Genomic DNA, 229523 nt, shown 5'->3' with positions numbered 1-229523 from the left:
GGCGGCCCAGAACAGGATCGGCCCCTGGGCGGCCATGCTGCCGAGCACGCCAAGCATCATGGTGACGACCGGTCTCCCCTTGAACGAGCGGTGCGAGAAATATCGGTGCATGCCGGTTTCGACGCCGATCGCGGTCGAGAAATACATCACCGCGAGCAGCACGAAGTCGGTCGCGCGCACGCCGTATGTCCACGTGTAGGCAATCGCCAATGCGAAACCGAGCGCGGGAATGCCCACGGTCAGATAAGCGAGCCGGCGTGCGCGCACGTCGGTGTCGGCTTCCGCCGCAAGGGCGGCTGCTGGTGTTCGCGAAGACAATGAATCCGCTTCAGCCATGACTGGCTCCGAAGAAAGACAGCGACAATGGAAATCGGGAATGACGTGTGCAAGAACGGCTTACGCGCGCACCTCGAGCGTGCTCAAGCTGCCTTGCTGGAACGCTTGCTTGCACGCTTGCCGGCGCACCTTGCCGCTGGTCGTAAGCGGAATCGCGCCCATCGGCCCCAGGTGCACCACCGCCGGCGCAACTCCGTGGTCGCGCGTGACCGCCAACGTGATCGCCGCTCGCACCTCGCGCATTTGCTCCGGATTCAGACGGCGCGAGCGCTTGAGTTCCGCGACGATGACGAGTGACTCGCCGGAGCCGCCGTCGATTGAAAACGCCACCGCGCCGTTCGTGCGAATCGCGTCGTGCGCCGATTGCACCGATCCCTCGATGTCGGTCGGATAGAGATTGCGCCCGGCGACGATCACGACGTCCTTGATCCGGCCCGTCACGAACAGCTCGCCGCGGTTCAGAAAGCCGAGGTCGCCCGTGCGGAGGTAACGGGCGGAATCGTCCTTGCGGTCTGCATCGCCGATCGTCGCCGCGAAGATGTCGTCGCTGTCCGCGCGGTTCAGATAGCCCGCTGCGACGTTCGGGCCGCTGAACCAGATTTCGCCGATGGTCCGCTCCGGCAACACGCGCTTCGTCGCAGGATCGACAATCAGCAGCCGATGGCCGGCTGCCACGGGCCCGCAGCCGACCAGCGTGGTGCGCCCGCGCACGTCGGATTCCGGGTCGTGCGGCTGGCACAGGCCGAGAGCGAGCGCGTCCTTGTCGACATCGATCAGCGTAACCGGCGAACGGCCCACCTTGCCGGAGACATAGAGCGTCGCCTCGGCCATTCCGTAGCAGGGCACCACGGCGCGGCGCTCGAAGCCATGCCGGCCGAAACGCGCGAAGAAACGTTCCAGCGTCACGTGACTTACCGGCTCCGCACCACAAAATACGTGCTGCAACGAGCTGAGATCGAGCGTGGCCGCTTCTTCTTCGCTGATGTTGTCGACGCACAGGTCGAACGCGAAATTCGGTGCGACGCTCGTGGTCACGCGGTAGTCGGTGATCGCCTTGAGCCAGCGATACGGACGCTGGACGAAATGCTGCGGCGACAGGATCACGAGCGGAAAACCGCTGAACACGGCGAGCAGCAGCGCGCCCATCAGCCCCATGTCGTGATACGGCGGCAGCCACGTGCAGCCGACGCGGTCCGGATCGGCGCCGAGCCGTTCGGCGATCACCGCGCAATTGCTGACAAGATTGTCATGCGTGACGACCACGCCTTTCGGCTCGCCGGTCGATCCTGACGTGTACTGCAGTAGCGCCGGCCGATCCAGGCCGCCCCCCTGCTTCGGCAGGTACCCGACGTCGTGTGCCGATGCTTCGATCGCGTCGAAGGCACTCTCGTCGATCGTCAGCAAGGCAGGCGCGGCGCGCCGGCCGTCGTGGAGCGCGTCGAGCTGCGCCTGCAGCGAGCGGTGCAGCTTGCCGGCAATGACCACGTCGGGACGAGCGTCGCGACAAATCGATGCGAAGCGTGCTACTGCACGAGAACCGGCGGGCGGAAACGACGGCACTGCGGTAGCGCCCGCCATCAGGATGCCGAACAGCGCCGCGACGTAGCTCAGACCGGGTTCGAGCAGCAGCAATACGCGCCGTTCATGCAGCGCGTGCTGCAGCACCTGGTCGCGCACCTGGATGGCAGCGGCGGCGAGCTGGCCATACGACCAGCTCACGACATCGTCCTCGCCGTCGCGAAGAAAATGAAATGCGATCCGTTCCGGCGTCTGCTCGGCACGCTCTTGAAGAATATCGAGCAGGGACAAGATCCTGCGCTCCGTCGGCGGGACGGAGGGGGGGAAGCTACTGGCCATCATGAGACCCTCGGATAATCAGTTTTTGTTCTGGTGAAAACTTCAAGCTCGGGCACGTGCCGAACGACGCGCGGCCGTCAATGTGCCGCCGCTGGGGCAAGCGCCCGGGGGCGCGTATCCACCGGCGCGCACAAGATCGCGGTGGCCAGGCCGAGCGCAATCTGCAGGTAACAGAGGGTGTGGAATTCGGCAAGGCGCGCTATCGCATTGCCCGTGATGGCGACCGTCAGCGCCACGCCGAACACCGATCCCATCTGGCGTATCGCCTGGTTCACGGCCGAGCCCACACCAAATCGCGCCGGCGGCAGATGCGCAACGGCCGCGGCGGAAAGCGAAGGCATGACCATGCCCACCCCCAGTCCGGTGAGCAGCGCCCCCGGAAGCCATGCGTGCACATAGTCGGGATTGACGCCGGGCACCAGCGCGAACCATAGGCTCGCCGCCGTGGATACCAGGCTCCCGGTCACCAGCAGAAGCCGGTGCCCCGCGCGCGCCGCGAACCGTCCGCACACGATCGCCGTGGGAACGACGAGCAGCGGCCCGGGGCTGCCGGCCAGTCCCGCGCGCGTCAGCGAATACGACCAGACCCCCGTGGTAAACAGGAACGTCTGGAAAAACATCATGGCGAAGCCGATCGCGAAGCACAGCGAAGCCAGGTTGATGTAGCGATAAGTCCGATCCTGGAACAGCGAGAGATCGATTGCCGGGGCACGTACCGTGCGCGCCCATGCCACGAACGCTGCCAGCATCACCAGCCCGCCCGCGATCGCGAGCACCACCTCGGGCGAAGTCCAGCCGACCGCCTCCGACTGCACCAGGCCGAACGCAATGGCGCCGACGCCGACGGCCAGCAGGACGACGCCCATCAGGTCAAGCGGCGCGCCCCGCTCGGGATCACGCGACTCGTCGAAAATGCGCCATCCCTGCCATAACGCGATCGCCCCCAGCGGTAGGTTGAGAAAGAAGGCCCAGGGCCACCCGAAGCGATCGACCATGAACGAGCCGACGCTCGGCCCCAACGCACCTGCCACCCCGCTGACCGCGCCCCACAAGCTCACGGCGACCGCCCGTTGGTTGGCGGGGAACGCCGCCAGCAGGATCGACAGCGAGGCAGGCAGCAACAGCGCCGCGCCCGCGCCCTGCACGGCGCGCATCGCCCAGAGAATCTCGATATGCGTGGCGACGCCGCAGCCGAACGATCCGCCCAGGAACATGGCGAGTCCGAGCAGGAACCCGCGCTTGCGCCCGCGCAGGTCGGCGAGGCGGCCGGCCGGCACGAGCAACGCGGCGAAGACCAGCGTGTACGCGTTCAAAACCCACGACAGGCCGGCCGAGCCCGCATCGGGAAACGCCAGTCGCAACGCGGGAAATGCCGCGTAGAGCACGGTAACGTCGATCGAAACGAGGAACGCCGCCACACTGGCAATACAGAAAACCGGCCACGGCGAAATCGGGCTCGACTGCGCCTGCGGAGCGGGCACGCTGGGTCCGTTCATGTCCTTATGCCTCGCGAGGCTGGAGCGGCGTCACGCCGTCGCCCGACTCGGTTTCGAAATACGACGGGTCGAGAAACGAGAGCGTTCGCGCCCGCATCCGCGCTTGAAACAGCGCAACGACCGGCCACGGACGCATCGCCATCGCCATGACCTTGACGGTCCGGGAATCTTCCCACTGGATGACGTTCGCGACTTCCAGCGGCAGCCCGCCGACCTCGCCGGTCCAGAGGCTCAATGTCGTGGCACCGGCCGACAGACGCGGCCCGCTCGCGCGCCCTCCGTAGACCGCGATCGAGTGGCCGCAGACGCGTTCGACTTCAGCACGGCCGCGAATCGGTTTACAGGCCACCGGACTGGTCAGAACCATCTCGTCGGTGATGCCGAACGGCAACTTGGCGTCCAGCACTTCGTCGGCGGGGATCGGCGGCAACGCGGCATCGATCCCCGGGGGCAGCGTCCACGCGTCGACGTCGACGAGATCCCGGCTCGCGTCATACAGCGCGCGGCGCACCGGCGCGGGAAACGAGCCGAGGAAGATGTCGACCTGGATGCGCGTGCCGAACCGTCGTGCCACCGTCACGCCGCGAATCTTGCGGTCCTGGAAGCGGCCGTGCCATTCGCGCCCGCTGATGTCCGCACCACCCCACGCGTGTTTCGGCTCGACCTCGGCGAAGATGCCCTCGGCCGCCGCCGCGAGGCGCTCAACGCGATCGCGGCCGACGATTTCTCCAAACGTCATCGGGTGACGCAAACCGATCTCGTCCTGCTCCGATGCCCCGAGCTCGCGCAGCAACTCGCCGACATAAAGACCGGCGCATCCTGGATGACCCATAGTCGTGTCCTTTCCCGTCATCGTCGTTTGTTCCGCTGCGCGCGGCAGGCGCGCCGTCTCCACGTTCGTCATACGGCCGCCCGAATGGACGCGTTCGCCCCCATTCGCTCCAGGATCCGCCGCGCGGCAAACGCCGGTCGATCGAGCTGGATGTCGATCATCGGCGCCGTGGGACTCCAGTTCGCCTGAAGGCTCTCCGCGACGTCCTTGTCCTCCATCACGGTGGCGAACACTTCCTTCGCGGTGAACGCGGTAAACCGCTCGTTGTCGACGTCGAAATCGCGGTGCATGCCCACGAAGACATGGGTCGTGGTATCCGTGGCGGGCGTGAAGATCGTCGTCGTATAGACGTGGAAGACCTGGCCGCTGGAATCGTCGCAGGCGTGGGCCCTCGTTTCGACCCGCGTGTTGCCGATGGGCCAGTAGACCACCTCCTGGAAGCGGTCGATGTAGTCGAGCTTCAGGATATGGGTGTAGAGCGGCGGCGTCTTCTCGCGGCGCAGGTAGCGGCGCACGCGGACTTCGTCGTCGTGGATCACGATTTCGGGCGGTGTCTCGACGATGTCGAGCGAGCCGAGCGTCTTCGCGTGCACGAAGGCGGCGTGCGAGATGTCGAGGATGTTGTCGATGCCGAACAGGTAGCTGCACGCGATCGTGCAATAGCTCATCGTCCCGGCCAGCTCGGGCGCCGAGCAGACCCAATGGTTCGGGATCGACGCCTCGTCGGCCTTGTCGGGCTCGCCGGTCCACAGCCAGATAAAGCCGTATTTCTCGACGGCGGGGAACGTCCGCACGCGCGCGCCCTTCGGGATCGTGTTCTGGCTCGGAATGCCGACGCACGCGCCGGAGCAGTCGTACCTGAGCCCGTGGTACCAGCACTGGAGTTCGTCGCCGACAACGCGCCCCCGGGACAACGGAACCTGTCGGTGCGGGCAGCGATCCTCCATCGCGACGACCTGGCTCGCCTGCGTACGGTACATGACGATCTTGTGGTTCAGGATCGTCCGGGCAAAGGGCTCCCTCTGGACTTCCGCGGAAAGTGCTGCTGCGTACCACGCATTCTGGATAAACATGATTCCTCACTTTGCTACAGGTTCGGAGTTGCGGCACACCCGACGAGCGCTCGAGTCGGCGTGTGCCTTCCGGATCGTTTCTACTTGCGCATGACGGCGACCAGCGCGTCGCCGTCCCGAGTGTCCACCGCGGCTGCTTCACGATCGAGACGCCCCTCCGCCATCCGCTCGAGGAATTCGTCGGTCGCGGACTGCAGATTGACGCAGGGATACTGGAAGCGCCCCGTCGTATAACGCAGCGCGCCGAGGAAGGACGGCTCGACCGGCGCGCCTGCCGCCTCGAGCAGCCCCTGCGACGCGAGGTACGCGTGGAGCGCGGGCAACCGGTAACACGGGACAGCCGGGTACTGATGGTGTTCGAGGTGGAAGTTGCTGCCGAAGAACAGCGCGGTATAGATCGGCGACGTATAGCTGCGGCTGTCGCGATATCGCCCCGGCACGGTATCCGTGTGCTCGATGTACGCACGGATGGTGCTGAACACGTACACCCCGATATACGGAATCAGCATGACCGTGAAACCGAGCCACAACGATCGGTGCCAGATGAACCCGTAGGCCGTCACCGCGCCCAGGTTCAGCGCAATGTTGATCCGGGAGATCCAGCGCATTTCGCGCTGGCTGAACGGCAACCGCGTGTTCTCCGGCCAGGGAAGGCCCGCCGCCATGCACATGGCGTTCTTCAGGTAGATCCGCACACCCTTGGAGCGCGCGAGAAAGAAGCGCGACCAGAAGGTGCGGAACTGCGAATAGATCTGGACGTCCGGATCGATGTCCTGACCGGTGAAGCGGTGGTGCTTCCAGTGCGTCATGCTGAAGCCGACGATCAGGAAGCCCGGCACCAGCGACGAGCAGATGAGCGCCAGCGCGGCGCTCACGTACTTGTTGCGATGCAGGTTCGTGTGCATCCCCTCGTGTCCGACGAAGGTCAGCAGGTGCATGCCATGCCCGGCGATCACGCCCAGGACGATGGCCATTGCAATACGGGCCGGCGCCGATGCCGGGATATCGACGACGGCGAACGCCACCGCGGCCGGGATCAGGAAGAACGCGAGCGCGTGCGCCAGATAGAGGATCGTGGCGACGGAGCTGATCCGGTGGAAGTGTCGTGGCAGCTTAAGCCGCGAGAATGCGACGTCGCTGTCCAGCGTGGCTTCGATGGTCATGGGCTTTCTCCTCGGTTTACTCGACACTGGGCCGGCGACACGCGCCAGTGCCCCGCCACGGCTTGAAATCGCGCGGCCGCGACGACCACGCGCCGATGTTCCGCGCGCTCATATCGACTCCCTGACGCGAATGTCGTGATCGGCGCCGGCGATGAACGGCTCGATATCGTCAGGCCCGGACGCCTGGGCCCGCCTGGCGTGGGCCTCCTCGACCAGACGCTGGCGCAACGCCATCTCGGCGCGGATCGCCTCGCCTCGCCGGGACATGTCGATCAGCGGCTGGATCACGCCCGTCTCGCCGCGCGCAATGGCTTCGTCCGCCCATTTCTTGATATCGCTCGGATCGAACACGGCAAACGGCGAGCACTGGCGATTCATCGAAGCGAGCAAGCGCGCCTGCAGCACCGGGTCCGTCGCCAGCTTGCCGTACAGGATGCGACTGAGCGGATTATTGTGGCCAAGCGCGCCGCGGCCGCGCGAGTATTCGAACAGGTCGATCGAGGTCGCGTCGCGCTGGCGCCAGTAGCACACCAGTGCCTGGTCGTCGTCTTCGACGATGGCCCGGCCGAGCGCGCGCGCATCGCGCAGTGCGTCGGTAATCCCGAATCCGGGGGACGGATCCATGAAGAGGCCCGCATCGCCGACCAGGGCCCAGCCGGGCCCGGCCGCCTGACGGAAGAAAAAGCGCAGCTTCAATGCGCCGAGCACCTTGCTCGCGGGCTCGCCGGCAATCAGCGGGGCCGTGTGATCGTTGTCCTTCAGCGTCTCCATGAGCTTCTCGAGGGCGCAGCCTTTCCACTCCGGCAACTGCATTTTCGGGAATGCCACCCCGATCAGCAGCAGGTCGCGGTTGGTCGGAAAGACGAAGACGACGTCGTCGCCGAAGGTGCAGTTCATCGCCCCGCCTTGATAGCGCGGATCCGAGTCGAACCAGTCCGGCCGCGGCCAGTACGCCCAGTACATCGCACGGGGGCAGTCGTAGCCGTGGTACTCCTCGGCGCCGACGAGCTCCGCCGTCGTCGAGTGCGGGCCGTCCGCACCCACCACGACCCGCGCCCGGATCTCCTCGCGCACGCCGTCATGTTCGACCACGGCGCCCGTCACCCGCTCGCCGTCGCGCAACAGGCCGACCAGCCTGGTCAGCGTTCGGACCTCGGCCCCCGAGGCGCGCGCCTCCTCCAGCAAAAGTGCATCGAGATCCATGCGACGCGGGCAGGAGCAGCGTCCACCGACCGGGTACTCGATGCGGCCCCTCATGTCGTCGTTTCCATAGATCATGCTTGGCACCGGTGGCGCGAAGCTGCGCACCTTGTCGCCAAGACCGAGCTCGTCCAGCAGCGCCATCCCGTAGGGCGAAATCCAGTGGGTGGACAACGGCTGATCGCTCGGCAGATTGCTCGCATCGATCGCCAGCACGCGCTTGCCGGCGCGCGCCAGATGAATCGCAAGCGTGGCGCCCGCGCAGCGGGCACCTACGATGAGGGTGTCTAACACGGAGAATTCCCTTTGGATAACGACTGGAACCAGGATTGCATATGACGCCACCTCGCCACTGCCGCCGCCATCGTATGGATGGAGAACGGGCGCACCATGGCGCGGCGCCGAATGCCGACGATTTGTCTTGCTTAATAAATCAGGATGAGTTCGCCAACCATGCGGGCGTCATTCAATGCGCCCCTGTCGACCCACCCGGCTGGTATCGCTTGAACAGCACCGATGCATTCACACCGCCAAACCCGAACCCGTTGGACAGGACAATCTCGACGGGATCGTGCCGTGCGGCAGGCCCGATCAGATCCAGCCCCTCGGCGGCAGCGTCGGGGTTCTCGAGGTTCAGCGTTCCGGGCAGCACGCCATCCCGCAGGGCGAGAATGGAAAACGCAGCTTCGATGGCGCCCGCCGCCCCAAGCAGATGCCCGGTTGCCGACTTGGTCGACGAAATCGCCGGACCGGCCCCCACGCCGAAGACAGTCTTCAACGCCTCGATTTCTCCAGCGTCGCCGACCGGCGTCGATGTCGCATGCGCGTTGACGTAGCCGACCTGCTCCGGGGCAACGTCGCCCATCTTCAGGGCCAGCTTCATCGCCCGCATCGCGCCGGATCCGTCGTCGGGTCCGGCGGTCATGTGATAGGCGTCAGCCGTGGTTCCGTACCCGATGATTTCCGCTATCGGGCGGGCGCCACGCGCGAGGGCGTGGTCCAGGGACTCGACCACCAGCATTGCGGCGCCCTCACCCATGACAAATCCGTCACGATCGCGGTCGAACGGGCGCGACGCACGAACCGGCTGATCGCCGAAGCCGGTGGACAACGCGCGCGCCGCCGCGAACCCGCCCAGGCTGACCTTGTCGAATGCCGCTTCGGCGCCACCCGCCAGGACGACATCGGCCTCGCCGGCCCGGATCATGCGCATCGCATCGCCGATCGCCTGCACGCTGGCGGCACAGGCGGTCACGGGACAACCGAGCGGCCCGCGAAACTGATGCTTGATCGAAATCTGGCCGGCCGCCAGATTCGACAGAAAGAACGGAATGGTGAACGGCGACAACCGCCGCACGCCACGCGTCTCGCCGATCCGCACCGCCTCCGCGAGGCCGGGAAATCCGCCGATGCCCGACGCCACGACGGTCGCCGTCCGCTCGCGCTGGTACTCGGCTTGCGGAGCCCATCCGGCTTCGGCGAGCGCCTCGTCCGCGGCAACCATCGCCATCTGGATGAAGCGGTCCATCTTCCTCAATTCCTTGTTCGGCACCGAGCGCTCCGGATCGAAACCGCCGTCAGGATCGTCGGCCGTCCCTTGTACCGTCCCGCCGACCTTGGCGGACAGTTCACCGACGATATCGTCGCCGAGCCGGCGAAGCCCGGAGCCTCCGCCGATCAGGCGCTGCCACGCCAATTCCTTACCGCAGCCCAGTGGAGACACAATGCCAATACCGGTTACTACCACTCGAAGCGTCATTTCACATTCCTCTCGCGGACCAGGACTCGCTGAGCCACATCGTTGAAGCCGTTCATCTTCAGACACACCTATTGAGGTACTGCATTGCACGCGCCATTTCGCGCGCGCGCCGGACCCGCCCGATACATGGCGGACCGCAGACGTTCACGATGCGCGCCGCGCATTCATACCGCTTGCTCGAACGCGTGCGGCGCATGCAGATTGCGCGGCATGTCGAGCGGCATGCTGTACTCCAACCCATCGAGGTTCAGCGCTGCGCGCGTTTGTTCATCGATCTCGATCCAGAACGGCAAGGTCGGCTTGCCGTCGATCATTTGAGGCGGGGCAGCGCGATGCACGTTGACACCCATGCGCTTCAGAAGCCGTTCGTTGCCGAGCACGGAGAATGCAATGAGACGGTCAGCCCCATGTGCATGCGCGACACGGGCGATTTCGGACATCAGGGCGCGCGTGTTTTGCCACGACTCTTCCGCAGTCAACGGCTCGCCCTGCGGCATGCTCATCGCGAAACGGGACAGCTCCCAGACATTGCGCGCACAGGGAAGGGCCGCGTCGCCCATCAGATCCGGAAAGACCTCACCAAGCAGATAAGGCTCGTCGGTCGGCAGCAACCGGCCGCAACCGACGATTTCGCCGTCGCGATCGCAAGCGACAACATAAAGGGTGTCCGCGTGATCGAAATTGTCGAATTCGATGCCATTGTCGGTGGGCAATGACCATCCGAGTTCCTGTATGAAGACCTTATGCCGAAACTTCGCAAGTCGATACATCGTCTCGCGACTCAAATCAGCGCTTCTCCCCGACAATAAAGTCAGCATCTGAATGCCCTCTCTCTCATTTCAGAATTGTTAGCGCGATTGAACCAGAACTTGATAATCCGAAATAGCTGCCCGAACGGGCAGGATCCGGCGTTCTGGACGAGACGCGTCGCGCCGAGTGCGCGAGAACACGGCGGCGGAAAATCGGATTCGGGATTTGACTGGCGATGGCTCGCGAGGCGGTCGAATGCACCGTCCGGGGCACGTGTGGTCAGCGGCGAATCGAAGCGAGCATCTCGAGGTGCCACGTCACGGCATGGATGATCGTGGCGGTCATCGCGTCGTCGCCGGGCCGATCAGGAAGATCGGCGGGAACTGGCGAGAATGGGCGGTTGCGCGGCACGCAAGGTTGCGTCGCGCAGCCTATGTTCTTTCGAACAAGTAATCATGTGCATTGAACACGAAATCAGTGATCGGCGACGACGGCCGATTCAAGTTCGCGTTGACGCGCGCCCGAACACAGCCAGTTCCGGATTAACGCCCGACTGGATCGTGCGCCGTAATCGTCACCGTCTCGATCGAGGAGCATGACGTTGCTGCTAACGTCGTCCCTCCCGACTTTCACGTCGGACTGGCCCACTGCCACGTACCATGCGCAGCCGATGCTCGCGGCCGGCTGCGTCTCGGTGCAGACCAGCTCGTAATAGCCGGCATTGACCGCACTTACCCCCTCCCCCCATAAATCATGTAACAGATCCGGGGCTTGCTGGCACATATGCTGACGGAAGCGCAGCGCGTAGAACGCCGGCAAGGTCAATCGCACGTATCCATCATTCAGCTTTTTTTGCATGTCCGTTTTCTCGACGTGGCACCTGTTAAAATTGGCACGGCATGGTTTGGCAAGATTAGCGGCAGTCACCAGGCGCGGATCCTTCGAACGATCGTGGCGCCCGTGTTGTGCCTTGCGATAACCGCTGCAGCCACGCACATGTTTTTTACGATTATTACAGACCATCCGGGAAACGCCATCGCATCATCAAGATGACGCACGATCACCATGAGCGGAAATTACCTGGTGGCGCATCGATCATGACGCAATTCCAGGATTTGCGAACTAGCGATTTCGGGCATTGAAACTTTGGATAATCTACAGATACGCATGCCCACATGCACATTCCACCATTCAATCGATCGACGGCAAGTACGAACGCCCCCCGAAGCACACCATCCAATAAAAAATTCGCTCTCGACATCATGTTTGCCGTTCGATATGTGAAAGCTTGAGCCCCACCCCGAACAACTTTTGAAAAATCGGTCAACGCACCCACCATGCAGCCTGGCCTCCTTCAGGGCAGGATTGACCGCAAAGGTAACGATATGCATGTATGGCGAGAGAAGTATCTGAACGGATACGCCGCGGCAAAATCCGAGGCCGACGTGTTCGTGGAGTTGGCGGCAGACGTGCGAGCACTTGGATTCGAGTACTGTTCGTTCGGTCTGCGCATTCCGTTCCCGGTTACCAATCCGCAGTTCATGCTGCAGTCCAATTATCCGGAGACGTGGGTCGAGCGCTATGTGAATCAAAACTATTTTGCCGTCGACCCGACGGTCCGGCATGGGCTCAGTCAGTTGAGGCCATTGATCTGGCGTGCCGATAGCCAGACGCAAAGCGTCGAATTCTGGGAGGAAGCGGAGCACTTCGGCTTGCGCCACGGCTGGTGCATGTCGTCCGTCAGCCGCACCGGGGTGATCGGACTCGTGACCATGGCGCGATCGGACGAGCCAATCGACGAGCGTGAGCTCGAGGAAAAGGGATACCAGATGTCATGGCTCGCGAACATGGCCAACTGTGCGATGAGCATACATCTGCTCGCGCAGCGTGCGCCCGAATATGCCGTCGAGTTGACGGCACGCGAGCGCGAGTCGCTGCAGTGGTCCGCCGCGGGGAAAACCTACGCCGAGATCGGCAAGATCATACACGTCGACGAACGCACCGTGAAATTTCACCTCGTCAATGCGATGCGCAAGTTGAATGCGACCAACAAGACCGAAGCCGCGGTCAAGGCGTCGATGCTGGGGCTTTTATTCGGTTCATCGTAGGAAACCGTGGAGCCTTGGAGAACGATTGCGTAACCTGACGCCAAACTTTAAGAACGTCAGGAGGAGCAATTGCTCGATCGAAAAGCACTTCAGGCACCGGGCTGCTGGACAGGCCATCGGTTGGAGCGTGTGGAATGGCCGGAAGGAGAAGGCCGCACGCTGTCGCTGTATTTGAAGCCAGCCAGCAAGGTCATGTACTGCGAGCAATACGGTGCACGCTGCCAACAGATCCACGCTGTAGACAAGGTAGAGCCGCCGATTGCTGCGGCCACGAAACCGGCAAGCGCGCATGATGTTTGCGCGCTGCTCCCGCCTCGCGCGCAGCGCCGTCTCGGCCAGCATGATCGGATTCTTCGCGGGCAACGGCCTGAAGATCATCGCGGGCGCATACTGCGCGATCGTCTATCAGCAAGCCGACATCGTCGAGGTGATGATGCTGCAGGGCCTGTCGATCGCGGCGGTCGTGATGCTGTGCCTCAATCTCTGGACCATCCAGGGGCCGACGATGTACAACGTGGCGGCCGCCGGATGCCATCTGCTGCGCACCGAACGGCGCCGCACGCTCGTACTCGTAGGCGCGGCGATCGGCATCGTGCTCGCGGTCGGCGGGATGTACGAGTTGCTGATTCCGTTCCTGGTGCTGCTCGGCTCGATCATTCCGCCGGTCGGCGGCGTGATCATGGCGGACTACTGGTACCGCCATCGCGGGCAATACCCGTCGCTTGCCGCCGCCCGCCTTCCGCGCTTCAACCTGGTCGGCCTGGCCGCGTATGCGATCGGCGCCGCACTCGCCTATACCTCGCCGTGGATCGCGCCGATCGTCGGCATCGGGGCGTCCGCCGGCGCCTACATCGTGCTGCTGCAGATTGCCCGTGCGTTCACGCGCGAGCCGTCCGTCCAGGGTGAATGATTCCGCTGCACACCCGCCCGCCTCCCGAACCACAGGAATCCTCATGAAAATCATCAACGCCAGATTGCGCGGCCGTAGCGGCCTCTTCACGATCGACATCGATGCGGGCACGTTTCGCGGCATCGGCCTCCAGCCGTCGCCGCTGACGTCGCAAGGGGACGACGTCATCGATGCGGGCAGCAACCTCGTGATCCCGCCGCTGGTCGAGCCGCATATCCACCTGGATGCGACGCTGACCGCGGGCGAACCCGAGTGGAACATGAGCGGCACGCTGTTCGAGGGTATCGAGCGGTGGGGCCAGCGCAAGGCCACCATTACCCATGAGGACACGAAAGCCCGCGCCCACGCCGCGATCGGAATGTTGCGCGACAACGGCATCCAGCACGTGCGCACGCACGTGGACGTCACCGATCACACGCTTGCCGCGTTGAAGGCGATGCTCGAGGTCAGGGACGAAGCGCGCGATCTCATCGATCTGCAGATCGTCGCCTTCCCTCAGGAAGGCATCGAGTCGTTCGAGAACGGACGCGCACTGATGGAGCGCGCGATCGCAATGGGGGCCGACGTCGTGGGCGGCATTCCGCATTTCGAGAACACGCGCGACCAGGGGGTGAGCTCCATCAAGTTCCTGATGGAACTCGCGGAGCGCAAGGACTGCCTGGTCGACGTTCATTGCGACGAAACCGACGATCCGCAATCGCGCTTCCTGGAAGTGCTTGCCGAGGAAGCGCGGGTTCGCGGGATGGGCAAGCGCGTCACCGCCAGCCACACGACCGCGATGGGTTCCTACGACAACGCGTACTGCTCGAAGCTTTTCCGGTTGCTGAAGCGCTCGGAAATCCATTTCGTTTCGTGTCCGACCGAGAGCATCCACCTGCAGGGGCGTTTCGACACGTTCCCGAAACGACGCGGCATCACGCGTGTCGCGGAACTCGATCGCGCCGGCATCAACGTGTGCTTCGGACAGGATTCGATCAAGGACCCGTGGTATCCCATCGGCAACGGCAACATCCTGCGCATCCTCGACGTCGGCCTGCACGTGTGCCACATGCTCGGCTACGAAGACCTGCAGCGATGCCTCGACTTCGTGACGGAGCACAGCGCCCATGCGATGTCCCTGGGCGATCGCTATGGCATTGCTGTCGGGCGGCCGGCCAATCTGCTGATCCTCGACGCGGATTCCGACTATGAAGTGGTTCGCACACAGGCCAGGGTGCGATTGTCGCTCCGCGCCGGGAAGGTCATCATGCAGCGCGCGCCCGAACGCATCACCTATCCTGAAGCAGGCACGCATTGAGCGGGCGACGCCGCTGGCCCGACATGCTGGAGGAAGCATCGTGAAGAACCCGTCCGAGCGGACTGCGGGAACGCCCGGCCGGCCTCACGGCCGGCGCGAAGCGCTGCGCGACACGCTCGAGGCGACCATCCTCGCCGCTGCCGAAGAATCGTTTGCCGTTGACGGATTCGAGGGCAGTTCCGTTGCGGCCATCGCAGCGGCCGCCGGCCTGTCGAAGCAGAACCTGATGTACTACTTCCCCACGAAGCTGGCGCTCTACCAGCGCGTGCTGGACGATGTATTGCGCGACTGGCTCGGCAGGATGCGGGAGTTTGCGGCGCCCGATCGCGAGCCCGCGGAAGCCATGTCGGCCTATATCCGGGCCAAACTCGAATTCTCCAGGAATCGCCCGCATGGATCGCGGGTTTTTGCGCTGGAGATCATCGGCGGGGCCAGGACCTACGGAAAGGAAATCCGCAAACAGCTGATTCCGGTGTTGCGCGACGACATCCGCGTGCTCGAACGCTGGATCGCGGAAGGCAAGGTCAGGCAGGTCGATGCCGAGCACCTGTTCTTCCTGATCTGGGCCGCCACGCAGGCATATGCCGATTTCGCCCCGCAGATGCTGCTGGTGCTCGGCAAGCGTGCGCTGGGAAACGACGATTTCGACGCGGCTTACCGCACGATCTCGGATCTGGTGCTCAACGCGCTGATCACCGGCGACGGAAAGACGGATTGACCGCTTGACCGCCTCCGTCGCCCTTCATGCACGGCACCCCGGCGCCGTCGACACTCGCCGGGGAACCACCGGTCAGTCGTGCTTGTGGCGCTTCTTGTTGCCGTGGTGATGATCGTTGGAACGCGAGTTGTTGCGCGACACGTGGCCGCCCAGCGCCGCGCCCGCGCCGCCGCCCAAGCCGGCGCCGACGAGCCCGCCGGCCGTGCCGCCCATCGCGTTGCCCGCAGCGGCGCCTGCGCCGCCACCCAGTGCGCCGCCGACGATCGCGCCCGTGCGTTCGCGTTTGTTCGACGTCACCGCACCGCCTGCGCCACCGCCCACTGCCCCGCCGATCACGGTGCCCGTGCTGCCGCCAACCGCGTTGCCGACCGCCGCGCCGGCGACGCCACCCAGCGCGCCGCCCAGTGCGTTGTTCGTGTCACCTGCCACCGCCGGCAGCGACGCCACCGCCGCCGCACCGACCACCACGGCCATCCCTGCCCATTTCTTCAGCATCTGTCTGTCCTCTCCGCCTTTCGAGATATCGATGCGCAAATCTAGCACCTTTCCGGAAAGCCGATCGTAATGAAGCGTCAAATCGGGCGGGGGCCGCGCCGGAGCGCGCGTTTCAGCGGGCGGTGGCTTTTTCCGCGAACGGTCGCGGCCGATCATGGACACGTCACGCCTCCCGGCATGACGACGCATGACGCTCCCGTAACGGTGCCGCACATCATGGGTTCCCACCGCGTGGAGCCCGCGCACCTGACGGCCGGCGCGGTGATCCGGCCTGACGGCACGATCGTCTACCCGGACGCCGTGGACGACGCCACGGCGCCGGGGGCAACCGCGCCCCCGAACGCATAGCACGGCGCCCCGTTCGATCGCACGGCCGGCAGCGCGTCGCGAACATCGTCAGTGCCGCGCCGATGCGAGCGCGCCATTCGCCTGCATCAGGCTCGTGCGCACCGCCGGCATCCCCGACGTCACCGCGCCGCCGGCCGGAATCGTCCCGGACGGGGAAGCGCCGACCGGCGGCGCCAGCGCCACGCCGCCCAGTGAATTGCCATACGCGACGATATCGGCGGCCGGGCAGTTGTTCGTCAGCAGCGATACCGGCATGCCGGCGATCGATGCGAGCGTCGTGTCCGCCACCGAGAAATGGCAGACGTTCCCCAACGCGCGGAAGCCGGCATAGCCCGAGCCCGATACGCGGTTGCCCTTGACGACGACGTACGTCACCGTCCCCGACCAGGTATCGAGCTCGATTGCGGCCTGCTGGGTAGGCTGCAAGCCGTTGTTCGCATTCGTGCCGTCCTGGATCGCGCCGACGACGTTGTTCTCGATCACCACGTCCGACACGCCGTAGGTCTTCCAGCCATCCTCCTGCGCGACCAGGATGCCGGCCGCCTTCTGCACGCCGCTGACGGTGTTGTTCGAAATCGTCACGGACCGCCCGCCGACCACGGCGATGCCGCGCCCCCAGTAGTTGCCCGACACCGTATTCCCGTCGATCAGCACGTTGGCGTTGAGGCGGCCGTCACCCTGGTAACTGACGACGGCGATCAGGTCGTCGCCGGTGTCCTTCACCGTGTTGCCGTGCACCAGCACGTTGGTCGAGCCGTACGTGGTGTGGATGCCGTCGGCCAGCGTCGCCTGCACGGTGTTGCCCACGATCGCCACGCTGCTGCCGCCAAACACGAAGATCCCGGCGCTGGCGCCACCCTGGATCGTCACGCCGAGCACCTGGATGCCGGTGCCCGTCACCTCGACCTTCGTCGATGCAGGCGTCGTCAGCCGCGTCGTGCCCGTGCCGACCAGCGTGACGCCGACGAGCGTCGAACCGCTGCCGCTCATCACGATGGTCTGATCGGCCGGATTGGTCGCAACCAGCGTCGCGCCATAGCCCGAGATCACGACGTCCGCTTTGGACACCGTCAGCGACCGGCTGACGGCGTAGCGTCCCGGCGCGAGCACGAGGCGCTGGCCCGGCTGCAATGCATCGAACGCGGCCTGCAGCGCGTCGGCCTGGTCGCCGCCGTTCGCCGTCGGCTGGACGGTCACGGCCGGAAGCGCCGGCGCGCTGCGCAACGGATGCGCATGCCGCGTGCCGCCCGGCGTATAGGCGGCCGCCGGCGATGCGGCGAAACATGCGGTACAGATCAGGCAGACGGCCGTACTCGGGCCGACCCCGCGAAACGACTTTCTCATGGTTGTTCTCTCACGCCCGTTCGCCCGTGACGACCGGCCAACGGCCGACGGTCGCGACGCGTTCGAGCAACGGCGATCGTACGGCGCGTGGCACACGCGCCGTACCATCCCGACTGCGACATTCATTTGCTCCGCCGATGCGGCGGAGCAACGGCAACGAAGCGCCGTCGCGTGGCCGCGATCGACACCCGGTCGCCTGTTCGCCCGCCGGCGCGCATGCGTGTCCCCCGAGAAAAGGCGGCCCGATTCCGGCGCGCCGGCACCGCGTGGCCGGAATCGAACCCGTCAACAGGAACTGCGTTCCCGAGCGCACCGGGTGCCGGCTGACCCCCAACCCCGCCGGTTCTTTCCCGCCGCTCATCAACCAGTCTATTTCGCGCGCACCGTTCGACAATCCGACATTGGCCGCGCGACGTCGTAAGACCGCCCGTGCGCCCGCCCGGGCCATCCTCGACCTTGGTCGCGGGCGCTGCGGCAGCGTCGCTTGCGCCGGCCGGGAAGGCTCGCGACGACACTGCGATCGCACCAGTTCACGCCGTCAGCGGTCCTGCATTACCATCGTGCGTTCGCCGCGCCTGCCCGCCTCCGGCAGGCGAGCCCCGTCACTTTCCGCTCCCGCTCCGATGCTCGCTCTCATCATCCTCGCCGGCCTCTGGGCCGGACTGCAGAACACCCTGGCCGGCGGCGGCTCGTTCGTCACGCTGCCCGCGCTGATCGTGTCGGGCATGTCGCCGCTCGCGGCGAACATCACGTCGACGGTCGCGCTGTTTCCCGCGCAGGTCACGACCGGCTGGGCGAGCCGCAAGATGGTGCGCGGCGTGGGCAGGCTGTCGTTTCGCGCGATGTTCTTCATCAGCGTGGTCGGCGGTGCGCTCGGCGGGCTGCTGTTGCTGAAGACCCCTTCGTCGATCTTCTCTCGCCTCGTGCCGTGGCTCGTGCTGTTCGCGACGATCGTGTTCGCGTGGGGCAGCTTTTTCCGCAAGCCGGGCGAAGGCACGGCGCACCTCGGCACCGTCCCCGCCGCGCTCTCGCAGTTCATGATCGCGATCTACGGCGGCTACTTCGGCGGCGGGCTCGGCTTCCTGATGATGGCCGTGCTGACGATGGCCGGCCTGTCGCCGCGCCACGCGATGTCGACGAAAAACGCGCTCGCGGGCGTGATGAACGCGTCGGCGGTCGTGCTGTTCCTGACGTCGCCGCACCTGCACTGGGGCAACGCGCTCGCGCTTGGCGGCGGCGCGATCGTCGGCGGGCTGCTCGGCACGTGGGCGCTGCATCGCGTGAACGAACGCGTGCTGCGGATCGGGATCGTCTGCATCGGCGCGATGCTGACCGTCGGGTTGTTCGTCAAGCCGATCTGACGCGCACGCACACCTGCCGCCGTCGCGGCAATTGATGAGCAAACCGCAAGACGTCTTTCGCATATCTCGTTTGCCGTGACGGCGGCGTCCGCCCACAATCCGGGGTCGTCGTCATCGCCCGCTCGCGGGCACCGACCGGCACTTCGCGGCCGCCATTCCGATTCACCGCCGGCGGCCCGGCACATCGCGTCACACACGCTCCCTCGACATCGGCGCCCCGTGCGGCGGCAGAACGCTTGCCGCCGCGCGGCCCGATGCATTCCCGGCCAGCGGGCCAACAATAACTAGAGGTAGGAGATGCAGGACAACTCATTGAGGCAAAGCCTCAAGCAACGGCACATCACGATGATCGCGCTTGGCGGCGTGATCGGCGCGGGCCTGTTCGTCGGCTCCGGCGCCATCATCGCGACCGCCGGCCCCGCGGCGATCCTGTCGTACCTGATCGGCGGCGTGATCGTCACGCTGGTCATGTTCATGCTCGGCGAAATGGCCTCCCGCAACCCCGACAGCGGATCGTTCTCCACCTACGCAAGCAGCTATCTCGGCGAATGGGCCGGCTTCGCGGTCGGCTGGCTGTACTGGTTCAAGTCGATGATGACGATCACCGTCGAGGCGATCCTGCTCGGTGCGATCCTCCACGATTTCCTGCCGTGGCTGCCCGTGTGGGGCGGCGCGCTGTTCATGCTCGTCACGCTGATCGCGAGCAACGCGTACTCGGTGCGCTCGTTCGGCGAAGCCGAATACTGGCTGTCGTTCGCAAAGGTCACGACGATCATCGTCTTCATGGCGCTCGGCGCCTCGATCCTGCTCGGCTTCCAGCCGCGCATTCCCGCGCCGGGGCTCGTGAACCTAACGGATCACGGCGGCTTCATGCCGAACGGCATCTCGCCCGTGCTCGCGGGCGTGATGGTCGTGATCTTCTCGCTCGGCGGCAGCGAAATCGCGGCCGTTGCGGCGGGCGAATCCGAGAACCCGGGCAGGAACGTGATCCGTGCAATCAAGAGCGTGATCGTGCGCGTGATGGTGTTCTACGTCGGCTCGGTGTCGATCCTGATCCTGTGCATGCCGTGGACCGACAAGGCCAACCTGAAATCGCCGTACGTGTCGCTCTTCAGCATGGCTGGCTTCACGAGCGCGGCCGTCGCGATGAAGATCGTGCTGTTCGTGTCGTTCATGTCGGTGATGAACTCGTTCCTGTTCTCGAACTCGCGCATGCTGTTCTCGCTCAGCCAGCGCGGCCACGCGCCCGCGATGTTCGGCCGGACCAACGCGAAAGGCGTGCCGATGAACGCGCTCGTGCTGTGCCTCGCGATCTGCGTGTCGATCCTCGGCGTTCACTTCGTGAGCGGCGGCGACCTGTTCCTGATGCTCGCGAAGAGCAGCGGCGCGTTCGTGATGATCGTGTGGATCTTCATCATCGTCGCGCACTTCGCGATGCGCCGGCAGGAGAAGCACGCGCCTCGCGATCCGCAGGCGTTCCGCGCGTGGTTTTATCCGGTGTCGAACTGGATCGCGTTGCTGGCGCTGGTGGCCGTGCTCGGGTCGCAGGCGTTCAACCCGGATTCGCGCTTCCAGTTCTGGTTCACGGTATTGACGGCGCTTGCGATCGTCGCGGCGTATTTCCTGCGTCGCAATCCGGTGCCACTCGGCGATACGGCCGGCGCGAAGGCGCGCTGACCGTTGCCCCGGGCAGGCGAGCGGCGCGCCGGTCGGCCGCCGCTCAGCTATTCGACTTCTCAGTCTCTCGACGTGCCGGCCGCTCAGCCGAACGGACGCACGCCGATCAGCCAGCCGTGCAGGAACAGCGCGAAGACGGCCCACACGACGAGCCCGGCCACGATCGCCACGACGTCGCCCGACAGCCTGCCCGCCGGATAGCGAACGCCATCGCGGCGGTCGCGCGCACGCCACACCACGAAATCGACCAGCGCCCACACGAAGAAGGCGCCGAACAGCACGACTGCGTGCAGCGTGCCGTTCGCGAGCAGGTGCGCGATCGCCCACACCGCCACACCGGCCACCATCGGATGGCCGACGAGCGTCTTGATGCGGTTGCCGGGCACGTAGGAGGCGGCGATCAGCACGAAGGCGATCGCGGTCAGCATGCCGGTGAGGTGGCGCACGCCGACGGGCGACACCCACAGCAGCGTCGCGCCCTGGCGTGCGATACCGTACCCCCAGATGATCAGCACGAAGCCGATGATCGACGCGATCGCATAGGGGCCCTTCCAGCGCTTCTCGCCGATCCGCTCGATCGTCGCTGAGCGCCAGCCGTCCGCGACGATCCGGATCGAGTGCACACCGAGGAAGATCGCTAAACCGAGAATCAGGACGAGCATCGGCTGTCTCCGTCTGGAATGATGAGTGGGGAAGCGTTCCGCATGGCGTACGATGCGCCGTTCGCGGGGCCGGCGCGGGTCGCGCCGGGCACGGGTGCAACCCGCGCCGATCATAAACGCCGAGGCCGCCGTTGTGAAGCATGGGGGATGTGCGGTGCGGCACAAGCTTGATGCATTCGTGACTGTGCGCCCCTGCCGCCCTTGTGTCAGCCGGCGCATGTCGCGTGAATCACCGGGCGACGGCCGGGTCGACAATAGAGGAAAAGTCGCGCGGCTTTCGCTTCGCGCGACCAGCACTATGTTTGCTTGCGCTTCGCCGGGGACTTCGCTGCTGGTTTCGACGCCGGTTTGGTGGTTCGCTTCGATGCCGGCTTGGCTTCCCGTGCAGAAGCAGGCTTCGGCGACGCTTTCGATGCCGGTTTGGCGACCCGCTTCGACACCGGCGTCGCTTCCGGCGCCGCCGCTTTCGGCACCGCCCTCGCCTTGCGCTTCGGCGGCCCCGCCAGCAGCGCCGCGCGATACGCGCTGCGGCACCAGTCGAACAGCGCACCCGCATCCTCGAGCACGTCGGCCGGCGTTTCGTAATAGCCGTCGAGCGAAACCGTACGCGTGGGCCGCTCGTACGAGAATGGCCCCATCCCCGCCGCGACGAACGCCGGACGGTTCACGTCATCCACACGCAGGAACAGCGACCCGCGCGACATGAAGCCGAACATCACGCCGTCGAGCCGCATCGCCGCACCGCTGAAGAAGCGCACGACCGTGACGTTGCCGAGCGGCGCGAGCTGATACGCGATCTCCTCGCCGTGCGCCTTTTCCGATTGCCAGCTCATGCGGATGCCCTGCAGCGCTGCGTCCACGCGTCGAGTTCGGCTTCATCGAAGCCGACCACCGCCGCGCTCTCGCGAATCTGCCGCCACGTCGCGCGATCGACCGGTATGCCGCCGGCACCGCGCGCCGCGCGGCTGGCCTCTTCCGGCTCGCCCGGCACCTGCACCGGCGCATCGCCGGCCTGCGGCGATGCCTTCGCCCACGCGACGAATGCATCGGCTTCGCGCTGCGCGTCGGCCGCATCGAATGCGTTCGGATCGATCAGCACCGACAGCATCCCGTTGACGATCGCGCTCGTCTTCTGCAGCGTGTCGCCGTAGGTCGTATGCCCGCCGACGAGCGCGCCGCCGAAAATCTCGCACATCGCCGCGAGCGCGTAGCCCTTGTGCAGCCCGAACGGCAGCAGCGCACCGAACGGCTGCTCGTGCATCACGGCCGGATCGTCGGTCGGCTGGCCGCGGGCGTCGATCAGCGACCCCGCCGGCACACGCTTGCCCTGGTTGTACGCGACGCGCGTCTTGCCGTACGCGATCGCGCTCGTCGCGAAATCGAGCAGCAGCGGCGGCTGGCCCGCTCGCGGATACGCGGCGCAGAACGGGTTCGTGCCGAAGCGCGGATCGGCGCCGTGCAGCGGCGCGACCAGCAGGTCGCCCGGCACGTTGACGAAATGGAACGACACGAGCCCCGAACGCGCGCACTGCTCGGCCCAGTGCCCGATGCGGCCGAGATGATGCACGTCGCGCAGCCCGATCGCGCAGATGCCCATGCGTCGCGCACGCTCGATTCCTTCGACCATCGCCTCGAACGCGATCACCTGGCCGAAGCCGCGACCGCCGTCGATCGACAGCACCGCGCCGCCATCGCGCGCGATCGACGCGTGCCCGTTCAACTGCAACTGCCCTTCCCGCCACGACGCGACGTAGTTCGGGATCATCCCGATCCCGTGCGAATCGTGGCCCGCGAGGTTCGCGCCGACCAGGTGATCGGCGACGAGCCTTGCCTCGCGTTCGCTGCTGCCGGCCCGCTCCCAGAGTGCCGCGACGAATGCATGCAGCGGTTCGGCGCGCATGCGCAGCGGTTCGGTGTCGGGCGTCGGCAGGGCGGTCATCGGCAAGGTTCCGTGAGAGTGGGTCGGACAGTTGTCACTGCCGGGCGCCAAGCGCTCAGCGCGCGGTCGCGATCACGTCCGCAACCGCGGCCGTCAGCTTCTTCGCATACGGCACGTGCAGGAATTCGTTCGGGCCGTGCGCGTTCGACTTCGGCCCGAGCACGCCGCACACCATGAACTGCGCGGACGGGAACCCTTCCTGCAGCACGTTCATCAGCGGGATCGTGCCGCCGAGGCCCATGTACGCGCAATCGGCGCCGAAGTGGCGGCGCGACGCGGCGTCGAGCGACGACGCGAGCCACGGCGCGAGATCCGGCGCGCTCCAGCCCGTCGCGGCACCGGCATCCGGCTTGAACGTGACCTTCGCGTTGTACGGCGGATCGAGTTCGAGCAGTTCCTTCAGTTGCTGCACGGCCTGCGCGGCATCGACGAGCGGCGGCAGGCGCAGCGACAGCTTGAACGCGGTGCGCGGACGCAGCACGTTGCCCGCATCGGCGAGCGCCGGCAGGCCGGCCGCGCCGGTGACCGACAGCGACGGACGCCACGTCGAATTCAGCAGCGCCTCGCGCGGATCGGTCGTGGTCGGCAGCACCGGCTTGCCGTCCGCGCCGCAGGCCCACGGCAGCCCCTTCCATACGGCGTCGCCGAGAATCGACGCAGCGGCCTCGGCTTCGCGCACGCGGCTGTCGGGAATCTCGCAATGGAACACGCCCGGCAGCAGATTGCCGTTCTTCGCGTCTTCGAGGCGCTCGAACAGCTGGCGCATCACGCGGAAGCTCGACGGCGCGATGCCGCCGAACACGCCCGAGTGCACGCCTTCCTCGAGCACCTCGACCTGCAGGTCGCCGGACACGAGCCCGCGCAGCGACGTGGTGAGCCACATCTGGTCGTAGTTGCCGGCGCCCGAATCGAGACACACGACGAGCGACACCTGGCCGAGCCGGTCGCGCAATGCGTCGACGTACGGCAGCAGGTCGTAGCTGCCCGATTCCTCGCAGGTCTCGATCAGGCCGACGCAGCGCGGCCGCTCGATGCCCTGCTCGTCGAGCGCGCCGAGCGCCGCGAGGCTCGCGTAGATCGCATAGCCGTCGTCGGCGCCGCCGCGGCCGTAGAGCTTGCCGTTCTCGTACTTCGGCGTCCACGGGCCGAGATCCGCGCGCCAGCCGTCGAATTCGGGTTGCTTGTCGAGGTGGCCGTACAGCAGGATCGTGTCGGTGCTGCCCGAACGCGTGGCGGGCGATTCGAAGAAGATCACCGGCGTGCGGCCCGGCAAGCGCACGATCTCGAGCTTCAGGCCCTTCACGGGCTGCCGCTCGGCCCACTGCGCGGCGTCGGTGACGACCCGCTCGAGATAGCCGCGCTTCGCCCAGTCGGGGTCGAATGCGGGGCTCTTCGCGGGGATCGCGATGTAGTCGGTCAGGGCATGGAGGATTTCATCGTTCCACTTGCGCTCGATGAAGGTAACGAGCTTGTCATGGTCGAGGACGGGGGTAGTGTCGACGGAGGTCATGGTGGGGGTGCCTGGATCGGGCTGACGAAAACCCAGATGATACGCCGATGCTCCCGCGCCGGCGCCCCCTTCCCGGTCGCTCAGGCCGCCTGCGGGAACGCGTCGCGCAGCCCCGCCGCGCACGCCAGCGCGTCGCGCCACAGGCGTTGCGTCAGTTCGCCCGCATCCGCTTCACACGCGAGCGCCGCGGCCTCGCCCGACCAGAGCAGCGAGAAGTCGTCGCGGCCCTGCCGCTCGAACGCGCTACGCAGCGGATCGACCGCGACCGTCGCGAGCGGGAATGCCGGCGCGAGCGCGCTCATCGGCCCCTGCTCGCGCATGAAGCGCGTCAGCAGCCCGCGCGCGGGGCGGCCCGTGTACAGGTTGGTCATGCGCGTGCCGTCGTCGCGCGCGGCGCGCACCGCCGCGCGATGCTGCGCCGAGCGGCCGGCTTGCGGCGTCAGCAGGTAGCCCGTGCCGATCTGCACCGCGCGCGCGCCGAGCGCGAACGCCGCCGCGATGCCGCGCCCGTCGGCGATCGCGCCGGCTGCGATCACCGGCACGCGCACCGCGTCGACGATCTGCGGCAGCAGCGCGAACAGGCCCGGTTGCGCATGGACGTCGTCAGTCAGGAACATCCCGCGATGGCCGCCGGCCTCCGCGCCTTGCGCGACGATCGCGTCGACGCCGCGCGCATCGAGCCAGCGCGCTTCCTCGACGGTCGTCGCGGACGACACCACCCACGCCCCCGTACGCCGCACGCGCTCGAGCAGCGCATCGTCCGGCAACCCGAAATGGAAACTCACGACGGCCGGACGCAACGCTTCGACGACCGCGCACATCGCATCGTCGAACGGCGCGCGGCCGGGGCCGCCCTTCACGTCGGCCGGATCGAGCCCGGCTTCCGCGTAATAACCGGCGAGCGCCGCGCGCCAGCGTGCATCGACCTCGGCGTCGGGCGCAGGCGGCGTGTGGCAGAAGAAGTTCACGTTGAACGGTGCGGGCGTGTGCGCGCGAATCGCCGCGATCTCGTCGCGCAGTTGCTGCGGGCCGAGCGCCGCGCATGCGAGCGAGCCGAGCCCGCCGGCTTCGCACACCGCGATCGCGAGCGGGCTCGACGAACCGACCATCGGGGCCTGGATCAGCGGCAAACGGGAAGGCAGCGTCGTCATCGGAATCGTCCTCGGGGAAGAAGCGGTGGTCGCGCGCGCCGGCAGTGCGCGTTTAATGCGCTCGATATTAACCGACGAACCTGAATCCCGATTGCGGCGCCATTTGCGTCGCGAATCGATTTAACCGATTCGGAAAAAACGATTATTCGCCGAAGTTTCGACTGCGTGACTTCGCCGCCCAGGATCGGAATCAAAAGGCGCCCCTCGGCCTTGCCGTACGGCCCATCCACACCCGCACTCAAACACCGATTCACCCGTTTCAATGACATCCGTCAATATTCAAGTTATTAAATACCGGCGTTTACCCTTATTAAAAACCACCAAGGCGATAACATGAAAACGTTAAATAAAGCGGCGATTCATGCCGGAATCGTCGACCGGCGCCACACCGCGCCACCTCAATCGCAACACGTCTCGTCAAGGAGCGTCGCATGTCCGATGCCAGCTCGTCCTCCTCCCGCGCCGCCCCATCGGCCGCGGCGTCCGCGCCGAAAATCGGCGTCATTCCCGCCACGCTGATGGTCGCGGGCAACATGATGGGCTCCGGCGTCTTCATGCTGCCCGCGAACCTCGCCGCCACCGGCGGCATCGCGATCTTCGGCTGGCTGATCACCGTCGTCGGCGCCGTGTCGCTCGCGCTCGTGTTCGCGAAGCTCGCGGCGATCGACCCGGCCGCCGGCGGCCCGTATGCGTATGCGCGCAAGTCGTTCGGCCCGTACATGGGCTACCAGACCAACCTGATCTACTGGCTCGCGAACGTGCTCGGCAACGTCGGCCTCGCGGTCGCCGGCCTCGGCTACCTCACGCATTTCTTCCCGGTCCTGAAGGACCCGCTCGTGTTCGCGCTCGCACAGATCTTCGTGATCTGGCTGTTCACGTACGCGAACATCCTCGGGCCGAACGTCGTCGGCCGCGTGCAGTCGGTCACGACGATCTTCGCGCTCGTGCCGATCCTCGGGATGGCCGTGTTCGGCTGGTTCTGGTTCAGCAAGGACGTGTACTTCGCCGGCTGGAACGTGTCGGGCACCAACAGCTTCAGCGCGATCGGCGCGACGCTGAACTTCACGCTGTGGGCGTTCATCGGCGTCGAGAGCGCGTCGGTATCGGCCGGTGTCGTCGAGAACCCGTCGCGCAACGTGCCGATCGCGACCGTCGGCGGCGTCGTGCTCGCGGCCGTCTGCTACGTGCTCAGCTCGACCGTGATCATGGGGATGATCCCGAACAAGGCGCTGCTCGCCTCGAGCGCGCCGTTCGCGGATGCCGCGCGCCTCGCGCTCGGCGATACGGCGGCGAACGCGGTCGCGCTCTGCGCGGCGCTCGGCTGCCTCGGCTCGCTCGCCGGCTGGACGCTGCTGGTCGGCCAGACCGCGAAGGCGGCCGCCGACGACGGCCTGTTCGCCGGCGTGTTCGCCCGCGTGAACTCGAAGAACGTGCCGTCGGCCGGCCTCGCGATCGTCGCGCTGATCATGACCGTGCAGGTGCTCGCGACGATGTCGCCGAGCGCCAGCGAACAGTTCGGCAAGATCGCGTCGATCGCCGTGATCATGACGCTGCTGCCGTACATCTACTCGTGCATCGCGATCAAGGTGCTCGGCTACGGCAAGATGCCGTCGCACCAGTTCACGTTCTACACGATCGTCGGCCTGATCGGCGCCGTCTACGCGCTGTGGGCGATGGTCGGCTCCGATGGCCAGCAAACGCGCTGGTCGCTGATCTTCGTCGTCGCGACGATCGTCTTCTACGAGCTGTCGATCAACCGCCAGCGCGAGATCGAGGAAACCCATATCCATCCGGGCGGCCGCTCGCCGCGCTGGGTGCGCTATCTCGCGCTCGGCGTGACCATCGCCGCGCTCGCCGCCACGTTCTGGATTTCCGTCGGCCGTCACCAGGCCGACACCCTTCACGCGCGCTCGCCGGCCGTTGCCGCGAGCGTCCAGGCAACCCAGCAAACGGGGGATTGATACATGACCGCTTCCTTGACCCAACCGGCCTTCCGCCGCCTCGGCATGAAGGCGCTGCTCGTGCAGCACGACATCGATGAACGCACGGCCACCGGGCGCGCCGCGACGGCGCTTGCCGAGGAGTTGCGCACGCGACTCGTCGACGTCGTGATCGCGACGTCCGCCGACGATGCCTGCGCGGTGGTCGCCGCCGATCCGGCGATCCAGTGCCTGCTGCTCAACTGGGAACTCGGCAACGACGCCGGCCATGCGCCCGCGCAAGCCGTGCTCGACGCAATGCGCGCACGCAACGCGACCGTGCCCGTGTTCCTGCTCGCGAGCCGCGCGAGTGCGTCCGCGATTCCGGTCGACGCGATGCGCAAGGCCGACGACTTCATCTGGCTGCTGGAGGACACCACCGCGTTCATCGGCGGGCGCATCGTCGCCGCGATCGAACGCTACCGCGAAACCGTGCTGCCGCCGATGTTCCGCGCACTCGCGAAATTCTCGCGCGTGTACGAATACTCGTGGCATACGCCCGGCCACACGGGCGGCACCGCGTTCCTGAAATCGCCGGTCGGCCGCGCGTATTTCGAATTCTTCGGCGAATCGCTGTTCCGCTCCGACCTGTCGATCTCGGTCGGCGAACTCGGCTCGCTGCTCGATCACTCGGGCCCGATCGGCGAAAGCGAACGCTATGCGGCGCGCGTGTTCGGCGCGCATCGCACGTACCACGTGACGAACGGCTCGTCGATGTCGAACCGCGTGATCCTGATGGCGAGCGTCACGCGCAACCAGGTCGCGCTGTGCGACCGCAATTGCCACAAGTCGGCCGAGCACGCGATGACGATGTCCGGCGCGATTCCGACCTACCTGATTCCGTCGCGCAACCACTACGGGATCATAGGGCCGATCATGCCCGAGCGGCTGACGGCCGCCGCCGTGCGGCTCGCAATCGACGCGAACCCGCTCGTGCGCGGCCGCGACGGCATCGACCCGACGCCCGTGCATGCGCTGATCACGAACTCGACGTACGACGGCCTCTGCTACAACGTCGCGCGCGTCGAGGCACTGCTCGGCCAGAGCGTCGATCGATTGCACTTCGACGAGGCATGGTACGGCTACGCGCGCTTCAACCCGATCTACCGCGACCGTTACGCGATGCACGGCGATCCGTCGCAGCACGACGCCAGCAAGCCGACCGTGTTCGCCACGCAATCGACGCACAAGCTGCTCGCCGCGCTGTCGCAGGCATCGTTCATTCACGTTCGCGACGGCCGCAACCCGATCGAGCACGCACGCTTCAACGAGGCGTACATGATGCATGCGTCGACGTCGCCGAACTACGCGATCATCGCGTCGAACGACGTGAGCGCCGCGATGATGGATGGCCCCGGCGGCGAGGCGCTGACGACCGACGCGATCCGCGAGGCCGTCGCGTTCCGCCAGATGCTGGCGCGCCTGCATACGGAATGCGCGGAGAACAACGACTGGTTCTTCAACGGCTGGCAGCCCGACAGCGTCGTCGATCGCAAGACGGGCCGGCGCGTGCGCTTCCACGAAGCGGACGAGACGCTGCTCGCCACCGATCCGTCGTGCTGGGTGCTGCATCCGGGCGACACGTGGCACGGCTTCGGCGATATCGAGGACGACTACTGCATGCTCGACCCGATCAAGGTGTCGATCGTCACGCCGGGCGTCGCGTCGCACGGCGGGCTGATGCCGGTCGGCATTCCGGCGTCGGTCGTCACCGCGTATCTCGACCGGCACGGGATCGTCGTCGAGAAGACGACCGACTTCACGATCCTGTTCCTGTTCTCGCTCGGCGTGACGAAGGGCAAGTGGGGCACGCTCGTCAACACGCTGCTCGACTTCAAGCGCGACTACGATGCGAATGCACCGCTCGAACAGGCGCTGCCCGAGCTCGTCGCGCGCTATCCGGAACGCTACGGGAAGCTCGGCCTGCGCGACCTGTGCGACCTGATGTTCAGCGCGATGAGCGACCTGAAGACGACCGAGATGATGTCGCGCGGCTTCTCGACGCTGCCGAAGCCCGATTACAGCCCGGCCGAGGCGTTCGAGCACCTGGTACACAACGACATCGAAATGCTGGAGCTATCGGAGATGGAAGGCCGCACCGTCGCGACGGGCGTCGTGCCCTATCCGCCCGGCATTCCGCTGCTGATGCCCGGCGAGAACGCGGGGCCCGCCGACGGCCCGCTGCTCGGCTACCTGAAGGCGCTCGAGCAGTACGACCTGCGCTTCCCGGGCTTCACGCACGACACGCACGGCGTCGAAGTCGAGGATGGCGTGTATCGCATCGCGTGCATCAGGCAGAAGGCGCGCGATACCGACACGCGCTGAGTGCGCGACGCGACGCGACGCCTGCCGCCGCCTGGCGGCGGGCGTCGCCGTTTGCAGCCACTTGCAGCCAGCGTCGGCCGCTCACGCGGCCGGCCTCTCTCAGGGATGCGCGATCTTGGGCCGCCGCTGTGCCGTGAGAGGAAGACGTCGACAGGAATCGGTACCGTACTCAGGCGTCCCGTGCGCTTTCGCCCCGACTCATCCCGCGCCGGTACGCGGCCGGGCTCGTCGCCGCGACGCGCCGGAAATGCCGGCGCAGCGATTCCTCGGAACCGAACCCCGCACGCGCCGCGACCTGCGCGAGCGATAGCGCGGGATGCGCTTCGAGCATGTCCTTCGCGACGTTCACGCGCTCGCGGATCAGCCACGCGAGCGGCGACATCCCCGTTGCATCCGCGAACTGACGCTGCAGCGTGCGCGTGCTCATCGCAGCCTGCGCGGCGAGCGACGCGAGCGTATGCGGCTCGGCCGCGTGCGCGCGCATCCAGTCGATCAGCTTCGCGAGCCGGTCGGTGCCGCCCGGCGCGACCGGACGCGGCACGAATTGCGCCTGCCCGCCGTCACGATGCGGCGGCAGCACGAGGCGCTGCGCGACCCGGTTCGCGATCGCGCCGCCGTGATCGCGACGCACGAGATGCAGCAGCATGTCGAGCCCCGCCGCCGATCCGGCCGATGTGATCACCTGCCCTTCGTCGACGTACAGCGCGTCGGGATTCACGCGCAGCGCCGGATAGCGCGCCTGCAGTTTCTCCGCATAGCGCCAGTGGGTCGTCACCGTGAGGCCGTCGAGCACGCCGGCCGCTGCCAGCACGAACACGCCCGAACAGATCGAGCAGAGCCGCGCGCCGCGACGATGCGCGGCCCGCAGTTTCTTCAGCAACGGCTCCGGCGGCCGTTCGTCCGGATCGCGCCAGCCGGGAATCACGATGGTATCGGCGCGATCGAGCGTCGCGAGCCGATAGGGCGCGGCGACCGTGATGCCGCCTGCCGCGCGCACGGGCCCCGGCTCGCTCGCGCAGACCGCGAAGCGATACCAGTCGACCCCGAGCTCGGGGCGTTCGAGGGCGAACAGTTCGACCACGCAGCCGAATTCGAACGTGCAGAGGCGATCGTAGGCGAGCGCGACGACGAGATGATTGTGCATGGCGCGATATTACCGGAACTTGTCGATCGCGCCACTGCCGCGAAACGCGCCGAACCGCGATACTGCCCTTCATTCCACCGCGTTCCGCGCAATCTTCAGGAGAACCTGCCATGTCCTACGTCACCGACGTGCCCGCCGCCGACAGCCCCGCCGCCCTCGCGCATTTCGAGGCCTCGCTGCGCTTCGAGACCGACTGCTGGGACGTGCACGACGCGCTCGCGTCGGGCACGCCCGATTTCGTGCTGCTCGACGTGCGCGGCCCCGATCAGTTCGCCGCCGGCCACGTGCCCGGCGCGCGCAACCTGCCGCGCCGCAAGATCATCGAGAGCAAGCTCGCCGGCTATCCGGCCGGCACGCTGTTCGTCGTCTACTGCGCGGGCCCCCACTGCAACGGCGCCGCGCGTGCGGCGATCCAGCTCGCGCGCCTCGGCCGGCCGGTCAAGCTGATGATCGGCGGCGTGACGGGCTGGCTCGACGAAGGTTTCGCGTTGAGCAACGAAGTGCAGCCGGCAGGCACCGAAGCCGGCTGATCGTCATTAAAAACGCAACAATCAATTGCTTGGCCACGGCCTGCACGCAAACGGAAAAAGCGCGATACTCGGTTCCATTGCAGTTCGGACGGAGCAGCAACATGCAGAACGCAGTCCTGATTCAAGTGGCCGGTTCGGTAGCCGCGATCGCGATCTATTTCCTGCCGGCGGTCATTGCCGACCGGCGCGGCCGGCACGACAAGCTGACGGTCGCGATGTTCAACGCGCTGTTCGGGTGGACCGGCATCGGCTGGCTGATGACGCTGTACTGGGCCTGCCAGCCGAACCCGCGCACCGATGTCGCGCAGACGATCCTCGCGAAGCGCCGCGGCATCAGCATGCGGACCTTCTCGACCGGTCTCGTCGAACGCGTGCAGCGCCGCGTGGCCGCCCAGGAGCAATGGGCGGAGAAACAAGGCTGCCGTTAAGTCCCTCTTTCCCCTTCACCGTGCCGCGTCGAACTTCGGCATCCTGACGTTGGTCGACGCGCGATAGTCCCACGCCAGCCCGTCGTGCGGCGGTACGCCGCCCGCACGCAGCCACGCCCCGAACGCCCCCGCCGTCACCGCCCGCGCGATCCGCTCGCCCGGGCAACCATGCGGCCCCGTGCCGAAGCCGAAATTCGGCCCGGCCGCACGGCCAGGCGTGAACCTCTGCGGATCGCGATGCACGGCCGGGTCGCGGTTCGCGGCGGCGAGCACGACGAGAATCGCATCGCCGGCTTCGACGGTCACGCCTTCGATCGTCGTGCGCGATGCGACGAAGCGGCGCGTGTTCTGCACCGGTGAATCGAAGCGCCCGACTTCGCCGACGAATGCGTCGAGCGCGGCATCCTCCGGCGTGACACGCCCGGCGTTCGCCCCCGCTTCCCCGTGCCACGCCACCAGCGTATTGCCGAGCCATGCGGCGGTCGCCTCGCAGGTCTGCGACAACAGCCCGACGAGATTCGCGACCAGCGCGCCGCTCGCCAGCCAGCCCGACGCGCGGGCCGCCTGCTGGACGGCGGCAACGAGCGTGCCGTCGTGCGCATGCGTCCGCGCGACGCGCTCCGTCATCCGGTCAAGCAGCGCTCGCGCCGCGTCGCTCGCGCGGGCCAGTGCCGCGGCATCCGACAACGGCGACAGCGCGGCGACGAAATCGACGACCTGCGCCGCGATACCGTCGAGCTGCGTCTCGTCGAAGCCGAGCAGATCGGCAACCGCGCAAACGGGCACCGTCATGCACCACGCGTTCAGCGCGCCGGCATCGCCCGGCGCCGGCAAGCGCCGCGCGGCAACCTGCGCGGCACGGTCGCGCAGCGCCGCCGGGTCGATCGGCGCGAACGCCGTGCGCAGCGCCTGCTTCGGCACGTCGTGCCGCAACACACCATCGTTCATGCGCACCAGCTCGCCGAACAGCGCGCCGGCCGTCGTACCGCGCAATGCGGGCGGCACGGGGGCGTCCAGCGGGCGAACCCGGCAGGCCGGATGACCGAGCACGGCCGTCACGGCGGCCGCGCGGCTCGCGACCCACAGGCCGAGGGTGGCGTCGAACGCGAGCGGCGGCCCGTCGACGAGCGCCGCATAGTAGGGATAGGGATCGCGGTGCGTGACCGCTGCGATGGGATCGGTCGGGTTCATGCAGACAGTATCGGGGCAGCGCACTGCCGCATGTTTCGGGCTGACGTGAAATGTCGCGGCGCGGGTACCGGGCATGGCGGCATCGCGACGAAAGCCGATCGTCAGGCAGCCGACCGGTAGCGATGCGACTGCATCCGCATGCGGACGCGACCGGCCGAAATCGCGCGCGGCTCGGGCACCACCGTGTCGTGGGGGAACATTTCCTGCCGGAATTCGCCGTTTTCGTCGAACCACTGGCAGATCAGCCAGTCGCCGTCGTCGAATACGACCGGCCCGGCATAGGTGACGGTCATGCGCGGGCCGCCCGTCTTCAGCGTCACGACATCGCCGACGCGAAACCTGACGCGTTGATTTTCTCGGTTCGTCATCGCTCTCTCAGCATATTTATATATCGATATTCCCGGGGGCTTGCCAACCGTTCATTCGAACGTGCCGCAGATTATCAATCAAAAAATCAGCCGGCAACTCCCGCGTTCAAAAACATACTGAACGGGAAAATGCAACAATGCGCGGCATCGACGCGCGCGGCGCTCACCCGATCGCCCGATCCGGCGCGGCTTGTGCGCCGGCGCCGGTCGAACGGGCGGGAATGCGGAGAATAGACGATGTATTTTGCGTCGTCACCGACGTTTAATTCGAACGCGAAATCGGTTGATTATTGTCAATCAACATTTGATTGGAAACGATCCCACGCTTTATCAACGCTCATTCCCCGAACAAAACCGGCGAATTATCGGGTGACGCAAACCAGCGGTTGATATCGCGCCCGGGCACGGCAGCTTGCGTAAACGTAAACGTGCCGTCCTGCGCCATCTCCTTCGCCGCGCGCAGAAAGGCGCCGAGCGCGGCCCGCGCCAGCGCGCCGCCGACGCTCACGCGCTTCACGCCGAGCGCCGCCAACGCATCGAGGCTCAGCAATCCGCCCTGCAGCCCCATCACGACGTTCACGGGCGCGCCGACCGCCTGCGTCACCGCCGCGATGTCGTCCGCATCGGTGATGCCCGGCGCGTACAGCACGTCGGCGCCCGCGTCGCGATAGGCGACGAGCCGGGCGATCGTGTCGGCGAGGTCGGGGCGGCCATGCAGGTAGTTTTCGCAGCGCGCGGTCAGCGTGAACGGAAACGGCAGCGCGCGTGCCGCGTCGACGGCCGCCGCGATGCGCTCGATCGCCGCTTCGCGCGCGTAGATCGGTGCGTCGGCGCGGCCCGTCGCGTCCTCGATCGAACCGCCCACCGCGCCGGCCTCGGCCGCGAGCCGGATCGTTTCGGCCACCGTGGCGGGCGCGTCGCCGAAGCCGTTCTCCAGATCGGCGCTGACGGGCAAACCGCCCGCGGAAACGATCTCGGCGATGTGATCGAGCATCGCGTCGCGGTCGATCGCGTTGTCGGGCTGCCCTTTCGAGAACGCATAGCCGGCACTCGTGGTCGCGAGCGCCTCGAAGCCGGCCATCGCGAGCAGGCGCGCGGTGCCGGCGTCCCACGGGTTCGGGATGATGAACGCGCCGGGGCGCGCATGCAGGGCGCGGAAGGCTTCGGCTTGGCGGGCTTGCAGGTCGGAACGGGTCATCGCGGACTCCGGAAGGAAGTTGACGACCGAGCTTACGCCGGTCGTGCACGCGACGTTTCAGTGTTCGCCGAAATGTCGGCGCGCGACTGGAAAAACCTGGCGCGTCGACTGTACGCCGGCAGCCGGCGACGAGCGGGCCGGCGCCGCCACCGGCGCGTTAGCGGCTCATTAGCGGCCCACGATCGTTCAGATCGATGCGGTCGGCCCGCCGTCGATGCCGAGCAACACGTCGGTGACGGCTTCGGAGAAGCGCATCTTGCGGCCGTCGATCAGCACGTCGTCCGGGTTCGACGGGTCACGCGTGGCGTGCGGCACGCCGTGCGCGAGCAGCACCCGCGCGCAAGCCTCCCAGTCGGCGGCGCCGACATGCTCCGGTTCGTTGACGGATGCCCAGGACAACGTACCGAGCGCGTCGCTCCCGAACCCGTGCATGTCGCGCCAGTTCGCGCCGTGCGCGAGCAGGAACGCCAGCAAGCCCGCGTCGCCGCGGAACACCGCGTGATTCAGCGCGCTCGCGTCCCAGTCGCCGCCCCGCGCGGCGATCGGCCAGCCCAGTTCGACCATGACCTTCACCGCGTCGCCCGAGCCCCATGCGGCGGCGTCCGGCAACAACCGCAGCTGTTCATCCGGCAGCGCGCCGGGCAGTTCGGGATGGCGCGCCTGGATACGCCGCGCATCGTCGGCGTCGGCGCGCGCGCAGGCCGCCACGAACGCGTCCGCCGCGTCGAGCGTCTCCTCCGCGCCGGCCGCACGCAACAACGCCGCGATGTCGGACAGCCCGGCCTGCATCGCCAGCCTGTACGCACTGACGCCGGTCGGGGTTCGCGCGCCGGGATCGGCGCCGGCCGCCAGCAGCGCGGCGACATGGCGCGCGGAGCAGCGCACGCCGATCGCCCGCAACAACGGCGCGCCCCAGGTCTGCGCCAGCCCCGGTCCGGGCGGCTCGTTCGGGTCGCCGCCATGCGCGAGCAGCAGTTCGAGCGCATCCGCGTCGTGCATGTCGAGCGCGCGCCGCAACGCATTCGTCCCGCTCACCCGCGCGCCGTGTTCGAGCAGCACGCGCGTGCAGGCCGGATTCTCCACCGAGTGATACAGCGATTCGCCGTCGTTCGGATCGGCGCCGGCTTCCAGCAGCATCGCGGTGAGCACCGGATCGCGATTGACGCCCGCTGCGCCGTACAGCGCCGACAGCGGCCCCGCTTCGTCGGGTTCGGCGAGCGAAGCCGGCGGAAAGCGGTTGCCGATTCGCTGGTTCGGATCGGCCCCGGCATCGAGCAGAAGACGCGCGCAGGCGCGCAGCCTGGCGGCAAATTCGGGAAGCTGCCCGAGCCGCGAATGCGTGACGGCGACCAATGGCGGCAGCTTCAGCGCGCCGCCGGCACGCGCGACCCAGCCCGGATCGGCGGCCAGCGCCACCTTCACGGCGTCGAGATCGCCGGCCGCGCAAGCAACGGTTGGATCGCCGACAACGAGATCCGGATGGTCGAGCAGCAATTGCGCGGCGACGCGCGGCCGGGGCGCGTCGAAGCCGCCGGTCACGTCGCCGCCGTACGCCAGGTCAAGCCAGCGCCGGATCAACTGCGCGCGCTGTTGCCCCGCCAGCGCATGCGTTTCGACGAACGCGCCGAGATCGGCCCATGACGCGAAACCGTACTCGCGTGCAATGCAGGACTGCGCGTCATGCAGCCGAAGCCGGAGCGCGAGCGCTTCGTCGTGCGTGCGGTTCGCGGCGGAAGGGAGAAACCGGACAAAGCGCGCGACGGCATCGGCGTCACCTTGCCGGTACAGGCGCAACAATGCCTTGGCCTGCTTTTTCAGATGATCGGGATGGGCCCCGGGAGGCAGCTTTTTCACGCGAATCCTCGTGCAGTGAATGGCCGAAGGTCCGCAATACCGCCAGCACAAAGGACAGGGGAAAGCTGAATTTGCTGCGACAGGTGGGTTCAACCCTTTCCGCGGACCCGGAAGCGACCTGCATCGCTGCCCGGTATCCTAGGCGACGGCCGGCGACGCCGTCAACCGCGCCGCGCGTTGCGGCGGCGATGGCACTCAGCCTGCAGCGAGCTTCTTCGTCAGGAAAATACGCGAGTGTCCGACCGGATAATCCGGCAGCTCGCCGAAGCGGACATAGCCGCGTTTCTCGTAGAACGGCCGCGCCTGGAAGTCGAACGTATCGAGCCACGCGCCGTGGCAGCCGCGCGCGACGGCTTCCGCCTCCGCCAGATCCATGATGCGCGTGCCCGCGCCCTGGCCGCGCGCGGCCTCGGGCACCACGAGCAGGTCGACATGCAGCCAGCCGTAAGCCGTGCTGCCCCACAAGCCCCCCACCACCGCGCCTTCACTGTCGGTCACGACCACGGCCAGCGCACGGGCGTCGTTCGGACCGGCCTGGCTTTCGTTGAACCGGATGAGCGGCGCGACGATCTGCTTGCGAACGTTCGCATCGCCCGCGTCCGTCACCTCGTATGTGAACGTCATCGGTTGAATCCGCTTGAATCGAAAAGAAGGCAGGGTTGAAGCCGCACGAACCGCGTCAAACGACGTAAGCGCCCTTCGCGTGCAGTTCCGCTTCCGTGCGCTCGAGCGCGGCGATCGCATCGCTGCCTTCGAGCGCCAGCAACTGCGCGACCAGCGCTTCGGCCATCGCATGCGCGGCCACCAGCGACGGGAAGAACGACGGGCTGTCGTGCGTGAAGATCAGTTGCGCATCCGCGTGCAGTGCGATCGGCGACACCGCGCTGTCGGTGATCGCGACGATCCGGCTGCCCTGCGCCTTCGCGGCCTGCGCGACGCGGGTCGCTTCCTGCGAATACGGCGCGAAGCTGACGACGACGGTCACGCTCTGCTTCGCGATCGTGCGCAGCTCCATTTCGAGCGAACCGGCGACGCCATTGAGCAGCGACACGCTCGGACGGAACAGCCGGTAGCCGTACACGAAGCCGAACGCGACCGGATAACACGACCGAAACCCCGCGACATGCACGTGCGACGCCTTGCGGATCAGTTTCGCGGCATCCACGAGCGTGTGCTCGTTCTGCGCGGCGGTGGCCGACAGGTTGTGTTGTTGCGCGGCGAGCAGGTCGTGCGCGAGCGACGCCTTCGCGTCGGGCCGCACGAGCGAACGCGCCCGTTGCGTGAGCGGCTCGGGGCGCGTGCGCACGCGCGCGACGCACAGGTCGCGCAGCTCGTTCCAGCCGGGGAAGCCGAATTGCTGCGCAAGCCGCACGAGCGACGCAGGCTGCACCTGCGCGCGCTGGGCGACCTTGCGCATCGACGAGGTGGCAACCTCGTCGGGATGATCGAGCAGGAAGGCGGCGCCCGCCTGGAATTGCGGGCTCAGCTCGGAAAATTGCGCCCGGATCCGGGACGCGAGTTCGTCGAAATTGGCGGCCATCTTGGTGGGTACGGGAACCGGTCGTCCATGGTATCACCGGCCCCGCGCGCACCGGTCAGCGCAGCACTTCGACGTGATCGGCGTCGACCTTCACGCTGCCCGACCATTTGCGCTCGAATTCGCCGGTCACCTTCACTTCGTTCTTGTCGCTGACGGGCTGGCCGGCCGCCCACAGCTTGTGGTCGATCTCGACGCGGATCGTGCCGGTCGCATCGGCGAATTCGTAATCCTCGCCGCCGACATGCTTGACGATGCGGCCCTGCAACTGCACGTGCTGGTCGTCCTTGCCGTTTGCGAGCAGCTCCTTCACGGTGGTCGTGGTCAGTGCGGACGGCCCCGTGTATTGCGCGTAGACGGCGGCAGGCAGCGTGGCGAGCGCAACCGTCAGGATTCTGGCCAGGTGTTTCATGATGTCGGTCCTCTTCTTCGATGTGACGCCGCGCCCCGTTGAGCACGACGGCGCCAGATTACGGACCGTAAGATTAAGCAAACCTGAAGGGTGTGCCGAAGCGACACGGTGCCGCATTGGACGAGTACGAAGGCGCGCCGCGTGCCGCCCGCATTTAAGGTCCGCCTAAGTCACGGGCGCTTATCATGGGAACCCCGGGCGCCACGACGCCCCGTTGAAGAGACACCCATTCATGCGCGTATTGCTCGTCGAGGATGATCCGCTGATCGGCAGCGGGCTCGAACAAGGCCTCAAACAGGAAGGCTTCGCGGTCGACTGGGTCAAGGACGGCGACGCCGCGTCGCTCGCGCTGCGCGCGACCGGCTACGGCCTGCTGCTGCTCGATCTCGGGCTGCCGAACCGCGACGGCCTGTCGGTGCTCGCCGCGCTGCGCCGCCGCGACGAAACCCTCCCCGCGATCATCATCACCGCGCGCGACGGCGTGCCCGACCGCATCGCGGGCCTCGACAGCGGCGCGGACGATTATCTCGTCAAGCCGTTCGAGCTCGATGAATTGCTCGCCCGTATCCGCGCGGTGACCCGCCGCCATGCGGGCCGCGCGCAGACGACGCTCGTGATCGGCCCGCTGCGGCTCGACCCCGTCAAGCACCTCGTCTGGCTCAACGACGACGAAGTGCCGCTGTCGCCGAAGGAGTTCGTGTTGCTGCACGAGCTGATGCGCGACCCGGGCGCGGTGATTTCGCGCGAGCAGTTCGAGGAACGGCTGTACAGCTGGGGCGAGGAAATCGAGAGCAACGCCGTGCAGGTGCATATCCACAACCTGCGCAAGAAGCTCGGCCACGACACGATCCGCACGGTGCGCGGCGTCGGCTACCGGATCGGTGACGGCGCATGACGCGCATCCAACGCGCGATCGCGCGATGGCGCAACGCGTCGCTGCGGCGGCGCCTGCTGACGTGGCTGATGCCGGCCGCCTGCGTGATCGGCCTCGTCGCGAGCGCGGGCACCTACTGGGGCGCGCTGCGCGAACTCGACGACCTGCTCGACGACCAGATGCGCAGCATGTCGAAGCAGATCGTCGTCGGCCCGAACGGCGAGCTGTCGTTCAGCAACCACGCGAACGGCAAGCACGGCTTCGAAGCGAGCGACCCCGACGCGGTGCTGCTGCAGGTCTGGCGCAACGGCACGCTCGTGTATTCGACCGACCGCGATTCGAAACTGCCGCCGCCCGAGCAGAAAGGCATCGCGAGCGTCGATGTCGACGGCCAGCCGTGGCGCACCTATGTGACCGAGCGAGGCGGCACGACGATCCGGCTCGCGCAGGCACGGCACGCCCGATGGGAAGCGATCGCCGGCATCGCCGTGCACCTGCTGTGGCCCGTGTTCTCGATGCTGCCGCTGCTCGCGATCGGCCTGTGGTTCGGCATCGGTGCGGGGTTGCGGCCGCTGCGCACGATTGCATCCGGCCTCAAACGCAGGAATGCGAACAATCTCGAGCCGGTCGACGTCGGCTCGATGCCGAACGAAGTCCGGCCGCTCGCCGAAGCGATCAACGACCTGCTCGCGCGCCTCGACCGCTCGTTCACGATGCAGCGCCACTTCATCGCCGATGCTGCGCACGAACTGCGCACGCCGATCATGGGGCTGTCGATCCAGTCGCAATTGCTGCGGCGCGCGGCGACCGCCGAGGAACGCGAGCACATCCTCGCGCAGATCCAGGCGGGCACGACGCGCCTCGGCCACCTTGCCGAGCAGTTGCTGACGCTCGCGCGCCTGGAGCCCGACGCGCAGGCGGCCGCCTCCGCGTCGGCCCCCGTCGATCTCGCCGCGCTGTGCCGATCGGTGGTATCGGATCGCACGCGCGTCGCCGACGCGCACCGGATCGATCTCGGCGCGATCGTGTCGACGCCGGTGATGACGTCGGGCAATGCGGACACGTTGCGCGTGCTGCTGAACAACCTCGTCGACAACGCGATCCGCTATGCGGGCGACGGTGCGCGCGTCGATGTGTCCGCGCGGATCGACGGCACGACGCCCGTGCTCGAAGTCGCCGACGACGGCCCCGGGATCCCGGAAGCCGAACGCACCGACGTATGGGAGCGCTTCTATCGCGGCGAAGGCGCGCAGGCCGTCACGTCGTCGGGCAGCGGGCTCGGGCTGTCGATCGTCAAGCGGATCGCCGAACAGCACCGCGCGACGGTCGCGCTCAGCACGACGCACGGCGGACGCGGGCTGACCGTCACGGTGCGCTTTTCCGCACCGGCGTAGCGCACGCATCGCACGGCTTGTCCACAGATTGTGTTGGCAAGCCTGTGGACAACCTGCGGCCAGCAACACCAAGTCGTTGATGGAAAAAGACTTGTCCGTCGTGCACCGGCAATGCGCGTTGCCGCGCCGGACGGATGCATCTCCCGGCCCGGCGCGCGCCGGATGCGCACACGTTCGAGGCAGTCCGGCGGACACACGGCTGCCCTGCGCGACCCGCCCGACGGGTGGCCCGCCATCGTCGACGCGGCGCGCTACAACGGTCACGCCGTGCCATGCCTAACGACCCGGCGGCACGCGCGGCTCCGACATCGCCTGTTCGACCGCCGCGCGGGCCGCCAACGCGGAGCGCGTGCGCCGCCCGCAGATCGCCGGTGCGCGGCGGATCAGCGTATCGTCGGTCAGCGCCGCGACCATGAACAGCGCAAAGTCGATCCGGCGCGTGCGGTTGCTCGCGAGGATCGCATCGCCGACGTGCTCGCTCCACACCGGCAACCCGTCGCTCTCCCCTTCCTCCAGGTTGCTGCCTCGAACCACGGTCCAGCGCGCGTCGCTCGCGAACACGCGCCGGCAGGCCTCCACCTGGTCGTCGATCTCGCCGACCCGCAACAGCCGCAGCAGCCAGCCGCCGATCGCCACCGCCGCGCGGATCGACATCGGATAGACATCCTTGCCATCCCGCGTGATGTGCCAGCCGCACGAGAACACGAGCCGCGCGTGCACCGGCGCGAAATCCAGCACGGCTTGCGCGGTTCCGGATGCGTAGCGCTGCATGCCCCACGGCACGAGCACGGTCAGCACGCCGTCGCAGCCGGCCACGGCCTGCTCGATCACCCGGCGATCGTCGGTCGCGCCGGGCACGATCGTGATGCGATCCCCGAAACCGGCGAGCTTCGCCACGCTTGCCGCACGACACACGGCGACAACTTCGTAGCCGCGCTCCAGCGCATGCCGAACCATGTAGCGCCCGAGCTTGCCCGACGCGCCGACGATGCAGATTTTCTTCATGTTCTTCCGTCACCTCAAAAAATCCGGGCAGGATGGTGCCCGGTCGTCCCCGGACCGGCATTGTGCACGCGCCGCCGGCGGGGCGGCAATGCCGGCGGCGGCCACGCCCGGCACGCATACGGCGACAATTGACAACTAGTTGTCAATTTGGCAGAATGATCATCGATCGATACTCGACGACCCGCTTCGACCATGACGAAATCCGCGAAATTGACCGCCGTCGCACTGTCTGTATTCCGGCTGAACGGCCTGCTGATCGAATGGGGCAATACCTTTTCCGAGCCGCACGGCCTGACCAGCGCGCGCTGGCAGGTGCTGGGCGCCATTGCGATGGCGACGGAGGCCCCGAGCATCCCGCAGATCGCCGACGCGATGGGCATCACGCGGCAGGCGGTGCTGAAACAGATCAACGTGCTGACCGGCGACGGGCTGGTCGATGCGCTGCCCAATCCGGCGCACAAGCGCTCCCCGTTGTATGCGCTGACGCCTCGCGGCGAGGCGGCCTATCAGGCCGTGGTCGGGCAGTGGCAACAGCATGTCCGCGAGATCGCGGGCAACTTCAGTTCGGCCGACCTGGACGCGGCCATTCGTGTGTTATCGGCGATGTCCAGCGCTCACGGTGCCGATGCGCCGGCGTGATCGCCCATTCCCCTTACCCACGGGAGTTTCCATGCTGCAATTCAAGCCGATGGATCCGGCGTTTCCGATCCAGCAACAGATTGGCGTCGACGCGGAGCCGGTCGTCCTCGTCAACGTGTTCACCCTGGCCCCCGAGGACGAAACGGCGTTTCTCGCGGTATGGCAGGACGATGCGGAATTCATGAAGCGACAGCCGGGATTCATCTCGACCCAGCTCCATCGCGCGCTCGGCGATAGCCCGACCTACCTGAACTACGCGATCTGGGAATCGACGGCGGCGTTTCGCGCGGCGTTCAAGCATCCCGAGTTCGCGTCGAAACTCTCCACCTATCCGTCGTCCGCCGTGGCCAGCCCGCACCTGTTCCGGAAAGTCGGCGTGGCCGGTATCTGCACGGCGTGAGCGCACGCGCGCGTCGGGGCAACGTGTGGCATCCGCCCGTGTCCGGCGCCCCGATGGCGCGCCCCGACTTCTCCACAGAAAATGTTGGCAAGCTTGTGGATATCCTGCGCACCGCGACGCTAAACCCTTGATCCGATGGACTTTGGCACGCGTGATGCAGACGAGGCCCCGGCGATGGCCAGTGCATACACCGCTTCGCCGCACTTCGCATCACGACGCCACGACGATGCACGCCGCAGCCGGTTCACACGCGCTCGACACGCGCGGCGCTACTTACCCACAGAATTTGTTGGCAAGCTTGTGGATATCCTGAGCAAGCCCGCGCTAACCCGTTGATCGGGCTACGGTTCATGCTCGGCGTCACGGTTGCGGCACCCTGCGGCCCGGGCCTGCGCGCAAGCGCACGGTCACGCGCAACAGCAGCGCATCACCGTCGCCTTGACGCTCGCGCCCGCCACGCGTCAAGATCACGCGAGCCGCACGCGGCCGCGCATCATCGGCTTTGCACGACGGCTCAACGGGCCGGCCATTCCGCCGGCGCCGCACCACGACACCTCACTCCGAGGAAGACCATGGAACACTTCACCGCGTGGCAGCTGGTCGTCTCACTCGTGCTGGTCGCCGTCGTCATCTATCCGTACGTCCGCATCGTTCGGCGCACCGGGCATTCGGGCTGGTGGATCCTGACGATGTTCGTCCCGGTCCTGAACTTCATCATGTTGTGGGTGTTCGCGTTCGCGCGCTGGCCCACCGTCGACGATCGGCAGCCCTGATCGTCGCCCTCGCGGCCGCCGGGCTTGTCCACAGATTTTGTTGGCAAGCATGTGGATAGCCTGCGCATACCGCGACCAAGCGCTTGATCCGTAAGACTTTGTCCGCGCCGCTTCAAATGCGGCACGCGGCCGGGAAAGTGCCGCTCGCACGCCCATTCGCCACGTGGCGGGCGCCTGCCGCGCGAGCGAACCGGCTTGTCCACAGATTGTGTTGGCAAGCGTGTGGACAGCCTGCGCATACCAGGGCCAAGCGCTTGATCCGTAAGACTTTGTCCACGCTGCTTCAAACGCGGCACGGCGGCCCGCGCCACGCCCGATGCGGCCGCGCGCGGGCTTGTCCACAATTTTTGTTGGCAAGCATGTGGATATCCTGAGCATGCGTGACCTAAGTCGTTGATCGCACAACGTTTGATCACGCGGGTCACGGTTGCGGCACGGCATGCACGCGGATCGCGTCACGCACGTCGTGCCGCCCGCCTCAACCGAATGCCCGGACCACGATGCGTGCGACCGACGCAATCACGTCGTCCTTCGCGCGCGCATCGGCACGCGTCTGCGTGTAGTACACGGCCAGCGCGATCGGCGCACCCGACGGCGACCACATGACACCCGCGTCGTTGGTCGTCCCGTAGTCGCCGGTGCCCGTCTTGTCGCCGACCGTCCACCCGGCCGGCACGCCCGCACGGAGCCGCTTGTCGCCGACCTTGTTGCCGCGCATCCAGGTAACGAGCTGCGCACGCTGCGCGGCCGGCAACGCATCGCCGAGCATCAGCACGCGCATGCTCGCGGCCATCGCGGCCGGCGTCGTCGTGTCGCGCGGGTCGTCCGGCAGCGCGGTATTCAGTTCGGTCTCCCATCGATCGAGCCGGAACGTGTCGTCGCCGATCGAGCGCGCGTAGGCCGTCACCGCCGACGGGCCGCCGAGCAGCTTCATCAGCAGGTTCGCGGCCGAGTTGTCGCTGTACTGGATCGCGGCCTCGCACAGCGCGGCGACCGTCATGCCGTCGTCGACATGCTTCCCCGACACCGGCGAATAGTTGACGAGGTCAGCCTTGGTGTACGTCACACGCTGTTGCAGCAACGCCGGTCGATCGACGCTCTGCGCGAGCACCGCCGCGCTCAGCATCGCCTTGAACGTGCTGCAGAACGGGAAGCGCTCGTCCGTGCGATGTTCCGCGCGCCGCCCGGTCGCGATGTCGATCGCGCATACGCCGAGGCGGCCGCCCGCGCTGCGTTCGAGCTCGGCCAGCACCTGCCCGGCGGCAGCGGGCGTCACGGCCGCCGCCGCGGCTGCGGTAGTTGCGTCGTCCGGCGCCGTGCCCTGCCGCGACGCGCACGCGGCAACGGTCAACGCAAGCGGCGCCGTCGCAGCGGCCAGCAACAGGGTTCGACGTTTCGATGAGTAGGTCATGTCGGTTGTCTCGTGGTGGAATGTGAGCGAAAAGGTGTTGAACACGCCCGGCCGGCGAGACAGCACTATCGGGACTTTACGGTTGCCTGACAAGCAACGATAATTGAGCGCTGACAAAAGAAATTCTTATGACAAAGCTCCGCCCTCATCTTCCGCTCAATGCGCTGCGCGCGTTCGAATCGTCGGCGCGCCACCTGAACTTCACCCGCGCCGGCCTCGAGCTGAGCGTGACCCAGGCCGCGGTCAGCCAGCAGGTGCGCTCGCTCGAGGAGCGGCTCGGCTGCACGCTGTTCACGCGGCTGCCGCGCGGCCTCGGGCTCACCGACGAGGGGCGCGCGCTGCTGCCGGTGCTCAGCGACGCGTTCAGCCGCATCGAGACCGTGCTCAAGCAGTTCGACGGCGGGCGCTTCCACGAGGTGCTGACGCTCGGCGTCGTCGGCACCTTTGCCCTAGGCTGGCTAATGCCGCGCTTGAAGCAGTTCGGCGATACCCATCCGTTCGTCGAGCTGCGGATGCGGACCAACAACAACGTCGTCGACCTGGCCGCCGAGGGCCTCGACTTCGCGATCCGCTTCGGGGAGGGCAACTGGCCGACCACGCGCAACGAGCGTCTGCTCGACGCGCCGCTCACCGCGCTGTGCGCGCCGGACATCGCGCGGCGCCTCGCGCAACCGGCCGATCTCGCGAACGAAACGCTGCTGCGCTCGTACCGCACCGACGAATGGCACGGCTGGTTCGACGCCGCGCGGCTCGCGCCGTGGGCGGTCAACGGGCCCGTGTTCGATTCGTCGCGGCTGATGGTCGAGGCTGCGATGCAGGGTGCGGGCGTCGCGCTCGCGCCGGCGTGCATGTTCGCGCGCGAACTGCAGCTCGGCCTCCTCGCGCGGCCGCTCGACATCGACGTGCGCGCTGGCGGCTACTGGCTCACCTCGTTGAAGTCGAAACCGCTCACGCCGGCGATGACGCTCTTTCGCGACTGGATCGTGGCCGAGGCGGCCGCCACGGCGCAGGCCGGGTGACACGGCCCGGCTTGTCCACAGAAAGTGTTGGCAAGGATGTGGATATCCTGGGTACCCGGGGCCTAAGCCCTTGATCGTGCACGAATTAGCGCGCCGACGCAGACATCGGGCAGCCTCTGTTCACGGGCTTCGCAAGGCGGCCCCGGGCGGGCCGATCCGCAACTGTCGCGACGCAATCGATTGCAAGTTGTCCACAGAATATGTTGGCAAGCCTGTGGATATCCTTCCAGCGCGGCGCGTAACACCCTGATACAAAAGGGGATTCGATTCACGGACCTTGCGAGGTCAACCCTGTGGCAGCGCCGGCGCTTTCGCACGGCCCAGGCCGCACCCGGTTCTCGGGGCCGGACAGTTCTCCACAGATTGTGTTGGCAAGCTTGTGGATATCCTGCGCACCGGCCACCTAACTCATTGAGCGCACGGTGTTTTGTGCTTCGTCTACAGAATCGGGCAGCCCCGGCCCAGCCCGTGCGGCAAGGGCCGAGGCCGAGGCCGGGGCCATCCGGGCATCAATGCCGGTCGAGCCCGCCGCGCAATTCGCTCGCCTTGTCGCGCAGCGCCTCGTAGCCCGAGCGCGCATGCTCGGGCAGGTCGGGATCGCCGATCAGCGCGCCGAGCGTTTCGATCAGGCTGAACAGGATGCCCTTCGCCGCGCCGACCGCGATGCTCTGCGATTCGATCGACTTGTGCAGGTGGTCGACCGCCGCTTCCAGATTCTCGAGCTTGTGCTCGCTGTCGTCGGGCCGGTTGTCGGTCGTCATCGTCTACCTCCGCCATCGTTCAAGGGTCATGTCACGATTCTATGCCGCTGCACGCGAACGTGGCGCGACATCGCGCAACGTTCGCGCGGCGCCGCGCTACAGCACCGCGACCACCTTCACGCGGCCCGGCTGCTCCGCCGCCGCGACGACCTGCCCGTCGACACGGCGGAACGTGAGCGACACGGTTTCGTCACCGACGCGCAGCGCGTCGATCCGCAGCCAGTCGACGCCTTCCGGCAGCGTCGGGCGCTCGACGCGCACCTCGTGGCGCGATGCGTCGATGCTCACGCCGAGGCACGCCTGCAGCATCATGAACGGCGCACCGGCCGCCCACGCCTGCGGCAGGCAGGCCACCGGATACGCGGTCGGCGGTTCGCCGCGCCGGCGCGGGAACCCGCAGAACAGCTCGGGCAGGCGCATCTCGAAGCTCACCGCCGCCTCGAACAGCGCGCGCAGCAGGTTCACCGCGGCTGTCTTGTCGCCGTAGCGCGCCAGTCCGCGCGCGATCAGCGCATTGTCGTGCGGCCACACCGAGCCGTTGTGATACGCCATCGGGTTGAAGCGCGGCTGGCCGGCCGCAAGCGTGCGGATGCCCCAACCCGTCTGGAACAGCGTCGAGCCGAGCACGCCGGCGACCGCCGCGCCGCGCTCGGCGTCGGGCAGCCCGAACGCGAGCAGGTGCCCCGCATTCGACGCGAACACGCGGCACAGGTCGCCATGACCATCGAGCGCGATGCCGTAGAAATCGCCTTCCGGCATCCAGAACAGCGCGTCGACCTGCTCGCGCAGCGTCTTCGCGCGCAGTGCGTAGCGCGTGGCGTCAATCGCGTGGCCGCGCCGGTGCGAGCACATCGACATCGCATCGAGCGCCGCGCACGCATACGCCTGCACTTCGACGAGCGCGATCGGGCCGTCCGGGAAGCGACCGTCCGCGTGGAACACCGAATCGTGGCTGTCCTTCCAGCCCTGGTTCGCGAGGCCGCGCTCCGACGTGCGCTGATAATCGAGCAGTCCGTAAGGATTGCGGTCGCACTTGTCGATCACCCATTGCGCGGCGCGCTCGAGCGCGGGCCACAGCTCGTCGATCAGCGCATCGTCGCCGGTGCGTTCGACATACGCGCCCGCGAGCACGATGAACAGCGGCGTCGTATCGACCCCGCCGTAGTAAAGCGCGAACGGCACCTCGCCCGTCGCGGCCATCTCGCTGCGGCGAAACTCGTGCATGATCTTGCCGGGCTCCGCGTCGCGGAACGCGGAAGTCTCGCGCGCCTGGTGCTCGGCCAGGAACCGCAGCACGCCGCGCGCGAGCGACGGCTGCAGCCACAGCATCTGCAGCGACGTGATCACCGCGTCGCGGCCGAACGGCGTCGAGAACCACGGAATGCCCGCATACGGGTACGGCCCCGTGTCGAGCTGCGTCGTGAGCAGCCCGAGATCCGCAAGCGAGCGGTCGAGCCACGCGTCGAACAGCGGATTGCCGGTGTTCACGCGCGCCATCGATTCGCGCCGCGCGCGCATCTCGCGATGCACGCCGACGAGTGCGGTGCGCAGCGCGACGCGGCCGCATCCCGGCCCTTCCGCATGCGCGGGGCCGAGCGTCGCGTCGACGGTCAGGTAGATCGACACGCAGGCCTGCGCGGCGATCGTCAGCGTGTAGTCGGCACGATCGACCGACAGCGCATCGGGCGCCGGCGAGAAATGCACGGTCACGTTGCGCTCGACGCCGTCGAGGCCGTCATAGCGCAGCCGCACCGCGCCCGCGTCGACGCGCGGCGCCACCACGGTGCCGCGCTTCGGGCGCTGCGTGCCGCGCACCTCGAACATGTCCTTGAAATCGGCCGCGAACGACAGCGACAGCGGCACCTCGGCTTCGCTCGCGCCGTAGTTCGTCAGCGTCAGCGCTTCGTAAAGCACGTCGCCCGCGAGCACGCGCGTCCGCTCGATGTGGATCACGCCCTCGGGCGTTTCGTGGCCGCCGAGCGGCGGTAGCGGACGGTTCGTCAGGTGGGCGGTGAACGACGCGTTGTCGGCGCTCGTCGCGCCCGACAGCAGCGACGGCGCGCGGCCGCCGAAGGTCAGGCGCCACTTCGACAGCACGCGCATGTCGTCGACGAACAGGCCGTCGTCATGGCCGCCGATGTCGCCGAGCGCGTCGCTGACCACGAACGCATCGCCGGATTTCAGCACGTACTGGTTGTTGCGCGCGAGGGCCTGCGGATCGGCTTCGGGCGCGATGAAGGCAGGGCCGGACGCGGGGGTCGGGGCAACAGGCGCGACTTGCGGCGCCTGGGTCGTCGTGGCTTCAGCGTGATTCGGCATCGATGCTCCTGTGTCGGGTCGCAACGCGCGGCGCGTCGCGTGTCTCGCACAGGATAGGACAGAACGGGGAACGTGCGCAGCGAGGAAAAAGACGCGATGCCATGCGACGTGGCCGTCGCCGCATGGCATCGCGCAGGCACGTCAGGCGCTGGTCAGAACTTCCACAGGATGTTGCCGAGGATGGCGTTGTCGCGCACGCCGCTGCCGTACTGGCCGCTGTACGTGAGGCCGAGCGTCAGGCGCTTCGTGATGTTCGCGTCGATGCCGGCCTCGAGCACGGCGCTGTCGCGAGCAATCGGCACGCCCGATACCTGGAACGACGTGCCGCCGTTCGCGAACGTGAACGCCGACGACGGCGTCACGTTGCCGAACGCATGCCGCCAGCCGACCGTCCCGCGCGCGGTGAACGTGCCGCTCGCGATCGAGCCGAGCTGCGACGCCGCGCGCACGCCGAGGGTCGAGAAGCCGACGTGCGTCGTCTCGCCGCCGGCGCGCAGCGCGGCCGCGCCACCGGTTTCGGTATAGCCGTCGGTGTGAAGGTTCACATACGCGAGGCCCGCGAACGGTTCGATCGCCACGGGCCCGACCGGCAGCGCGTAGCCGACTTCGCCGAACACCTGCGCCGAATTCGCGTCGTAACCGGCCGAATCGTGATCGGAGAAGCCCGCGAAGCCCGGCGAACGGTCGCTGTTGATGCGGTACCACGTGTACGACGCGCCGCCGCGCACACCGAGTGCGCCGTACTGCGCGCCGCCGTACAGCGACAGGTAGTAGCTGTTCACCGACGCCGACGAACTCTGGTCGTTGTCGAGCGAGCTGTGCGTGACGCCTGCGGCGAGGCCCGCACGCCACTTGTCGTTGAGCGCCATGTCGGCACCGGCGATGAAGCCCGTCATGCTGCGGTTGACCGTCGACGCGTTGCCGTCGCCGGTGAGCCGGCTGCGGCCGCCGAACGCCTGCCCCCAGACGACCGGCTGGTAAGGCGTGCCTCCGTAGCAGCCGTCGCGCGAGCCGATCCGGCGCTCCGGCGGCAGCGTCGGGTCGACCGCGCCGGCCGTGTTGTCGCCGCACAGGGCCGCGCCACCCGACGACAGCGCGGCGAGCGGACCCGATCCGGGCGCGAGGCCCTGGCGGACGCGATCGGTCACCGCGTCGCGCACGTAGCGGCTGTCGAGCAGCAGCGTGCTCTTCAGGCTCGCCTGCAGTTCGCCGTCGAGCAGCCCGTAAGCGCGGCGTGCGGTCGTCGCGTCGGTCGTCAGCATGGCGTCGTACAGCGGGTTGCCGGCGCCAAGCCCGCCGAGCGCGGCCGCGACCGAGCGCTGGTTCGGCGTCGTCGCGACATCGGAGAACGCGGTACCGTTCGAGACCAGTTGCAGGTATACGTGATCCGGATCGTAGCTGAGCGTCGGCGCGAGGAAAGCGTAGTTCGAACTCACCTGGCTGAACGTGCCCTGCACGCCCGACCCTGCGGTGAGGATCGTATAGGTCGTGCTCGGCTGGTAGCCGCTCTGGTTCGCGAGCACCTGCACGGTGCCGCCGTTCAGCGTCGCCGTGCCGGTTGCCGCGAGACTGCCGCTTTGCTGCGGCGAGGCCGCGACCTGGAACGTCGAGCCCGGCTGGAACGTGACGTTGCCGCCCACGTTCAGCGCCGCGCCCGGCTGCGACGCGGCCGCCGTCGCGCCACCCTGCACCACGAGGCCGCCGATCGTGCCGGTGCCCGTGACCGTCGCACCGTTCTGCACGGTCACGGTCGACTGGCCGAGCGACCCGTTGACGGCGAGCGTGCCCGCGCTGACCGTGGTCGGACCACTCAGTGTGCTGGTGCCCGTCAGCGTCAGTTGTCCGCTGCCGGCCTGCGTGAGCGAGCCGGTGCCGGACAGCACGCTGGCGATCGTCACGTTGCCGGATTGATTGACGATCAGCGCGCCGTTGTCGACGACATTGCCGGCGATGCTGCCCGACGTGCCGCCGTTGCCGAGTTGCAGCGCGCCGCCGGCCGCGATCGTGGTGCCGCCCGTGTACGTGTTCGCGCCCGTCAGCGTCTGGACGCCGGTGCCCGCGATCGTCACGCCGCCCGCCCCGCCGATCGTCCCGCCGAACGTGCCGTTGCCGCTGCCGTTCAACGTCAGTGCATTGGCGCCGAGATTGACGGTCGCGCCGGCCGCGCCGTTCAACGTGCCGATCGTCTGTGTGCCCGTCGCACCGCTCACGTCGAACGTCGCACCCGTGCCCGCGAGATTCACCGCGCCCGTCGACGCGAGGCTGCCGCCCGCACCGAGTGCCAGCGTGCTGCCGCCGTTGATGGTCGTGCCGCCCGTGTAGGTGTTTGCGCCCGTGAGCGTCTGCGTGCCGGCGCCCGCGAATGTCACGCCGCCCGCGCCGCCGATCGCGCCGCCGAACGTGCCGTTGCCGCTGCCGCTCAGCGTGAGCGCATTCGTGCCGAGGTTGACGTTCGTGCCGGCGCCGCCGGACAGCGCACCGATCGTCTGCGCGCCCGTCGCACCGCTCACGTTGAAGGTCGCGCCCGTGCCGGCCAGATTCACCGTGCTGCCCGACGCGAGGCTGCCGCCCGCACCCAGCGCCAGCGTGCTGCCGCCGTTGATGGTCGTGCCGCCCGTGTAGGTGTTCGCGCCCGTCAGCGTCTGCGTGCCGGCGCCCGCGAACGTCACGCCGCCGGTGCCGCCGATCGCGCCGCCGAACGTGTTGTTGCCGGCGCCGTTCAGCGTGAGCGCATTGGCGCCGAGGTTCACGTTCGTGCCGGTGCCGCCGGACAGCGTGCCGAGCGTCTGCGGTCCCGATGCACCGCTCAGGTTGAACGTCGCGCCCGTGCCGGCGAGGTTCACCGCGCTGCCCGACGCAAGACTGCCGCCCGCACCCAACGCCAGCGTGCTGCCGCCGTTGATGGTCGTGCCGCCCGTGTAGGTGTTCGCGCCCGTGAGCGTTTGTGTGCCGCTGCCGGCAACCGTCACGCCGCCCGCACCGCCGATCGTCCCGCCGAATGCGGCGTTGCCGCTGACGTTCAAGGTCAACGCATTCGTGCCGAGGTTCACGTTCGTGCCGGCGCCGCCGCTCAGCGCACCGATCGTCTGCGCGCCCGTCGCACCGCTCACGTTGAAGGTCGCGCCCGTGCCGGCCAGATTCACCGCGCTGCCCGACGCGAGGCTGCCGCCTGCGCCCAACGCCAGCGTGCTGCCGCCGTTGATGGTCGTAACACCGGTGTAGGTGTTCGCGCCCGTCAGCGTCTGCGTGCCGGCGCCCGCGAACGTCACGCCGCCGGTGCCGCCGATCGCGCCGCCGAACGTGTTGTTGCCGCTGCCGTTCAGCGTGAGCGTATTCGCGCCGAGGTTGACGTTCGTGCCTGCGCCGCCGCTCAGCACGCCGAGCGTCTGCGCGCCCGATGCGCCGCTCAGGTTGAACGTCGCGCCCGTGCCGGCGAGCGTCACCGCGCTGCCCGACGCGAGGCTGCCGCCCGCGCCCAGCGCCAACGTGCTGCCGCCGTTGATCGTCGTGCCGCCCGTGTACGTGTTCGAACCGGACAGCGTTTGCGTGCCCGTACCGGCCACGGTCAGGCCGCCGGTACCGCCGATCGCGCCGCCGAAATTGCCGCTGGCGGTCCCGCTCAACGTCAGCCCGTTGCCGCCGAGGTTCACGGCCGAGCCGGCGACACCGCTCAGTGCGCCGATCGTCTGTGCGCCCGTCGCACCGCTCAGGTCGAGTGTCGCGCCCACGCCGGCCACGTTTACCGCACCCGTCGCCGCCAGGCTGCCGCCGGCGCCGAGCGCCAGCGTGCCCGCGTTGATCGTCGTGCCGCCCGTGTAGGTGGCCGCGCTCGTCAGCGTCGTCGTCGCCGCGCCGTCCTTCACGAGGGCACCCGCGCCGGTGATGCCGCCGTTCAACGTGAGCGCGTTGCTGCCGCCGAGCGTCAGCGTCGCGCCCGTGCCGAGATTGACCGCGTTGTTGACCGACAGGCTCGCGCTCGTGTCGAGCGTCGCCGCGCCGCCGACGTTCAGCGCGCCGCCGCCGAGCGCCCCGGTGTTGCCGAGCACCAGGCCACCGCTGTTCAGGTTCGTGCCGCCCGTATAGACGTTCGCGCCCGTCAGGGTCTGCGTACCGGTGCCGGCCAGCGTCAGGCTGCCCGTCCCGCCGATCACGCCGCTGAAGGTGCCGCTGGCGGTCCCGCCCAGCGTCAGCCCGTTGCCGCCCATGTTGACGAGCGTCCCCGCGACACCCGACAGCGCACCGATCGTCTGGGCACTGGTCGCCGTGCTGAGGTCGAGCGCCGCGCCCGCGCCTGCCAGGTTCACCGCGCCCGTCGCCGCCAGGCTGCCGCCCGCGCCCACCGCCAGCGTGCCCGCGTCGATCGTCGTGCCGCCCGTGTAGGTGTTCGCGCCCGTCAGCGTCGTGGTCGCCGGGCCATTCTTCACGAGACCGCCCGCGCCGGAAATGCCGCCGCTCAACGCGAGCGCATTGCTGCCGCCCAGCGTCAGCGTCGAACCGTTCGCAAGATTGACCGCGTTGGTGACCGACAGGCTCGCGTTCGTATCGAGCGTTGCCGCGCCTGCAACGTTCACCGTGCCGGTACCGAGCGCGCTGTTGTCGCCGAGCACCACGCTGCTGCCGCCGTTCAGGTTCGTGCCGCCCGAATAGGTGCTCGCGCCGTTCAGCGTCTGCGTGCCGGTGCCCGCCAGCGTCAGGCTGCCGGTGCCGCCGATCGCGCCGCTGAAGGTGCCGCTGGCGGTCCCGCCCAGCGTCAGCCCGTTACCGCCGAGCGCGACGTTCGTCCCCGCGACACCCGATAGCGCACCGATCGACTGCGCACCGGTCGCGGCGCTCACGTCGAGCGTCGCACCCGCGCCGGCCAGGTTCACCGCGCCGGTCGCCGCCAGGCTGCCGCCCCCGTTGATCGCCAGCGTGCCGGCGTTGATCGTCGTGCCGCCCGTGTAGGTGTTCGCGGCCGTCAACGTCGTGGTCGCCGCGCCGTCCTTCACGAGAGCGCCCGCGCCGGTGATGCCGCCGTTCAGCGTGAGGGCATTGCTGCCGCCCAGGGTCAGCGTCGAACCGGTGTTGAGGTTGACTGCGTTGTTGACCGACAGGTTCGTGTTCGTATCGAGCGTCGCCGCGCCGCCGACGGTCAGCGCGCCCGTGCCGAGCGCGGCATTGTTGCCGAGCACCAGGCCGCCTGCGTTCAGGGTCGTGCCGCCGGCGTAGTTGTTCGCGCCGGACAGCGTCACGGTCGCCGCGCCGTTCTTCACGAGACCGCCGCCGCCCGAGACCGTGCCGCTCAGGCCGAGATTCGTGCTGCCGCCGAGTGTCAGTGTCGTGCCGGTGGCGATGTTGACACCGTTCGCGAGCGACACGCTGGTGGTCGCGTCGAGCGTCGACGAGCCGTTCACGTTCACCGCGCCGAGGCCGAGCGCCGTATTGCTGCCGACGGAAAGGTTGCCGCCGTTCAGGGTCGTGCCGCCCGAATAGGTGTTCGCGCCGGACAGCGTCTGCGTGCCGGTGCCCGTGAGCGTGACGCCGCCCGTGCCGCCGATCGAGCCGGCGTAAGTCGCATTGCCGCTGCCGTTCAGCGTCAGCGAATTGCCGCCGAGGTTCACGTTGGTGCCGGCCGCGCCCGCCAGCGCACCGATCGCCTGCGTACCGGATGCGCCGCTCAGGTCGAACGTCGCGCCCGCGCCGGTCAGGTTCACCGTGCCGCTCGCGGACAGGCTGCCGCCCGCGCCCAGCGCCAGCGTGCCGGCGTTGATCGTCGTGTCGCCGGTGTAGGCGTTCGTGCCATTCAGCGTCAGCGTGGCCGCACCGTTCTTCACGAGGCCGCCGCTGCCGTTGATGTTGCCGGCCAGCCCGAGATTGTTGCTGCCGCCGACCGTCAGCGTCGTGCCCGTGGCGAGGTTGACGGTGTTGTTGAGCGTCGCGTTCGTACTCGAGTCGAGCGTGGCCGAGCCGTTGACGTTCAGCGCACCGGTGCCGAGCGCCCCGTTGTTGCCGACCACGATGCCGCCAGCGTTCAGGTTCGTGCCGCCCGTGTAGGTGTTCGCGCCGGACAGCGTCAGCGTGCCGCCGTCGTTCTTCGTCAGCGCGCCGCCGCCCGACACCGTGCCCGACAGCGTGAGCCCGGTCGAGCCCTGCACCGTCAGCCCGCCCGCGTTGAGCGCCACGTCGTTGCTGACGTTGAGCCCGGCTGTGCCTGCCTGCAGCGCGCCGCCGGTGGCCGTGATGGTGCCCGTGCCGAGCGACGCGTTGTTGTTGATGATCGCGACGCCGCCCGCCAGCGTTGCGTCCTGCGCGGTCGATGCGCCATTGATCGTCCAGTTGCCGCTCTGGACGTTCAGGTGATTGAAGTTGATGTAGTTGTTGACCGCGATCGTGCCGTTCGCGCCGGCCCCCTGCTGCAGCTTGAGCGTGTTGTCGCCGCCCGCACCGCCATCGACCGTGCCCGTCGCGGCAACGCCGAGCGTGACCGGGCCGACCGTGATGTTGAACGCGCCCCCGATGCCGCCGGCCGTGTTGACCGACGAGCCCGTCACCGCGGTAAACGAGTTCGTGCTGTTCGCACCCATCGACACGCTGCCGTTGATCGTGCCCGAGTTGACGAACGTATTACCCGCCCCGGGTGTGCCGTTCGAACCGAGCGACACGCGGCCGGTGATCGTCCCGCTGTTCGTCATGTTGACCGTGGCGCCGCCGTACGCGGCGACCACGGGCGCATCCGCGCCGGTGAGGGTCGCGCCGACCAGCGGGTTCGAGCCGATCGTGCCGGTGTTGTTGATCGTCGACGTGCCGCCGGTGCCGTTCTGGACCGACAGCGCCATGCCCGTCACGCCGCTGATCGCCACGCCGGTCGAGCCGTTCATCGTGCCGTTGTTGGTGACGGTGGTGCCGGCGCTCGCCGCCGCGTTGCCGATCACCGCGCCGCTCGACAGCACGCCGAGCCCGGTGCCGAGCGCCGACGGGTCGATCGTGCCGTTGTTGGTCAGCTGCGTATTGCTGCCCGTCAGCGACATCGCGGTGCCACCGACGCCGAGCAGCACGCCAACGCTCGCGCCGGGGTTGACGGTCGCGTTTATATTGTTTGCGCTGTTCGAATAGCTCGGCGCAAGCGGGTTGGCGACCCCGGAGCAGGTCACCGTCGTGCCCGCGGTGGTACAGGTCGCATAGGCGGGCACGATACCGGCGCCGGACAGCGCCAGAAAAACACCCGTCGGCAATAACAATTTCGGAAACGGTTCGCCGGATTTTTTCGAACGTGCAAGATTCATGCTTTCCCTCAATTATGTTATTGGAATTGGCATTACCGTGAAATCGAACAGCCGGCCGCAGATAATCGCGGACAAAAGCGTGCCCCCGGCTGCCGCGATGCGACGCCGATTAATTCAAGGACGAATCTTTAATTGCCCCGGGCAGGCAGGCGTGAAACTAGTCGAATGACATGTCGGTGGCCCCTGTTTCTTCTGCAGCGATTTTCTGGTTGATTTGATTACCGCCCTGCTTTTGTCAGACAAGGCTAGCTCAAAAAAACAGGCTTTTCCAGTCGATCTTTACCCTTGCATATCGGGGGATGCAATGAGCGCGCATTTTTTACTTATCGGAGCACTTCAGACAGGTAATTTCGTATGCCGCTTGTCAACCGGTTTGATATTCCTCAAAAAATACGGGAATCACCGTATCAGTGAAAATACCGATATCGGCGCGATTAACACGATTATTTATTGCAACGCAATATTCGCACGCCCGAAAAATATCGACACGAGATAAATCTCCACGCCGCCATTCATCAGACGAAATAAAGCAAATCCGGCAATTACCCGATCCTTTAGATTTCCGTCGCGCATCGGCCGAACGCCATCCCCCGTTACTTAAACAGGCTCATCAGATAAAGCATCGGCCGGAACGAGACGGGCCGCGCATCGGGGTTCACCCACAGCCGCACCGCATACACCGCGTACGCCGGCACTTCGCGCCAGCTCGAATAGACGTCGCGCAACTGGAAACGGCGCGGATACGCGGCGGAGATGTCCGCCCGCGCGATGCCGACGCGCTCGAACGCGAGGCGCGCCCGCGCGAGGTGGTAATACTGACTGACGATCAGCACGCGCGACACGTGATGCGCCTGCAGATAGGCGAGCGTGTGCTGCGCGGTCGCGAGCGTGTTGTCGCCCTGGTCGTCGACCGCGATCCGGTCGGCCGGCACGCCGCGCGCCACGAGATAGTCGCGCATCGCGGTCGCCTCGTTCAGCCCCGGGCCGTCGATCGCGCCGCTGACGAGGAACGCCGGGCACTGCCCCGTGCGGTAGCAGCGCACGCCCACGTCGAGCCTGGCGGCGAGCACGGGCTTCGGCGCGCCGGCCTCGTCGAGCGCGTTGCCGAAGATCACGGCGACGTCGGCCGGCTCGCTCGGCATCCGCATCCCGTACGCGACGAGTGCAACGGCCGCGACGATCCAGAGGCTGGCGACGACGGCCAGCAGGCGGCCCAGGCGGGCAGACAGGCCCCGTTTGGTGTGGTTTTTCAAGGTTTTTGGTCTCTCAGGTCGTCGGGCGTAGCGGCTAGCCCGGCCCCGGACGGGCGCGTAACGCTAGCATGGTGCGCGTTCGGGTGTCCACGCAACGGACCGATGCCGGACAGCGAACGGCGTTCCTGAAAGTCGACTGGAGACACGCACCCGGCGACGCGGGTACGCAATACGGAGATCGAAAGCGTGTCAATGCGCGCGCCGCTCGGCGGCGCCTGGCCGGCACGACCCGGATCAGTCGGCCTGACACATCGTGAGCCGCCCCATCGCCTCGCCTGCGCCGCGCACCGCGCAGGTGGCCGGCTCGTCGGCGATCCGGGCGACGAGCCCCGTCTCGTCGTACAGCAGGCGCTCGAAATCCGCGAGCAGCGCGCCGCCGCCCGTCAGCACCACGCCGCGATTCGCGATGTCGGTCACGAGTTCGGCCGGCGCGTTCTCCAGCACCGACTTCACCGCGCCGATCACCTGTTTGAGCGGCGCGGCCAGCGCGTCCGCCACGTCGTGGTTGGACAGTTCGATCGAGCGCGGCAGCCCGTCGCCGACACCCCGCCCGACCGCGCGCGTCGACCGGCGCGGCACCGCGCTGGTGGCCGAGCCGATCGTCTGCTTCACGTGTTCGGCCGTCTGTTCGCCGAGCAGCACGCCATACAGGTTGCGCACATGGTTGACGATCGCCGCGTCGAACTGGTTGCCGCCCACGCGAATCGCCTCGCGGTAGACGATGCCGCCGAGCGAGATCACCGCGACTTCGGTGGTCCCGCCGCCGATGTCGACGACCATCGAGCCGACCGGCTCGGTCACCGGCAAGCCCGCGCCGAGCCCGGCCGCGAGCGATTCCTCGATCAGTTCGACCTCCGATACACCCGCGGCGAAGGCGGCCTCGCGGAGCGCGCGGCGCTCGACGGCCGTCGCGTCGGAGGGCACGCACAACGTGACTTCGACGCGGCGGCCGAAGCGCGAACGCGTGCGCGACATGTCGATGAAGCTGCGGATCATCTGCTCGGCCGCGTGCGCGTCGGCAATTACGCCGTGCCGCATCGGCCGCACGGCTTCGAGATGCCCCGGTTCGCGGCCGAGCAGCGCCTTCGCGAGCTCGCCGACGGCCTCGAGCGTCGGCCGCGCGTCGGTCGCACCGGCACCGGCCTTGCGGAAGCAGACGACCGACGGCTGGTTCAGCACCACGCCGCGTTCGTGCGTATAAATCCGCGTACTCGCCGTTCCAGGGTCGATCGCAACGGGTTGCGCAAACAACTTTCCGAACAGCGGTGTCGACATATCAAACCTTTGTAATCGAACGGACCAGGGCAGCCGCGCTGCATTTTGCCACGCGTCCATGCCGCCCGATCACGAACTTAGCGGCAAATCGTTCCGATACTTTAGGCAATTCCGATGATTTTTTCGCGAAACAATTGTCAAAAGTGCCGGCCAGGATGCATCCGGCTACGCGACAGCCTCTCGCATTGCGCCTGTAAAACACGGTAATCTCTCGGTCTTGCCTGCTCCCGGCAGGCCTCAGACGCCCGATCACGCCAGGTATTTCCTCCATGACAGCGACCGTTTCCTTCCGCTGGGCGCGGGTGCGCCCGCTTTGCACGACGCTCGTCGCCTTCTGGTGCTGCACGGTCGCCGCGCAACCGCTGCCGGCCGCCGACTCCGCCGCCGCGGCCGCGGTCACCTCCGCCGCCCCGATCGCCGCGCCGGTCGCTGCCGCCAGCGCGCCGGCTGCCGCGCCCGCCGCATCCGGGCACACCTGCGACGCCGACGGCGGCCCGGCCGGCCGCCCGTCGGTCGGCCTCGTGCTGTCCGGCGGCGGCGCGCGCGGCTACGCGCATCTCGGGGTCCTGAAGGTACTGGAAGACAACCGCATCCCGATCGACTGCATCGCCGGCACCAGCATGGGCGCCGTGGTCGGCGGCCTGTACGCGAGCGGCATGGCCGCCGGCGAGATGCAGAAGCGGCTGTCGGAGGTCAACCTCGCCGACATCGCGTTCGACGTGACGGAGCGCGCGGACCTGCCGCAAACCAGCCGGGAGGACGAGCGCCTGTACATCAACGGGCTCACGCTCGGCTTCGGCAAGAAAGGCGTGAAGGTGCCGGTCGGCCTCGTGCAGGGCAACCGGCTGCAGGCGCTGCTCGCGAGCTGGACGGCCGCCGTGCCGACCAACCAGCCGTTCGACCGCCTGCCGATCCCGTACCGCGCGGTCGCGACCGACCTGCAGACGGGCCAGATGGTGGTGCTCGACCACGGCTCGCTGCCGCTCGCGATCCGCGCGAGCATGGCGATGCCGGGCCTGTTCGCGCCGGCCGAAATCAACGGGCGCGCGCTCGTGGACGGCGGGCTCGTCAGCAACCTGCCCGTCGACACCGCGCGGCAGATGGGCGCGAACGTCGTGATCGCGGTCGACATCGGCTCGCAACTGCGCCCGCTCGACGCGCTCGCGTCGCCCGCCGACGTGATGCAGCAGATGGTCGGCATCCTGATCCGCCAGAACGTGACCGCGCAGCGCAAGCAGCTCGACGCGCAGGACGTGCTGCTCACGCCGGACCTCGGCTCGCTCGCGTTCACCGATTTCCAGAATGCGAAGCAGGCGATCGCCGCAGGCGCTGCCGCCGCGACCGCGGCGCTGCCGAAGCTGAAGCGCTTCGCGCTCACGCCGGAACAGTACGCGGCCTACCGGTCTGCGCACGCGCAGCCGCTGCCGCCGCCGATCCGCATCACGCGCATCGACATCAAGACCACCGGCGGCGTACCGAAGCGGGTCGTCAGCAACGCGCTGCACGTGAAACCCGGCGACACCTACGATCCGGACACAGTCAGCAAGGATCTGCTCGGGCTCACGACGGGCGGCAACTTCGAGAGCGTCACGCAGCAGATCGTGAGCCGCGGCGACGAAAACGTGCTCGAGATCGATGCGCGCGAGAAATACTGGGGGCCGAATTTCCTGCTGTTCGGGCTCGGCATGTCGAGCAGTTCGACCGACGAGGGCGGCTTTCGCCTGCACGTCGGCTACCGGCGGCCATGGCTCACCGAATCCGGGCTCGAATTCCGCGCGGACACGACGATCGGCAGCGACCTGCAATCGGCGCGCATCGAGTTCCGCCAGCCGCTGTCGATGGCCTACGGCGTCTATCTGTCGCCGTACGCGGAATACCAGCGCCGCTACGCGAACCTGTACGACGACAGCGGCGACGTGAAGATCACGCAGTACCTGATGCAGACCGCGCGCGCCGGGCTCGATCTTGGCCTGCCGATCGGACGCCTCGGCGATTTCCGGATCGGCCTCGGTTACGTGACCGGGCACGGCTCGCCAACCTACAACCTGCCGTTCGACGACGGCAGCGGCCAGTCGCTGCTGTGGCCGAGCTTCACGTCGCAGGCGCTGACCGCGCGCGCGCGGCTCGTCATCGACCAGCTCGACGATCCGCTGTTCCCGCGCAAGGGCTATTTCACCGAGCTGCGTATCGAACGCTCGCTGGTCTCGCGCAACGGGGGCTCGGCGTCGAACTTCGACGACAGCATCAACAACGCGCCCTACACCGAGATCTACGGCAAGGCGATGGTTGCGCAGCAGTTCGGCCGGCACAGCGTCAGCGCGACGATCGAAGGCGGCAAGAGCATCGGCGGCACCAACCTGATCAACGCGTTCAATTTCACGCTCGGCGGCTTCCAGCATCTGTCCGCGTATGCGGCCGACCAGTTGAACGGCAACGAACTCGCGTATGCGCAGGTGACCTACATGAACCAGCTGATGACGTTCAACGCATCGCCGATCAAGGCGCTGTCGGTGGGCGCCAGCGCGGAAGTCGGCAACGTCTGGTCGAGCGGCCAGCAGATCGGCGGCGGTGCGCTCAAGCAGAGCTATACGTTCTTCACGAGCCTGTCGACCGCGTTCGGGCCCGTGTACATCGGCGTCGCGCTCGCGCCCAGCGGCCGCCGCAACTTCTACCTGCAGCTCGGCCGTACCTATTGAGCGTGCGCGGATGCCGCTCCGGCGGCCTCCGCGTCTGCCTCGCGCCGCCCGGCCGGGTCAGAACTCCGCCGCCATCGTGACCGCGCGGGCTTGTGCCCGTTCGATGCTGTCGCTGGCCCGCGCGCCCCACGTGTGTTCGACGGTCAGGCTCCTGACTTCGCTCACGCCGATGAACCTCAACCAGAATTCGATGTAGTCGGCCTGATGCCGGAATCCGGGATTGTCGGCGCCCGCACCGGGCTCCCGGCTTTGCCCGCGAACATGGATCACCAGCGCGCGCGGAATCTCCAGCAACGGCGCGTACGCGCTGCCGTCGAACGTAAACAGCATGTTCCGCTGGCTGACGAGATCGATCAGCTGCTTGAGCTTGTACGGATAGCCGAAATTCCACATCGGCACGCCCACGACGATCCGGTCCGCCTCCTGAAAGCGCTTCACGAGCGACTGGATGCGCCGCCAGATCGACTGCTCCGCCTCATCCATCGGCGCGTTTGCGACGCCCTTGTACTTGGCGCCGATCGCATCGCTGTCGAAGTCCGGCAAGTCCTCCTCCCAGACATTCAGCGTATCGACGTCGATCGTGGCGCCCGTCTGCCGGTACGCGTCGACAAAGGCATTGGCGACCGCGATCGAAGCCGACCTGGCGCCGCGGGGAGAAGACACGATATTCAAAAGCCGCATGATGTGTGACCCGGACAGGAATGCATGAACAAGGGGGTAGCCATCATGGCGGCCCCGGCTTCACTGCTGCGTGGCGGGCCACTCGCCTGCACCGTCGTGGATCGGCCCGCCGATATAGTTGCAATTGCAATCGTAATGCAAAGCGCGTGCGCGTGCCAAACGAATCGTCACGCGACGATTGCGGTGCTGGAACGCATTGATACCTGGAAGGTACGGCGGGAAAGGCCGGCGGCGCGTTCGAATCCGCCGCGCGGCTGGGTGCGGTCGTGCCGTTGTTACTGACGGGGCTCGGCGCCCGGGCGGCGTATCGTTAGACCGGCCAGCTGATCTCGAAGCGCGCGCCGCCGAGTTCGACGGGATCGACGACCGCGATCCGGCCGTTGTGCGCATGGAGCACCTGGCGCGTGATCGACAGGCCGAGGCCATAGCCGCCGGTGCGGCGGTCGAGGCGCACGAATGCGTCGAAGATTCGTTCGCGTTCGCTCTCCGGCACGCCGGGGCCGTCATCCTCGACGAAGATTCCGATGTTGCCGTGCACGAGCGCGATCCCGACGACGATCCGCGATTTCGCGTACTTGCTCGCGTTGCGCAACAGGTTGCGCATCGCATACGACATCAGCCGCCGGTCCATCTTCACGCGCAGGTCCGACGCGATCGCGATGCGCGACTCGATCGCGCGCTCCGGATACAGCAGTTGCGCATCGCTGACCTGATGCTCGAACCACGCGACGGGGGCCGTCAACTCGAGATTCGACTGCAGCGAGCTGTATTCGAGCCGTGCATACGTGAGGCTCATGTCGATCAGCTCTTCGAGCTCGGTCACGTCCTGCGCGATGCTCTCGAGCGCGCCCTGGTATTCGGCCGCGGAACCCGGTTCGCGCAGCATTTCGAGCGCGAACCGCACACGCGCGAGCGGCGTACGCAGCTCGTGCGAGATGCCGTTCGTCAGATCGCGCTGCGCGGCGATCAGCCGTTCCATGCGCATCGCGAGCGCGTTCAGCGTCCGCGCGAGCGGGCCGATGATCACGCTGTGCGATTCGCGCGCACGCGTGTTGAAGCGTCCGCCCGTGAAGTCGATCGCGCGCTCGCGCACCATCACGAGATCCGACCACACGGGCCGCATCCACCGGTATGCCGCGAGTGCCGGTGCGGCGAACACGAAGACGAGCACGATCCAGATGTCGCCGGGCAGCGAGTCGAACGCATGCCACACGACCTGCGGCGACAGTTCGACGCACAGCGCGAGCGCCGGCACGAGCGCGGTCAGCAGCACGAGGCCAAGCAGATGGAGGTAGGTCCGCACGTAAAGGCGCGACCAGCTCGGGATGCGATCGGCGCGCGTGTCGGTCCACGCGCGGCGGAAATGCAGCCAGCGCCACTTGACGTAGCGCAGCGTCGGCAACGGCGGTGCATCGGGGTGCGAACGGGTTCGTCGGATCATCTCGGCTCCCGGCCGGCGGGTGGAAGACCCACGTGGAACGTGACGGCGTCGTGCGAACGCCGCGTCATTCCCACGCGTGCTTGCTGAATTGATAGCCCTTGCTGCGGATCGTCTTGATCCGCTGCGGGTTGCTCGCGTCGTCGCGCAGCTTGCGGCGCAGCTTCGAGATGCGCCCGTCGATCGTGCGGTCGAGGCCGTCGAACTCGACGCCGCGTAACTGCAGCATCAGGTCGTCGCGGCTGACGACTTCGCCCGCATGGCAGACGAGCGCCCACAACAAGTCGAATTCCGCCGACGTCAGGTCGGGCGTGCTGCCGTCGGGCAGCACGACGGAGCGGTCGGTGCGGTCGATCGAGAACTTGCCGAACGCGTAACGCTCGGGCTGCGGCGCGGTGCTCTCGGTCACGCGCGCGGGCGCGCGGCGCAGCTGGGCCTTGATCCGCGCGAGCAGGATGCGCGGCTCGACCGGCTTGTGCACGTAGTCGTCCGCGCCGAACTCGAGGCCGAGCAGTTCGTCGAACGGCTCGTCACGCGCCGTCACCATGATGATCACGCCGTCGTACTGCTTGCGTGCCTCGCGGCAGATTTCGAAGCCGTCCTTGCCCGGCAGGTTCACGTCGAGAATGACGAGATCGGGACGAATGGACAGGATCGCCGGCACCGCGGCGTCACCATGCAGCACAGTGTCGACTTCATAGTCGTTCTTGCGCAGGTAGCCGGCGATCAGCGTGGACAGGCGGGTGTCGTCTTCGACGAGCAGGATGCGAAAAGACATGGGCAGCGGTCGGGTCATCGAGGAAGCCACGGCGGCGCCGGCCGGTGCCGGACGCCGGCCATCGGCCGAAACGTACCGCATGATACTGCGCCCGCCGATTGCCTGTTTAGACGTCTTGAAAATAAGGGCGCGATATCGCGCCGCGCTTGACGAATCGGCGCCGGGACGGTTCCATACGGGCTCGCCAGAATCCGGGCCATGCCCTGCCCCCCTGACTTGATGAATTACCAGACGATCCTCGAACGCATCCACACCGACCTCGCCCCCTGGATTGGCCAGGGCCGGGTTGCCGATTACATTCCCGAGCTCGCGAAAGTGCCCGCCGACAAGTTCGGGATGGCCGTCGTCACGCTGGACGGAAACGTTTGCACGGTTGGCGATGCGTACGAGCGCTTCTCGATCCAGAGCATCTCGAAGCTGTTCGCGTGCACGCTGGCGTTCCAGCTGCTCGGCGACGAACTGTGGGAACGGGTCGGCCGCGAGCCTTCCGGCAACGCGTTCAACTCGCTGGTGCAGCTCGAGAGCGAGCGCGGCAAGCCGCGCAATCCGTTCATCAACGCCGGTGCGCTGGTCGTCACCGACGTGCTGTGCCGCCGCTTCGTGAAGGCCGAGACGGCACTCGTCGAATTCGTGCGGCGGCTGATCGGCGCGAACGACATCGACTACGATTCGCGCGTCGCGCAATCGGAGCTGCAGCACGCGGAGCGCAACCGCGCGATGGCGCACTTCATGGCGAGCTTCGGCAACATGCAGATGCCGCCCGACATCGTGATCGATGCGTATTGCCGCCAGTGCGCGATCACGATGAACTGCGTCGAGCTCGCGCGCGCCGCGCTGTTCCTCGCGAACGGCGGTGTCGCGCCGGTCACCGGCGAGCGGATCGTCGATTCGAGTTCCGCGAAGCGGCTGTCGGCGCTGATGCTGACCTGCGGCACCTACGATGCGGCGGGGGATTTCGTGTATCGCGTCGGGCTGCCCGCGAAAAGCGGTGTCGGCGGCGGGATCGTCGCGGTGCTGCCGGGCGAGATGGCCGTGTGCGTGTGGGCGCCGGGGCTCGATGCGAACGGGAACTCGTTGACGGGGACGCTCGCGCTGGAGTGGTTGACGACTTATTCGGGAAGGTCGATTTTTTGAGGTGACGGGGTTTGGGCGCACCTCACCTGGCGCCAGGCTGCCAGGTGAATATCGGCGCACCCAATGGAGAACTCGCCATTCGGCCGCAATCGCTCCCACAGAGACAGGCAGCAGTTCACACAATAAAACCACGAAAAATGAAAATACTCCTCGTCGCTTCACTGGGAATAGTATTGCTGGCTCAAACATCACCCGCCTTCGCGGATAGCGATAACGGGAAAAAGATCTTCCTGGCGAGATGTTCGATGTGCCACGGAGCAGATGCCCGAGGCACCGGGCCACTGGCCAATAAAAGCAACCCGCCCACGCCCGACCTCACGACGCCCGCCTTCAAAAAACGACTCAACGATTATCCGGGCGTGATTGTCTCGTCGGTCATCCTTCGCCCCAACGGGGACCTGATTCCGAAAACGTTGCGAGAGAACGGCGTAAAACTCCCGCCCCACTCCTGGACAGTCCAGGATTTCCGCGATTTGAATCAATACATGAGTGGCTTGATTTTAAAGAATTGAATATTTTGACGTGGGTTTATATAGCCGGCGCACTGGCACGCTCGCGCTGGAGTGGCTGACGACTTATTCGGGAAGGTCGATTTTTTGAGGGGGCGCAGCCGAGCGTGCCTCTTCAAAGGCCGATTCGGCCGGCGCTCACGTCACGGTTCGCACGACACCCCCGGCAAACCCGTCAGCGACCGCGCTTCACGCGGGCCTCGGCCTTCCCGTCCTTCGAGACGGGATGACGATTGCCCAGGAGTTCGACCAGCCGTGTCTCGCATTCGGAAAAGGCGTATCCGCGCCGCTGGGAGATCATGAACGTGAGCGAGCGCATGTGCCACGCGCGACGTCGGAGTTCGACCAGCGCCCCCTTCGCGAGGTCTTCCTCGACCAGATGGCGCGGCATGTGCCCCCAGCACAAGCCTCCCCTGAGCAGATCGTGCTTCGCGCCGAGATCGTTCACCCACCACTGGCGTTCGCTGGCGACCCCTTGCTGGCTCTTTCCCGCATCGGGCTGATTGTCCGTTACGACGAGCTGGATGTGCCGGCCGAATTCCTCCCGCGGGATCGGCCCCGCAAGTGCGGCCAGCGGATGCGATGGGGCACAGACGGTCACCATTTGCGCTTCGCATAAATGCTGCCGTTCGATGGTGCCCTGGCTCAACTCGGGCACGTCCATGATCGTGACTGCCAATGCGCACGTGCCGTCGAAAACCAGACGCTCGCCACCCTGCATGGTCGTCATCCGCAGATTGATTGCAGCGGTTGGAAAGTCCGCCTGCAGGATGCGCAGGCATTCAATCAGGTGCGCACGCGGAAAATAGGTATCCACGGCAATCGAGACCTGGGGCACCCCGGCTTCGGCAATGGCAACCGCGCGCATCTTCATTTCCTCGGTGCGCGAGATCACCCCCCGCGCATCCGGCAGAAGGCTGCGGCCTGCCGCCGTGAGCGTCGCCTTGCGCGTGTTGCGCTCGAACAGCACCACGTCGAAGGCACTTTCGAGCGCACCGATCGCGTGACTGATTGCCGACTGTGCACGCCTCAGCTGCCGTGCAGCCCCGGAGAAGCTTCCCTGATCGCATACCGCGACAAAAGCCCGAAGTTGGTTGATGGTGACGTTGTCCAGCATATCTATCTAGAAAGTAGATGGTATCTATAGATATTCAGTCAATTGGATTCATGAATCAAGCGGTCCAGAATCATGTTCGTCACTTTCGTTTCCGAGGATGCAGGGCATGAACAGACTGAATGGAAAGACCGCGGTGATCACCGGCGGCGCTACCGGAATCGGCCGCGCCGCCGCAAGACGCTTCATCGACGAAGGCGCCTTCGTCTTCATCTTCGGCCGGCGGCAGGCAGCGCTCGACGCCGCCGTAGCCGACCTCGGGCCCCATGCCCGCGCGGTGCAGGGTTCGGTTTCCGATCTGGCCGATCTCGAGCGGCTCTACGCTGCGGTGAAGGCGGAGCGCGGAACGCTCGACATCGTGTTCGCCAACGCCGGGGCAGGAAGCCCGCTTCCGCTCGGCAAGATCACCGCCGAACACATCGACGAAATCTTCGACACCAACGTGAAGGGTTCGATTTTCACGGTCCAGGCGGCGCTGCCGCTGATGGGCCAGGGCGGTTCAATCATCCTGACGGGATCGAGCGCCGGCACCACTGGAGCCGCGGGATTCACGGCATACAGCGCGAGCAAGGCAGCGGTGCGCAACCTCGCCCGGACCTGGGCGGAGGACCTGAAGGGCACCGGCATCCGCGTCAACGTGCTGTCGCCCGGGGCGACGGCGACCGAACTGGCCAAGGAGGCGCTGGGCGAGGAAGGCCAGAAGGCCTATGGGGCGATGACGCCGCTCCAGCGTATGGCCGATCCGGCGGAGATCGGGGCGGTGGCCGCCTTCCTTGCGTCGTCGGACAGCAGCTTCATGACCGCCAGCGACGTTGCCGTTGACGGTGGCCTGGCACAACTCTGAGGAGAAAGATCACATGACGCAATCGTTGAAGGGCAAAACTGCGCTCGTGACCGGCGCCTCACGGGGCATCGGCCGCGCCATCGCCGAACGTCTCGCCAAGGACGGTGCGACAGTCGCACTCACCTACAACGCGAGTCAATCCGGCGCGGACGCGGCGATCGCAGCCATCGAGAAAGCGGGAGGCACTGCGTTCGCGATCCACGCGGATCTCGTTGATCCGGCGGCCGTCCCGGCCTTGTTCGAGAGACTCGACGACGAACTCACCCGGCGGAACGGAACCAAAGCCCTCGACATTCTGGTCAACAACGCCGGCAATTCCGGCTGGGTCGGCTTCAAGGACGCGACGCCGGAGAGTTGGGACACCCTGATGGCGGTCTACGCCCGCGCGCCCTTCTTCATTATCCAGGCCGCTCTGGATCGTCTCGCCGATGGTGCCCGCATCATCAACATTTCTTCCGCCGCCGCCACGAAGCCCGTGACGGCAGCGCCCGTCTACTCAATGGCGAAAGCAGCCATCAATACCCTGACCCATACGCTCGCCATCGAGCTCGGGCCGCGCGGCATCACCGCAAACGCCGTCGCGCCGGGCTTCACGCGAACGGATGCCAACGCCGCCGTTCGGGAGAATCCCGAACTCGTCAAGGCGGCCGAGGCCCAGATCGCGTTGGGCCGCTTCGGCGAGCCGTCGGAAATCGCCGCCGTCGTGGCGTTCCTGGCCTCCGATGATGGCTATTGGGTGACCGGCCAAACGATTGAAGCGAGCGGTGGTTACAAGCTCTGAGCGCGCACGGAAACGAAGGAGAAACATATGCGTTACGCAATCATCGGCTTCGGCAAGATCGGCCACGCACTTGCCAAGGCGTTCGCCCGCAACGGCATCGAAGTGGCCGTTGCAACCACGCGCGACCCGGAAAGCTTTGCGGCCGATGCGGCCGCGATCGGCCCCACGATCATTCCCCAAACCCTGGCGGAAGCCGTCAAGGCGGACACCCTCTTTCTGGCTGTCCGTTTCGAGTCGCACCCGGAGGTCGCGAAAGCACTGCCCGACTGGAAGGGAAAGACGGTTATCGACGTGATGAACACGCAGGCCCCGCTCGAGAAACTGGGCGGTCTGCCCTCCTCTGTTTTCGTCGCGAACGCGTTCACCGGAGCCAGGCTGGTGAAAGGCTTCAATCATCTGGTTGCCGCCGTCCTCGGCCAGGACCCGGCGATACATGGTGGCAGGAGAGTCGTGTTCCTGGCGAGCGACGATGACGCCGCAGCAGCGGAGATCGGCGCGCTTGCCGAGAAACTCGGTTTTGCGCCAATCAAACTGGGCGGGCTTTCGGATGGCGGGCTCCTTGTGCATGCGCGCGGAAATCACTGGGGACAATTGATCTTCAAGGACTTGATCACATTCGACTGACGACCAACCGTTTCCGGATATTTCCCTGAGTCGAATGGCCGAATGCCGAGCACGACCGGCGGCCGAACGTCGGAGTGGCCGTGCGGAGACGTGGCGCCGGTTTGGCGGTGGCGGCCGCACAGCGCGGCAAAACACCCCTACGAAAATCGCTTCGGCGGCCGACCCGATTTTCCGGTACAAATCGGGGACGCTGACGTTCCCCGCGGGCTATTGGAGACTCTCGTTCATGACTCGGCAACACGCACCGGATATCGCAACGACAACCCGCACGAACCCCGGCGACAGCCCGTCCGCGCCGATTCCCGCCATCGTGCCGTCGAGCACCGCGCTGCTCGTCATGCATTACCAGACCGACATCCTCGGCCTCTTTCCGTCCGTCGCGCCCGAATTGCTCGCCAATACGCGCCGGCTCTGCGATGCGGCGCGGGCCGGCGGCATCGGCGTCTGGTTCGCGAACCTCCGGTTCAGCCCAGGCTATCCGGAAGTCAGCCCGCGCAACAAGAACGGCCAGGGCATCAAGCAGCTCGGCCTCTTCATCAACGACGGCCCGTGCCCGGAGCTCGGCCGGCAGCCCGACGAGCCGCTGACCATCGCGCACCGCGCCAGTGTGTTCTTCGGCACCGATCTGCAGGTGCGGCTCGTCGAGCAAGGTGTCGATTCGCTGATCATGGTCGGCATCGCGTCGACAGGCGTGATGCTGTCGTCGATCGCCCACGCGAGCGATGCGGACTTTCGTCTGTATACGGTCAAGGACTGCTGCTACGACCCGGACCCGGTGGTCCATGAGCACCTGTTCTCCACCGCCTTCGAATCGCGCACGACGGTGCTGTCGCTCGCGGACGCGTTGCGGCTGCTCGAGTAAACAAGCGGTCGCGACGGTGCGGCGTTCTTCGCCGAACGCGTGCGGGGGGTGTCCATTGCGCAAGATCTCGGCGGCAGCCATCCGCTCGTGGGGCGCAGCGTTCCGGACTTCGAACTGATCGACGGAACGCGGCTCGGCGAACATGTCAGGCACGGCAGGGGTGTGCCGCTGGACTTCTGTGAAGGAAAGCCGTTTCAGGCACTCGCCACCCGCTGGCGCGACCGGATCGCGTAGCTCGCGAGCAATGCGAAAGACCGGCCGGGAGTGCGCGCCGTGCTCGTGCGGCCCGACGGTTTCGTCGCGTGGGCCGGTGACGATGCGTCGAATGCCGACGAAGCGGCAAATGCAGCGATGCGATGGTTTGGCCAAGGCTGTGGCCCGTCGCCTGCCTCGTCGTGACCGGCGACGGCGTGCGTGATACCGCGCGCCGTCGCCGCCCCTTCCCCGTTACTTCGCGATAAACACGCCCGACGTCGGGCACGTGCCCTGCGTATTGCCGTCCGTCACGAGCGATGCGGCGCTCGGGAACTGCGTGGTCGCGTTGGTCTTCACCGCGATCCACGCTTCGGTGAAGTAGCTGACGCCATTCGTCTTCGTGCACTTCAGCGACACCGCGCTGCGCGTATTGCTGCCGAATGCGCCTTCGAACGCCGACAGCAACTGGTTGCGCGTGACCGTCTTGCCCGCGTTCGCCTGCAGGAACGCGTTGAACGACGTGTTGCCGAGCCGGCTGATCATGCCGGACGCCTGGTTCCAGTACGCATCGGGCGATGCCGAATTCGAGCAGGTGCCGTGCTTGAACCACTCGTGCTTGTCGAGGCACGACGCGACGCCAGGCATGTACGTGGACAGCGTGTTGCGGGTCGCGCTGCTGATCGGGTACGCGTCCATGCTGCACCACTGGTGCGCGTTGTCGAGGTCGATGTCGTTTTGCGGCACACCGCAGTAGAACGGCTGGTTGCCGTCGTAGTTGTTCGGCCACAGGCCATGCAGCGACAGGCTCGTCGCTGCGTAAGTGCCGGCGAGGTTCGTGCATTCGGGCGTGTCGTGCGACGCGCAGAAGCCGGGCTCCCACGACGCGGCGAGCAACAGGTAGTCGTAGCTGGTCTGCGCGGTGGCGTGCAGTGAAGCGGAAGCGACGGCGAGTGCGGCAGCGGCGCGGGCGAGCGTCTTGAGCATGGCGTTTCCTCGGTAAAGGCTTGCGGTCGCAGGATGCGCCGCAAGGTTGTCGAATGTCTGTCCGCGATTGTTGCCGACGCAACGTGGCACGAATGTGAAGGTGGACGAAAGATATCCGGAAACACGAGCACAAGTGCAGGCACGCGCCGCTTCACATGTCTGAAGCGCGCCGCCGACGCGGCCGCACGCCGTCGCTCACGACCCGGCACCCAGTTGCGTGCACGCGCGCGTGATCGATTCGGGGCCTTCGAGCGCGAGGATCTGCCACACGCCGATGCTGACGCGCTGGCGCGCCGCCGTCGACGCATCGGCCAGCAACGCCTCGACGCGCGGTGCGGCGTCCGGCGCCTGCTGCTTAAGCGCCGCGTGATGCCGCGCGCGCGACGCCGGTTCGGATTCGTACACGTCGCACAGGCGCACCATTCCGGCAAGGCCGGCGAGGTCGTCGTCCTTGTCGATCGCGCCAGGCTCGACCGGCGCGAGCCCCTTGCGCTCCGCCGCCGGCAGCTTGTTGCGCGCGCCTTCGTCGATCGACGTGGCGGATGCCGGCGGCAAGCCGCCGATCGCCGCGACGATCCGGCTGCCCGCGGCGATCATGTCGCCCTGGCACTCGATCTTCTCGGCGGCCGCGACGTTCGAGCAGAACGACACCGACGTGCGGTACACGTCGTTGCTCATGCGCGGCACCTCGTCCGCGCTCGCCTGCGCGAAGCCGGCGCTCGTCAGCGCCAGGGCGGCGGGAATCAGGATGCGGAAAGCTCTCGTCTTGTTCATTGTTGTTGGCGTAGGGAGTTCTCGGGGCGAGCAACATCGCGCAGCCGCGCGGCGGCGGCCGCAGTGACGCCGGGCCCGCGTCCGGCGGCACGCGATCACTTCATCGACGCTGCCTCCGCTCCGCCGGGCGACAGCGCCGCGTTGTCCTGCTCGCGCCACGTGCGACGCGACGTCATGATCGCCTTCACGGCCGAGCGCGCGACCTTCCACCACGCGAACGGCCGCGGATCGGCGAGCATGCTGAGCGCGCGTGCATAGTCGAGCGTGAGCCCGGGCGTCCATGCCATCGTCACCGCGCGCTTGCGGATCTGCGCGGCAACCCACAGCTCGGGCGTGAGCAGCAGCCGCACGAACGCGCCCCACCCGGCCCGCGCGCCCTTCAGCCGCCACACCGCGCCGTCGAGCGCGGCTTCGAGCGCGTTCGACACCGTGCTCGAGCAATTGCGGTGCGTGAGGTTGTACGTCACGTTCTGCCGGTACGACGTCCAGAACGCATCCAGCTTCGACGGATCGTAGTTGCGGATCCGCACGCGCACGGTCGACGGGCACCACGCCTTCGACTCGGTCGCGTAGTCGGGCTGGAACAGGCCCGGCACGTCGTTTTCGCGGGTCGCGCGCAGGATGCGCGTGAATTCGTCCGGAGAACGATCGATTTCGACGCCCGGATAGAGGCTGATATAGATGCCCTCGGGCGACTCCAGCGCCGCGTGCCCGGTCGAAATCACGCCATTGACGTCCACGGCGGCGATATAGCGGTCGATCACCGGATAGCGCTGCGCTTCGGCTTTCGACGTGCCGGTGGGCGTCCACACGTGCACGGTGAGCGCATGCTCGCCGTCGGCCGGCGGGCCGTCCCATTCGGATTGCGCGAAATGCGGCTGGTCGCGCGCATCGTCGAGATCCGGCGCGAGCGCCGGCGCCGGCGACGTCGCGAACGCCGGATTGCGCGTCAGCCGCCGCACGCGCGCGGCGAGGCTCAGCATGTGCATCCCGCCGAACATCAGCAGCAGTCCGAGACAGTACGGCACGGTGCCCACATAGTGCGTCGGGTACGGCTGATAGAAGAAGACGGCCAGCAGGATCTCGACGACGCCCCACGCGAAGGCGACGTTCCAGCGGCGATAGCGCACCATCCACGCGGCGGTGCACTGCAGCAACCCGTCGACGAGGAACAGCGTGCCGAAGATCATCGACAGCAGGAAATGGCCGTGGTGATGCCCCGCGAACACGAGCCCGGCGGCGACCACGACCACGATCCCCTTCACGTAGCGCAGGATGCGCTGCCCGCCGACGCCGCTGCCGGCCACCGCGAGCGTCGCGAGCCCTTCGATCAGGAACAGCCACGCAAAGATCTGGATCGGGAAGTGCAGCGCGCCGTCGAGCGCGTCGACGAAGATCACGACGCCCGCGACGACCCACACCCAGCCGAGCACGGTCAGCCCGCGCCAGCGGGTACGCAAGTATTCGATGCCCAGCAGCAGCAAGACCAGTCGTACCATCGCGCCCTCTCGTCATTTTTTCGGGATACGCGCTGGTCACGCGTTTCCTGTCGTTTCGACCGCGCATCGTGCGACGCGTCAGCCGAAAGGCGGTAATTCATACCGGCGCGTCATGCCTCGACATGACCGTTGGCGGCCGGGATACCTCCGCACTGGCCGAATAATAAGATATGGCGGAGACGGTTGAAAGCGGCGACGGAAACGTTGTCGGCATGGCGCTGGCAGGGGCCGCCGACCGCTGCCAGGGCAGATATCCCGTTCGACAATCTGCGCCGGATACGCGAGAATCCGGCTTCCGAGGGCGAAAGCCACTGAACCGAACCGCACAGACGGAACAACAACAATGAACGTATCGATCACGCGCCGGCGCCTGCTGGCCGCCGGCGTGGCCGCCAGCAGCCTCGCGCTGTCGGGCTGCTTCACGCCGAAGCTGTACAAGGACGACGGATACAGCGAACAAGTGTCCGGATTCATGATGACCGAGGACGGCAAGAAACTCGTCGTCCTGGGCACGGACTACCATTACATCTTCGATCTGCCGGCGCAGTTGCGGCCGGTACTGATGTCCGGTTACCGGAAGTCGCTGCGCACGACGTTCGCCGCCTTTCATGCGAGCGGCGGCAGCATCACGGGCCAATACCGGATCGTGCTGCCGAAGGACGCGTCGGACGACGATCGACAGGCGGCCGCCGCCGACGGCTTCACCGCCGCGCAGGCCGGCCTCGTGCTCGAAGGCGACATCAGCGGCAAGCGCTATTCGACGGAAGGATTCGCCGAAAAGTACAAGACGAGCACGCAGCCGTTCAACCGGCCGTACTCGGTCTACATCAGGCAATCGCCTTCCGCGCTCGGCATGGGGCTGCGGATTCTCGCCACGCCGGTCACGGTTGCCGCCGACGGCGTGCTCGTACTGGGCGGCATCGTGCTCTTGCCGTTCGCCGCAATTGCGATCCAGGCGAACGGCGGCCTCCGGATCATGTAAAGGCGTGCGGTACGAGCGCAACTGGAGCACCACCATGACCGCCTCACCGCTTCACGTCCCGCCGCTCGGCCCGCAACTCAAGCGCTGGCGCGCGCTGCATCGCGTCAAGCAAAGCCACGCGGCCGAGCTGTTCGGCGTCGCGCAATCGACGATCTCGCGCTGGGAAGCCGGCCGCCAGCAGATGTCGCCCGACGAGCGCGCGGCCGCCGAGCGGTTGCTCGCCGCGCGCCTCGATTCGGCCGGCGACCACGCGCTCGCGCGGCTCGTCGCGGGCAGCGCGGGCCGCATGCACCTCGTGTGCGACCTCACGCACCGCCTGCTCGCTTCTTCGCCGGCGCGCGCGGCCGAATTCTCGCAACCGCTGTCGATGCTGCTCGGCACGTCGCTGTGGCGCTACGCGACGCCGGAGATCGTTCGCATGGAAACCGCGCTCGACACGCTCGGCTGGCACGATCACGCCGGGCCACCGAGCGTCGAATTCGACACCGGTGCGAATGCGTCGCGCGTCGTGCCGATCCGAGGCAGCATGTGCCGGTGGACGCGAATGACGCTGTCGGACGGCTCGGCCGTGCGGCTCGTGGAGACGCTCCAGGATGCATAAGCGCTGGATCGCGACGAAGAACCGCACGCAGGCAACGGCGCGGCGACCTTCGACGCATCCGGCATGCCACGCAAACAAAAGCAACGTGAATGGCAGCACGCCCAGGGGACATGCCACATGTCGACGCTTGTCATGCGAGAACTCGTGATCGTCGCGTTCATACTCTATACGGGCGCGGCCGTGCTGGTCGCGCTTCGCTCGGGTGTGGCCAACGCCGGCGGACGGCGCGTGGCGCGCCGCAGCAGCCCCTGGCTGTTCACCCTGATCGTCGGTGTTCAAACGGGCTTCTTCGCGCTGTTCTGCTGGGCCGGACTTTTCGTGAAGTAGCGGCGCGGTCAAGCGCCACCGCCACGCATATTTCATGCGTGGACGACCCGCGCCCATCCGCATTACGCTAGGCAGTTCATCGCAAGGACGCCGACCATGACCCCCGATACGATCCACGCGCGGCTCGCTTTCCTGCGCGAAGCCGAACGCCTGAAGGATGTGCTGCGCAGCGGCCATACGTCGTCCGGGCGCGCGGAAAGCACGGCCGAGCACAGCTGGCGGCTGTGCCTGATGGCGCTCGTGTTCGCCGATGCACTGCCCGGCATCGACACGCTGAAGCTGCTGAAGCTGTGCGTCGTCCACGATCTCGGCGAGGCGCTGCATGGCGACATTCCCGCGATCGACCAGGCCACGCACCCCGACAAAAGCGCGCAAGAACGCGACGACCTGCTGACGCTGACCGCACCGCTCGACCCCGCGCAACGCGACGAAATCGTCGCGCTGTGGGATGAATACGAGGCGGCGGCTACGCCGGAAGCGCGCGCGGCGAAGGCGCTCGACAAGCTCGAGACGATCCTGCAGCACAACCAGGGCAGCAACCCGCCCGATTTCGACTACGCGTTCAATCTCGGCTACGGCCGCCGCTACACCGACGCCGCGCCGTTGTTCAGCGCGATCCGCGACATCGTCGATGCCGACACGCAGCGCCGGATCGACGCGCGCGGGCAGCGCGCGTAAGCTCGCAGGATCGGGCACGCGGCACCGCGCGCCCCGCCCGCACGAGGCCCAACGCATGACGCAGAACATCTACGACAACCCGGCCTTCTTCGAAGGCTACAGCCGCCTGAACCGCTCGATTCACGGCCTCGACGGCGCACCCGAATGGCCCGCGCTGTGCGCGCTGCTGCCCGAGCTGCGCGGCCGCAACGTGCTCGACCTCGGCTGCGGCTACGGCTGGTTCAGCCGCTGGGCGGCCGATCAGGGCGCGGCAAGCGTGCTCGGCATCGATGTCTCCGCGCGCATGCTCGAACGCGCGGCATCGACCGCCGCGCACCCGGCGATCGCGTACCGCCGCGCCGATCTCGAAACGCTGACGCTGCCGGATGCCGCGTTCGATCTCGCGTACAGTTCGCTCGCCTTCCACTACGTCGCGCACCTCGACACGCTGCTTCGCGCGATCCATCGCGCGCTCGTGCCGGGCGGGCGGCTCGTGTTCTCGATCGAGCATCCCGTTTATACGGCGCCGCGCCGGCCCGGCTTCGTCGTCGATGCGCAAGGCAACCGCTCCTGGCCGCTCGACGGCTACCAGCGCGAAGGCGAGCGCGTGACCGACTGGCTCGCGCCGGGCGTCGTCAAGCAGCATCGTACGCTCGGCACGCTCGTGAACCTGCTGATCGGCAGCGGCTTCACGCTCACGCACCTGAACGAATGGGGGCCGACGCAGGCGCAGGTCGATGCGCTGCCCGCGCTCGACGAAGAACGCGACCGGCCGATGATGGCGCTCGTCGCCGCGCAGCGCTAACGCACGTCAGCGCACGCCGCGACACCCGCACGAACCTTCGCGTGCCGTTGTCACGGTCCGCAACAATGACGCCGCACGGCCTCCGTTGCCGTGCGGCGTTCGCACAATTCAGCACAATTTCCACACGGTTTGGCGTGAAGTCCTCGCTTACCATGAGCGGCTGATTCGACTCGGCACGCCCGCGCGATGCGTACGCGGATGCCGTCGCGGGCACCCTGCCCGACATGCGACGCCGACCGGATCGTCCCGCCCGGCCGCACGCATCGCCGGCACCGCCTGATCCTCGCCGCACGCTCATGACTCAGAAGACCCATCGCCGCCGGCGCATCGTGCTGGCTACCCTTGCCATCGTGGCGATCGCCGCCGGCGTCACGCTGAAGGCGTGCGCGCCCGACAAGCATCCGCAATACCTGTCCGCGCCCGTCTCGCGCGGCGATCTCGAAAACGCGGTGCTGGCAACCGGCGCGCTTCAGGCATTCAAGCAGGTCGACGTCGGCGCGCAGGTGTCCGGGCAGCTGAAATCGCTGAAGGTCAGGCTCGGCGACAAGGTCACGAAGGGCCAGTGGCTCGCCGAGATCGATCCCGTGATTTCGGAAAACGCACTGCGCCAGGCGCGCGCCAGCGAAGAAAGCCTGCGCGCGCAGCAGCAATCGACCGCCGCGCAACTCACGCAGGCCGAGCTCGCATTCAAGCGCCAGCAGGCGATGCTGCCCGACGACGCGACCTCGCGCGAATCGTTCGAGGCCGCGCGTGCGACGCTCGACGTGCAGCGCGCGACCCTCGCGTCGCTCGCCGCGCAGATCCGCTCGGCCCGCATCCAGATCGAAACCGCGCAGGCCAACCTCGGCTACACGCGCATCGTCGCGCCGATCGACGGCGAGGTCGTCGCGGTCGTCACGCAGGAAGGCCAGACCGTGATCGCGCAACAGCAGGCGCCGGTGATCCTGAAGCTCGCCGATCTCGACACGATGACCGTGAAGGCGCAGGTGTCGGAAGCCGACGTGATCCGCGTGCGCGCCGGCCAGACCGCGTATTTCACGATCCTCGGCGAACCGGACAAGCGTCACTACGGCAAGCTGCGCGCGATCGAGCCGGCGCCGCAGAACTATGCCGAAGCGCAGAGCCCGCTCGGCGGCGGCTCGAAGCCGAACTCGGCCGTGTTCTACAACGCGCTGTTCGAAGTCCCGAATCCCGAGCATCGGCTGCGCATTTCGATGACCGCGCAAGTCAGCATCGTGCTCAGCAACGCACGCAACGCGCTCAGCATTCCGGCCGCCGCGCTCGGCGAAAAACGCAAGGACGGCACCTACGCGGTGCGCGTGCTGCGCGCCGACGGCAGCACGGAAACGCGCAACGTCCGCATCGGCATCAACAACAACGTGCGCGTCGAAGTGCTGGCCGGCCTGAAGGACGGCGAACGCGTCGTGATCGGCGACGCAGCCGGTGACGACCACGCGCCGCTCGCGGACGTGGTGTGACGATGAGCCAGCCCCTGCTGAAACTCGCTGCCGTTACGCGACGCTTCCCGGCCGGCGACAAGGATGTCGTTGTCCTGAGCAACGTCAACCTGTCGATCCACGCGGGCGAGATCGTCGCGATCGTCGGCGCGTCGGGCTCCGGCAAGTCGACGCTGATGAACATCCTCGGCTGCCTCGACCACCCGAGCGAAGGCACCTACACGGTGGGCGGCCGCGACACGCACATGCTCGACAGCGACGAGCTCGCGCAACTGCGCCGCGAGCACTTCGGCTTCGTGTTCCAGCGCTATCACCTGCTGCCGCACGTCGACGCGGTCGCGAACCTCGAAATGCCCGCGATCTACGCCGGCACGCCGCGCGCCGAGCGGCACGCACACGCACGCGAACTGCTCGCGCGCCTCGGGCTCGCGGATCGGGCGCACCATCGCCCCGGGCAGCTTTCCGGCGGCCAGCAGCAGCGTGTGAGCATCGCGCGTGCGCTGATGAACGGCGGCCAGGTGATCCTCGCCGACGAACCGACCGGCGCGCTCGACACGAAAAGCGGCCAGGACGTGATCCGCATCCTGCACGAGCTGAACGCGCTCGGCCATACGATCGTCATCGTCACGCACGACCAGGCCGTCGCGCGCCATGCGAAGCGCATCATCGAGATCAGCGACGGCGAGATCGTCGCCGACCGGCCGAATCGGCACTATGCGGAAGCCCTCGCGGAAGTGAGCGTGGGCGCAGCAGAAGCGGCGGAGTCGATCGACGCGGAAGCCGGCGCGCTACCCGCCGACGGTCACCACGACACGCCATCGCCGCCCGCACCGGTCAACACCGATGCGCATCCCGATACCGGCACCCGCACGCGACGCTTCGCGGCCGGCTCCGGCCGCTTCGCCGAGGCGTGCCGGATGGCGTGGATCGCGCTCGTGTCGCACCGGCTGCGCACGCTGCTGACGATGCTCGGCATCATCATCGGCATCACGTCGGTCGTGTCGATCGTCGCGATCGGCGAAGGCGCGAAGCGCTACATGCTCGACGAGATCGGCAGCATCGGCACGAACACGATCAACCTCTATCCGGGCACCGACTGGGGCGACAGCCGCGCCGACGCGATCCAGACGCTCGTGCCCGCCGACGTCGCCGCGCTCGCCGAACAGCCGTACGTCGACAGCGCGACGCCCGAAACGTCGCGCACGCTGCTGCTGCGCTACCGCAACGTCGACGTGAACGCGCTCGTGAGCGGCGTCGGCGACCGCTTCTTCCAGGCCCGCGGGATGCGCTTCGCGCAGGGTGTCGCATTCGACGAGGACGCGGTGCGCCGCCAGGTGCAGGTGGCCGTGATCGACCAGAACACGCGCCGCAAGCTGTTCGGCGCGACGCGCAACCCGATCGGCGAAGTGATCCTGGTGGACAACGTGCCGTGCGTCGTGATCGGCGTGACCGCCGACAAGAAGAGCGCGTTCGGCAGCGTGAAGAGCCTGAACGTATGGGTGCCGTACACCACCGCGAGCGGGCGCCTGTTCGGGCAGCGCCATCTCGACAGCATCACCGTGCGCGTGCGCGACGGGCAGCCGAGCGCCGCCGCCGAGAAAAGCCTCGAAAAGCTGATGACGCAGCGCCACGGCCGCAAGGACTTCTTCACGTACAACATGGACAGCGTGGTGAAGACCGTCGAGAAGACCGGCCAGTCGCTCACCTTGCTGCTGTCGCTGATCGCGGTGATCTCGCTCGTCGTCGGCGGGATCGGCGTGATGAACATCATGCTGGTGTCGGTCACCGAGCGCACCCGCGAAATCGGCATCCGGATGGCGGTCGGCGCGCGCCAGTCCGACATCCTGCAGCAGTTTCTCGTCGAGGCCGTGCTCGTCTGCCTGCTCGGCGGCACGATCGGCATCGCGCTGTCGTTCGGGCTCGGTGCGCTGTTCTCGATGTTCGTCGCGCAATGGAAGATGGTGTTCTCGGCCGGCGCGATCGTGACCGCGTTCGTCTGCTCGACGCTCACCGGTGTGATTTTCGGCTTCATGCCCGCGCGCAATGCATCGCGGCTCGATCCGATCGATGCGCTCGCGCGCGACTGACGCAAGGCCCGCCATGACGCATTCCTCACCGCTTCACCGCCTCGGCGCATTCGCGTGCGCGGCCGCGCTGCTCGCCGGCTGCGCCGGCGCGCGCCACGAACCGCTGCCCGCCGTCGCGATGCCCGCGAACTGGGAAGCACCGGTTTCCGCCGACGCACCGGCAACGACGCGCGACTGGTGGCGCAGCTTCGGCGATCCGCAACTCGATGCGCTGATCGACGACGCACTGCGTGCCAACAACGACCTCGCGATCGCGGCGATCCGCGTGTACCGCGCGCAGCTGCAGGCCGGGCTCGCGGATACGAACCTGACGCCCACCGTGTCACTGGGCGCGAACGGCACTGTGTCGCGCACGCTCGATACGCACCAGATGAGCCGGACGAGCGGCGTGACCGGTTCGCTCAGCTATGAAATCGACCTGTGGGGCCGCCTGGCCGCGCTGCGCGACGCCGCGCGCTGGGAAGCCGACGCGACGGCGGCCGATCTCGAAGCCGCAAGGCTGTCGCTGATCGGCACGACGGCGTCGCTGTACTGGCAGATCGGTTATCTGAACCGGCAGATCGCGCTCGGTGACGCGAACATCGCATATGCGGTCCGCACGCTCGCGGTCGTCCGGTCGCGGCATACGGCCGGCGCCGTGTCGGGGCTCGACCTTGCGCAGGCCGAACAGAGCCTCGCCGCGCAACGCGCCGCACAGACGCAACTGATCCAGCAGCGCACCGAGAATCGCCACGCGCTCGCGATCCTGTTCGACCGGCCGCCGCAGCAACTCGCAGCGGAACCGTCGGCGCTACCCGTCGCGGCGCCGCCGGAAGTCGCGGCCGGCCTGCCCGCGAGCCTGCTCGGCCGGCGCCCCGACCTGCGCGCGGCGGAATTCCGGCTGCGCGAGTCGCTCGCGCAAGTCGATGCGACGCGCACGAGCTTCTATCCGACCTTCACGCTGACCGGCCAGGCCGGCACGTCGAGCACGAGCCTCGAGCGCGTGCTGATGAATCCGGTCGGCACGCTCGGGCTCGGCCTCGCGCTGCCGTTCATCCAGTGGAACACGATGCAGTTGCAGATCAAGGTGTCGAAATCGCAGTACGAGGAAGCCGTGGTCGGGTTCCGCCAGAAGCTCTACACGGCGCTCGCGGAAGTCGAGAATGCGCTGTCGGCGCGCGTGCAGCTCGAACGCGAAGCCGAGCAGCGCGCGCTGTCGCTGGCCCAAGCGCAGCGCGCCGAACAGCTGGCCGCCGCGCGCTTCGCGGCCGGCGCGACCGCCGTGCAGCCGTGGCTCGACCAGCAGCAGCGGCTGCGCGATGCGCAAAGCGCGGACGAGCTGACGCGCCTGAACCGGCTCAACAACCAGATGACGCTGTACCGCGCGCTCGGCGGCGGGATGTCCTGACCGGCGCGTGCACCGCGCCGGCCGCGCCGATCACGCGCGGCGTCATTCACACACGGGCGCCCCACGCCGCGCCGGTGCGAACGCCACCGCGCTCGCCGTCGCGAGCAGTGCCACGCCCGCCGCGCCATACACCATCACCCAGCCGAACCCGTGCACGAGCGCCGCGTGCAGCGCCGCGCCGGTCGGGTCGGCCTGCGCGAGCGCCGGTGCGATCTCGTGCAGCCCGTCGGTCCGGCCGGACGCAATCTCCTGCGCGAGCCGGCGCAGCGCTGCGTCGCCGATCGTGCCCGCGACACCGGCCTTCAGGTTCGCGACGATCCCCGCGACCAGCACGAAGCCCATCGCCGCGATGTTCAGCGCGAGCGAGATCATCCGCGCGCTCATGTCGATGCCCGACGCCATCCCGGCCCGCGAACTCGGCACCGCGCCCGTCGTCGTGTTGGTCACGGGCGTGTTCGTGAGCCCGAGCCCGATGCCGGCGATCACGCAGCCGGGCAGCATCGTGATCCAGCTTGCATGGTCGGCCGCGCTGCCGATCCGCATCAACGCGAACCCCGCGGCGATCGTGAACAGGCCGCCCGGGATCACGACACCCGGCCCGTAGCGCAGCGCGAGCCGTTCGCCGAACGGCGGCGCGACCAGCGTCGGCAAGGTGTACGCGAGCAACGCGAGGCCGGCCGTCACGCTGTCGTAGCCGAGCGCGACCTGGAACCAGATCGGCAGGTAGATCATGAACGGCCAGAAGCTGAAGTTCATCCCCATCGAACCGAAGATCGCGCCGGTGAACGCGCGAATCCGGAACACCGAGAAATCGAACATCGGCCGCGCACTGGCGCGTTCCGCGATGAAGAAGCCGGCCAGCGCCAGCACGGTCGCGCCGAGCACGCCGAGGCCGGCTGCGCTGGTCAGCCCGAGCGCCGCGCTTTGCGTGATATAGAACGCCAGGCCGAGCACCGCGAGCGACAGCGTGACGATGCCTGCGACGTCGAGCCTGCCCGCGTGCGGATCGCGCGACTCCTGCACCGCGCCGCCGATCAGCACGAGCGCAATGGCCGCGAGCGGCGCATGGACGAGGAACACCCACGGCCAGCTCGCCAGCGCGACGATCGCGCCGCCGGCGATCGGCCCGAACCCGAGCCCGATGCCGAACACGATCCCCCAGATCCCGAACGCGCGGCCACGCTCGCGGCCCTCGCGGAACTGATGCGACAGCACCGCAATCTGGCAGATCAGCATCGCGCCGCCGCTGGCGCCCTGCAGCAGCCGGCCCGCGACGAGCACCGGCACGTTCGGCGCGAGCCCGCACAGCAGCGACGTCAAACCGAACAGCACGGTGCCGATCACGTACACGCGCTTGCGGCCGAACCGGTCGGCGAGCGTGCCGGCTGCCATCAGCACGGTCGTGCACGCGATCGTGTACGCATTCATGATCCACTGCATGCCGTTGAAATCGCCATGCAGCACGTGTTCGAGCGTCGGCAGGATCACCGGCACGCTCGAGATTTCGAGGCCGAACATCAGCGACGTGAGACAGACGGCCGCGAGTGCGACCGCATTCCTGCGGGAGTCGGATTGCGTCATGCGTATTGCGCCGCAGCCCGGCAACGGGCCGCGCGCCTCCAGGTGAGAAAGATTCGCCGCGTGCGGCCAGTCACGCACGCAGGACGGGAATCGGTACTATAGTGAGAATTTCCATCCCCATTGACGCACGCATTTCTCCAGACTGGGGAACTGCAGGACTCAATTTCCCCCATGACCGACAGACTTGACGGCGTGACGACCTTCGTCCAGGTAGTGGAATCGGGCAGCTTCGCGCTCGCCGCGGAACGGCTGGACATGACGCGCTCGGCGGTCGGCAAGGCCGTTGCACGGCTCGAGAAGCGGCTCGGCGCGCGGCTGCTGCAGCGCACGACACGCAGCCAGAGCCTGACCGACGACGGCCAGGCGTACTACGATCGCTGCGTGCGCGCGCTCGCTGAACTGGAAGCGGCGGAAGCCGACCTCGACTGCGGCCGCAACGAGCCGCGCGGCAAGCTGCGTCTGAGCGTGCCGCTTGCGTTCGGGCACCACTGCGTGACGCCCATCGTGCTCGATCTCGCGCGCACCTATCCGCATTTGCGAATCGACGTGTCGATCACCGACCGTTTCGTCGATCTCGTCGAGGAAGGCATCGACCTCGCAGTGCGGATCGGCACGCTCGCGGACAGCACGAGCCTCGCGGTGCGGCGGCTCGGCACGCAATACGGCAGCCTCGGCGCGGCGCCGTCGTATCTCGCCCGCTACGGGATGCCGAAGACGCTCGACGACCTGAAAGACCACCGGACGATCGCGTATTCACGCTCGGGCGTGATTCAACCGTGGGACTTGCGCGCGCTGGACGGCTCGACGGTACGGGTCGACATGCCGCACCAGCTCAGTTTCGACGACGTGCAGGCGATCGCGGCGGCCGGCGCGTCGGGGTTCGGAATCGCGTGGGTGCCGAGCTGGCTGCTCGACCAGTACGTGAAGCGCGGCGAGATGGTGGTCGTGCTGGATCGCTGCTTCGTCTGCGAAGGCGACATCCACGCGATCTGGCCGAAGACGCGCTACCTGCCGCGCAAGACGCGCTGCGTGATCGACGCGCTCGCGCAGGCGGTGCCGCCGATGATCGAGCGATAGGCAGGACTGCGCACGGTGCCGCGGATCGTGCCGTACACAAACGTGCGACACGTGCGCGCTACCCGCGCTACTTCGCGTCACCGCCGTCGATCGCCAGCATGCGCCGGCGGCGGGCGCGGGCGAGTGCCGCCGGCGCGAAGTGCAGCACGACCAGCCGCGTCAGATGATGTGACAGGACGAACACGACATTCAATCCGCCGCCATAGGCCACGATCGTGATCGTCTCGATGGCCCCGGGCGCATACGAAAGCCACAGCGGCAGCACCCCATAGCCGGACAGCCGCGCCATCGCCCACGCGAACGCACCGGCCACCATCAGCATCAGCGCGATGCACGCAAGGCCGGTCCGGCCGTATCGCAGCCCGTCCGCCAGTGTGATCTGCTTGAACTGTGCGCCAATCAGCGCGCCCAGGATGACCGACGCCGCATCGACACACCATGCCGGCACTTCGACGTCATGCAGCCATCCCGCTCGCACGAACACGCCGGTCAGCACGATGGCCGTGATCATGAACGGCGCCGGCACACCGAGCCCGAGCAACGCCCGCCCGGCCAGCACGCACAGCGCGACCAGCCCCGTCAGCGCCAGCCATGTCTCGGCCGGCAACGCGGTGACCGCCGCTTGCTGCGGCGCACCCGCCTGCGCCGGAATGAAGCAACTGACGAGAATCGTGATCGACAGGAGCCGCACGAGATGCACGACGATCACCTTGGCCGACGCGCGCTCGGATTCCAGCAGGTCGAATACCGCGGCGAGTGCGCCGGGATAGACGGCCAACAGTGCATCGGCCCGGTTCCAGCGCGAGACGCGGGACAGCCAAAGACTGCCGACTGCGATCTGCGTGGCCAGGCATACGAGCAGGACGCCCAGGCTCGGCACGATCGAAACGACCGTCTGCGTGTCCCACGACCTGAACAACAAGCCGGTCGCCATGCCGAGCACGATCTGCACGAACTCGAGACCGAAGCGCAGCCTGGGCGCGAAACCGAACCGGCTGGTCGCGATCGACGCGGCGAGAATCGCGCCGAGCAGCAGGCCATGCGGGACGCCTGCAACCCGCAGCACGAGCCCGACCGCGGTCAGGCAGGCAAGATACGCGAGCGTTTTCATCGGGAAGCGGCCTGGCACGGGAAAATCCGCATGGACATGCAATCAGAAGCGGTTGGAATGGAATGTCGGATTCGAAACAGAAAAACGGCGCATGCCGAAGCATGCGCCGCCTTGCAGATTGCCGGCGCAATGCCGGCGGTTCAATCCGCGCCCAGCGCCGCCAGCGGATGCGCGAACAGCTTCCACGGCGACGTGAGGAAATGCCGCACGCGTTCGGCGCGCAGCTCGACGAGCGACGCGGGCGCCCAGCGCGGCTTGCGATCCTTGTCGACGAGATGCGCACGCACGCCCTCGCAGAAGTCGCCTTCCTCGATCGCCCGCGCGACGATGCCGAGCTCCATCCGGAACGATTCGGCCAGCGTCATCTGGCGACCACGCAGCAGCGCTTCGCGCGTCACGCACAGCATCGTCGGCGAATGGCCGGTGAGCGCATCGAGCGTCGCCTGCAGCCATTGACGGTGCTCGCGCGACAGCTCCTCGCGCGCAAGATCCTGCGTCAGCGTCGCGACGATCCGCTCGACGGTCGAGCGCTTGTCGAAGTGACGCACGATCCACGGCATCTGGCTGTCGAGCGCCGCATGCGGCACGACGTTGCACGGCGGCTCGAACACCTTGCGCAGCAACGGCAGCGCATCGCCTTCCCACTTGACGCTTTCGATGCGCGTCTCGAACGTGTCGAGCCAGGCGGACGGCACGCAGAGATCCGCGAGCTTCGCCGTGAGCGCGTCGGCGCCCGACAGCATCGCGCCGGTCAGCCCGACGTACAGCTCGAGTTCGGCCGGCATGCGCGACAGGAAATGCGTCGCGCCGACGTCGGGCACGAGGCCGATGCGCGTCTCCGGCATCGCGATCTTGCTGCGTTCGGTCGCGACACGCAGCGCCGCGCCCTGCGCGAGGCCCATGCCGCCGCCCATCGTCACGCCGTCCATCAGCGCGACCACCGGCTTCGGGAACGTATGGATCGCGTAGTCGAGCCGGTATTCGTCGACGAAGAACGGCAGCCAGGTCTCGCGCTGCGCGACCATCCTGTACAGCGCGCGCACGTCGCCGCCCGCGCAGAAACCCTTCTCGCCGGCGCCGCGCAGCACGACCGCGACGATCTGGTCGTCGTCACGGCAGCGCTCGAGGAGCGCGGCCAGCTCGCCGATCATCGGATACGACAGCGCATTGAGCGCCGCCGGCCGGTTCAGCGTGATCAGCGCCACGCGGTTCACCACGCGGAACAGCACCTCCGGTGCATGCTCCGCGAACGCGTCGTGATTCGTCACCGGCGTACTCATCGTTGCGGCTCTCCATCGTTGTGCCACTGCGGTGCGCGCTTGCCGAGGAACGCGGCCACGCCTTCGCGCGGATCGTTCGTCTCGAACAGGTCGACGAAGCGTTCGCGCTCGACCGCGAGCGCCGCGCTGCGCGGCACGCCGCGGCGCGCGAGGCCGATCAGCTCCTTGCTGTACGCGACCGCATGCGGGCTCTGCCGCGCGACGTTGCGCGCGAGCGCGAGCGCCGCATCGCGCGACGCGCCCGATTCCACGACGTCCTCGACGAGGCCGATCCTGAGCGCCGTGGCCGCATCGACACGCGCGCCGGTCAGGATGATCTTTTTCGCCCAGCCTTCACCGACGAGCCAGGGCAGCGTCTGCGTGCCGAGCCCGCACGGCAGCAGGCCGACCGACGGCTCGGGCAGCGCCATCTGCGCATGCGTCTCCGCGATCCGCAGGTCGCACGCGAGCGCGCATTCGAGCCCGCCGCCCATCGCATAGCCGTTGATCGCCGCGATCGTCACGACGCGCGCGTCGTGCAGCGCCTCGAACGCCGCGCCGAAGCGCGACGCCATCGCACGCGCGATAGCGCGATCGCCTTCGGCGAACGTGTTGAGGTCGGCACCCGCGCTGAAGAACTTCGGGCCGTCGCCGGTGATCACCAGCGCGCGCACGCGCGGGTTCGCATTCAGTTCGGCGACGGTTTCCTGCAGTTGCCGCAGCCCGTCGGCGGTAAAAGCGTTCGCAGGCGGACGCTTGAGCGTCGCGCACGCGATCGCGCCGTCGTCGACGTAGTCGAGTTCGATCATGAGGCGTCCTTCTTCGTGGCCGGTTGGTACAGGCGGATCACCGCCGAGAAATCGAGCTGGCCGTCGCCGCGGCTGCTCATCGTCTGGTACAGCTGCTGCGCGAGCGCGCCGAGATAGACAGGCTGGCGTGCCTGCTTCGCGGCATCGTTCGCGAGGCCGAGATCCTTCAGCATCAGGTCGGTGCCGAAGCCGCCCGAGTAGCCGCGCGACGACGGCGCGGTCTCGATCACGCCCGGATACGGGTTGTAAGTATCCGAGCTCCAGCAACGGCCCGTCGACGTGTTGACGATGCCGGCCAGCACCTTCGGGTCGATGCCGAGCGCGACGCCGAGCGACATCGCCTCCGACACCGCCGCCATCGAGATGCCGAGCACGAGGTTGTTGCAGACCTTTGCGACCTGCCCCATCCCCGTCGCGCCGCAGTGGACGATGTTCTTGCCCATGCCCGCGAGCACCGGCTTCACGCGCCCGAAATCCGCATCGCTGCCGCCGACCATGAAGGTCAGCGTACCGGCGGCCGCACCGCCGGTGCCGCCCGACACCGGCGCATCGACGAACGCGCCGCCGTGCTCGCGCACGAGCGCGCCGAACGCCTGGGCGCTCGCCGGGTCGATCGTGCTCGAATCGATCACGGTCGCGCCCGCGCCGAGGCCGGCGAGCACGCCGTTCTCGCCGGTGAGCACCGAGCGCACGTGCGGTGCGGCCGGCAGCATCGTGATGACGAACGTCGCGCCCGAGGCCGCATCGCGCGGCGACGCGGCCACCCGCGCGCCGGCATCCTGCAGCGCGCGCAATGCATCGGCGCTCAGGTCGAACGCGTGCACTTCATGGCCGGCTTTCAGCAGGTTCAGCGCCATCGGCGCGCCCATGTGGCCGAGGCCGATAAATCCGATTTTCATGTTGGGTTCCTCCGCCGCTCAGTGCAACCGGATCGTGGTGTTCACCGGGCCGGCCGTCGTATCGTCGTCGAACCAGCGCGCGGTGACCGTCTTGGTCTGCGTGTAGAACTGCACGACCTGCTTGCCGTACGGGCCGAGATCGCCGAGCTTCGAACCGCGCGAGCCGGTGAAGCTGAAGAACGGCACGGGCACCGGGATCGGGATGTTGATGCCGACCTGGCCGACGTCGATCTCGCTCTGGAACTTGCGCGCGGCCGCGCCGCTCTGCGTGAACAGGCCGACGCCATTGCCAAACGGGTTCGCGTTGACGAGCGCGATCGCGTCGTCGAGCGTGTCGGCTTCCATCACGACCAGCACGGGGCCGAAGATTTCATGCGTGTAGACCGACATGTTCGTCTTCACGCCCGAGAAGATCGTCGGGCCGACGAAATTGCCCTGCTCGTAGCCGGCCACCTTCACGTCGCGGCCGTCGAGTTCGAGCTTCGCGCCTTCCTTCACGCCCGCGTCGATCAGCGACAGGATGCGTTCCTTCGCGGCCTTCGACACGACCGGCCCGACGTCCGTGCCGGCTTCCGCGCCCGCATTGACCTTCAGCGCCTTCGCCTTCGCGACGATGTCCGGCAGCCAGTCGCGCGCGTTGCCGACGAGCACCGCGACGGACGTCGCCATGCAGCGCTGGCCGGCCGCGCCGAAGCCCGCGCCGACGAGCGCGTTGATCGCCTGCTCGCGGTTCGCATCGGGCAGCACGACCGCGTGGTTCTTCGCGCCCATCATCGACTGCACGCGCTTGCCGTGCGCGCTGCCGAGGTTGTACACGTGCGTGCCGACCGCCGTCGAACCGACGAACGAGATGGCCTTCACGAGCGGATGGGTGCAGATCGCGTCGACCACTTCCTTGCCGCCATGCACGACGTTCAGTACCCCTTTCGGTACGCCGGCCTCGATCGCGAGCTCGACGAGCTGCATCGTCGACAGCGGATCCTGTTCCGACGGCTTCAGCACGAACGTATTGCCGCAGACGATCGCCATCGGGAACATCCACAGCGGAATCATCGCGGGGAAGTTGAACGGCGTGATGCCCGCGCACACGCCGAGCGGCTGGCGCAGCGTGTAGGTATCCACCCCGCCCGCGACGTTCTCCGCGAATTCGCCGAGCTGCAGCGAACCGATCGAGCACGCATGCTCGACCACTTCGAGGCCGCGGAAAATGTCACCTTCGGCATCGGGAATCGTCTTGCCCTGCTCGGCCGTCAGCGTCTTCGCGATGCGCTGCTGGTTCGTGCGCACGAGATCCTGGAACTTCAGCATGATGCGCATGCGCGCGGCGATCGGCGTGTTCTTCCACGTCGCGAAGGCGGTGTGCGCGGCCTGCACGGCTGCGTCGACTTCCGCGACGGTCGCGAACGGCACGCGCGCGAGCACCTGCTGCGTCGCCGGGTTGACGATGTCGCGCCACTCGTTCGTGGCGGACTCGACGAAGGCGCCGTCGATCAGCAGCTTGACCGTCGGCACGTCTTTCGAATTCGCGTTCATCGATCTTTTCTCCTGGCAGAGGGCCGCGAAGCGCGATATCGCCGCGCGGCCGGTTCAATTCGGCTGCGGGCGGCGGCCGCGGAATGCGACGCGCGCGGCCCGCGGTCACGTCACTTCAGTTCGGCGACGAAATCTTCTTCCCAGTATTCGCCGGGCATCCGTTCACTTGCGTCGTCACCACGCTCGATCTCGCGGCGGCGCAATTCGACGCGGCGGATCTTCCCCGAGATCGTCTTCGGCAGCTCCGCGAACTGCAGGCGGCGAATGCGCTTGTACGGCGCGAGCTTCTCGCGCGAGAAGCGGAAGATTTCCAGCGCGAGTTCGGGGCTTTCCTCGTAACCCTGGCGCAGCGTGATGAAGGTCTTCGGCACCGACAGCCGCACGGGGTCGGGGCTCGGCACGACGGCTGCCTCGGCGATCGCCGGATGCTCGATCAGCACGCTTTCGAGTTCGAACGGGCTCAGCCGGTAGTCGGACGACTTGAACACGTCGTCCGCGCGGCCGATGTACACGTAGTAACCGTCGTCGCGGCGCATCGCGATGTCCGACGTGCGGTAGTGGCCGTCGCGCATCGCGTAGGCCGTCGCGTCGGGGTTGTTCGCATAGCCGTTCATCAGCCCGACCGGGCGCGGGACGCCGGCGCCGATCGGCAGCGCGACCTCGCCTTCGGTCACGGGCGCGCCGTCGGGGTCGAGCAGCGCAATGCGGTAGCCGGGCAGCGGCCGCCCCATCGAACCCGCGACGACCGGCTGGCCCGGCGAGTTGCCGATCAGGCAGGTCGTTTCGGTCTGGCCGTAGCCGTCGCGGATCGCGATGCCCCACGCTCTCTTCACGCGCTCGATGATCTCCGGATTCAGCGGCTCGCCCGCGCCGACGATCTCGCGCAGCTTCACGTCGAACGACGCGAGCGGCTGCTGCACGAGCATGCGCCACACGGTCGGCGGCGCGCACAGCGTCGTCACCTGGTATTTGACGAGCGCATCGAGCACCACCTTCGGCTCGAAGCGCGCGTAGTTGAACGCGAACACGCATGCCTGCGCATTCCACGGCGCGAAGAAGCAGCTCCACGCGTGCTTCGCCCAGCCCGGCGAGCTGATGTTCCAGTGGATGTCGCCCGGTTGCAGGCCGACCCAGTACATCGTCGACAGATGGCCGACCGGATAGGTGCGGTGCGTGTGCTCGACGAGCTTCGGCTTCGACGTCGTGCCCGACGTGAAGTACAGCAGCATCGGATCGTTCGCGTGCGTGATGGCGTCCGGCTCGAATACGGCGCTCGCCGCATAGCCGTCGTCCATCGCGAGCCAGCCCGCGCGCGGCGCGCCGGCGACGATCTTCCGCGCGAGGCCGAGATCCGGCTGTTCGAACTTGGCGGTTTCGTTCTCGTCGACGATCGCGTATTTCGCGCCGCCGATCTGCACGCGGTCACGTACGTCGTCGGGCGACAGTTGCGTGGTGGCAGGCAGCACGATCGCGCCGAGCTTCATCGCGGCGAGCATCGCGTCCCACAGCTCGACACGGTTCGGCAGCATCAGCAGGATCCGGTCGCCGCGCACGACGCCGATCGAGCGCAGCCAGTTCGCGATCCGCGACGAACGCTCGGACATCTGCGCGAACGAATACGGATCGCCCGTTCCGGTCGCCGCGTCGACGATCCATAGCGCGGGCTGGTCGTTGCCGCGCGCCATCGGGTCGAAGTAGTCGAGCGCCCAGTTGAATGCGTCGAGCACCGGCCACTCGAACTCGCGGTACGCGGTGTCGTAGTCGGTGCGGTGGCGCAGCAGAAAGTCGCGTGCGTTCAGGAATGCCTGTACCGTCATCGTGTCCTCCAGTCTCCATGCGTCGAACCGGGCATGTGCCGCAGCGCATGCCCGGTTGCCTCTGTTGCGGCGCACGGTCACGTCGTTGCGTGCCGCGTTCGCCGCGCTGCCCTCGTGCCCTGCGTGATGTCGTCGCCGGGGCAATCGTCGCGGCTCAAAGCTGCCGCGCGATCACCATCCGCTGCACTTCGCTGGTGCCTTCGTAAATCTGCGTGATGCGCGCGTCGCGATAGTGACGCTCGACCTCGTAATCGACCAGGTAGCCGTAGCCACCGTGGATCTGGATCGCGTCCGAGCACACGCGCTCGGCCATCTCCGATGCGAACAGCTTTGCCTGCGACGCTTCCGACAGGCACGGCAGCCCGGCCGTGCGCAGCTTCGCCGCGTGATGCACGAGCAGGCGCGCGGCGTTGATCTGCACGGCCATGTCGGCGAGCTTCTGCTGGATCGCCTGGTGCTCGGCGATCGGCTTGCCGAACTGCACGCGCTCGCCCGCATAGCGGCGCGCCTTGTCGAATGCGGCGCGCGCGATGCCGAGCGCCTGCGCGGCGATGCCGATGCGGCCGCCTTCGAGGTTCGACAGCGCGATCTTCAGCCCTTCACCGCGATTGCCGAGCAGGTTTTCTTCCGGAATCGCGCAGTTCTCGAACGTGATCGGGCACGTATCCGACGCACGGATGCCCATCTTCTTCTCGGGTTTGCCGACGATGAAGCCCGGCGTGTCGGTCGGCACCAGGAACGCGGAAATGCCGCGCTTGCCGGCTTCCGGGTCGGTCATGGCAAAAACGATCGCAACGCCGGCGCGCTGGCCGTTGGTCACGAACTGCTTCGCGCCGTTCAGCACCCATTTGCCGTCGCGCAGTTCCGCACGCGTGCGCAGGTTGTTCGCCTCGGAGCCGGCGTGCGGCTCGGTCAGGCAGAACGCGCCGATCACGCGGCCCGCGGCCATGTCGGCCAGCCAGCGATCCTTTTGCGCCGGCGTGCCGAAACCGAGGATCGGCCCGCAGCCGACCGAGTTGTGCACGCTCATCATCGTCGCGCACGCTGCGTCGCCGGCGGCAACCTCTTCCATCGCCAGCGCGTAGGCCACGTAGTCCGTATACGAGCCGCCCAGTTCCTGCGGCACGATCATCCCGAGCAGGCCGAGTTCGCCCAGCTGCGCGACGATCGCGTCGGGCAGGTGCGCATCGTGGTCCCACTGCGCCGCGTTCGGCGCCAGCATCTCGGTGGCGAACGCGCGCGCGGCGTCGCGGATCATCCGCTGGTCTTCGGTGTAAAGCTCGTCCATGGTGCTGCTGTCTCCCGCGGCCGCCGGGCGCGACCGTCCTTGCGTTTCGATGCAACAAGTGTAGGCAAGCAGGCGCGACTGTTCGATGCTCGCGTCGCTCATTTACACTGAGCGTTTTTGCCACACCGGCGGCACGGATGAAGCAGGAAGACAAGGGAACCGTCGCGATCAGCCTCGTCGCTTACAGCGTCGCGCTGGCCACGCGGCGCGGCGTCGCGGCCGAACCGTTGCTCGCGCAGGCCGGCATCGCGCCCGCGCTGCTCGGGCAGCCGCGCGCACGGGTGTCCGCGCAACAATACGGCGCGCTGTGGAATGCGATCGCGCGCACGCTCGACGACGAGTTTTTCGGGCAGGATCGCCACCCGATGCGCAGCGGCAGCTTCATCGCGATGAGCCAGGCGGCGCTGTCCGCGCGCGACGGGCTGCACGCGATGGCGCGCGCGGTGAACTTCATGCACTGCGTGCTCGACGACCTGCATGCGGAGCTCGACGCGAATCCGCAGCGCGTGCGGCTGCGCTTCGTGCACCGCAACAACGGTGCGACGCCCGCGATGTTCACGTACGCGACCTATTTCATCATCGTCTACGGGCTCACCTGCTGGCTGATCGGGCGGCGCATCCCGCTGCTGCATGCGAGCTTCCGCTGCGACACACCGCCCGCCGACCACGAATATCCGTCGATGTTCTGTGACGACATGCGCTTCAACGAGCCTGATTCGTATGTCGATTTCGATCCCGAATTCGCGACGCTGCCGGTCGTGCAGAACGCGAAGACGCTGAAGACGTTCCTGCGCAACGCACCGGCGAGCTTCATCGTCAAGTACCGCAACCCGAACGCGCTCGCGCAGCGCGTGCGGGCGGTGCTGCGCGGAATGCCGCCCGCCGCGTGGCCGGGCGCGGGCGGGATGGCCGCGCGGCTGCACGTGGCCGAGGCCACGCTGCGCCGCAAGCTGCACCAGGAAGGCCACGCGTACCAGTCGATCAAGGACACGCTGCGGCGCGATCTTGCGTTCGAGGCGCTGGCCGACCCCGCGCGCACGATCGCCGATGTTGCTGCGGCGACCGGTTTCGCGGAGCCCAGCGCGTTCTACCGCGCGTTCCGCAAATGGAGCGGGCGCAGCCCGGCCGACTATCGCGATGAAGTGCTCGCGCGCGGCAGCGGCGCGGTCTGAATCCGGCCGGCACGGCCGCGGTTTCGCGCTTTCTGCAGAAACCGCCTAATATTTAAGCATCGGGCCCACGCCCTTTCCGCGAGCCGGACGGCGCGCGGCCGCGCGCCGCCTGGACGCCCCGATGCTCTTTCACCGTCATGAGCCGCCGCCGGCGCCTGCCGCGCCCGACGGCCGCCCCCGTCATCCGCTCTCCGCGCGGGTCGCGCGCGCCGCGCTGTTCGCGGCGCTGCTCGTCGTGTGCGCCGCGGTCGCCGCGCCGCCGCCCGCCGACGCACCCGCCGCGCGGCCGGTCATCGTGATCCCCGTCAACGGCGCGATCGGCCCGGCCAGCGCCGACTTCATCGTGCGCTCGCTCGATCGCGCCGCCCGCGAGCACGCGCCGCTCGCGATCCTGCAACTCGATACGCCCGGCGGCCTCGACACGTCGATGCGGCAAATCATCAAGGCGATCCTCGGCTCGCCGGTGCCGGTCGCCGCGTTCGTCGCGCCGGGCGGCGCGCGGGCCGCGAGCGCGGGCACCTACATCGTCTATGCGAGCCACTTCGCGGCGATGGCGCCCGGCACCAATCTCGGCGCGGCGTCGCCCGTGCAGTTCGGCATCGGCGGCGCGGCGCCGCCGGGCGGGAACCCCGCGGCACCGCGCGCGCCGGCCGGCACCTCGGGCGCGTCAGGGGCGTCCGATGCGGCTGCTACGGCGGCCGCCCTGCCGACCGATACCCAATCGACCGAGATCCGCAAGGCGATGCAGGACGCCTCCGCGTATATCCGCGGCCTCGCGCAGCTGCGCGGGCGCAATGCCGAATGGGCCGAGCGCGCGGTGCGCGAGGCCGTGAGCCTGTCGGCGAACGAGGCGCGCGCACAGCACGTGGTCGACCTGATCGCGCAGGATCCCGCCGACCTCGCTCGCCAGCTCGACGGCCACACGGTGACGACCACCGCCGGCACGGTGCGGCTCGCGACCGCGCATGCGCCGCTCGTCGTGGTCGAGCCCGACTGGCGCAGCCGCTTCCTGGCGATCATTGCCGACCCGAACGTCGCGCTGATCCTGCTGACGATCGGCATCTACGGCCTCTTTTTCGAATTCGCGAACCCCGGTTTCGTGCTGCCGGGCGTCGCCGGCACGATCTGCCTGCTCGTCGGGCTGTTCGCGATGCAGTTGCTGCCGATCAGCTATGCGGGCCTCGGCCTCGTGCTGCTCGGTCTCGGCTGCCTGGTCGCCGAGGCGTTCCTGCCGACCTTCGGCGTGCTCGGCTTCGGCGGGATCGTGTCGTTCACGATCGGCGCGCTGATGCTGATCGACACCGAAGTGCCCGGCTACGGAATCCCGTGGCCCGTGATCGCGAGCCTCGCGCTCGGCGGCGGGCTGCTGGTCGCGGGTGTATCGGGCGTCGCGCTGCGCGCGCGCCGCCGCCCGGTCGTGACGGGCGCCGAGGCGATGGTCGGCAGCATCGGCGAAGTGCTCGACGACGGGCTGCAGGCCGACCAGCCGCATGGCGCGGCCGGCACTGCGCCGTCCGCCGCCGGCTGGGCACGCGTGCGCGGCGAGCGCTGGCGCGTGGCAAGCAGCGCGCCGCTTGCCGCCGGTTGCCGCGTGCGCGTCACCGGCCGCCACGGGCTGCTGCTCACGGTCGCCCCGCTCTACGACGTGCCGGGGCAGGAACCACATCGAGAACAACACCAGGGAGAACCTTCATGATCGGTTTCACGTTCGGCTTCAGCAGCATCCTGATCGTCTTCGTCGTGGTGCTCGTCGCGTCGTCGATCCGCATCTTCCGCGAGTACGAGCGCGGTGTCGTGTTCATGCTCGGCCGGTTCTGGAAAGTGAAGGGGCCGGGGCTCGTGCTGATCATCCCGATCGTCCAGCAGGTCGTGCGAATCGACCTGCGCACCGTCGTGTTCGACGTACCCGCGCAGGACGTGATCACGCGCGACAACGTGTCGGTGAAGGTCAATGCGGTCGTGTATTTCCGCGTGGTCGACCCGGAGAAGGCCGTCATCCAGGTGGCGCGCTTCTTCGAGGCGACGAGCCAGCTCGCGCAGACGACGCTGCGCGCGGTGCTCGGCAAGCACGAACTCGACGCGCTGCTCGCCGAGCGCGAGCAGCTGAACGCCGACATCCAGAAGACGCTCGACGCGCAGACCGATGCGTGGGGGATCAAGGTGTCGACGGTCGAGATCAAGCACGTCGACCTGAACGAGACGATGATCCGCGCGATCGCGCGGCAGGCCGAGGCCGAGCGCGAGCGGCGCGCGAAGGTGATTCATGCGGAAGGCGAATTGCAGGCGTCGGAGAAACTGCTGCAGGCCGCGCAACGGCTCGCGCTGCAGCCGCAGGCGATGCAGCTGCGCTACCTGCAGACGCTGACGACGATCGCCGCGGACAAGAACTCGACGATCGTGTTTCCGCTGCCGGTCGATCTGCTGGGGGCGTTGCTGGAGCGGTTGGGCTCGCCGCGCGAGCGCTGAGACGCCCGTTTCCGGCCCGCGCGGCGCGGCCGTCGATTCCGACGGACGCCGGGCCGCAACGGCGCAGCGCCCGGCGCGCGTCAAGCCAGCAGCTTGCGCTCGGTCTTGCCGTACTTGATCGACTTCTCGTCCGGGATCATCAGGCCCGTGTGCTCGTCGCGGCCCTGCAGCAGGAAGCGCGCGTCCGACTTCCCGATCTGTTCGGCCGCGAGTTTGCTGTCCGCGCCGATCTCGCCCTTCTTCATCCGGTTGACGATCACACCGGCCGCGGTGTCCTTGAAGTCGCGCAGCATCCACGCGTCGCCGTCGCTGTCGCCGAACACCAGCAGCGGGCCATAACCCTTCTTCGACTCGAGGACGTTGCGGATGCCCACCGTCTTGCCGGGCCCCCAGTTGAAATGCCAGCCGGCCGGATACGTGCTCGTGTACTTGCCGTCCCGCATGTCGAGACGCAAGCCGATCACGTTCGCGGGCGGCACGCCGTAGCCATAGTTCGGATTGCCGGCGAACACACGCACGACATCGTCGAGCGATGCCGTGCTGACGTACACGTCGATGCCGTTCGCCCGCAGCGTGTGCATCACCGCGCGGATTTCCTCATGAATGCGAATGCCGTGGAAATGCGTGTCGGCCACCACGCCTGCCCTGCCCGGCAGCGTCTTCGGGCTTTCGTAGCGGACCTTGCGCAGCGCGTCGCCGATGCCGTAGTTGTTCGACGCTTCCGCCATCGCCTGCAGCTCGGCGGTCGTCATGTTCTTGTAGAAATAGATGATCCACTTGTAGCCGATCTCGAGCGGATGCGTATCGCAGATCGCGTCGTACATGAAGTACAGCTTCGCGCGGAAATCCTTGAACTGATCGGTCTCGCGAATCTCGTCGAGGCTCTTGTCGCCGCCGAATCCCTGGTAGTTCGCGTAGAGCCAGCGATAGTCGGATTCGATGTCCGCCGCGAGGTCTTCCATCGTCACCGGCTTGCCGTCCACCGTCGCATAGTCCTTCATGAAGGCGCCCTTCGGCACGTCCTTCCACATCACGTCGACGAATTCGGCCGGCGTCAGCTTGTACTGCAGATGGTTGATCTGGTACATCAGCAGCGCCTCTTCGCAGTCGTTCATGATGCACGTGTTGTCCCAGTCGAACACCGCGTACGGGCGGCGCTTTTCGTCGTAGCGCGCGCTCGCGACGCCATGCTGGTCGAGCACCGCCTGCAGGCGCGCGGCGTTGAACGGCGACCAGCGGCCCGGGTCCAGCGCATCCGGCACGGCTGTGCTCTTCGCGCCGGCCGTGCCGGCCTTGAGCATCAGCGACGTCGCGGCGGTCGCCGCGGCAAGGGTATTCATGAACTTGCGGCGTTGCATGGTCTCTCTCCCTGGAAATGTCGAATCGGTTTCAGTCGCTATCCCGCACGGCTCACCGCGCACCGGCCGCTGATCGGCGCGGCGAAATCGGAATGGCTCCGAACCGGGGGCGAATGATGTGACGAAATTATTTCGGCAATTTGACAGCGTCACGTCGCGACACGACGGGGAGTTGATCCGGCGCGACATGGCAGGCAGTCGCACGGCGGCCTCACGCGCGGCCCTCTGGGCCGGCGCCGGCAGACCGCTCGCGGCGATCCTCGGCCAGCGTCCGCGATCCAGACGAGTGCGCTGGGGCCCTCCGGCCCAACGTCCGGAAATCTAGAGTTTCCGCTCCATTTCGGCCCTTCATTAGGACAAATCCTCACCTCCGGGGGCTGGCGCACTTTCCGGAACCGTCTATGATCGTTACATCAATCAATGACACATTAAATGCTGACTGAATAACCCGCGACGGTGACGCCGGCGGGCGCATTCCGGATCAGCACCCCAAACGGAGACGCATCATGGCCGATCACCACCCGCTGCCGGAAGTCCACCTCGACGAGCTCCCGCAATTCCGTGCGGTCCAGCAGCTGGCATACCGCTGCGTCGAAACCGTCGGCGCGATGCTGTACCCCGGCATCACCGAAAAGGAAGCGGCGCGCCTGCTGACCGAATGGCTGCAGGACAACGGCGTGCACGACTGGCTGCACAAGCCGTTCGCGTGGTTCGGCGACCGCACCGCATTCGAGGGCTTCTCGGGCCTCAAGCACATGGGCGGCTTCAATCTCGCGTTCTTCCCGAGCAACCGCCAGCTCGAGACCGACATGCCGGTGATCCTCGACGTCGCGCCGGTGCTCGACGGCATCGTCGCCGATGTCGGCTACGCGCACTGCCTCGGCCACAACCCGATCCTCGAACAGCTGCAGGACGACCTGATGGACCACCGCGACATGATCGTGCGGCTCGTGAAGGCGCGCCGGCCGATGGCCGAGGTCGCGCAGGAAGTCGACGCGCTGTGCCGCCGCCAGGGTGTCGAGCCGCGCCACAAGGCGTATCCGTTCAAGGTGCTCGCGCATCGCGTCGCGAAGATCCACAAGCTTTCCAAGCCGCGCTTCGTCGCGCGCTTCGGGCTGAACGCAACGCGCAACCTGCTGCTCGACCAGGGCCGCGCGGCGAAACAGCAAGGCTGGTCGCCGCTGTGGTCGATCGACCGCCGCTCCGAGCATGCACCGGTGCCGGGCCTGTGGGCCGTCGAGCCGCATCTCGGCTTCGCCGGCGTCGGCGCGAAATTCGAAGAGCTGCTCGTCATCACCGAAGACGACGCGTACTGGCTCGACGAAGACCTGCCGCACGTGCGCCGCTGGCAGCGCCGCCAGGCCGAGCGGTCGCGGGCCATCGCGACCGTGCCGGCCGCCGCCTGACCCGAACGCGCCCTTCCTCCCGACTCCCTGAACGACGGACTCACGATGCAGCCTCTTTCCGACGAAGCGCCGCTGGCCCTGTTCGAATCGGTTCATAGCGAAACGGCGGTCGCCTCCGGCGACCTGACGCTCGCGGTCAAGACCTGGGGCGACCCGGCCCGCTCGCCGGTCGTGCTCGTGCACGGCTACCCCGACGACAGCAGCGTCTGGCAGCACGTCGCGCCGCTGCTCGCGCGCAAGCACTACGTGATCGCGTACGACGTGCGCGGCGCGGGCCTGTCCGGCGTGCCGAAGCGCACGGCCGACTACCACCTCGCGAAGCTGACCGACGACTTCGTCGCGGTGATCGACGCGCTCTGCCCCGGCCGCGCCGTGCACCTGATCGCGCACGACTGGGGCTCGATCCAGGGCTGGGAATTCGTCACCGATTCGCGCCTCGCCGGCCGGATCGCGTCGTACACGTCGTGCTCGGGGCCGTGCCTCGACCATGTCGGCTTCTGGCTGCGCGAACGCGTGCTGCGCCCGACACCCGCGTCGCTCGGCAAGCTCGGCGGCCAGCTCGTGCGGTCGTGGTACGTGTACCTGTTCCACCTGCCGTTCATCCCCGAGCTCGGCTGGCGGCTGTGGCTCGGCCGCGCGTGGCCCCGCCTGCTGCGCCGGCTCGAGAAAACGCCCGCCACGCCGCGCCCGACGCAGGCCGACGACGGCGCGCGCGGCGTGCGCCTCTATCGCGCGAACTTCATCCGCTGCCTATTCGCGCCGCGCGAACGCTACGCGCATGCGCCGGTGCAGACCATCGTGCCGCTCGGCGACAAATACGTGAGCCCGGCGCTGTCCGAGAACCTGTCGCGCTGGGTGCCGCAGTACTACCGCCGTGAAATCGCGGCCGGCCACTGGCTGCCGCTCGCCGATCCGACGCGCTTCGCGGCGCTCGCCGGGCAACTGATCGACGCGGTCGAATCGGGCAACGAACCGCCCGCGCTCGCGAATGCGCGCCGCCGCGCCACGAGCGGCCGCTTCAGCGGCAAGGTCGCGGTGGTGACGGGCGCGGGCAGCGGCATCGGCCGCTGCGCGGCGCTCGCGTTCGCCCGCGAAGGCGCGACGATCGTCGCGTGCGACATCGATCTCGCGAGCGCCGAACGCACCACGCTGCTGATCGGGCTCACCGGTGCGCAAGCGCACGCGAAGCAGGTCGACGTCGGGTCCGCCGACGAAATGGAAGCGCTCGCGACGTGGGTCGGCAGCGAACTCGGCGGCGCGGACGTCGTGATCAACAACGCGGGCATCGGCATGGCCGGCGGCATCCTCGACACGAGCACGCGGCACTGGGAGCGCATCCTGCACGTGAACCTGTGGGGCGTGATCCACGGCTCGCGGCTGTTCGCGCAGCAGATGGCCGCGCGCGGCACCGGCGGGCACATCGTCAACACCGCATCGGCCGCCGCGTTCGGGCCGTCGCGCGACCTGCCCGCGTATGCGACGACGAAGGCCGCCGTGCTGATGCTCAGCGAATGCATGCGCGCGGAACTCGCGGAAAAAGGCATCGGCGTGACGGCCGTATGCCCCGGCTTCGCGGAAACGGGAATCATGGCGTCGACGCAATACGCGGGCGCCAACGCACAGGACGAAGCGCGGCTGCGCAAGCGCGCGACGAAGCTGTACCAGATGCGCGGCCTGAAACCCGAAACCGTCGCGCAGGCGATGGTCGACGGCGTGCTGCGCAACCGCCCCGTCGTCGCGGTCGGCGGCGAGGCGCACGCGATGCGCTTCGTCGGCCGCTTCATGCCGTGGCTCGGCCGGATGATCGCCCGCGTCAGCATGGCATCGCATTGACGGCGCACGACGCCGCACAGGGAGACACAGATGACCGATACCGCCGACTATCACAAGATCAAGGCCCGGCACGTGAAGTTCGACTTCAGCGACACGCCGATTACCTGGGTGCCGAACGACCCGGGCAGCACGCACATCATCAACACGCTGAACCTGCTGTTCCCGGAAGGCGAGCTGTGGTTCTGCCGCGTGTACAACAAGGCGTTGCCGCTGATCACCGATGCGCGCCTGCGCGACGAGGCCGAAGGCTTCCTGCGCCAGGAAGCCGTGCATTCGCGTTCGCACGGCGGCGTGCTCAAGCACTACTACGACCGGCACGGGATCGACACGAAGCCGTTCACGCAGAAGCTCAATCGCCTCTTCACGCGCGTGCTCGGCGAACAGCCGCTCGGGCTGAAAATCGGCCACACGCGTTTCTGGCTGCGCCAGCAGCTCGCGGTAATCGCGTCGCTCGAGCATTTCTTCGGCTATCTCGGCAACTGGGTGCTCAACGCGCACGGGCTCGACGAAGGAAAAGCCGACCCGACGATGGTCGACCTGCTGCGCTGGCACGGCGCCGAGGAAGTCGAGCACCGCACGGTCGCGTTCGACATCTACCGGCACCTGGGCGGCACCTATCCAGAACGCTGCGTGCACATGGCGTTCGTGATCCTGCTGCTGCTCCACTACATCACGACGGGCGCGAAGTTCATGTACCGGCGCGACCCGGCCGCCGGCCGCTACCCGGGTTTCGTACTCGCGTGGTGGCAAGGCTCGCGGCGCGGGCACCTGCCGTCGTTCTGGAAGGTGATCGGCGCGGCGCTGCGCTATTTCAAGCCGGGCTATACGCCGCACCACGAAGGCTCGACCGAACAGGCGCTCGCCTATCTCGCCCGCTCGCCGGCCGCGCAGGCGGCCGCGCACGGCGGCAACTGGGGCACGACGAAGGGTGCCTGAACGGGTTTCCGGCCGGCTCGGCGGGCGGCGCCCGCCGAAATGCGTACAATCGCGGCTTCATTTCCCGGAGGTGCCGCGATGGCCATGAAGAAAACCGATCTCGAAAAGAACAAGGCGCTCAAGCTGACGCACGCGATGAAGCAGTCCAGCTCCGCGCGTTTCGGCAAGGGTGCCGACGACGCAGCCAAGCTCGACCGCCGCGCGCAGCGCAAGCTCGACCAGGAACAGGGCCTCGTACCGTTCGCCTGCAAGCTCAACGCCGAACTCGTCGAACAGCTCAAGGCCCGCGCGGCCACGCACCCGGAAGGGATGACGGGCCTGCTGTCGGAGCTGCTCGTGAACGGGCTCGCGCAACGCGACGCGTGATCGCCACGTATCTCGAAATTTCCGTTGACATTGCTGCGCCGCCACGACACACTCGTTCGCATGCCTATGCTCAAGCCCGCCGCCATCGCGCATAAAAACCGAGTGAACGCCCATGCGTGGCGATCACCGGAGGCGCTTGTGCGTTAGCATCGAGATTCAGTTGCGCATGTCACAAGGCCTCGCCGGAAACGGATGAGGCCTTTTTGTTTTGGTGCGCGTCATCCCGCCCGGCTCAACGGATGGAGATGACGATGGACCAAGCAAGCCGGCTGGTTGTCTGCCCCGATCGGTGCCGCACCGATGCGATCGCATTGCCGCGGGTCGTGATGCAATTCACGGTCGCGCCGCGCAAGACGCTGACATGGTGCGCGAAAAACGACGCCGAGATCCGCGTGCACGACGCGATGCTGTGGATCACGCGGCTCGGCAGCGTCGACGATTACTGGATACGAACCGGTGACGTGCTGCGCGTGCGGCGCGGCGATCGCATCTGGATGAGCACCGACGGCGACCGCCCGGCCGAAGCATCGATCACGACCGCCTACGCGATGAGTCGCGGCGCGTGGCTGGAGCGTGCGCTCGCGCGCATGCGCAGCTTGTTGCGAGAGCGATGTCGAAGTCGAAGTCGGCCATGACGAAAGTGCCGCTGCGCACTCGATACGGGTATGCGGCGGCGTCACGTCATGGCAGGCGAGCACGTCGACGCATCACCCTCGCCTATCCCGAAAATTATCGTTGACAACGTCGTTCCACGCAGACAAACTCGTTCGCATGCCTACGTACCCGCTCATCGCCGCCGCGATTCATCACTCGATGAACATTCGAAAGAATGGTTCACGGGAGGCGCGTGTGCGTTAGCAGTCGAGCAGTACCGCATGTCACACAAGGCCTCACCGGAAACGGATGAGGCTTTTTTGTTCTGGTGCGCGTCATTCGTCCGGCTCACTGAAAGGAGAAGACGATGGACCAGGCAAGCCCGCTGTTTGACCGTCCCGATCGGTGCCGCGCCGGCACGATCGCGTTACCGACTGTCGTGATCCGCTTCCCGGTCGCGCCGCGTACGACGCTGACATGGCGCGCGCCGCAGGACGCGGAACTCCGCGCGCATGGCGCGGCGCTGTGGGTCACGCGCCCGCCGTGCGTCGACGACTACTGGGTGCAGCCCGGCGACGTGCTGCGCATCGCACGTGGCGAGCGCATCTGGCTCGGCACCGATGCCGACCGGTCGGCCGAAGCAACGCTCACGACTGCATACGTGCGTCGCGGCGAGCGCTTCAGGCGCACGCTCGCGCACGTGCAACGTTTGCTCTTCGGGGCAGGGAGAACGAGTGGATGAGTGACGCGCCGTCAGGCACGCGAGACGCGGAACGGCCGCGACCGAAAACGGACGCACCCGCGGCGTAACGTGCCGCGGGTGCGCATCGAATGACGCGGCACGCCGGTGCGTGCCGCGAGCGATCGCGCGCCGTGCGCAGCGACCGGATGCAGCAGGTGCATCAGGTGCTGGCGGCGAGACGCGGGCCCGTGCTTCGGGGAGTGGACTCGAGGTCGGGACGTTGCGCTGCCTGCGAGGTCACCCACGGATCGATGCCCTGCTTCTGCACCTCTTCCAGGAATGACACACGTATGCGCCAGTAATCCGCTTGTAATTTCGCGTCGATGACGCGCTGTTCGGCAGCGAACAGTTCCATGCGCGCCGTCACGAGCATCGACGCAGCGGTTTTTTCCGGCGTGGGGGCGTGTCGCATCGCCCAACGGCTGATCCAGTTCAACATGCTGACCTCCGTGATTACGGACGAACCCGCATCGGGCAATCGCAACCGGCCGTGCCTGCCCGAACGTGCAACGGCCTTGACCGCACTTCACCGCCTGGCCTGCACGGACTGCGACTCCCCCGCGTCGGCAATTTCCAGCCGGCGTGTGCATGCGCGGTGTATCTATCCTAGAAAGACTTGCCGGTTTACGCGATGGGGTCTTGCAATCTTTTACACAGAAACCACAGTCGCCCCCGCGTCACGAAATGACAGTTGCGGGCGGGACGGCTTCGGCGCACGATAGCCCGATATCTGCACCCGCCTGGACTGACGAATGGCCGCTGCACGCCGCTGCCGGGCATCCGCACCGGCCGCGCACGTGCGTTCGCGCGCATGCGCTGCCTGCCCCGCGTTCGTGCAGCATGCGGGCGCTCCGTTTCAGTCGGATGTCATCATCCCGCACCCGCGCCGCGTGATACGCCGCGTGTGCCGTCCTGCACGCCGTTGCGCATGCATCGTTCGGTATCGTTCGCGCATCTCCTCCCGTTTCAGCCAATTGTTCCGGCTCGTTCCGCCCGAACCGGTAAAATGCGCGCCTTCGTCGCGCGGCCGGGCTGCCAGACCGTTCGCGCGCAGGCAGCCGATCGATCTTTCGATCGTGCCCTCCAACTATATCGTCCGAGCTATCCGCGCTATTACAATCCGCCGATAGCCGGGCAATAGTGGCTGGTTACAGTAAGCCGGCCGCGCTGCCTTTACAACAATTCGGCACAACAAGCAACACGACAACCGACCGGAGAAACGCCTTCATGGAATCCATCAAGCGGTATTTCGGCTTCGCTGAAGCCGGCACCGACTTCCGCACCGAAATACTCGCGGGCGTCACCACGTTCCTGACGATGGCCTACATCATCTTCGTCAACCCCGCGATCCTCGGCGACGCCGGCATGCCGAAGGAATCCGTGTTCGTCGCGACCTGCCTCGTCGCGGCGCTGGCGTCGCTCATCATGGGGCTGTACGCGAACTACCCGATCGCGTGCGCGCCCGGCATGGGCCTGAACGCGTATTTCGCGTACACGGTCGTCAAGGGCATGGGCTTCACGTGGCAGGCTGCGCTCGGCGCGGTGTTCATCTCCGGCTGCCTGTTCCTGCTCGTCACGCTGTTCCGCGTACGCGAGGCGATCGTCAACGGCATTCCGAAATCGCTGCGGATCTCGATCACCGCGGGCATCGGCCTGTTCCTCGGCATCATCTCGCTGAAGACGTCGGGTGTGATCGTCGGCAACCCGGCCACGCTCGTCACGCTGGGCGACCTGCACAAGCACGACACGATCCTCGCGATCGTCGGCTTCTTCACGATCGTCACGCTCGACCACCTGCGCGTGCGCGGCGCGATCCTGATCGGCATCATCGGCGTCACGGTCCTGTCGTTCTTCTTCGGTGACAACCAGTTCCACGGCGTGTTCTCCGCGCCGCCGTCGATCGACGCGACGCTGTTCAAGCTCGACATCCGCGCCGCGCTGTCGACCGGCATCATCAACGTGATCCTCGTGTTCTTCCTCGTCGAGCTGTTCGACGCGACGGGCACGCTGATGGGCGTCGCGAACCGCGCGGGCCTGCTCGTCGAAGGCAAGATGAACCGCCTGAACAAGGCACTGCTCGCCGACAGCACGGCGATCGTCGCGGGCTCGGTGCTCGGCACGTCGTCGACCACCGCGTATATCGAAAGCGCGTCGGGCGTGCAGGCCGGCGGCCGCACGGGCGTGACGGCCATCACCGTCGCGGTGCTGTTCCTCGCGTGCCTGTTCATCGCGCCGCTCGCCGGCGTCGTGCCGGCCTACGCGACGGCGCCGGCACTGCTGTACGTGTCGTGCCTGATGCTGCGCGAGATGGTCGAGGTGCCGTGGGACGACGCAACGGAAGCCGTGCCGGCCGCGCTGACCGCACTGCTGATGCCGTTCACGTACTCGATCGCGAACGGCGTGGCATTCGGCTTCATCGCTTACGGCGGCCTCAAGCTGCTGACGGGCCAGGGCCGCTCGGTCAAGCCGATCGTGTGGCTCATCGCAGCCGTGTTCCTGTTCCGCTTCTTCTACCTCGGCAGCGAGTGACGGCGGCGCTTCGGCGCGATGCAGGAAGCACGATGAAAGAACGCCACCTTCGGGTGGCGTTTCCGTTTTTGCATGATTCTTCTGCGATCCTGACGAACCGGCACGCACGAACACACCGACGCTCGGGCCACCCGGTACGGCCCGCATACGAAAATGCCGCCCGGCCCCGCCGAACGGCATCGCATGAAGGCAACGTCTTCGCGTGCGCAGCGCTCAGCGACGCGCGCCGCAAGACGAACGTCGTGTCATCCGCGCCAGTTGGCCTCGTAGAAGCGGACATAGCCGCTGCGCAGCGTCACGCACTGCGCGCGTGTCTCCGACAGCAGGCGCCGTGCAGCCGCCTCGATACGGTCGCGATGCTGGTCGAATGCGCCGACCATGTCCTCGAAGCGCGGCGACGCCGCGCCGAAGTGGTCTTCCAGCGCCTCGGCGGTGATCTGACATTGGACGCGCTCGCCATTGACCAACGCCGTGAACGCAAGCATCAGGTCGCGCCCCGAATACTCGGGCTTCTCGTTCGTGAAATGGATCTGCATGGGAGCCGCCTCGACCGGTAGAAAACGAATGACCGCGTCCGTCGTCCGCTACCGGCCGGACGAAGTGTACGCGGGCTCGCCGGCGGAGGCACCGCCCGCGGGGATAGGCGCGGACAACGCATGCCGGTTGATTTCCACTTTAGACGGTTTCGCGCAGGAGACAAATTTTCCGGCGTGCGTCGTTCCAACGCGCATTCGTCTGATCAGCGCGGCATCCGGCACCGTTTCCAAAACCGGCGTCAGTGAGGGTCGTTCGGCCAGACGTTGAGCGCGATGGCGGCCGTCGTGGCACCCACCGCAATCGCGGCCGCCCCGTATCGCACCGCATCGGTCAGATCGAACAGCAGCCCGTGGATCGCCACGGCGATGCCGCCCAGCATGATGAATGTGGCGATGGCCGCCAGCACGACTCTCAGTTCCGTCCGAACCATGATGCGTCTCCCGAACGGATGCATGTCGCGTCGCATGCATGTTGCATTGCGGAACACGGCGCGTGCGTGCTCCATTTCCATCATTGCAGGCGGGCATTTAAAAGCAAGGGGATTTTGTTCGCGGTCGCGCTTCGTACGCGGCGCTTGTATGATGATGCGTACCCGGATGGTTGCCGGTCGCACACCGATGGTGCGCCGCACGCGAAGGCGGGAATCCGTAGAGGATTTCAGTGCGTTTGTGTGTACCGGACCGGCCGATTTCGAGGAGCATGGGACATCAGTAACCGCTAAAGCGCTAACTGGGACCGACCGCGAAGCATGGGGTCCCAGTAAGCGCTAAAGCGCTAACTGGGACCGACCGCGAAGCATGGGGTCCCAGTAAGCGCTAAAGCGCTAACTGGGACCGACAGGAGACAAGTCATGCCGCAACCCTTCGTGCTGCCCGCCACCGCGGGTCGCACCGACCTGCTCGCGCAGGCGCATGCGCGTTCGACCGCGGTCGGCCTGCGTGCGCACGAACGCCCGGATTTCTCGCCGCTGTCGCGCGTCGCACTGCGCGAACTGCTCGACACGAATCACGCCCTGTTCTCGCACGCGCGCCCGGTGATGGAGAACCTCCACGCGCAGATCGCCGACACGCAAAGCCTCGTGCTGCTGACCGACGCCGACGGCGTGATCCTGCACAGCATCGGCGACCCGGACTTCATCGAGAAAGCCAACCGCGTCGCGCTGTGTACCGGCGTGTCGTGGGCGGAAGGCGCACGCGGCACCAACGCAATCGGCACCGCGCTCGCATCCGGCCAGGCCGTCGCCGTGCATGGGTCCGAACACTTCCTGCGCGCCAATCACATCCTCACCTGCTCGTGCGCACCGATCTTCGACCCGTTCGGCCGCACGCTCGGCACGCTCGACGTCAGCGGCGATCCGCGCGGCTCGAGCCCGCATACGCTCGCGCTCGTGCGGATGTCCGCGCAACTGATCGAGAACCACCTGTTCGCCAACCAGTGCGCGGAAGCGTTGCGGCTGCGCTTTCATGCACACGAGGAATGCGTCGATTCGCTGTTCGCCGGGCTCGTCGCCTTCGGCCCCGACGGCGGGCTGATCGCCGCGAACCGCAGCGCACAATTCCAGCTCGGCGCCTCGTTCGACGCACTGCAGCATCAGGCCAGCGACGCGCTGTTCGGCATGCGCTTCGGCCAGCTCGCGCAGCAGGCGGCACGCGCGCCCGGTGCGCTGTTCCGCCTCACGCTGTCGACCGGCGTACGCGTGCTGGCGCGCTGCGAATTCGCGGAAGCACACAAGACCACCGTCGCCGTCACGCCGCCCGCGCCCGCCGCACGGGTGCGCACGCCGGACCCCGACACGATCACGTTCGCGACGCTCGACACGGGCGACGCACGCATGGCCGCCGTGCTCGAACGCGTCGCGAAGATCCGCGGGCGCGACCTGCCGCTGCTGATCCTCGGCCAGACCGGCACCGGCAAGGAATGGCTCGCCCGCGCCCTGCACCAGGCATCGCCGCGCGCGGACGGCCCGTTCGTCGCGGTCAACTGCGCGGCGCTGCCCGATTCGCTGATCGAGGCCGAACTGTTCGGCTACGAAGACGGCGCATTCACCGGCGCACGCAAGCGCGGCAGCCCCGGCAAGATCGTGCAGGCCGACGGCGGCACGCTGTTTCTCGACGAAATCGGCGACATGCCGCTCGCGCAGCAAGTCAGGCTGATGCGCGTGCTGCAGGAGCGCGCGGTGATGCCGCTCGGCGGCGCACGCGCGGTGCCGGTCGACGTGCGTGTAGTCTGCGCGACCCATCGCGACCTGCGCGCGATGATCGCGGAAGGCACGTTCCGCGAAGACCTCTTCTACCGGATCAACGGGCTCGCGGTCACGCTGCCGGCGCTCGCCGCACGCACCGACCTGCCCGCACTCGTCGAGCGGATTCTCGCGCGGCTCGCGCGCAGCGAACCGATGCCGCGCCGCATCGCGGCCGACGTGCTCAACGCGTTCACGCGCCACCGCTGGCCCGGCAACCTGCGCCAGATGACCAACGTGCTGCGCACGGCCGGCATGCTCGCCGAAGACGAAGCGGAAATCACGCTCGCCCATTTGCCCGACGATTTCTGGCTCGATTGCGACGACGCACCGGCGGCGGCCACCGCAATGCCGGCCGCACCGGCCGGCACGCGCGAAGGAACGACGTTGCAAAGCCATCAGGCCGCGGTGATCGATGCCGCGCTCGCACGGCACGGCGGCAACGTGTCGGCGGCCGCACGCGAGCTCGGTCTCGCCCGCAATACCGTGTATCGGCACCTGCGCCGGCATTGACGCCAGCGGCCGGCCGGCGCCGGCCGCCAGCACGTTCGGGTATGCTTGGCGCGTTGCCGCCGAACCGCCGCCAGCCTCTGCCTCCGCCATGACCGATCCGGAACACCCTCCCCTCGTGCGCATCGAGCCGCTCGGCGCGACCTTCGATGCGCCCGATTCGCTGACGCTGCTCGAAGCCGCCGCATTCGCGCACGTGTCGCTGCCGCGCTCGTGCCGCAACGGCACGTGCCGAAGCTGCCTTTGCCGGATCGTCAGCGGCAGCGTACGCTACACGATCGAATGGCCGGGGCTGAGCCGCGAGGAAAAGGCCGACGGCTATACGCTGCCGTGCGTGGCCGTCGCGACGTCGGACCTCGTGCTCGACGTGCCCGACGCGGTCATGCTCGACTAGACGCGGCGCGCTCACGCGCATGCCGTCCAGCAACGGTTGATCCTGAGTGGAGAACGTCATGACCCAGCAAACCGATCGCATCGAAAAACAGGCCCAACTCAACGCATCGCCCGACCGCGTGTGGGAAGCCGTCAGCAATTCCGGCGAATTCGGCCAGTGGTTCGGCGTCACGTTCGACGGGCCGTTCGCGGCCGGCCAGCCGCTGTTCGGCCGCATCACGCCGACACGCGTCGACGACGACGTCGCCAAGGCACAGGAGCCCTACGCGGGCACTGTGTTCGAAATCGTCGTCGACCGCGTCGAGCCGAAGCAACTGTTCTCGTTTCGCTGGCATCCGTTCGCGATCGATCCGAATGTCGATTACTCGACCGAGCCGATGACGCTCGTTACGTTCACGCTCGCCGCACAGGCCGGCGGTACGCTGCTCACGGTCACCGAAATCGGCTTCGACCAGTTGATCGAAGCGCGCCGCGCGAAGGCGCGCGAGATGAACGACCACGGCTGGGCCGCGCAGATGACGTTGATCACCAAATACCTGGCAAAGCACGCGTAGCGCGCCGACACGCCGCACGTCCGTGCCGACATGCACACCGACGTGCGTGGCATAATCCGCTCCATCGTCGCCTGTACGTCGCCGCACATCGCATGCTGAGTCGTCGCCTCCGGAAAATCGGCAGTCTGATCGGGATGCTCGCCATCCTGATGACGGCGCTCGCGCCGACGATCTCACAGGCACTGACGACGCAGCAGCGCGTCGATACGCTGCTGGCCGGCTACTGTACGGCCGCGCCGACCACCGGTGAGCGCTCCACCGATCCGTCGCAGAAGAGCCTGACGGCCCACCTTCAGGCATGCGGCTACTGCAGCCTGCTTGCTCACACACCGGCACTGCCCGCGCCCGAACTGACGTTCGCGGCCAACGTGCACGTCATTCAGCACCGCGAAGCGACCCGCTTCGAAAGCCTGCGCCGCGCGCTGCCGCTCTCGGCCGCGCAGCCGCGCGCCCCGCCGATCGCGTCCTGATGCGTCGTCAATGCCCGTGATGCCATAAAGCATCGCGCGGTCCGCGCACGCCGCCGGCGTGCGCGGCATGTCACGATTCGAAGGACGATCATGTGTCACCGTCATGCGCGCGGCGTCGTGCCGTGCATGCGGTTGGCTGCTTCCGGTTCGTACGGTCGCGCCGACATTCGCTCGCGGGCGAACGTCCGGCCGCGCACGTTCGCGCCGACGCCAGCCGCTAGCGGTGCTGCTGCGAGGATACGCGTGCATCCGTCCGTCGAATCCGTGTTGTTCCATCCGATTCGCCACCCGCACACTCGACCATGAATACGCACTCTTTCATTCGCGGCGCGCTCGCCGCGCTCGGCTTCGTCTTCCTCCAGGCCGCCCATGCCCACGCGCTCCCGAAAACGCAGGAACCCGCCGCCAACGCCACGCTTTCGGTCGCGCCGCACGCGGTCACGATCGGCTTCAGCGAAGCGCTCGAGCCCGCTTTCAGTTCGATCGCCGTCACCGACAGCCACGGGCAATCGGTCGTCGACGGGAAATCGACCGTCGATGCAGGCAACCGGAAGCGCATGCAGGTCGCACTGACCAATCTGACGGCCGGCACGTACTCGGTCGCGTGGATCGCGGTGGCCAGCGACGGTCATCGCACACAAGGCCGCTACGCGTTCACGCTGAAATGATGTTCGCGACGCGCATCGGCGTTCCGCGCCGGCCGTGTCGCCCCCTTACCCGCCGCATCTACCCATAAGGAAAACCAACCATGAAGCGCTCGATTCCGACCGGCCTGCTGTTCGCACTGCTGGCGCTGCAAGCCCCCGCCACGTTCGCCGCACCGGCCGTGCACGCTGAAAACTGCTGGATCCGCGCGATGCCGGCAACCGTGCCGTCGTCCGGCTACTTCACGCTGAAGAACGACGGCGACGCGCCCGTCACGCTGACGGGCCTCGACTCGCCCGCATACGGGATGGCGATGCTGCATGAAACGCAAACGAGCGGCAGCACTGCGAAGATGGTTCACGTCGATGCCGTCGAAGTGCCCGCGCACGGTACCGTGACCTTCAAGCCGAAGAGCTATCACGTGATGCTGGAGCAGCCGCGCCAGGCCGTCGCGCCCGGCGCGAAGGTGCCGTTCCGGCTGCATTTCGCGGACGGTTCGACAGTGTCCGTGACCTGCGACGCCAAGGCGCCGACCTACGCCGGCCAGTAACGTCCACCGTCCCCGATCGAAGGAGATGCACATGAAACATCGCCTGCCGCTGGCCGACCTGATCGTCCGCTACCGGACGCCGCTGAACGTCGCCGTGATGATCGCCTGCGGGTTATGGGCCGGGTGGATCGCGTGGATGACGCGGCCCGCCGCGATCGATACGCCGCCGTCGATCCCTGCGTACTGCATGCGCGACGCAAGCTGACGCGCCGCGATGGCGCGGTTCCGGCGCGAGCCTGCGCCCATTATTGGCGTGGCACCATCGCTTCATCCCGACCGCCGGAACCGCCTCTCGGAGCGCCGCATGTCCATTCAGACCTGGATGCTGTTTGCCGCAGCCTATCTCGCCACGACGTTGTCGCCGGGGCCCAACGTGCTGCTCGTCATCCGCAACACGGTGCGCTACGGCACGCGCGGCACCGCTGCGACAATTGCGGGCAACCTCGTCGCGCAGGGTGTGGTCGTGGTACTCGTCGCGCTCGGCGTCGGCGCGGTGCTGGCCGCGATGCCGCCGCTGTTCGTCGCGATGAAGGTGGTCGGCGCCGCGTACCTGATGTTCGTCGGTGTCCGGCAACTGCGTGGCGACCGCAAGGCCACCGCTTCGACCGGGGAAGCGGAAATCGCCGCACCCGACCGCGGGAAACTGTTCCGCGAAGCGCTGTTCGTATCGGGCAGCAATCCGAAGACGATGATCTTCCTGTCGGCGTTCATGCCGCAGTTCATCGTGCACGACCGCCCGCTCGCGCTGCAGTTCGTCGTGATGTACGCGACGATCGCGTGCACGGTGGTGATCGTTCACAGCGTCTATTCGGCCGGCGTGCGCCGGTTCCATCGCGGCTTCGGCATGAGCCGCGCGGTGCGTGCGCTCAAGCGCGCCAGCGGGCTGCTGTTCGTCGGGCTGGGGATCAGGCTGCTGACTGCGCGTCAGGCGTAAGCCGACGCGCGCCCGTCAGCGCGTGTGTGCGGCCAGCCCGGCCGCGATCTCGCCGAACGACGGCCGCGCATCGATTGCTTCGTCCAGGCACGCCACCGCGAGCGCATCGAGCGCGTTTCGGCCGGCCCACGTGCGCGGCTCGCATCGCTCGAGCAGCTCGCCGAGCAGATGGCCGAACGCCCGCACCTCGAGTCGTTCGAACGCGGCGGCACGCGCGCGATCGTTCGCATCGTAGAGCGACGCCGCGCCGAAATCCCCGAGCAGCGCACCGCCTTCGCCATCGTGCAGGATGTTGTGCGCGTACAGGTCGCCATGCATGATGCCGCGAGCGTGCAGATGGCCCGCGACCGACGCAATGCCATGCGCGATCCGCATCGCCTCCACCGGCGCGAATTTCGCGTCGGCCGCATACACGTCACGCGTGCAGGTCGCGAAGCTCGGCGGCCCGGCGAGGTTCGTGAGCGCGGGATCGACCAGTTCCATCACGAGGCCGTGCGTGCCGTCCGGATGCCCGCTCACCCTGCCGATCACCGGGATCATGTTCGGGTGTCGGCCGGCGTGCAGGCACGCGGCCATTTCGCAATCGGGCAGGCCGTCGCTCGTCACCGCGCCCTTGAACAGCTTGACCGCGACCGCGCGCGGCGGATGACCGTCCGCGCACCACTGCGCGCGGTAAATGACGCCCGATGCGCCCTCGCCCAGCTTCTGCTCGCAGGCCAGCGATGCCCAGTCGACGTCGGCGACCTCAGGCCCGGCCGATGCTGCGGCCTCCGGCGCGGCGCCGAACGGGTTGCCTGCGGCGGCGAGCCACGCGAGACGCGGCAGGCGCAGCAGCCAGTCGGGTAGTTCGTCCAGTTGGTTCGCGGACAGGCGCACCAGTTCGAGCGCGCGGCACGCGGCCATTTCCGCAGGCAGCGCGCGCAGCCGGTTGCCCGCGAGCATCAGCTTCTGCAGCCGCGAGCAATCGCCGATGTCGGCCGGCAGTTCGTCGATTGCGTTGTCGGTGAGGATCAGCCAGCGCAGCGCGCGCGGCAGCGATCCGCTCGGCACCGATTGAATCCGGTTCGCCTTGAAGCCGATCATGTCGAGCTGCCCGCACGCGCCGAGCACGTCGGGGAACGCGGTGAAGCGATTGCCGGACGCGAACAGGATGCGCAGGCGGTGCAGCCGCGGCAGGTCGTCCGGCAGCGCGGACAACGCATTGCCGGTCAGGTCGAGCACTTCGAGCGTGTCGGCAAGATCGAAGATCTCGCGCGGGAATTCCGTCAACCCGCATGCGAGCTTGAGTTGCCGGGCGCCGGCGAGCTGCCCGGCCTGCAGTTGTTCGAGGGTGTGTGTCACGCGGAGAAAGCGGGTGGCGGTTGCGACGATCGTCGGGTCGATCGCCCGAATTCTACCGGGATCGCCTGCGTGTATCCCTTCAATGTGTCACACCCCCTTCACAAACGCGCAACGTCGCGCTAGAATTGCGCCCCTTGCAGTGCCGACGTGGTGAAATTGGTAGACACGCTATCTTGAGGGGGTAGTGGCGAAAGCTGTGCGAGTTCGAGTCTCGCCGTCGGCACCAGGATTTCTTCTCTCATCGTTGCGCGACATGCGACATCCGCATTCCGGCAACGATCGACGATCATCCCGCGCAATCGCGCACCGCTGTTTCCGATTCCCACATCAAGCTGCAACCGGGCACCACCATGCTGCGAATTCGCGCGCGCTCCCGACTGCCGACTGGACAGCCGGAATCGTACGTACGCCACGTCGATCACGAAGCCAGCACATCCTCCCCCTTCACCGCATACGCGGCCTCCCTCCGCCGCAACCGCATCGCGATCAACGCGGCCAGCACCGCCAGCGACGCACCGGCGAGAAACCCGCCCGTATAACCCACCTTCGCGGTAAGCGACAAGATCGTCGTCGACGCAATCAACTCGCCAAGGTCCCGCGTGCTCTGCACGGCCGTCACGTCGGTGCCGGCGCGGGCTGCGGCATCATCGCCGATTCCGAGCCGGCCAACGAATATCAGGAGACCGAACTCAAGTTGTCGGGCATGCAGGCGGCGATCCGCGTGCGCGATGCGGCAGCGGATGCCAACGCACGTGGCACGGCAAAGGTGTCGACTTCGTCGACGGTCGAGTAATGCGTCGGCACAGCGGCCGTGCGCATCACAACAGCGGCAGCGTGAGCCGGATATGCTCGGCGAACGCCGCCGTCAGATGCAACGGCCGCTTGCGATCGAACTTCAGCGCAATGCCCACCGCCGGCAACGGCGGCAGGCGCGGATCGCCGGTGACGATCGCCAGGTCGGCCGGCACCGCCGTCTGCGTCATCACCGCGAACGCCTGCCCCGAACGCACCAGCGCGATCAGCCCCGCGAGGCTGCTGCTCGCATACGCGACCCGATAGTCGCGGCCGGCCCGATCCAGCGCCTCGCAGGCCGCGATGTGATCGAGCGTGTCGCGATCGGACAGCGCCAGCGGCAACGGATCGAAATGCGCGGGTTCGAGCCCCGGATAGCCGATCCAGACCAGTTGCTCGCGGCGAATGATGTCGTCGCCCGCGCCGTCGTCCGGCAATGAAATCATCGCCAGATCGACCGCGCGTTTCTCCAGATGCTCGACGAGCCGCGGCGTCGGCCCGCACACGACTTCGACGATCGCCTGCGGATGCTGGCTCGAAAACTGCCGCAGCAGCGCAGGCAGCCAGACTTCCGCGTAGTCGTCCGGGCAACCGAAGCGGATCGTCCCCGACAAACCCGTGCCGCACAGGTCGGCCATCGCCTCGTCGTGCAGCCGCAGGATGCGCTGCGCATGCACCAGCAGCCGCTCGCCCGGATGGGTCAGCACCACGCCGCGCCCGGTGCGCTGGAACAGCGGCTGGTCGACGGCCTCCTCGAGCCGCTTCATCTGCTGGCTGAGCGCCGACTGGGTCCGGCCGACGCGCGCGGCCGCGCGGCTGAGCGCGCGCACCTCGGCGATCACGACGAACGAGCGCAGCAGGTCGATTTCGAGCGAAAGCCCCAAGGTATTAGCTCCTTTTCTACCTTGCATAAGAACTATTCGTTTCCATCAAACCAGACGCGCGCCTAGACTGCAAGCGCCCCCTGCCCCTTCCTGGAGACGCCCGATGTCACTGAACGACGACCCGACCTTCTGGCGCAACGCCAGGCAGCACCTGGTCCGCTATGGCGGCACGTTCGAGCCGATGATCATCGAGCGCGCGAAAGGCAGCTTCGTGTACGACGCGGACGGCCGCGCGATCCTCGATTTCACGTCGGGCCAGATGAGCGCGGTGCTCGGCCACAGCCATCCGGAGATCGTGTCCGTGATCGGCGAATACGCGGGCAAGCTCGACCACCTGTTCAGCGGGATGCTGTCGCGGCCGGTCGTCGACCTCGCGACGCGCCTCGCCGACGTCACGCCTGCCGGCCTCGATCGCGCGCTCTTGCTCAGCACCGGCGCGGAATCGAACGAAGCGGCAATCCGGATGGCGAAGCTCGTCACCGGCAAGTACGAGATCGTCGGCTTCGCGCAGTCGTGGCACGGAATGACGGGCGCGGCCGCGTCGGCCACGTACAGCGCCGGCCGCAAGGGCGTCGGCCCGGCCGCCATCGGCTCGTTCGCGATTCCGGCGCCGTTCACGTACCGGCCGCGCTTCGAGCACAACGGCGGCTACGACTATCTGGCCGAACTCGACTATGCGTTCGACCTGATCGATCGCCAGTCGAGCGGCAACCTCGCGGCCTTCATCGCCGAACCGATCCTCAGCTCGGGCGGGATCATCGAGCTGCCCGAAGGCTATATGGCGGCGCTCAAGCGCAAGTGCGAGGAACGCGGGATGCTGCTGATCCTCGACGAGGCGCAAACGGGCGTCGGCCGCACCGGCACGATGTTCGCGTGCCAGCGCGACGGCGTGACGCCCGACATCCTGACGCTGTCGAAGACGCTCGGCGCCGGGCTGCCGCTCGCGGCGATGGTGACGTCCGCGGCTATCGAGGAACGCGCGCACGAACTCGGCTACCTGTTCTACACGACACACGTGTCGGATCCGTTGCCCGCGGCCGTCGGCCTGCGCGTGCTGGACGTCGTGCAGCGCGACGGGCTCGTCGCGCGCGCGAACGTGATGGGCGACCGGCTCCGGCGCGGCCTGCTCGACCTGATGGAACGCTTCGACTGCATCGGCGACGTACGCGGACGCGGGCTGCTGCTCGGCGTCGAGATCGTCAAGGATCGCCGCACGAAGGAACCGGCGGACGGGCTCGGCGCGAAGATCACGCGCGAATGCATGAACCTCGGGCTCAGCATGAACATCGTGCAGTTGCCGGGCATGGGCGGCGTATTCCGGATTGCGCCGCCGCTGACCGTCAGCGATGCGGAAATCGACCTCGGGGTGTCGTTGCTCGAGCAGGCGATCCGGCGCGCACTGTAACGGAACACGCGATGCAACGCCGGGCGCCTCGAAGGCTAGTCGAGCCGCCCGGCCCGAAACACGCTGCGCAATTCGTCATGATTGTGGACGTTGAGCCGGCGATAGATCTTGCGAACATGATCGACGACCGTGCTGTCGCGCAGCGCGAAGTCGCGCGCAATCTCGCTGTGCGAGCGGCCCAGCACGAGCTGCACGCAGAGTTCGCGCTGTCGCTCGGTCAGGCCGAACGCGAAGCCGAGCCGTTCGACCATCAGCCTGAGCGGCGGAAAGTGTTCGATATGGATCACGATCGCGGCATCGCGTTGCAACGCGGCCGCGTCGGTGCATCGATAGGCCTTGAAGCGGAAACGTCCCGCAGGGTTGCGACGCTCGAACGTCGCGGGTGGTGCCGGGTAGCCGCGCCAGATCCGGTCGAGGTTCGACCGGAGCGGCGCGAGCCAGTCCGGCAAGCGTTCGTGACGGTAGAACGCGAGCGGCTCGCCGGTCGCGAGCGCCAGCATCCGGATGCTGTTCGCGTTGTGCAGCAGGAGCCGGCCATCGTCGTCGACCACCATGGTCGCGGATTCGCTGCATTCCGATTCGCGCAGCGTGGGCTGCACGGGCTGCGACAGCGCATGCGCAAGATGCCGCGCCACGGGTTCGATGTCGCGATGGTTCTGCTCCGAGAACGGACGCGCGCCCGGTGCGCGCGACAGCAGCAGGCTGCCCCAGCCGCGCGTGCCGTCCGTCGCGGTCAGCTCGAGACAGTGGCGCATCGACACCGGCCGCCACAGATCCGCATACATGTCGCTCGCCAGCAATGCATCGTCGTAGTGCACGCTGTTGTCGAAACCGCGTCCGCGGCGCATCGCACCCGAAAACGTGATGCCCAGCACCTCCTGCCGGGACGTGTTGTGGATGTTCGCGAAATACGTCGGCAAGAGCGTATAGACCACCTCGTTTTCGCTGCACACGTCCGACACGGCGTAGTGTTCGTCGGCATAGAAGAACATGCCCCAATCGGCACCGACGATGTGCCGGGTCGCCTCAATCACATGAGGAATGACGAGATGCGGCTCGACGGCAAGCGAACAGAGCCGACGAATATGACTCGCAAGCGCGACGTGTTTGTCAGACATGAATGCGCTCCTCGAACATGCACCGGATTCGCGCGCGGGCCGCGACGACATGCTCGACTTCGCACGTTCCGCGATGTCTGTCCAGTTTAGGCATGCCACATGACAACGAGGGCAATTACCCCCTTTCAGGAGGGCGTTAAACCGGCAGGCGGGTTCTATCATTTCGCCATTCCGGCTGCATTCGCGTGACGAACCCACTTCTGCGTTCGGCATGGAGAATTTGTCACGCGCGATGGTATGACGGCGGAATGACCCGATTCACGATGCGCGAGTCGAACGCGCACATGACGACTCGACATGCGCGACAGAAACCCGTTGCGAAGTGCATGCCGATGCGTCAATCGCCGGAACACCTTGGGAAATTGCCGGGGGAGAAGATCGACGTGACGCATGCGGAACGTCGACATACGCGGACGACGCAGAATTCGCGTCGTGGTTGTTGCATTGCTTTTTCATGTGAGGTGCCACGATGAAGAGCATGGTCAAGGCAGCACTGGCCGTCGTTTGTGTGTTGGGCGCATCCGGCCTCGCCCGCGCGCAGGACGATGGCGCAGCGGCAGCGTCGAGCAAGCCGTCCGACTCGGCGATCAGCGCAACGTCGATGGGCAGCATGCCCGGCGCCGGTTCGCAGGCGGGCGGACCGACCGGGCTCACGCGCGCGCAGGTCAAGGACGAATACCTGCGGATGCAGAGGTCAGGGGAACTCCAGCGTCTGAACCAGCTGTACGAAGGCGGCCAGTAGCAGTAGAAGTCCGGCTCGGCATGGTCGCTCGTGTATCGGGTGGGGGTAGCGATGGCGCGACCATGCATGGTCAACGAACAGTCGGCGAGCAGAAGCGCACGCGGCGTGCTTTCATGCCGGGCGCGACATGCTGAAAGACACGGACCGCATCGGTCCGTGTTGCATGCACGTACGTGTATGCCATCGCGCTGCCGGCCCGTTTCAGACCGGCAGCATCCTGCATCACTCACGCAAACGAGCCCGCTTGATCCGGTCGCTGGCAAGCAGGCTCTCGCCCAGGTCGGCGAGCCTCAGCCCGCTTCCGCCGCCCACGCGACGGCATCGGCGCCGGCCGGAATGCGCATCGGGCTCGACGGATCGGTCGCCGCGCGCCACACGGCTTCGGCGACGTCCTGCGCGTGGGTGATCGGCGCGGCTTCGTCGACGATGCGCGCAAAGACCGCCGCGGCAAATTCCGCATAAGCCTCGTGCTCGAAGCCGTGCATGTGCGCGCGTGCGTTCTCGGCGAAACGCGTGTCGGGCGCACGGCCCGGCAGCACGAGATGCGCACGCACGCCGAACGGCGCGAGTTCGAGCGCCACCGATTCGGTGTACGCATTGACCGCCGCCTTGCTGGCGCGATAGGCGGCGAGCAGCGGCAGCACCTTCAGCGTGACGCTCGACGTGACGTTCACGACCACGCCGGCTCCGCGCTGACGCAATTGCGGCAACACGGCCTGCGTGACCGCGATCGTGCCGAACGTGTTGGTCTCGAACAGGGCGCGCACCGTGTCGAGCGGCATGAGTTCGGCCGGTGCCGCCGCGCCGAAACCGGCATTGTTGACGAGTACGTCGATCGGGCCGGCGGCGTCGTTCGCCGCGCGGATGCTGTCGGGATTCGTGACATCGAGCGCCAGCACGCGCAGGTTCGCCGACGGCGGCAGCACGTCCTCGCGCGGCGTGCGCATCGTCGCGACGACCCGCCAGTCGCGGGCCAGGAAATAGCGGGCAATCTCGAGGCCGAAGCCGGAGGAACAGCCGGTGATCAATACGGTCTTCATGCGAACTCACTCCTGTGACGTGTTGAGCATGTGTTCGTACGATAGATGGCCGGATCCGTATTCGCTACAATCGACAATCCGATTTTCATTTGCGAGAGTCCGGCGATGATCGATCCGTTAGCCGAGGTCGTGACGCTGCTGCAGCCGAGCACGCGGTATTCCAAGCTCGTTCACGGCGCGAGCCCCTGGCGCATCAGCCGCACGGTCGCCGGCGAGCCGTTCTATTGCGTGGTCCTGGATGGCGGGTGCCGGGTCGCGATCGACGGGCATCCGCCGATCGACCTGCTGCCCGGCGATTTCGTGTTGATTCCGGCTGCCTACGGCGTCGCGATATCCAGCTTCGAACTACCGCCGCCCGGCGTCGAATCCGCCGCGCCGGTCGTGCTCGACAACGGCGAATACCGGATCGGCGACGCGAACCGCCCGGTCGACACACGCATGATGGCCGGCCATTGCAGCTTCAGTTCGCCCGACGCTGCGCTGCTGATATCGCTGCTGCCGCAATACGTGCACGTGCGCGGCGAACCGCGCCTGACCACGCTCGTGCAACTCGTGCGTGACGAATCGCGCGCGCAGCGGCCGGCGCGCGAACTCGTGCTGTCGCGCCTCGTGGAAGTGCTGCTGATCGAGGCACTGCGATTCTCGGCCGGCACGGACGCCTCGCGCGGCCTCGTGCGCGGGCTGGCCGACAGCCGGCTGGCCGCCGCGCTGCGCCGGATGCACGAACGCCCCGCCCATCCGTGGACGATCGTCGAGCTCGCGAAGGAAGCCGCGCTGTCGCGCTCGACCTTCTTCGAACGCTTCAGCCGCGCAGTCGGCCTTGCGCCGATGGAATACCTGCTCACGTGGCGCATGGCGCTCGCGAAGGATCTGCTCCGCCGCAACGAGGGCCGCATCGCCGAGATCGCGGGGCGCGTGGGCTACAGTTCCGCGAGCACATTCAGCGTCGCGTTCACGCGCCACGTCGGCCGGCCGCCCGCGCAATATGCACGCGACGAACAAACGGTGGCGAACGAAGCATGATGCGCACCCGCAACCTCTGCCCCGCGACCTGCGTACACTATCCGTCACGCCACGACGACCCGCGACGCCTCCGATGACGACACCCGCGAAGCCCATCGACACGACCGGCCATTGGCTCGTCGCACGGCGCGATGCGGAAACCGGCATCGAAAGCCTGCATGCGCATTTCAACGGCCATGCATACGATGCGCACGATCACGACGACATGCTGGTCGGCTTCACCGAACAGGGCGTACAGCAATTCCAGTGCCACCGGTCGGTGCATACGAGCGTGCCGGGCCGCGCGATCCTGATCGAGCCCGGCGCGCTGCACGATGGCCACGCGCCCGAAGCCGGCGGCTTCACCTACGGGATGCTGTACCTGCCGCAAGCGTGGGTCGAGCGCGCGGCGCGCCGGCTGGACCTGCCGGGCCTCGGTAGCGTCGAGGCGTCGTTCGGCCATACGCTCGTCGACGATCGTGGCCTCGTCGACGCGATCCGCCACGCATTTCTCGCGATCCACGGCAACGAAGGCAAGCTCGCGCGCGACCAGACGCTCGACCGCTTGTTGATCCGGCTCGGCGGCGAACTGCGCGGGCCGCTCGTGCTGGAAAGCGCCGTCGTGCCACCCGCGATCGCGCGCGTGCGCGATCTGCTGCATGAACACATGGACGGCAACATCGGGCTCGACGAACTCGCGCATGTCGCGGGGATCGACCGGTTCCGGCTGACGCGGCTGTTCCAGCGTGCGTTCGGCACGTCGCCGCACGCATACCTGGTGCGCTTGCGGCTGCGTGCCGCGCGCCGGCTGCTGGCGGCCGGCCGCACGCCCGCGCAGGCTGCTGCGGACGTCGGGTTCGCCGACCAGAGCCACCTCGGCCGCTGGTTCCGCCGCGCGTACCGGATCACGCCGGCCGTCTACCGGCAACTGTGCACAAACGTTCCAGACTGATCGTGCGCGGCAGCCGATCATGAGCGTCTCTACAAGGAGCACTCATGTTCGATACCAAGGTAGCGCTGATCGTGCGCGACGATCTCGCCGCGTGGCAAAAACTCAACGTCGTCGCGTTTCTCGCGACGGGCGTCGCGGCCGAAGCGCCCGAAGCGCTCGGCGAGCCTTACGAGGATGCGTCGGGACGCCGCTACGGCCGCATGCTGGGCCAGCCGATACTGGTGTTCGCGGCCGACCTGAACGGCCTGCAGGCCGCGCACCGGCAGGCGCTGTCGCGGGAACTCACGATCGTGCCCTACGTGCACGCGATGTTTTCGACCGGGCACGACGCGGCCAACCGTGAAGTGTTTCGCGCCGGCGACGCGGAGAATCTCGACTTCGTCGGGCTGGCGCTGCGCGGGCCGAAGAAGGCGGTCGACAAGGCCGTGAAGGGGTTGGCGTTGCATGCGTGAACCGGCACGTCAAATCGACGATTCAACACGATAACGGCTATTGCGCGTGCAGCAACTCCGGCTTGTTCCCGTCCATCCACGCCTTTACATCAATCAGGAGCGCCGACGCACTATCGAAACACTCGCGAACCGCCGACGCCTGAACCACATCCCCGGAGTAATCGGACAGATTGCGCTGCTTGCGCAGCGCGTCGAGTACGATCATGCGCTCAACCGGCAAGCCGATTGTCTGTGGAAGCGTCTGGATCGCCGTCTGGTGGTGCCCCGGCCGACTCGTCAATGTACGAAATCCGTTCGCGTGCAACGCCAGCATGGCGAGTTGCATGATCGCCTTATAAGCCGCATCAAAGCGGTTTTCGTTGCTCAATGCTGCGAGTTGCGCATCCGCCAAATTTCGTTCCGCTGCGGCCAGCAGGCGCATCGCTTGTTCTCGGTCCGGCCGGACCGCATCGAGACTAACGCCGAGCAAGTTCTGCAAGGTCATGGTCGCTACCAATCAAGAAAATCTTGGGTTTTCCAAGCACGTCCCGCAAAAAGGCATCCTGCCCGGCAACGCCGTCGCGAAACTCGTCCGGGGACAGCACCTTGGGATTGATATCCCGCCCCAATGTCGCCTGTGCGTCGTAAAGCAGCCGGACCACCGTTGCAAAACCAACCGAGCCGATCACCATCACATCGACGTCACTGTCCGCCGTCTCCTGACCACGCGCGACGGAGCCGAACACGAACGCCACACTGATTTCCTCGGCGCAGGGCAACAACGCGTCGGACAGCACATCCCCCATACCCGAGGTCTTTCGCATGATCGAAGCGAGTTCCTCGAAAATGGGACAACTTCGATTCGCTCGATAACGCACCTGATTGCCTTGCCGGTCCCGGCTCAGGATGCCGGCTTCGGCCAGCTTGCTCAGTTCCTTGTGCAGCGTACCGGGCGTCGTGCCCGTCAAACGGGCGATCTCGCGGACATGCAACGCCTGGTCGGGCCTCAACAGGAGCAGGCCCAACGCGCGGCGCCGATAGTCACTAAACAGGGTCGAGGCAATGGATCGTAGCATGATTGACTACGATTGTAGCTCAAATGGCTACAAGGCATAGTCCGAGTCGCCGATTCTGCATCGACTTGAGTGGATTACCTGAATGTAGCCAATTTAACTACGATCGAAGCAAATCTAGCTACATACTTACTCCGCTCAGCAAGCAGCCCGCCATGTCACAGCGCGACCGGGCACGACGCGGCCAATCGTGACGTGTTTCGCGCCGGCGACGCGGAAAATCTCGACTTCGTCGGACTGGCGTTGCGCGGACCGAAGAAGGCGGTCGACAAGGCGGTGAAGGGGTTGGCGTTGCATGCGTAAACATTCGTCAAGCCGCCCCGGCGGGCAGCGTCAGCGATGCGCGAGCACGTTGACCAGCTTGCCGAACGGATCACGCACATAGAACCGCCGCACGCCCCACGGCTCGTCAACCGGGCCGTATTCGACCGGAATCCCGGCCGCCTGCACGCGTGCGAGCGCTTCATCGACGTCGTCGACCTCGATCGACAGGTCGGGCGTCGGCGTGCCCGATCCGCCCTGCGACGCGAAGCTGATCTGCACGTCCATCCGCTCGGCATTGCCGTAGGTCGCGATCCAGCCGTGGTCCATCAGCAGCTCGAGGCCGAAGATCCGTTGGTAGAAGCGCTTCGCTTCGTCGACTGATCGGGTGTCGACATTGGCGACGATCCGTTTGACTTTCATCGGGTTCCTTCGCGGGGCATGACAGTACCGCGACGCTACACCGGAACCGCACGCGCAACCAGGGCATCAGCGGCCAGCCGCCTCCATGTTCGCCCGCCGCGCCCGCGCGGGCCGCTCCACGTACTTGCCGGCCAGCCATACGCCAACTGCGACGACGACGATGCCGAGATACGTCGTTACCTCGATGCGGTCGCCGAACATCCATGCGGCCCACATCAATGTCACGGGCGGCTCGAGATAGACGAGGGTCGCCACGCGCGTCGCGGGCATGCGCTTGAGCAGCGCCCACAGCGACAGATAGGCGATGAAGGTCGAGAACACCGTCAGCCACACGACGGAAACCCACACGTTCGGCTGGGTCGGCACGTGCAGGTCGCCCGTGACGATCCCGCACACCGCGAACAGCACGAGGCTCACGCAGCCCTGCACGAACAGCGGCAGGAACAGCCCGTCCTCGTTGCTGCGCGCGGCCGTCAGCGCGCGGCGGCGCTGATAGATCGTCGCGATCGACAGCCCCAGCGCGGACACCAGCGGCAGCAGGTACATCACGAGCCCGACCGACCCGGCCGGCAGCGCATATTGCCCGCCGATCACGATGCCCACGCCGACGAACCCGACGACGAGCCCGGCCCACTGGCGCGCCCCGCTGCGCTCGCTGCCTTCCACCGCCGTCATCGCGGCCGTGATGAGTGGCTGCATCGCGGCGACGATCGCGGCGATGCCGGGCGGCAGGCCATGCTGAATCGCCACGTACACGCACGCCAGATAGAGAAACTGCGACAGGAAGCCGATCACCGCGTGATAGCGAAGCTTCTCCCACGTCAGGCGCCCGAGCTGCCGGTTGAGGACGATGGCGAGGCACAGCGTGACGAGCAGGAACCGCCAGAACAGCAGGTTGAACGCACCGGCCGTCTCCGCGCCGAGCTTGGCGCCGATGAAGCCGGAACTCCACGACAACACGAAAACGAGCTGGAGCAGGAATAGCTGCATGGGGCGACGGCTCTCAGAAAGTTGCCGGGGACAGGCGCTGGTCCGCCAGATCCTCGGGGCGAATCGGTTCGAGCCCGAGGCGGTGATACTGCAGTTCGGCGTCGTCCCGGAGCGCGCGCTGCAGCGCGAGCCGCTCGCTCAACTTGCCGATCGCTTCGCGCAACGAACCGTTGCCGTCGCGGTCCGCGCACAGCGCGGGGCTCCGCACGCCCAGCTCGTTCAGGTTGCGCATCAGCGAAAACACCTCGCGCCCTGCTTCCTTTCTCCTCGCGTCATCGTCGCTGCGCTTGAGCGTCGAATACTTTTCGTGATTCTCGACCGTCCATACCGACTCGGCCTTCAACTTCCTGTCCCGCACCAATGCATCTACAACGAAATCATTGATCGACATGAATCGTTCCCCGGATACGTGCAACGCGCGACCGGCTGCCTGCCGTTGTCTGCCTGTTGACCGAGAATATGGGATGCTCAATAATTCCGTCAATCGACATTACCTGAATCACTGATTCGGAAAAACCAAATCATGCCGCGCACCCTGGACGTCGACCTGCTGCGAACCTTCCATGCCGTCGCGAAACTCGGCCGCTTCAAGGATGCGGCCGCGCATGTGAATCGCAGCCCGTCGTCGGTCACGGCGCAGATTCAGAAGCTCGAGGAAATGGTCGCGCAGCGCTTGTTTACGCGGAACAACCAGGCCGTCGAACTCACGCAGTACGGCCACAAGCTGCTGAGCGACACCACCGAGTTCCTGCTGAGCCACGACCGGCTCGTCGAATCGCTGTCACCGCAGATGCTGACCGGAAAGCTGCGGCTCGGCATCCCCGATTCGTACGCCGCGCACTTCATGGCGGAATTCCTGCCGCGCTTCGCCGCCGACCGGCCGCTGCTGGAGCTGACGGTCGAAGCACGCTCCAGCGAAGAGCTGCAGTCGCTGTTCTCGCGCGGCCAGCTGGACATCACGATCGCCGTGGTGCCGAAAGCGATGCCGCACGGCGAGCTGCTCGGCAAGACCCATCCGGTGTGGGTCGCCGCGCGAACCTTCAAGTTCAATCCCGACGCGCCGCTGCCGATCGCCGTGCAATTGCAGGGCTGCCCGTACCGCGATACCGCGCTGAACGCGCTCAAGAAAGCGAAGATCCCGCACCGGATGCTGCTCGAGAGCGCCAGTTCGCCGGCGGTCGAGGCGTGTATCGCGAACGGCCTCGCGGTCGGCCTCATCGAGCACGATCGCGTGTCCGGCAACCTGACGAGCCACGTCGCCGGGATCGTGCTGCCCGATCTCCCGCCGCACCTGATCACCATCCTGACGGACGACAGCAATCGCGCCGCGCTGCATCTGCGCGACGTACTGAAAAGCACGTTCAGGATCGGATGAAGACAAGGCCGGGAACCGGCCTCGCACGAGAAAGCAAAAGCGGAAGCGCCGCCGGCCCGTTGCGGGCCGGCGGCTTTCGGCATCAACCGCCGAGGTAGGCCTGCTTGATGCGATCGTTCGCGAGCAGGTTCGCGCCCGTATCGGCGAGCACCACGCGCCCCGTTTCGAGCACGTAGCCGCGATCGGCCACACCGAGCGCCTTGTTCGCGTTCTGCTCGACGAGGAACACCGTGACGCCTTCGTCGCGGATCGTCCGGATGATGTCGAAGATCTGCGCGATCACGAGCGGCGCGAGGCCAAGCGTCGGTTCGTCGAGCAGCAGCAGGCGCGGCTTGCTCATCAGCGCGCGGCCGATCGCCAGCATCTGCTGTTCGCCGCCCGACATCGTGCCGGCCCGCTGCGTCGCGCGTTCCTTCAAACGCGGAAACAGCTTGAACACGTGCTCGATGCCGTCGTCGATCTCGTGACGGCTCGCGAAGAAGCCGCCCATCTTCAGGTTCTCGAGCACCGTCAGGCTCGGGAACACGCGCCGCCCTTCCGGCGAGATCGCCATCCCCTGCCGCATGATCTGGTGCGTCGACATCGCGGTGATGTCCTTGCCCTCGAACAGCACGCGGCCCGACGACGCGCGCGGCGTGCCGCACACGGTCATCATCAGCGTCGTCTTGCCGGCGCCGTTGCTGCCGATCAGCGTGACGATCTCGCCCTTGTTCACCTCGATCGACACGCCCGCGAGCGCCTCGACCGCGCCATAGTGCGTATGGACCTGTTCCAGCTTCAGCATCACTCTTCCCCCAGATACGCCTTGATCACGCGCGGGTCGTTGCGGACCGCTTCCGGCGTGCCGATCACGATCGGCCGGCCGTGCTCCATCACGAGGATGCGGTCGGACACGCCCATCACGAGGCTCATGTCGTGTTCGATCAGCAGCACCGATACGCCGAACTCGCGGCGCAGCCTGTCGATCAGGTGCTGCAGCTCGATCTTCTCCTGCGGGTTGAGGCCGGCTGCCGGCTCGTCGAGCATCAGCAAGCGCGGCTCGGTGATCATGCAGCGCGCGATCTCCAGACGCCGCTGATGCCCGTACGACAGCGTGCCCGCCGGCCGGTTGGCAACCGACGTCAGCCCCATCCGGTCGAGCCACACGGCCGCGCGTTCGAGCGCTTCCTTCTCGGCACGGCGATACGCGGGGGTCGAGAACAGGCCGGGCAGCAGCCCCGCCTTCACCTTGCGGTGCTGCGCGACGAGCAGGTTCTCGACGACGGTCAGCGACTTGAACAGGCGGATGTTCTGGAACGTCCGCACGAGGCCCTTCAACGCGATCTTGTGGCTCGGCAGCCCGCCAATCGCGTGGCCGTCGAGCACGACGTCGCCGCCGGTCGGCTTGTAGAAGCCGCCGACGCAGTTGAACACCGTGGTCTTGCCCGCGCCGTTCGGCCCGATGATCGCGAACACTTCATCGCGACGCACATCGAAATCGATCCCGTCCACCGCGAGCAACCCGCCGAAGCGCATCTGCAGCCCGGCGACCTTCAACAGTTCTGCATTCGCGCTCATTGGGGCAGCTCCACGTGGGGACGGCTCGCGGGCAGCAGGCCCTGCGGACGCCACATCATCATCAACACCATCACCAGACCGAAGATCAGCATCCGGTACTCGGCGAAGCCGCGCGCGACTTCCGGCAGCACGGTCAGCAGGATCGCCGCGAGAATCACGCCGAGCTGCGAACCCATCCCGCCGAGCACGACGATCGCGAGGATCAGCGCCGATTCGATGAAGGTGAACGATTCAGGATTCACGAGGCCCTGGCGCGCCGCGAAGAACGCGCCGCCGATACCCGCGAACGCCGCGCCGAGCGTGAACGCCGACAGCTTGATGCGCGTCGGGTTCAGGCCGAGCGAACGGCACGCGATCTCGTCGTCGCGCAGCGCTTCCCACGCACGGCCCATCGGCATGCGGATCAGGCGACTCGTCACGAACAGCGTGAAGCCGACCAGCACGAGCGCGAGCAGGTACAGGAAGATCACCACGTGGTCGCCGCTGTATTCCAGCCCGATCAGTTCGTGGAAGGTTTTCGCGCCTTCGACGCTCGCGCTGCGCGCCATCTCGTAGCCGAACACGGTCGGCTTCGGGATGCCCGAGATGCCGTCCGGCCCGCCCGTGAGGCTCGTCAGGTTGTTCGCGAGCAGGCGGATGATTTCGCCGAAGCCGAGCGTGACGATCGCGAGATAGTCGCCGCGCAGGCGCAGCACCGGGAAGCCGAGCAGGAAGCCGAACGTCGCGGCCGCGATCGCGGCGAGCGGCAGGCATTCCCAGAACGACAGCCCGAAGTACTGGTTCAGCATCGCGTACGTATAACCGCCGACCGCGTAGAACCCGACATAGCCGAGATCCAGCAGCCCCGCGAAACCCACCACGATGTTCAGCCCGAGGCCGAGGATCACGTAGATCAGCGCGAGCGTCGCGACGTCCACTGCGCCGCGCGAGCCGAAGAACGGCCACACGAGCCCGACCGCGAGCAGCACCCAGACGATCACGCGCTGCTGCTGCGCGCCCATCGCGGGCAGGGCCGGCAGCTTCACCGACGATTTCGCGCGCACGAGCCACGGCTTGAACAGCTGGAACAGGAACACGCCCGCGACCGCGATCCATACCGGCCGCCAGTGCGGCGTGAGCACCACCTGGTAGCCTTCGAGCCTCAGCTGCAGCCCGAGCACCGGAATCGTGAGGATCGCCGTCAGGAACGCGGCGGCCACGGCATTTTTCAGCGCCTGGCCGATCGAAGCGTCGGCGGCCGGGCGGCGAACGGAAATGACTTGACTCATCTGCGTCTCCCTCAAACCTTTTCGATGTCCGACTTGCCGAGCAGGCCGGTCGGGCGGAAGAGCAGGATCAGCACGAGCAGGCCGAACGCCACGACGTCCTTGTACTCGGCCGGCATGTAGCCTGCGGCGAAGGTTTCAGCGAGGCCCAGCAGTACGCCGCCGAGCATCGCGCCCGGGATGCTGCCGATCCCGCCCAGCACCGCGGCGGTAAACGCCTTGATGCCCGCGACGAAGCCGATATACGGGTTCAGCTTGCCGATCGTCAGCCCGATCAGCACGCCGCCGACGGCGGCCAGCATCGCGCCGAGCACGAACGTGAACGAGATCACGCGGTTCGTGTCGATGCCGAGCAGGTTCGCCATCTTCATGTCCTCGGCGCATGCGCGGCACGCACGGCCCATCCGCGAATGCGAGATGAACAGCGTGAGCGCGATCATCAGCACGAGCGTCACGCAGACGATCATCAGCCGCGAATACGGGACGGTCACGTCGAAGTCGCCACCGAGATGGATGTCGAACGCGCCGGAGATCAGCACGGGCACGGACACGTCGCGCGCGCCCTGGCCGATCTGCACGTAGTTCTGCAGGAAGATCGACATGCCGATCGCGGAGATCAGCGGCACGAGGCGCGGGCCGCCGCGCAGCGGCCGATACGCGACGCGCTCGACCGCGAAACCGTACAGGCCGGTGACGATCACCGACACGATCAGGGCGGCGCCGAGCACGAGCGGCAGCGGATAGCCGGCCGAGATGCCGATGGCGGTGAGGGTCACGAGGCCCACGTAGGCGCCGATCATGTAGATCTCGCCGTGGGCGAAGTTGATCATGCCGATGATGCCGTAGACCATCGAATAGCCGATGGCGATCAACGCATAGATCGCACCCAGCGTCAGGCCGTTGACCAGCTGCTGGGCGAATTGAGGAAAGAAGTCAGTCATGTGCGGGAAGCTCCCGTTGGCGTTGTGTCGCATGCCGTCGCCGGATCACGGCGTGGCCGCGCGCAACGCACGGTGTCGTCTCGGGCCGCTCCTTGGCTGCGCACTGGGCCGATGCGCTGCCAATACGCACCCGCCCCGTCCGGGTCTCGGACAGGGCGGGTGCGCGGGCGGGTACTCCGTCTTACTTGGCGGCGGTCTTCGTCGCGTCCTTGTGCCACGTGTACACGACGAACTTGAACGCTTTCAGGTCGCCCTGCGCGTCATACGCGACCTTGCCGATCGGCGTGTCGAACGTCGTCTTGTGCATGTACGCGGCTACCTTCGTCGGGTCGGTCGTCTTCGCGCCCGCGATCGAGTCGGCGATGATCTTCACCGCTGCGTACGACGGCATCTGGAACGGGCCGTTCGGGTCGCGCTTCTTGTCCGCGAACGCCTTCACGAGGCCCGCGTTGGCCGGATCGGCCGAGAAGTCGGCCGGCAGCGTGACGAGCATGCCTTCCGACGCCGGGCCGGCGATCGCCGTCACGTCCTTGTTGCCCACGCCTTCAGGGCCCATGAACGTGGCCTTCACGCCCTGCTCGCGCGCCTGGCGCATCAGCAGGCCCATTTCCGGGTGGTAGCCGCCGAAGTAGACGAAGTCGACGCCTTGCGACTTCAGCTTTGTGATGATCGCCGAGTAGTCCGAATCGCCGGCGTTGATGCCTTCGAACAGGACGACCGGGATCTTCGCGGCTTCGAGGTCCTTCTTCACCGACGAGGCGATGCCCTGGCCGTACGACTGCTTGTCGTGCAGGACCGCGACCTTCTTCGGCTTCACGTTGTTGATGATGTAGTGCGCGGCGGCCGGCCCTTGCTGGTCGTCACGGCCGATCGTGCGGAAGATAAAGTGGCGCTTCTTGCCTTCCGTCAGCTGCGGCGCGGTGGCCGACGGCGTGACCATCACGATGCCTTCGTTCTCGTAGATGTCCGACGCGGGAATCGTCGAACCCGAGCACACGTGGCCGATCACGTACTTGATCTTCTGGCTGACGATCTTGTTGGCGACGGCGACGGCCTGCTTCGGTTCGCATGCGTCGTCCATCATCACGACTTCAAACTTGTTGCCGCCCGCACCGCCTGCAGCGTTGACCTGCTCGATCGCGGTCAGCGCGCCGGCCTTCACCATGTCGCCGTATTGGGCGACCGAACCGCTCATCGGACCAGCGATGGCGATCTTCACGGTTTCCGCTTGCGCGGCGGCGGCGCCGGCGGCGAACAGCACGGCGGCGGCGGAAATGGACGTAAGACGGGACAGCGTCATCTGGGAGCTCCTCGATGTTGTTTAGTCATACGGGCAAAGGCGGCATGACTTGCGCAATCGAACAGCACCCGGGGCGAGGACATGGGACACGCCCGAGACACATAGAAGACGGAACTCCAGCGGAATGTTGCGTAGCGGGGCCCGGCTCTTGCAGTCCCCGAAGGGGACGTCTGGTTCGGAAAGACATCGTGATGCGTCTTGCATTGCGCAAGCGTTTCGCCTGCCCCGCTTGCCAGATCGCTTGTTCGGAGGGATGGTCCGACAGCCATTGGCAAGGCAGTCGAAATTATATGGGCGTTTTTAAATCGTCTGTCAAAAATGCCGGTCGACCGAGGGAAAACACGGAGGGTTTTGGGGGTGGCGGTGGCGATGGGGGCGCAACCTTGGGCGGGGCGAGAACGTTTGTCTGGGGTGCAATTGGGTTGCTATGGGGTGGGTCGGATCGGGCGGTTGCCTTGCTGCGCTTGGCTTTCGGCGATATCGGATTTCGTGCGATGCGTTTTCGGGTTACTAAGGGACCTATCGCCGAAAATCAATCGACTGATGATTGTTTGGATTGGCACCAACTCGGGGCGGGCGGTCGGGGCGGTCAATCCTACTGTTTACAAACACCGACTAAACATTTGGAAGCTAGTTGTTATTTTTATGAAATAATGCGAATCCGCTTCTGCAATCCAGCCAGCCTTCCTGTGAGTCGCGCACGCAGCGCCTCGCAGCCGCTTCAGGGCCGCTTCGACGCCCGTCCGTCGCCCAGCCGCCAGCCAGTGATCTGCCGTTTTTTTCTCATTGCATATCACCTGCTTCGGAACGCTGATGAATCACCCTTTCTGCCTCTCTTCCGCCGCCGCGATCGCGTGTGCGCTTTCCGTTTCTGCCGCCAATGCTTCCGGGCGCGATTCGCCGACCGATCGGTCGGTGGGTGCCAATGTGTTTCGGTCGGAGCGCAGGGCTGCTGCTCGGGATGACGGGCATGCGGCGCGGATGAGTCGTCGCCAGGCGAAGTACGCTGCGCCGGTGGAACGCACGCCGTTTGACACGCCGGATACGCGTCCGCTGCGGGTGACGGGCGATGCGCTTGTGGTGCCGCCGCCTTCGGCCAAGCATGTGCCCGATTTCGGGTTGCCCGCGAATCGCGTTGCGCTTGGCGCGGGTGGGAACGATAGTTTTGGTCGCGCGGTGCCTGGCTATGAACAGCGCGCGGAGAACTGGAATGAATACCTGCGGGCCAATGGCTCGCGACTAGCTGGTGGCGGTGGTTCGTATGTACCGCAGCGCCCGTACGATGCCCCGCGCGGTCCACATGGCGCGCCGAATCCGTTCGATCCCTCGGTGCCGCAACCGGAAACGCGGACGTTCTATGACAACGGCGCGGGGACGAAGTGCAAGGCCGCAGGTGGTACGGGAACGTGGCGGTCGTCTTGCAATATCGGCTGGTGAGGCGTTGGGGGTGGTCGCGCGCACGTTGAAACGGGCAGGGCACGCGCGGCCACGTGCCGCGCGCCGGCCGACGCTATCCGCACCCGGTCAACGAGATTTCTTCCGTGAAGCCGACGAGTTCGCGCAGCCTTCCGATCAGTAAATGATCTTCAGCATCTGATCTTGCCGTTTACATCGCTACTCCGTGGTTTGCCGGCGGCTACACTAGCAATCACTGATTAGATCTTCGAACTCGTCGCCAGAAATCAAGCCATCAATAAATTCCTGCAGGGATGGCGCCACAAACTCTATGACCTCACGTCCTTCATCGTCAACAACGTCTCGATTAAGAAGGTAGATCGCGTGGCCATCAAGCTTCATGAGATGTGGATATCCACTCACATCGAATGCAAATGGAATGTACTCGTGCTTATCGAACAGTGCTTGAGTATCCGTGTAATCGATATAATTTTCTTCCAGCGTCGATCCATCAACGGTTGACGGGTACTTAATTGGATAGAACCCGTTGAACGTTACACCATTTGCATCGCAAGGGTCGACTCCCTTCGGGATGTAGCACATCTTGAAACAGTCCGGAAATCCACCGTTCGCTTTCAAATAATGCTCCCGGAGATCGTCTGGCATTCGGATACCAAATTGGTTCTCGAAGTTCGAGATATCGTCTTCAGTCAATGATTTGGCCAACTTGACCAGCTTCAACTTGCTCATAGAACTCTCCTAATGGCAGCCACCGCTCTTCGGTTTCTTTACTCGCCACCCCTTCTCCGTCGCAAAGTCTCGAGCAGCTGCCGTGTCGTATTTCGTTCCACTGTGCTGCTGGAACTGTGACACGCCACCGTCATGAGAGATTGACCGATGGATATCTCTCTTGACCAACTGCATCGTGACTTCCCCGGTCTTGGGATCAAAATCGCTCATATGGTGCCACGTGTACTCTCCCGACGCTTCCCGGGGGATCTTCGACGCATTGAACGCCTGCGTGTCGTCCAGGGAACGATATCCTTGCATCTTGATTTTAACGATGGCACTTTGCCCTTCGCCAGCCTGATATAGCCCGTTGTTGGAGAAGTCGACGCTCGGTACTCGCGGCGCCCAGCCCCACGGATCAATCCACACTAAGGGATTCGGCGTGTATTGATAGAGGTTCGCGCCACCGTTCAGTCCGATCGGATCCGGGTTGATGAACCGCCCGATATCGGGATCGTAGAATCGGAAGGTGTTGTAGTACAGCCCGGTCTCACGGTCCAGATACTGTCCCTGAAAGCGCAGGTTCTGCGGCCGCGGTACGTAAGCCGGTGAAGATGCCGCCTTTACTTCGCCCGACGCCGGCCGCTTCGGCGCCCGTGCAATCCATTCTTCCTGTACCGCGTTGCCCCATACCTTGTAGCGCGCTTGCCAGACCAGCTCGCCGTCGACGTCGGTCAGTTCCTCTGGCAATCCCGACACGTCGTTATGGAAATAGTAGACAGTGTCGCGCACCTCCGCATCGTTGGCCGCCGGCGCCGCCTGATCGATCCGCGCAAGCGGCACGTAGCTGTCCGGTTCGTACAGATAGGTCAGCGCCTGTTCGCCGAGACGATCGTGATAGATCTCCTGGACGAGTCTCATGCCGTCCCATACGAAATCCGTTCTCGTATAGCTACCATTGAGCTTGCGGACGCGTCGACCGAACGCGTCGTATTCGAAATGTGTGGTCGACACGCCGAGCCGGTCCTTCGTCACGACGGTCTTTAGCTGATTCCAGTCATCGTATTCGAACGTCTGTTCTTTGGCGGACCCGTGGCCGCTGAGCTTTCGTACGAGCCGCCCGTACGCGTCGTACTCGAAGCGCTTGTCCTCGAACATCCTGAGCCGGTTGTGCTCGACGTAGCCACCGGGGTGATCGCTCGACACCAGGTTAGCGGCCGCATCCCAGCGAAACACCTCGGACGGCAGTCCGGACCCGGTCGCCTGCTCGATGCGGCCGGTCGGGTCGTAGCTATAGCTGGTCGTGCCGTAGCGTTGATCGCGCTTCTGGACGACGTCGCCTGCTGCATCGTATTGCCACTGCTTGGCAAGCAGCGCTTCCGCTGACACACCGCGCTGCGCAGCGGCTCTCGCGCGGCGGCCGACGGCGTCGTAGCCGAACTGGCTGGTCAGCTTGCCCTGCGTGCGGAGCACCTCCCGATGCAGATCATCGCGCTCGATGTCGGCGATCGCGGTATCGTTGACGCGTATCTGGTGCACGTGACCGGAGCCGTAGTGCAGCCAGTCGATCGTCTGCTCGCCCGAAACGGTGGTGCTGACGCGATTGCCGAGTTCGTCGTACGTGTGCGCGAGCCATCCAGTCGGCGTGTACTCCTCGAGCACCTCGCCGCGCTCGTCGAATTTCAGGGTGACGCAGCTTTTCAGCGACGGATTAGGGCCGGTCAGACTGTACAGCGCGCCCGACGCGATTCGCCCCGCCTTGTCATAGCGGTATTCGCAGCGCTCGCGTGCAGCTTGCTTGGCGATAAGTTGACCGATCGCGTCGCGCTCGAACGTGATCTGGCGTTTGCCCTCGTGCAGTACAACTCCTAGCCCGCGAACATCGTATTCGTACGCGCGTACGCTTCCGTCCAGGCCGACCTCCTCGACCAGCAGGTCGCGGTGGTCGTAGCGGAAGCGATAGGTCTCGCGGTTCTCGTTAGTGAGGCTCGCGAGCCTGAATGCATCGTCGTAGCCGAAGCGTACGACGCGGTTAGCCGCATCAGTGCGTGACAACAACAGACCGCGCGGATTCAATTCGTAGCGCGTGCTGCGTTGGTTCGGGTCCACGACCTCGACGAGCCTACCGGCGTCGTCGTAGCGGAACCTCTGGCAAGCGCCATCGGCCGTCGCGATCGCCGTGACGCGTCCCATCGCGTCGGCTTCGTATTCGGTGGCGTGGCCCGCGGCATCGGTCACGCGCGCGAGCGTGCAGCGCGCGTCGTACGCGAAATGCGTGGTCTTGCCCGAACAGTCAGTGTACGAGGTCAACTGCGCGCGCGCGTTCCATGAGAGGAATTTGTAGCCGCCGCGCGCGTCGCGAATCGTGTGCACGAGACCGCGCTCGTCGCGGTGATATTCGGTCGCGAATCCCGCCGGATCGCGCGTCATGGTCAAATTGCCGCGCTGGTCGTAGCGGTAGATCCAGCGTGCGTTGGCCGGATCGATCTCCGCGACCGGCAGGTCATAAAAACCGTTCCACTCGGTGCGTGCGATCTGGCCGAGCGCGTCGATGCGCGCGGTTTCACGGCCGCGCTCGTCGTATTCGAAGCGCGTCACGTGGCCGGCCGGATCGGTCGCGCTGATCAGTTGACGCATCTCGCTCCACTCAAGCAGCCACACATGGCCCTCGGCGTCCGTATGGCTCGTCGGCTGCTGATCCTCATTCCACGTCCAGCGCGTCACGCGACCGATCTGGTCGGTGATCGTCACCGCACGCTGCGCGAGATCCGCGTCGAACGTGTACGCTTCGCCGTCGTTGGTCCAGTGGCGCACGACACGCGCATCACGACCAACACCCTGCCACGCATAAAAACACTGCAGGCCGCCACGCAGCGTGTGCTGGACCATCAGCCCATGCTCGTATGCGAAGCGTCGCCCGATATGACCGCTACGATCGGTAACGGCCACCAGTTCGCCGGCGTTGCCATACGCGTACCGCACCAGCGTGTCGGGTTGCTCACCCTCAACTCCACGGGTCAGTTCGATCGCGCCAATACGTTGCGGATGCAACTTGTCGTACGACAGGGTCAGCAAGCGACCGGCGCTATCGTGCAACCGTACGGGCCGCACGACCTCGTCGTGCGCTTCTCGCTCAACCTCGATCCAGTTGCCGTTGCGATCCTCGAGTCGCTGCAGCTTGAGCGTCTCGATGTCCGCAGTGGTCCGCGCACGCCCGAAATCGCGATAGAGGCCGTCGACGGTTTCGACCACGTAGTGACCGCCGGCGGTGCAGATCAGATACATCCCCTCCGGCACGCTGTAGTGGCTTTCACCGGGCGACACGGACGGGCACACGATGTCTCGGCCCTGTTCGTCCCAGTAGGTGATCGACACGATTTCGCCGTGTTCGCGCACAAGCCGCAGTTCGACGCTGATCGGTACGCTCCAGCCGAGCCCGAGCAGGCTGTCGGCGCGGTCATCGTGGCTGCTGTAGAGGCGCCGCCAGACGATCGGCAGCGGGCCGGGCAGTTCAAAATCGGTGTCGTCAGTGCCGTCCAGGATCTTGCCGCCGGTGATTACGTTGACCGGGTGGCCGGCCGACGGCCGCATCAGACTGCCGAGCGCCGTGCCGAGCAATCCTGCCGCAAAATTCAACCCGAGACACGGTAACGCACTCTTGAACGCTTTCCAGTTCATCTTGCCGCGGCCGCACAGCGCGAGCGCTATGCCAATCGCGGCCCCGAGCCCGGCCACCCACGGCCGCGCTGCGCTGATATCTCGCACCGTCTTCGTGCCCCCTCCAATGAACACATTGGGCGAACCTTTGGAGATGGTGCCGTCGCAGGTGGTCTTGTCGTCGACGCGCGCCGCAGGCAGATTGTTGATGTACACGCTGTCCGACCCCTGCGCGATCATCTGCGGGCCGGAATGGTCCTGGCATTGAACGGGGTCCATGTCCGCGCCGTCGGCTGCGCGCGCGGCTTGCCGGTCGTTAATAAAGACGTCTGGCGAGCCGTTCGCGATCTTGCCCTTTTCTTCAGGCGGTGAAATCGCATTGGCGAGACCCTTTGCGGCCTCGTCGATTTCGTCATTCAGTCCCGAGCCTTGCATGTAGGCGGCCACGCCAACGCCGATCGCCAGTACGAGCGGCGTGGCGAGCCCACCGGAGCCGATTTCGAGAGCGAGCAACGCGCCACCGACGGCCACTTCGGCCAGCGTTGTCAGCGCCCAGCCGATGGCCATGCCCCCCAATAGTGAGCCCCCCATCCCTAGCAGGTCGCCCATCAGCGTGGTATGGGTGAAGGGATCCTCCTTGCGCGCGGCGGGCTGACTCATGAGCGGCCGATATCGGAAACGAGTGAGGGCGTAGCGGGACCGTGCGTGCGCGGCTGGAAGCTCTCGAGCATTCGGTGTCCGATTGCACGTTGCTCATCGGTCAGCGGTGCCCCGCTGGTCAGCGTCATCACGATCACCTGGCCGCCGGCATCGAGCTGAAACGCGGTCTGATGCTGGTGAAACGTGCGACCGTCCTGCTCATGCGTGGATTCCGTTTGTACGCCCGGGCATTCCGCTTGACCCACCTTCACCGATCGCCGTGTCTGCACAGCGAGGTCCTTCGCCGTGCGCGACGCCAGTTGCCATTCACGATCGACGAAGGAATCGATGGACTCGGCGTCGCGCAGCCTGCCGCGCGATACGACGAGGCTCAAGCCGCCCGGCTCGATAGGAAGAATCAGCATATTGACGGTCCGATCGAGCGCCGCGTCCGGCAGTTCGAAGGTGCCTTCGTGGATTGCGTAGTGCATGGCTGGTTTCGTTCGAGTTATTTGTTAAGGTCGATACGCGTGCCGTTGATCATCACGCCGTCGTCGGTCATCAGGATCACGGAGCCCTTGTGCTCGAGGCGGATGCCTTCCGGCGCGAGCGAGATCGAGCTGTCCATCACCTTCAGGAGGATGCCGCGCTCGGCCATGTGAACCTGCGTGCCGCCGCCGCCATCCTTGGCCGGCGTCGTCACCTCGACGGTGGTCGCGGTCGTACTGCGCTTCTGGGCGATCGTCTCGGTCAGGTTGCCCTGCGGAATCTGCTTCTCTTCGCTCCCCGTCGCCACCAGCACAGTGCGCAGCGGCCCCAGCACCTTGTGCGTCTCGTTGTTCTCGACGACGGTGTTCATGTCCTTCTGCGCGTGCATGAAGAATTCCTGCATGCCGTTCGTGTCGGTCATGCGGATCTCGTTCGACCCCTGCCCCTTGTGCGTCTGACTCTTGATCCCCATCGTCTGGCCGGCCGCACCGTGGTACGGGTTGCCCTGCTCGCCATTGAACACGCGGCCGACGATCACCGGGTTGTCCGGGTCACCCTGGTTGAACGCAACCAGCACTTCCTGCTTGATCCGCGGAATCGCGGCCGCGCCCCAGCCGTCGCCCGCCCATGGTTGCGATACACGCACCCACATCGAATCGGAGCCATCCTTCTTGCCGCGCCGGTCCCAAGGGAAATGCACCTTCACGGCGCTGCCGTTCGTGTAGATTTCCTCGCCCTTCGGCCCGACGACGATCGCCGACTGCGTGCCGTGAATCACCGGCTTCGGCGTGCCGCGCGGCGCACGGTACGGAATCTTCTTCGGCAGCAGCGCGAAGCTGTTGCGGTACGGCAGCTTCGCGCTGTGCTGCGTGTAGTCGTTCACTGCCTCGTGACGCACGTGCAGGATCACGTATTCCTGGTTGTTCTCGAGCACCGGATGATTCGCCACCGTCACGGCGCCGGCCGTCGTCATGCGCCAGGCATAGCCGCCGCCGGTATAGCGATGGGCCTGCGCCTCCTCGGCTTCCATCGCATAACGCGCGTAGCGGTTGCCGTCGTCGCCGTGGTCGTACAGCGACTGGTGCTCGAACCGCTCGGTCGCGTCGAGCCGCGCATGCTTGAGGTTCTGCGGCCCGGCCTCCACCAGCATCAGCGGCGACGACGGGTTCTGGTGGTTGAAGTCGCGGAACGTGACCTTGCCGACGCCAAAGCGCCGGCCTTCGTGCAACTGGTCGATGCCGCTGTCCTCGCTCGCCTCGGTAGCCGCGAACGGCACCGTCGCCAGCCCGTCGATCGGACGAAACAGCAGGTTCGAATCGCCAATCACCAGGAAGTGCTTGTCCTTCTCGTAGCGGTGCGTCCAGACCAGCCCCTCCTGCTCCATCAACCGCGCGCAGAAGTTGTAGTAGCTCTCCTGGTACATCACGACGTACTCGAGCGGCTTCTGGGCCGTGCGGATATCGAACACGAAGTCGGAGAAGCCGTGCTCCTGGAAGATCTCGGTGAGGATGTCCTGCGCGGTCTTGTTCTGGAAGATCCGGCAGTCGGTCGAGCGCGTCAGGAACCAGAACCATGGCACCGCCGTCAGGTGATATTGCGTGACGTTGCCGGGGTTGCCGGCGCGGTCGAACGACGCGACATAGCCGTCGAAGTAACGGTCGTTGTCGGCGGCGCCCGATGCGACGACGCGTTCGAGCGTCGACAGGCGCGCTTGCTGGTCGAACCGGATCTTGACCTGCTGGCCGATCAGGTCCTCGGGGCGCAGGTCGTGACGATGCGACAGCAGGTCGAGATGAATCTCCGGCAACCGGTTGACGTGCTCGTCGACGACGGCGGCGCTGACCAGCAGCACGTCCGGGCCGAGCGGCGTCTCGAGCGTCACGTAGCGGTTGAGCTGGGTCAGGCGGGCGGGGTTGGCGGCGCCGTTGATCGCCTCGGCGATCGCGCCCGGCGTCTTGTCCATCAGCGAGAAGCCTGTCTGCGCGAGCTGCATCGCGCGCTGGACGGTGTCGACGTGCCCGGCCAGGCCCGCGAGCGGCCCGAGGCTGCCGGCGACACTCGATGCAACCGGGCCGGCGAGACCGCCGAGCGCGCTCAACGAGCCGAGCGCACTACCGCCCATTCCAGTGGGAATACCCCCGTTCGGAGCGAAACTCATGCTTGTTCCTTCTTGTGTTCTCAGGTTCCTGGTGCCGGTTGACCGGCCCGAAGCCCCGATAATGTAGGACAAAATCCGGACGCGTGAAAGACACCCGCAAACGTTTCCATTCCGGCCCCCGATAGCCCGAAAACAGGCCGGCGGCAGGGCCGCCCGGACGCGGCTCCCCACGCCGAAGCACCGCGCCAGCACGCGCGGAACACGACACAATCTGCATGAAACGTGTGACAGATCCGTACGGGGCGAGGCATCGCCCCCAGTCACGATGAAATAGTGCGAACGCTCGGGAAGGGAACGCGCGCCGGCTGGCGCTGCTGTGCCGCGATGCTCGATCGAGCATCGCGTTTGATCGCATGACGCACGATACTTTCAAATGCCTTTCATGCCAATCACCGCGGCGACACCACGATCGCCGCCCGCCGATTCTGCGCCCTTCCTCCCGGCGTCTTGTTGTCCCCGACCGGGTCGCGCTTCCCTTTCCCGACGATCGCGATGCGCTTTGCATCGAGCCCCACGTCGACCAGTTCAAGCGCGACGACCTCCGCCCGCCGCCTGGACAACTCGAGGTCATACTCGTCCACGCCTTCCTCGTCCGAATATCCATAGACCCGCACCCCGTTGATCCCCGCCGAGTGGAGCGTGCGACCGATCCTTTCGACGATCCGCCGCACATCGGGCTTGAGGTTGTAGCGATCGAAATCGAACAGGATCGGCCCGGTCGAGCCGAACTCGAAACCCTGCTGGGTTTCCTGGAAACCGGCCGACTTGAGCGCCGTGACCTGCGTCTGCGTCAATCCACGATGAAGCGGCGGTGGCGTCTTGCAGCCTCCCAGCAGCATGCATAAAAGCAGCGTGCTGCCGACGCACAAGCGCCCAAGCCCAACCGGAAACGTGTTGTCCATCATTGACCCCTTCGATTGCACCCGCATCGCGAGCGCTTTTTCAAGCGACTGCCGCGGCCTCGCCCGCAGCGTGAAACGATGAACCTTCAAGCCGCCCCCGCGACTCCTTCGGCCAGTTGCCACGAGCCTGGCCGGGCGCGCTTGGCGCGGTACATCGCGGCATCCGCCGCCCGCAGCAAGCCGCTCGCATCCGACGCGTGATCGGGATACAGCGCAATGCCGGCACTCATCATGGTGGCCACCACGCGGCCGTCGGACAGCTCGATCGACGGCGCCATGCCGGACAGGATCTCGTCAGCAATACGACATACGCTATCCGCGTCGCGCACGGCCGGCAGCATGACCGCGAATTCGTCGCCGCCCAGGCGCGCGACCAGGTCGGCCTCGCGCACCTGCGTGCGCAGCCGTGACGCGATGCCGATCAGCACCGCGTCGCCGGCTTCGTGGCCGAGGCAGTCGTTGATTTCCTTGAAGCGGTCGCAGTCGAGATACAGGATCGCGACCCGCTGCCCCGTCACGCGGGCCTCGCCGAGGGCGAGCGCGAGGCGCGACTCGAGCTGCACGCGGTTGGGCAGCCCCGTGAGCGCGTCGTGCGTCGCCTTGTGTTCGAGCGACGCGTTCTCGTCGCGCAGCGTGTTCTGCCAGTCCTCGAATTCGTCGAGCAGCGCGTTGAAGTCGTCGCCGAGCTGGTTGAGTTCGGCAATCGCCGCGGGCTCGACGCGCTGCGCGAACGCACGCTCGCGCCGCACCGCGTGGGCGACGCCGGCAAGCGCGCGCAACGGCGAAACGATGCTGCGCAGCAAGCGCTTCGAGCTGATGTACGCCCCGATCACGCTGACGGCCAGGCAACCGAGAATACCGCCCACGCCACCCAGCAGGAATCCGAAGAACTGATGGCCGCGGCCGCGCACGACCACGTGGCCGACGATGATGCCGTCGTGCATCACCGGCGCGGTCACGGGCCCCGGCAGCGCGAGGTCGGCAACGACGCGCTCGAGCCGCGCGATCCCGCTGCCGGCAGGCAACTGCCACGTCGCGAACGGTTCGTCCTTGCTATCAGTAACCACCACCTGTGCGACATCCTCGTCGCCGGCGATCAGCCCGATCGCCTCGGCCGCCGCGACGCGGTCGCCGAACACGAGCGCGGCCTCCACCGTATAACCGAGCGAGCGGGCCAGCAGGTTCAGGTTGTTGCCGGCATACGCACGCAATGCGATCACGGCCACCACGATCAACGACACGGCGGCCATCGTGACGGCGACGAATGCGAGGCGCAGGTGCGCGCGACGCAGCACGCTTTGCAGCGTCGGGCGCGGCACGCGCGACAGCGAAACCGGAGGCGTGGATCGTGTCATGGTGCCCCCGGCCGCCGCGCGAGATTGAGCACGTTCGGATGCACGCGCACGCCGCTGCGTGCCACCGCGTCGAGATTGATGTCGAACGACACGCGATCGCCGTCGACGTTGAGGCAGAACATGCCGCCTGCGGTGCAGGACGGATCGTGTTCCGAAATCGTCAGCACCGGATGGCCGGCCACCGCGCTTCTCACGCGGGCTCTCTCGTCTTCACTCAGGGTGCCGAGATAGACGATGTCGCAGGCGATGCCGAGCGCGGCATCGTCGAAGCGCACACGCTGCACGTCGAGCAGCGTCGAGCCGGCCTGCAGCGTGTCGGTCAGGCCGCGCGCGTAGTCGGGCCGGCCCGTGACGCACAGATGCAGGCGAACGGGTGTGGTCGGCCAGCGGGTGAAGCTGATGATGCCCAGCACGACCTGACGCACGGCCGTGTCGTGTGACGCAGCTTCGGAATCGGCGGGGGCAGGATTCGCGCCGGCAACCGTGCGCACCATGTCGACCGGATCGACAACCTCGGCGGAAGCCCCGGCGAGCACGGCCTGTGCAGTGCCCAGAACGCAAACGATTGCGGCCAGCGCGTGGCGCAGCGGAGCGGTTCGACCCGGGCAGCCGGGCACCGTTCGTGCGGCGATTGCCGCCGCGTCCGCTGGCGTCGCTGCAGTCGCGAGACCGGCAGCCGGCGCGCACACTTTCGCATCCATGATGGCAACATCCGCTGGCGTCGCTCCGGCGCTGCCTCCCGCCTCCCTCCATGCGCGTGCAGGCACCGAATTACGCGCATGATGGCTTCATCTTAGGTAAAAATTCGCACCGCCAACCAGTGGGAAACACCCGCGAGAAGCAGTGGAAAGTATGCGGAATCGGCGCGTGTGCGCGGATGTGTCTTCCGGTGTCGAGCCGGTGCCGACGTCGGCGCCGGGAAATTGATCAGTGGAATGGACGCACGGTCCGCGCAAACTTCATACGATCCTCAACGGATTCCGAAGCGTCGATCTCCGCGCGTCGTGCCGCATTCGAGTCACGAATCTACGTTGCCCGGCAACGACGAAATCGAACCGCACACGTTGCCCGCGGTCGCGAAGTTGCACAAACAAATTGCGTGATCGCGTATCCGAAGGTACGAGGCTTGTAAGTTCGAAAGTTATCCTGCTGGCCATCGATCGAGTTGACCTCGTCGGGCTGAACGCCGTAACCGGTCGATCGACCGATCGCAGCGGTACGGCGTGCGCAATCGATCGACCATTGCGATATGACTTTCTCGGTCGGAAAGCCCACGCGTAGCGTTGACGCGGGCCTGTCGTAAACCAGCTTCACCAGGACGTCGGCGCGGACACCCTTGCGATCGAGCGATGACGACGAAAGGCTCACGGCGACGCCATCGTCCCGGGAAATCTCGACCCAGTCGTTGTCGTACTTGCTTGCAACAGCATTCGATGCGACCAGAGCGACAACACACGCGACAGTCGCTTTCATCGTGATCATGGGCAATGCGGAGCGGGCAAGTGGCCGGCACGCGCATGCTGATGCCCGCGTCGTCGCGACGATCGCGAATCGTCGCGCGCGGGCCACCCGCCATGCGCAGGCCGCGCGCGTCCTCTTGGTGCCCCACGCCGCCGCGAGTATGCTTGCAGTTCGAACGCTCTCCAACCCGGGCGCTGACGCCTCATCGCGGGCGCGCGCCGCTCACCGTCACTCACCACTGATGGATTTCGACGTCATCGTTCTCGGCGCAGGCATCGTCGGCGTCTCCGCAGCACTCCACCTGCAGGATCGCGGGCGCAAGGTCGCCCTCGTCGATCGCGGCGCGCCCGGCGAAGGCACGAGCTTCGGCAACGCGGGGCTGATCGAACGCTCGTCGGTCGAACCGTATCCGTTCCCGCGCAGCCCGTTCACGCTGATGCGCTATGCGCTGAACCGCTCGACCGATCTCTACTGGCACAGCGCGTCGCTGCCCGCATTCGCACCATGGCTTGCACGTTTCTGGTGGGAATCGGCGCCGCTGCGCCACGCGGCCGCGTCGCGCGACATGCTGCCGCTGATCGAGCGCTGCATCGTCGAGCACGACGCGCTGATCGCGCGGGCCGGCGCCGGCGAGCTCATCCGCGCGAACGGCTGGCTGGAAGCGTTCCGCACGCCGGCCGCGTTCGAACGCGGCGTGACCGAAGCCGGGCTCACCGCGCGCCGCCACGGGCTCGGCATCACGCCGCTCGATGCCGCCGCGCTGCGCGCGCACGAACCGAGCCTCGCGCCCGGCTTCTGCGGCGCGCTGCACTGGCTCGATCCCAAAAGCGTCGTCGACCCGTCCGCGCTCGTCAAAGCGTACGCGCAACTCTTCGTGCAAGGCGGCGGCACGCTGCTGACGGGCGATGCCGCGAGCCTCGACGCGCTGTCGCCGGGCTGGCAGGTCAGGACGCAGGACGGCATGGCCGCCGCGCCGGCCGTGGTCGTCGCGCTCGGCCCGTGGTCCGACACGGTGTTCGGCAAGTTCGGCTACACGATCCCGCTGCGCGAGAAGCGCGGCTATCACATGCACTACGCACCTTCCACGCGCGGCGTGCCGTCGGCGCCGATCGTCGATCGCGAATACGGTTACGTGATCGCACCGATGAAGCGCGGGCTGCGGCTGACGACCGGCGTCGAAATCGCACGGCGCGGCGTGCCGCCCACCGGTGTCCAGCTCGAACGCGCGGAACGCATCGCACGGCCCGTGTTCGGTTTCGGCGAGCGGCTCGACCCGCAACCCTGGCTCGGCTTCCGGCCGTGCACGCCCGACATGCGCCCGGTGATCGGCCCCGCGCCCGCGCATCGCGGGCTGTGGTTCGCGTTCGGGCACAACCACCACGGGCTGACGCTCGGCCCCGTCACCGGCCGCCTGCTGGCCGAGATGATGACCGGCGAAGCGCCGTTCACCGATCCGGCGCCGTATCGCGCGGATCGCTTCTGACCGGGCAACAGGTATCGCTTCGAAGCGCGCTCAGTCGAGCGCGCGCCCGAAGATGCGGATCACTTCGTCGAGATGCTCGGCCATCGCGCGGCGCGCGGCGTCCGGGTCGCGTGCGCGGATCGCATCGAGGATCGCGCGGTGTTCGAGCTCCGACCGGTGCGGCATGTCGTTCGGCATGTACAGCGACTGCAGCCGCTGGAACATCAGGTCGTACTTGTGCGCGAGCAGTTGCTTGATCATCAGCGCATACGCGGCGTTGTCGCTCGCCTCCGCGATGCGGATGTGAAACAGCCGGTCGCCCGGATGCGTGAGCGAGCCACTGAGGTTGTCTGCCTGGTTGCGCAGGAACGCCTCGTGGATCGCTTCGATCTGCTCGTCCGAGCCGTGCTTCGCGGCCAGCGACGCCGCTTCAGGCTCGATCAGCCGGCGCGCCTGCAGCAACGCAAACGGCGGGATTTCGGTGTCGAGGTCGAGTGCGATGCCGAGTTCGGGATCGATCTCGACGATCGTGAACGGCGCGGCCTTCTCCGCCGGCACTGGCGCAGGCTCGGGTGCGACGGCCGTTTCGGGATGGCGCACCTTCACGCCGTCGCCGACCCGCACGCTCACGAGCCCGCTCACTTCGAGCGCGATCAGCGCCTCGCGCACCGAGGTGCGCGACACGCCGAACTGTTCGGCCAGTTCGCGCTCGGGCGGCAGGTAGCTGCCCGGCGGAAAATCGCCGGACTCGATCATCGCACTGAGCTTGTCGGCGATCTGCTGGTAGAGGCGGCGGTTCTGAATCGGCTGGATGGACATACGTTGATGCAGGTGAGCGGTTTCGTTCCGGACGGCCTGACGAATCGAGCAGACCATTCGCGCCTATTCTATATGCCGCGCGTCGCCGCGCCCGGCACCGCGTAGCAACGCGCGGCGGTGCCGCCCCACAGCGCGTTGCGCTCGGCGGCCGACAGCCGCGATTCGGCCCAGCGCTCGATGATCGACGCCACTTCGTCATACGACGCGGCCAGCAGGCACACGGGCCAGTCCGACCCGAACATCAGTCGCTGCGGGCCGAACGCGTCGAGCGCCGCGTCGAGACACTGCTCGATGCGCCGGACGTCCTTCCCGCGCAGCCCGCGCGTCCAGTCGGCCTCGGTCACGAGCCCCGACAGCTTGCACACGACATGCGGCAGCGCGCCCAGCTCGCGCAACGCGGCGCGCCAGCGCGCGAACGCCGTGTCGTCGCGCTCGAAGTCGGCGAGTGCCGGCTTGCCGACGTGATCGAGCACGAGCCAGTGCGCGTCGTGCCGCGCACAAAACGCCCACACGTCCCGCATCTGGCGCTCGAACACGAGTACGTCGTACACGTAGCCGTTTGCCTGCAGCCAGGCGATGCCACGGTTGAAGCCCGGCTCCGCGACGAACGCGCCGGCATCGGCCTCGTCCTGCACCTGGTGACGGAAGCCGCGCAGCTTCGGGCTGCGCCATTCGGCAATGCGATCCGCGAGTTGCGGCGCGGCGAGATCTTCCCAGCCGACCACCGCCGCGATGCGCGCATCGTCACGCGCGAGATCGAGCAGGAACGCCGTCTCGTCGCGCCCGGCGCGCGCCTGCACCGCGATCGACGCGCCGATCGCCTGCGCATGCATCAGCGGCCACAGCGCATCGGGCAGGTAGTCGTGCGCGAGCACCGCCATCCCGGCGTCGATCCACGGGTAATCGGCGGCGCGATAGCGCCAGAAGTGCTGATGGGAATCGATACGCACTGCTCCCATGATGCCCTCGTGTCCAGTCGCCGTGGCGGCGGCGCGCGCCACCGCCGCTCGACGCAACGTTCAGTCGTACAACACCGCCGCGATCTTCGGATCGTCGATATTGGTCTTGTCGTACCAGTAGAAGCCGGTATCGATGACCTTCGGCAGCTTCTCGCCCTTGATCGCCTTCACGGCCGCCTCGACCGTCTTGTAGCCGATCCCGATCGGGTTCTGCGTGATCGCGCCGGCCATCAGCCCGCTGCGGATCGCGTCCTTCTGCTGCTTGCCGGAATCGTATCCGACGATCACGACCTTGCGCTTCATCTCGCGCACGCCGTTGACCACGCCGATCGCCGAGCCTTCGTTGGTGCCGAACAGCCCCTTGAGCTTCGGATACGCCTGCAGGATCGATTTCGTCACCTCGGTCGACTTCAGCTGATCGCCTTCGCCGTACTGCACGGTCACGACCTGCACCTTCGGGTGCGCCGACTTCATCCGTTCGAGGAAGCCGTCGCGGCGGTCGATGCCGGTGCGGCTCGTCTGGTCGTGCGCGACCACGGCCACCTCGCCTTCGTCGCCGATCAGCGCGGCGAGCTTGTCGGCGGCGAGCGACGCGGCAGCCTTGTTGTTGGTCGCGGCCGTCGTCACCGGGATGTCGCTGTCCACGCCCGAGTCGAACGCGATCACCGGGATCTTCTCGGCCTGCGCCTTCTTCAGCAGCGGCAGCGCGGCCTTGCTGTCGAGCGCCGCGAAGCCGAGCGCGGCCGGCTTCTTCGCGATCGCGGCCGACAGCATGTCGATCTGCTTGTCGACCATCGCCTCGGTTTCCGGGCCTTCGAACGTCACTTTCACCTTGTAGTCCTTCGCGGCCTGCATCGCGCCCGCTTTCACGGCCTGCCAGAACTGATGCTGGAAGCCCTTCGAGATCAGCGGGATGTAGGTTTCCTGCGCCTGCGCGCCGGCCGTGACGCCGACGGCGAACGTCAGCCCGACGATCGCGTTCAACACCTTGCTCCTGATCACTTCACGTCTCCTTTTTTCGTATCGACTCAACCGACTGGAACGACTGGGACGCCGGCCGGAACCGGCGATGAAGCACATGCCTGCGTCAGTGCATGCATCAGCGGCGCCGCCGGCGCAGGATGTCGACGTAGACGGCGAGAATGATGATCACGCCCGTCACGACCGTCTGCCATTCCTGCGCGACCGACATGATGCGCAGGCCGTTCGTCAGCACGCTCATGATGAACGCGCCGATGATGGTGCCGACGATGCTGCCCGCGCCGCCCGACAGCGACGTGCCGCCGATCACGACGGCCGCGATCGCATCGAGCTCGTAGCCTTGCCCGAGCGCGGGCTGCGCGGAATTCAGCCGCGACGCGATCAGCAGCCCGGCGATCCCGCACACCGCGCCGCTGAACGTGTAGACCGCGATCTTCCACGCATCGACGTTCACGCCCGACAGCCGCAGCGCTTCCTCGTTGCTGCCGAGCGCGAACGTATAGCGGCCGAAGATCGTGCGGTTCAGCACGATCGATGCGCCGATCGCGACGAGGAACAGGATCAGCACCGCGTTCGGAATCGGCAGCGCGGGGATCAGGTTGCCGATCAACGAATCCTGCGCGATCGACGTGAAGCCCGGCGTGTCGTTGAAGTAGATCGGCCGCGTGCCCGAGATCACGAGCGACAGCCCCTTGAGCAGCATCATCATGCCGAGCGTCGCGATGAACGGCGGCACCTTCATCTTCGCGATCACGAAGCCCGACACGCTGCCCGACAGCGCGCCGAAGCACAGCGCGGCGAGGATCCCGAGCGGCAGCGGCATCCCCCATTTCGTCAGCACGACGCCGGCCATCACCGCGCAGAACGTCATCAGCGTGCCGACCGACAGGTCGATGCCCGACGTGATGATCACGTACGTACAGGCGACGGCCAGCACGCCGTTCACGGCGGTGGCCTGCAGGATCGCGACGAGGTTGTCGACTTCGAGGAAGTTCGGCGACGCGAAGCTGAAGAACACGATCAGCAGCACGAGGCTCGCGAACGCGAGCAGCTTCTGGCGCGCGGCCGGGTTGAAGAAGCGCGACTTCAGGCTCGATGCGGCGGCCGGCGTGTCGCCGGAAGCAAGGGGCGGAACGGAGTGCGTATCGTTGGACATGATCGGTAAGCGTCGAAATCAGGACAACACGGTCGACTCGCGCTGCGTCGCGAGCTGCATGATCTTTTCCTGCGTGGCGTCGGCGGCACGCAATTCGCCGGTCACGCGCCCTTCGCACATCACGAGAATCCGGTGGCTCATGCGCAGCACTTCGGGCAACTCCGACGAGATCATCACGATCGCCTTGCCGTCGGCGGCGAGCGCGTCGAGCAGCTTGTAGATCTCGCTTTTCGCGCCGACGTCGATGCCGCGCGTCGGCTCGTCGAAGAACAGGATGTCGCAGTCGCGCAGCAGCCACTTCGCGATCACGATCTTCTGCTGGTTGCCGCCCGACAGCAGCCGCGCCGGCTGCGCGACCGACGGCGTGCGGATCGCGAGCTGCCGCACGTACGCCTGCGCGGTGTCGCGCAATTCACGCGCGTCGAGGAACACGCCGCGGCGCACGAAGCGGCGCATGCTCGACAGCGCGATGTTGTTCTGCACGTCCATCCCGACCGCGAGCCCGAAGTGCTTGCGATCCTCGGACAGGTAGCCGATGCCGTGCTTCACCGCGTCGGCCGGCGTGCGGATCGTCACCGGCTTGCCATGCACGCGGATCTCGCCCGCATCGACCGGGTCCGCGCCGAACACCGCACGCGCGACCTCGGTGCGGCCCGCGCCCATCAACCCGGCGAAGCCGAGGATCTCGCCGCGCCGCAGCGTGAAGCCGACATCGCGGATCGCACGGCCGCGCGACAGCCCGCGCACTTCGAGCGCGACGTCGTTCGCGGACGTATCGGGCGGCGTGCGGAATTCGGTCGCGAGCTGGCGGCCGACCATCATCGCGATGATCGCGTCCATCGACGTGCCGGCCATCGGCACGGTCGCGACGTACTTGCCGTCGCGCATCACGGTCACGCGATCGGCGATCTGGCGCAGCTCGTCCATCTTGTGCGAGATGTAGACGATGCCGACACCGTGCGCGCGCAGGTCGCCGATGATGCGGAACAGCTCGGCGATCTCCGCGTTGTTGAGCGCGGCGGTCGGCTCGTCCATGATCAGCACGCGCGAGTCGAACGACAGCGCCTTCGCGATCTCGACCATCTGCTGCTTCGCCACCGTGAGCCGGCCGACCGGCGTACGCGGGTCGAGATCGAGCCGCATCCGCGCGAAGATTGCGGCCGCGTCGCGGTTCAGCTTGTCCTCGTCGACGAACACGCCGAAGCGCCCGCGCGGCTCGCGGCCGATGAAGATGTTCTGCGCGACGCTCAGGTGGTTCATCAGGTTCAGTTCCTGATGGATGATGCCGATCCCGAGCGCCTGCGCGGCGCGCGGGTCGGCGATTTCCACCGCGCGGCCGTCCATCCGGATCTCGCCGTCGTCGCGCTGGTAGACGCCCGCCAGGATCTTCATCAGCGTCGACTTGCCGGCGCCGTTCTCGCCCATCAGCGCATGCACTTCGCCGGCACGCAGGTCGAAATGGCAGTCGTCGAGCGCCTGCACGCCGGGAAAGCGCTTGCCGATGCCGGTCAATGCGATCAGCGGCGGTACGGGGTTCGGTGTCAGCTCGGGTTGCATGGCTCGCCGCCCTCAGCTGATCGCACGGTCGAGATGCGTATAGCCGCCGTCGACGAACAGCCACTGGCCCGTCGTGTGCGAGGCGCGCTCCGACAGCAGGAACACGGCCGTATCGGCGATTTCGTCGGCCGTCGTGAAGCGTTGGCCGAGCGGCACCTTGCCCGCGATGCCGGCCAGCTTCGCGTCGGGGTCGTCGAAACCGGCGAGCCAGTTCCGGTAGAGCGGCGTCATCACCTCGGCCGGAATCACCGCGTTCACGCGCACGCCGTCGTCGCGCAACGCGACGGCCCATTCTCGCGTCAACGCGAGTTGTGCGCCCTTCGATGCGCAATAGCCGCTCGTGTTGCCCTGCCCGGTGACCGCCGTCTTCGACGAGATATTGACGATCGCGCCACGCGCCGCCTTCAGATGCGGCACGCAGTAATGCGCCATCACGTAGTAGTGGATCAGGTTGCGTTCGAGCGATGCGACGAACGCATCGCGCCCGGCCTCGAGCCCGATGCTGTCGTTGACGCCCGCGTTGTTGACCAGGCCGTCGAGCCGGCCGAAGCGCGCGACCGTTTCCGCAACGGCATCGCGGCACTGCGCATCGTCCTGCAATTCGACCGGGATGCACGCGGCCTGCGGCTGCTTCTGCGCGAGTACGCGCCAGAACGCATCGTCGGGCGCGTGGCGCGCGAACACCACCGGAATCGCGCCTTCTTCGGCAAGCCGCATCGAGATCGCGGCACCGATGCCCGACGCGCCGCCGGTCACGATCACGACCTTGTGTTGCAGATTCAAATCCACTTCACGTCTCCGTCGTTCATGTTGTCGGCACGCTCAACGCGTGTCAGCCGCGGAACCGGTACTGCTCCAGCGATTCGGGCTTCATCTCGATCGAGAAACCGGGCGCCGTCGGCGGCATATACGCCGCGCCGCGCACGATGCACGGTTCGACGAAATGCTCGTGCAGGTGATCGACGTACTCCGTCACGCGCCCTTCCTTCGTGCCGGCAATGCAGATGTAATCGATCATCGACAGATGCTGCACGTACTCGCACAACCCGACGCCGCCCGCATGCGGGCACACCGGCAGCCCGTACTTCGCGGCCATCAGCATCACCGCGAGAATCTCGTTCACGCCGCCGAGCCGGCACGCATCGATCTGCACGACGTCGATCGCACCGCGCGCGATGAACTGCTTGAACAGCACGCGGTTCTGGCACATCTCGCCGGTCGCGACCTGCACGGGCGCGATCGCGTCGCGGATCTTGCGATGCCCTTCGACGTCGTCGGGGCTGGTCGGCTCCTCGATGAACCACGGCCGCGCGAACGCCAGCTCGCGCACCCAGTCGATCGCCTCGTCCACTTCCCACACCTGGTTCGCGTCGATCATCAGCTTGCGGTCCGGGCCGATCACCTCGCGCGCGATCGTCACGCGGCGGATGTCGTCCTCCAGGTTCGCGCCGACCTTCAGCTTCACGTATTCGAAACCCTCTTCCACCGCATCGCGACACAGCCGCCGCAGCTTGTCGTCGCTGTAGCCGAGCCAGCCGGCCGACGTCGTGTAGCACGGGTAGCCGTCGCGCTCGAGCAGCGCGATCCGGTCGGCCTTGGCCGGCGCCTGCCGGCGCAGCAGGTCGAGTGCTTCGTCCGGCGTCAGGCAGTCGGTCAGGTAGCGGAAGTCGATCGCGCGCACCAGTTCCTCGGGGCTCATGTCGGCCACGAGCCGCCACAGCGGCTTGCGTTCGGCTTTCGCCCACAGATCCCACACCGCGTTGACGACCGCGCCCGTCGCCAGGTGGATCGCGCCCTTGTCGGGGCCGATCCAGCGCAACTGGCTGTCCGACGTGACGTGCCGCCAGAAGCGGCCCATGTCTTCGCGGATCCAGTCGAGGTCGAGGCCGACGACGAGGTGACGCATCGCGTCGATCGCCGCGCAGCAGATTTCGTTGCCGCGCCCGATGGTGAACGTGAGGCCGTGACCTTCGAGCCCGTCATGGTCGGTTTCGAGCACGACGTAGGCCGCCGAATAATCGGGGTCCGGATTCATCGCATCGGAGCCGTCGAGCTGGCGCGAGGTCGGGAAGCGCACGTCGAGGACGCGCATCGATCGAATGATAGGCATGACGAACCGTCCGTAAAAGGAAATCAGGCCTGTACGGTTCGCTGGCGTTGCTCGCCGAGCCCGTCGATGCCGAGCGTGATCACCTGTCCGGCGCGCAGGTAGACGGGCGGCTTCTGCCCGAGGCCGACACCCGGCGGCGTGCCGGTCGAGATCACGTCGCCCGGCTGCAGGCTCATGAACCGGCTCAGGTAGCTGACCAGGTGCGGCACGCGAAACACCATCGTCGCGGTCGTGCCGTTCTGGTAGCGATGACCGTCCACTTCCAGCCACAGCCGCAGCGCGTGCGGATCGGGCACTTCGTCGGCCGTCACGAGCCACGGGCCGAGCGGCCCGAACGTGTCGTGGCCCTTGCCTTTGTCCCACGTACCGCCGCGCTCGAGCTGGTATTCGCGCTCCGACACGTCGTTCACGACGCAGTAGCCGGCGACGTGCGACAACGCGTCGGCCTCCGCGATATAGCGGCCGCCCTGGCCGATCACCACGCCGAGCTCGACTTCCCAGTCGGTTTTTTCCGAGCCGCGCGGAATCTCGACGTCGTCGTTCGGCCCGGAGATCGCGCTCGTCCACTTGCCGAACACGACGGGCTCCTTCGGCACCTCCATCCCCGATTCGGCCGCGTGGTCGGAATAGTTGAGACCGATGCAGATGAACTTGCCGACGCGGCCGACGCACGCGCCGAGCCGCGGCGTGCCTTCGACCAGCGGCAGCGACGACGGCAGAATGTCGCGCAGCCGCGCAAGCGACGCCGGCGCCAGCACATCGCCGGCGATGTCGTCGATCACGCCGGACAGGTCGCGAATATGGCCGTGCGCATCGAGCAGGCCCGGCTTTTCATGGTGTTTGTCGCCAAATCTCAGCAGTTTCATGTCGTGTTGAACCGATACGGAAAGTGAATGGGAAGGCGCGATCAGTTCGACCAGCCGCCGTCGATCAGGTGGATCGCGCCGGTGGTGAACGACGCTTCGTCGGACGCGAGGTACAGCGCGAGCGCGGCCACTTCCTCCGCGCGGCCGATGCGGCCGATCGGCTGGCGCGCGACGAACGCCTGGCGCACCTCGTCGGTCGACACGTGGCGCGTGCGCGCCTGGTCGGCGATCCGCTGCTCCAGCGACGGCGATTCGATCGTGCCCGGGCAGATCGCGTTGCAGCGGATGCCCCGCTCGACGAAATCGGCGGCCACCGCCTTGGTCAGGCCGATCACGGCCGCCTTGGTCGTGCCGTAGACGAAGCGATTCGGCACGCCCTTCACGCTCGACGCCGCCGACGCCATGTTGATGATCGACGCGCCGCCGGCTTCGAGCATCGCGGGCAGCAGCGCGCGGATCAGCCGGTACATCGACGTGACGTTCAGATTCAGTGAGAACGCCCATGCCTCGTCGTCGCAGTCGAGGATCGAGCCGTGGTGCACGAAGCCCGCGCAGTTGAACAGCACGTCGAACGCGCGCGCGCTCGCGGCAAGCGCCGCGACGTCCTGCGCATCGGTCACGTCGAGCCGGCGCGTGGTCAGCCGGCCGCCCGCGCGCTCGGCGTCGGCCTCGAGCCGCACGAGCGCGGCTTCGTTGATGTCGGTCGCCAGTACGTCGGCGCCCTCGCTCGCGAAGCGCAGCGCGGTCGCGCGGCCGATGCCCTGCCCGGCCGCCGTCACCAGCGCGCGTTTGCCCTGCAATCTCATGAGCAACTCCCGAAAAAGCCGGCCATCCGACGGCCGATTGGCACAAAGGACTAAAGGTCCAACCAATCATAGGAAGTGACGCCGCGTTTGTCACGAATTCGGGATTCAGTATTTACCCGGGAGGGGAAATCGGGCTGTCGAACAAAGATTCGACGTTCGACGGCGCTCTGGAGCACGTCTCGGGATTCGGAGACATCCGATACCGGCGGGCCTTCCAGGCGATTTTTTCGCGTACGCCCGACCCGACATCCCGCCAAACTGACGAAAAAGTCATGTTCACGTCAGGGTCTCAACGGGATGCGCGCGCCATCATGACGTACCGGACTGCGCTTCCGGTCCATCGCCACCCCGCCCGCGTTCGATCCCTGCGGGCACTCCGTCCCCCCGGCGATGGGCTCCGTGACTGGGCGAGCAGACACGGCGCGCAGGCCGATTTTCCGCCCCGGGCTTCGCGTCCGGGGCGTTTTTGTCTGTGGTTTCCAAGAAAATAAGCCTGGATTGTTTCTAAATCGGCAAAAGGTAATTTGAGCCAGACAGGATGTTTTTTCCGGTCACAGACGCTTACATTTAGCGCACCACTCATGGAAACCGCTACGGATTCGCCATCGGGTAGTGACATCCACTGCCATGACCGAACCGCACGAGCTTTAGGAAACGGCAAATGAAGGCCTCCAAATCCCTGCCTGCGCTCGATCCCGCCGACGTTCACGTCGAAATCCTCGAACGTTCCGATACGCTACTCGTCGTCCGCTGGGTCGAGCCCGGCCGCTGTCACTACGGTGAACAGCGCTGGCGCCGCCGCTTCGCGCAACGCACCGGCACCTGCGCGCTGTCGCGCCAGGTGATCCACCGCGGCGACGAAGTCTTCCGCCCGGCCGAACGCCCGGCACCCGCGAACGCGGCCGCGATGATCTCCGCCGCTGAAGTGCTCGCGCTGGCCGGCGGCAGGTAAGTCCTCCCGGCCACACACGGCACGGCGCGCGGCGCCACCCGATGCGCCGGCCCTAGAAGCGCCGGTCTAATTCCCCCGCTTGTCTGCCACGCCCGCGCGCACTATCGTTACACCACTCAATGTAATGATTACGCGCCGCGGCCGCCCGGTCGCGCCGATGGAGGCAGACATGCATGCATGGAGCGCGCGCCACGTCCCGGCGCAAGGCGGCAAGGTCGCGGTCGTGACCGGCGCCAACAGCGGGCTCGGCTGGCAGCTGGCGGAAACGCTGGCCGCGAAAGGCGCGACGGTCGTGATGGGCTGCCGCGACGCCGCCCGCGCCGCGCAGGCGGCCGATGCGATCCGCCGGCTCCATCCTGATGCCCGCATCGAAGTCGATGCACTCGACCTCGCCGATCTCGCGTCGATCGCACGCTTCGCGGCCGACGTGGCCGAACGCCATGGGCGCGTCGATATCCTCTGCAACAACGCGGGCGTGATGTTCCTGCCGCTGCGCCATACGCACGACGGCTTCGAGATGCAGTTCGGCACCAACCACCTTGGCCATTTCGCACTGACCGGCCATCTGCTGCCCGCGTTGCGCGCCGCGCGCCGGGCGCGGGTCGTGACGATGTCGAGCGGCCTCAACCGCGGCGGCCGGATCCGCGTCGACGACCTGCGCGCCGAGCACCGCTACAACCGCTATCTCGCCTATTGCGACAGCAAGCTCGCGAATCTCGTGTTCGCGATCGAGCTGCAGCGCCGTTTCGAGCGCGCGGCGTTCGCCGGGATCAGCGTGGCCGCGCACCCGGGCTACGCGGCGACCAACCTGCAGTTCGCGGGCCCGGCGATGGACAGCTCGCCCGCCCGTGCCGCGCTGATGCGCGCCGCGAACCGTTATCTCGCGCAGCCGGCCGACCAGGGCGCGCTGCCCGCGATTCATGCGGCAACCGCCCCCGATCTCGCCGGGGGCGCCTACATCGGGCCCTCCGGCTGGTTCGAGTCGCGCGGGTTGCCGGCGCCCGCGAGCGTGCCACGCGCGGCACGCGACGTGGCCACGGCGGCACTGCTGTGGGAAGCCTCGGAAGCCGCGACGGGCGTGCGCTTCCTCAGCTCGAGCACGCCGGCCGGACGCTCGCCGGGCCGGCCGTTCGACATGGCGGCCGAGGTCCGCTGAACCGCGCATCGCCCTCCGCGATATCCACCAGACTTGTTGCACCAACCGAAAAGAAAGCTGGTTGAAAGACTGATTCGACGGACTACTGTTACCGCTCAGGAAACAATTTATCGTCAAAACCAGCGTTTACCCTGAACCTTCCGATGACTAAGATTTGATCAATCGCTTAAGACATGGTGTCGAGAGCGAACTCAATAAAACACCGGAGGTCATCATGAAATCGCTCGTTTCCGCAGTCGTTGCCGCTGCCGCCCTGTCCGCTTCGTTTGGCGCATTCGCCCAAAGCACCGTGACCCGCGCTCAAGTGCGCAACGAACTGGTTCAGCTCGAACAAGCCGGCTACAAGCCGGGCGTGTCGAGCCCGTACTACCCGAACGACATCCAGAGCGCCGAAGCGCGTGTTCATGGTGCCGACACCAGCGGCTACGGCGCACAACCGGCTCCGGCCGTCCACTCGGGCGCTCCGGCTGCATCGTCGAACGCGCGCGACTCGATCTTCTTCGGCCAGTAAGCCGATGCGCCCTCGGCGGGCGTCGCGCGTCGCGTGATGCAGCGCGAAAGTCAGGACGAGCCCCCTTGCGGGGCTCGTCTTTTTTGTGAAACGCATACCTCCGCCGCCCGGCAGCGGGTGGCTTCGCCCGGGCGCCTGGCGTCCGGGTGTTTTTTCGCGGGTGAGGTCAAGCAACGCACGCCGCATCCGGAGCCGGCCAACAAAAACGACAAGCGCCCGAATCTCGAATCGACTTGCGCATGGCGACCCTTCGCAAGGCCATTTCGCCGCATACCATCGCCGGGCCCACCGCTTGCGGCCGCAACCAACGACTTTTCAACTCCGTAGCCCCCCGGCAGCAATCGAATCGCTGTGTTGAATTTCGCCGGCTTTCGTCGGCGTGTCCGGACCACTCGAAACAAGTAAATGAAATGGCGCCGAAGAAAAGTCTGCCGACCGCCCCTTCGACAGGCAGACATCACTCGCGATTCTTTTGCTCAAGTTTTCGACGCAGACGCCGATATGCATCTAGCCGTTCCTGCGGTCGGCGCAGCAATCGCCGCTGGTCAAAAGTAATGGCCGGCTTCGCAGGAGCGAAATCGCGCAATTAAATACCCGTCCGACTTTCCCGTGCCAGGGCAGATCGGATCAGAATTAGAACGACCAATATGGATTTGTTACGGGGTGGTGCCGGCAGCGAACCGGCACCAAGGACGCTTCGCGCGTCCAAAAACAATTCGCTTTCACGAAATGGGGCGACGGAATATCGTCGCGATATCGACGGACTTCGCGCAATCTCCGTTCTCGCGGTTCTCGTATTCCATGCATTTCCCGCGCTGTTACCTGGCGGGTTCGTCGGCGTCGACGTGTTTTTCGTCATATCCGGCTACGTCATTACAAAGCATGGGCTACGCGAGCTCGATGCCGGCACATTCAGATTTTCCGGGTTCTACGCACGAAGGATCCGACGGATCTTCCCGGCACTATTGCTCGTCCTCGTCGGCGTGTTCGCATTCGGCTGGCAAAACATGCTGCCCGAGGAGTTCAAACAGCTCGGCAAGCACATCGCGGGCGGAGCGACCTCCATCGCAAATCTCGTACTTTGGCGTGAGGCGGGTTATTTCGATGTATCCGGCGAGCAGAAGCCGCTTCTTCACCTCTGGTCTCTCGGTGTCGAGGAACAGTTCTATCTCGTATGGCCGGTGTTGCTGGTGGGCGCGTACCGCCTGAGATGGTCGCCGTTCTGGCCGATCGCGATCGTCGGTTCAGGCTCCTTCCTGCTGAGCGTGCTCACGTTGTCGCATGACCCGGTCGCGGCCTTCTACTCACCACTGACGCGTGCCTGGGAGCCAATGCTCGGCGCCTTCCTCGCGCTCAGGCACCACGTTGTCGGCGGGCGGACATCGTCTGTCGACTCGGCGAAAGCGAAAGCGAAAGCGAAAGCAGGTATCGGTATCGCACTGCTGGCTGGCGCCATCGCCGTCATGAACCCAACCCTGCCATTTCCGGGTGGGTGGGCGCTCGTGCCGACGGTTGCGGCGTACTTGTTGATCGACGCCGGTTCCAGCGCGCCGTTCGCACAGAGCGTGCTATGCAGCCGGCCGCTGGTAATGGTCGGTCTCATCAGCTACCCGCTCTATTTGTTTCATTGGCCGATGCTGTCGGCGCTCCGGATCATGAGTAGCGGTACCGCGCCAGTGCTGTGGCGTGCCTTGGCGTTGCTGGCCTGCTTTCCACTCGCATTGTTGACGTATCTATATCTGGAAACACCGATCCGGAAATCCCGTTACCCGAGGCTGACCGTCGCAACGCTGCTCGCCCTGATGGCCGGATGCGCCTATGCGGGCTACAACGATTATTCACGAGGCGGCCTGGAGTTTCGCATGTCGCGAATGGTAGGCGCGTTTGCCGATGGGGTGGACTTCGACAGGGACCGGCTCTGGCGCCGCGGGCAATGCTATCTCGAAGGAGACGATCAAGGATTCAGCCCGGCTTGCGTGGACGGCGGATCGGGGCCTGTCGTCATGCTTTGGGGAGATTCGCGTGCCGCAGCGCTGTCTCCGGGCTTGCGCAGTGCGAGTGCCGAACGCGGTATTCGATTCGCGCAGTTCAGTACGTCCGGCTGCCCGCCACTCGTCGATGGCGGCGACAAGCGATGCAAGGAATCCAACGCCCAAGTGCTCGGCCTCGTGCAAACGATCAAACCAGCGACCGTGCTGCTGACGGCGAACTGGAGTTCTGATCGCCTGCATGCGCTTCCCGCTACGGTCAACGCGTTGCGTAGCTCTGGCGTCAGGCGGATCGTGCTGATCGGCCAGGTCGCCACTTGGCAGAGCTCGCTTCCCAAGCTGTACTGGCTTTACTGGCGCGAACATCACCAGACGCTGCCGTCGCGGACGACCTTCGGGCTCGATCCGGCATCGAAGCGCTACGATCAACAGGGCGCCGACGTCGCGAAGCAACTCGGAATCGAATATGTCTCGGCGTTCGATGCGATGTGCAACGCGCTAGGATGCATCACACGAACCGGCAGCGGTCGTGGCAGCATCGTGATGTTCGACGACTCGCACTTGACGCCGGCAGGCGCCGTCGCGGTGTCCGGCCGCATCGCGCCGGACCTGTTTTGAGCACGGCTGTTGCCACTGCTCACTCAACGACAAGGGCCGGCCGGCACCGATCGCGACAGCACCCGCCATCGCGACAGCAACTCGTCGCGATCCACGTAGCAGCCCTGCAGGTGCCGGCGGCCGGTAGACGGATCGAACTCGGTGCGCGCATGCATCACGCGGCGGTTGTCGAACGCCCACATGTCGCCCGCCCGCAGCCGGCGCTGCACGCGAAAGCGCGGCTCGCGCGCCAGCGCGAGGAACCGCCGGTACGCACGATAGACGGCGGCGACCGAGCCGGCCGGCGCATCGAGCGGCCCGCGCAGGAAATTCGCGACGCGCACTTCCGTCACATTGCCGCGTGCGTCGAGCCCGATCACCGGCGCCGAGCAGCGGTAGTCGCTGTTCGCACTCTTGTTCCAGAACTCGAACGGCGTCGACGCGAGTTGTTCGAAATCCGCCGGATGTTCGCGCCGCAGCGCATCGGCGAGCGCGAAGCCGTCGAGGAAGATACTGTCGCCGCCGGTCGCGTCGTTCGCGAGGCAATGCAGGAACTGCACGCCCGGCTGCAACTCGCGGGTCGGCAAGTCGGTATGCGGCGGCAGGTTGAGCGACGTATACGCATTGCTGTCCGGGCGCGGCTTCGATTCGACGTCGAACAGCACGCCGAAATTGCTTTCGCGGATCAGGCCGACGCGGCGCGCGATCTCGTCGACACGGCCGCGCTCGGCCGGCACGCCTTCGACGAGCGTCAGCCCCGTGCGTTGCAACGCGGCGAGCCATGCGAGCAAGGCGCGGTCGTCCTCCATCACGTCGCGCCACGCGAACACGCCGATGGCCGTTGCGTCGTCCCCCGCCCACACGTGCCGCCCGTGCGCGGCCTGGCGCTCCGCGCGCGACGCGTCGTCGTACGCATGCGCGCGCAACCAGCCCGGCGACCACACGCTGAGATGGCCGTCGTTCCACTCGACATGCAGCGCGCCGTCGGTTTCGACGTGCACCGTCAGCGCGGCGAGATCCTCGCGCGCATCGGCGATCTCGAACACCTGCTCACGCGTGACGGCATGCACGCACGCGGAACACGCGCAGTTGTCGCGCAGCCAGTCGAAATGAAACGGCGATCGTCGCGTGTCGCTCCATTCGACGTCCACCGCGCCATCGCCAATCGTCGCCGCCGCAATGGCTGCATCGCCCGAAAACGTCCGCCAGTCCTCGATACGGTGTTGCGCTGCCTGCATCGTTGCCTCCCGGAAACGCCCGCTACGCATGTGGTGCGAGCAGAAACCCGCCGACCGTCCGGTGCAGCCGCGCCGCCTGCGGGCTCGTTCCGAGCGCGCGCCAGCAGCCGTGCACCAGCCCCTCTCCCATCCAGTAGTGCGCGGCACCGCCGGCCGCGCGAATCCGTTCGACGTACACGCGCGCGTCGTCGCGCAGCGGATCATGCTCCGCGCCGATCGCGAGCACCGGCGGCAAACCGTCGAAACGCGAAGCCGCGAGCGGCACCGATGCGCGCAGCAGCGGGTTGCCGTCTCCCAGCGCATCGAGCAAGCCGCCTTCCCAGTACAGCGCGCGATAGCGATGAACGTCGTCGAGCGTCAGCATCGGCGCGTGCGCTTCCGTTTCGCGCGCGGGCGATTGCGGTTCGAACCCGAGCATCGGATAAACGAGCGCGATGCCGTCGACACCGCCTTCACCCGCATCGCGCAGCGCGGTGGCCACGCCCGCCGCGAGCATGCCGCCCGCGCTGTCGCCCGCGAGCGTCAGCGGATGCACGCACGGCCCGAACGGCCAGCGTGCGTCGCGCGCGGCGCGCGTGACCGCCAGGCAATCTTCGAGCGCGGCCGGCGCACGATGCTCGGGCGCCAGCCGGTAGTCGACCGCGATCACGGCGAGCCCCGTGTCGGCCGCCAGTTGCGCGGTGATCAGCGCATGACTGTCGAGCGAGCCGACGACGAAGCCGCCGCCATGAAAGAACAGCACCGTGCCGCGCGGCGTGTGCTGCGTGAACGTGTAGCGCCGCAGCGCGATCGCACGACCGTCGGCGGCCTGCCAGACGGCGTCCTGCTGCACGATGCCGGCCGGCAGCGCGGGCGGTGTCCATTCGGCCGCGAAGCGGTCGTACAGGCGGCGCTGTTCGGCGGGCGAGCGCGCCGCCGCGTCGGCCGGATACCACGCGTCGACAGCCGCAACGAAGGCCGCGATTTCCGGTTCGAGCATCGTGTGCGCTCCGAGGTCGAAGGTTCGCGCCGGCTAACGGCGCGGCGGCAGCCCGATCACGCGGCCCGCATACGCGGGCGCCGCGCAATCGCGCTGCAACGCATGCAGCTCGGCCACGCGTGCAGCCACGTCGTCGTCGAACGGCGCCGATTTCGCGCCGTCGCGCGTATCGACGTGCAGCAACATCTGCTCGCTCGCCGACACCGCATCGTCGTGCCCGCCAGCGAACAGTTCGAGATACAGGTGCAGCCGCTTCGCATCATGCGCGAGCACACGTGCGTCGACGCGCACCTGTGTCCCCTCCTTGATCTCGTGCAGGTAATTCACGTGCGCTTCGAGCGTGTAGACCGAGCGGCCCCGCTCGCGACGCGCGGCGTCATCGAGGCCGATGCGATCCAGCAGTGCATCGGTCGCGAAGCTGAAGATCAGCAGATAGAACGCATCGCGCAGGTGGCCGTTGTAGTCGACCCATTCGGGCCGCACCACGTCGCGGTAAACCGTCAGCGGGGTATCGCCGGTCATCGTCTCTTGTCCTCAGTCTTCGAATCGCATCCCGTGCCGCGCCTTCACGGCCGCGATCGACTTCAGCACCTCGGTGATGCACTCGTCGCGATAGCGCTCGAGTTCCTTGATGCTGCGCGTGCCCTGCTGTTCGGTCGTGCCTTCGACGACGCTGTCGATCAATGCATCGGTGAGCGTGGGCGCGACCAGCTTCGTCCACGGCAGTTCGAGCGCGGGGCCGAACTGCTGCATGAAGTGTCGCATGCCCGCGTCGCCGCCTGCGAGCGTGTAGGTCAGGAACGTGCCCATGAACGACCAGCGGATGCCCGCGCCGAAGCGGATCGCGTCGTCGATCTCGCCGGTCGTCGCGACGCCTTCGTTGACGAGGTGCAGCGCCTCGCGCCACAACGCTTCGAGCAGCCGGTCGGCGATGAAGCCCGGCACTTCCTTGCGCACGTGCAGCGGCCGCATGCCGAGCTTGCGATAGACCTCCATCGCGCCTTCGACCGCTTCCGGCGACGTGCGCGCGCCGCCGAGCACCTCGACGAGCGGCAGCAGATAGACGGGATTGAACGGATGGCCGACCACGCAGCGCTCCGGACGCGTCGCCCGCGCATAGAAATCCGTGGGCAGCAGCCCCGATGTCGAGGATGCGATGATCGCGTCGGGTTTCGCCGCGCGGCTGATCTGCTCGTGCAGCTCGAGCTTCAGCGCCTCGCGCTCGGGCGCGCTTTCCTGGATGAAATCCGCGTCGGCGACGCATGCCTCGATCGTCGAGACGAAACGCAGCCGCGCGGGATCGGCGCCCGGCGCGAGACCGACGCGCTCGAGCGCGGGCCACGCATTCGCGACGTTCGCGCGCAGCCGCTCTTCCGCGCCCGGCGCCGGGTCCCATACGACCACGTCGAGACCGTGCGCGAGCGCGCGGGAAATCCATCCGCTGCCGATCACGCCGGTGCCGATGGCGGCGAACGTCTTGATGTCGGTCTTCACAGCCATGTCAACGCATCCTTCAAATCAGGGGAAATCGGTGGGCGGCCGCGCCTGTGCGCGCCGCCGCGTCGTATCAATCAGTCAGGGAAACACTCACGCGAACTCGGCGATCGCACGGCGTTCGAGCGGACGCTCGCCGCGTGCGGGCAAGCCGAGCTTGCGGCGGCCTTCGGCCGGCGTCAGCACGCGGGCACCGAGGCGCTCGATGATCTCTCTCGCGCGCTCGACGAGCGTGCCGTTGGTCGCATGCACGCCGCGATCGAGCCAGATGTTGTCTTCGAGGCCGACGCGCACGTGGCCGCCGAGCAGCATCGCCTGCGCGACCATCGGCATCTGCATGCGGCCGATCCCGAAGCCGGCCCAGTGCGCGCCCGGCGGCAGGTTGTCGACCATCGCCTTCATCGTGCCCGTGTCGGCCGGTGCGCCCCACGGAATGCCGAGGCACAGCTGGAACAGCGGCGGATCGTCGAGCAGTCCTTCCTTCAGCAACTGCTTCGCGAACCACAGATGGCCCGTGTCGAAGATCTCCAGCTCCGGCTTCACGCCGAGCTCCTGGATGCGCTTCGCGCCGGCGCGCAACTGCGCGGGCGTCGATACGTAGATGTAATCGCCGTCACCGAAATTCAGCGTGCCGCAGTCGAGCGTGCAGATCTCGGGCAGCAGATCCTCGACGTGCGCGAGGCGCGTGAGGCCGCCGACCAGGTCGGTGCCCTTGCCGAAACGCATCGGGTCCTCGCCCGGGCCGATCTCGAGATCGCCGCCCATGCCGGCCGTCAGGTTGATGATCACGTCGACGTCGGCCGAGCGGATGCGGTCGACCACTTCGCGGTACAGGTTCGGGTCGCGGCTGCCGCGCCCCGTCTGCGGATCGCGCACGTGGCAGTGCGCCACCGTCGCGCCGGCCTTCGCGGCCTCGATCGCGGCCGCCGCGATCTCCTTCGGCGTGACCGGAATCGCCGGATGCTTGCCGACCGTATCGCCCGCGCCGGTGACGGCGCAGGTGATGATGACTTCGTGGTTCATGCTGGTTGCCTCGCTTGAATCGGGTTGTGTCGCAATGCGGATTTCGTCAGGGCGCGCCGCGCGCAGCGCGCGGGCCATCGGCCATCCGTCACAGGCCGAGATACGCCTTCACGGCCGGCAGGCCATCCTTGCCGTCGAACGTCTTGACGCCCGCGAGCCACGGATCGAGCACCTGCGGGTTCTTCTTCAGGTACGCCTTCGCGGCATCGGCCGGCTTCGTCTTGTTCATCACCGACTGCATCAGCTGGTTCTCGAGCTGCGTCGAGAAGCGCAGGTTCGTGACGAGCTTGCCGGCGTTCGGGCAGCGTGAAATGAAGTCCGGCGCCGTGAGCGTGTACACGCGCGCTTCGCCGTAGTTCGGCCCGAACGACGCGTCGCCGCCGGAGAGATAGTTCATGCTGAGCTGGATGTTCATCGGGTGCGGTTCCCAGCCGAGGAAGACGACCCACTTCTTCTCGCGGATCGCGCGCTCGACCGTCACCAGCATCCCGGCCTCGCTCGACTCGACGAGCTTGAAGCCGCCGAGCCCGTACTGGTTCGTGTCGATCATCTTCTGGATCGTCGCGTTCGCGCTGCTGCCCGGCTCGATCCCGTAGATCTTGCCGTCGAGTTCCGCGCGGTGCTTCGCGATGTCCTCGAAGGTCTTCAGGCCGGCCTGGTATTCATAGCTCGGCACCGCGAGCGTCGCCTTCGCGCCCGACAGGTTCGGCGGCTCGACGACGTTGATCGACTTGCTGTCGAGGAACGGCTGGAGCTGCTTCTGCTGCACGGGCCACCAGTAGCCGAGCGATATGTCGAGCTGCTTGCTCTTCAGGCCGGCAAACGAGATCGGCACCGACGCGATCGTCGTGGTCGGCTTGTAGCCGAGCGCCTCGAACACGGTCGACGCGAGCGCCGTGGTCGACGTGATGTCGGTCCAGCCGATATCCGCGAAACGCACGGTGCGGCAGGCCGCGGCATCCGTTTCGGCCTGCGCCGCGTGTGTGAACGCGCCGGTCGCCAGCACGGCCGCGACAAGCGCGGCGATCTTCGTCGACTTCATGGTTCGTTACCTCCCGGTTTGACTCGCGGCAGCCGGTGCGCGGGGTGTGCCCGGCCTGCATCGTGGGAGTAAAAGTAACGAGCCATATTGGCCGCGAGAAGACCGGCGGCGACCTGTTCTTGACTATTTGCGACTATGAGTGGAAACCACTAGGTTTCCTGAGAGGCTTGATAGGCGGGGTTTTCATACGTTTTTCCGATGGATTCGGCTTATCCGCATGCGGCGCGATGCTGGTGAGGGAAGACTGGACAAAACCAAGGATGGCTGCCCAACAGCCTTTTCATCCCACGCAGATACAGCGCGAATCTCTCGAACCGGCTTTCCCGCCGGTTCTTTCATTTGGTGCCAGGTTGCCGATCGCGCCCCGTGCACCCGGCACTTTGTCGCTTTTACAAGACAAAGACGCGGGTGTTAGCGGCCCTCTCAGGCCGCTCAGTTTGCGAACACAGGGCGTACGCTCCGAAGTACCGACTCGGCCGATATCGGTTTCAGCGAGAATTTAATTTTGACGACAGCGATGTTTAGTATCGATAAATCGAATATTTCGCTTCTGTCGCGTCGGCGAAACCCACTTATATCACCAATAAAAAATAGGCAATTATTTTCATCGTTAAAATATTCTAAAAATATTTTCGCTTTATTTCGTATGAGCAATGCAGAATTCGAGCGCCGCACAATTGATTTTACGCGCCAACTGCGGAATGCATCTGTAACCTTTCGTTATTATAAATGAAATTCTTGGCGATCTTCAAATCCCACATAGTGTGACGGGGATTGATGCATTCCGCCTGCCCAGGCGAATCGCGATGGAGACACGTGAAGTAATCGACCGACTAAAAAACATGAATGATTTCAGCCTGGACAGGTGGACCGCGCTACGTTACCTAATTGAGTCGAAATGCATATTTCGCGCGCCGAAACACAAGCTTGTATCGTCGAGCGGAAAGTCCCTTAAATGGCTGATCGACTTACGGCCAATCCTCCTTTCCACAGAAGGGCTCGATACACTCGCGGATTTATTCTGGAATCGTTATGCGGATCAATTGCCGTTTCAGGTCGGCGGCATGGAAATGGCCGCTGTCCCGCTCGTGGCTGCGATTCTTATGGCCGGCGCACGAAACGGGCACAACCTCGGCGGCTTCATCATTCACAAAGAGCGTAAGCGTTACGGCCGGATGAACGCGATCGAAGGCGAGGTTTCAGATGCGCCCATTCTGCTCGTGGATGATATTTTCAACAGCGGCGCGAGCATTGAACAATCACGCGTTGTATTAGCGGAAATTGGCCGCCCGATCTGGAAAGTATGGAGCGTGATCGACTACCAGTCCAATATGGGTGAGGACTGGCAAAAGCGACATGGCGTTACAGTAGAATCTGCATACGTTCTCGGTGATTTCGACCTGAAACTGTCAATTCCGAAGAGCCATTCAACGCAGCTTTCGTTCCTCGTGCGCTGGCTCAGTAAAGCGGCCTCTGCGAATCACCACTATGTCGTACCGAAATCCGCACCGCGCGCGCAAGGCGGCCTGATCTATTTCGGAACCGACAGCGGCGAAATGCGTTGCATCGATGGCGCAAGCGGCGAAACGCGCTGGAATTTCAAGATCGAGGCGGCGCGCTCGAAAGGGATTTGGTCTACGCCGTACGTGACGCCCGAGCGCGTCTTCTTCGGCGGCTACGACGGTAACCTGTACGCGTTGTGTGCCCAAAGCGGCCGGGAAATCTGGCGATACGTCGAACCCGATTGGATTGGCTCTTCACCGGCCTATGCATCCGACCTGAATCTGGTCTTTATCGGCGTTGAATACGCCAGTCCGACGCGAGGCGGCGGCATAGCCGCGATCGACGCTGAAACCGGTCACAAGGTCTGGGAATGCCCGGTCCGTTGCTACGTCCATGGCTCCCCGCTCTATGCCGCTGATGGTTCGCTGGTGCTCTGCGGCACGAACGACGGCGCCCTGCTGGCGCTCGACGCATGTACCGGCGCACTTCGTTGGCAGTTTCAGACGAACGGCGCGGTCAAGCATGCGCCCGCATTCGATCCCGATCGCCGGCAAGTCGTGTTCGGATCGTTCGACGGTGGCATTCGCGGCGTGAGCCTCGATAGCGGCGAACTGAAATTCTGCATCCAGACCGGCAACGCCGTCTACACAACACCGCTGATCGACGGTGCTCGCGCCTACTGCGGCTCTACGGACAAATACCTGTACGTGATCGATTTGGCGACCGGCGAAGGAATCGCCAAGATCGGCGCACACTCGAAGATTTTTTCGTCGCCTGCCCGCATCGGCCCATGGATTTGGTTCGGAAGCACGAACGGGCGCGTACGCGCAATCGATCCTCAAACGTTTGCGCTCGCAGGTGTATTCCAGCTTCCTGATGCCGTGACAACATCCGTCGAATACGACGCTGTCAATCAGATACTCACGGTTGCGACGACGGCTAATCGCCTATACGGCGTGTCTGTGACGCCGCCAGTCATGCGCGAACCAGCACAAGACGCGCAGTCACCGGTTGACGTGACCGCATTACAGCTTGCGCGGCTTGCTGTCGATGCAATTGCGAATCGCTCCGCTCTGCCTGATCCGCGAGGATACAAATTGACCGGAGCACGCCCGCAAGGTGGTGTCTTCGTGAGCCTGCGAAATCGCGCGACCTTGCAGCGCATCGGGCGTGGCGGTCAATGGACGTTCGACCCACGCGACCTATCACCGGAGTTGTCGGTCATCGTGGCGGTGACGAAGGCGTGCGCGAACCTGGCCGTCGATTCGCTGCGCGATACCGCCGTTAGCGTGAGCCTGTTCGGACCGCTTGAGCAAGTCACAGTCGACCAGTTGGATCACGAAAAATTCGGAATACTCGTGCGCGCAACGGCAGGCGGCAAGCTCGGCGGCGGGCTGCCGAACTCCCCTGAATATAGCAACGAACACGGCCAATATCTGCACGCGCTGCGCAACGCCAAACTGACGCCCAGCGAAGGGCACACGCTTTACCGCCATACCGTTGAACGACAGACAGATGATATGTCGTGGCCGGCTTATGGTGTTCCGCTTCCATACGACGCGACGGCGCTAACGCGCTTCGTGTCGCGGTTGCTCGATCCACGAAAGCAGGACGAGCTGGAAGATTCGTTCTCGGGCGTGGTAGATCGACTTTCTGCTCTGGCCGTCACTCGGTACGTGGATGCAGAGTTCACCACGCAGCTTGTGCCGGCGCCCAAGATGGCGAATTTTCCTGATCTGCAACAGTCCCTGTCGGACCAATGTATCGGTGCGTCGCACGTGTTCCTGTCGCTGATATTCAACGGCCGTCCTGTTGATCGCACGCGCTATCGCGGTCACTTCCGTATGGATCGGGATGCGCTGATCTGCCGAAACGGAAATCAGGCACAAGCTTTCTTGCCTGTATTGACATTGCATCAGTGGACGGACGAAGAGTCGTTCATCGCGGCGCTGCCGGATATTCCGGCCTCAACGTGGGAAGTCGCTCCTTGCCTGACCTGGGCGATAGCGGACAGCGAAAATCCCATTCCAGTGCGCGGCGCATTCACCGAACAGACGCACACGCAACCGCCGTCGCAAGTGCTGCAACGGTCGGAATCCTGACGCACGACCTTTGTTTCGACAACCGATTGAGAATCAATGGCTGCGCGGGTGCCATTGTGGATGTACACGTCAAACCCGCATATTTCAGGAGTGGATCACATGCAAACGATTGACGATCTGGATTTGCTGCGCTACGTGGCCGGTGGTGATGGTGATGGCGGCGGCGATGGCGATGGTGATGGTGGCGGATACGGCGACGGGGATGGGGATGGGGATGGGGACGGCGACGGTGATTCCGCCGCCGATTCGGCAGTAGGCAGCGACGCGACGTCGCTGGCCGACGCAGGCTTCAACTCCGATGCCAACGATTCCATCGGGCAGGCTGAAAACAACGGCCAACTCGCGGAAGCCACGAAGGGCTTGCAGGACGAATCAATGTCTACGTGGGGCGGCGCGGCAGTTGCCGGATATGACGCCGCGCAACAGGGTCTTTCGTTGGGTCAGGCTGAAACTGCCAACCTCACCTCCTTCCAATCTTCTCCGATCGGCTTCGCCGCAGGATACGCGGTTGGCGCTGCCGCACACGGGCTCGGCATCGGTGGCGGCGGTCACAACCACTAAGCAGCGCCCTGATGTACAGGCCATGAACCCAGCCTGATCGATGAATGACGGCGCGCTACTGGTCCCGCGACTGGACGTCTGATCTTCATCGATATGGCACCACACAGCGCACCGCAATTGCGTTGCTAAAAGCAAGCAACCGTTGTTTCACTCGATCATCATTCCATGAAAACCAAAGACGATATAACGCGTGCGTTTATTGATCTTGCCAAGCTTGGCCGGACTGATTGGCGAGCAACCGCATCGACGATCCTTCTTAGCGCGCTCGTGAGTATCATCGGCACGCTTGGGATCCTGATGTTTTCGGGCTGGACTCTGTATTTCAAGAATTTTGATGCCGCTCGCGCAGCTATCTCGCTGTACACCAATACAGCCAGCACCACGGGCATCATAGGCTTCTGGCTTGCATGCAAGATCGTCTTGCGACGCCCGTACCTCTCCCTGATTTCCGTCGACCTACGTTTCAAACTTCGGCGTTGCCTGTTCGGCGCGGTTCTTTATCTGCCTGCCTTCGTGATATCGGCCGCAGTCATGTCCATCTATACGTCGATTCGAATTGGCACATGGACGCTTCCGTTCGGGCACCTTCAACTGCTGCAGGAAATTCCAGGTTTCGGTCGGATTCTCGGGATGCTCGCCGCGTGGTTCGGCATTCTCGTTCTCGCGTTTGCCGAGGAATTGTTTTTCCGTGGGTGGTTAACGCAAACGCTCGGGCAATATGTGCGTTCCCCGCTCATTGTCGTCGCAATCGTTGCCGCCCTCTTCGCGATCTACCACACACAGTACGACTGGCCCATCAAAACGACATTGTTTTTTTGCTCGCTTGGGTTTTCTGCATTGAGCTTACGCGATCAACGACTGGAACTGTCGATCGGTGCACATACGATGATGAACATCTGCGCAATGATGCTGCCGATCCTGTTCACCCACGCGCAGCCACATGCGCACATTTCAACGCCCGGATTCGTAAACAATCCAGGCCTGATAGCTGATGCGGTTGTCTTTGCCATTCTCAAAGGTGTCCTGCCTTTCGCTTTGATGTATTGGCTTTTGAAGAAGACGAACGGCTGGTTTGTGTCTAAAGAAGCCGCAAGCGCCGTCGGTGCTCAGCGCGTGTGATCATCCGCTGACCGCAAGATAAGCATGAGCGAGATATCGACCGCCCCCAGCGCAGAGCAGCCGGAAGAGGAACAGCCACGGCAAAGTAAGCGTGCGTTGCTGTTCCGCCCCGCTGCGCTCGAATTTCGCCAGCATCAATGGCTCGGCGAGGTCGTTCTGACAGGTTCGGCACGCAGCCTCACGACTAGCATCGTGTTCTTCGCAATCGCGACCGCCGTGGTGTTGTTCCTGATCTTCGGCGAGTACACGCGCAAGGAAGAGGTACAAGGCAGGGTCATGATCGACAACGGCGCGGCAGAAATATTCGCGCCGACGGTCGGCACGGTTATCCGCGTGCTCGTCAACGAAGGGGACGTTGTCAATGTCGGCCAACCTTTGGTCGTCGTATCCACAGAGCGCACTATCGCGGGCGGCAACTCGCGGCAGCAGATCGGTGTTGAACTGAATGCGCGGCGCTCCAGCCTGGAAAGCGACTCGCGGCATATACAAAGCATCTTCGAACAGAACATTGCGATGCTCCGGGCGAAGGCCACCGAACTGAGCGCAGGTATTCAGCATCTGGATACGGAAATCACGACGCTTGAGGCGCGATCGAAGCTTGCCGAAATCGACAGCGCGCGGTTCGCACAATTGCGGCGTGACGATGTGGTGTCCCAATCCGAATTCGAGCAGCACGAGCAAAGCATGTTGACGAGTCAAGCGCAACTCGAAGACCTGCGAAAGCAACGCACGGCCTCTCACGCGGAACTCGCACAGGTGAAGGCGGATCTTCGAAATGCACCGCTTGATGAACAAAACCAACTAGGCACGATCCACCGGCAGATGCTACAGGTGGACGGCGAAATCGCCGACAACGAATCCAACCGAGAAATCACGATACCGGCGCAAATCGCAGGCACCGTTACGGCCCTGCTCACTCGTCCCGGTCAGTCGGTCAACGGATCAACGCCTTTGATGTCGCTGCTGCCGCAAGGTGGACGCCTCGACGTGAAACTGTTTGCGCCGAGCAAGGCAGTCGGTTTCGTCAAGATCGGCGCGCCCGTCGAATTGCGATACGAAGCGTTCCCGTATCAGAAATTCGGGGCCTACGCGGGCAAGGTCACGCAGATCGCTCGCACCGCCTTGAGCCCGTCGCAATTGCAAACCGCAACCGAAACGGGTGATGCCGACAGATCCGAGAACCTGTATCAGATCACGGTTGCGCTCGATTCACAGACCATCAACGCCTACGGCGAGTCGATTCCCTTGCAGGACGGGATGCGCGTCGACGCAGACGTAGTGCTCGATACGCGCAAACTGTACGAATGGGTACTGGAACCGCTGTACACGCTCACCCGCCGCTCGCCCTGACCGCAGTTCACGCTTCACCCAACCAAAGCAACCATGAACCGCCAACTTCAATTCGGATTTCGGCGCAGTATTGACGTGCACTTGCAAACCGAAGCAACGGAATGTGGACTAGCCTGCATCAGCATGATCGCAACGTTTCATGGCTACGATACCGATCTGCCAACGTTGCGAAGGCGCTTTTCGCCATCACTTAAGGGGCTTACGTTGCTCGATCTTGTCAAGATCGGCGCATCCCTCGATCTTGCCGGGCGTGCGGTTCGGCTGGAACCGGAAGAGCTTCACCTGCTGCGCCTGCCGTGCATTCTGCATTGGGATTTTCGGCATTTTGTCGTCCTCGAACGTGTTGACCGCGATCATGTGATGTTGGTTGACCCCGCGCTCGGCGCGCGGCGCATGTCGCTCAAGGAATTGTCACTGCATTTCAGCGGCATGGCATTGGAACTCGTGCCGACGCCGGCCTTTCAGCCTCGCAGGGATAAGCAGGAAATCGGTCTGCGGTCCCTGATGGGGCGTGCAAGTGGTGTCGGGCGCGGGTTGCTCAGAGTCTTCTTGCTCGCCCTCGCGCTTGAAGTCTTCACCATTGTTGCGCCCTTCTATCCCGAGTGGGTCACGGACCAAGCCATTACAACTGGCGATCGACACCTGCTTCTGATTTTGGCGCTGGGTTTCGGGTTGGTGCTGGTGATCCATATCGCGACAGAAGCAATGCGATCGTGGGCTGTAACGACGTTCAGCACGGTCGTGAATGTGCAATGGTCGGCGAACGTGTTCCGCCATCTGCTGAATCTGCCGCTCGACTATTTCGGAAAACGCCACATTGGCGATATCGTTTCCCGCTTCGATAGCGTCAATACGATCCAGCAAGCGCTGACGGTCGGCTTCGTTGAATCCGTGCTCGATGGTCTCATGTCGATCGGCACCATCATTATCATGATCGTCTACAACGCCCGGCTATCGCTTATCAGCGTGGTTGCCGTCGTGCTCTACGCGATCTTGCGCGCCTTCATTTATGGTGCGCTGCGCATGTCGAATCAGAAGCAGATCGTTTTCGCTGCACGAGGCAAAAGTCTGCTCATGGAATCGGTCCGGGGCATTCAGAGCGTGCGCCTTTTCGGTAAGGCGGAGGACCGGCTGGCCCGCTGGCTGAACGTGATCGTAAGCGAGAAGAACGCCGACCTGCGAACGCGACGGCTTCAACTGATCGCGACCACAAGCAATCATTTCATCTTCGGGCTCGAGGCGATTCTAGTGACCTACTTCGGCGCGCTTGCCGTCATCGACCGGTCGCTCTCGCTCGGGATGCTGTTTGCCTTCCTGTCTTATCGTGGGCAGTTCACCGCACGCTTTACTGCGCTGATCGACAAAGTGTACGAGCTGCGAATTCTCAAACTTCACGCGGCGCGGCTGGCGGATATCGTGCTCACGAAACGGGAGCCGGATGAAGTGATGCGAGCGCCGGACGTGGATGAATTTGTGCCAACGCTCGAAGTCAAGAAATTGTCATACAGCTATTCGAAGAACGGGCCGAGGATCATCGATAACCTGGATCTGCGTGTTGAGGCGGGCGAAGCCGTTGCAATTGTCGGACCCTCTGGTCAAGGCAAAACGACGTTGCTGAAACTGCTCGCAGGCTTGTTGGCACCTCATTCGGGGGAAATTATCGCGGGCGGCATGCCGATTCGACAAATGGGTCTTGCGAACTATCGCTCCCTGATCGGCGTCGTGATGCAAGAGGATCGACTATTCGCGGGATCGATTGCCGAGAACATCAGCTTCTTCGATCCAACGCCCGACTTCGCGTGGATCACGGAATGCGCGGAAACGGCTTCCGTCCATGCCGATATTCGTGCGATGCCGATGGGCTACTACACCTACATCGGCGACATGGGGTCTGCCCTGTCCGCAGGTCAGCGGCAACGCGTGATGCTCGCACGCGCCCTTTACCGCCGTCCGAAACTGCTCCTGCTCGATGAGGCGACGAGCCATCTTGATGTGAACAACGAACGCGCCGTGAACGCAGCGATGCGCAAGCTGAATATCACACGGATCATTGTCGCGCACCGTCCTGAAACCATCGCATCTGCTGATCGCGTCATCGAGCTTGGGCATGTGCGGGAAACGGCATGAGAAAGAAGAATGTCGCGCTTCGAACGCTTTTATACCGTTGTTCGGTCGTTGTTGCCTGCCTTGCGGTCGCCGGGCTCGTCGTTCCGCTGACGCATGCGCAACTGGATCCGTTTTCGACACGAAGAGGGCTGGAAGACGTATCGCCCGATTTGAACCAGATGGCACGCACTACAGGCGCCTGTAGTGAGGCGAGCCTTCATTCGCCTGTTTCCCTGTATGACGCAGTCAGTCGCGCTCTGTGTAGCGATCCGACCGTGCGCGAAAGCTGGGCGAACATGGTCTTGAACGCGGCTCAGGTGGGTGTCGCAAAATCTGCGTGGTTGCCGACGCTAGACGCCAGTGGCACACGTTCGCGTACGGTTGAAACTGAAACCCTATCTGGTCCGACACTGCCTGATGCAATGGGCCGCGCATCGGATCGTTATGGTGAGTTACGGCTGTCGTGGGTGCTCTTCGATTTCGGAAGGCGCGACGCGAACCTGGCCTATTACAAGGGGCTTCTCGAGCTTTCCAAAGCGAGCCATACCGAAGCACTGCAATCTGTGTTCGAACAGGCTGCAGCCGCGTTCTATGCGGTCTGGACTGCACAAAGCACACTTGATGCGGCGAACAACGCCGAGGCGAATGCCGAACGAAGCTTTCAGATTGCCCGGCACAAACACCTTGCGGGCGCCGGTACATTGAACGATGAATTGCAGGCTAAGGCCGCATGGCAGGAGGCAATTTACACACGCGTAAACGCGACGGGTGCGCTCAAGACCGCGCAAGGCACCTTGTGTCTGCGCATGGGAATTCCCGTCGATACTGCCATTGAAGTTGATGTGAGCGCGGGGGCTCAACCGGACGTGAATTTTACGTCTTCGATTGCTGATCTGCTGGCGCTGGCAAAAGCTGTCAATCCGAAGTTGCGCGAGGCGCAAGCACTGATCGAAGCTGACGAAGCGAACGCGAAACTTGCGCGCAGGGAGGAGTTGCCCACGATTTCCTTGTCGGGCACGTTGAGCAACGACAAGTCATTAGGCGCATTTCCACGCGACACGCGCACGTACAGCAAATATGTAGGAATTCAGATCAGCATCCCCATCTTTTCGGGGTTTGGTCAGGAGTATCACCATCAGGCATCGCAGGCTCAGGTTGATATCGACCGCGCAAGCCTGCATAAAGCCGAGCTGGAAGTCGCGTCGGCAGTATGGCGCAGCTATCAGGACGTGATAACGAAAATGGCGAATCTACAGGTTGCCTCGTCGACACAGGAAAGCGCGCGGGAAGCGTACGACGTAGCGAGCAGACGCTACAGTGCCGGCGTCGGTCCCCTGCTCGATGTCCTGAACGCACAAACCACCCTCGCAACGGCGCAACGTCAGGTGGTGCAATCACAGGCTGATTGGCGTGTGTCGAGGCTCGTGCTGGCGTTTTCAATTGGGACGCTCGACGGTCAGCGTTGGACGCCGCACGCTGAAGCGCCGTGACGATATCTCAGCGCGAAGTGACGGTTTCAATACGCATCCGTTCGCGAGGCGCGGGGCTCATGGCCAGACGTGGACGCCCCCCCCATCAATGCGTGCATGGCACGCCCATCGCTACGTGGTCGCGTTACTTGCACTATTCGTCCGTCGCAAAGCCTCGGCGCTAAAGGGGTTCAAAGCTCATATCCGGATCTAACCGAAAGCAACAGCCGACGCGGCTTCGGTTCAACCCCACGCGCCCCGCCCCGACGAACGGGTGTCACGGGCGCGTGTGAAGCTGGCCTGATCTCCAGCAGCCGAAAGCGCGTTTCGTATCGCGAAATTCGCGCCGAACTCCCGCGCCGACACCTTTTCGTCGCTTGAAAACTTGTTTTGCATTGCAAAAATCGCCGCGTAACTCGTTGAAAATCAACAAAAAATAATGTCTTATGTCTTATATAAGACATCACCAAAAGCTCGACGGGCGGCGTTACTATTTATCCCATGCAGCCCGCTTCGACAGACGTAGCGGACACGCTCAACCCGTTACTCAAACGCGCTTTGCTCCCAGGAGATTGACATGGCCCAGTATCAAGACGACATCAAGGCAGTTGCCGGTTTGAAAGAAAACCACGGCAGCGCATGGAATGCGATCAGCCCCGAGTACGCCGCCCGCATGCGTGCCCAGAACAAGTTCAAGACGGGCCTGGACATCGCCAAGTACACCGCGAAGATCATGCGCGCCGACATGGCCGCCTACGACGCCGACCCGGCCAAGTACACGCAGTCGCTGGGTTGCTGGCACGGCTTCATCGGCCAGCAGAAGATGATCTCCATCAAGAAGCACTTCAACAGCACCGAACGCCGCTACCTCTACCTGTCCGGCTGGATGGTCGCTGCGCTGCGCTCCGAGTTCGGCCCGCTGCCGGACCAGTCGATGCACGAAAAGACCTCGGTCAGCGCGCTGATCCGCGAGCTGTACACGTTCCTGCGCCAGGCCGACGCCCGTGAGCTCGGCGGCCTGTTCCGCGAGCTCGACGCCGCCAAGGACGCCACCGCGAAGGCCGCAATCCAGGACAAGATCGACAACCACGTCACGCACGTCGTGCCGATCATTGCCGACATCGACGCCGGTTTCGGCAACGCGGAAGCCACGTACCTGCTGGCCAAGCAGTTCATCGAAGCAGGCGCATGCTGCATCCAGATCGAAAACCAGGTGTCCGACGAGAAGCAGTGCGGCCACCAGGACGGCAAGGTCACGGTGCCGCACGAGGACTTCCTCGCGAAGATCCGCGCGATCCGCTACGCGTTCCTGGAACTGGGCGTGGACGACGGCATCATCGTCGCCCGTACCGACTCGCTGGGCGCCGGCCTGACCAAGCAGATCGCCGTGACCAACACGCCGGGCGACCTGGGCGACCAGTACAATTCTTTCCTCGACTGCGAAGAACTGTCGGCCGACCAGCTGGGCAACGGTGACGTCGTCATCAAGCGCGACGGCAAGCTGCTGCGTCCGAAGCGCCTGCCGAGCAACCTGTTCCAGTTCCGCGCCGGCACGGGCGAAGCGCGCTGCGTGCTCGACTGCATCACGTCGCTGCAAAACGGCGCCGACCTGCTGTGGATCGAAACCGAAAAGCCGCATATCGCCCAGATCGGCGGCATGGTCAGCGAAATCCGCAAGGTCATCCCGAACGCGAAGCTGGTGTACAACAACAGCCCGTCGTTCAACTGGACGCTGAACTTCCGTCAGCAGGCGTACGACGCGATGAAGGCCGAGGGCAAGGACGTGTCGGCCTACGACCGTGCGCAGCTGATGAGCGTGGAATACGACGAGACGGAACTGGCCAAGCTGGCCGACGAGAAGATCCGTACGTTCCAGGCCGACGCATCGCGTGAAGCAGGCATCTTCCATCACCTGATCACGCTTCCGACGTACCACACCGCCGCGCTGTCGACCGACAACCTGGCCAAGGAATACTTCGGCGACCAGGGCATGCTGGGCTACGTGGCCGGCGTGCAGCGCAAGGAAATCCGCCAGGGTATCGCCTGCGTGAAGCACCAGAACATGTCCGGCTCGGACATCGGTGACGATCACAAGGAATACTTCAGCGGCGAAGCAGCGCTGAAGGCGGCAGGCAAGGACAACACGATGAACCAGTTCTGATACCGGTCATCGCCAGCGAAACGCCAACCCGTTCGGGTTGGCGTTTTTTTTATTCCCCGATAACCCGCGCGAACACGTGCGCCAGCACCGTCGGCGCGGCCGGCAGCTCGACGAAGCGCACGCGCGCACCGCTGCGCTCATGCGTAGTTCATCATCACCGACTTGCTTTCCGTGTACTGGTCGATCACGGCACGGCCGAGTTCGCGACCGAAACCCGACTGCTTCATTCCGCCGAAGGGCATCGCGTTGTCGAGCAGCGAGTGGCAGTTGACCCACACCGTGCCGGCCGCGATGCGCGGGATCAGCTTGTGGATCGCGGAAAGATCGTTCGACCAGATGCTCGCGCCGAGGCCGTAGGGCGTGTCGTTGGCGAGTTGCACGGCCGTATCGACGTCGTCGAACGGCATCGCGACGAGCACCGGCCCGAAGATCTCCTCGCGCACGACGCGCATCGCCTGCGTCGTGTCGACCAGCACGGTGGGTTCGACGAAGAAGCCGGGGCCGTCGATCGCACGGCCGCCCACGGCGGCGCGGGCGCCCTCGCCGAAGCCCGAGTCGATATAGCCGCACACGCGCTGGCGCTGCTTCGCCGAGACGAGCGGGCCGATCTGCGTCGACGGGTCCATCCCCGGGCCGATCTTCAGGCTCGCGGCGATCTTCGCGACGCGCTCGATCACGTCGTCGAACACCTTCGCATGGATGTACGCGCGCGACCCGGCCGTGCATACCTGCCCCTGGTTGAAGAAGATCGCGTTCGCCACGCCGAGTGCGGCCTTGTCGGGATCGACGTCGGGCAACACGATCACCGGCGACTTGCCGCCCAGTTCGAGCGACATCCGCGTCATGTTGTCGAGCGCCGCGTGGCCGATCGTCTTGCCCGTCTGCGTCGAGCCCGTGAACGCGATCTTGTCGATGCGCGGATCGCGCGACAGCGCGGCGCCGGCCGTGTGACCGTAACCGGTAACGATGTTGACGACGCCGTCGGGAAAGCCGGCCGCCTGGATCAGCTCGCCAAGCCGCAACGCGCTGAGCGGCGTGTCTTCCGCGGGTTTCAACACGACGGTGCAGCCCGTGGCCAGTGCCGGGGCGAGCTTCCACGCGGCCATCAGCAGCGGGAAATTCCACGGAATGATCGCGCCGACCACGCCGACGGGTTCCTTGCGCGTATAGGTGAAGATTTCACTGTCCGGCATGTACGGCATGCTCGCGTCGATCACGCTGCCTTCGATCTTCGTCGCCCAGCCGGCCATGTAGCGGAAGCACTGCGCGGCCATCGCGACATCGAGCCCCTGCGCCACCGTCACCGGCTTGCCATTGTCGAGCGACTCGATCTCGGCCAGTTCGCGCGCATTCGCGTCGATCAGGTCGGCCAGCGCCAGCAGCAGGCGCTCGCGGTCGGTGGTCTTCGCGGAGCGCCACGGCCCCGCGTCGAATGCGCGCCGTGCGGCGGCGATGGCCTGCTGCACGTCGTGCTCGTCCGCTTCGGGCACATGCGCGAGCACGCTGCCGTCGGCCGGGTTCACGACGTCGAGCCGGCGGCCCGACGCCGCATCGCACCACTCGGCGCCGATCAGCATCTGTTTCGGCTTCGCGAGAAACGCGCGCGTGGCGTCGAGCAGCGGGAAATGTTCGTTCGTCTCCATCTTCTTGATTCCTCGGTTTCCTGAATGGGTCGGTCAGTAGCGATCGGTGACGCCGTCGATCCCCCGTGCCTGCAATGCGCGCACGAGGCCGGCGCGCACGGTCGCGACGTCGGATAAGGCGGGACGGCGGTGCGCGGCGACTTCGGCGGCCGTATAAGGCTTGAAGTCGCGCGGCAGTGCATCGCGGTTCATGGTCGTGAGTACCCAGTTGAGCACGTCGGCCAGATCCTGGTCCGACAGCGCCGAGTTCGACGCGCCGGGCACGCGCATCACGTACTCGCGCCCGGCCGGCAGATGCGTGAAATAGCCGAGCGAGTTGGCGAGCGGCGGCACCTTGCCGGGGATACCATCGCCCGTCGCCGTGTGGCAGCCCATGCAGTTGAGCACCCAGTGCTGCCGCGCGAGCGCCGCGTCGGCGGCGCCTTCGGCATGCACGGGTGCCGCGGTCAAACCACCGACCGCCCCGATCAGCATCAACGACGCCACGCGACGCGACAGGCCGCCGCGCCACGACGACACCGTGCCCTGCGGGCGCAGCGCGGCGTCGCCAACACCGGTCGCCCAGGCGCGCTTCACAGGCCGAGCCCCTTGACGACGACTTCGCGCTGAGCATGAACGGCCGTGCCGTCCATCGCCTTCGCGCGCGCCGCGCGGATATCGGCCGCCGTGAACGGCTTCGCGTCACCATGCTGCGCGTTGAGATCGAACACGACGTAGTTGAGCACGTGCGCGATATCGTCGTCGCTCGCGCTCGCGAACGACGGCATCTTGAAGTTGTAATGCTTGTCGCGTACCGTGATCTCGCCGAACATCCCATGCAGCAGCGTCGCGACCAGTTGCGCGCGCCCAGGCTCGGCGGTCGCGTACTTGCCCGGAAACTCGGTGAGCGGCGGCGCAAGGCCGTCCTGCCCCTTTCCGCCCGCCTGGTGGCACACTGCGCATTGCGCATCGAACAGGCTCTTGCCGGCCGGGTAATGCACGGCTTCCTGTGCGCCGGCGGCCCCAGCCAGCGTGAAGGCCGCCACGGCCGTCATGCTCGCGACGACGCGCTTTCCCGCTTGCTTCCCTTTCATTGTTTTGCGGCTCCCAGCAGAACCGAAACCGAACAGTGATAGTTCGAATTTCCGTTGGCCATGCACCAGTTGATGTCGTTGTTCAGCGACAGCTTGTACAGCGGCTTCTCGCGCTCGTTGCGGTTGCAGAAGCACTTGCCACACGACGTCTTGCCGCAGCAATCGTTGTACGACACGATGTAGTCCGAACCGTCGTGCGGATTGCGGCAGGTGCCGATCCACGTGATCGGCGAAGGCGTCGTGCCCGGCGGGCAACTGCTCGACGTGCCGCCGCAGCAACTGCACAGCCAGCCGTCGATCGCGCAGTATTTCCAGTAGTCGCAGCTCATCGGGTCGTCGCTGGCTCCCGATGCGGCGCCGCCGGAAGCGGCTGACGCGCCCGATGCCGCATCGGCCGCATACGCGGTGCGATCGACGGGCAGCAGCGGCAGCATCGCCGATCCCACCAGCACCTTGCCGAGCTTCGCCATCGCGCTGCGCCGCGAACTGTGCTGCGCGACGCCGCGCGCCGACCGCTCGAACCATGAATCAAACAGGCCCATGTCGTTGTGCTCCCTTGAAATTGAAAGAGGGTCGGCCGGTATTGCGTGCTGCGCGTGCGCGTCGTGGTCGTGGCCGTGATCGCCGTGCACGAACTGCTGCAGCGACGCGACGCCGCGCTCCTTCGCCTCGAACAGGCTCTCGAGATGCTCGCGCGTGTTGACGAGGCCCTTCGCGCGCACCGTGCCGGTTTCGTCGAGCAGCACCGCATATGGCAGCTTGCCGATCTGGTACGCAAGGCCGAGCTCCTGCGACAGCACGTACGGGAAGCGCCCGAGATCGTGCTTGTGCGCGAAGCGCGCGTGTTCGTCGGCATCGCCGTCGCTCGCCAGCACGATGTTCACCGGCGTCGCTTCGCTCGCCTGCAGCGACGGCAGCAGCGGCAGCAACTTCTTGCAGACGGGGCACGTGGGCGACAGGAAGAACAGCAGCGTCGCCTTGCCCGACGCGTCGAAGCCGCCGACCTTCACCTGCGAGCCGCGAATGTCGGTCAGTTCGAATGTCGGCGCGATCGCGCCGACCGCCGGCCCCTTGTCGATCATCAACGCGCCGGCCGGCATGATGCGTTCGTACAGGATGCCGATCTGGCGCACCAGCGCGAGACAGATCGCGCCGAGCGCGAGGACGGCCACCCACAGCAGGGCAGTGGAAACGGTGAGAGCGGTTTGCATCATGAATTCCTCAGGTGGGAAAGGCGCGGACCGTTGGCGAGCAGCACGTCGACGGTGAGCAGCGCGCAGACGATCAGCAGCACGGAGAAGAACAGCGTCAGGTAGTCGAACCACACGACCGCGCGTGCGCCCGGCTCGACGAGCGCGGTCGCGGCCAGCGCGGCGAGCAGCAGCGCGCGTCCGACGTGCAGCCAGCCGATGCCGCGTGGCGCATCGGCGCGCGCCGCCGCGAAGCCGGAACAGCCGCAGTCGATGTCGGTGTGGCCGCGCAGGAGATTGATCGCAATCGCGGCGGCGAAGGCCACGAGCAACGCGACCAGGCCGATCGCGCCGGCCGTGCGCGTATCGGGAAACAGTAGCGCCGCGGCGCCGATCGCTTCCGCGAGCGGAATCGCGAACGCGACGGGCGCGGTCAGCGCGTCGGGCAGCAGCCGGTAGCCTGCGAGCGCCTGGCTGAACGCGGCGGGCCGGCGCATCTTCGCGAACGCGCCAAGCAGCACGACGACGGCCGCGCCGGCCTGCGCGCTGGTGGCAAGTACGGGATCGAGTGTCATCGCGGCCTCACGGGTTGACGAGCAGCGACGACGTGTTGCCGATCTGCTTCTCGACGTTCTGCAGCTTGCCGGTGCGTGCATCCATCACGACGAGGTCGGACGTCGCCGTCAACCCGTAGAACAGCGGTTTGTCGTCCTCGCTGACCTGGATCGACACGAGCGAATCGACCTTCTGCTGCGCGAGATCCCAGCGCGCGACACGCTGCTTCGACTTCAGGTCGAATACCCACACCTGCGTGCCGGGATCCTTGTGCGAGCCGTCGCCGCCCTTGTGCATCAGCACGTAGTAGCGGTTCTGCGTAGCCTGCACGGCCGTTTGCTGCATGCCGCCCGGGTGCCAGCCCTCGGCGCGCTCGGCATCCGTCAACAGCGGCCACGGCTTGCCGAATGCGGGCTTGTCGCCGCTGAAATCCGCGCTGCGCACATTGCCGCCGTAGGTCGTGAACAGGTACTCGCCCTGGTAGCGCGACGCATTCACGAACGCCGGATCCTTGTCGACGTCGATGAACGCGTCCGACATCGTGCGCTTCGCTTCCTTGCCGTTCGCATCGAGCGTGACGGTCAGCGCCTTGCCGCTTTCGCACAACGCGGTGAAGCGGTCGTTGCCCGACGGATACGCGAGCACGCAGGCCGCCGTATCGATCTCCGACAGCACCTTCTTCGACACGGCGTCGATCACCGTCACCGACGCGGCCGGCGTGATGTTCGCGACGTACAGCCGCTTGCCGTCCGCGCTGAACGCGGTGTTGTACGGCGACGGCACGTGCTGCGCATGTTTTGCCGGAATCACGATCTCGCCCGCATGATCGAGCGTCGTGTTGTCGGTCATCTCGACCACGTCGGTACGCGTGCCGTGCGAGCCGCGCGAGAAGTAGGTCGTCGCGACGAAGCTCGTCCTGTGGTCGGGCGAAATCGCGAAGCCGGGGCCGAAGCCGCCGTCGATCTGGCCGAGCAGCTTCTTCGCGTCGGCGTCGTACACGTAGATGCGTCCGTCGGTCATCGACGGCATCGAGATGTCGACGATGTAGACCTCGTGCGGATGCCACGGCGGCATCTTCTGCACGACCAGTTCCTCCGGCTTTTCCGTCGCATTCGCGCCGCCGGCCCACGCCGCCGCGAACGCCAGCGTCGCCGCGAGCACCGCAGTTCGTCGCCTTGTCCTCATGTCGCCTCCAGTTGGGGAATCACGTGATGTGGGGCGACTGTAGTTCGACAATAAATCCGGTCAGCACCCGGACCGGCACCGCGTGCATGCCGATTCGGGATATTGGAAAACCGCCTGAAAGCCGCGCCGGCCGGAGGCTTCCGACCCTCTGACGAATGCGTGCGGAATAGCGCTCCCCCTTATTGCGCCGACCACCCGGTCGGTTTAATCTTGCGCGGTCCTGATCGACGCACCTGGAGGCGCTGTGTTCGTGTTTCACGAGAGGTTCGACAACGCGGACCGGCATGCCGAAGCGCTGCGCGGCTGGAACCAGCGCTACGACCAGATCGGCTCCGGCGTGTATCGCAGCGCGGTCAAGCATGCGGTGCTGGACGGCGTGCAGTTGTTCCAGGAAGCCGCCAACGTTCGCATCATCCAGCGCGGAAGACTGCCGCACGACCACACGGTGTTCGGCATGCCGCTCACCGGCTCGGGCGCGTTCGCATTCGGCGGCGCGCGCATCGAGCGCGGCACGATGGTGATGGCGCGCGGCGGTGCGCCGTTCGAGCTGCATTCGCCCGACGACATGTCGCTGATCGGTGTCGTCGCCGATCGCGAACTGATGCAGCAGGTCGAGGATGCGGCCGGTGTCCACCTCGACGAAGCCGCGTTGCGGCGCGGTGTCGTCGACATGCCCACCGCCGTGCTGATGCGCGCGAGCGTGCAGGTGGCCACGCAAATCGAGCGTGTGCTGTCGGCACCCGATACGTACCTCGATGCACGCGCGCAACGCGAACTGCGCGGCGAGATCGGCAACGTGCTCGTCGATCTCCTCACTTACCGGATGCCCGAGGCGTCGAACCGTCTCACGCACGCGTGCCGCGCCGACATCGTGCGCCGCGTGCACGACTACGTGATCGACCATCCCGAAGCACCGGTCGACGTGCTGAGCCTGTGCACGCAATTGCGCGTGAGCCGGCGCACGATGCAGAACAGCTTCCAGTCGGTCGTGCAGACCAGCCCGTTGAACTACGTGCGCTCGCTGCGCCTGTCGCAAGTGCGGCGGATGCTGCTCGATACGCGGCAGGCCGACCTGCCGATCAGCGACGCAGCCGCGCGCTGGGGTTTCATTCATCTCGGGCATTTCGCGAACGCGTACAAGGCGCAGTTCGGCGAATTGCCGTCGACCACCGCGCGCCGGTCGGTACGCGACGCAAAAACGCGCTGAGCCCGCGCAAAAACCACGATAATCTCCCGCTGACCGTTCGGCGCGCGCGAGCCGGCCGCGGCACCTGCCCGTCCGCTCGCCGCACCGTGCAATGCGAGACGATCACCGGATTCCATCCCCTGCTCCGATGCCCGAGGATTTCCATTTCCTGCTGCTGCCCGGCTTCTCCGCACTCGGCTTCATGTCCGCGGTCGAACCGCTGCGCGTCGCGAACCGCTTTCGCACCGAGCTCTATCGCTGGCACGTGATCAGCGCCGACGGCGCGCCCGTCGCCGCGAGCAACGGCATTCCGGTTGCCGCCGAAGCCGCGTGCGCGGAGGTCGACAAGGTCGATACGGTGTTCGTCGTCGCGGGCTTCGATCCGCTCGTGTGCTACACGCGTGCGATCGGCGACTGGCTGCGCCGCCAGCACCGTCATGGTGCAACGCTCGGCGGCATCGATACCGGCAGCTTCGTGCTCGCGGAAGCCGGGCTGTTCGACACGTCGCAGCCGCTCACGCTGCACTGGGAAGCGCTGGCCGCGTTCCGCGAACGCTACCCCGGCCTGAACGCGACACAGGAGTTGTTCGAGATCGACGACCGGCGCATCACGTGCGCGGGCGGCACCGCGTCGATCGACATGATGCTCGACCTGATCGGCCGCCGGCACGGCGCCGATCTCGCGGCGGCGATCTCCGAGCAGTTCGTCGTCAGCCGGATCCGGCAGCGCTCCGACAGCCAGCGGCTCGAGATCGCCGCGCGCTACGGCGTGCACAACCGCAAGCTGATCCAGGTGATCGGCACGATGCAGCGGCACATGGAAAACCCGCTCGGCTCCGACGCGCTCGCGCAGGAGGTGTCGATTACGCGCCGCCAGCTCGAGCGGTTGTTCAGCGCGACGCTGAACGACACGCCGACGCATTTCTACCTGAACCTGCGCCTCGATCGCGCGCGTGAACTGCTGCAGCAGACCGACATGAGCATCACATCGGTTTGTGTCGCGTGCGGGTTCGAATCGCCGTCGCATTTCTCGCGCACGTATCGCACGCGATTCGGGTTGAGCCCGCGCAACGACCGGCGTGCAACCCGCTGATCGTCGCCGGCTTTAGGCACAATCCAGCGCGGTATTGCACGTTCCGGCAGCGTTTCCCGCCGCGCGATGAACAATGCCGGCGATTGATCGACGAACCGAAGCGGTCGTCGAAAATAAATTGGAATGTCGTTGAAAATATTCTGTAACATACCAAAAAAAGTTAGATAGGCAGCCTAACGACACGCATGCCGCCGCTCGGCGTGCGTCGCGCCACGCGGGCCATCAACCGATATCGATCCGATCCGAGGGGTATGACATGACGATGCTCGCTTCGCCGTCGCCGCACCTTCCTGCCGTTCGCTTCTTCTTCCGCTCCCCCCGCTCTTCGCCCGCCTGTTTCTTTTCGACCTGACATTTAGGGTTCCTTAGTCAGTCGACGCTCCCAACACCGCTACGCCGCACCGGTTCCATCGAACCGGCGCGCGGGCCGTGTCGTGCCTGCGCGCCACGAACGCGCGGGCGTGTCCAACCGTTGAGATGAGGATCACGTATGCAGACATCACGCAAAGCACTGCCGCTCGCCCTGGGTCTCGCGCTCGGTTTCGGCATCGTCGGCGGCACCGCGGCCGATACGAAAGTGTCGAACCCGCAAGCAACGAGCCTGCGCGAAAGCCTGACGCGCGGCGTCGCGCCGCCGGCCGCCAAGGCCGATACCGCCGCCGGGCAGTTCCGCGCGGACGGGGTCGCCGTCACGCTGTACAACCCCGCGTATCGCGCGAAGAAAACCGCCACGACGCCCGCCGCCACCGCGCGCGACTTCGTCGCGTCGCAAGCCACGCAGCTCGGGCTCGACGCGACCGCGCTCGCGAGCCTCGTCGTCACGTCGGAGCGCGCGGATGCCGACTTCACTGTCGTGCGCCTGCAGCAACAGGCGGCCGGATTGCCCGTCTACGGCAGCGATATCGCGGTGACGGTCGGGAAGGACGGCCGCATCCTGTACGTCGCGAGCAACACGATCAACGGCGTGGTCGCGACGTCCCGCAAGTCGCAGGCCGTCGACCAGCAGCAGGCGCTCGACCGCGCCCGCGCGTATCTCGGCGTGAGCGGCTTCACGAACCTGGATGCGCAGCTCGTCGCGTTCGTCGACAAAACCGGCACGCATACCGTGTGGAAAGTGCGCGGCCGCCCGAACGACGGCCCGAAAGGCGACTGGGAACTGCTGATCGACTCGGGCAGCGGCGAAGTGCTGCGGGCCGAGGACAAAGCGTTCTACGCGACCGACGGCACGGGCTTCGTGTTCCGGCCCGACCCGCTGTCGCCGACCAGGAGCAGCTATGGCAGCACGGGATTCAAGGACAACAACGACGCCGATTCGTCGCAGCTCACTGCCGCGCGCGTGCGCGTGACGCTGAAGGATCTTGCGCAGTCGGGTGGACGCTACTCGCTGACGGGCCCGTATGCCGCATGCGTCGATTTCGATGCGCCGCTCGACAAGGCCTGCCCCGTGCAGTCGACGCCCGCGTTCGAGTTCACGCGCGGCAACCTGTATTTCGAGGCCGTGAACGCGTACTACCACATCGACACGTTCCTGCGTTACGTGAACCAGACGCTCGGCATCAAGGCGCTGCCGTACCAGTACACCGGCGGCGTGCAGTACGACCCGCACGGCGAATCGGGCGACGACAATTCGTCGTACTCGTCGAGCAGCGGCCGGCTGACCTTCGGGCAAGGCGGCGTCGACGATGCCGAGGATGCGGACGTCGTGATCCACGAGCTCGGCCACGGCATCCACGACTGGGTGACGAACGGCGGCCTGTCGCAGCAGGAGGGCTTGTCTGAAGGTACCGGCGACTATCTCGCCGCCGCGTACAGCCGCGACTTCAACCAGTGGAGCCCGTCGGATGCGCAATACCACTGGGTCTACAACTGGGACGGCCACAACGAGTTCTGGGGCGGCCGCGTGACCAACTGGAACGTCGGGCGCACCTATGCGCAGGCGCGCGGCGCGGAGATCCATACGGCCGGCCAGTACTGGGCATCGTGCAACCTCGTTGCGCGTGACGCGATCGGCGCGCAGGCGATGGACAAGGCGTTCCTGAAAGGGTTGTCGATGACCAACAGCTCGACCAACCAGAAGGCCGCCGCGCAGGCCGTGCTGACGGCGGCGTCCGCGCTCGGCTACAGCAACGCGCAGCTCACCGCGATCGGAAATGCGTACAACCAGAGTTGCACGTACGGCGTGACCGTACCGAAGAAGTCGTAATTCCGCAGCAGGCGGGGGCGCGACGCACGACCTGCGGCACGCCCTCTTCCTCGACATCGCCATCCTCACGAGATCGAACATGCCTACTCTGAAACTGACCCGCCTGGGCGCCGCGCTCGGCGGCATGCTGTTGACCGCCGCCGCGCATGCGACGCCGGTGTGGATCACACTCGGCGACGCGGCGTTCCGCCAGTTGCAACGCATCGACGCCGGCGCCACCGCGCAGTACAGCACGACCCTCGACGCGGGCAAGACGACCGACGGCGCCGTGCGCCGCGAAACCGTTCACGTGGTCGAAATCGACGATTCACGGCTCGGCGAGCTGGCCCACGCCGTCCATCATACGCGCGGCCACGGGCCCGGCTACGTCGTGCACGATTCGTTCGACGACGCGCGCCAGGCACTGCAGCCGTTGTCGCCGACGCTCGCGAAACAGGCCGCCGCATCCGCGTACAAGGTATCGAACGCGCCGCAGATCGGCACGTGGATCCAGCAACTCCAGGCCAGCAACATCGTCGGCACGATCACGTCGCTGTCCGGCTTCACGAACCGCTACTACACGACGTCGCACGGCGTCGCCGCGTCGGACTGGCTTGCATTGCAGTGGAAGCAGCTGGCGGGTTCGCGCGCCGATATCACCGTCGAACAGTTCGCGCACACCGGCTTTCCGCAGAAATCCGTGATCCTGACGATTCGCGGCAGCGATCCGGCCGCGGGCACCATCGTGCTGGGCGGCCACCTCGATTCGACGGTCGGCCGCACGACGGAGAACACGCGCTCGCCCGGCGCGGACGACGATGCGTCGGGCATCGCCAGCCTCACCGAAGCGCTGCGCGTGCTGCTGGCGAACAACTACAAACCGAAGCGGACGATCAAGTTCGTCGGGTACGCAGCCGAGGAGGCCGGCCTGCTCGGCTCGAAAGCGATCGCGAAGCAGTTCCGCGCGCAGAATGCGAACGTGGTCGGCGTGCTGCAGCTCGACATGACGAACTACAAGGGCGATCCGAAGGATATCTACCTGATCACCGACTACACGAACGCGTCGCAGAACACCTACCTGACGAATCTGGCGAAGACTTACCTGCCGGAACTCGCGATCGGCACGTCGCAGTGCGGGTATGCGTGCTCGGATCACGCGTCGTGGAATGCGCAAGGGTATCCGGCGTCGTTCCCGTTCGAGGCCGACCAGAACGACAGTCCGTATATCCATACCGTGAACGACACGCTGGAGAATTCGGATCGGCAGGCGAATCATGCGCTGAAGTTCGGCAAGCTGGCGCTGGCCTACGCGGTCGATCTCGGCGGGAACGGCAGCGCGGCCGCGAAGCCCTGACGGCGTGTGGTCGGGAAGGAGGCGGCGGCAAGTGCATCCTTCCCGACTTCGGTCGAACGAGCGCGTCCAGGATCGGGCAGCGGCGCAGGCTCATCGCCGCGGAAATTTCTGCAACCGGCGTTTGCGGACACATTCGTTAACGAATGACGCCTCCGTGTCGGGCAACCGGCGGCATCGCGATATGGCAAAAGTCTCGCTGCCGGCTTCGTGTGCGCGTCCGGATAAAATCGTGGCTCGACCACTCCGCTACCCTCGCCTGCCATGATCGATACCACCCGCTCCCCCGACGACCTGTCGCCCGCTCGCGTCACGACGGCTTTCGACCTGCCCGGCCACACGACCGTCCGCTCGCTCGGCGTCGTGCAAGGCATCATCGTGCGCTCGCGCTCGATCGTCGGCTCGTTCGGCGCGTCGCTGCAGACGATCTTCGGCGGCAACATCACGCTCTATACGTCGCTGTGCGAAAAGGCACGCCAGCATGCGTTCGACAAGATGCTCGCCGATGCCCGCAAGCTCGGCGCGAATGCGATCGTCGCGATGCGCTACGACTCGACCGAGATCGGCTCAGGCGTGACCGAAGTGATTTGCTACGGCACGGCCGTCATCGTCGAACCGGCATGACACCCGGCACCGGCCAACCGCGTTGACGCGTTCAGCCGGGCCTTCCGGCCGGGCTCCGCCCGCCGTCCCGACATTGTTCTTGCGCATCACCGGCAGCACCCGATCGCACCCGGTCGACCTGCCGGCGAACGCGCCCGAAACACGTGCGAAGTTTTCGATTGACGCGCCGCGCGGTTCCCTCTTACCATCGCACTCGTTTTCATTCATGGAGGCTTCTGTGCCTACCGATGCGAGTTGTAGTTGGTCCTGCACCAACCTGACTGCCGCCTGAGGAAGCTTCGCAGAGCCTTGTCTTCTGCCGCATCCCGGGATAGCAGGATGCGGTGTCTTTCAGGATCGGCATGCCGTCGATCCGAAATTCCCGTACTCGACCATTCAGTTGCCGCTCGACACCCGGGCGGCGTCCGTACGTGATCCGCGTCGCGTGCGTGTGTCCGGCTGCATGCACGCGCATGCACAGCCCAGGTACACGTACGCGTTGCGCAAATAGACAGGAGTTCGAAATGGACGACGACCCTAGCCGATTAAGCTGCGCCGGCTCGCGTTCGCACGCCATGCCGGCGAATACCCGACTCGCAGCCTCTTATCAGCCGATCGCGCCCGACGCGGCGCGGCGGGAAGCGCTCGTCCGTCGTTGACGTCATGACGCTCCCGCCGTGTGCAGTCCGGCGCCTGGAGCACCCATGACACGACTCGACCTCTCCGCTCAGCCGAACCGGCAGCACCGGTTCGCACACGACAACCACCAGGACGCGCTCCCGCGTCGCCACCTCACCCGTCGTTTACGTCGATCTGCCGCAGCTTCTTCGCGCGCGCCGCGCTGACGCCGACCGGGTCGCGCACACCACGCCCCGCCTTCTCATGCGCCGGCAACACGGCACTGCCCGCCTTTCGGCGCCACGCCATGTCCGATGTACCGGGAGAACACCATGCAAAACCGTATGAAACTCCACGCCAGCCGCCTGATCCGCGACAGCTACGTCTACTTCAAGATGCCGTACGCGCTGCTCGCGCATTTCGACCGGCTCGCGGCCGCCTATGACGCGCTGGATCGCAAGCAAAAGCACGCATTCTCGTTTCCCGAGCACACCGACGGCTTCCTGCCGTTCGGGCTCGAATACTCGCATGCGCCGGAGCGGCCGGATCTGTGCGACCGGTTCTGCTACTGGGTCGCGCGGCGCGATGCGCATCTCGGTTTTGCGCTGGCCAGATCCGCGTTCTACCGCGAGATGGCCGCGTACGAAGCATGCATCCACGCAATCGCGCAGGACCTGCTCGATGCGGTCTGCGAGAACCTCGGCGGTACGCCGCAGCCGCCGGTCCGGCACAGCTCCTACCTGCAGTTCTGCGCGTACGAGCAGCATCACGGCAGCCACGACCGCGCGTACCTGCAGGATCCGCACGAGGACGGCCACCTGCTGTCGTTCATCCGGCCGACGGCACCCGGCCTTGTCCTGCTGCCCGACTCGTCGCCGATTTCCGCGCTGCCGCGTTCCGACGAAATGATCGTGCTGGCCGGCTCGCTGCTCGAGGCGCTCACCGACGGCGAAGTACCGGCGATGCAGCACGCGGTCGAACGCCCGCGCACGCGCGCCCCGCGCAAGTCGCTGATGTACTTCGTCAATCCCGACCTGTCGGCCGCGCACGCCAGCACGATCGTCAACCAGCGGCCGCTGGACTTGCGGGCACTCGCCGAAGGCCGGCACGTCGCATTCGGCAACCGCGCGCTGTGCCGCCCGTGCGCGGCCTGATCCGCGTCGTCCCGCCCACCTTTTCTCCGGAGAATCCATGCTTGGACGCTTCCTCCCCGTCGAAAACCGCTTTTTCGACCTCTTCGACACGCATGCGCAGCACATCGTCCTCGCCGCGTGCGAGGTTCAGATGCTCCTCGACAATCTCGACGATGCCGAGCTGGCCATGGCCAACGTCCAGACCACCGAACGCACCGGCGACAAGCTCGCGCACGATGCCATCGACCTGCTGCACAAGACGTTCATCACGCCGCTCGATCGAGACGAGATCCACAAGCTGGTCACGACGATGGACGACATCCTCGACCTGATGGAGGACGTCGCGACCACCGTCGTGGTCTACGACCTGAAATCGGTCACCGACGAGGCCAGCGAGCTCGCGGACATCGTCGTGCAGTCGGCGCTGCAGGCGCAGATCGCGGTCAACCTGCTGTCCGACATGACGGAGTCGGCGCAGATCCTCAAGGCCTGCGAAGAAATCGACACGCTCGAGACCCGCGCCGACCGCGTGCTGCGATCGGCGATCTCGAAGCTCTTTCGCGACGACATCGACGTGAAGACGCTCATCAAGCTGAAGGGCGTCTACGACCTGCTCGAACGCATTACCGACAAATTCGAGGATGTCGCGAACATCGTCGAAGGCATCGTGCTGGAAAACGCCTGAGCGAATCAACAAGATGCATTCGATACAACTCGCCCTGTGGATGGTCGCGACGCTGGTGCTCGTCGCGCTCGTATTCGACTTCATGAACGGCTTTCACGACGCGGCGAACTCGATCGCCACCGTCGTGTCGACCGGGGTGCTGAAGCCCCGGCAAGCCGTCGTGTTCGCGGCGGCGTTCAACGTCATCGCGTATTTCATCTTCCACCTGAAGGTCGCGCAGACCGTCGGCAAAGGCACGATCGATCCCGGGATCGTCGACCACTACGTCGTGTTCGGCGCGCTGGTCGGTGCGATCGGCTGGAACGTGATCACGTGGTACTACGGGATCCCGTCGAGCTCGTCGCACGCGCTGATCGGCGGCCTCGTCGGCGCCGCGCTCGCCAAGTCGGGCTGGAGCTCGCTGAACATCGACGGGCTGCTGAAGACCATCGCGTTCATCTTCATCTCACCGCTGCTCGGCTTCATCCTCGGCTCGCTGTTCATGCTCGGCGTGTCGTGGCTGTACTTCCGCACCGCGCCCAGCAAGGTCGACCGGCGCTTCCGGCGGCTGCAGCTGCTGTCGGCGGGGCTGTACAGCCTCGGGCACGGCGGCAACGACGCGCAGAAGACGATCGGCATCATCTGGATGCTGCTGATCGCGTCGGGCTATGCGTCGGCAACCGCCGATGCACCGCCGGCGTGGGTGATCGGCGCGTGCTACCTGTCGATGGGCCTCGGCACGCTGTTCGGCGGCTGGCGTATCGTGCGAACGATGGGCCAGAAGATCACGAAGCTCAAGCCGGTCGGCGGTTTCTGTGCGGAAACCGGTGGCGCGATGACGCTGTTCCTCGCATCGTTCCTCGGCATTCCGGTGTCGACCACGCACACGATCACCGGCGCGATCGTCGGTGTCGGTGCAACGCAGAAGCTGTCGGCCGTGCGCTGGGGTGTGGCCGGCAACATCGTGTGGGCATGGGTGCTGACGCTGCCTGCGGCTGCGCTGTTCGCGGCCGGCGGATGGTGGCTCGGGCACCGGATCTTCTGATGGCTGCGGCGCAACCCTGCGCGTGACGCACGGCACATCACGTGCCACACGTCACGCGTCGCGTTCGAGCGACTTCATGTTCGTGAGCTGGGGAAAAAGCCGCATCCACGTGAGCGCGACCAGAATCGTCGCGGTACCCCCCACGACGATCGCCGCCGGCGCACCCCACCACGCGGCCGTCACGCCCGACTCGAATTCGCCGAGCTGGTTCGACGTACCGATGAACAGCGAATTGACCGCGCTCACGCGCCCGAGCATGTCGTCGGGCGTGCGCAGTTGCACGAGCGACAGCCGCACGACGACGCTGACTACGTCCGACGCGCCGAGCGCGGCCAGCGCCACGAGCGACAGCGCGAAGTGTCGCGACAAGCCGAACACGATCGTCGCGATGCCGAACGCGATCACACCGCCGAACATCGCGCGGCCCGGCCGCCCCTTCAACGGGAAACGCGTGAGCCACAGCGTACCCGCGAGCGCGCCGACGGCAGGCGCCGCGCGCAGCGCACCGAGCCCCCACGGGCCGACCTGCAGGATGTCGCGCGCGTAGATCGGCAGCAGCGCGGTCGCGCCGCCGAACAGCACCGCGAACAGGTCGAGCGACAGCGCACCGAGAATCGCCGGCTCGCGCCGGATGAATGCGATGCCCGAAAACACCGAGCGCAGCGTGACCGGCTCGCGCGCGGGCGGCGCACTGCGCAGCGGAATCGTGCCGCTCAGCACCGCCGCGATCGCGAATGCAACGACGCTCGTGCCGAATGCCGCGGGCGCGCCGACGCCATACAGCAGCCCGCCGAACGCGGGCCCGAGGATCTGCGCGGCCTGGTTCGCGGACGTCGAGAGCGCGGTCGCGCGCGGCAGGTCGGTGCGCGGCACGACGGCCGGCAGCAGCGACGACACCGACGGCGATTCGAACGCGCGGGCCGTGCCGACGATCGCAGCCAGTGCATACACGGCCGGTGCCGCCAGCCACCCTTGCGCGGCACCGAGCAGGAACACGCCGGCGGCCAGCGCCTCGACGCCCTGGCAGATCGTCGCGATGCGCCGGCGATCGTAGCGGTCGGCCACCTGCCCGACGACGAGCGTCAGCGCGAACATCGGCACGAACTGCGCGAGTCCGACGAGACCGAGCGCGAATGCACTGTGCGTGAGCGCGTAGACGTACCAGCCGATGGCAACCGACAGAATCTGGAAAGCCAGGGAAGACATGACGCGCGTGCCCCAGAAGCGCTGGAACGGGACATGGCGGAACAGGTTGGCGGGTAGCGGGGATAAAGGACTAGGGTCGGGCACGGAGTCGGTCATCGAGGTCTTGGTGGTCGGCGCTGTGCGTCGGTACCGTTCGAGAAACGACTGCGCACGCCCACGCGTGCGCGACAACGGTGCCGACGCGGCCAAAGCGCGATGATATGCCAACCGCGGAAAACGGGCCGTAGACGTGGGTGCCGACGATTCCGGCGGCCACGCGGATCGCGGCCGCCGGGTGGATGCCTGACGACAGGATCTTCCGATGCAGGCGGCCCGCGCGCTTTACTGCGGCGCGCCGCCTGTATCGCTCGAACCCATCACCATGCCGAACAGACGTTGCCCTTCCGGCGTGTCCTCGACTCTCCAGCCCTCGGCGCTCAACGCTTCCCGGATCCGGTCGGCTTGTGCCCAGTCCTTGTCCGCCCTCGCGCGCTCACGCTCACCGAGCAACACGTGGACATGTTCCGGAACGTCGAACGCAACCGGCCGCCATTCGCGCAAGCCAAGGCCGAGCACGTCATCGAAGCTGTCGACGGTCGCTTTCAGGGTGGCAGGCGGCAGGTTGCTCCTGACCAGATCCCACAGCACCGCGAGCGCCCTCGGCAGATTCAGGTCCTCGTTCACTTCGGCATCGAATCGCGCGACGAAGTCCGCATCGGCGCGCCCGCCGTCCGGCCAGCCGGCATAAAGGTGCCGCAGCCGATTCAGCGCGGTGTGTGCCGCGTCGAGCGACGCCCACGTGAAATGCAGCTTGCTTCGATAGTGGGCCGTCAGGCACAGGTAGCGGTACGCGAGCGGATCGACACCCCGGCTCTGCAAGGTCTGCAGGCGAACGAAATCGCCGCTCGACTTCGACATCTTCGTATCGTCGTCAAACGTCAGGAAGTGCCCGTGCATCCAGTAATTCGCGAGTTGCGTGCCGTGGGCCGCCCGCGTCTGCGCGATCTCGTTGCTGTGATGCACGGCGATGTGATCCTCGCCGCCGCAATGGATATCGAACAATGTCCCGAGATACTTCGCCGACATCGCCGAGCATTCGATATGCCAGCCCGGAAAGCCGCGCCCCCACGGGCTGTCCCATTCCATTTGCCGCTTGACGTCGGCCGGGCTGAACTTCCACAACGCAAAATCCGTGATGCTCCGCTTCCCGCCCAGCGCCACCCGCTTGCCCGCCTGCAACCCCGCGCGGTCCAGCCGCGCGAGATAACCGTAGTCGTCCTGCCGACTGGTGTCGAAGTAGAGGCCGTCGTCCGTCCGGTAGACGTAGCCGCCGCGGTCGAGCGTATCGATGAACGCGATCTGTTCGGCGATGTGATCAGTGGCGCGGCACCACACCGTCGGCTCGAGCAGGTTGAGCGCGCGCCAGTCGCGGACGAACGCCTCGGTGTAGCGCCGGGCGATGGCCCATGCCGATTCGCCGGTCCGACGGCTCCCCTTCTCCATCTTGTCTTCGCCTTCGTCGGCATCCGACGTCAGGTGGCCGACGTCGGTGATGTTGACGACGTGCCGGACCGCGTAGCCGTTGCGCGCCAGTACACGGCGCAGGAGATCCTCGAACACGTAGGTTCTCAGGTTGCCGATGTGGGCATCGTCGTACACCGTCGGGCCGCAGCAATACATGCCGACCTGCCCGGCCCGGACAGGCGTGAAGGGGCGCACGGTACGCGACCAGGTGTCATACAGCGCAAGCGGCATCGAATTTCTCCGTCCCGAAGGTGTGGGCCCAAAAACAAAAAGGCCGCCTGTCTTGCATCACAGGCGGCCGGAAGGCGATTGCTTGAATGTTCAGCGAATTCGCTAGACGCAACTTCCCCCTGGCATGGGCTGACAACATGCGCGGACCAGCGACGAGGGGGAAATGGCGAGATCAAGCATGCGGACGATGCTAGCGCCTATAGACGGCAATGGTCAATACCATCCGGGCGCTGTTTCCCGGGCGGTGGCCGGGCTGGCGGCGCGGGCCGGTCGGCTTTCGTGCCCGCTCACGCCCGGCAAAAAAAAGCGCGAACCGAGGTTCGCGCCAAAGAGAGACCGCTCGCTGAAGACGTCGCTGCCCCACCCATCCCGCTCAGAACGAATGCCGCATCCCGATCCGCACGTCGGCCTGCGTCTGCGTCGTCGACGGCGTGAAGCTGTAGCCGACCACCGCATCGACGCCCTGCGACGCGCGCAGGTAATCGCCGGAGATGTAGATGTCGGTGCGCTTCGACAGCAGGTAGTGCAGGCCCGCCGTACCCTGGTTCCAGTGGTGGCCTTCGAAGCGCGTGTGCTGGTAGCCCGCGATGAGGCTCAGCGCCGGCGTGAACTGGTACAGGCCGCCGCCTTCGTACACCTGCATGTGTGACGACTGGCCGAAGCCCTTGATCGTCGTGTAAGAGTAGTTGGCGTCGAGCGTCAGCTTGCCGATCGTGTAGCTGGTGCCGATGCCGAACGTACCCTGGCTGTCGACGTCCATCGCGGTGTTCGCAAACAGGTCGGTGCGTGCGCCGGTCGCCGGATCGACGGTGACGGTCTGCTGGCCGAGGAACGTGTGCGTGCCGATCATCGCGTACGGGTCGAACGCGTAGATGCCGTTCGGGTTGTTCAGGCGCGTGTACGCGGCGCCGATCGAGAAGTCGCCCTTCGTGAAGCTCGCGCCCGCGCTCCATGCGCTGTTGCGGTGGAAGTTGCCCGCGACGTTGCCGAACGAGTACATCGCGCCGAACTTGAAGCCGCTGAGATCGTTCGACAGGAACTTCACCGAGTTCGGCAGGCGGTCGCCGTTGAAGCGGTCGAAGTCGCCCTGGTGGATCGCATAGCCGCTGCCCCACGCCGAAATGTTGTAGATCGACACGAGTTCGTTCGTGATGTCGAGCTGGTTGCCGAACGACAGCGTGCCCCAGTCGTTCTGCAGGCCGACATACGCCTGGCGGCCGAATTCCGCGCCGCCGAAACCGAGTTGCCCGTTGCCGAGGTGGAAGCCGCTCTCGAGCGTGAACACGGCCTTCAGGCCGCCGCCCAGGTCTTCGGTGCCCTTGAGGCCGAAGCGGTTTCCGTAGGCGACGCCGTCGTCGAACTTGACCACGTGCGAACCGCCCGTGTTGTTCACGTACGTGATACCCGCGTCGAGAATCCCGTACAGCGTCACGCTGCTTTGTGCATGCCCGATGGCGGGAATACAGGCCGCGCATGCAAGCGCGGCGGCTACGGCAACTTTCTTTTGCTTCATTGTCGACCACCCTCCCTGAACCGTTCGATGGATAGAATCTCGTCCCGGCGCGTGCCGCGATGCGCCGGTGGATTCCAATTCAGACCGCCCCGCTGGCTTCGGCATTTCGTTTTCCGCAATAACGGAGCCATTGGCGAAAAATACAAACCCATATTTCGGGTCACCCGTCTGAAGGCGACACCAAATGGTCACGATGCGACGGATCGGGAAAACACGTAGACAGGCGGCACGGCAAAAACCGGCCGCCCGGAAGGAGGGAATCAGCGAGCGTCGAGGGCCGCGCGCACGGCCGGCAGGCCCGGTGCGCCGGCCGCCGTCGTCACGCCGTCGAGCCAGCCGGCGACCAGCGCGGGCTCGGCCTTCAGCGCATGCTGCGCCGCGAGGGCGGGCGAGGTCTTGTGGTCGAGCATGTCGGCGATCATCCGGTTCTCGACGTCGACGGAGAACGTCATCTGCCGGAACAGCCGCGCGAGGTTCGCGCACTGGCCGGCGAACCCGGCACGCGTGACCGTGTTGACCGTCGCGCCGCCGTAGTTCGGGCCGAAGTACGCATCGCCGCCCGACAGATACGTCAGATGAAACTTCGTGTTCATCAGATGCGGCTCCCACGCGAGGAAAACGATCCAGCGCTTGTCGCGCACCGCACGCTCGACCTGCGTGAGCATGCCCGTCTCGCTCGATTCGACGAGCGACCAGTTCGCGGACCCGAGCACGTGGTCGGACAGCATCCGCTTGATGTTCTGGTTCGCGGGCGCGCCCGGCTCGATCCCGTAGATCTTGCCGCCGAAGCGATCCGCGTAGCGCGCGAGATCGGCGAACGTATGCACGCCAGCGGCGGCCACGTAATCGGGCACGGCGAGCGTGAACTTCGCGCCGCTCAGGTTCGCGTGCAGCACGTCGATCGATTTCTCGTCGACGAACGGCTTCACGAGCGGCGCCTGCGCGGGCATCCAGTTGCCGAGAAAGACGTCGACCTGCCCTTTCTTGAGCCCCTGGTACGTGATCGGCACCGACAGGTTCGCCACGTCCTGCCGGTAGCCGAGCGCCTTCAGCACGACGCCCGCCATCGCGTTCGTCGCGTCGATGTCGGTCCAGCCGGGTGCCGCCATCTTCACGTTGCTGCACGTCTGCGGATCGGCCGCGTGCGCGGCCTGCGTCGTCATCAGGCACGCGGCGGCGGCGAGCGCCACGCCGATCCTTCGGATTGCTGTATTGCGTTGCCGTTTCATGGTTCGCTTCCTCCGTCGTTGTTCAATGATCGCGATGCGGTACGCTCAGCGCCCGACACGCGGAAACCGCGCCATTGCCTCGAGCGTGTCGAGCTCGATGTGATTGCGCATGTAGCGCTGGCTCGCGTCGGTGAACGGCTGCCAGTCCCACGCCTGGATGCGGCCCTGCGTCGTGGCCGCGTAATGGAAGCGCCGGCGCCGCTGGCTCGCGCGCACCTGCCGGTCCAGCTCCGGCAGGTTCCAGCGCTGCGCGGCTTGCGCGCGGAACGCGGCAAGCTCGTCGGCCGCTTCCGGCGTGCCGGCCAGGTTCGTCAGCTCGCGCGGGTCGTCCGACAGGTTGTACAGCTGGTCGGGATCGAGCGGGCAATGCACGTACTTCCAGTCGCCGCTGCGGATCATCACGACCGGCGCAACCGCGCCTTCCGCCAGGTATTCGCCGAGCGCAACGTCGTGCGCGGGCGTGCCGTGCAGGTGCGGCACGAGGCTCGCGCCGTCGACCGGGTCGGGCCAGCCGCCGGCCGGCGCGGCGCCGGCCAGGTCGACGAGCGTCGGCAGCAGGTCGACGTGCGACACGGGCCCGCGCACGCGCGCGGCAGCGAAGCGGCCCGGCGCATGGACGATCAGCGGCACGCGGCAGCCGCCTTCGAAGAACGTCATCTTGTACCAGAGCCCACGTTCGCCGAGCATGTCGCCGTGGTCGGACGTGACGATCACGATCGTATCGTCGGCGAACCCGCATTGCTCGAGCGCGGCCAGCACGCTGCCGAACTGCGCATCGACGTAGGACGTCGCGCCGTAATACGCGCGGCGCGCGGCGCGGATCTGCGCGTCGGTGGGCGGCGTGCGGTCGTTCTCGCAGACGAAGCGCAGCCGCTGCGAATGCGGATCGCTTTCGGCCGCGTCGAGCCGCACGGCCGGCATGTCGATTTCTTCGTCGCTGTACAGATCCCAGTATTCGCGCGTGATCGCGTACGGGTCGTGCGGATGGGTCAGCGACACGACCATGCAGAACGGCCGCGCATCGTGGCCGGCCGCGCGCTCGCGCGCGACGTCGTACAGCTTCTGCTTCGCCGCGAACGTGACTTCGTCGTCGAAATCGAGCTGGTTCGTGCGCACGCACGGGCCGGCCTCCAGCACCGAACTCATGTTGTGATACCAGCTCGGCCGCTCGGTCGGGCTGTCCCAGTCGGGCACCCAGCCGAAATCGGCCGGATAGATGTCGGTCGTGAGGCGCTCCTCGAAGCCGTGCAGCTGATCGGGACCGCAGAAATGCATCTTGCCGGACAGCATCGTCCGGTAGCCGCCCGCGCGCAGGTAGTGCGCGAACGTCAGCGTTTGCGCCGGCAATTCGGCGGCGTTATCGTAGGCGCCGATCCCCGACGGCAGCTTGCCCGTCAGCAGCGAGAAACGCGACGGCGCGCACAGCGGGCTCGCGCAGTACGCCGCGTCGAATACGACGCCTTGCGCGGCGAGACGGTCCAGCGTCGGCGTGCGCGCGACGCGATTGCCGTAGGCCGGCAGCGCGAACGGCGTGAGCTGGTCGGCCATCAGGATCAGGATGTTGGGTGTCGGGTTCGTCATCGGCTGTCGTGGGGAAAACGGTGTTCGAATGGAACGGTGCGCCGCTCGTGCAGCGGGATGTCCGGCATGACGGAAGCGGCTCGACGAAAGTGCCGCACGGGCGGGCCGTGCTGGCTAGAATCGCGGAATACGTTGCGCGGCGGCCGTGAAGCAGACTGTGAAGCAGGCCGTGAAGCACAGGTGCCACACCGTCCGCAGCACTATCGCCCGCCCGAATTCGCGCGGGTAGGCGTTCGGCCCTTATGGGGCCATTAGAGAGACTTATGTCGAAATCCGAACCGTTACCATCGATGCAGGCGCTGCGCGCGTTCGAATCGGCCGCCCGGCTCGCGAGCTTCACGGCCGCCGCGCGCGAGCTCGGCTCCACCCAGCCGGCCGTGAGCCAGCAGGTGTTCCAGCTCGAAGCCGAACTGGGCGTGCCGCTGTTCGAGCGCAGCCCGCGCGGCGTCACGCTGACGGCCGACGGCGAGTGCCTGTACGAAGCCGTGCGGCTGAGCCTCGACACGCTGCGCGGCGCGACCGCGACCCTGCGTGCGCGCCGCGAGCACGGTGCGCTCACGATCGTCACCGACTTCGGCTTCGCGACCTACTGGCTGATGCCGCGCCTGGCCGGGCTGAAGCGCGTGATGCCGGATGTCGACGTGCGCGTCGTCACGTCACAGGATTACGACGCGCAGCGCGACCATGGCGACATCGCGATCCTGTTCGGGGACGGCCATTGGCCCTCGTGCACCGCCGCACGGCTCTTTCCGGAATCGGTCACGCCCGTCTGCTCGCCGGCGTTCCGCGACGCGCACCCGCACGTCGCGCGGGCCGAGCACCTGCTGGCCCTGCCGCTGCTGCACGTGCAGCCGACGCGCCCCGAGCGCTGGCTGTCGTGGTCCGGCTGGTTCGACGCGCACGGCCTCGATACGGTGGCCGCCGCACGCGGCGTGACCTTCAACAGCTACGCGCTCGTGATCCACGCCGCGCTGCTCGGCGAAGGCGTCGCGCTCGGCTGGGCGCCGCTCGTCGACGAACTCGTCGCGGCCGGCCAGCTCGTGAAGCCCGTCGACGCGCCGGTCGTCACGTCGCGCGGCTACTTCCTGGTGCGGCCGCCGCAGCGGCCCGAGCCGGACGCGACCCACGTGTTCCGGCGCTGGCTGCTCGACGCCTGCGCGAGCGCCTGACGGGCCCTGCCCGCCCCTGCGCGCTGGCGCGCCGATACCAGCCACACGGCGCGTTGGTTCTATCCGCCCCGAAATCGTCCTGATTTACTTGAGCCTCCCGCTACCCGCGCGGCGCGGCGCCTTCGCGCGCCGCCGCACGGCCGTGCGCCCATGCCATCCGAGGAGTCTCATGACCGCCGAGCACCGCCCCGATCAATTCGTCCTGACACTGTCGTGCCCGAGCGCGGCCGGCCAGGTCGCCGCCGTCGTCGGCTTTCTCGATCGCCATCGCTGCTATGTCGATGCGCTGAACGTGTTCGACGACGATCTCAGCAACCGCTTCTTCGTGCGCTGCGTCTTTCATCCGACGGATGAAACGCTGCAGATCGATGCGCTGCGCCAGGAATTCGCGCCGATCGCGGCCGTGCTCGGCGGCGGTGAAAGCGACACGCAATGGGCGATCCATGACGTGAACGCACGGCCGAAGGTGCTGATCATGGTGTCGAAGCTCGAGCACTGCCTCGCGGACCTGCTGTTCCGCTGGCGGATGGGCGAACTGAAGATGGATATCGTCGGCATCGTGTCGAACCATCCCGACTTCGAGCCGCTCGCGGCGCAGCACGGGCTGCCGTTCCGCCACTTCCCGATCACGGCCGATACGAAGGCGCAGCAGGAAGCGCAGTGGCTCGACTTCTTCGAGACGAGCGGCGCCGAGCTCGTGATCCTCGCGCGCTATATGCAGGTGCTGTCGCAGGAAACGAGCGCGAAGCTCGCGAACCGCGCGATCAACATCCACCATTCGTTCCTGCCCGGCTTCAAGGGCGCGAAGCCGTATCACCAGGCGCATGCGCGCGGCGTGAAGCTGATCGGCGCGACTGCGCATTTCGTCACCGACGATCTCGACGAAGGCCCGATCATCGAGCAGGTCGTCGAACGCGTCGATCATGCGCTGCGCCCGGAGCAACTGCTCGCGGTGGGGCGCGATGTCGAATCGCTGACGCTCGCGCGCGCGGTGAAGGCGTTCATCGAGCGGCGCGTGTTCCTGAACGGCGATCGGACGGTGGTGTTTCCGTAACGCACGAAGGCGCGACGCTCATGTGGAAACCGACGGCACGCGCGCCGGCGTCGTGCCGATTCGACGCGCCCTGCGCCGCAGGTACAGGTTGTTCAGGATCAGCGCCGCACCGGTCAGGGCGGCGCCTGCGATCTGTGCATGATTCGGCACGACGCCCGTGAATGCGGAAACGGCGAATGCCGTAATGGGCACGATGTCCATGAACAGCACGCCGTTCATCGGTCCGAGAATCCGGTTGCCCGTCATCCACAGCAGGATCGCGCCGAAGCCGGCCACCGGCCCCATGTACGCAAGATGCGGAACGACCGCATGCACCGCGGCGAGTGACGGTGCCGCGATCCGGTGCGTGACGATCAGCAGCAGGTTGACCGCGACGATCGTGATCAAGCCGAGCCACGTCGTGAAGGTCGTGTATTTCAATGCCGACCAGCGGGTGAAGCGTGCCGCGCCGAACGTATAGACGACCCAGCACGACGCGCCGACGATGATCAGCGCGTTGGCCGCGTAGTGCTGCGGCTCGTGCAGTGCGGCAATCACGTCGCCGCGCGTGATGACGAGGGCCACGCCGGTAAAGGACAGCACGACGAACAGCACCGACACCGGCGCGGGCGCGACGCGCCGCACCACGGCATTGAGCAGGAGCCCCATCATCGGCTGCGTCGCCATCATGATCGACGCGGTCAGCGCGCCTTCGTCGCCGGCCAGTTGCTGGCCCAGGAATACGAACGATCCGAATCCGCAAAAGCCGATCGACCCGAGCAGCCATGCGAGCGCCACGGGCTCGCCTGCCGAACGGAATGCGCCGGGCCCTTCGACGATCCGCAGCAACGCAACGAAGCCCGTGCCGGCGATCAGATAGCGCAGCGACGTGAACGTGAAGGGATCGATGTAGCGCAGCGCATCGGTCATCACCGGAAACATCACGCCCATCAGGATCGTCGCGGCCACACATGCCGCGATGCCTTTGCCGTACGCGCTCGCGGCAGGCGTTGCGGGAGTTGCGTTATTCATGACCGATCATTCCCAAATTAATTGAAAAATGATGCCGGTGCGACCGTGCGCAGCGGCAGCGTCGTATCAACCACCTTGCCGTTCTTGCCTGCCCTTCACGGTCTCGATGCGGGCGTCGGGAATGCCTCACATTTGAAACCGATCATTCTCAAAATAATCAAAAAAATCAGGTCAGTGCCCGCATCGCGATATCGACGATCGATGCCAGCTCCGCCTCCGACGCGCTCGACTTGCCCAGCACGCGCATGCCCTGGATCAGGCACAGCAGGAACCGGCCCACCTCTTCCGGATCGAGATTGCGGTCGAAATCGCCCGACTGCTGGCCGCGCGCGATGGCCAGGCTGAACTGCGTGCCGATTCGCAGCAAGGTCGATTCGATGTACGGACGGAGTGCGTCGTCGCCGGGCAGGAGTTCGACGGCAGAATTCGTGATGAAGCAGCCGCGTCGCTCCGACAGCCGTACACCGATTTCCGTGTAGTACAGCAGCGCGTCCCGGAGTGCCTGCCGCGGCGGCAGATCCGCCGCGAGACGCTCCTTGAGCCGTGCGATCGCGCCTTCGGCGTAGCGGTCGAATGCGGCGACCAGCAACCCGTGCTTGTCGCCGAACGTGCGGTACAGGCTGCCGCGAAAGACGCCGGTCGCCTCGCATAGCGCGTCGATCGACGTCGCGTGATACCCCTGCTCCCAGAACACGCGTGCTGCCGCGTCGATCACCTCGTCGGTGTCGAATTCGCGCGGGCGCCCCCGGTCGCGGGCGCCGGAAGATGTCGAGGTCGGGCTCATGGATGCCGATATTAGAACCGATCGTTCTCAAAATCAAGCGGTCACGCGCCGTGAATGCGTCGCGCGCCGGCATGAATGACGAAAGCCCGACCGCTTGCCAGCGAGTCGGGCTTCATTGCCTGCCGCGATATCGATCGCGGCGTCCGTGTGCGGTTTCCGGACGCCGCGCTCCGTTACACGGCTCGACGCGTCACTTCACCCACGCAAAGTAATACGACAACCAGATCGTCAGCCCCGCGCCGACCAGCGCAACGTAAGGCATCAGGTTCAGCCACATCGCGCGCTTCGGCACTTCGAGCTCCATGTCGCGCTGCATCTGCGCGGGGAACCGGCCGCGATCCTGCCAGTAGTGGCGGAACAGGAACACCGGCACGATCAGCAGCATCGCGATCAGCCCGTTGCGCAGCGTGCCCTCACCTTGCAGGTTCGCGCCCGCGCCGACATACACGAGGTTCGCATAGCCGCAGATCGCGCCGCCGACGAGCAGCCAGGTCGGGCAGCGGAACGGCCGATCCCAGTTGCCGCGATCCATCCGGTGGATCCAGCCCGACTGAAGATTCAGGAATACGAACAGCATGTAGCAGACGTTCGAGATCGACAGCACCGTCATGTAGTCCGACATCATCAGCAACACGAGGTTGAAGCCGAGATCGGTCCACATCGCACGCGTGGGCGAGCCGTGCTCGTTCACGTGCGACAGGTACTTCGGCAGCCAGCCGTCGACGGATGCCTGGTACAGCGTGCGCGACGAGCCCATCATCGACGTCATCACGATCAGCAGGATCGACAGCATCAGCATCACGACGACCGCATTCGCCACCCACGCGCCACCGCCGACGATCTTCGCCATCGCAGCCGCGACACCGGTGCCGTCGCCGATCGACGGATCGAGCATCGCCTGCGTGCCGAGTGCGCCCTGGAACGCCATCGGCACGAGCGTCATCACGACGAGACACAGTGCGCCCGACCAGAAGATCGCCTTGGCGGTATCACGACGCGGGTCACGGAATTCACGCGTGTAGCAGACGGCCGTCTCGAAGCCGTACGACGCCCAGCCGGCCATGAACATCGCACCGAGCGCCATCGTGACGCCCTGCCCGTTCCACGAGCCGAACGTCGCGGCCGTGAGATTGCCGTTCGCGTCGTGACCGAGCGGCAGCAGCGGGAGCAGGTTCGACATCGGCACGTCGCCCGTGATGAACGGCACGATGCCGACGATCAACAGCGGCGTGAGCGACGCGATGCCGAGAATGCGCTGCGTGCGCGCAGCCTTCGACGCACCGCTGTGCTGAAGCTTGAACGTGATGAGAAGCAGGATCGTCGCGATGATGAACGTCGCATTGATCCGCAAAGACAGACCCGGCTTGATGAACCCGAGATCCGCAACCTTGAGCTGCCAGTGCAGCACCGCCGCATCGGCGGGAAAGAGGCTCGTGAGCGCATAGCTCGCCGCGAGGCCGCAGCCGAGCGCGAGCATCGGCGACCACGCGAGCCAGTTGCACCACACGGAAACCGGGGCAATCAGCTTGCTGTAACGGACCCAGCCGATCGCGCCATACACGGACGCGCCGCCCGATTTATGGGGAAATAGCCCCGATATTTCCGCATAAGTCGCGCTTTGAACCAGCCCCATCGTGATCGCGGCGATCCAGATCGCCCACGCGGGCTGGCCGATCGTCGCGCATACGCCGCCGATCGTGAACAGCACGCCTGCCGGCACGCCGCTCGTTACCCAAAAAGCGTCTTTCCAGGTCAGGCCACGATGCAGCGTGTGGCCCGTCGAATCATGTGAGATGGTTGCCTCAACATCACTGGTGCGATTCGCACGCAGTCCTGCTTGACTCATCCAATTCCTCCTGTGATGACTCCGCACAAGGGCGCTAGTGTAACAACTTACGCACTTTTCTGCAGAATCAAAAAAATAATTCCGGGATAAGGTCGCGTCGCAGTGCGATTATTTCGCATTCCTTCCAACCTTTCCCGGACTGTCTCTTCATCTTGTTATTGCGGCGAATCGCCGCGGTCTTACTGTGCGCCTTCGGTCCACGTGTTCACGCGGTCGGCATGGGCCGCGATCCACGCATCGGCTGCTGCTTCCGGCTTCGAGCCGTTCTGGATCGCCAGCATCACGCTGTCGATTTCACCCGGCTTCCACTGGAATTTCTTCAGGAACGCGACCACCGGCTTCGCCTTCGCTTCGAGCCCCGGATTCACGACGCTGTCGACATGCTCCGCGCCGCCGTACACCTTCTTCGGATCCTCGAGGAAGCGCAGTTTCCACTTCGCGAACATCCAGTGCGGCGCCCAGCCCGTCACGATGACCGGCTTGCTCGCACCGACCGAACGCGACAGCTCGGCCGTCATCGCGCTGCCCGAGCTCGGCATCAGCGTGTAGTTCAGCCCGTAGCTCTTGATCGCGTCGTCGGTCTTGCGCATCACGCCGGCACCCGCATCGATGCCGACGATCCGGCCGCCGAAGCTCGCCTTCTCCGCGTTCAGGTCGTCGATGCTCTTCGCCTTCACGTAGGCGGGCACGATCAGGCCGATCTTTGCATCCGGGAAATTCGCGCCGAGGTCGACGACCTTGGCCTTGTATTCATCCCAGTACGAGCCGTGCGTGACCGGCAGCCATGCGGACAGCGTCGCATCGAGATCGCCGCGCGCGACGCCCTGCCACATGATCCCGGCAGCGACCGGCACGAGCTTCACTTCGTAGCCGAGCTTCTTCTCGATGACGCGGGCCGCGACGTTCGACGTCGCCACGCTGTCGTCCCAGCCTTCGACGTAGCCGATCTTCAGCGTCGGCTTCGTATCGGCGAGCGCCGATGCGCTCAATGCCACCATTGCCGACAGGGTGCCGGTCCAAAACAGTTTTCCGAGCAGTTTCATGGTCGATCTCCTTGGTCTGCGCACCGTGCGCGTCGTCTCTCTAGGTTCTTCAACCACAAATCCGCGGTATCGTTGTTTTCCGACGGAAGCTTGTCCGGACGCGACGCGCCCGGACCGCCGATAGCGTGTTGCGACTACTTGTCGATCACCAGATCCGACAGCGGCTTGCTGCAGCACAGCAGCACCATCCCCTGGTCGATCTCGCGCTGGCGGATGCCGCCGTTGTGCTTCATTTCGACCTGCCCCGATACGAGCTTCACCTTGCAGGTGCCGCACATGCCCTGCGTGCACGATGCCGGCAGCCGCACGCCCGACTGGCGAGCCGCATCCAGCACGTGCTGCTCCGAGCCGCACGCAATCTCGCGATTGCTCTTCGCGAAGCTGACCGTGTACTGCTTCGTTTCGGTGTCGGCGTCGGCGCCTTCTGCCGGCGGGGCGAGCTCGGCAAGCAGTTCGTCGCTTGCGGTTTCGGCAAGCGTTTCGAACGAGAAGCTCTCCTCGTGATACCGCTTGCGATCGAAGCCGGCTTCGTCGAGCAGGTCGCGCACGGCCTTCATGTACGGCGCGGGGCCGCACGTGAAGATCTCGCGCTCCATGAAATCCGGTGCGATCAGCTTCAGCAGCGGCAGCGTCAGGAAGCCCGTGACGCCCGGCCAGTTGGTGCGGGCCCCCACGCGCTCGACGACGAACGACGTGCGGAAGTTCGTATGGTTCGACGCGATCAGGTCGAGCTCGCGGGCGAAGATGATGTCGTCCGGCGTGCGCGCGCTGTGCACGAACAGGATGTCGCGATCCTCCGCGAGATCATGGTGCGCGCGGCTCATCGACATCAGCGGCGTGACGCCCGAGCCGGCCGACAGGAACAGGTACTTGCGCGCCGGATGCCGTGCGCACGTAAATTCGCCGGCCGGGCCGAGCACGCGCACCGCGGCGCCCGGCTGCAGGTTGTCGTGCAGCCAGTTCGACACCTTGCCGCCCGGTACGCGCTTCACCGTGATCGACACCGTGTGCGGCCGCGCGGGCGACGACGAGATCGTGTAGCAGCGGTTGATCGTTTCACCGTCGATGTCGAGCTCGAGCGTCAGGAACTGCCCGGGCTCGAACGAGAACGAGCGGCCCTGCGGCGAACGGAAGAAGAAGCTCTTCACGTCGTGCGTTTCCTGCCGCACGTGGCAGCACACCAGCGTTTCCTCGACGTCGCTCGTCCAGCGCTCGGGCAGCGCGTTCCAGAAGGCCGGGTGGGTGACCCGGCTGTCCACCGGCTCGAAATTGGCCGCATCTCGCATCATGTCTTGCTCCGCTTGTCCGCTGCTCAGTACTACGCGCCGGTTTGTTCGGCGAGCCGGCCGATGTACCAGGCCGAGAATTTTTCGACGAGACCTTCCGTGAACGGCGAATACGGACCCGGCTCGTACGCGCTGCTGGTCGCGCCGCGCTGCGAGAACTCGACGAGCGCGCGATCCTGGTCGTTGGTCGCGTTCCACACGGCCGTGAGGTTCTTCACGTCGTAGTCGATGCCTTCCTTCGCGTCCTTGTGCACGAGCCACTTCGTGCGCACGAGCGTCTTGCCGGCCGACAGCGGGATCACCGAGAACGTCACGATGTGATCGCTCATGAAGTGGTGCCACGAGTTCGGCTGCGTCCAGAACGACAGCCCGCCGAGGTCCGCCTTGTCGAAGCCGCCGAGCAGCTTCTTCGATGCGACCTTCGCATCGAGCGTCTGCGATTCGCCGTGGCGATCGAGCGGCAGGCGCTGCGTGCGGAAGCCCGTCACGTCGAGCAGCTTTTCGATTTCGGCGGACGGCAGGCCCATCTCGGCCCACTCCTTCCCGCGCCGCACGCACGTTTCCGCGAATGCATCCATGCCTTCGGCGTTGGCGTCGGAGCGCTGGTAGCCGAAGCCGTATTCGTACAGCGAGATGGTGAGCTCCGGATGGTTCGCGACGCAGTGATAGCACTCGCGGTTGTTCTCCATCGTGAGCTTCCAGTTGCCTTCCTCGATGATGTCGACCTGCGCGGCGATCTTCGTGTTCGGCAGATCGTGCGGCAGCAGGTACGGCTCCATCTCGGCGCGCAGTTGCGCGAAGTCGGCGGGCGGCTCGTCGGCGAGGCAGACGAAGATCAGGCCCGCGAGGTTCTCGACGTGCACCGACTTCAGGCTGTGCTTGCAGCGGTCGAACTTCTCGCCCATGTGCTCGGCGAACATCAGCTGGCCCGTCAGGTTGTAGGTCCAGCTGTGGTACGGGCACACGATGTTGCCGACCGAGCCCTTGTCCTCGTTGCACAGGCGCGCACCGCGGTGGCGGCACACGTTGTGGAATGCGCGGATCGCCATGTCGTCGTCGCGCACGATCAGGATCGAATCGCTCCCCAGTTCCACGGTCACGTAGTCGCCCGGCTCCGGAATGTCCGGCTCGACCGCCACCTGGATCCAGTGCTGGCGGAAAATCGCCTCCATGTCGAGCGCGAAGATGTCCTCGCTCGTGTAGAACGGTGCCTCGAGGCTGTAGCCTTCCTTGCGCCGCTCGATCAATGCACGAATGTCTGCCGATACTTTCATCGTTTGCTCCGGATTCCTTGCATCCCTGGGTTCTTGCCGACAGGCATCAAAATCAATAGTCGATGAGCTGATGCTCGCGCAAATACGCGAGGATCACTTGTGCTTTTTCGACCGAACTCCCTTCATTTACGACGTTGCCGCCACGGCTTTCGGTCGTCGTCGCGGAGAGCATCCGGGCATGCCCGGAGCGCTTCTCGGCGGCGACCAGCTTTACGGGTTTACGCTCGATCGGACCGACCGTCCACGCGGCCGCATGGGCGTCCGCGCCGGGCGCCGCGAGCGCCGGCCGGATCGCGCCGGCGCGCAGCCGCGCATACGCATAGCGCGGCTCGGCATTCGCGAGCGGATGAACGGCGACGACGGCCGGCAGCGCCGCGTCCACGCGCCGCCGCAGCCCTTTCGGCAAAAATTGCCGGACCGCCGCGCGGCCGCCGTCGACCGTCACGTCGACGGCCGAGCCGACGAGCGGATAGCCGAGCGCCGCCGCGACGCGGTAAGGCAGCATCCCGGTGTCGTACGCGCCCTCGGCGCGCGTGCCGGTCAGCACGAGGTCGTAGCCCTCGACGCGCGCGGCGAGCGCATGCACGACGTCATCGCCGTCGCGGCAGGCCAGCACCTCGACCTCCCGCGCGCCGAGCGCGAGATATTCGGCAAGCGCCGTATTCGCGGGGTCGCCCGCATGGATCACGTCGAGCGTCGCGCGATGCCGCTCCGCGAGCTGGCGGCCGGTTTCGAGCGCGGCCGCATCGTTGCGGCTATAGCGCGCGACGCCGCTGACCGGATGGCGGCCGACGGACACGAGCACCGCAATGCGTTGCAAGGGGCGGGGGGCGTTCATGCGGCAACTCCTTCCGGTTCACGGGTGCCGACCGCGGCCGGCGATTCGCCACGCGCGGCGCGCGCGGCCTGCACCTGTTCGATCAGCGCGGCGATCGTGCCTTGCGCGTCACCCACCACCGTCAGGTTCGCGCGCTTCGCGATCGGCGCACTGCCGTCGAGGTTCACCGCGATCACGTGGCGGCAGTCCTTGATCCCCTGCAGGTGCTGCACCGCGCCCGAGATGCCGAACGCGATGTACACGCTCGCCTCGACCGTCTTGCCGGTTGCACCCACCTGCTTGTCACGCGTGAAGTGACCGTTGTCGACCGCGACGCGGCTCGCGCCGATCGCCGCGCCGAACACGCCGGCCAGCCGCTCGAACGCGCCGATGTCGGACACGCCGTTGCCGGCCGACACGATGAAATCGGCTTCCTCGAGCGCGACCTGGGCCGCATCGATTTCGTCGAGACCGAGATCGCGGTACGGTTGCGCGGCGTCATGGGCCGGGCGGATGAAGTCGGCGGCGAGACGCTCGCCCGCGCCGACGAACGGCAGCTTCGCGTCGACCGCGTTCTGCGCGAGCAGGATCACGTCGGGCAGCGCACGGGTGGCAAACGCGCGCCCGGCCTGCGCATACGCGCCGACATGCTTCGCGTCGATCTCGACGACGTGCGCCGCGACGCTCGCGCCGGCAGCGGCCGCGTAACGCCGGCCGAGATCGCCGTCGCCCGTCGCGTTGTCGGGCACGAACACGTGTTTCGGCGCGAGGGCCGCCACGCATGCCTGCAGCGCTTGCAATTCGCTTTCGGGGTCGAACGCACGCCGATCGAAGCCGGCGAGTTCAAGCAGCTTGTCGACGCCCAGTTCGGCCACGTCGTCCTTCAGTTCGCCGAACGCGAGCAACGCGACTTCCGTCTGCGCATCGGCGAGCAACGCGGCGGCAGCGATTGCCTGCCGCGAATGATCGTCGAGCGCGCCACGTTCGCTGTGCGCGACCACCAGCATCACATGCTTCGGATCCTGCACCGCGCGGCGCGGCTTGGCAGCCGCTGCGCCATGACCGTGCGCGAACCCGTGCACGACGTTCGCATCGGCGCTGCCTTCCTCGCCGAGCGTGATGCGCTTCAGGCCCGCGGCCGTGATGATGAACGGCCGGCGCGGATCGATTCGTTTGATCGTGTTCATCGATTCACTCCAGCGAGGCGGCAACGAGTTCGGCCACGTCGAGCACGTCGGGGCGCGGGCCCACGACGCCTTCGAGCATCGCCGTGCAGTTCGGGCAGGCAACCGCGACCACGTCCGCGCCGATCGTGCGTGCGTCGGCGATGCGGATGTCCGGAATGCGCTGCTTGCCGGGGATGTCGGTCAGCGGCGCACCGCCGCCACCGCCGCAGCAGCGGCCGCGCATGCCGTTGCGCTCCATCTCGACGACCTGGATGCCGATCGTCTTCAGCAGCTTGCGCGGCGCTTCCGTTTCGCCGTTGTAGCGGCCGAGGTAGCACGGGTCGTGATACGTGGTGCGCTTGTCCTGCAGCGCTTCGACGGCCTTCGGCGCGATCTTGCCGCTGTCGGCCAGCTCCGCGAGGAAGGTCGTGTGGTGCTTGACCGTCACGCGCAGCCCGAGCGCACGGTACTCGTTGCGCAGGCTGTGCATCACGTGCGGGTCGGCCGTCACGATCTGCTTGTACGACAGCGTGCCGAGCGTGCCGATCAGGCGCTTCGCCATCTGCTGGAACGTCGCTTCGTCGCCGAGCCGGCGGGCGACGTCGCCCGTGTCGGTCTCGGTCGAGCCGAGCACCGCGTAATCGACGCCCGCCTTGTTCAGCACCTTGACGAACGCGCGCAGCGTGCGCTGGTAGCGCATGTCGAACGCGCCGTCGCCCGCGACGAACAGCACGTCGACCGGCTTGCCCGGTTGCGCGACCGGCGCGCTCAGGTCGACCGACCAGTCGTAGCGCGCGGCCGTGTCGTAGCCGCCCATCGTGCCCGTCTCGCGCAGGTTCGCTAGCACTTCCTGGCCCTTGCCCGGCACCGTGCCGTGCACGAGCGTGCGGTTGCGGCGCATGTCGACGATCGCGTCGACGTGTTCGATCAGCATCGGGCATTCCTGCACGCACGCGCGGCAGGTGGTGCACGACCACAGCGTCTGTTCCTCGATCAGGCCCGACACGATCGGGCCGTTCGGCTCGCCGCGATGCTGGCCGACCGGAATGCCCGGCGACGGGCTGCCCGCGTAGGCCGCATCGGTGCCACCGGCCATCCCGACCACGAGATCCTGGATCAGCTTCTTCGGGTTCAGCGGCTGGCCCGACGCGAACGCGGGGCACGCGGCTTCGCACTTGCCGCACTGCACGCAGGCGTCGAAGCTCAGCAGCTGGTTCCAGCGGAATTCGACCGGCTTTGCGACGCCGTACTCCTGATGCTCGATGTCCGGCAGCTTCAGCGCGGTCGGCGGCGTGGCCGTGCCGTTGCCGGTGAACGACTCGCGGGTGGCCGCGAAGCGCTCCTGGCGCGGGTGGAAGGCCAGGTGCAGGAGGCCCGCGATCGCATGCTTCATCGGGCCGCCCTTCGCGGCGCCCACCGTCATCGTGAATGCGCCGACACCGATCAGCACCGCGCAGAGCACCGCGAACGCGCCCGACATTGCGCCGGTCGGCACCAGCATGAACAGCACGAGGCCGAGCGCGAACGAGCCGAGCAGCCAGGGCAGCGTATTCCACGGGCCGCGCGACAGGCGGGCCGGCACGTCCCTGGCCGCGCGGCGGCGCCACACGAACACCGCGCCGACCAGCATCGCGAGCGCCGCGAGGAAGATCAGCTTGTCGAGCCACGGCGAGTAGATCGCGAGGCCGTAGTTGATGAACACCAGCGCGAGCGCGCCGATCGCGCCGCCGGCGGTTGCGACATGCGTCTTCGCGATATACGGATCACGGGCGACCACGTGGTGCAGGTCGACGAAGTAGCGCTTCGGGATCGCGAACAGGTTCGAAACGCCGAACGAGCCGGGCGCGGTGGCCCGGCCCAGACGCCAGTATGACGAGCGCTTCGCGACCGCGAACGCGAGCCCCGCCACCGACAGCCACAACAGGGCGGTAATGAGGAAGGACGGATTCATCGTTTAGAAATCCTTCACGAGACGCAGCGAGTCGTAGATCGCACCGTGGACGTTGTGCATCGAGATGCAGTCGCCGACACGGAACAGCAGGAAACGGCCGTTGCCGAGTTCTTCCGACAGGCACGGCTGCGGCTCGGCCGCGAACAGCGTGTGCGGATCGATCTGGCCGCGGTTCACCGATTCCGGCTTGAGCTTCCAGTACAGCTCGTCGTTCGGCGACGAACCGTTCTCGATCACCACCTGGTCGACCGCGCGCTCCTCGAGCTCTTCCGTGTACTCGTTGCGCAGTACGGCGATCAGCTTGCCGTCCTCTTCATAGACGCGATCGAGCATCGTGTTCGGCGTCGGGATCACGCCGAATGCGTACAGGCGGCGATAGAAGATCGGGAACGTCGTGCCGCCGCAATCGTCGGCGACCTTCACGTCCGGCGTGACGACCTCGACCTTCGAGCCGCGGCTCGCCATGAAGTCGGCCACGCCGGCGCCCGCATGCGTGCTCACGCCGTCGAACAGCAGCACGTTCTGCTTCGGCTCGACCTTGCCGGTCAGGATGTCCCACGAGCTGACGGCGAGGCCCTCGGCCACGCCCCAGCCCGGCACCTGCCACGTGAAGCTCGACCCGCCCGTCGCGAGCACGACGATGTCCGGCTTCTCGGCCATGATCATCTTCTCGTCGGCGGCCACGCCCAGGCGCCGGTCGACGCCCAGGCGCTTCGTTTCCATGTCGAACCAGCGGATGATCCCCGACATCTGTTCGCGCTGCGGCGCCTTCGCGGCGATCATCACCTGCCCGCCCACTTCGGCATTCTTCTCGAACAGCACCACGTCATGGCCGCGCAGCTTCGCGACGCGCGCCGCCTCGAGCCCTGCGGGGCCCGCGCCGACCACCACGACCTTGCGCTTCGGGCCGCGCGACTTCTCGATGATGTGCGGCATCGTCGCTTCGCGCGACGTCGCCGCGTTCTGGATGCACAGCACGTCGAGGCCGTTGTACTGGCGGTCGATGCAGTAGTTCGCGCCGACGCACTGCTTGATTTCGTCCTCGCGGCCGTCGCGGATCTTGATCACCATGTGCGGATCGGCGATCTGCGCGCGCGTCATGCCGACCAGGTCGATCATGCCGGTCGCGAGCAGGCGTTCGGCCTGGCCCGCATCGCGGATGCTCTGCGCGTGCATCACCGGAATCTTCACGACCGACTTGATGCCGGCCGCGAGGTGCACGAACGGCTCCGGCGGCAGCGCCATCGGCGGCATGCAGTTGGCGATCGTGTTGTGCGTGTCGCCGCCCGAGCCGACCACGCTCAGGTAGTCGATCAGGCCCGTCTCGGACATCGCCTGCGCGATTTCCTTCAGCGCTTCGTGATCGAGGCCGTCCTCGTGGAATTCGTCGCCGCACATGCGCAGGCCGACGCAGAAATCCTTGCCCACCGCCTCGCGCACGGCCGTCAGCACTTCGATGCCGAAGCGCAGGCGGTTTTCCAGGCTGCCGCCCCATTCGTCGGTGCGGTGGTTCGAACGCTTGCTCCAGAACTGGTCGATCAGGTGCTGGTGAGCGGCCGAGATTTCGATGCCGTCCATGCCGGCCGCCTTCACGCGCTTCGCGGCGGCCGCGAAATCGCCGATGATGCGGCGGATTTCCTCGATCTCGATGATCTTCGCGTTGCCGCGGTGCACGGGTTCGCGCACGCCCGACGGCGACATCAGGTGCGGCCAGTGCTCGCCGTGGAACGACGAGCGACGGCCCATGTGCGTCGCCTGGATCATGATCTTCGCGCCGTGCTTGTGCATCGTGTCGGCGAGGCGCGTGAGCGGATCGATGATCTTGTCGGTCGACAGGTTCACCGATTTCCACCAGCCCTGCGGGCTGTCGATCGACACCGGGCTCGACCCGCCGCAGATCGCGAGGCCCACACCGCCCTTCGCCTTTTCTTCGTAGTAGCGGATATAGCGGTCGCCCGGCAGGCCGCCCGGCTCGGCATACACCTCCGCATGCGCGGTGCTGACGATCCGGTTGCGCAGCGTCAGCTGGTTCAGCTGCATGGGTTTGAACAGGTGGGGATAACGCATCGCTGGCGACCTCTGGCGTTCGAATGTCTCGTGTTGCGGGTGTTGTTGTGTTGCTGTGCCGTTACGTCAGCGCATCAGTGCGCGATCGGCGACACTTCGAAGACGCAGTGGTCGTGATGCTCGGCCGCGCACTGCACTTCCTTCGAAAACGCGCGCGGCGCGCCCTTGCCTTCCGGCGTCGTGTCGTTGACCCAGTCCATCGCGCCGGCGAACCAGCCCGCGAACATGTAGCAGAGCTTGCCTTCCTTGCCAGGCTGCTGGAGCACGAACGACGAGTGGCGCAGCTCGATCTTCGCGCGTGCGCTGGCCGGATCCGCCTCGATGATCGAGAACAGGCCCCAGCCGCGTTGCGACAGGCGCTTCAGGTAGTGCTCGAACACCGCCATGCCGGTGATGCCGTGCTGCTTCGCTTCCTTGTCGCACCAGTGGTAGGCGGACTTGTAGCCGGCCTTGTACAGGATCTCGGCATACGCTTCGACGCCGAGCGCTTCCTCGACGGCGACGTGGTTGTTCGTGAAGAAGTGGCGCGGCACGTACAGCATCGGCAGCGCGTCGGTGGTCCAGACGCCGGTATCGGGATCGACGTTGATCGGCAGTTGCGGTTGCATCGTGTGACTCCGTGAGGAAATTGGCCGCGCGGCTCGGTGCGCAGGCGCGATATCGTCCGCGTGCCCGTGCGGCTTGCACGGGCACGTCCCGATTTTTTTAATGTTGAATCGCTGTCGGTGGTTCGGCGTTCGCGGCGCTTATGCGCCCCACACGTCCTTGAACACGCGCACCCAGTTCTCGCCCATGATCTTGCGGATACGCGACTCCTTCCAGCCGTGGCGTTCCATCGCGGCCGTCAGGTTCGGGAATTCGCCGATCGTGCGGATGCCGTCCGGGTTGATGATCTTGCCGAAGTTCGTCAGCTGGCGATAGCGGCCCTTGTCATGCGTCAGCATGTCGAAGAATTCCTTCGCGTAATCCTGCGTGAAATCCGTGCCGATGCCGACCGCATCCTCGCCGATCAGGTTCACGACGTAGTCGATCGCCTCGATGTAGTCGTCGATGTTCGCTTCGATCCCGCGCTTGAGGAACGGCGCGAACATCGTCACGCCGACGAAGCCGCCCGCATCGGCGATCTCCTTCAGCTGTTCGTCGCTCTTGTTGCGCGGATGCTCCTTCAGGCCCGACGGCAGGCAGTGCGAATAGCACACCGGCTTCTTCGAGAACGCGATCGCTTCCGACGACGTATTGCCGCCCACGTGCGACAGGTCGACCATGATGCCGACACGGTTCATCTCGGTGATCACTTCGCGGCCGAAGTCCGACAGGCCGCCGTCGCGCTCGTAGCAACCGGTGCCGACCAGGTTCTGCGTGTTGTAGCAGAGCTGCACGACGCGCACGCCCATGTCGGCGAACGCTTCGATGTAGCCGATGTTGTCCTCGAACGCATGCGCGTTCTGGAAGCCGAGGATCACGCCGGTCTTGCCTTCCTTCTTCGCGCGGAAGATGTCTTCCGTCGTGCGCACCAGCGTCAGCAGCTCGCTGTTGTCGCGGATCTTCTTCTTCATCACGCCGATGTTGTCGACGGTCTTGGTGAAGTTCTCCCACACCGACACCGTGCAGTTCGCGGCGGTGATGCCGCCTTTGCGCATGTCTTCGAACACCGGCTTCTCGAACTTCGAGATGTTCAGCCCGTCGATGATGATGCTGTCTTGATGCAGCGTGCTCATGTGTTGCTCCAGTATTGTCGGGTCGGTGGGATCAATAGATCGGGAAGCGTTCGCACAACGCGAAGATCTCGCGGCGCACGCGCTGTTCGGTCGCGTGGTCGCCTTCCGGATTCGCGCGCAGCGCGTCGAACACTTCCAGGATCAGGCGGCCCACCTCGCGGAATTCCGCGACGCCGAAGCCGCGCGTCGTGCCGGCCGGCGTGCCGAGGCGGATGCCCGACGTGACGGTCGGCTTCTCGGTGTCGAACGGAATGCCGTTCTTGTTGCAGGTGATGCCCGCGCGCTCCAGCGCCTGTTCGACCGGCGCGCCCTTCAGGCCCTTCGGGCGCAGGTCGACCAGCAGCAGGTGGTTGTCGGTGCCGCCCGTGACGAGATCGACGCCGCCCGCCTTCAGCACTTCGCCGAGCGCCTGCGCGTTCGCGAGCACGTTGTCGATGTAGGTCTTGAAGTCCGCGTGCAGCACTTCGCCGAACGCGACGGCCTTGCCGGCGATCACGTGCATCAGCGGGCCGCCCTGCAGGCCGGGGAACACGGCCGAGTTGATCTTCTTCGCGATCTCCTCGTCGTTGGTCAGCACGAAGCCGCCGCGCGGGCCGCGCAGCGTCTTGTGGGTGGTCGACGTGACGACGTGCGCATGCTCGACCGGGTTCGCGTGGCGGCCCGCGGCGATCACGCCGGCGATGTGCGCCATGTCGACCATCAGCTTCGCGCCCACGCCATCGGCAATCGCACGGAAGCGCGCGAAGTCGAGCGCACGCGGGTAGGCCGAGAAGCCGGCGATGATCAGGTTCGGCTTGTGCTGCTGGGCGAGCTCCTCGACCTGGTCGTAGTCGATCAGCATCGTGTCGCGGTTCACCCCGTACTGCACGGCGTTGAACCACTTGCCCGACAGCGCCGGCTTCGCGCCGTGGGTCAGGTGGCCGCCCGCGTCGAGCGACATGCCGAGCACCGTGTCGCCCGGCTTGGCGAGCGCGAGCATCACCGAGCCGTTCGCCTGCGCGCCCGAGTGCGGCTGCACGTTCGCATAGCCGGCGTTGAAGATCTGCTTCACGCGCTCGATCGCGAGCGCCTCGACTTCATCCGCGAATTCGCAGCCGCCGTAATAGCGCTTGCCGGGATAGCCTTCCGCATACTTGTTGGTCAGCACCGAGCCCTGCGCCTCGAGCACGGCGCGCGACACGATGTTTTCCGACGCGATCAGCTCGACCTGCGACTGCTGACGCTCGAGTTCCTTCAGGATGGCGCTGCGCACCGGCGCGTCGCGCTCGGCGAGGGGCTGCGAGAAGAAAGGCTGGGTATTCGACATAGTGCGTCCGTGACGAAGAATAGGGGGCTGAAACCGAAGCTCAAGGCCCGCCCTGCCTGGGTTTCCCGCTTGTCCCGTGCAAGGCTGCCGACGGCTCTATTCTTGTCGTTCGGATTTTCGGCGGATTGATGAATTTAGACGCGTTCTTTGCCTTTTCCGCCATCCGCGTCCGTTTTGTACAAGTGACCGGTCGTGCTTTTTCGGATGACCAAGCAAACCGCCACACTCGGTTCACCTATGAACAGGCACGCCGGCGGTGCGACCGCCGCCCGGTCGGGGTGCAGCACGTCACGAATACGGTGCAGTGCAGCATGCCGCTTTCAGCCAGACAACGTATGGATCTAGGGTTTAGCCGTATGGCACGCTTGTTGCGCTGGCTCACACAATATCGCAGCCCGTCCGTGCCCCCGGGCGTAAAAGCTATTAGAGATTCTAGGAACGCTCCCCATGTCGCCCGACCGCACAGCGTCGCTGTCCCACTTCGCGTTCATGCCGTTACCGAACTTCACGATGATCGCGTTCACCAATGCGATCGAGGTGCTTCGGATGGCGAACTACCTGAGCGGCCAGCCGCTGTACCGCTGGTCGGTGATCAGCCCGGATGGCGGCCCGGTCACCGCGAGCAACGGCCTGACGGTCGACACCGGCCCGGCCGAATGCGTGGGGCAGCCCGACATCGTGTTCGTGTGCGGCGGCGTCGACGTGCAGCGCGCGACCACGCCCGCCCATCTGTCGACACTGCGCCGCTTCGCACGCTCGGGCATCCCGCTCGGCAGCCTGTGCACGGGCACCTATGCGCTCGCGAAATCGGGGCTGCTGGCGGGCTACGCGTGCGCGATCCACTGGGAGAACATGTCGGCGCTGAAGGAAGAGTTTCCGGACACGCGCTTCCTGAAGGAACTGTTCGTGATCGACCGCGACCGCATCACGTGCACGGGCGGCGTCGCGCCGCTCGACATGATGCTGAACCTGATCGCCGCGCGCGTGGGCACCGCGCGCGTCACGCAGATCGCCGAGCAGTTCATCGTCGAACACGTGCGCGACACGAGCGCGCAGCAACGCATGCCGCTCGTCGCGCGCCTCGGCTCCGCGAACAAGTCGCTGTTCGAAGTGATCTCGCTGATGGAGAACAACATCGAGGAGCCGCTGTCACGCGAGGAGCTCGCGCGGCTCGCGAACATGTCGCAGCGGCAACTGCAGCGCCTGTTCCGCGAACACCTCGGCATGACGCCGACGCATTACTACCTGACGCTGCGGCTGCGTCGCGCACGCGAACTGCTGCTGCAGACCGACATGTCGATCATGCACATCACGATGGCGTGCGGCTTCCAGTCGGCGTGCCATTTCAGCAAGAGCTATCGCGACGCGTTCGGCGTCGCGCCGACCCGCGAGCGCCGCAAGCAGGTCGCCCCGCTTGCGCAGGGTACGGCGAGCGCCATCCCCGCCTTCCCCGCGCATCTGCTGCATGCATGAGCTTCGCGTCGATTGACGCGTGAAAAAAAGCGACCTCGACGGTCGCTTTTTCTTTGCGCTTACGATCCCCACACCTGCATTTCGTCGAGCGAATACCCCCACTGCGTCGCGCGCTTCGTGCCATACATCCGCACGTAGCGGCCATGCCCGTTCAGGTTCGGCAGCGTCACGTGGCCGTACGACACGCCGTTGTTCGTCGAGTAGATCGTCGTCCAGTTCACATTGTCGTTCGACGTCTGGATCTGGTACACGAGGGCGCCCGCATCCCAGTAGAGATCGACGCTGCTGATCGTCTTCGTCGCGCCGAGATCCACGGAGATCCATTGCGGATCGACGCCCGCACCTTCCGGCGAATCCCAGCGCGTGCTCGTGGTGTTGCCGTCGAACGCCTTGTCGGGCGTGAGCGATGCGTTGTAGCTCGCCGATGCGGCAGCCGGACGCCCCTGCGACAGCAGCGTCGGCTGCGCGGCGGCCGGGCCGCCGTAGTAGCTCGACCCGAGCTTGGCCTTCGTCGTGTCGGCGTTCACGCCGAACTGCGACAGGCTCCAGCGCTGGCCGGTCGTCACGTCACCGACGTAGAGCTGGTAGCCGCCCGCCGTCGTCGACGAGAAGAACACGTAGTTGGTGCCGCTCACCGGCGCCGGATCCGAGTTGTTGCTCACGCAGTCGTTGATCGGCAACGCGTTCGGCGTCGACGCCGGGTCCGCCGTCTTCGTGTAGATCTGGTCGGCCTGGCCGCTGTCTTTCCAGCGTGCGTAGAACACCATGCCGTCCGCGCGCACGATCGGGTAGTACGTTTGCAGCCCGGCCGGCGCATCGAACACCGCCGTCGCGCCGGTCGCGAGCGTGCGCTTCATCAGCCCCATGTTCGCGCCCGTACCGGTCGCGTAGTACACGGCGCTCGCATCGGGCGCGAGGAACGGCATCGAGTATTCGGCGCCGGAGGGTGCGTTCGTCAGGCTCACGACCGACGTGAACACCGGGCCCGCGCTCGTGTACGACAGCGTCGCCTGCTTGACGTCGCCGTTCTGCTTGAACACGAGCGTCTTGCCGTCCGTGCTGAATTTCGGGTCCTCGTTGCGCGTGGCGCCCGTGCTGTTCGTCAGGTTGACGGGCGGCGTGCCGGCGCCGAGCTGCAGCATGAACACGTTCCATGCGCCGTTGCTGATGCCCATGAACGCGAGCCACTTGCCGTCGGGGCTGAACACGCCGTTCATCGGATCGGTGATGCCCCACGTGCTCTTGCTCAGTTGCGTCAGCGTATGGGCCGAGAAGTCGTACAGGAACAGCTGGCTCGTGCCGTCGCCGTACTTGACGTAGCTGTGATAGACGAGCTTGCCGGTCAGTGCGGCGGGGAACGTCGCGTTGGATTGCGCCGGCGGATTGCTGATGCAGGCGGCGTGTGCTGCGCCGCCGAGGAGGTTGAGGGCGAGGCCGGCCGCGAGGCCCGCGACGAGAGTGTTCGATTTCACGCTGAAGGTTTCCGGTTAGGGTCATGACACCGCTGACTAGACCTCGCACGCACGGGCGCACGGGGCACGGATCAGCCGGCGGACAGCGTGAATTCCGTATCGGTCAATGTCGGGAACGAGGATTGCTCGAGGGGTGAAAGCATGCCAGCGAGTGGCGCCTGAAAACAGGATCAGAGTCCGTGAAAAACAAGCGGATCACGGGATATCGAGGCCTGTCGCGCAGCGCGCGCCGTGCTACTCTTTTTCGGCACAAAGCTGCTCGACTTGAGGCCGGCATGAAGCGTTATGCGATGCTCGCGCGGACAATCTCCGAGTCGATCCGGCGTGGAGATCTGGCCCCCGGTGCGCGCATCCCCACCGTGCGCGCCGCGTGCCGCGCATATGGCGTGAGTCCTTCCACCGTGTTTCGCGCGTACTACGCGCTCGAAAGCGAGGGTCTGATCGTCGCGCGTGCACGGTCCGGATATTTCGTTGCGAACCTCGAAGACAAGCACGTGCGGTTCGGCCATGAACCGCCGCGCAAACCGGCCGCCACGCCGGCGGGCAACGGCGATACGTTGTTCCGGCTGCTCGATTCGCTCAAATGCGAGGAGATCGTCCCGCTCGGCTCGGCCTTCGCCAGCTATTCGCTGTTCCCGATGAGCAGCCTGTGGCGCGCAATGGCGTCGGCGGCCCGCAACATGGATCGCACGGCCCTGCTATCCGGCGCGCCGCCCGGCCACGACGGGCTGCGCCGCCAGATCGCGCTGCGCTACCTGAATGCGGGCGCGGCGTTGCCGATGGATGAAATCGTCATCACGACCGGCGCGCTCGAAGCGCTGACGCTCAGCTTGCAGGCGCTAACGCGCCCCGGCGATATCGTCGCGATCGAGCGACCGGCGTTTCATGCGGTCCTGGAGGCTGTGCAGCGCCTGCACCTGAAGGCCGTCGAGATTCCGGTCGACCCGCGCACCGGCCTCGATCTCGATGCGCTCGAGAAAGCGCTCGACACGCATCCGGTGCGGGCCTGCTGGTTCATGACGTCGTTCCACAACCCGACCGGCGCGACGCTGACCGACGAGCGCAAGCGTGCGCTGATCGACCTGCTCGCGGCACGCAACGTGCCGCTGATCGAAGACGACGTCTACGGCGAGCTGCATTTCGGCACGGGGCCCACGCGCCCCGCCAAGCTGTATGACGACAGCGGTCTCGTCCTGCATTGCGGTTCGTTCTCGAAATGTCTCGCGCCCGGGTTCCGAATCGGCTGGGTCGCGGCCGGACGCTACGTGCGGCAAATTCGCCAGGCAAAGGGCGCAAGCGCGCCGGCAGCGGACGTGCCTGCCCAGATGGCGATTTCGAGCTACCTGCGCGACGGCGCGTACGACCGCTTCCTGCGCAAGCTGCGCCGTAATCTTGCCGCGCACCAGGCACAGATGCTGGCGGCCGTGCGTGCGTATTTTCCAGCCGGCACCGAAGTGTTCGCGCCGCGCGGCGGGTATTTCCTGTGGCTCGAATTGCCGCCGCGCGTGGATGCGATGCACCTGTTCGGCGATGCGATGGAAAGCGGCGTCAGCATCGCGCCGGGGCCGATCTTTTCCGCGACCGGCGGATTTCGCCGCTATCTTCGGCTCAATTACGGCCGGCCGTGGACGCCGGCGGTCGAGCACGCGATGGAGATCATCGGGACGCTCGCGGCCCGGCAGCGGCACGACAGTTAGCGCGGAACCGACGAATCACGACAGCCTGTTTGTGCCTTGCGTTTCGCGCACCGGCGACCAAGAATGAAGCGGTAGGCAACCACGGACGAACGTGTTCCGCACACCCGATGTCACGGAGAATCCCATGAACGCCGAATGCGAACGACAATCTACGACGTACGCATCATTGCATTCCGGCACGGGCCGATAGGCTGCCGTGCAGGAACGGATCATGACGACCGGCGATCGTTCGCCCTGTTGACGGCGCCCGCCCGCCTCCAGCGATGCGAGTCCTCCCCAAGCGCACCATTCGCGCGCGCGACGACTGGCGCGCGATCCTGAAATCGCGAGCCGAAGCGCGGCGCACCGCCCGCTTCCGCTGCAGCGAATGCGGCTTCACGGCCTTCCGTGCACTCGAACACTGCCCCGCCTGCGGCAGGTGGAACCGGCCGTTCGATTCGATCCACCGCGCACCGGATGCCGCGCATGCTCCGCACGCGTTTCACACGTGGTCGTCGCGCATCGCGCGCGCGCTTCGCAATGCGGCGCTCCAGCAGCCTCGCGCATCGACCGCCCCGATCCTAAGCATCCTGACACTCGTGCTGCTGGTCGGCGGCTATGTGGTGGTCGACCGGACATGCAAGGCCGATCCCGCCTGTCGCGGCTCGAGCGATTCGCGCACGATGGCGAGCGATGCCGCACCGTACGCATCGAACGACCCCATGCTGCCTGTCTTGCCCACACCCGTCTTTCCGTTTCATTCGACTGACGGAACGCAGGTGGCGATCGCCCGACCAGGCAGCCCGGGCCCGGATGCCAGCCGTGCATCCGCCGGTGGGACGGCAGTCGCGCGAGCGGCGCCGGCCATGCATGCGCCCGACCGATCGCACCCCACCACCGCGGTTCGCCTGGCGGGCTGGAAAGGCAATCACGGTGCCGCGCATCGCCCACATACCATCCACCGCGTGAGCACGCACACCGCACGTGCGCGACGCGCCGCCAGCAATACGCAGCAAATCGCACAGCTCTATCGCGGCCACTGAGCGCGCGCGTGGCGGTTTCAGCGGAGGAATTCCATGAGCACCGATAACCCACTCCAGGCGACGATCCAGGCACTCGTTCAGGATGGCAAAGGGTTGCTGGCGGCCGACGAAAGCGGGCCGACCATCGCAAAGCGTTTCAAGACGATCTCCGTCGAATCGACCGAAGAGAATCGCCGCGCATGGCGCACCCTGTTGCTGTCGACACCAGGCCTCGGGGAATTCGTCAGCGGCGTGATCCTGTATGAAGAGACGCTCGGGCAATGTGCGGACGATGGCACGCCGTTGCCCGAACTCGCCGCCCGTCAGCAGATCGTGCCCGGCATCAAGGTCGATGCGGGCAAGATCCCGCTCGCGCTCGCGCCCGGCGACGAAATCACGCAAGGGCTCGATGGGCTTGCGGCGCGCCTCGACGGCTACCGGCGGCAAGGCGCGCGGTTCGCGAAATGGCGTGCGGTGTACAACGTGTCCGCCACGCTGCCCGGCCATGCGGCGATCGAAGCCAACGCCGAAGCGCTGGCGCGCTATGCGGCGATCTGCCAGGAGTCCGGCGTCGTGCCGATCGTCGAGCCGGAAGTGCTGATGGACGGCGATCATTCGATCGACCGCTGCGCGCAGGTGACCGACGCCGTGCTGCACGCCGTATTCAACGCGCTGCACCGGCATCGGGTCGTGCTCGCGCACATGTTGCTCAAGCCGAGCATGGTCGTCGCGGGCAGCACGCACACTGCACAGGCGGCCCCCGCCGAAGTCGCGGAGGCGACGGTACGCCTGCTGCGCAGCGCCGTGCCGGCCGAAGTACCCGGCATCTTCTTCCTGTCCGGCGGACAGACGCCCGAGGAAGCGACGGCGCATCTCGATGCGATGAATCGCATTGCCGGGCGGCCGTGGCTGCTGAGCTTTTCATATGGCCGCGCGCTGCAGGAGCCGCCGCTGGCCGCGTGGAAGGGACAGGCGGCCAACGTACGCGCCGCGCAGGCGGCGCTGCTGCTGCGCGCACGCCTGAACGGTGCGGCCTGCCGCGGCCAGTACGACGCCGCGATGGAGCGCACCGCGTGAACCGAGCCGGCCGAATGTCGCCCGAACGATCGCTCACGCGTGAGCATCTCGCCCGGCACGATCGCGGGCACAGAGCGCGCGCTTCCCGAACGCACGAAGGGCCGAGGCGCTCGAACGCCCGGCCCCTTCGATTACCGCGTGATGACCGGTCGCGTCATGCCGCCAGCAACCCGTGCGGGTCGATGACGAATTTGCGCGGCGCGCCGCCGTCGAACTTCTTGTAGCCTTCCGGCGCCTGGTCGAGCGAGATCACTTCGACGTTGACGATCTTCGCGATCGGCAGCCGGTCGAACAGGATCGCCTGCATCAGGTTGCGGTTGTACTTCAGCACCGGCGTCTGGCCCGTGAAGAACGAGTGCGACTTCGCCCAGCCGAGGCCGAAGCGGATGCTCAGGCTGCCGTGCTGCGCGGCCTTGTCCTTCGCGCCCGGATCGTCCGTCACGTACAGGCCCGGGATACCGATCGCGCCCGCCGGGCGGGTAATTTCCATCAACGAGTTCAACACCGTCGCGGGCGCTTCCTCCGAATGGCCCGACGAACCGTGGCCGTGCGCTTCGAAGCCGACGCAGTCGACCGCGCAATCGATCTCGGGCACGCCGAGGATCTGCTCGATCTGCTCGCCGAGCGATGCATCCTTCGACAGGTCGACCGTCTCGAAGCCCATCGCGCGTGCGTGCGCAAGGCGTTCCGCGTTCATGTCGCCGACGATCGTCACGGCCGCGCCGAGCAGGCGCGCCGAGGCGGCCGCCGCCATCCCGACCGGGCCCGCGCCCGCGATGTAGACCGTCGAGCCCGGCTTCACGCCCGCGCTCACCGCGCCGTGATAACCGGTCGGCAGAATGTCGGACAGGCAGGTCAGATCGCGGATCTTCGCCATTGCCTGATCGCGATCGGGGAATTTCAGCAGATTGAAATCCGCGTACGGCACGAGCACGTACTCGGCCTGGCCACCGATCCAGCCGCCCATGTCGACATAGCCGTAGGCGCCGCCGGCACGCGACGGGTTCACGTTCAGGCACACGCCCGTATGCGTGTCCTTGCACATCGCACAGCGGCCGCAAGCCACGTTGAACGGCACCGACACGAGATCGCCGAGCTTCAGCGTCTCGACGTCGCGGCCGATCTCGACCACCTCGCCCGTGATCTCGTGACCGAGCACGAGGCCGACCGGCGCGGTCGTGCGGCCGCGCACCATGTGCTGGTCGGAACCGCAGATGTTCGTGCTCACCACTTTCAGGATCACGCCGTGGCCGATCGCGCGGCCGCTCGGATCGACCATCTTCGGATAATCGATTTTCTGGACTTCGACCTGGCCCGGCCCAAGATAGACGACACCTCGATTGCTGCTCATCGTATTGTCTCCATGTCTCGTTGGATGGCGCCGCGGCGCGCCGGCTCATGCGGCGCACGCGCAACGCGCTGTTCGAGAGTAGTCCCGGAGGCAGGGGCGCCGATGTCTCAAACGCGACACGTGTTTGAACGGCGCCGACATCGATGGCGGAAATGCGAAAGTCGAGTGGGAAACAACGGGAAGGTTTGGCGCGGGGGTAACGCGCTGGATGGTGACGGTGGGGATGGAACTGGACGCGCTGCGGGCGCTGCGGGCGCTGGGGTGCTGGGGT

At 66.3% G+C, this 229523-nt stretch carries 195 protein-coding genes, 1 tRNA gene and 10 pseudogenes (1 of these 206 running past the window's edge); 89 read left to right on the top strand and 117 right to left on the bottom strand.

Features of this window, described 5'->3' with window-relative positions; translation table 11 throughout:
* The 10 genes from FFS49_RS02900 to FFS49_RS02855 form a co-directional block, all read right to left on the bottom strand.
* Positions 1 to 336, bottom strand: the 5' end (the start) of a protein-coding gene (locus FFS49_RS02900; RefSeq protein ID WP_105818156.1) for an acyl-CoA desaturase. It extends 624 nt beyond the left edge of the window; the window shows 336 of its 960 coding nt (coding positions 1–336); it begins with the start codon at positions 334 to 336; its stop codon lies off the left edge, out of view.
* A gap of 60 nt (positions 337 to 396) precedes the next feature.
* The gene (locus FFS49_RS02895) at positions 397 to 2145 is read right to left on the bottom strand and encodes a fatty acyl-AMP ligase (RefSeq protein WP_224755901.1); all 1749 of its coding nucleotides are present in this window, start codon (positions 2143 to 2145) and stop codon (positions 397 to 399) included.
* A 125-nt stretch (positions 2146 to 2270) separates the two neighbouring features.
* Entirely contained in the window at positions 2271 to 3689 is a 1419-nt protein-coding gene (locus FFS49_RS02890) for an MFS transporter (RefSeq protein WP_105818157.1), read from the bottom strand.
* 4 nt (positions 3690 to 3693) lie between these two features.
* A complete protein-coding gene (locus FFS49_RS02885; RefSeq protein ID WP_105818158.1) occupies positions 3694 to 4593 on the bottom strand; it encodes a hypothetical protein in 900 nt (299 codons plus the stop codon).
* Positions 4590 to 5594, bottom strand: coding sequence for an aromatic ring-hydroxylating dioxygenase subunit alpha (locus FFS49_RS02880; RefSeq protein WP_105818159.1), 1005 nt, complete (start codon positions 5592 to 5594; stop codon positions 4590 to 4592). Before FFS49_RS02880 ends, FFS49_RS02885 begins: the two co-directional genes overlap by 4 nt.
* A gap of 80 nt (positions 5595 to 5674) precedes the next feature.
* Entirely contained in the window at positions 5675 to 6757 is a 1083-nt protein-coding gene (locus FFS49_RS02875) for a fatty acid desaturase (protein WP_105818160.1), read from the bottom strand.
* Positions 6758 to 6865: 108 nt separating this feature from the next.
* Positions 6866 to 8251 carry an NAD(P)/FAD-dependent oxidoreductase gene (locus FFS49_RS02870; protein WP_105818161.1) on the bottom strand — a complete coding sequence of 462 codons (1386 nt, stop codon included), beginning with the start codon at positions 8249 to 8251 and terminating at the stop codon, positions 6866 to 6868.
* A 172-nt stretch (positions 8252 to 8423) separates the two neighbouring features.
* A complete protein-coding gene (gene fabF, locus FFS49_RS02865) occupies positions 8424 to 9716 on the bottom strand; it encodes a beta-ketoacyl-ACP synthase II (RefSeq protein WP_105818162.1) in 1293 nt (430 codons plus the stop codon).
* 164 nt (positions 9717 to 9880) lie between these two features.
* Complete coding sequence (locus FFS49_RS02860) at positions 9881 to 10534, bottom strand: acyl-homoserine-lactone synthase (RefSeq protein ID WP_105818163.1); 654 nt, start codon at positions 10532 to 10534, stop codon at positions 9881 to 9883.
* A gap of 406 nt (positions 10535 to 10940) precedes the next feature.
* Positions 10941 to 11324, bottom strand: coding sequence for a DUF4902 domain-containing protein (locus FFS49_RS02855; protein ID WP_105818164.1), 384 nt, complete (start codon positions 11322 to 11324; stop codon positions 10941 to 10943).
* Positions 11325 to 11803: 479 nt separating this feature from the next.
* Here FFS49_RS02855 and FFS49_RS02850 point away from each other — a divergent pair, with 479 nt between their 5' ends.
* From FFS49_RS02850 to FFS49_RS02825, 5 genes and pseudogenes are all read left to right on the top strand, one after another.
* Complete coding sequence (locus FFS49_RS02850) at positions 11804 to 12574, top strand: LuxR family transcriptional regulator (RefSeq protein WP_224755902.1); 771 nt, start codon at positions 11804 to 11806, stop codon at positions 12572 to 12574.
* 69 nt (positions 12575 to 12643) lie between these two features.
* Positions 12644 to 12808 (top strand): annotated as a pseudogene (locus tag FFS49_RS02840) (ISL3 family transposase); the annotation flags it as partial.
* Between the two features lie 85 nt (positions 12809 to 12893).
* Positions 12894 to 13484: pseudogene (locus FFS49_RS02835) on the top strand (cytosine permease); the annotation flags it as partial.
* Positions 13485 to 13527: 43 nt separating this feature from the next.
* Positions 13528 to 14781, top strand: a complete 1254-nt coding sequence (codA, locus tag FFS49_RS02830; RefSeq protein WP_105818166.1) for a cytosine deaminase — start codon at positions 13528 to 13530, stop codon at positions 14779 to 14781.
* A gap of 40 nt (positions 14782 to 14821) precedes the next feature.
* Entirely contained in the window at positions 14822 to 15499 is a 678-nt protein-coding gene (locus tag FFS49_RS02825; RefSeq protein WP_105818167.1) for a TetR family transcriptional regulator C-terminal domain-containing protein, read from the top strand.
* 72 nt (positions 15500 to 15571) lie between these two features.
* Here FFS49_RS02825 and FFS49_RS02820 read toward each other — a convergent pair whose 3' ends face one another.
* Positions 15572 to 15994, bottom strand: coding sequence for a hypothetical protein (locus tag FFS49_RS02820; protein WP_105818168.1), 423 nt, complete (start codon positions 15992 to 15994; stop codon positions 15572 to 15574).
* A 201-nt stretch (positions 15995 to 16195) separates the two neighbouring features.
* Here FFS49_RS02820 and FFS49_RS02815 point away from each other — a divergent pair.
* Positions 16196 to 16342: pseudogene (locus tag FFS49_RS02815) on the top strand (DUF488 domain-containing protein); the annotation flags it as partial.
* Between the two features lie 48 nt (positions 16343 to 16390).
* On the opposite strand, the gene FFS49_RS02810 reads toward FFS49_RS02815, so the two are convergent.
* Positions 16391 to 17686, bottom strand: a complete 1296-nt coding sequence (locus tag FFS49_RS02810) for a right-handed parallel beta-helix repeat-containing protein (protein ID WP_105818169.1) — start codon at positions 17684 to 17686, stop codon at positions 16391 to 16393.
* A gap of 623 nt (positions 17687 to 18309) precedes the next feature.
* On the opposite strand from FFS49_RS02810, the gene FFS49_RS02805 reads away from it, so the two are divergent.
* Positions 18310 to 19047 (top strand): sulfite exporter TauE/SafE family protein, encoded by a 738-nt coding sequence (locus tag FFS49_RS02805; RefSeq protein ID WP_105818170.1) that lies wholly within the window; start codon positions 18310 to 18312, stop codon positions 19045 to 19047.
* A gap of 297 nt (positions 19048 to 19344) precedes the next feature.
* Positions 19345 to 20724: an amino acid permease gene (locus FFS49_RS02800; protein ID WP_105818171.1), complete on the top strand. Its 1380-nt coding sequence runs from the start codon at positions 19345 to 19347 to the stop codon at positions 20722 to 20724.
* Between the two features lie 83 nt (positions 20725 to 20807).
* Here the strand turns inward: FFS49_RS02800 and FFS49_RS02795 are convergent, their stop codons facing one another.
* The 5 genes from FFS49_RS02795 to FFS49_RS02775 form a co-directional block, all read right to left on the bottom strand.
* Positions 20808 to 21386, bottom strand: a complete 579-nt coding sequence (locus FFS49_RS02795) for an NnrU family protein (protein ID WP_071332179.1) — start codon at positions 21384 to 21386, stop codon at positions 20808 to 20810.
* A gap of 296 nt (positions 21387 to 21682) precedes the next feature.
* On the bottom strand, positions 21683 to 22219 hold the full coding sequence (locus tag FFS49_RS02790) for a TfoX/Sxy family protein (RefSeq protein WP_105818384.1): 537 nt from the start codon (positions 22217 to 22219) through the stop codon (positions 21683 to 21685).
* A complete protein-coding gene (locus FFS49_RS02785) occupies positions 22216 to 23325 on the bottom strand; it encodes a malate/lactate/ureidoglycolate dehydrogenase (RefSeq protein WP_105818172.1) in 1110 nt (369 codons plus the stop codon). Before FFS49_RS02785 ends, FFS49_RS02790 begins: the two co-directional genes overlap by 4 nt.
* 55 nt (positions 23326 to 23380) lie before the next feature.
* A complete protein-coding gene (locus tag FFS49_RS02780) occupies positions 23381 to 24835 on the bottom strand; it encodes a M20 family metallopeptidase (RefSeq protein WP_046548379.1) in 1455 nt (484 codons plus the stop codon).
* Positions 24836 to 24915: 80 nt separating this feature from the next.
* A complete protein-coding gene (locus FFS49_RS02775) occupies positions 24916 to 25986 on the bottom strand; it encodes a nitronate monooxygenase (RefSeq protein WP_105818173.1) in 1071 nt (356 codons plus the stop codon).
* Positions 25987 to 26417: 431 nt separating this feature from the next.
* Between FFS49_RS02775 and adiC the strand changes: the two genes are divergently transcribed.
* A complete protein-coding gene (gene adiC / locus FFS49_RS02770; protein WP_105818174.1) occupies positions 26418 to 27947 on the top strand; it encodes an arginine/agmatine antiporter in 1530 nt (509 codons plus the stop codon).
* A gap of 3 nt (positions 27948 to 27950) precedes the next feature.
* Positions 27951 to 30290, top strand: coding sequence for an Orn/Lys/Arg decarboxylase N-terminal domain-containing protein (locus tag FFS49_RS02765; RefSeq protein ID WP_105818175.1), 2340 nt, complete (start codon positions 27951 to 27953; stop codon positions 30288 to 30290).
* Between the two features lie 169 nt (positions 30291 to 30459).
* On the opposite strand, the gene ftrA is transcribed toward FFS49_RS02765, so the two are convergent.
* Positions 30460 to 31434 carry a transcriptional regulator FtrA gene (ftrA, locus tag FFS49_RS02760; RefSeq protein ID WP_039360717.1) on the bottom strand — a complete coding sequence of 325 codons (975 nt, stop codon included), beginning with the start codon at positions 31432 to 31434 and terminating at the stop codon, positions 30460 to 30462.
* A 110-nt stretch (positions 31435 to 31544) separates the two neighbouring features.
* On the opposite strand from ftrA, the gene FFS49_RS02750 reads away from it, so the two are divergent.
* Positions 31545 to 31964: a rhodanese-like domain-containing protein gene (locus FFS49_RS02750; RefSeq protein ID WP_105818176.1), complete on the top strand. Its 420-nt coding sequence runs from the start codon at positions 31545 to 31547 to the stop codon at positions 31962 to 31964.
* Positions 31965 to 32065: 101 nt separating this feature from the next.
* On the top strand, positions 32066 to 32392 hold the full coding sequence (locus FFS49_RS02745; protein ID WP_011354384.1) for a superinfection immunity protein: 327 nt from the start codon (positions 32066 to 32068) through the stop codon (positions 32390 to 32392).
* A 15-nt stretch (positions 32393 to 32407) separates the two neighbouring features.
* Here FFS49_RS02745 and FFS49_RS02740 read toward each other — a convergent pair whose 3' ends face one another.
* The 7 genes from FFS49_RS02740 to FFS49_RS02710 form a co-directional block, all read right to left on the bottom strand.
* Positions 32408 to 33583 carry a cytochrome P450 gene (locus tag FFS49_RS02740; protein ID WP_105818177.1) on the bottom strand — a complete coding sequence of 392 codons (1176 nt, stop codon included), beginning with the start codon at positions 33581 to 33583 and terminating at the stop codon, positions 32408 to 32410.
* Between the two features lie 101 nt (positions 33584 to 33684).
* Positions 33685 to 33951: a YodC family protein gene (locus FFS49_RS02735; RefSeq protein WP_011354382.1), complete on the bottom strand. Its 267-nt coding sequence runs from the start codon at positions 33949 to 33951 to the stop codon at positions 33685 to 33687.
* A 337-nt stretch (positions 33952 to 34288) separates the two neighbouring features.
* Positions 34289 to 35149: an isocitrate lyase/phosphoenolpyruvate mutase family protein gene (locus tag FFS49_RS02730; protein WP_105818178.1), complete on the bottom strand. Its 861-nt coding sequence runs from the start codon at positions 35147 to 35149 to the stop codon at positions 34289 to 34291.
* 186 nt (positions 35150 to 35335) lie between these two features.
* The gene (locus FFS49_RS02725) at positions 35336 to 37003 is read right to left on the bottom strand and encodes an ankyrin repeat domain-containing protein (RefSeq protein ID WP_105818179.1); all 1668 of its coding nucleotides are present in this window, start codon (positions 37001 to 37003) and stop codon (positions 35336 to 35338) included.
* 195 nt (positions 37004 to 37198) lie between these two features.
* Entirely contained in the window at positions 37199 to 37627 is a 429-nt protein-coding gene (locus FFS49_RS02720; protein ID WP_105818180.1) for a GNAT family N-acetyltransferase, read from the bottom strand.
* Between the two features lie 55 nt (positions 37628 to 37682).
* Positions 37683 to 38543, bottom strand: coding sequence for a MurR/RpiR family transcriptional regulator (locus FFS49_RS02715; protein ID WP_039366551.1), 861 nt, complete (start codon positions 38541 to 38543; stop codon positions 37683 to 37685).
* Between the two features lie 55 nt (positions 38544 to 38598).
* A complete protein-coding gene (locus FFS49_RS02710) occupies positions 38599 to 38952 on the bottom strand; it encodes a NirD/YgiW/YdeI family stress tolerance protein (protein WP_039366549.1) in 354 nt (117 codons plus the stop codon).
* A 232-nt stretch (positions 38953 to 39184) separates the two neighbouring features.
* On the opposite strand from FFS49_RS02710, the gene FFS49_RS02705 reads away from it, so the two are divergent.
* A complete protein-coding gene (locus FFS49_RS02705; RefSeq protein ID WP_039366547.1) occupies positions 39185 to 39847 on the top strand; it encodes a response regulator in 663 nt (220 codons plus the stop codon).
* Positions 39844 to 41220 carry an ATP-binding protein gene (locus tag FFS49_RS02700; protein WP_105818181.1) on the top strand — a complete coding sequence of 459 codons (1377 nt, stop codon included), beginning with the start codon at positions 39844 to 39846 and terminating at the stop codon, positions 41218 to 41220. The genes FFS49_RS02705 and FFS49_RS02700 overlap by 4 nt, the downstream gene beginning before the upstream one ends.
* Positions 41221 to 41496: 276 nt before the next feature.
* Here the strand turns inward: FFS49_RS02700 and FFS49_RS02695 are convergent, their stop codons facing one another.
* A complete protein-coding gene (locus tag FFS49_RS02695; RefSeq protein WP_105818182.1) occupies positions 41497 to 42225 on the bottom strand; it encodes an NAD(P)H-binding protein in 729 nt (242 codons plus the stop codon).
* A 192-nt stretch (positions 42226 to 42417) separates the two neighbouring features.
* Here FFS49_RS02695 and FFS49_RS02690 point away from each other — a divergent pair, with 192 nt between their 5' ends.
* The 3 genes from FFS49_RS02690 to FFS49_RS02680 all read left to right on the top strand — a co-directional run bounded on the left by FFS49_RS02690 (position 42418) and on the right by FFS49_RS02680 (position 44037).
* Positions 42418 to 42864 carry a MarR family winged helix-turn-helix transcriptional regulator gene (locus tag FFS49_RS02690; protein ID WP_039366541.1) on the top strand — a complete coding sequence of 149 codons (447 nt, stop codon included), beginning with the start codon at positions 42418 to 42420 and terminating at the stop codon, positions 42862 to 42864.
* Positions 42865 to 42895: 31 nt separating this feature from the next.
* Positions 42896 to 43264, top strand: coding sequence for an antibiotic biosynthesis monooxygenase family protein (locus tag FFS49_RS02685; protein WP_039366539.1), 369 nt, complete (start codon positions 42896 to 42898; stop codon positions 43262 to 43264).
* 572 nt (positions 43265 to 43836) lie between these two features.
* Positions 43837 to 44037: a membrane protein gene (locus FFS49_RS02680; RefSeq protein ID WP_046548390.1), complete on the top strand. Its 201-nt coding sequence runs from the start codon at positions 43837 to 43839 to the stop codon at positions 44035 to 44037.
* 478 nt (positions 44038 to 44515) lie between these two features.
* Here FFS49_RS02680 and blaPEN-bcc read toward each other — a convergent pair whose 3' ends face one another.
* A complete protein-coding gene (blaPEN-bcc, locus tag FFS49_RS02675; protein ID WP_105818183.1) occupies positions 44516 to 45448 on the bottom strand; it encodes a PEN family class A beta-lactamase, Bcc-type in 933 nt (310 codons plus the stop codon).
* Between the two features lie 128 nt (positions 45449 to 45576).
* Between blaPEN-bcc and penR the strand changes: the two genes are divergently transcribed.
* The gene (gene penR / locus FFS49_RS02670) at positions 45577 to 46467 is read left to right on the top strand and encodes a beta-lactamase transcriptional regulator PenR (RefSeq protein WP_071332165.1); all 891 of its coding nucleotides are present in this window, start codon (positions 45577 to 45579) and stop codon (positions 46465 to 46467) included.
* Between the two features lie 509 nt (positions 46468 to 46976).
* On the opposite strand, the gene FFS49_RS02665 is transcribed toward penR, so the two are convergent.
* The 5 genes from FFS49_RS02665 to FFS49_RS02645 form a co-directional block, all read right to left on the bottom strand.
* Positions 46977 to 47228: a hypothetical protein gene (locus tag FFS49_RS02665; RefSeq protein WP_011354368.1), complete on the bottom strand. Its 252-nt coding sequence runs from the start codon at positions 47226 to 47228 to the stop codon at positions 46977 to 46979.
* Between the two features lie 96 nt (positions 47229 to 47324).
* A complete protein-coding gene (locus tag FFS49_RS02660; RefSeq protein ID WP_039366530.1) occupies positions 47325 to 49547 on the bottom strand; it encodes an amylo-alpha-1,6-glucosidase in 2223 nt (740 codons plus the stop codon).
* Between the two features lie 152 nt (positions 49548 to 49699).
* Positions 49700 to 56809, bottom strand: coding sequence for an autotransporter-associated beta strand repeat-containing protein (locus tag FFS49_RS02655; protein ID WP_137950992.1), 7110 nt, complete (start codon positions 56807 to 56809; stop codon positions 49700 to 49702).
* 593 nt (positions 56810 to 57402) lie between these two features.
* Positions 57403 to 58062: a YdcF family protein gene (locus FFS49_RS02650; RefSeq protein WP_105818185.1), complete on the bottom strand. Its 660-nt coding sequence runs from the start codon at positions 58060 to 58062 to the stop codon at positions 57403 to 57405.
* A gap of 234 nt (positions 58063 to 58296) precedes the next feature.
* Positions 58297 to 59337 carry a rod shape-determining protein gene (locus FFS49_RS02645; protein ID WP_039366525.1) on the bottom strand — a complete coding sequence of 347 codons (1041 nt, stop codon included), beginning with the start codon at positions 59335 to 59337 and terminating at the stop codon, positions 58297 to 58299.
* Positions 59338 to 59606: 269 nt separating this feature from the next.
* On the opposite strand from FFS49_RS02645, the gene FFS49_RS02640 reads away from it, so the two are divergent.
* Positions 59607 to 62033, top strand: a complete 2427-nt coding sequence (locus FFS49_RS02640; protein ID WP_105818186.1) for a patatin-like phospholipase family protein — start codon at positions 59607 to 59609, stop codon at positions 62031 to 62033.
* 57 nt (positions 62034 to 62090) lie between these two features.
* Here FFS49_RS02640 and FFS49_RS02635 read toward each other — a convergent pair whose 3' ends face one another.
* From FFS49_RS02635 to FFS49_RS02625, 3 genes are all read right to left on the bottom strand, one after another.
* Complete coding sequence (locus tag FFS49_RS02635) at positions 62091 to 62714, bottom strand: NAD(P)H-dependent oxidoreductase (protein ID WP_105818187.1); 624 nt, start codon at positions 62712 to 62714, stop codon at positions 62091 to 62093.
* Between the two features lie 310 nt (positions 62715 to 63024).
* On the bottom strand, positions 63025 to 64155 hold the full coding sequence (locus FFS49_RS02630) for an ATP-binding protein (protein WP_039366517.1): 1131 nt from the start codon (positions 64153 to 64155) through the stop codon (positions 63025 to 63027).
* Between the two features lie 64 nt (positions 64156 to 64219).
* Positions 64220 to 64930, bottom strand: a complete 711-nt coding sequence (locus tag FFS49_RS02625) for a response regulator (protein ID WP_039366515.1) — start codon at positions 64928 to 64930, stop codon at positions 64220 to 64222.
* A 219-nt stretch (positions 64931 to 65149) separates the two neighbouring features.
* Here FFS49_RS02625 and FFS49_RS02620 point away from each other — a divergent pair, with 219 nt between their 5' ends.
* Positions 65150 to 66064: a glutaminase gene (locus tag FFS49_RS02620; RefSeq protein ID WP_105818188.1), complete on the top strand. Its 915-nt coding sequence runs from the start codon at positions 65150 to 65152 to the stop codon at positions 66062 to 66064.
* A gap of 137 nt (positions 66065 to 66201) precedes the next feature.
* Entirely contained in the window at positions 66202 to 66576 is a 375-nt protein-coding gene (locus tag FFS49_RS02615) for a cytochrome c (protein ID WP_076841335.1), read from the top strand.
* A gap of 172 nt (positions 66577 to 66748) precedes the next feature.
* Here the strand turns inward: FFS49_RS02615 and FFS49_RS02610 are convergent, their stop codons facing one another.
* Positions 66749 to 67690 carry a LysR family transcriptional regulator gene (locus FFS49_RS02610; protein WP_071332157.1) on the bottom strand — a complete coding sequence of 314 codons (942 nt, stop codon included), beginning with the start codon at positions 67688 to 67690 and terminating at the stop codon, positions 66749 to 66751.
* A gap of 106 nt (positions 67691 to 67796) precedes the next feature.
* Between FFS49_RS02610 and FFS49_RS02605 the strand changes: the two genes are divergently transcribed.
* From FFS49_RS02605 to FFS49_RS43055, 5 genes and pseudogenes are all read left to right on the top strand, one after another.
* A complete protein-coding gene (locus FFS49_RS02605; RefSeq protein WP_105818189.1) occupies positions 67797 to 68531 on the top strand; it encodes an SDR family oxidoreductase in 735 nt (244 codons plus the stop codon).
* Positions 68532 to 68544: 13 nt separating this feature from the next.
* A complete protein-coding gene (locus FFS49_RS02600; RefSeq protein ID WP_071332156.1) occupies positions 68545 to 69312 on the top strand; it encodes an SDR family oxidoreductase in 768 nt (255 codons plus the stop codon).
* A 27-nt stretch (positions 69313 to 69339) separates the two neighbouring features.
* Positions 69340 to 69936, top strand: a complete 597-nt coding sequence (locus tag FFS49_RS02595) for an NAD(P)-binding domain-containing protein (protein ID WP_105818190.1) — start codon at positions 69340 to 69342, stop codon at positions 69934 to 69936.
* 226 nt (positions 69937 to 70162) lie between these two features.
* Positions 70163 to 70798, top strand: a complete 636-nt coding sequence (locus FFS49_RS02590; RefSeq protein WP_105818191.1) for an isochorismatase family cysteine hydrolase — start codon at positions 70163 to 70165, stop codon at positions 70796 to 70798.
* Positions 70799 to 70837: 39 nt separating this feature from the next.
* Positions 70838 to 71197, top strand: a pseudogene (locus FFS49_RS43055) (hypothetical protein).
* A gap of 48 nt (positions 71198 to 71245) precedes the next feature.
* Here FFS49_RS43055 and FFS49_RS02580 read toward each other — a convergent pair.
* From FFS49_RS02580 to FFS49_RS02570, 3 genes are all read right to left on the bottom strand, one after another.
* Positions 71246 to 71977 (bottom strand): ribonuclease T2, encoded by a 732-nt coding sequence (locus tag FFS49_RS02580; protein ID WP_039366470.1) that lies wholly within the window; start codon positions 71975 to 71977, stop codon positions 71246 to 71248.
* Positions 71978 to 72172: 195 nt separating this feature from the next.
* Positions 72173 to 72751 carry a hypothetical protein gene (locus FFS49_RS02575; RefSeq protein ID WP_105818192.1) on the bottom strand — a complete coding sequence of 193 codons (579 nt, stop codon included), beginning with the start codon at positions 72749 to 72751 and terminating at the stop codon, positions 72173 to 72175.
* 95 nt (positions 72752 to 72846) lie between these two features.
* Positions 72847 to 74250: a hypothetical protein gene (locus tag FFS49_RS02570; RefSeq protein WP_105818193.1), complete on the bottom strand. Its 1404-nt coding sequence runs from the start codon at positions 74248 to 74250 to the stop codon at positions 72847 to 72849.
* Positions 74251 to 74593: 343 nt separating this feature from the next.
* On the opposite strand from FFS49_RS02570, the gene FFS49_RS02565 reads away from it, so the two are divergent.
* From FFS49_RS02565 to FFS49_RS02530, 8 genes are all read left to right on the top strand, one after another.
* A complete protein-coding gene (locus FFS49_RS02565; RefSeq protein ID WP_039366460.1) occupies positions 74594 to 75232 on the top strand; it encodes a hypothetical protein in 639 nt (212 codons plus the stop codon).
* 34 nt (positions 75233 to 75266) lie between these two features.
* Positions 75267 to 75833 carry a helix-turn-helix transcriptional regulator gene (locus FFS49_RS02560; protein WP_105818194.1) on the top strand — a complete coding sequence of 189 codons (567 nt, stop codon included), beginning with the start codon at positions 75267 to 75269 and terminating at the stop codon, positions 75831 to 75833.
* Between the two features lie 117 nt (positions 75834 to 75950).
* Complete coding sequence (locus FFS49_RS02555; RefSeq protein ID WP_039366455.1) at positions 75951 to 76160, top strand: hypothetical protein; 210 nt, start codon at positions 75951 to 75953, stop codon at positions 76158 to 76160.
* A gap of 96 nt (positions 76161 to 76256) precedes the next feature.
* Positions 76257 to 76838 (top strand): HD domain-containing protein, encoded by a 582-nt coding sequence (locus FFS49_RS02550; protein WP_105818195.1) that lies wholly within the window; start codon positions 76257 to 76259, stop codon positions 76836 to 76838.
* A gap of 55 nt (positions 76839 to 76893) precedes the next feature.
* Positions 76894 to 77622 (top strand): class I SAM-dependent methyltransferase, encoded by a 729-nt coding sequence (locus FFS49_RS02545; protein ID WP_105818196.1) that lies wholly within the window; start codon positions 76894 to 76896, stop codon positions 77620 to 77622.
* Between the two features lie 296 nt (positions 77623 to 77918).
* On the top strand, positions 77919 to 79100 hold the full coding sequence (gene macA, locus FFS49_RS02540; RefSeq protein WP_105818197.1) for a macrolide transporter subunit MacA: 1182 nt from the start codon (positions 77919 to 77921) through the stop codon (positions 79098 to 79100).
* A 2-nt stretch (positions 79101 to 79102) separates the two neighbouring features.
* Positions 79103 to 81166: a MacB family efflux pump subunit gene (locus FFS49_RS02535; protein ID WP_105818198.1), complete on the top strand. Its 2064-nt coding sequence runs from the start codon at positions 79103 to 79105 to the stop codon at positions 81164 to 81166.
* 13 nt (positions 81167 to 81179) lie between these two features.
* Positions 81180 to 82553 (top strand): efflux transporter outer membrane subunit, encoded by a 1374-nt coding sequence (locus FFS49_RS02530; RefSeq protein ID WP_039366440.1) that lies wholly within the window; start codon positions 81180 to 81182, stop codon positions 82551 to 82553.
* Between the two features lie 42 nt (positions 82554 to 82595).
* Here FFS49_RS02530 and FFS49_RS02525 read toward each other — a convergent pair whose 3' ends face one another.
* Complete coding sequence (locus FFS49_RS02525) at positions 82596 to 84134, bottom strand: MFS transporter (protein WP_105818199.1); 1539 nt, start codon at positions 84132 to 84134, stop codon at positions 82596 to 82598.
* Between the two features lie 171 nt (positions 84135 to 84305).
* Between FFS49_RS02525 and FFS49_RS02520 the strand changes: the two genes are divergently transcribed.
* Complete coding sequence (locus tag FFS49_RS02520; protein WP_105818200.1) at positions 84306 to 85211, top strand: LysR family transcriptional regulator; 906 nt, start codon at positions 84306 to 84308, stop codon at positions 85209 to 85211.
* A 67-nt stretch (positions 85212 to 85278) separates the two neighbouring features.
* On the opposite strand, the gene FFS49_RS02515 is transcribed toward FFS49_RS02520, so the two are convergent.
* The 7 genes from FFS49_RS02515 to FFS49_RS02480 form a co-directional block, all read right to left on the bottom strand.
* Complete coding sequence (locus FFS49_RS02515) at positions 85279 to 86322, bottom strand: AbrB family transcriptional regulator (protein WP_105818201.1); 1044 nt, start codon at positions 86320 to 86322, stop codon at positions 85279 to 85281.
* A 140-nt stretch (positions 86323 to 86462) separates the two neighbouring features.
* Positions 86463 to 87602, bottom strand: a complete 1140-nt coding sequence (locus FFS49_RS02510) for an enoyl-CoA hydratase/isomerase family protein (RefSeq protein WP_047849579.1) — start codon at positions 87600 to 87602, stop codon at positions 86463 to 86465.
* Positions 87599 to 88390 carry an enoyl-CoA hydratase gene (locus FFS49_RS02505; RefSeq protein ID WP_039366429.1) on the bottom strand — a complete coding sequence of 264 codons (792 nt, stop codon included), beginning with the start codon at positions 88388 to 88390 and terminating at the stop codon, positions 87599 to 87601. Before FFS49_RS02505 ends, FFS49_RS02510 begins: the two co-directional genes overlap by 4 nt.
* Positions 88387 to 89289, bottom strand: coding sequence for a 3-hydroxyisobutyrate dehydrogenase (gene mmsB / locus FFS49_RS02500; RefSeq protein WP_105818202.1), 903 nt, complete (start codon positions 89287 to 89289; stop codon positions 88387 to 88389). The genes FFS49_RS02505 and mmsB overlap by 4 nt, the downstream gene beginning before the upstream one ends.
* Positions 89290 to 89307: 18 nt before the next feature.
* The gene (locus FFS49_RS02495) at positions 89308 to 90822 is read right to left on the bottom strand and encodes a CoA-acylating methylmalonate-semialdehyde dehydrogenase (RefSeq protein WP_039366424.1); all 1515 of its coding nucleotides are present in this window, start codon (positions 90820 to 90822) and stop codon (positions 89308 to 89310) included.
* Between the two features lie 110 nt (positions 90823 to 90932).
* Entirely contained in the window at positions 90933 to 92639 is a 1707-nt protein-coding gene (locus FFS49_RS02490; protein ID WP_105818203.1) for an AMP-binding protein, read from the bottom strand.
* A gap of 154 nt (positions 92640 to 92793) precedes the next feature.
* Positions 92794 to 93927, bottom strand: a complete 1134-nt coding sequence (locus FFS49_RS02480) for an acyl-CoA dehydrogenase family protein (protein ID WP_023477775.1) — start codon at positions 93925 to 93927, stop codon at positions 92794 to 92796.
* Positions 93928 to 94064: 137 nt separating this feature from the next.
* Here FFS49_RS02480 and FFS49_RS02475 point away from each other — a divergent pair, with 137 nt between their 5' ends.
* The 3 genes from FFS49_RS02475 to FFS49_RS02465 all read left to right on the top strand — a co-directional run bounded on the left by FFS49_RS02475 (position 94065) and on the right by FFS49_RS02465 (position 97565).
* Positions 94065 to 95099, top strand: a complete 1035-nt coding sequence (locus FFS49_RS02475; protein WP_105818205.1) for an AraC family transcriptional regulator — start codon at positions 94065 to 94067, stop codon at positions 95097 to 95099.
* Positions 95100 to 95220: 121 nt separating this feature from the next.
* Entirely contained in the window at positions 95221 to 96795 is a 1575-nt protein-coding gene (locus FFS49_RS02470; protein WP_137909783.1) for a nodulation protein NfeD, read from the top strand.
* Positions 96792 to 97565 (top strand): slipin family protein, encoded by a 774-nt coding sequence (locus FFS49_RS02465; RefSeq protein WP_046548448.1) that lies wholly within the window; start codon positions 96792 to 96794, stop codon positions 97563 to 97565. Before FFS49_RS02470 ends, FFS49_RS02465 begins: the two co-directional genes overlap by 4 nt.
* Before the next feature lie 80 nt (positions 97566 to 97645).
* On the opposite strand, the gene FFS49_RS02460 is transcribed toward FFS49_RS02465, so the two are convergent.
* On the bottom strand, positions 97646 to 98923 hold the full coding sequence (locus tag FFS49_RS02460; RefSeq protein ID WP_105818207.1) for a haloacid dehalogenase-like hydrolase: 1278 nt from the start codon (positions 98921 to 98923) through the stop codon (positions 97646 to 97648).
* Positions 98924 to 99429: 506 nt separating this feature from the next.
* Between FFS49_RS02460 and FFS49_RS02455 the strand changes: the two genes are divergently transcribed.
* The 6 genes from FFS49_RS02455 to FFS49_RS02430 all read left to right on the top strand — a co-directional run bounded on the left by FFS49_RS02455 (position 99430) and on the right by FFS49_RS02430 (position 104800).
* Entirely contained in the window at positions 99430 to 100329 is a 900-nt protein-coding gene (locus FFS49_RS02455) for a M24 family metallopeptidase (protein ID WP_071332138.1), read from the top strand.
* 45 nt (positions 100330 to 100374) lie between these two features.
* Positions 100375 to 102162 (top strand): SDR family oxidoreductase, encoded by a 1788-nt coding sequence (locus tag FFS49_RS02450; RefSeq protein ID WP_105818208.1) that lies wholly within the window; start codon positions 100375 to 100377, stop codon positions 102160 to 102162.
* A 30-nt stretch (positions 102163 to 102192) separates the two neighbouring features.
* Positions 102193 to 103098, top strand: a complete 906-nt coding sequence (locus FFS49_RS02445) for a metal-dependent hydrolase (RefSeq protein ID WP_071332136.1) — start codon at positions 102193 to 102195, stop codon at positions 103096 to 103098.
* A 78-nt stretch (positions 103099 to 103176) separates the two neighbouring features.
* Complete coding sequence (locus FFS49_RS02440; RefSeq protein WP_039366397.1) at positions 103177 to 103464, top strand: hypothetical protein; 288 nt, start codon at positions 103177 to 103179, stop codon at positions 103462 to 103464.
* A 251-nt stretch (positions 103465 to 103715) separates the two neighbouring features.
* A complete protein-coding gene (locus FFS49_RS02435; RefSeq protein ID WP_105818385.1) occupies positions 103716 to 104099 on the top strand; it encodes a DUF2917 domain-containing protein in 384 nt (127 codons plus the stop codon).
* A 326-nt stretch (positions 104100 to 104425) separates the two neighbouring features.
* Complete coding sequence (locus tag FFS49_RS02430) at positions 104426 to 104800, top strand: DUF2917 domain-containing protein (protein WP_105818209.1); 375 nt, start codon at positions 104426 to 104428, stop codon at positions 104798 to 104800.
* Between the two features lie 160 nt (positions 104801 to 104960).
* Here the strand turns inward: FFS49_RS02430 and FFS49_RS02425 are convergent, their stop codons facing one another.
* Positions 104961 to 105239: a hypothetical protein gene (locus FFS49_RS02425; protein ID WP_105818210.1), complete on the bottom strand. Its 279-nt coding sequence runs from the start codon at positions 105237 to 105239 to the stop codon at positions 104961 to 104963.
* A 788-nt stretch (positions 105240 to 106027) separates the two neighbouring features.
* On the opposite strand from FFS49_RS02425, the gene FFS49_RS02410 reads away from it, so the two are divergent.
* Positions 106028 to 107329 carry an NCS2 family permease gene (locus tag FFS49_RS02410; RefSeq protein WP_039366387.1) on the top strand — a complete coding sequence of 434 codons (1302 nt, stop codon included), beginning with the start codon at positions 106028 to 106030 and terminating at the stop codon, positions 107327 to 107329.
* A 245-nt stretch (positions 107330 to 107574) separates the two neighbouring features.
* On the opposite strand, the gene FFS49_RS02405 is transcribed toward FFS49_RS02410, so the two are convergent.
* Together FFS49_RS02405 and FFS49_RS42465 are read right to left on the bottom strand one after the other, a co-directional pair.
* Complete coding sequence (locus FFS49_RS02405; protein WP_039366385.1) at positions 107575 to 107865, bottom strand: DUF1488 domain-containing protein; 291 nt, start codon at positions 107863 to 107865, stop codon at positions 107575 to 107577.
* Positions 107866 to 108104: 239 nt separating this feature from the next.
* Positions 108105 to 108380, bottom strand: coding sequence for a DUF2964 domain-containing protein (locus tag FFS49_RS42465; protein WP_232352775.1), 276 nt, complete (start codon positions 108378 to 108380; stop codon positions 108105 to 108107).
* Between the two features lie 336 nt (positions 108381 to 108716).
* Between FFS49_RS42465 and FFS49_RS02395 the strand changes: the two genes are divergently transcribed.
* The 8 genes from FFS49_RS02395 (at position 108717) to FFS49_RS02360 (ending at position 114161) form a co-directional block, all read left to right on the top strand.
* Entirely contained in the window at positions 108717 to 110618 is a 1902-nt protein-coding gene (locus FFS49_RS02395) for a sigma-54-dependent Fis family transcriptional regulator (protein WP_105818211.1), read from the top strand.
* An 88-nt stretch (positions 110619 to 110706) separates the two neighbouring features.
* Positions 110707 to 111009, top strand: coding sequence for a 2Fe-2S iron-sulfur cluster-binding protein (locus tag FFS49_RS02390; protein ID WP_046548459.1), 303 nt, complete (start codon positions 110707 to 110709; stop codon positions 111007 to 111009).
* 58 nt (positions 111010 to 111067) lie between these two features.
* Complete coding sequence (locus FFS49_RS02385) at positions 111068 to 111562, top strand: SRPBCC family protein (RefSeq protein WP_105818212.1); 495 nt, start codon at positions 111068 to 111070, stop codon at positions 111560 to 111562.
* Positions 111563 to 111654: 92 nt separating this feature from the next.
* Positions 111655 to 112032, top strand: a complete 378-nt coding sequence (locus FFS49_RS02380; protein ID WP_039366372.1) for a DUF2946 domain-containing protein — start codon at positions 111655 to 111657, stop codon at positions 112030 to 112032.
* Positions 112033 to 112334: 302 nt separating this feature from the next.
* Positions 112335 to 112700, top strand: a complete 366-nt coding sequence (copC, locus tag FFS49_RS02370; RefSeq protein ID WP_105818213.1) for a copper homeostasis periplasmic binding protein CopC — start codon at positions 112335 to 112337, stop codon at positions 112698 to 112700.
* 80 nt (positions 112701 to 112780) lie between these two features.
* Positions 112781 to 113227 (top strand): copper chaperone PCu(A)C, encoded by a 447-nt coding sequence (locus FFS49_RS02365; RefSeq protein ID WP_105818214.1) that lies wholly within the window; start codon positions 112781 to 112783, stop codon positions 113225 to 113227.
* A gap of 31 nt (positions 113228 to 113258) precedes the next feature.
* On the top strand, positions 113259 to 113432 hold the full coding sequence (locus FFS49_RS41840) for a hypothetical protein (protein ID WP_171026713.1): 174 nt from the start codon (positions 113259 to 113261) through the stop codon (positions 113430 to 113432).
* Positions 113433 to 113531: 99 nt separating this feature from the next.
* The gene (locus FFS49_RS02360; protein ID WP_039366360.1) at positions 113532 to 114161 is read left to right on the top strand and encodes a LysE family translocator; all 630 of its coding nucleotides are present in this window, start codon (positions 113532 to 113534) and stop codon (positions 114159 to 114161) included.
* A 15-nt stretch (positions 114162 to 114176) separates the two neighbouring features.
* On the opposite strand, the gene FFS49_RS02355 is transcribed toward FFS49_RS02360, so the two are convergent.
* Complete coding sequence (locus tag FFS49_RS02355; protein WP_105818215.1) at positions 114177 to 115502, bottom strand: leucine-rich repeat-containing protein kinase family protein; 1326 nt, start codon at positions 115500 to 115502, stop codon at positions 114177 to 114179.
* Between the two features lie 141 nt (positions 115503 to 115643).
* Between FFS49_RS02355 and FFS49_RS02350 the strand changes: the two genes are divergently transcribed.
* A tRNA-Leu gene (locus tag FFS49_RS02350) sits at positions 115644 to 115728 on the top strand.
* Between the two features lie 192 nt (positions 115729 to 115920).
* Here FFS49_RS02350 and FFS49_RS02345 read toward each other — a convergent pair.
* Positions 115921 to 116136, bottom strand: a pseudogene (locus tag FFS49_RS02345) (MFS transporter); the annotation flags it as partial.
* On the opposite strand from FFS49_RS02345, the pseudogene FFS49_RS02340 reads away from it, so the two are divergent.
* A pseudogene (locus tag FFS49_RS02340) lies at positions 116134 to 116295 on the top strand (salicylate biosynthesis isochorismate synthase); the annotation flags it as partial. The pseudogenes FFS49_RS02345 and FFS49_RS02340 overlap by 3 nt on opposite strands.
* A gap of 25 nt (positions 116296 to 116320) precedes the next feature.
* Here the strand turns inward: FFS49_RS02340 and FFS49_RS02335 are convergent.
* Positions 116321 to 117205, bottom strand: a complete 885-nt coding sequence (locus FFS49_RS02335; protein ID WP_171026712.1) for a LysR family transcriptional regulator — start codon at positions 117203 to 117205, stop codon at positions 116321 to 116323.
* A gap of 76 nt (positions 117206 to 117281) precedes the next feature.
* Between FFS49_RS02335 and FFS49_RS02330 the strand changes: the two genes are divergently transcribed.
* The gene (locus tag FFS49_RS02330) at positions 117282 to 118583 is read left to right on the top strand and encodes an aspartate aminotransferase family protein (protein ID WP_105818217.1); all 1302 of its coding nucleotides are present in this window, start codon (positions 117282 to 117284) and stop codon (positions 118581 to 118583) included.
* Positions 118584 to 118618: 35 nt separating this feature from the next.
* Here FFS49_RS02330 and FFS49_RS02325 read toward each other — a convergent pair whose 3' ends face one another.
* Positions 118619 to 119701: a LuxR C-terminal-related transcriptional regulator gene (locus FFS49_RS02325; protein WP_046548467.1), complete on the bottom strand. Its 1083-nt coding sequence runs from the start codon at positions 119699 to 119701 to the stop codon at positions 118619 to 118621.
* A gap of 469 nt (positions 119702 to 120170) precedes the next feature.
* Here FFS49_RS02325 and FFS49_RS02320 point away from each other — a divergent pair, with 469 nt between their 5' ends.
* A complete protein-coding gene (locus FFS49_RS02320; protein ID WP_039366323.1) occupies positions 120171 to 120443 on the top strand; it encodes a hypothetical protein in 273 nt (90 codons plus the stop codon).
* A gap of 290 nt (positions 120444 to 120733) precedes the next feature.
* Here the strand turns inward: FFS49_RS02320 and FFS49_RS02315 are convergent, their stop codons facing one another.
* The gene (locus tag FFS49_RS02315; protein ID WP_105818218.1) at positions 120734 to 121483 is read right to left on the bottom strand and encodes an SDR family oxidoreductase; all 750 of its coding nucleotides are present in this window, start codon (positions 121481 to 121483) and stop codon (positions 120734 to 120736) included.
* 45 nt (positions 121484 to 121528) lie between these two features.
* Here FFS49_RS02315 and FFS49_RS02310 point away from each other — a divergent pair, with 45 nt between their 5' ends.
* From FFS49_RS02310 to FFS49_RS02300, 3 genes are all read left to right on the top strand, one after another.
* A complete protein-coding gene (locus tag FFS49_RS02310; protein ID WP_105818219.1) occupies positions 121529 to 122506 on the top strand; it encodes an AraC family transcriptional regulator in 978 nt (325 codons plus the stop codon).
* 73 nt (positions 122507 to 122579) lie between these two features.
* Positions 122580 to 123437, top strand: coding sequence for an AraC family transcriptional regulator (locus FFS49_RS02305; protein ID WP_105818220.1), 858 nt, complete (start codon positions 122580 to 122582; stop codon positions 123435 to 123437).
* Positions 123438 to 123481: 44 nt separating this feature from the next.
* A complete protein-coding gene (locus tag FFS49_RS02300) occupies positions 123482 to 123889 on the top strand; it encodes a DUF2000 domain-containing protein (protein ID WP_039366311.1) in 408 nt (135 codons plus the stop codon).
* A gap of 37 nt (positions 123890 to 123926) precedes the next feature.
* Here FFS49_RS02300 and FFS49_RS02295 read toward each other — a convergent pair whose 3' ends face one another.
* Together FFS49_RS02295 and FFS49_RS02290 are read right to left on the bottom strand one after the other, a co-directional pair.
* Positions 123927 to 124373, bottom strand: coding sequence for a hypothetical protein (locus FFS49_RS02295; RefSeq protein WP_039366307.1), 447 nt, complete (start codon positions 124371 to 124373; stop codon positions 123927 to 123929).
* Positions 124345 to 124944: a nucleotidyltransferase domain-containing protein gene (locus tag FFS49_RS02290; RefSeq protein WP_039366304.1), complete on the bottom strand. Its 600-nt coding sequence runs from the start codon at positions 124942 to 124944 to the stop codon at positions 124345 to 124347. The genes FFS49_RS02295 and FFS49_RS02290 overlap by 29 nt, the downstream gene beginning before the upstream one ends.
* A gap of 156 nt (positions 124945 to 125100) precedes the next feature.
* Here FFS49_RS02290 and FFS49_RS02285 point away from each other — a divergent pair.
* Positions 125101 to 125244 (top strand): annotated as a pseudogene (locus FFS49_RS02285) (DUF2000 family protein); the annotation flags it as partial.
* Positions 125245 to 125274: 30 nt separating this feature from the next.
* Here the strand turns inward: FFS49_RS02285 and FFS49_RS02280 are convergent.
* The 4 genes and pseudogenes from FFS49_RS02280 to FFS49_RS43050 form a co-directional block, all read right to left on the bottom strand.
* Positions 125275 to 125625 (bottom strand): VOC family protein, encoded by a 351-nt coding sequence (locus tag FFS49_RS02280; RefSeq protein ID WP_105818221.1) that lies wholly within the window; start codon positions 125623 to 125625, stop codon positions 125275 to 125277.
* Between the two features lie 66 nt (positions 125626 to 125691).
* Positions 125692 to 126615, bottom strand: coding sequence for a DMT family transporter (locus FFS49_RS02275; RefSeq protein WP_105818222.1), 924 nt, complete (start codon positions 126613 to 126615; stop codon positions 125692 to 125694).
* Between the two features lie 13 nt (positions 126616 to 126628).
* Positions 126629 to 126745 (bottom strand): annotated as a pseudogene (locus FFS49_RS42340) (2OG-Fe(II) oxygenase); the annotation flags it as partial.
* A pseudogene (locus tag FFS49_RS43050) lies at positions 126740 to 127006 on the bottom strand (hypothetical protein); the annotation flags it as partial. The pseudogenes FFS49_RS42340 and FFS49_RS43050, both read right to left, overlap by 6 nt.
* Positions 127007 to 127138: 132 nt before the next feature.
* Here FFS49_RS43050 and FFS49_RS02265 point away from each other — a divergent pair.
* Positions 127139 to 127990 carry a LysR substrate-binding domain-containing protein gene (locus FFS49_RS02265; protein ID WP_039366292.1) on the top strand — a complete coding sequence of 284 codons (852 nt, stop codon included), beginning with the start codon at positions 127139 to 127141 and terminating at the stop codon, positions 127988 to 127990.
* Between the two features lie 82 nt (positions 127991 to 128072).
* On the opposite strand, the gene FFS49_RS02260 is transcribed toward FFS49_RS02265, so the two are convergent.
* The 5 genes from FFS49_RS02260 to FFS49_RS02240 form a co-directional block, all read right to left on the bottom strand.
* On the bottom strand, positions 128073 to 128774 hold the full coding sequence (locus tag FFS49_RS02260; RefSeq protein ID WP_039366289.1) for an ABC transporter ATP-binding protein: 702 nt from the start codon (positions 128772 to 128774) through the stop codon (positions 128073 to 128075).
* Positions 128774 to 129547 (bottom strand): high-affinity branched-chain amino acid ABC transporter ATP-binding protein LivG, encoded by a 774-nt coding sequence (gene livG / locus FFS49_RS02255; protein WP_105818224.1) that lies wholly within the window; start codon positions 129545 to 129547, stop codon positions 128774 to 128776. The genes FFS49_RS02260 and livG overlap by 1 nt, the downstream gene beginning before the upstream one ends.
* On the bottom strand, positions 129544 to 130815 hold the full coding sequence (locus FFS49_RS02250; protein WP_105818225.1) for a high-affinity branched-chain amino acid ABC transporter permease LivM: 1272 nt from the start codon (positions 130813 to 130815) through the stop codon (positions 129544 to 129546). The genes livG and FFS49_RS02250 overlap by 4 nt, the downstream gene beginning before the upstream one ends.
* A gap of 11 nt (positions 130816 to 130826) precedes the next feature.
* Positions 130827 to 131753, bottom strand: coding sequence for a high-affinity branched-chain amino acid ABC transporter permease LivH (gene livH / locus FFS49_RS02245; protein WP_034186151.1), 927 nt, complete (start codon positions 131751 to 131753; stop codon positions 130827 to 130829).
* Between the two features lie 181 nt (positions 131754 to 131934).
* Positions 131935 to 133053, bottom strand: coding sequence for a branched-chain amino acid ABC transporter substrate-binding protein (locus FFS49_RS02240; protein ID WP_105818226.1), 1119 nt, complete (start codon positions 133051 to 133053; stop codon positions 131935 to 131937).
* 813 nt (positions 133054 to 133866) lie between these two features.
* On the opposite strand from FFS49_RS02240, the gene FFS49_RS02235 reads away from it, so the two are divergent.
* On the top strand, positions 133867 to 134490 hold the full coding sequence (locus FFS49_RS02235; RefSeq protein WP_224755763.1) for a hypothetical protein: 624 nt from the start codon (positions 133867 to 133869) through the stop codon (positions 134488 to 134490).
* A gap of 204 nt (positions 134491 to 134694) precedes the next feature.
* Here FFS49_RS02235 and FFS49_RS02230 read toward each other — a convergent pair whose 3' ends face one another.
* The 8 genes from FFS49_RS02230 to FFS49_RS02195 form a co-directional block, all read right to left on the bottom strand.
* A complete protein-coding gene (locus FFS49_RS02230; protein ID WP_071332122.1) occupies positions 134695 to 135198 on the bottom strand; it encodes an SMI1/KNR4 family protein in 504 nt (167 codons plus the stop codon).
* 9 nt (positions 135199 to 135207) lie between these two features.
* On the bottom strand, positions 135208 to 139494 hold the full coding sequence (locus FFS49_RS02225; RefSeq protein WP_105818228.1) for an RHS repeat-associated core domain-containing protein: 4287 nt from the start codon (positions 139492 to 139494) through the stop codon (positions 135208 to 135210).
* Positions 139491 to 139964: a DcrB-related protein gene (locus tag FFS49_RS02220; protein ID WP_071332121.1), complete on the bottom strand. Its 474-nt coding sequence runs from the start codon at positions 139962 to 139964 to the stop codon at positions 139491 to 139493. The genes FFS49_RS02225 and FFS49_RS02220 overlap by 4 nt, the downstream gene beginning before the upstream one ends.
* A 17-nt stretch (positions 139965 to 139981) precedes the next feature.
* Positions 139982 to 142120, bottom strand: coding sequence for a type VI secretion system tip protein TssI/VgrG (tssI, locus tag FFS49_RS02215; RefSeq protein WP_105818229.1), 2139 nt, complete (start codon positions 142118 to 142120; stop codon positions 139982 to 139984).
* 389 nt (positions 142121 to 142509) lie between these two features.
* On the bottom strand, positions 142510 to 143022 hold the full coding sequence (locus tag FFS49_RS02210) for an OmpA family protein (RefSeq protein WP_071332119.1): 513 nt from the start codon (positions 143020 to 143022) through the stop codon (positions 142510 to 142512).
* An 86-nt stretch (positions 143023 to 143108) separates the two neighbouring features.
* Positions 143109 to 144377, bottom strand: a complete 1269-nt coding sequence (locus FFS49_RS02205; RefSeq protein WP_105818230.1) for a diguanylate cyclase — start codon at positions 144375 to 144377, stop codon at positions 143109 to 143111.
* Positions 144374 to 145078 carry a YfiR family protein gene (locus FFS49_RS02200; RefSeq protein ID WP_105818231.1) on the bottom strand — a complete coding sequence of 235 codons (705 nt, stop codon included), beginning with the start codon at positions 145076 to 145078 and terminating at the stop codon, positions 144374 to 144376. Before FFS49_RS02200 ends, FFS49_RS02205 begins: the two co-directional genes overlap by 4 nt.
* Before the next feature lie 325 nt (positions 145079 to 145403).
* Positions 145404 to 145859 (bottom strand): surface-adhesin E family protein, encoded by a 456-nt coding sequence (locus tag FFS49_RS02195; RefSeq protein ID WP_137909782.1) that lies wholly within the window; start codon positions 145857 to 145859, stop codon positions 145404 to 145406.
* A 220-nt stretch (positions 145860 to 146079) separates the two neighbouring features.
* Here FFS49_RS02195 and FFS49_RS02190 point away from each other — a divergent pair, with 220 nt between their 5' ends.
* The gene (locus FFS49_RS02190; RefSeq protein ID WP_105818232.1) at positions 146080 to 147321 is read left to right on the top strand and encodes an FAD-binding oxidoreductase; all 1242 of its coding nucleotides are present in this window, start codon (positions 146080 to 146082) and stop codon (positions 147319 to 147321) included.
* A gap of 30 nt (positions 147322 to 147351) precedes the next feature.
* Here the strand turns inward: FFS49_RS02190 and FFS49_RS02185 are convergent, their stop codons facing one another.
* The 9 genes from FFS49_RS02185 to FFS49_RS02145 form a co-directional block, all read right to left on the bottom strand.
* Positions 147352 to 148119, bottom strand: coding sequence for a FadR/GntR family transcriptional regulator (locus FFS49_RS02185; protein ID WP_039366255.1), 768 nt, complete (start codon positions 148117 to 148119; stop codon positions 147352 to 147354).
* 68 nt (positions 148120 to 148187) lie between these two features.
* On the bottom strand, positions 148188 to 149078 hold the full coding sequence (locus FFS49_RS02180) for an amidohydrolase family protein (protein WP_105818233.1): 891 nt from the start codon (positions 149076 to 149078) through the stop codon (positions 148188 to 148190).
* 60 nt (positions 149079 to 149138) lie between these two features.
* Complete coding sequence (locus FFS49_RS02175) at positions 149139 to 150080, bottom strand: ABC transporter substrate-binding protein (RefSeq protein WP_011354234.1); 942 nt, start codon at positions 150078 to 150080, stop codon at positions 149139 to 149141.
* A gap of 97 nt (positions 150081 to 150177) precedes the next feature.
* On the bottom strand, positions 150178 to 151215 hold the full coding sequence (locus tag FFS49_RS02170) for an ABC transporter permease (protein ID WP_105818234.1): 1038 nt from the start codon (positions 151213 to 151215) through the stop codon (positions 150178 to 150180).
* A gap of 18 nt (positions 151216 to 151233) precedes the next feature.
* On the bottom strand, positions 151234 to 152772 hold the full coding sequence (locus tag FFS49_RS02165) for a sugar ABC transporter ATP-binding protein (RefSeq protein ID WP_105818235.1): 1539 nt from the start codon (positions 152770 to 152772) through the stop codon (positions 151234 to 151236).
* Between the two features lie 12 nt (positions 152773 to 152784).
* On the bottom strand, positions 152785 to 153561 hold the full coding sequence (locus FFS49_RS02160; protein ID WP_105818236.1) for an SDR family oxidoreductase: 777 nt from the start codon (positions 153559 to 153561) through the stop codon (positions 152785 to 152787).
* A gap of 43 nt (positions 153562 to 153604) precedes the next feature.
* Entirely contained in the window at positions 153605 to 154882 is a 1278-nt protein-coding gene (locus tag FFS49_RS02155) for an L-fuconate dehydratase (RefSeq protein WP_039366246.1), read from the bottom strand.
* 23 nt (positions 154883 to 154905) lie between these two features.
* Positions 154906 to 155748: an ureidoglycolate lyase gene (locus FFS49_RS02150; protein ID WP_105818237.1), complete on the bottom strand. Its 843-nt coding sequence runs from the start codon at positions 155746 to 155748 to the stop codon at positions 154906 to 154908.
* Positions 155749 to 155789: 41 nt separating this feature from the next.
* Positions 155790 to 156554 (bottom strand): SDR family oxidoreductase, encoded by a 765-nt coding sequence (locus FFS49_RS02145; protein ID WP_039366243.1) that lies wholly within the window; start codon positions 156552 to 156554, stop codon positions 155790 to 155792.
* A gap of 661 nt (positions 156555 to 157215) precedes the next feature.
* Between FFS49_RS02145 and FFS49_RS02140 the strand changes: the two genes are divergently transcribed.
* The 4 genes from FFS49_RS02140 to FFS49_RS02125 all read left to right on the top strand — a co-directional run bounded on the left by FFS49_RS02140 (position 157216) and on the right by FFS49_RS02125 (position 161779).
* A complete protein-coding gene (locus FFS49_RS02140; protein WP_039366241.1) occupies positions 157216 to 157506 on the top strand; it encodes a DUF3331 domain-containing protein in 291 nt (96 codons plus the stop codon).
* 169 nt (positions 157507 to 157675) lie between these two features.
* Positions 157676 to 158662 (top strand): oxidoreductase, encoded by a 987-nt coding sequence (locus tag FFS49_RS02135; RefSeq protein WP_137909781.1) that lies wholly within the window; start codon positions 157676 to 157678, stop codon positions 158660 to 158662.
* Positions 158663 to 158876: 214 nt separating this feature from the next.
* Positions 158877 to 159173, top strand: a complete 297-nt coding sequence (locus FFS49_RS02130) for a DUF4148 domain-containing protein (RefSeq protein ID WP_039366237.1) — start codon at positions 158877 to 158879, stop codon at positions 159171 to 159173.
* 647 nt (positions 159174 to 159820) lie between these two features.
* Positions 159821 to 161779 (top strand): acyltransferase family protein, encoded by a 1959-nt coding sequence (locus FFS49_RS02125; RefSeq protein WP_137909780.1) that lies wholly within the window; start codon positions 159821 to 159823, stop codon positions 161777 to 161779.
* Positions 161780 to 161802: 23 nt separating this feature from the next.
* On the opposite strand, the gene FFS49_RS02120 is transcribed toward FFS49_RS02125, so the two are convergent.
* The 6 genes from FFS49_RS02120 to FFS49_RS02095 all read right to left on the bottom strand — a co-directional run bounded on the left by FFS49_RS02120 (position 161803) and on the right by FFS49_RS02095 (position 167534).
* The gene (locus FFS49_RS02120) at positions 161803 to 162996 is read right to left on the bottom strand and encodes a TauD/TfdA family dioxygenase (protein ID WP_137909779.1); all 1194 of its coding nucleotides are present in this window, start codon (positions 162994 to 162996) and stop codon (positions 161803 to 161805) included.
* Between the two features lie 22 nt (positions 162997 to 163018).
* The gene (locus FFS49_RS02115; RefSeq protein ID WP_137909778.1) at positions 163019 to 163975 is read right to left on the bottom strand and encodes an alpha/beta hydrolase; all 957 of its coding nucleotides are present in this window, start codon (positions 163973 to 163975) and stop codon (positions 163019 to 163021) included.
* A 33-nt stretch (positions 163976 to 164008) separates the two neighbouring features.
* A complete protein-coding gene (locus FFS49_RS02110) occupies positions 164009 to 164497 on the bottom strand; it encodes a thioesterase family protein (RefSeq protein WP_137909777.1) in 489 nt (162 codons plus the stop codon).
* Between the two features lie 12 nt (positions 164498 to 164509).
* Positions 164510 to 165475, bottom strand: a complete 966-nt coding sequence (locus tag FFS49_RS02105; RefSeq protein WP_137909776.1) for an L-carnitine dehydrogenase — start codon at positions 165473 to 165475, stop codon at positions 164510 to 164512.
* An 87-nt stretch (positions 165476 to 165562) separates the two neighbouring features.
* Entirely contained in the window at positions 165563 to 166492 is a 930-nt protein-coding gene (locus FFS49_RS02100) for a 3-keto-5-aminohexanoate cleavage protein (protein WP_039366557.1), read from the bottom strand.
* A gap of 88 nt (positions 166493 to 166580) precedes the next feature.
* Positions 166581 to 167534, bottom strand: coding sequence for a choline ABC transporter substrate-binding protein (locus tag FFS49_RS02095; RefSeq protein ID WP_046548500.1), 954 nt, complete (start codon positions 167532 to 167534; stop codon positions 166581 to 166583).
* A gap of 806 nt (positions 167535 to 168340) precedes the next feature.
* On the opposite strand from FFS49_RS02095, the gene FFS49_RS02085 reads away from it, so the two are divergent.
* The 7 genes from FFS49_RS02085 to FFS49_RS02055 all read left to right on the top strand — a co-directional run bounded on the left by FFS49_RS02085 (position 168341) and on the right by FFS49_RS02055 (position 179905).
* Complete coding sequence (locus tag FFS49_RS02085; protein WP_137909774.1) at positions 168341 to 171139, top strand: PQQ-binding-like beta-propeller repeat protein; 2799 nt, start codon at positions 168341 to 168343, stop codon at positions 171137 to 171139.
* 99 nt (positions 171140 to 171238) lie between these two features.
* A complete protein-coding gene (locus tag FFS49_RS02080; RefSeq protein ID WP_137909773.1) occupies positions 171239 to 171700 on the top strand; it encodes a hypothetical protein in 462 nt (153 codons plus the stop codon).
* Positions 171701 to 171865: 165 nt separating this feature from the next.
* Positions 171866 to 172819 (top strand): CPBP family intramembrane glutamic endopeptidase, encoded by a 954-nt coding sequence (locus tag FFS49_RS02075; RefSeq protein WP_137909772.1) that lies wholly within the window; start codon positions 171866 to 171868, stop codon positions 172817 to 172819.
* Between the two features lie 24 nt (positions 172820 to 172843).
* Complete coding sequence (locus FFS49_RS02070; protein ID WP_137909771.1) at positions 172844 to 174169, top strand: HlyD family efflux transporter periplasmic adaptor subunit; 1326 nt, start codon at positions 172844 to 172846, stop codon at positions 174167 to 174169.
* Between the two features lie 33 nt (positions 174170 to 174202).
* On the top strand, positions 174203 to 176296 hold the full coding sequence (locus tag FFS49_RS02065) for a peptidase domain-containing ABC transporter (RefSeq protein WP_137909770.1): 2094 nt from the start codon (positions 174203 to 174205) through the stop codon (positions 176294 to 176296).
* Positions 176293 to 177765 carry a TolC family protein gene (locus tag FFS49_RS02060; protein ID WP_137909769.1) on the top strand — a complete coding sequence of 491 codons (1473 nt, stop codon included), beginning with the start codon at positions 176293 to 176295 and terminating at the stop codon, positions 177763 to 177765. The genes FFS49_RS02065 and FFS49_RS02060 overlap by 4 nt, the downstream gene beginning before the upstream one ends.
* A 556-nt stretch (positions 177766 to 178321) precedes the next feature.
* Entirely contained in the window at positions 178322 to 179905 is a 1584-nt protein-coding gene (locus tag FFS49_RS02055) for an isocitrate lyase (RefSeq protein WP_039356605.1), read from the top strand.
* 137 nt (positions 179906 to 180042) lie between these two features.
* Here the strand turns inward: FFS49_RS02055 and FFS49_RS02050 are convergent, their stop codons facing one another.
* The 7 genes and pseudogenes from FFS49_RS02050 to FFS49_RS02020 all read right to left on the bottom strand — a co-directional run bounded on the left by FFS49_RS02050 (position 180043) and on the right by FFS49_RS02020 (position 185551).
* Positions 180043 to 181548, bottom strand: a complete 1506-nt coding sequence (locus tag FFS49_RS02050; RefSeq protein ID WP_137909768.1) for an aldehyde dehydrogenase family protein — start codon at positions 181546 to 181548, stop codon at positions 180043 to 180045.
* 33 nt (positions 181549 to 181581) lie between these two features.
* Positions 181582 to 182022 carry a cytochrome c gene (locus tag FFS49_RS02045; protein WP_224755766.1) on the bottom strand — a complete coding sequence of 147 codons (441 nt, stop codon included), beginning with the start codon at positions 182020 to 182022 and terminating at the stop codon, positions 181582 to 181584.
* A gap of 98 nt (positions 182023 to 182120) precedes the next feature.
* On the bottom strand, positions 182121 to 182621 hold the full coding sequence (locus tag FFS49_RS02040; RefSeq protein ID WP_137909767.1) for a cytochrome c: 501 nt from the start codon (positions 182619 to 182621) through the stop codon (positions 182121 to 182123).
* A complete protein-coding gene (locus tag FFS49_RS02035) occupies positions 182618 to 183163 on the bottom strand; it encodes a methylamine dehydrogenase light chain (protein ID WP_011354212.1) in 546 nt (181 codons plus the stop codon). Before FFS49_RS02035 ends, FFS49_RS02040 begins: the two co-directional genes overlap by 4 nt.
* A 42-nt stretch (positions 183164 to 183205) precedes the next feature.
* Positions 183206 to 183835, bottom strand: a pseudogene (gene mauD / locus FFS49_RS02030) (methylamine dehydrogenase accessory protein MauD); the annotation flags it as partial.
* On the bottom strand, positions 183832 to 184386 hold the full coding sequence (locus FFS49_RS02025; protein WP_137909766.1) for a MauE/DoxX family redox-associated membrane protein: 555 nt from the start codon (positions 184384 to 184386) through the stop codon (positions 183832 to 183834). The gene FFS49_RS02025 and the pseudogene mauD, both read right to left, overlap by 4 nt.
* Positions 184387 to 184393: 7 nt before the next feature.
* Complete coding sequence (locus FFS49_RS02020) at positions 184394 to 185551, bottom strand: amine dehydrogenase large subunit (protein ID WP_137909765.1); 1158 nt, start codon at positions 185549 to 185551, stop codon at positions 184394 to 184396.
* A 244-nt stretch (positions 185552 to 185795) separates the two neighbouring features.
* Here FFS49_RS02020 and FFS49_RS02015 point away from each other — a divergent pair, with 244 nt between their 5' ends.
* From FFS49_RS02015 to FFS49_RS01975, 8 genes are all read left to right on the top strand, one after another.
* Positions 185796 to 186758, top strand: a complete 963-nt coding sequence (locus FFS49_RS02015) for a helix-turn-helix domain-containing protein (RefSeq protein ID WP_137909764.1) — start codon at positions 185796 to 185798, stop codon at positions 186756 to 186758.
* A gap of 127 nt (positions 186759 to 186885) precedes the next feature.
* Positions 186886 to 187830 (top strand): GlxA family transcriptional regulator, encoded by a 945-nt coding sequence (locus FFS49_RS02010; protein ID WP_039356628.1) that lies wholly within the window; start codon positions 186886 to 186888, stop codon positions 187828 to 187830.
* A gap of 490 nt (positions 187831 to 188320) precedes the next feature.
* Entirely contained in the window at positions 188321 to 190033 is a 1713-nt protein-coding gene (locus FFS49_RS02005; protein WP_137909763.1) for a M36 family metallopeptidase, read from the top strand.
* A gap of 79 nt (positions 190034 to 190112) precedes the next feature.
* Positions 190113 to 191366: a M20/M25/M40 family metallo-hydrolase gene (locus tag FFS49_RS02000; RefSeq protein WP_137909762.1), complete on the top strand. Its 1254-nt coding sequence runs from the start codon at positions 190113 to 190115 to the stop codon at positions 191364 to 191366.
* A 261-nt stretch (positions 191367 to 191627) separates the two neighbouring features.
* Positions 191628 to 191987: a YbjQ family protein gene (locus FFS49_RS01995; RefSeq protein WP_039356636.1), complete on the top strand. Its 360-nt coding sequence runs from the start codon at positions 191628 to 191630 to the stop codon at positions 191985 to 191987.
* 941 nt (positions 191988 to 192928) lie between these two features.
* Complete coding sequence (locus tag FFS49_RS01985; RefSeq protein ID WP_171026711.1) at positions 192929 to 193738, top strand: 2OG-Fe(II) oxygenase family protein; 810 nt, start codon at positions 192929 to 192931, stop codon at positions 193736 to 193738.
* 37 nt (positions 193739 to 193775) lie between these two features.
* Positions 193776 to 194402 (top strand): DUF47 family protein, encoded by a 627-nt coding sequence (locus tag FFS49_RS01980; protein ID WP_039356642.1) that lies wholly within the window; start codon positions 193776 to 193778, stop codon positions 194400 to 194402.
* A 13-nt stretch (positions 194403 to 194415) separates the two neighbouring features.
* The gene (locus FFS49_RS01975) at positions 194416 to 195426 is read left to right on the top strand and encodes an inorganic phosphate transporter (RefSeq protein WP_047849533.1); all 1011 of its coding nucleotides are present in this window, start codon (positions 194416 to 194418) and stop codon (positions 195424 to 195426) included.
* Between the two features lie 51 nt (positions 195427 to 195477).
* Here the strand turns inward: FFS49_RS01975 and FFS49_RS01970 are convergent, their stop codons facing one another.
* The 5 genes from FFS49_RS01970 to betC form a co-directional block, all read right to left on the bottom strand.
* The gene (locus FFS49_RS01970; RefSeq protein ID WP_071333565.1) at positions 195478 to 196728 is read right to left on the bottom strand and encodes an MFS transporter; all 1251 of its coding nucleotides are present in this window, start codon (positions 196726 to 196728) and stop codon (positions 195478 to 195480) included.
* Between the two features lie 225 nt (positions 196729 to 196953).
* On the bottom strand, positions 196954 to 198366 hold the full coding sequence (gene cysS / locus FFS49_RS01965; protein ID WP_137909759.1) for a cysteine--tRNA ligase: 1413 nt from the start codon (positions 198364 to 198366) through the stop codon (positions 196954 to 196956).
* A 373-nt stretch (positions 198367 to 198739) separates the two neighbouring features.
* Positions 198740 to 199879 carry a porin gene (locus tag FFS49_RS01960; protein WP_039369609.1) on the bottom strand — a complete coding sequence of 380 codons (1140 nt, stop codon included), beginning with the start codon at positions 199877 to 199879 and terminating at the stop codon, positions 198740 to 198742.
* A 260-nt stretch (positions 199880 to 200139) separates the two neighbouring features.
* Positions 200140 to 201108: a choline ABC transporter substrate-binding protein gene (gene choX, locus FFS49_RS01955; RefSeq protein WP_137909758.1), complete on the bottom strand. Its 969-nt coding sequence runs from the start codon at positions 201106 to 201108 to the stop codon at positions 200140 to 200142.
* A 45-nt stretch (positions 201109 to 201153) separates the two neighbouring features.
* A complete protein-coding gene (gene betC / locus FFS49_RS01950; protein WP_137909757.1) occupies positions 201154 to 202689 on the bottom strand; it encodes a choline-sulfatase in 1536 nt (511 codons plus the stop codon).
* A 263-nt stretch (positions 202690 to 202952) separates the two neighbouring features.
* Between betC and FFS49_RS01940 the strand changes: the two genes are divergently transcribed.
* Both FFS49_RS01940 and purU read left to right on the top strand, forming a co-directional pair.
* Entirely contained in the window at positions 202953 to 203858 is a 906-nt protein-coding gene (locus FFS49_RS01940) for a LysR family transcriptional regulator (protein ID WP_137909756.1), read from the top strand.
* 169 nt (positions 203859 to 204027) lie between these two features.
* A complete protein-coding gene (gene purU / locus FFS49_RS01935; protein ID WP_137909755.1) occupies positions 204028 to 204912 on the top strand; it encodes a formyltetrahydrofolate deformylase in 885 nt (294 codons plus the stop codon).
* 18 nt (positions 204913 to 204930) lie between these two features.
* Here the strand turns inward: purU and FFS49_RS01930 are convergent, their stop codons facing one another.
* The 13 genes from FFS49_RS01930 to FFS49_RS01870 form a co-directional block, all read right to left on the bottom strand.
* The gene (locus tag FFS49_RS01930) at positions 204931 to 205923 is read right to left on the bottom strand and encodes a DMT family transporter (protein ID WP_137909754.1); all 993 of its coding nucleotides are present in this window, start codon (positions 205921 to 205923) and stop codon (positions 204931 to 204933) included.
* A gap of 166 nt (positions 205924 to 206089) precedes the next feature.
* Complete coding sequence (locus FFS49_RS01925; RefSeq protein ID WP_043180424.1) at positions 206090 to 206707, bottom strand: TetR/AcrR family transcriptional regulator; 618 nt, start codon at positions 206705 to 206707, stop codon at positions 206090 to 206092.
* 190 nt (positions 206708 to 206897) lie between these two features.
* On the bottom strand, positions 206898 to 208553 hold the full coding sequence (locus FFS49_RS01920; protein WP_071332087.1) for an APC family permease: 1656 nt from the start codon (positions 208551 to 208553) through the stop codon (positions 206898 to 206900).
* A gap of 179 nt (positions 208554 to 208732) precedes the next feature.
* Positions 208733 to 209596, bottom strand: a complete 864-nt coding sequence (locus FFS49_RS01915; RefSeq protein ID WP_137909753.1) for a glycine betaine ABC transporter substrate-binding protein — start codon at positions 209594 to 209596, stop codon at positions 208733 to 208735.
* 134 nt (positions 209597 to 209730) lie between these two features.
* Entirely contained in the window at positions 209731 to 210885 is a 1155-nt protein-coding gene (locus FFS49_RS01910; RefSeq protein ID WP_137909752.1) for a hybrid-cluster NAD(P)-dependent oxidoreductase, read from the bottom strand.
* Between the two features lie 29 nt (positions 210886 to 210914).
* Positions 210915 to 212156, bottom strand: coding sequence for an aromatic ring-hydroxylating dioxygenase subunit alpha (locus FFS49_RS01905; RefSeq protein WP_039369579.1), 1242 nt, complete (start codon positions 212154 to 212156; stop codon positions 210915 to 210917).
* A 52-nt stretch (positions 212157 to 212208) separates the two neighbouring features.
* On the bottom strand, positions 212209 to 212994 hold the full coding sequence (locus FFS49_RS01900; RefSeq protein ID WP_137909751.1) for an electron transfer flavoprotein subunit beta/FixA family protein: 786 nt from the start codon (positions 212992 to 212994) through the stop codon (positions 212209 to 212211).
* Complete coding sequence (locus tag FFS49_RS01895; protein ID WP_039369575.1) at positions 212991 to 214160, bottom strand: electron transfer flavoprotein subunit alpha/FixB family protein; 1170 nt, start codon at positions 214158 to 214160, stop codon at positions 212991 to 212993. Before FFS49_RS01895 ends, FFS49_RS01900 begins: the two co-directional genes overlap by 4 nt.
* 4 nt (positions 214161 to 214164) lie before the next feature.
* Positions 214165 to 216090, bottom strand: a complete 1926-nt coding sequence (locus tag FFS49_RS01890) for a (Fe-S)-binding protein (RefSeq protein ID WP_137909750.1) — start codon at positions 216088 to 216090, stop codon at positions 214165 to 214167.
* Positions 216091 to 216093: 3 nt separating this feature from the next.
* Positions 216094 to 218157 carry an NADH:flavin oxidoreductase gene (locus FFS49_RS01885; RefSeq protein WP_021160633.1) on the bottom strand — a complete coding sequence of 688 codons (2064 nt, stop codon included), beginning with the start codon at positions 218155 to 218157 and terminating at the stop codon, positions 216094 to 216096.
* A 74-nt stretch (positions 218158 to 218231) separates the two neighbouring features.
* Complete coding sequence (locus FFS49_RS01880) at positions 218232 to 218765, bottom strand: DUF5943 domain-containing protein (protein ID WP_027807228.1); 534 nt, start codon at positions 218763 to 218765, stop codon at positions 218232 to 218234.
* A 138-nt stretch (positions 218766 to 218903) separates the two neighbouring features.
* Positions 218904 to 219875, bottom strand: coding sequence for a dipeptidase (locus FFS49_RS01875; protein ID WP_137909749.1), 972 nt, complete (start codon positions 219873 to 219875; stop codon positions 218904 to 218906).
* Positions 219876 to 219906: 31 nt separating this feature from the next.
* Positions 219907 to 221181 (bottom strand): serine hydroxymethyltransferase, encoded by a 1275-nt coding sequence (locus FFS49_RS01870; RefSeq protein ID WP_039369562.1) that lies wholly within the window; start codon positions 221179 to 221181, stop codon positions 219907 to 219909.
* A 447-nt stretch (positions 221182 to 221628) separates the two neighbouring features.
* On the opposite strand from FFS49_RS01870, the gene FFS49_RS01865 reads away from it, so the two are divergent.
* A complete protein-coding gene (locus FFS49_RS01865) occupies positions 221629 to 222654 on the top strand; it encodes a GlxA family transcriptional regulator (protein WP_137909748.1) in 1026 nt (341 codons plus the stop codon).
* Between the two features lie 59 nt (positions 222655 to 222713).
* Here FFS49_RS01865 and FFS49_RS01860 read toward each other — a convergent pair whose 3' ends face one another.
* Positions 222714 to 224126: a discoidin domain-containing protein gene (locus FFS49_RS01860; RefSeq protein WP_137909747.1), complete on the bottom strand. Its 1413-nt coding sequence runs from the start codon at positions 224124 to 224126 to the stop codon at positions 222714 to 222716.
* Positions 224127 to 224401: 275 nt separating this feature from the next.
* Here FFS49_RS01860 and FFS49_RS01855 point away from each other — a divergent pair, with 275 nt between their 5' ends.
* From FFS49_RS01855 to FFS49_RS01840, 3 genes are all read left to right on the top strand, one after another.
* Positions 224402 to 225823, top strand: a complete 1422-nt coding sequence (locus tag FFS49_RS01855; protein ID WP_137909746.1) for a PLP-dependent aminotransferase family protein — start codon at positions 224402 to 224404, stop codon at positions 225821 to 225823.
* A 263-nt stretch (positions 225824 to 226086) separates the two neighbouring features.
* On the top strand, positions 226087 to 226845 hold the full coding sequence (locus FFS49_RS41835; protein ID WP_171026710.1) for a hypothetical protein: 759 nt from the start codon (positions 226087 to 226089) through the stop codon (positions 226843 to 226845).
* A 33-nt stretch (positions 226846 to 226878) separates the two neighbouring features.
* A complete protein-coding gene (locus FFS49_RS01840; protein ID WP_137909744.1) occupies positions 226879 to 227901 on the top strand; it encodes a class I fructose-bisphosphate aldolase in 1023 nt (340 codons plus the stop codon).
* Positions 227902 to 228055: 154 nt separating this feature from the next.
* Here the strand turns inward: FFS49_RS01840 and fdhA are convergent, their stop codons facing one another.
* Positions 228056 to 229252 carry a formaldehyde dehydrogenase, glutathione-independent gene (gene fdhA / locus FFS49_RS01835; protein ID WP_039369545.1) on the bottom strand — a complete coding sequence of 399 codons (1197 nt, stop codon included), beginning with the start codon at positions 229250 to 229252 and terminating at the stop codon, positions 228056 to 228058.
* Positions 229253 to 229523 lie beyond the last annotated feature (271 nt).

It is taken from the genome of Burkholderia sp. 4NA327C6, from assembly GCF_005502655.1.
Classification (GTDB): domain Bacteria; phylum Pseudomonadota; class Gammaproteobacteria; order Burkholderiales; family Burkholderiaceae; genus Burkholderia; species Burkholderia contaminans.
The sequence above is the reverse complement of the archived record's forward strand: the minus strand, read 5'-3'. Positions and strand labels throughout refer to the sequence as shown.

What these genes read in the sequence shown, in the direction of transcription:
- FFS49_RS02890 (WP_105818157.1), bottom strand. Translation starts at nt 3,689, where the DNA reads ATGAACGGACCCAGCGTGCCCGCTCCGCAGGCGCAGTCGAGCCCGATT.
- FFS49_RS02885 (WP_105818158.1), bottom strand. Translation starts at nt 4,593, where the DNA reads ATGACGAACGTGGAGACGGCGCGCCTGCCGCGCGCAGCGGAACAAACG.
- FFS49_RS02880 (WP_105818159.1), bottom strand. Translation starts at nt 5,594, where the DNA reads ATGTTTATCCAGAATGCGTGGTACGCAGCAGCACTTTCCGCGGAAGTC.
- FFS49_RS02875 (WP_105818160.1), bottom strand. Translation starts at nt 6,757, where the DNA reads ATGACCATCGAAGCCACGCTGGACAGCGACGTCGCATTCTCGCGGCTT.
- fabF (WP_105818162.1), bottom strand. Translation starts at nt 9,716, where the DNA reads ATGACGCTTCGAGTGGTAGTAACCGGTATTGGCATTGTGTCTCCACTG.
- FFS49_RS02860 (WP_105818163.1), bottom strand. Translation starts at nt 10,534, where the DNA reads ATGCTGACTTTATTGTCGGGGAGAAGCGCTGATTTGAGTCGCGAGACG.
- FFS49_RS02855 (WP_105818164.1), bottom strand. Translation starts at nt 11,324, where the DNA reads ATGCAAAAAAAGCTGAATGATGGATACGTGCGATTGACCTTGCCGGCG.
- FFS49_RS02850 (WP_224755902.1), top strand. Translation starts at nt 11,804, where the DNA reads ATGCAGCCTGGCCTCCTTCAGGGCAGGATTGACCGCAAAGGTAACGAT.
- codA (WP_105818166.1), top strand. Translation starts at nt 13,528, where the DNA reads ATGAAAATCATCAACGCCAGATTGCGCGGCCGTAGCGGCCTCTTCACG.
- FFS49_RS02820 (WP_105818168.1), bottom strand. Translation starts at nt 15,994, where the DNA reads ATGCTGAAGAAATGGGCAGGGATGGCCGTGGTGGTCGGTGCGGCGGCG.
- FFS49_RS02810 (WP_105818169.1), bottom strand. Translation starts at nt 17,686, where the DNA reads ATGAGAAAGTCGTTTCGCGGGGTCGGCCCGAGTACGGCCGTCTGCCTG.
- FFS49_RS02805 (WP_105818170.1), top strand. Translation starts at nt 18,310, where the DNA reads ATGCTCGCTCTCATCATCCTCGCCGGCCTCTGGGCCGGACTGCAGAAC.
- FFS49_RS02800 (WP_105818171.1), top strand. Translation starts at nt 19,345, where the DNA reads ATGCAGGACAACTCATTGAGGCAAAGCCTCAAGCAACGGCACATCACG.
- FFS49_RS02795 (WP_071332179.1), bottom strand. Translation starts at nt 21,386, where the DNA reads ATGCTCGTCCTGATTCTCGGTTTAGCGATCTTCCTCGGTGTGCACTCG.
- FFS49_RS02790 (WP_105818384.1), bottom strand. Translation starts at nt 22,219, where the DNA reads ATGAGCTGGCAATCGGAAAAGGCGCACGGCGAGGAGATCGCGTATCAG.
- FFS49_RS02785 (WP_105818172.1), bottom strand. Translation starts at nt 23,325, where the DNA reads ATGACCGCCCTGCCGACGCCCGACACCGAACCGCTGCGCATGCGCGCC.
- FFS49_RS02780 (WP_046548379.1), bottom strand. Translation starts at nt 24,835, where the DNA reads ATGACCTCCGTCGACACTACCCCCGTCCTCGACCATGACAAGCTCGTT.
- FFS49_RS02775 (WP_105818173.1), bottom strand. Translation starts at nt 25,986, where the DNA reads ATGACGACGCTGCCTTCCCGTTTGCCGCTGATCCAGGCCCCGATGGTC.
- adiC (WP_105818174.1), top strand. Translation starts at nt 26,418, where the DNA reads ATGTCCGATGCCAGCTCGTCCTCCTCCCGCGCCGCCCCATCGGCCGCG.
- FFS49_RS02765 (WP_105818175.1), top strand. Translation starts at nt 27,951, where the DNA reads ATGACCGCTTCCTTGACCCAACCGGCCTTCCGCCGCCTCGGCATGAAG.
- ftrA (WP_039360717.1), bottom strand. Translation starts at nt 31,434, where the DNA reads ATGCACAATCATCTCGTCGTCGCGCTCGCCTACGATCGCCTCTGCACG.
- FFS49_RS02750 (WP_105818176.1), top strand. Translation starts at nt 31,545, where the DNA reads ATGTCCTACGTCACCGACGTGCCCGCCGCCGACAGCCCCGCCGCCCTC.
- FFS49_RS02745 (WP_011354384.1), top strand. Translation starts at nt 32,066, where the DNA reads ATGCAGAACGCAGTCCTGATTCAAGTGGCCGGTTCGGTAGCCGCGATC.
- FFS49_RS02740 (WP_105818177.1), bottom strand. Translation starts at nt 33,583, where the DNA reads ATGAACCCGACCGATCCCATCGCAGCGGTCACGCACCGCGATCCCTAT.
- FFS49_RS02735 (WP_011354382.1), bottom strand. Translation starts at nt 33,951, where the DNA reads ATGACGAACCGAGAAAATCAACGCGTCAGGTTTCGCGTCGGCGATGTC.
- FFS49_RS02730 (WP_105818178.1), bottom strand. Translation starts at nt 35,149, where the DNA reads ATGACCCGTTCCGACCTGCAAGCCCGCCAAGCCGAAGCCTTCCGCGCC.
- FFS49_RS02720 (WP_105818180.1), bottom strand. Translation starts at nt 37,627, where the DNA reads ATGACGTTCACATACGAGGTGACGGACGCGGGCGATGCGAACGTTCGC.
- FFS49_RS02715 (WP_039366551.1), bottom strand. Translation starts at nt 38,543, where the DNA reads ATGGCCGCCAATTTCGACGAACTCGCGTCCCGGATCCGGGCGCAATTT.
- FFS49_RS02710 (WP_039366549.1), bottom strand. Translation starts at nt 38,952, where the DNA reads ATGAAACACCTGGCCAGAATCCTGACGGTTGCGCTCGCCACGCTGCCT.
- FFS49_RS02705 (WP_039366547.1), top strand. Translation starts at nt 39,185, where the DNA reads ATGCGCGTATTGCTCGTCGAGGATGATCCGCTGATCGGCAGCGGGCTC.
- FFS49_RS02700 (WP_105818181.1), top strand. Translation starts at nt 39,844, where the DNA reads ATGACGCGCATCCAACGCGCGATCGCGCGATGGCGCAACGCGTCGCTG.
- FFS49_RS02695 (WP_105818182.1), bottom strand. Translation starts at nt 42,225, where the DNA reads ATGAAGAAAATCTGCATCGTCGGCGCGTCGGGCAAGCTCGGGCGCTAC.
- FFS49_RS02690 (WP_039366541.1), top strand. Translation starts at nt 42,418, where the DNA reads ATGACGAAATCCGCGAAATTGACCGCCGTCGCACTGTCTGTATTCCGG.
- FFS49_RS02685 (WP_039366539.1), top strand. Translation starts at nt 42,896, where the DNA reads ATGCTGCAATTCAAGCCGATGGATCCGGCGTTTCCGATCCAGCAACAG.
- FFS49_RS02680 (WP_046548390.1), top strand. Translation starts at nt 43,837, where the DNA reads ATGGAACACTTCACCGCGTGGCAGCTGGTCGTCTCACTCGTGCTGGTC.
- blaPEN-bcc (WP_105818183.1), bottom strand. Translation starts at nt 45,448, where the DNA reads ATGACCTACTCATCGAAACGTCGAACCCTGTTGCTGGCCGCTGCGACG.
- penR (WP_071332165.1), top strand. Translation starts at nt 45,577, where the DNA reads ATGACAAAGCTCCGCCCTCATCTTCCGCTCAATGCGCTGCGCGCGTTC.
- FFS49_RS02665 (WP_011354368.1), bottom strand. Translation starts at nt 47,228, where the DNA reads ATGACGACCGACAACCGGCCCGACGACAGCGAGCACAAGCTCGAGAAT.
- FFS49_RS02660 (WP_039366530.1), bottom strand. Translation starts at nt 49,547, where the DNA reads ATGCCGAATCACGCTGAAGCCACGACGACCCAGGCGCCGCAAGTCGCG.
- FFS49_RS02655 (WP_137950992.1), bottom strand. Translation starts at nt 56,809, where the DNA reads ATGAATCTTGCACGTTCGAAAAAATCCGGCGAACCGTTTCCGAAATTG.
- FFS49_RS02645 (WP_039366525.1), bottom strand. Translation starts at nt 59,337, where the DNA reads ATGTCGACACCGCTGTTCGGAAAGTTGTTTGCGCAACCCGTTGCGATC.
- FFS49_RS02640 (WP_105818186.1), top strand. Translation starts at nt 59,607, where the DNA reads ATGACAGCGACCGTTTCCTTCCGCTGGGCGCGGGTGCGCCCGCTTTGC.
- FFS49_RS02635 (WP_105818187.1), bottom strand. Translation starts at nt 62,714, where the DNA reads ATGCGGCTTTTGAATATCGTGTCTTCTCCCCGCGGCGCCAGGTCGGCT.
- FFS49_RS02630 (WP_039366517.1), bottom strand. Translation starts at nt 64,155, where the DNA reads ATGATCCGACGAACCCGTTCGCACCCCGATGCACCGCCGTTGCCGACG.
- FFS49_RS02625 (WP_039366515.1), bottom strand. Translation starts at nt 64,930, where the DNA reads ATGTCTTTTCGCATCCTGCTCGTCGAAGACGACACCCGCCTGTCCACG.
- FFS49_RS02620 (WP_105818188.1), top strand. Translation starts at nt 65,150, where the DNA reads ATGAATTACCAGACGATCCTCGAACGCATCCACACCGACCTCGCCCCC.
- FFS49_RS02615 (WP_076841335.1), top strand. Translation starts at nt 66,202, where the DNA reads ATGAAAATACTCCTCGTCGCTTCACTGGGAATAGTATTGCTGGCTCAA.
- FFS49_RS02610 (WP_071332157.1), bottom strand. Translation starts at nt 67,690, where the DNA reads ATGCTGGACAACGTCACCATCAACCAACTTCGGGCTTTTGTCGCGGTA.
- FFS49_RS02605 (WP_105818189.1), top strand. Translation starts at nt 67,797, where the DNA reads ATGAACAGACTGAATGGAAAGACCGCGGTGATCACCGGCGGCGCTACC.
- FFS49_RS02600 (WP_071332156.1), top strand. Translation starts at nt 68,545, where the DNA reads ATGACGCAATCGTTGAAGGGCAAAACTGCGCTCGTGACCGGCGCCTCA.
- FFS49_RS02595 (WP_105818190.1), top strand. Translation starts at nt 69,340, where the DNA reads ATGCGTTACGCAATCATCGGCTTCGGCAAGATCGGCCACGCACTTGCC.
- FFS49_RS02590 (WP_105818191.1), top strand. Translation starts at nt 70,163, where the DNA reads ATGACTCGGCAACACGCACCGGATATCGCAACGACAACCCGCACGAAC.
- FFS49_RS02580 (WP_039366470.1), bottom strand. Translation starts at nt 71,977, where the DNA reads ATGCTCAAGACGCTCGCCCGCGCCGCTGCCGCACTCGCCGTCGCTTCC.
- FFS49_RS02575 (WP_105818192.1), bottom strand. Translation starts at nt 72,751, where the DNA reads ATGAACAAGACGAGAGCTTTCCGCATCCTGATTCCCGCCGCCCTGGCG.
- FFS49_RS02570 (WP_105818193.1), bottom strand. Translation starts at nt 74,250, where the DNA reads ATGGTACGACTGGTCTTGCTGCTGCTGGGCATCGAATACTTGCGTACC.
- FFS49_RS02565 (WP_039366460.1), top strand. Translation starts at nt 74,594, where the DNA reads ATGAACGTATCGATCACGCGCCGGCGCCTGCTGGCCGCCGGCGTGGCC.
- FFS49_RS02560 (WP_105818194.1), top strand. Translation starts at nt 75,267, where the DNA reads ATGACCGCCTCACCGCTTCACGTCCCGCCGCTCGGCCCGCAACTCAAG.
- FFS49_RS02555 (WP_039366455.1), top strand. Translation starts at nt 75,951, where the DNA reads ATGTCGACGCTTGTCATGCGAGAACTCGTGATCGTCGCGTTCATACTC.
- FFS49_RS02550 (WP_105818195.1), top strand. Translation starts at nt 76,257, where the DNA reads ATGACCCCCGATACGATCCACGCGCGGCTCGCTTTCCTGCGCGAAGCC.
- FFS49_RS02545 (WP_105818196.1), top strand. Translation starts at nt 76,894, where the DNA reads ATGACGCAGAACATCTACGACAACCCGGCCTTCTTCGAAGGCTACAGC.
- macA (WP_105818197.1), top strand. Translation starts at nt 77,919, where the DNA reads ATGACTCAGAAGACCCATCGCCGCCGGCGCATCGTGCTGGCTACCCTT.
- FFS49_RS02535 (WP_105818198.1), top strand. Translation starts at nt 79,103, where the DNA reads ATGAGCCAGCCCCTGCTGAAACTCGCTGCCGTTACGCGACGCTTCCCG.
- FFS49_RS02530 (WP_039366440.1), top strand. Translation starts at nt 81,180, where the DNA reads ATGACGCATTCCTCACCGCTTCACCGCCTCGGCGCATTCGCGTGCGCG.
- FFS49_RS02525 (WP_105818199.1), bottom strand. Translation starts at nt 84,134, where the DNA reads ATGACGCAATCCGACTCCCGCAGGAATGCGGTCGCACTCGCGGCCGTC.
- FFS49_RS02520 (WP_105818200.1), top strand. Translation starts at nt 84,306, where the DNA reads ATGACCGACAGACTTGACGGCGTGACGACCTTCGTCCAGGTAGTGGAA.
- FFS49_RS02515 (WP_105818201.1), bottom strand. Translation starts at nt 86,322, where the DNA reads ATGAAAACGCTCGCGTATCTTGCCTGCCTGACCGCGGTCGGGCTCGTG.
- FFS49_RS02510 (WP_047849579.1), bottom strand. Translation starts at nt 87,602, where the DNA reads ATGAGTACGCCGGTGACGAATCACGACGCGTTCGCGGAGCATGCACCG.
- FFS49_RS02505 (WP_039366429.1), bottom strand. Translation starts at nt 88,390, where the DNA reads ATGATCGAACTCGACTACGTCGACGACGGCGCGATCGCGTGCGCGACG.
- mmsB (WP_105818202.1), bottom strand. Translation starts at nt 89,289, where the DNA reads ATGAAAATCGGATTTATCGGCCTCGGCCACATGGGCGCGCCGATGGCG.
- FFS49_RS02495 (WP_039366424.1), bottom strand. Translation starts at nt 90,822, where the DNA reads ATGAACGCGAATTCGAAAGACGTGCCGACGGTCAAGCTGCTGATCGAC.
- FFS49_RS02490 (WP_105818203.1), bottom strand. Translation starts at nt 92,639, where the DNA reads ATGACGGTACAGGCATTCCTGAACGCACGCGACTTTCTGCTGCGCCAC.
- FFS49_RS02480 (WP_023477775.1), bottom strand. Translation starts at nt 93,927, where the DNA reads ATGGACGAGCTTTACACCGAAGACCAGCGGATGATCCGCGACGCCGCG.
- FFS49_RS02475 (WP_105818205.1), top strand. Translation starts at nt 94,065, where the DNA reads ATGAAGCAGGAAGACAAGGGAACCGTCGCGATCAGCCTCGTCGCTTAC.
- FFS49_RS02470 (WP_137909783.1), top strand. Translation starts at nt 95,221, where the DNA reads ATGCTCTTTCACCGTCATGAGCCGCCGCCGGCGCCTGCCGCGCCCGAC.
- FFS49_RS02465 (WP_046548448.1), top strand. Translation starts at nt 96,792, where the DNA reads ATGATCGGTTTCACGTTCGGCTTCAGCAGCATCCTGATCGTCTTCGTC.
- FFS49_RS02460 (WP_105818207.1), bottom strand. Translation starts at nt 98,923, where the DNA reads ATGCAACGCCGCAAGTTCATGAATACCCTTGCCGCGGCGACCGCCGCG.
- FFS49_RS02455 (WP_071332138.1), top strand. Translation starts at nt 99,430, where the DNA reads ATGGCCGATCACCACCCGCTGCCGGAAGTCCACCTCGACGAGCTCCCG.
- FFS49_RS02450 (WP_105818208.1), top strand. Translation starts at nt 100,375, where the DNA reads ATGCAGCCTCTTTCCGACGAAGCGCCGCTGGCCCTGTTCGAATCGGTT.
- FFS49_RS02445 (WP_071332136.1), top strand. Translation starts at nt 102,193, where the DNA reads ATGACCGATACCGCCGACTATCACAAGATCAAGGCCCGGCACGTGAAG.
- FFS49_RS02440 (WP_039366397.1), top strand. Translation starts at nt 103,177, where the DNA reads ATGGCCATGAAGAAAACCGATCTCGAAAAGAACAAGGCGCTCAAGCTG.
- FFS49_RS02435 (WP_105818385.1), top strand. Translation starts at nt 103,716, where the DNA reads ATGGACCAAGCAAGCCGGCTGGTTGTCTGCCCCGATCGGTGCCGCACC.
- FFS49_RS02430 (WP_105818209.1), top strand. Translation starts at nt 104,426, where the DNA reads ATGGACCAGGCAAGCCCGCTGTTTGACCGTCCCGATCGGTGCCGCGCC.
- FFS49_RS02425 (WP_105818210.1), bottom strand. Translation starts at nt 105,239, where the DNA reads ATGTTGAACTGGATCAGCCGTTGGGCGATGCGACACGCCCCCACGCCG.
- FFS49_RS02410 (WP_039366387.1), top strand. Translation starts at nt 106,028, where the DNA reads ATGGAATCCATCAAGCGGTATTTCGGCTTCGCTGAAGCCGGCACCGAC.
- FFS49_RS02405 (WP_039366385.1), bottom strand. Translation starts at nt 107,865, where the DNA reads ATGCAGATCCATTTCACGAACGAGAAGCCCGAGTATTCGGGGCGCGAC.
- FFS49_RS42465 (WP_232352775.1), bottom strand. Translation starts at nt 108,380, where the DNA reads ATGATGGAAATGGAGCACGCACGCGCCGTGTTCCGCAATGCAACATGC.
- FFS49_RS02395 (WP_105818211.1), top strand. Translation starts at nt 108,717, where the DNA reads ATGCCGCAACCCTTCGTGCTGCCCGCCACCGCGGGTCGCACCGACCTG.
- FFS49_RS02390 (WP_046548459.1), top strand. Translation starts at nt 110,707, where the DNA reads ATGACCGATCCGGAACACCCTCCCCTCGTGCGCATCGAGCCGCTCGGC.
- FFS49_RS02385 (WP_105818212.1), top strand. Translation starts at nt 111,068, where the DNA reads ATGACCCAGCAAACCGATCGCATCGAAAAACAGGCCCAACTCAACGCA.
- FFS49_RS02380 (WP_039366372.1), top strand. Translation starts at nt 111,655, where the DNA reads ATGCTGAGTCGTCGCCTCCGGAAAATCGGCAGTCTGATCGGGATGCTC.
- copC (WP_105818213.1), top strand. Translation starts at nt 112,335, where the DNA reads ATGAATACGCACTCTTTCATTCGCGGCGCGCTCGCCGCGCTCGGCTTC.
- FFS49_RS02365 (WP_105818214.1), top strand. Translation starts at nt 112,781, where the DNA reads ATGAAGCGCTCGATTCCGACCGGCCTGCTGTTCGCACTGCTGGCGCTG.
- FFS49_RS41840 (WP_171026713.1), top strand. Translation starts at nt 113,259, where the DNA reads ATGAAACATCGCCTGCCGCTGGCCGACCTGATCGTCCGCTACCGGACG.
- FFS49_RS02360 (WP_039366360.1), top strand. Translation starts at nt 113,532, where the DNA reads ATGTCCATTCAGACCTGGATGCTGTTTGCCGCAGCCTATCTCGCCACG.
- FFS49_RS02335 (WP_171026712.1), bottom strand. Translation starts at nt 117,205, where the DNA reads ATGCAAGGTAGAAAAGGAGCTAATACCTTGGGGCTTTCGCTCGAAATC.
- FFS49_RS02330 (WP_105818217.1), top strand. Translation starts at nt 117,282, where the DNA reads ATGTCACTGAACGACGACCCGACCTTCTGGCGCAACGCCAGGCAGCAC.
- FFS49_RS02325 (WP_046548467.1), bottom strand. Translation starts at nt 119,701, where the DNA reads ATGTCTGACAAACACGTCGCGCTTGCGAGTCATATTCGTCGGCTCTGT.
- FFS49_RS02320 (WP_039366323.1), top strand. Translation starts at nt 120,171, where the DNA reads ATGAAGAGCATGGTCAAGGCAGCACTGGCCGTCGTTTGTGTGTTGGGC.
- FFS49_RS02315 (WP_105818218.1), bottom strand. Translation starts at nt 121,483, where the DNA reads ATGAAGACCGTATTGATCACCGGCTGTTCCTCCGGCTTCGGCCTCGAG.
- FFS49_RS02310 (WP_105818219.1), top strand. Translation starts at nt 121,529, where the DNA reads ATGGCCGGATCCGTATTCGCTACAATCGACAATCCGATTTTCATTTGC.
- FFS49_RS02305 (WP_105818220.1), top strand. Translation starts at nt 122,580, where the DNA reads ATGACGACACCCGCGAAGCCCATCGACACGACCGGCCATTGGCTCGTC.
- FFS49_RS02300 (WP_039366311.1), top strand. Translation starts at nt 123,482, where the DNA reads ATGTTCGATACCAAGGTAGCGCTGATCGTGCGCGACGATCTCGCCGCG.
- FFS49_RS02295 (WP_039366307.1), bottom strand. Translation starts at nt 124,373, where the DNA reads ATGACCTTGCAGAACTTGCTCGGCGTTAGTCTCGATGCGGTCCGGCCG.
- FFS49_RS02290 (WP_039366304.1), bottom strand. Translation starts at nt 124,944, where the DNA reads ATGCTACGATCCATTGCCTCGACCCTGTTTAGTGACTATCGGCGCCGC.
- FFS49_RS02280 (WP_105818221.1), bottom strand. Translation starts at nt 125,625, where the DNA reads ATGAAAGTCAAACGGATCGTCGCCAATGTCGACACCCGATCAGTCGAC.
- FFS49_RS02275 (WP_105818222.1), bottom strand. Translation starts at nt 126,615, where the DNA reads ATGCAGCTATTCCTGCTCCAGCTCGTTTTCGTGTTGTCGTGGAGTTCC.
- FFS49_RS02265 (WP_039366292.1), top strand. Translation starts at nt 127,139, where the DNA reads ATGCCGCGCACCCTGGACGTCGACCTGCTGCGAACCTTCCATGCCGTC.
- FFS49_RS02260 (WP_039366289.1), bottom strand. Translation starts at nt 128,774, where the DNA reads ATGCTGAAGCTGGAACAGGTCCATACGCACTATGGCGCGGTCGAGGCG.
- livG (WP_105818224.1), bottom strand. Translation starts at nt 129,547, where the DNA reads ATGAGCGCGAATGCAGAACTGTTGAAGGTCGCCGGGCTGCAGATGCGC.
- FFS49_RS02250 (WP_105818225.1), bottom strand. Translation starts at nt 130,815, where the DNA reads ATGAGTCAAGTCATTTCCGTTCGCCGCCCGGCCGCCGACGCTTCGATC.
- livH (WP_034186151.1), bottom strand. Translation starts at nt 131,753, where the DNA reads ATGACTGACTTCTTTCCTCAATTCGCCCAGCAGCTGGTCAACGGCCTG.
- FFS49_RS02240 (WP_105818226.1), bottom strand. Translation starts at nt 133,053, where the DNA reads ATGACGCTGTCCCGTCTTACGTCCATTTCCGCCGCCGCCGTGCTGTTC.
- FFS49_RS02235 (WP_224755763.1), top strand. Translation starts at nt 133,867, where the DNA reads ATGAATCACCCTTTCTGCCTCTCTTCCGCCGCCGCGATCGCGTGTGCG.
- FFS49_RS02230 (WP_071332122.1), bottom strand. Translation starts at nt 135,198, where the DNA reads ATGAGCAAGTTGAAGCTGGTCAAGTTGGCCAAATCATTGACTGAAGAC.
- FFS49_RS02225 (WP_105818228.1), bottom strand. Translation starts at nt 139,494, where the DNA reads ATGAGTCAGCCCGCCGCGCGCAAGGAGGATCCCTTCACCCATACCACG.
- FFS49_RS02220 (WP_071332121.1), bottom strand. Translation starts at nt 139,964, where the DNA reads ATGCACTACGCAATCCACGAAGGCACCTTCGAACTGCCGGACGCGGCG.
- tssI (WP_105818229.1), bottom strand. Translation starts at nt 142,120, where the DNA reads ATGAGTTTCGCTCCGAACGGGGGTATTCCCACTGGAATGGGCGGTAGT.
- FFS49_RS02210 (WP_071332119.1), bottom strand. Translation starts at nt 143,022, where the DNA reads ATGGACAACACGTTTCCGGTTGGGCTTGGGCGCTTGTGCGTCGGCAGC.
- FFS49_RS02205 (WP_105818230.1), bottom strand. Translation starts at nt 144,377, where the DNA reads ATGACACGATCCACGCCTCCGGTTTCGCTGTCGCGCGTGCCGCGCCCG.
- FFS49_RS02200 (WP_105818231.1), bottom strand. Translation starts at nt 145,078, where the DNA reads ATGGATGCGAAAGTGTGCGCGCCGGCTGCCGGTCTCGCGACTGCAGCG.
- FFS49_RS02195 (WP_137909782.1), bottom strand. Translation starts at nt 145,859, where the DNA reads ATGATCACGATGAAAGCGACTGTCGCGTGTGTTGTCGCTCTGGTCGCA.
- FFS49_RS02190 (WP_105818232.1), top strand. Translation starts at nt 146,080, where the DNA reads ATGGATTTCGACGTCATCGTTCTCGGCGCAGGCATCGTCGGCGTCTCC.
- FFS49_RS02185 (WP_039366255.1), bottom strand. Translation starts at nt 148,119, where the DNA reads ATGTCCATCCAGCCGATTCAGAACCGCCGCCTCTACCAGCAGATCGCC.
- FFS49_RS02180 (WP_105818233.1), bottom strand. Translation starts at nt 149,078, where the DNA reads ATGGGAGCAGTGCGTATCGATTCCCATCAGCACTTCTGGCGCTATCGC.
- FFS49_RS02170 (WP_105818234.1), bottom strand. Translation starts at nt 151,215, where the DNA reads ATGTCCAACGATACGCACTCCGTTCCGCCCCTTGCTTCCGGCGACACG.
- FFS49_RS02165 (WP_105818235.1), bottom strand. Translation starts at nt 152,772, where the DNA reads ATGCAACCCGAGCTGACACCGAACCCCGTACCGCCGCTGATCGCATTG.
- FFS49_RS02155 (WP_039366246.1), bottom strand. Translation starts at nt 154,882, where the DNA reads ATGCCTATCATTCGATCGATGCGCGTCCTCGACGTGCGCTTCCCGACC.
- FFS49_RS02150 (WP_105818237.1), bottom strand. Translation starts at nt 155,748, where the DNA reads ATGAAACTGCTGAGATTTGGCGACAAACACCATGAAAAGCCGGGCCTG.
- FFS49_RS02145 (WP_039366243.1), bottom strand. Translation starts at nt 156,554, where the DNA reads ATGAGATTGCAGGGCAAACGCGCGCTGGTGACGGCGGCCGGGCAGGGC.
- FFS49_RS02140 (WP_039366241.1), top strand. Translation starts at nt 157,216, where the DNA reads ATGAAGGCCTCCAAATCCCTGCCTGCGCTCGATCCCGCCGACGTTCAC.
- FFS49_RS02135 (WP_137909781.1), top strand. Translation starts at nt 157,676, where the DNA reads ATGCATGCATGGAGCGCGCGCCACGTCCCGGCGCAAGGCGGCAAGGTC.
- FFS49_RS02130 (WP_039366237.1), top strand. Translation starts at nt 158,877, where the DNA reads ATGAAATCGCTCGTTTCCGCAGTCGTTGCCGCTGCCGCCCTGTCCGCT.
- FFS49_RS02125 (WP_137909780.1), top strand. Translation starts at nt 159,821, where the DNA reads ATGGATTTGTTACGGGGTGGTGCCGGCAGCGAACCGGCACCAAGGACG.
- FFS49_RS02120 (WP_137909779.1), bottom strand. Translation starts at nt 162,996, where the DNA reads ATGCAGGCAGCGCAACACCGTATCGAGGACTGGCGGACGTTTTCGGGC.
- FFS49_RS02115 (WP_137909778.1), bottom strand. Translation starts at nt 163,975, where the DNA reads ATGCTCGAACCGGAAATCGCGGCCTTCGTTGCGGCTGTCGACGCGTGG.
- FFS49_RS02110 (WP_137909777.1), bottom strand. Translation starts at nt 164,497, where the DNA reads ATGACCGGCGATACCCCGCTGACGGTTTACCGCGACGTGGTGCGGCCC.
- FFS49_RS02105 (WP_137909776.1), bottom strand. Translation starts at nt 165,475, where the DNA reads ATGGCTGTGAAGACCGACATCAAGACGTTCGCCGCCATCGGCACCGGC.
- FFS49_RS02100 (WP_039366557.1), bottom strand. Translation starts at nt 166,492, where the DNA reads ATGAACCACGAAGTCATCATCACCTGCGCCGTCACCGGCGCGGGCGAT.
- FFS49_RS02095 (WP_046548500.1), bottom strand. Translation starts at nt 167,534, where the DNA reads ATGAAGTCGACGAAGATCGCCGCGCTTGTCGCGGCCGTGCTGGCGACC.
- FFS49_RS02085 (WP_137909774.1), top strand. Translation starts at nt 168,341, where the DNA reads ATGGAGACACGTGAAGTAATCGACCGACTAAAAAACATGAATGATTTC.
- FFS49_RS02080 (WP_137909773.1), top strand. Translation starts at nt 171,239, where the DNA reads ATGCAAACGATTGACGATCTGGATTTGCTGCGCTACGTGGCCGGTGGT.
- FFS49_RS02075 (WP_137909772.1), top strand. Translation starts at nt 171,866, where the DNA reads ATGAAAACCAAAGACGATATAACGCGTGCGTTTATTGATCTTGCCAAG.
- FFS49_RS02070 (WP_137909771.1), top strand. Translation starts at nt 172,844, where the DNA reads ATGAGCGAGATATCGACCGCCCCCAGCGCAGAGCAGCCGGAAGAGGAA.
- FFS49_RS02065 (WP_137909770.1), top strand. Translation starts at nt 174,203, where the DNA reads ATGAACCGCCAACTTCAATTCGGATTTCGGCGCAGTATTGACGTGCAC.
- FFS49_RS02060 (WP_137909769.1), top strand. Translation starts at nt 176,293, where the DNA reads ATGAGAAAGAAGAATGTCGCGCTTCGAACGCTTTTATACCGTTGTTCG.
- FFS49_RS02055 (WP_039356605.1), top strand. Translation starts at nt 178,322, where the DNA reads ATGGCCCAGTATCAAGACGACATCAAGGCAGTTGCCGGTTTGAAAGAA.
- FFS49_RS02050 (WP_137909768.1), bottom strand. Translation starts at nt 181,548, where the DNA reads ATGGAGACGAACGAACATTTCCCGCTGCTCGACGCCACGCGCGCGTTT.
- FFS49_RS02045 (WP_224755766.1), bottom strand. Translation starts at nt 182,022, where the DNA reads ATGCTGATCGGGGCGGTCGGTGGTTTGACCGCGGCACCCGTGCATGCC.
- FFS49_RS02040 (WP_137909767.1), bottom strand. Translation starts at nt 182,621, where the DNA reads ATGAAAGGGAAGCAAGCGGGAAAGCGCGTCGTCGCGAGCATGACGGCC.
- FFS49_RS02035 (WP_011354212.1), bottom strand. Translation starts at nt 183,163, where the DNA reads ATGGGCCTGTTTGATTCATGGTTCGAGCGGTCGGCGCGCGGCGTCGCG.
- FFS49_RS02025 (WP_137909766.1), bottom strand. Translation starts at nt 184,386, where the DNA reads ATGACACTCGATCCCGTACTTGCCACCAGCGCGCAGGCCGGCGCGGCC.
- FFS49_RS02020 (WP_137909765.1), bottom strand. Translation starts at nt 185,551, where the DNA reads ATGAGGACAAGGCGACGAACTGCGGTGCTCGCGGCGACGCTGGCGTTC.
- FFS49_RS02010 (WP_039356628.1), top strand. Translation starts at nt 186,886, where the DNA reads ATGCCCGAGGATTTCCATTTCCTGCTGCTGCCCGGCTTCTCCGCACTC.
- FFS49_RS02005 (WP_137909763.1), top strand. Translation starts at nt 188,321, where the DNA reads ATGCAGACATCACGCAAAGCACTGCCGCTCGCCCTGGGTCTCGCGCTC.
- FFS49_RS02000 (WP_137909762.1), top strand. Translation starts at nt 190,113, where the DNA reads ATGCCTACTCTGAAACTGACCCGCCTGGGCGCCGCGCTCGGCGGCATG.
- FFS49_RS01995 (WP_039356636.1), top strand. Translation starts at nt 191,628, where the DNA reads ATGATCGATACCACCCGCTCCCCCGACGACCTGTCGCCCGCTCGCGTC.
- FFS49_RS01985 (WP_171026711.1), top strand. Translation starts at nt 192,929, where the DNA reads ATGAAACTCCACGCCAGCCGCCTGATCCGCGACAGCTACGTCTACTTC.
- FFS49_RS01980 (WP_039356642.1), top strand. Translation starts at nt 193,776, where the DNA reads ATGCTTGGACGCTTCCTCCCCGTCGAAAACCGCTTTTTCGACCTCTTC.
- FFS49_RS01975 (WP_047849533.1), top strand. Translation starts at nt 194,416, where the DNA reads ATGCATTCGATACAACTCGCCCTGTGGATGGTCGCGACGCTGGTGCTC.
- FFS49_RS01970 (WP_071333565.1), bottom strand. Translation starts at nt 196,728, where the DNA reads ATGACCGACTCCGTGCCCGACCCTAGTCCTTTATCCCCGCTACCCGCC.
- cysS (WP_137909759.1), bottom strand. Translation starts at nt 198,366, where the DNA reads ATGCCGCTTGCGCTGTATGACACCTGGTCGCGTACCGTGCGCCCCTTC.
- FFS49_RS01960 (WP_039369609.1), bottom strand. Translation starts at nt 199,879, where the DNA reads ATGAAGCAAAAGAAAGTTGCCGTAGCCGCCGCGCTTGCATGCGCGGCC.
- choX (WP_137909758.1), bottom strand. Translation starts at nt 201,108, where the DNA reads ATGAAACGGCAACGCAATACAGCAATCCGAAGGATCGGCGTGGCGCTC.
- betC (WP_137909757.1), bottom strand. Translation starts at nt 202,689, where the DNA reads ATGACGAACCCGACACCCAACATCCTGATCCTGATGGCCGACCAGCTC.
- FFS49_RS01940 (WP_137909756.1), top strand. Translation starts at nt 202,953, where the DNA reads ATGTCGAAATCCGAACCGTTACCATCGATGCAGGCGCTGCGCGCGTTC.
- purU (WP_137909755.1), top strand. Translation starts at nt 204,028, where the DNA reads ATGACCGCCGAGCACCGCCCCGATCAATTCGTCCTGACACTGTCGTGC.
- FFS49_RS01930 (WP_137909754.1), bottom strand. Translation starts at nt 205,923, where the DNA reads ATGAATAACGCAACTCCCGCAACGCCTGCCGCGAGCGCGTACGGCAAA.
- FFS49_RS01925 (WP_043180424.1), bottom strand. Translation starts at nt 206,707, where the DNA reads ATGAGCCCGACCTCGACATCTTCCGGCGCCCGCGACCGGGGGCGCCCG.
- FFS49_RS01920 (WP_071332087.1), bottom strand. Translation starts at nt 208,553, where the DNA reads ATGAGTCAAGCAGGACTGCGTGCGAATCGCACCAGTGATGTTGAGGCA.
- FFS49_RS01915 (WP_137909753.1), bottom strand. Translation starts at nt 209,596, where the DNA reads ATGAAACTGCTCGGAAAACTGTTTTGGACCGGCACCCTGTCGGCAATG.
- FFS49_RS01910 (WP_137909752.1), bottom strand. Translation starts at nt 210,885, where the DNA reads ATGATGCGAGATGCGGCCAATTTCGAGCCGGTGGACAGCCGGGTCACC.
- FFS49_RS01905 (WP_039369579.1), bottom strand. Translation starts at nt 212,156, where the DNA reads ATGAAAGTATCGGCAGACATTCGTGCATTGATCGAGCGGCGCAAGGAA.
- FFS49_RS01900 (WP_137909751.1), bottom strand. Translation starts at nt 212,994, where the DNA reads ATGAACGCCCCCCGCCCCTTGCAACGCATTGCGGTGCTCGTGTCCGTC.
- FFS49_RS01895 (WP_039369575.1), bottom strand. Translation starts at nt 214,160, where the DNA reads ATGAACACGATCAAACGAATCGATCCGCGCCGGCCGTTCATCATCACG.
- FFS49_RS01890 (WP_137909750.1), bottom strand. Translation starts at nt 216,090, where the DNA reads ATGAATCCGTCCTTCCTCATTACCGCCCTGTTGTGGCTGTCGGTGGCG.
- FFS49_RS01885 (WP_021160633.1), bottom strand. Translation starts at nt 218,157, where the DNA reads ATGCGTTATCCCCACCTGTTCAAACCCATGCAGCTGAACCAGCTGACG.
- FFS49_RS01880 (WP_027807228.1), bottom strand. Translation starts at nt 218,765, where the DNA reads ATGCAACCGCAACTGCCGATCAACGTCGATCCCGATACCGGCGTCTGG.
- FFS49_RS01875 (WP_137909749.1), bottom strand. Translation starts at nt 219,875, where the DNA reads ATGAGCACGCTGCATCAAGACAGCATCATCATCGACGGGCTGAACATC.
- FFS49_RS01870 (WP_039369562.1), bottom strand. Translation starts at nt 221,181, where the DNA reads ATGTCGAATACCCAGCCTTTCTTCTCGCAGCCCCTCGCCGAGCGCGAC.
- FFS49_RS01865 (WP_137909748.1), top strand. Translation starts at nt 221,629, where the DNA reads ATGTCGCCCGACCGCACAGCGTCGCTGTCCCACTTCGCGTTCATGCCG.
- FFS49_RS01855 (WP_137909746.1), top strand. Translation starts at nt 224,402, where the DNA reads ATGAAGCGTTATGCGATGCTCGCGCGGACAATCTCCGAGTCGATCCGG.
- FFS49_RS41835 (WP_171026710.1), top strand. Translation starts at nt 226,087, where the DNA reads ATGCGAGTCCTCCCCAAGCGCACCATTCGCGCGCGCGACGACTGGCGC.
- FFS49_RS01840 (WP_137909744.1), top strand. Translation starts at nt 226,879, where the DNA reads ATGAGCACCGATAACCCACTCCAGGCGACGATCCAGGCACTCGTTCAG.
- fdhA (WP_039369545.1), bottom strand. Translation starts at nt 229,252, where the DNA reads ATGAGCAGCAATCGAGGTGTCGTCTATCTTGGGCCGGGCCAGGTCGAA.